Origin of the sequence: Corynebacterium sp. HMSC077D03 (assembly GCF_001808545.1) — a bacterium.
Taxonomy (GTDB): domain Bacteria; phylum Actinomycetota; class Actinomycetes; order Mycobacteriales; family Mycobacteriaceae; genus Corynebacterium; species Corynebacterium simulans.
Map to the genome: position 1 here is coordinate 128412 of NZ_KV793706.1, position 210377 is coordinate 338788.

Sequence of the window (210377 nt, forward strand, 5' to 3'; positions counted from 1 at the left end):
CAGAGACATCCCCACAGCCCGGGAGGCCGCAGCGGCCTAGCCCCTACAAGCCCCGAAGCCGATTGTGCAGGAAGCCCTGCTCTGGAGCGTCATCGCGTACTGCTCGAGCAACGCGCTGTTCACCGTGGTCATGGGCAACGCCTTCGCCGCGTTCCCCATCATGACCGCTGCAATCGGCTGGCCAGTCCTCGTTGAGAACTTCAACGGAAACCCCACCGCCATCATCATGCTGGTGTCCATCACAATCATGATGCGAGTATTCGCCTTCTAGCGAGCCAAAGTTACAAAAGAAAACAAGAGACAAAAGCCTATAAAACTCTTCCCTGTGACCTAGGAAACAGTTAGCATTGCGGAATGAAGTCGATTTTTATCTCCGGCGGCTGCGGCGGCTTCGGTCTCGCCGTAGCCCATATTTTCCGCAATGAAGGCTACATCGTTGGATTGGGCGATCTTCGCCCACCAGCCGACGAATCCATCCTCGGTGAGGGCATCACCTTCTACGAGCTCGATGTCACCAAACCAGAGTCCTGGGACGCTGCCCTATCCGAGTTCACCAAACTCACCGGCGGCAGGCTCGACATCCTCGACAACAACGCCGGCATCATCGACTCCGCCACCATCGCGGAAAGCGAACCCGCGCGCATCCGCGCCGTCATCGACGTCAACGCACTAGGCGTCACCCTCGGCGCACGCGCTGCTTACCCCTATCTGAAGAAGACCCCCGGCTCACAGCTGATCAACATCGCCTCCATCGCCGGTTGCTACGGCATCCCCGACGTCGGCGTCTACGCCGCCACCAAGGCCTATGTCCAGTCCATGACTGAAACCCTCGACCTCGAGTGGCGGCGCGACAAAATCCGCGTGCTCGACATCAACCCCCTATGGGCAAAGACGCCCATCTCCGACGTCAAGTCCAAGACGGTCACACGCCTCGGCGTAAACCTCACGCCAGACGACGTCGCGCAAGCCATCTGGCGCGCCGCCAACCCCAAGAACCGCTGGGACAAAGGCCGCCTCCACTGGGGCGTCGGCGCCCAAGACAAAGCAGCCCGCGTAGCCCGCAACATGGTGCCCGACCGCGTAGCCAAGGTCATCTACCAGGTGCTGTCAACCTAGTTATCGAGACCATCCGCAATAGCATCAGCGATTTTGTCGACAATCGGCTTATCCGCTGAATCACCGATGATCGTCACGGTGTCGCCCTGCGCGGCGCCCAAGGACATCAGCATCATGGCGGAATCGGCATCAGCTCGGTCGTCATCGAATGCAATGACAATGTCGCCACTTGCCTCCGCGGCCATCTCAGCCACCTTCGCTGCAGGGCGTGCATGGAGACCAGCAGCATCAGCCACGGTTGCCGACCGTGAGTATGCATCGCCGTCTGCGACGTCTGCCTTGCGTTCCGCCACTTTCTTTGGCACGAACACCTCGATGGCGCGCTCGGCAGCAACAGCAACTTCGTCAAGGTCATCACCTTGCTGCGCCGCAGTAGCCGCAGCGATAGCAGCCTCCACGAGCGGTGCGTCCACGAACTTCACCGGCTCATCGTCAAGGAACTCCAGCACCGACTCAACGGTCATTGTTGCCGAGCCCAAGTCGGTGAGAACAACAACTGCGAGGCCTTCCCCGAGCAGGTCATTAATAGCCGACTCGATGAGGTCATACGAGGTTCCGATTTCACCGGACTCCAGACCACCCGCGGCTGCGATACGCACGTCAGCGGCCATCTGCCCAGCCAGCTCAGCAAGGCCTTCGGCCAGCTTGGCTGAGTGCGAAACTAGGACCAAGCCCACTTTCGGTTCTGCCATGCCCTAACCCTCCTTTACAGCAGAAGCAGCGTCAGCAGCTGCAGCAATAAACAGCGCGGTCGAAGCAGCACCTGGATCCTTATGGCCAACAGAGCGCTCACCCAAGTAGGAAGCACGGCCCTTGGTAGCAACGAGTGGAATGGTTGCCTCGGCGCCTTCGGCTGCGGCATCGGCTGCCGCGCGCAGAACGTCGGCAACTCCCGCACCGGCATCAGCCTGCTCGCGGGCAGCACGCGCCGCCGGCGCCCACGCATCAACCATGGTCTTCTCCCCTTCGGCGGCCTTACCACGGGTGGTGATGCCCTCGAGTGCCGCCTCAATGAGCGCGGCCGCGCCAGCGCCATCAAGCGCTTCACCGCCGACTGACTTAGCAGCGCGCAGGAATGCAGTTCCCAAAAGCGGACCAGATGCGCCGCCGACGGTGGACATCAAGGTCTTGGCCGTCAGCTTCAGCACATCCACGATGCTTTCCGAGGCATCTGCTTCGAGCTTTTCCACGACCGCGCGGAAACCACGGTCCACGTTTTCACCATGGTCACTATCGCCGATGACGCGGTCGAGCTCAATAAGCTCCTCCCGGTGCTCGTGGGCTTGTTCGGCACAACCTTTCATCCAAGCCAGGGCCCATTCGGTGTTCAAAGTTTCAACAGAAGTCACTTTATTCTCCTTGGCGTAGTGCGGCGGTATGGCATGGTGCGTCGAACAGCTCGATGTCTTCATCGTCGGCGCGCATGACCGTGACAGAGCAGCCCGCCATGTCGAGGCTGGTGACGAAGTTACCTACGAGGGAGCGTTCAATGGTCACGCCCGCTTCTTCTAGGCGCTGAGCTACTCGGCGGTAGACCACGTAGAGCTCCGATGCCGGGGTGGCACCCATGCCATTGACGACGACGATGGTTCGCTCGCCTTCTGCCAACTTCAGGTCGGCAAGAATCGGCTCCATGAGATGATCAGTGACATCGTCCGCGGAGACCAACGGGATCTCCTTGCGGCCCGGCTCGCCGTGGATACCGACGCCGAGCTCCACCTCATCATCTGCGAGGTCAAAGGAAGGCTTGCCCACGTGCGGCACGGTGCAAGCGCTCAGTGCTGCGCCCATGGTCGCGGTGTTCTCCACGACCTTCTTCGCCACTGCCGTGACAGCAGCTAGATCATCACCGCGCTCAGCGGCTGCACCTGCCAGCTTCTCCACGAGCAGCGTGCCCGCCACACCGCGACGGCCTGCAGTGTAGGTGGAATCCTCCACCGCCACGTCATCATCCACGATTACCTGGCTGACCTCAATGTCATCGAACTCCGCCAACTCAGCCGCGGTATCGAAATTGAGGACATCGCCGGTGTAGTTCTTCACGATGTAAAGCACACCCGCACCCGCATGGACCTCGTCGGTCGCCGCCTGGATCGCATCCGGCGTCGGCGACGTAAACATCGCGCCTGGCACCGCGGCATCCAACATGCCGTGGCCCACGAAGCCTGCGTGGAGCGGCTCATGTCCCGAGCCACCACCAGAGACAATCGCAACCTTGCCCTGTTCCTTCTTCTGCGCACGCGCCACAAACAGCGGCTCAGTAAAGCGCTTGACGATGTCGCCGTGTGCCAGCGCGAAGCCCTCCACAGACTCCGCCACTACGTTCTCCGGTGAGTTGATGAGCTTTTTCATCACGTATCTCCTTGGGATGTCGAATTAACCCAATTTCACTGGTTATAACAGTGCCGAGCCTACACGCGGATCCGCATAGATGAACGCAAACTTAAGAAAATGGAGACGCCGAAAATACCCGTCTACAAATCAAAAAATATTCCCAGCTCACTACGTCGAATTTCGACATAACACTCGAGAGTACACAGCCCCGCTGCCGCGGATGCATGGATAGACTCTGGTGTCATGAATGCCTTCACGCCCGCCCTTGCGGCCTTCCTGGACAGTTCAAGCCCCATCGATCTGCTTCAGTGGGTCTCTGCGATCCTGTCCCTGGATGACGATTTCTCGCAAAAGCCTGCCGAGTTCTTTGAAGCCATGTGGGATAACCCCGCCCCAGAGACGACCGCGGTACTCTGGGCCGCCGCCCTGCTGGATGAAGATAAAGAGCGCGTAAAGCTCCATCGCGCTGAGCTCGCCCGGCGCGATGACTTACCGCAGGAACCGACCTGGCTTGCTCACCTTGAGCAAGCCAGCGTAGTCAACGTCATCGAGGCTACGCAGTACTACGGGGATGTCCATTACTACACTCTCGAGCTATCCGTCCCGCACTCTGCGCCCCTGACGGTGAATGTCTCCATTGACCTAGCAGGCGGCAATGGCTCGATTTATGACTGTTTCCTCACCGAGGCCAATGCACAGCAGGTTATGGAGATCATGTCCAAGGATGAGTCCATGGAGAGCTTCGGCCCTACGAGCCAGGAGGGCCTGGCCGATTTCCTCAGCAACGCCATCTGGCTAGATGAGATCACAGTCGACGACGGCCCTGGTGAAAGCTGGCCTACCACCCGTCCGCTGCTGCGCTGGGTGCTCTCGCTACTAGATAATGTCCCTGCTACTGTCTCCAGTCCCGGTATCATCGGCCGCCGTATTCGTCTTGAAGAAGGCGATAATTCCGAAACTGAAGAAACATTGGCCGCCTTCCTGGATGCCGTTCCGCTTAAGAAGGAGGAGGCCGATGCTACCGAGACGCTACTCAGCATCACAGCCAATTACACCATGGCCGACCTCTACCACTGGTCCCCACTACGTGTGGAAAAAGCTCTGACCCTCGTAGCCCGCAAAGTCATAGCCCGTGACTCGTTCCTCCGGTGCTTCCCACGCGTCCTCACCAAGTTCGTCACCTGGACCGGCGAAGTCGCAGGACGCCCCGCCCACATCCAAAGGCAGCTCGACTCAGCACTAAAGGAAGAAGGAAAGCGCTTCCGCAGGGAACTCCAAGCACAATCCGACTTCGGTTCCTATGGCTACGGCCCAGATGCCATCGGCCTCGGCCCTGGCATGCCCGACCCCGAGACCTCCCGCTTCGACGCACAGCTCGACGATTCCCCTCTCCCCTCCGAGGACACCAAACTCAGCGCCCTAGCCCCAGACGTTATCGCTGGTGTAAAGCAATGGGACGCACTTATCACCGAGTGGTTTAACGATCACCCAGAGATCGATCCGGAACTGCTAACATCCACTCGCCGGCTCCTGAGCGCCCTAGCCCACGACAAGCCGAAGCAATTTAGCTCGACCAACGCCACAGTGGAGCGCAGCGTCGCCGCACTTCTAATCGCGGTCTCCGAGATCAACGCCGTGCCATTCGTAGTCGCCCAGATCCAACGTGACTTCGATTTACGCACCAGCCCCCGCTCGCGTGCCGATACCCTCCACAACTATCTTTACGATGCCGCCATCCACTCCGGCCGCCCCTTGAGCGGCTACCTCATCTCTCAAACACGACAGAGCATGATGAGGAATGCAGGGCTCTACTAATGGCTCAAGTCATCCACCCCGGCTGCACAACATCGCCACCATTTGGAAGTGGAGAACTCATGTGTAGTCCATAATGGACACCATGTCTGCTTTCGGTGAAGTCCTAGCCCAGCTCCGTGAAAATCAGCCTCAAGGCTCGTACGGCATTAAGTTCGAAAAGTTAATGGTCAACTACTTCCGAACCGATCCCGTCCTCCAGGAGCAGTTCTCGGAAGTCAGCCGTTGGAGCGATTGGGAGTTCAACGGCGGTAAGCAAGACACCGGCATCGACCTCGTTGCCCGGCGCGCCGATGACGACGCGTGGGTTGCCATCCAGTGCAAGTTCTACAAGCCGGATACCTATATCCAGAAGCGTCACCTTGATTCCTTCTTTGAGGCATCCGGACACTCGTTTACTACAGACAAGGGCACAGAATCCTTCGCACAGCGGATCATCATCTCCACGTCGGAGCGATGGTCAAAGAATGCTGAGGAGATGCTGGAGCACCAGCTCATCCCAACCAACCGTATCGGCACGGCAGCGATTGCAGAATCCCCTATCGACTGGGATGTGACCTTCCCGGGTTCTGAGATCGAAATTAACCTCACCCGGCGCGAGGTTTTCTCCCCGCGCCCGCACCAGCAAGAAGCGATCTCGAAGGCTATCGCAGGCTTTGAAACACACGACCGTGGAAAGCTCATCATGGCGTGCGGTACGGGAAAGACGTTTACCGCCCTGCGTCTGGCGGAGCGCTTCGCGGAGCTCAACGGCAACAAGGCCCGCGTCCTCTTCCTCGTTCCCTCCATCTCCTTGCTCTCGCAGACGTTAAAAGAATGGACCGCACAGAACCAGGAGCACCTGCCGCTGAAGTCCTACGCAGTCTGTTCGGATACGAAGGTCTCCAAGAAGGCTGAAGACATTGCCTCCTATGACTTGGAGGTTCCGGTCTCTACCAACGGCAAGAACATTGCCGAGCGCACCGCGCAGGGCAAGCGTCGTGCCGGTATCAACGTCATCTTCTCCACGTACCAGTCCATTGAGGCCATTCACGAGGCCCAGGAACTCGGCATGGACGACTTCGATCTCGTCATCTGCGATGAAGCTCACCGCACCACCGGCGTCACCCTCGCCGGGGAGGATGCCTCCAACTTCGTGAAGATTCACGACGAAAAATACATCAAGGCTAGCAAGCGTCTCTACATGACCGCGACTCCCCGCCTGTTCGATGACAACATAAAGGGCAAGGCCGCTGAGCATTCCGCGGAGCTTGCCTCCATGGATGACGAGGCCATCTACGGCCCCGAGTTCTACCGCCTCGGCTTCGGCGAGGCCGTGGACAAGGGTCTACTCACCGACTACAAGGTTCTCGTCATGACCGTCGAGGAAGACATCGCCGCCGACGTCCTCGCCGCCAACCCCACCAACGAAATCAACCTCACCACTGCCTCTGCCATGATCGGCGCGTGGAACGGACTCGCGAAGCGTTCGGGTGCCGAGCAAGACACCAAGTCCGGCTTTGAAGCGAACGCCCAACCCATGCGCCGCACCGTTGCCTTCGCCAAGGACATCAAGGCCTCGAAGACCATCCAAGAGACCTTCCCCACGCTCATCCGCCAGTACCAAGAGCAGCTCAAGGACCACGCCGCAACCAACGACGTCAGCCTGCTCAACATCGATCTTCAGGTCGCCGTCGAGCACGTCGATGGCACCATGAACGCCCTAGAGCGCGGCAATAAGATCTCGTGGCTTGAGTCCTCCATCCCCGAGGACGAGACCCGCATCCTCACCAACGCCCGCTGTCTGTCCGAGGGAGTCGACGTCCCCGCCCTCGATAGCGTCATCTTCTTCCACCCGCGCAATTCCATGGTCGACGTCGTCCAGTCCGTCGGCCGCGTCATGCGCAAAGCCGAGGGCAAGGACTACGGCTATATCATCCTGCCCGTCGCCATCCCGCCGGGAGTCTCCCCGTCCCAGGCCCTCAATGACAACACGCGCTTCCGCGTGGTCTGGCAGATCCTCAACGCCCTGCGCGCCCACGATGACCGCTTCAACGCCAAGGTCAACTCGATTGCGCTCAACGAGAAGGTCGAGCTTCCCATCGATGTTCAGCCCGTGCCGAACCCGAAGCCAGACGACAAGCCTGCCGACGACGATCCGGCCACGGCCAAGAAGAAACTCAATGCTTCCGATGACTCCCCGACCGGCCAGTCCGAAACTTCCAGCGAGCAGGAACTCACCGCGGAGCAGATGACGCTGTTCTCTCTCGAGGCCTGGCAGGAGGCCATGTACGTCAAGCTGGTCGACAAGGTCGGTACGCGTACTTATTGGGAAGACTGGGCTGACGATGTCGCCACTATCGCCGAAGCACAGATCGCGCGCATCAAGGCGCTTATCAATGCGGCGGATGACACGATCCGCAAGGAATTCGAGGTCTTCATCGAGGGACTACGCGGTAACCTCAACGACTCGATTACCGAGGACGAAGCGATCAGCATGCTCTCTCAGCACCTGATCACCGCCCCGGTCTTCAATGCGCTATTCACCGAGCACGACTTCGCCGCGCACAACCCGGTCGCCCGCGTCATGCAGCGCATGGTCGACGCGCTCTCGGACGCCAAGCTCGAATCCGAGACCGAATCCCTCACCAAGTTCTACGAGTCGGTCCGCATCCGCGCCTCCGAGGTCTCCTCCGCTTCCGGCAAGCAGCAAGTGATCAAGGACCTATACGAACGATTCTTCCGCAAAGCCTTCAAGAAACAGTCCGAGGCCCTCGGCATCGTTTACACCCCAGTTGAGATCGTCGACTTCATCCTTCGCTCCGCCGATCAAATCTCCCGCTGGCACTTCGGCAAGGGCCTTACCGACGAAGGCGTCCACATTCTCGACCCCTTCACCGGCACCGGCACGTTCATGGTTCGCCTCCTCCAGTCTGGTCTCATCGAACCCGACGACCTCACCCGCAAGTACGCGACCGAGCTCCACGCCACTGAGATCATGTTGCTCGCCTACTACGTCGCCGCGGTCAACATCGAGACCACCTACAACGCACTCCAGGCCGAACGCGCCCAACGCAATGGCGAACCCGAGCCCGAGTACGTCCCCTTCGACGGCATCGCTCTTGCCGATACCTTCCAAATCCATGAGGAAGGCGACATCCTCGACCTCAAGGTCTTCAAGGAAAACAACGCCGCCATCCAACGGCAAATCGATGCTCCTATCAATATCATCGTCGGTAACCCGCCCTACTCCGTGGGCCAGACGAGTGCGAACGATAACAACCAAAACCTCAAGTATCCGACTCTTGACAAGCGAATCGAAGAGACTTTTGCAGCGAACTCAAGTGCTCAGCTTAAGAACTCTCTGTACGACTCCTATCTACGTGCATTCCGCTGGTCCATAGACCGACTCGGTACACACGGTGTCATGGCTTTTGTATCCAACGGCGGATGGATCGATGGCAACACCGCTGACGGAGTTCGGTTGTCTCTTGACGATGAACTCAGCGACATTTACGTGTACAACCTTCGTGGTAACCAACGTACAGTCGGCGAACAGTCCCGCAAAGAAGGCGGCAAGGTATTCGGTTCCGGCAGCCGTAATACCGTTGCCATCATTATCGCCGTTAAACGTGAAATCCCCGACGATGTGTGTATCCACTACCGCGATATTGGCGACTACCTCAGTGCCGACGAAAAACTTGCGATTGTTGATCGCTCCACGCTCGATAATGTCGATTGGCAAATTATTGAGCCCAATATTTACGGGGACTGGCTCAATCAGCGCGATGAGGACTTCGAGACGTGGCCTGTTTTAGGCGACAAGAAGTCAGATGAGGTTCCAGCAATCTTCAAAAATTTCTCTGCAGGTTTAAAGACTAACCGTGACAGTTGGGTGTATCGCTTCAGCCAACGTGATCTCGAAACTGATGTACAAGGCTCGATTGAGTTTTTCAATTCTCTCAGTTCAAAAGCTGAGATTGATCCGAAGCGGATCAAGTGGTCTTCGAAGTTAGATTCTCTACTCGTATCCAGGCGCATACTAACGTTTGACCGCACAAGCCTCCGAGAGGTGATGTATCGACCTTTTAACCGGCAGCATTGCTACTTCAACCGAGAACTAAATGACAGGACTGGTCGCCTCCCGTCGATGTTCCCGACACAACAACACCACAACATTGGATACGTAACCACCAGTCCAGGCGATAGCGTGCCACTGGGGACGCTGGCGACGAAGATCATGCCTGATCTTCACACCCTCGCGACTTCACAGTTCTTCTCGCGTTTCACCTGGGAACCTGTGGACGCTGAAGATGGTGGGTTGTTCGGCGAAGGGGCGTCGATAAGCGAAGGCGAGTCCTCGATGTATGGGCAGGTCGGTGAGGTCGTTGCGGGGTATGTGCGCAAGGACAACATCACCGATGAGATCAAGGCGCTCTACCGCGACGCCCTGGGGGCGGATGTCACTTCTGACGATATCTTCCACTTTGTCTACGGCAAGCTGCACGACCCGAACTATCGGGAGATATACGCGGGGGATTTGAAGAAGATGCTGCCGCATATCGAAACGCCGACGTTGCGGGCGCGGTTCGACCAGCTGGCTGCCGCCGGGCGGGAGCTCATGGATCTGCATGTGAACTACGAGGACGTGGAGCCGTGGCCAGTGACGGTGGATGTGAAGGCATCGGCAGACGAGTCCGACCGCGAGACTTGGCGCGTGCAAAAGATGAAGTGGGCGAAGAAGAAGGATTCGGAGACGGGTAAGAACGTCAACGACGTTACGACTCTCGTCTACAACAAGTCTGTGACGGTGCGCGACATCCCGGCGGAGGCGGACGAATACATGCTCGGCTCGCGGTCCGCGCTGGCGTGGATTATTGACCGGTACCAGGTGAAGAAAGACAAGGCATCGGGAATCGTCAACGACCCCAACGACTGGGCTGACGAGGTGGGAAATCCACAGTACATCGTGGACCTCATCGCGAAGGTCACGCGCGTGGCGGTGGAGACCGTGAGGATTGTTGAAAGTATTCGAGAGGATGATGAGTAGAGATGAGCTCGCAGATCTATACCTGGAAGTCCATGCTGCCGGTCGTACTTGAGGTCGCTGCGGATGGAAAGCCCCATCATCGCAGCGAGTACAAAGAGGCTGTTCGCCTCGTCTCCGAAAGGGATTTTGGAGACGAGGCGTACCGCAAGTTAGCAACTAAGCTCGCCTACGAAGATCGCGCTGGATGGGCCATTTGGGAGCTGCGTCACTCCGGGTTACTCGCCGATGTTGAACGCGCCGTAACGCAAATTACGCCTGAAGGCATCCAATGGCTCAAGGACAATCCCTATCCGCTGAGCCGCGAACAACAGCGAGAGTTTGTGAAGATGCGTGACCGTGTTCTCGAAGCGAAGGGGACGATCGAAAAATCCTCGTCTGATGACGATTCCGACGAGCCCGAAACAAGCGATGATTACGTCTGGGTTCTCCGCGCTGGCAAAGATGGCGTACGTGAAAAGCGTGCCCTTCAAGAAAACCTCGGTCTACCGGGCTTGTACTACAGCGAAGAGGTAGAAAATGCCGAGACCCTTGACGAGATCAAAAAGGCCATGCGGGCCACCTATCCCGAGTGGAAGCGCGGCCAGATCAATACCCAGGCAGGGCAACTTTACCGCTTCCGCACGAAGCTCCAAGTGGGCGACATCGTTCTTATGCCGAGCAACCATGTCCATGGTGCGGTGTACCACGGTACGGTCACTGGTCCTGTCACCATTGACCGCAGCGAACCTGACGTCGAGGCTCATCTTCGCGTTCCGATCGAGTGGAGTGACGAACCATTCCGCCGCGATGAATTAGGAATCGATCTGCGTCGCTCCATCACCAGCTTGCTGACGATCTCACAGGTGAAAAGGAACAACGCACACGAGCGCTTTTTGTCGGTCATCGACGGTTCTGGGGACCCGGACTTCAACGTGCAGGATTTCTCCCCAGCAGAGTCGTTCACGCTCGACTGGATTGGCTTCAATCGCGAATTCGCAGAGCGACTTCTGCCTTATCGTCATAATCGCACAGCGCTGCTGGATACACTTCGCGAGGCTGCACGGCTATCGGAGCGCCCATCGCTGTTCAATATGCTGTGGGAATGGTCAACTGAAAACGGTAAAGAGGAGGCCACGGATATCGATCCGTTCACGGTCTATGCCCTCATCAACCGCTCACTCACGATGTCCAACAAGGAAGCTATCTATCGAGGGCTCAAGGAAGCGTTCGATATCAGCGCCGAGGTTCCCTCCTCCGTGGACGGACTGCCCGTGCGCAATAGCTTGTCAGCGCGCTTTGAATCGAAAAACAGCGACCCCGGCAATACTTCCTTCTACGACGACATTTGGGAGCTCTTCGAGGCGGCGCTTCGCTTCAACCCGCGCGAAAAGCACGGGCACTCCCGTGGTGACTTCATCAACGCTTACGACACGGCGGTCAAAGACCGCTCGCAGGTTGCATACACCATGGGGTTGTTCTGGATTCGCCCTGAAACATTCATGGCGCTCGATCGACGCAACGCCGACTTTCTCAAGTCCGAAGATGGGATGGGGATCGACATAATCGGTACCGTCACGGATGGCGCGTCCTATCTCGCCGCGCTGTCCGATGTCTCCGACTGGCTAGCGGATTCAACCATCGATCCGCCGACATTTGCTGGTTTATCGGCCACTGCATTCCAATTTGCTCAAACTGAAGAGGAAACTCCGGCCAAATCAGAACCCGAGGAGATCGCGGAGGGCGCCCAAGAAACATACTCCGTGCAAAATATTCTCGATGCTGGATGTTTCCTCAACCGAAAACAGCTGGAAACCATTCTCCGACGCTGGCGTGAGAAGAAGAACCTCATTCTGCAAGGCCCACCAGGAACCGGCAAGACGTGGCTTGGTCGCAAGCTCGCCTACGCCATGCTCGAGGATTCCTCGGATGAGACAATTACTGCGGTGCAGTTCCACCCATCAACTTCTTATGAGGACTTCATCGAAGGGTTCCGCCCTGCCAGTGACGGCCACCTCGAACTCCAGCCGGGCCCATTCCTTAAGGCTGTGAGAGCCGCCAGTGACGACGAGGGCCGTAAGCACTTCATCATCATCGAGGAAATTAACCGCGGAAACCCGGCACAGATTTTTGGCGAGATGCTCACGCTCCTTGAAGCCGACAAACGCAACGCCGAAAGTGCACTGACGACGATTTACTCACCAGACAGCGAGCCAATCTTTCTCCCCGAAAATCTCTACGTAATTGGCACGATGAACCAGGCGGACCGATCCCTCGCGATGGTCGACATGGCTCTGCGCCGACGCTTCGCATTCGTCGACCTCCATCCACAGTTCAATGAACGATGGCTCCATTTCTGTTCTACTGAATGTGGATACGACCGCGAGACACTCGCGACCATCGGTATGAAGCTCGCGGCGCTCAACGACCGTATTGCTAACGACGTGAATCTGGGGAGCGACTACGGGGTAGGCCATAGCTTCGTGACGCCACGAAAGTCGTCGAAGCCTTTGAGTGGAGACGAGACGCGCAAGTGGTTCGACGCGATTATCGACACCGATCTAGCTCCGCTGCTGCGCGAATACTGGTACGATCAGCCCGACGTTTTGGAGGATGCACTCCGTGAACTTCGAGCCTGACGATTCTCCGGGAAGCATCAGCAAGCACGTGCCCATGTGCAGTGTGTGGCTACTGCAGCTTTATGCCTCTGAGGCATACCGACGTGGGGTCATCACCGACGCCGCGGTCGATGCTGCAGATGCTGAGTTGCCGGTCTTGCTCACCACCATGCTGTGTGAGGCAGTCGAGCGTCGTCTCACCCGTGAGCTCAGCGTCGGATTCAGCCGTCGTGCCGCAACCCTCCACCGCGTGCGCGGCAAGATCGACGTCTATGCCACACAGCGACACAGGCTGCTCGACAAGGGACAGATTCGGTGTGAGTTTAACGAGCTGACCAGCGACCACCCCGTCAACCGTTACCTACTTCGGGCCGTGCGTTACGCAGAAAAGCTCATCCAACAGCTGGATCCCGCGATGGCGACACGGTGTCGTCGCTTGGCGCGTTCTTTCGAAGCAGTCGGGGTGCCGTTTGTTTCGTCGGCGTCAGAACCCACCGGCCGACTCTCCCCTGCCGATGTCCACCCCACGGCCGTAGCTTCGTTGCTGCTCAATCTCTTTGTTCCGCGTTCCGGCCTGGGTCCGCACGCGTTCGCCCGTGCAGAGGTCACCGAAACATACTTGCGTGCGCTCTTCGAGCGGGCGCTGCTCGGAATCTACCGCTACCACCTCACGCCCGTGGGATGGACAGTGAGTGGAGCCCGGTATATGAACTGGCCTCTCAATTCACCGACACAAGCACAACTTCCGCGAATGCTCACGGACATCATGCTCACTGCACCAGATGGCACCGAAGTCATCGTCGACGCCAAGTTCGCATCTATGGCAACGAGCAACCGCACAAACACGGGATACACTCTCAAGTCTGGGCACCTCTATCAAATCCAGTCTTACGTGCTTGCACACGCAGCAGCACTTGCTGAGACGGGAGAAGCCCGGCCGGTCGCAGGCGCGATGGTTTATGCAGCTCTGGGGGCACCGACAGCAGCTTTTGACCGGCGTCAACATTTTCGTATTCATGGCCACGATTTTGCGTTTACGGCTCTAGACCTGAGTGGTCGCGCAAGCACGGTGCGGGATGGTACGCTTGCTGCGCTTGGAGTAGAAGTCCCCATAGCATCGGCAGCTCACGCAGCGCTTTATGCTGTGAGTCCAGCTGAACCTACTTCTTAAGCCCAGCGCAGTGCATCGCGATGTCAGGTCCGAGAATTTTCCATAGCTTTCGTAGCGGGCAGGCTGCCATCTCCGAGTGCCGAGAGCGCGGGGCGGCTTCTTCGACGGTGCGGCCGTCGCCACGCCCCGCAAGGACCTGCCGAATCAGCTCCGACAGACAAATCTGTTCGGGGCCTGCGATCGTGCGATTAACTTCGCTGGGACGATTCAGTCAACCGATCTATCGGCAATAGAATTATTTAAGGAAGAACTCTGTAACAACAGCTTCCGAATTTACGCGTAAAGAGGCTTTCTATGACCATCAATTTAGCTTTTCAGCGCTGGGAGATTGATTCCGCGGCTTCGCTGGCACCGTTGTTTGGAAGGTCGTGTCAGCGTGGGATTTACATTATCGAGTTCGCTAATGGTGAACGTTATGTGGGCAAAACGATTCACATGCCTACGCGGTTTCGTACTCATGCTCATGGCTCCAAGCATCATCCAGCATGGCCGGATATCGCGGCGGTGCAATTCGCTCAGGTACGGGAAGAACCCTTGGATCCGCTTGAGCAGGAGACGATCAGAGCCCAAATCCACGCGGGGTACGAGCTGCGCAACCGAACATTCAACCTGGGGTCGCAGACTCCGGCGCCGCTTGACTATGAGTTCAGTGTCGAGGAACAGCATCACTGGATTCAACGCACCGGGAACCGCGATTCCTTCGATTTCAGCGCTGTTCAGCTTCCACAGCGTTTTCGCCGTACAAAGGTCGAAAAGGTCGCTAACCGCAGAGCTTTTGAGGCCATACTGACTGACTTGGCGTTTGCTCTCACCGAGATTGTTCCTCTCGCACCGGAGACGGAACTGAAGTACTGGACGTTGAGCGACCTGCCATCGACAAACTCCAACTCGCGTTACTGCGCGCTAAATACTGGCGTTATCGAATCCCTCGTGCTGTTGAAGCCAGACCGCCGCGGCGAGCACATTCGCAATGAGTTCGAAGACGGTTTCGGCTACATCAATACGTTCACTGACGTGCTGGATTTTCAGCAACACAGTAGTGACGTAGTGAAGTACACCGATAGTTCCTTCCCCGTGGTGTTGATGCACCACGAGTACAACCTTGTTGAAACTGTCGGTGTTTACTACCCGCTTGGGAAGCTAGCAGACATTATGCGAGCTGAGCCTGAGCTCCTCGAGGCAGCAAGAGCGTTCGCCATCGAGAACATGCGTCATCGCAATGGCGGATTGTTTCGCCGTTTCCACAGCAAGGCCCTAACGAACAAGGTGTACCGCCAGATCAAAGTCGGGCAATAAAATTCACACACAGCCAATGGTGCTATATTCGCTCTATCATCCAAAAGTTTGATATTGCGAAAGGGTTCCTGTGTCCCCAAAGCACGGCATTACTCCGTGGCGTCCCAACCAACATGGTGCGTGGGCGATGCTTATTGCACCAGCCGTGGCAGTAACCGTGCCAGCGCTGCACCACTTCGCTAACGCAGCTTCCGCTTCTTCCTTCGGCTCCACGCTCAGCTCTTCGCCCAGTCCAGGCTGGCGTGCGGCGCTGACCGTATTCGCAATCCTCATTGCATGGTTCTTCGGATACTTCTGTTTCTTTGCACTGTCCCTAGTGGCCAAGGCCCGCACACCTCAGCGGCGTCGCGGCTACACCAAGCCGCTTTATGTTTATGGGCCAATCGCCTGCCTGGCAATGGTAGCCTCACTTTTCCTACAGCCAGCCTTAATTGTTTGGGCACTGTTCTTTATGCCCCTCATGACCATCGCACTCTGGGAGACCTTCCATGGCCGGCCGCGTTCCATGGCGAGCGGGATTGCCACCACGGTTGCCTCAGCGCTCCTCGCGCCTGTCATAACGATGGCGACTTATGCAACCCGTTTCAGCGACATCGATAGCAGGGCCTGGCTCAGCTTCGCCTTCCTAGCGCTGTATTTCTCCGGCACGGTCCCACTGGTGAAGTCCATGGTGCGTGAGCGGAAGACACCAGGCTTTACGCAGTTCTCCGTCCTCTTCCACGCCGGCTGCGCCATTGCCTTCGCGGCCATAGTCGTAGCACTGCTGACCACGCAGTTCCTCAACATCTTTACCGCCAGCGGGTTTAGCGCCTCCGGCCATCACATCATCTGGCAGGCAGGTCTCATGGAACTCGTGCTCATCGTGGCAGCCCTTCGCGCCTGGTGGATTCCCTTCACCGCCGCCCATGGCCAGACTTGGACTGCCAAGCGCATCGGAATGTGGGAGATGCCGCTCGTTGTGGTTTCGGCGCTCATCGTGATGGTTACTTTGTGGTGAGCGCCGCGGTCACACTATTGAGGCGCGGGGCCTACGGCATCGACAATGAGCGCAATATCATCCTCGGAGTAGTCGGCATGAGCTGTAAGTCTTAGCAAAGCCTGTCCGAGCGGTACCGACGGATAGCGGATCGGAGAAACAATTACTCCCCTTTCAGCTGCCTGTGCCGCACGCTCCATAGCTGCGTCCTCAGCGCCTACTGGCAGGACGATAATAGGTGCGGGCGAGTCCACCACTTTCCATCCGTTCGCCCGCAGACGCTGCCGAAGGTTGTGCACGACGCGGGCAAGCCGAGGCGCATGCGAAGGAACAAGAGCTAACGCCGCGCTGATGGTGACTGCCTGCGATGGCGGCATGGACGTTGAGAAGATATAGCTGCGGCAGCGTTGGCGGCATAGCTCGATAAGTGGCTCACTGCCCGCGACGAAAGCGCCCGCCACACCTAAGGCTTTGCTCGCGGTACCGATATAAATATCCGGCAAGGGCAAATTGAAATGCTCACAAACGCCGCGTCCATTTCTGCCAAGTGTGCCGATCCCGTGCGCGTCATCGATCATCAACCAGGCGTTGTAATCCTGAGCAAGTTCCTGAAGCGCATGGAGATTCGCAAGCTCGCCGGACATGGAAAATACGCCGTCACTGACAATCAATCGGCGCTCCGATGCATCGGCAGCAAGCTGCTCTTCTAAGGTTTTCACGTCAAGGTGCGGATAAACAGATGACCGGCCCCCTTGGTAGCTCGACTTGGCCAGCCGGATGCCGTCGATGATGCTCGCATGATTATCAGCGTCAGAGAAAATAGAAAGTCTCTCGCCACAATCTCGCGCAGCTGCAGCAAGCGCAGGGATTACTCCCATGTTGGCGTGGTAACCCGAACCGAACACGAGCGCTGCCGGCGCACCGACAAACCCAGCCAGTTCACGCTCGAGCGCGACATGATAGTCACTCGTACCCGTAGTCAGTCGCGATCCTCCTGACCCCACCCCGGCGCGCAGCGTTACTTCGTGGGCCGCGTCGGCAAGCGCGCGATTCGCCCCGAGCCCCAGGTAATCAGACGATCCCGCAAGCAGCGTTTCACGCCCATCGACCACGGTGCGCGGGCTTTGACTACCGCTAATGACCCTTTCGGTTCTTTCCAGACCACGCTCACGCCACGAAGCATTAGAACTGCATGCCCAGTCTTCCAGGCTCATTGCCAAGAACCTTCCACGAGGACAGGCTTTTCACGCAGCCACTGCTCTGTCGCCGGAAGTGCACTAAGTGCGCCTGAATAGAACAAGACACGTCCACCTTGTTTCCCGCCTTCAGCCTTGACGTTGTGCAAAGCCGTATAGGAACCTTCGACCGCAATATAACCCGTGGTGTAGCTCGGGTCATCGGAAATACAGACTTCCGCGACAATGCCCGGCGCAGCAAGAGCCTTGGATGCTAAAGCAACGGCATCAGCCCGATGGTTCTTCGACTCGGCGCAAAAGGAATCAGCCCAATCAAATGTTCCCACCCGAACGCCACGTTGCCCATGAGTGTCTAGACGCTCGCCGGTTTCAGCACAGACGATGCTCGCACCGCGCATATCGCGGGTGCGGTACAGAAGCTCGATACCTCGGCGGGCTGCGCTCTCGGAAACTCGGTTGCCCTTAGCGAGCACGGCTATCATCGCTGTTTGTGCAGACTCCGGGTTCTCGCAATCCCGTGTACTCACCTTCAAGGCACTGACATGAGCAATGTCGCTTGCTGCAACCGCCCTCGTAGCGATATTGATGGAATCCGGCACGCCCTTTTCGTGCCGCAACGCACGAGTAGCAAGCTCTGAGCTCACACGAGGAACAAGGTGCGGTTCTACGATGCGTTCTGCACCCGAGATATGCCTACCTTCAAGGCTTGCACGCATCTTGATACTCATCAGCACAGTCGAGGTTTTTGCCATGCAGGTATCGTAGCCCAGCATCTTGAACACCGTTCAATAATTATCGAAACAGGGTTAATCCCCTCTCCTAGTTCCGCTCGGAAACGCACTTACCGACGCCAAGTGACAGAGCGACTTCCACGAGACATTAAGAACCCCCACGTGCCTTCCAACCACATATGTGGTCGGGGCTCGTGGGGGTTGCTTAGTGCGATGTGTGGGTATTTCCCCTACTGCTGTGCTGCGGTGCCTAGGCTATCCTCCATGCAGGCCTGCTGCTGAGCAGGGTCCTGCATCTCCAAGCACTTGTCGGCGCCGGTCTCACCGAGGAACGCGACGCCGAGGGCCATGACGGCGATGGAGCCAGCGAGGGCCAGGATGGAAGTAACCAGGCCGACGATGGACATCCAGGTGCGGCGCAGCTCCTTCGGGCGCTTGCCGCCAACGACCAGCGCGATGATGGAGACGATGATGCCGATTGGGCCAAGCAGGAGCGGCGGAACAATCAGCAGCAGGGACAGCAGCGCGATGATGCCGATGACCATCGCCCAGATAGCAACGGCGTTCTTCTTTGCCGGCTGGCTGTCAGCACCAGCGTAGGCCGGGTAGCCGGTGCCAGCGGCGGTTGCGTTAGCGTCCGTGGCGTATGCGTCGTGAGCGCGCTCCTCGTTGGCCTTGGAGGTTGCCTCACCGTAGGAGGGCAGCTTGCTGGTGCTGTCGCTGCTAAATGGGCTCTTTGCGTTGTCCGGGTTCTCTGGGTTGTTCAGGTTGTTCGGGTTCTCTGGGTTGTTCGGGGTGGTCATGTGGTTGGCCTCCTTGGGGCAGCCCTAATTGCGTGCTTTTATCGAATATGTGCGTTAAATAGCTTATGCGTTTGCAATCGCTTCCGGCCACGTTACTAACAGAACCTGTGAAATCACTGGCAGCCTAGTTTTGAGCAGCGCCATTCAAAGTATCTTCCATGCAGGCTTGCTTTTGCGCTGGGTCATCGATGGTCGTGCACATCTCAGGGTCAGGCGTCATCGTCCAACCGATGTGCGTATACAAGTAAATCGAGAAAGCAACGGACAAGATTAAAGCGATAATTGAGGTAATCAAGCCGGCGATGGACATCCAGGCGCGGCGCAGCTCTTTTGGTCGCTTCTTGTCTTTTTGCAATGCGACGATGGAGACGATGATGCCAATCGGCCCCAGCAGCAGCGGTGGGACAACCAGGAGCAAAGACACCAGCGCAATGATGCCGATAACGAGAGCCCAAATAGCGATCACGCTCTTCTTTTCGGTTTGAGGTTCACCGACCCCGCCACCGGCATAGGCCGGGTATACCGCACCTTCGGTGCTGTCGGAATCCTTCTTGTTGTCCGGGGTGTGCGGGTCGTTCGGGGTGGTCATAAGCTTGGCCTCCTTGAGTACAGCCCACAAGCCTTAATCGTGTAATTGCTTTTGACTAAGTCACCCACGCTGGGTGCGCTCCACGCTAGGAGTGCACCGCGTCGCGTCACCTACCACTTGCGCAGGTACTCGATACGCTGGCGCAGTTGCTCGGCGTCGCAAAGCGCGGTGGGTGGGCCGCCGCAGGCCTTGCGGACCTCGGTGTGAATGGCGCCGTGGGGGCGGCCGGTGCGCTGCGCGGTAATGGAGACAACGGTGTTGAGCTCCTTGCGCAGGTTGCCAATCTCATCCACCACGCCGGTGGATTCTTGGTTGGTGGCTGGCTCCTCACGGCGCTTCGGGGCGTACTGCATGCCGTAGAGCTTGCGGCGCTGCTCCTCAGCGGCCTCAGCAGCCCGGCGCGCCTTCTCCTCTGCTTCGCGGCGGTCGAGTTCCTCCGACTGCTTTTTGCGCAGCAGGTCCTTGACCTGGTCGGCGTCGAGAAGCCCGGGGATGCCCAGGAAGTCCGCGTCGACGTCTTCGGTGATGTCGCCGGTGTTGAACTGCGAGCCGTTAAACAGCAGGCCGGAAAATTCCGCCTCAGCGCCGAGGGCCTCGTAGGAGGGCTCGAGCATGTCGGGCTCAGATTTCTTACTATTGGCCTCCGCCAATAGCTCGTCGTCCCAGCCCTCTTTATCGGGGCTCTTTTCCTCACCCAGGACATGGTTGCGTTCCTTTTCCATGTTCTCAGCCAGGCCCAGCAGCACCGGCACGGAAGGCAGGAACACCGAGGCGGTCTCACCGGGCATACGCGATCGCACGAAGCGGCCGATTGCCTGCGCGAAGAACAGCGGAGTCGAGGCCGAGGTGGCGTAAACGCCCACCGCTAGGCGCGGGACGTCGACGCCCTCAGACACCATGCGCACTGCCACCATCCACTCGTCGGTGGACTTGGAAAACTCCTCAATGCGGTCCGAAGAGCCCGGGTCATCGGACAAAATCACGGAGACCGGGGTCGAGGAAAGCTGCTTCAAAATCTTCGCGTAGGCGCGCGCAGTTTGCGTATCGGTAGCCAACACCAGGCCGCCGGCGTCCGGCATGTTGCGGCGCATCTGCATAAGGCGCGTGTGTGCGGCCTGCAGCACCGCCGGGATCCACTCGCCCTTCGGGTCCAGCGCCGTCTTCCATGCACGGGCTGTCTGCTCAGGGTTCAAGATATCGCCCAGACGCGCGGCGTATTCCTCACCCGCGGAGTCACGCCAACGCGCCTCGCCCGAGTAAGACAAAAACACAACGGGGCGCACGACGCCGTCGCGAAGCGCATCGCCATAGTTATAGGCGTAATCCGAGCGAGAGACCAGGTGACCCTCACCGTCCTCCTCGTAGCGCACGAAAGGAATCTGCGAGTCATCCGAACGGAAAGGCGTACCGGTAAGCGCCAAGCGATGCTCGACATCGTCATAAGCCTCGCGCACGCCGTCGCCCCAGCTCTTGGCGTCACCGGCGTGGTGAATCTCATCCAGGATCACCAACGTACGGCGCGCCGAAGCCACCGCGCGGTGCTTGAACGGGTGCATGCCCACCTGGGCATAGGTCACCACGATGCCATCCATCGCCGGGTTCACGGCAGAAGAATTCGAGAAGTTCGGATCCAGCGCCAAGCCCACGCGCGCGGCCGACTGGGACCACTGAATCTTCAGGTGTTCAGTAGGCACCACGACGATGACGCGCTCGACCGTGCGGTCTTCCATCAGCTCCGTGGCAATGCGCAGCGCGAAGGTGGTCTTACCCGCGCCAGGCGTTGCCACGGCCATGAAGTCCTGCGGCTTCTTGGCGAGGAACTTGTCGAGGGCGGCCTGCTGCCAGGCGCGTAGCTTTCCGTTGTTGGCGAATCTTCTGGGGTTGCGGGACACAGAATTACTCACCGGGCGGCTCACTTGCGGCGCAGGCCCTTGTACACGCGCTCACAATCCGGGCATACCGGGGAGCCGGGCTTTGCCTGCTTGGTTACGGGGAAGGTCTCGCCACACAGCGCAACGACGTACTTACCGTTGACTGCGGAGTCCAAAATCTGGTCTTTCTTTACGTAATGAAAGAACTTCGGGGTGTCATCAGAAGTGGACGTGTCCTCGCGGACGTCGGGGCGTTCAATCGTCTTAGTCGTCGTACTCACTCCACCAATCATGCCGCATCGGTGTCGAAGTTCGCACCTCGCCCGTCTACCCTTGTACGCATGTCCCCCAAGAACTCGCGCGATAGGTTAAGCCGAAATTCCTCCGGCACCCCACAAACGGGGCGGCGCGGATGGGCGCGCCCTTTCCGACGCCGCGAAGCCCACCTCATCACCACCGCCCAGCTCTCCCCGGGCCAACAGTTGCATCGGCGCGAAGTCATCTATTCCATCCTGCAGTTTCTGCGCGTGCCCTCCCTCCTCATAGGCGGCGCGCTCATGTACTTCTTCGACGCCTGGCTCGCCGGCACCTTAATTATCGCCGTTACCTTCCCGCTGCCGTGGATCGCCGTGGTAATTGGTAACGCGCAGGGCCAGCGCAAGGACAAGCGCGAAAAGAACATCTATAAGCCGGCGCTTGCCCGCCAGATGGCGCAAATGCAGGCAGAACAACTAGCCCAGCCCAAGCGCGAGGGCATCGAGCAGCGGACTGCCGAGACCATCGAACATGACGACGACTCGCAATAATCGGCATAGATAAACAGATAAAGAAATAAGGCTGGAGAAAAGACGGAGAAAAGATGATGACTAAATTTGGACCTGACTTCAATCCCGAGCTCCCCGTCGCCGCCGTCGCCGCGGAGCTTGGCGAGTTCTTAAGCTCCCACGGTTTCACCGCCGACGGCATCGCCGGGCACTTGGGCCCCGAATACACCGAGGCGCTTCACCGCGGCGAGCCGGCCGCAGTGGCCCTGGGCGCTGCGGGTGATACCACCTTGGACGCACTCATCCGCCTGTTTATCCTGCACGACGCCGTGCCTCCGACGCAGCTTTCCGACGTCCTCGGCGCCCGCCTTGCTACCAAGCTCATGGATGCAGGCGTCGCGCAACTCGACGAGTCCGGCAATGCCTACATTGCCTATGACATCCGTCCACACATCATCGTCGGCACCAACCGCCTAGTCTTCTCTGACGTGGATGCTTCCCTGGTGGACCACGTCCCGGGCTCCGAGCACGTGCTCGGCGTGGGAGCGGCCAGCCTCTCGCTTTTGCAATCGACGCCGCTTACTCCGGTGGAGACCACATTGGACCTAGGCACCGGCTCCGGCGTGCAGCTGCTCGGCCAGCTTTCCACCGCCGCCCACGTGACGGCCACCGACCTACACTCCCGCGCTCTGGACCTCGCGCGCGCCACGCTGGCCGCCGCAGGCCCCGCGGCAGAAGAAAAGGTCGAACTGCTCCAGGGCTCCTGGTTTGAACCAGTAGCCAGCCGCCGCTTCGATCGCATCGTGGCCAACCCGCCTTTCGTGGTGGGCCTGCCGGAAGTCGGCCACATCTACCGCGACTCCGGGCTTAACCTGGACGGCGCCAGCGAGCTCGTGGTCTCCCAGGCAGTCGAGCACCTCGCACCAGGCGGCAGCGCACACATCTTGGGAGCATGGGTCCACCAAGGCGAGCAGTCCTGGCAGCAGCGCGTGGCCTCCTGGCTGCCGGAAAAGGGCGTGGCCGCCTGGATAATCCAGCGCGACGTCGCCGACCCTGCCCTCTACGTCTCCACCTGGCTCAAGGACGAGTCAGTGGACGTTCGCAGCGACCTCGGCCGCGAGCGTGCCCGGCTTTGGCTTGAGCACTTTAACGAGCACGACGTCACCGGCATCGGCTTTGGTTTTGTGGCCATCCAGCGCATCGACGATGACGAGCCTTCCGACGTCCTCGCCGAGTACATGCCACAGCCTTTCACCGATCCCCTGGGCCCAGAAGTAGAGGAATACTTCGCGCGCGTGGCCTGGCTCCGAGGTCTTGTCCCGGGCGAGCTAGAGACCAAGCACTTCCAGGTCCGCCCCGGCGTGGCCCGCGAGGACGTGCAGCTTCCCGACGCCGAGTTGGGCATGGGCTTTGCCCCCGCCGCGCTGCGCCTTACCCGCACGGAGGGCCCACGCTGGTCCCACGACGTCGACAAGCACATCGCGGCCATCGTCGCCGGCTTAAACCCAGCGGGGCTCTCCCTTGGCGAGACCATCGAGCTCTATGCCGCAGCCCAGGGCTTCGATGAGGAGGAGTTGGTGGCCTCCGCACTGCCGGCCATGGTTGACCTCATCCGCCACGGCCTCATCATCCCCACCGAGCTGGCCCCGTTCTGCAACCTCGAGGCAGGCGCGGTCGCTGCCAGCCAAACTGCTACTGCTGAGGAGGAAGACTAATGCGCGCAGTTTTAACCCGAGTATCCAGCGCTTCAGTGACCGTGGAGGGCGAGGTCGTAGGCGCTATCGACTGCCCAGAAACCGGCGGGCTCCTCGCCCTTGTGGGAGTATCGCGCGAAGACACTGCAGTAAATACTGCAGAGCTAGAAGCCAAGATAGAAAAGATGGCGCGCAAGATTGCCGAGCTACGCATCCTCGAAGGCGAGAAATCCGTCGAGGAAGCAGGCGCTCCCGTACTGGTAGTTAGCCAATTTACGCTCTATGGCAAGACCGCCAAGGGCCGCCGCCCCTCTTGGTCTGATGCCGCGCCCGGCGATGCAGCAGAGCCTGTGATTGAGAAAATCATTGCAAGTCTTCTTGCACGCGGCGTCCACGTTGAGACCGGAAAGTTCGGCGCGATGATGGAAGTCGCATCCGTCAATCAAGGCCCTTTCACCGTTCTGGTGGAAACCTAAAAGGGATCAATTAAAACCAAAGGGCAGTAGATGCCCCAACGGCGCAGGTGCTTTTACCTGCTCTTTTTCTTATAGTCTGTGACGTAGTTCATCGTTTAATTTAGAGTGTTGAACAAAGCACAATCTGGCGCAAAACTCAAATTTTAAGAGAGTGATAAAAAACGTACTTGCAATGCGATAATTTATTATCAAATCTTCTCCAAGCAGGCTTATGATAAAGACACAGCGAAGCAACAAGGGCTGAAGCTGCAGGACACAGAGTTAAAAAGTCCAACTGCAGTTGCAAAATTGTAGCCGCGAGAAAATTCTCAAGACTTGCAAAGTTGCGCCAAGCTCTAAGGCTTCGGTCGATCAACTAGAGACATCAAGGAGACCAAAAAATGTCTCACTCAGTCTTGCGGAAAGACACCGCTAACCATCCGGAGAATGAACCAAACATGCCTGAGAACATGAAAACCTCAAAAGCAGTCAAAGCTGAACAAGCCGCAGGATTCGATCCTGCAGAATCCCCATTCGCCGGCACCACCGGCGCACCGAAGTGGAACAACTCCGACCTAACCTGGATGCTCTCCCTCTTCGGCACCGCAATCGGTGCAGGCGTTCTGTTCCTCCCAATCAACGCCGGCATCGGCGGCATCATCCCGCTCATCATCATGACGGTTGTTGCCCTGCCGATGACTTACTGGGCACACCGCGGCCTGGCTCGCCTGGTTCTCTCCAGCTCCAAGCCATCCGGTGACCTGACCGACGTCGTCGAGGAGCACTTCGGCATCAAGGCAGGCGTGTTCATGAACATCCTGTACTTCCTGTCCGTCTACCCCATCCTCTTGGTCTACTCCGTGACCATCACCAACACGGTTAACTCCTTCCTGGAGCACCAGCTCGGTGTCACCCCGCCGGACCGCTGGCTGACCTCCCTGCTGCTCGTCGGCGGCCTCATCCTCATCGTCCGCATGGGCAAGGATGTCATCGTCCACGTCATGTCCTGGCTGGTCTACCCATTCATCGCCGTCCTGGTCCTCCTGTCCATCTACCTCATCCCGAAGTGGAACACCGCACTGTTCGATTCCTTCGACCTGAACGTTGCCCGTGAAGCTTCCGGCCACAGCTTGGGCGTCACCCTGATGCTCCTGGTTCCGGTTATGGTCTTCTCCTTCAACCACTCCCCGATGATTTCCTCCTTCGCAGTTGACCGCCGCGAAACCTACGGCAAGTTCGCTGAGGTCAAGGCACGCACCACCCTGCTGCGCGCAGAAATCCTGATGGTCGTCGTCGTTATGTTCTTCGTCTTCTCCTGCGCCCTGTCACTGTCCCCAGCTGACATGGCAGAAGCAAAGGCCCAGAACATCACCATCCTGTCCTACCTGGCTAATCACTTCGATACCCCGATCATCCAGTGGATTGCACCGGTTATCGCAATGGTCGCTGTTGCAAAGTCCTTCCTCGGCCACTACCTCGGCGCTGCTGAAGGCTTCGAAGGCCTCATCCTCAAGGGCAACAAGAACCTCGACAAGGACGACGCTGCAACCGCTCGCAAGCTCGACACTATCGCCCTCATCTTCATGCTGGTTACCGCATGGCTGACCGCTTGGGCAGACCCATCCATCCTGGGCATGATTGAGACCCTGTGTGGCCCGACGATTGCACTCATCCTCTTCCTCATCCCGATGTGGGCAATCCACAAGGTTCCTGCACTGCAGCGTTTCAAGGGCCAGGCTTCCAACTACTTCGTCTTCTTCATGGGCCTGGTAGCTGTCGCCACCATCCTCTACACCATCGTCCAGGCTTTCTAAACACTAGAAACCCCCGGACCCCCTCTCCCCCTCGGAAGATTCAAGGAAAAGCAATGTTCATCAGCATTTTCGATATGTTCAAGATCGGCATCGGCCCCTCAAGCTCACACACGCTTGGCCCAATGAAGGCTGGTAAGGCGTTCGTAGATGAGCTCAAAGAAAAGGACATCTTCGACCACGTCACCCGCATTCAAGCCAACGTGTACGGCTCCCTCTCCCTGACCGGCATCGGTCACTCCACCGATAAGGCCATCCTCCTGGGCCTGGCCGGCGAGGTGCCAGAGACCGTAGACATCGACGGCATCAACGAATTCGTGAAGAACGTTCGCACCTCCGAAAAGCTCATGCTCGGTGGTACCCGCGAGGTCGATTTCCCGAAGGAAGGCGGCTTCTACTTCCACAACGAGTACCTGCCGATGCACGAGAACGGCATGTGCCTCATCGCCTTCAACGGTGATGAAGAGTTGCTCCACAAGACCTACTACTCCATCGGCGGCGGTTTCATTGTCTCCCAGGAAGATTTTGCAAAGCGCGGCGAGGACAACGTCAAGGTTCCATACGCCTACGCAAGTGCACAGGAAATGCTCGCCCTCTGCGAGCAGCACAACCTGACTCTTCCAGAGCTGGGCATGGCCAACGAGCTGGCACACGCCACCGAAGAAGAGGTCAAGGAGCACATGCGCAAGGTCCGCGATGTCATGTACACCGGCATCGAGCGTGGCTCATCAACTGACGGCCCGCTGCCGGGCCAGCTCCTCGTCCCACGCCGTGCTGCTGCTTTGAAGCGCCTGCTGGAAACGGATGAGCCGCACGACGGCCTCAACATCCTCGACTGGGTCAACATGTTCGCGCTTTCCATCTCCGAGGAAAACGCTTCATGTGGCCGCGTGGTCACCGCTCCTACCAACGGCGCTTGCGGCATCGTCCCAGCAGTCATCGCCTACTACGACAAGTTCGTTGAGCCGGTCACCGAAGAGATGTTCTCCGACTACATCTTCGCCTGCAACCAGATTGCTTCGCTGTACAAGATGAATGCATCCATCTCGGGTGCCGAGGTTGGTTGCCAGGGCGAGGTCGGCGTCGCCTGTTCCATGGCCGCTGGCGGTCTGGCTCAGCTCATGGGCGCTACCCCAGAGCAGGTCTGCATCGCAGCCGAAATCGCTATGGAGCACAAGCTCGGCCTGACCTGTGACCCGGTTCTGGGCCAGGTACAGATTCCGTGCATCGAGCGCAACGCAGTCGCTGCAATTGACTCCATCACCAGCGCCCGCATGGCCCTTGAGCGCGAGTCCAAGCCATGCGTCAGCCTCGATGACGTCATCTGGACGATGTACAAGACGGGTAAGGATATGAACGCCAAGTACCGCGAGACCTCCCAGGGTGGCCTTGCACTGGCTATCCACCCACCTATCCCAGTCTGCGGCTAATACTGCCGTAAGGCACACCTTGAGCGGGTGAACACAGCGCTTGGCCGCTCGTGTTTACCCGCTTTTTGTCGTGTTAATATCTATCCAACTTTCTTAAAGTGTCAGGAACTTAAAGGACATGCTTCAGCTGATGAATGAACTCAACAGTCATGGCATAGACCAAGATTTCCTCGGGCAGTACGTACCACTCGTCGAATTTCTAGGCCAGGCCTTGGGCCCAAACACTGAGATCGTTCTGCACGATCTCGATGTCCCAGATCAGTCAATCATCGCCATTGCGAACGGCCACATCTCCGGCCGCCAGATTGGCGGTCCTGTAACTGATTTCGCCCTGTGGTTTATGAAACAAGGCGACGCCTCCGCCGTCCCCATGATGACCGGCTACCGGGCCGTCAACACGGAGGGCAAGATTTGCCACTCCTCTAGCTACTTCCTGCGTGATGAGACGGGCCACATGCGCGGCATGCTGTGCATCAACGTCGACATCTCGGATCTCGTAGCAATCCGCAACGCCGCCAGCTTCCTCATCGGCAACACCGAGGAAGCACCGGACAAGGCCGAAGCCTTCGGCGGCTACCCGGGAGCACGCACAGCCCAGGCTGCTGTGACTGCTCTGGCCCCACAGCCAGAGCCAGAGGAAGCGGTCAGCGAATCGCTGCGCGACAACGTAGAGAACCTGTTGGACTCCATGCTGGACTCCGCGATTTCTACCCAGTCCGTGCCTGTCCGACGCATGCAGCGCGACGAGCGCATCGAGGTCGTTCGCGCCCTCGAAGATAGCGGCTTTTTCCTCTTGAAGGGCGGAATCGCCGCCGCGGCAGAGCGCCTCAGGGTCTCCGAGCCGACCATCTACCGATACTTGGTAAAGGTGCGTAGCTAGTGGCCCCAAAGGCCAACTGCAAGGCCAAACTGCCCATGCCATGAGTGAGCCCTCCCCCGTATGCGGGGAGGGCCTCCTTTATGTCTGCACTACTTTTGAAAAATTTTTCTAAACCGGGGAACTAAACGCGCAAGCACTTCGTTGTACCTCATGTACAAAGCCGCAACCTCAGGAGGCTAGAGATGGCTGAAAAGTCCCACACCAAGGCCGCTGACCTTGGAAACAATTCAAATGAAGAGGAGCCGGAGGTAGACCGCGGCTCACGCCGCAACCAGACCAATGACAACCCTTCCGCCGACTTGGTCCGTGTTTATCTCAACGGCATCGGCAAAACCGCACTGCTCAGCGCTGAAGATGAGGTAGAACTCGCCCAGCGCATCGAGGTTGGTCTCTACGCCGAGTACAAGCTGGCGAATGCAGAAAAGGTCACCCGCGCCGAAAAGCGTGATCTCAAAATTCTGGTCCGGGAAGGCAAGAAGGCACGCTCCCACCTGCTGGAGGCAAACCTGCGCTTGGTCGTTTCGCTTGCGAAACGCTACACCGGCCGCGGCATGCCACTTCTGGATCTCATCCAGGAAGGCAACCTGGGCCTTATCCGCGCCATGGAGAAGTTTGATTACGCCAAGGGCTTTAAGTTCTCCACCTACGCCACCTGGTGGATCCGTCAGGCCATTACCCGCGGCATGGCTGACCAGTCCCGCACCATCCGTCTGCCAGTCCACCTGGTAGAGCAGGTCAACAAGCTCTCCCGCATCAAGCGTGAGATGTACCAGTCCCTGGGCCGCGAGGCCACCAATGAGGAGCTGGCTGAAGAGTCCGGCATCGAGGAATCCAAGATCGAGATGCTGCTGCGTCAGTCCCGCGATCCTGTCTCCCTCGACATGCCTGTAGGCACCGATGAGGAAGCACCACTGGGTGACTTCATCGAGGACGCCGAAGCTACCGACGCAGAATCCGCCGTTGTGGCGGCCATGCGCCACTCCGATATTCGCGGTGTCATCGACACCCTTGAGGAGCGCGAGCAGGACGTCATCCGCCTGCGCTACGGCTTGGACGACGGTGTCCCGCGCACCCTGGATCAGATTGGCCGCAAGTTTGGCCTTTCCCGTGAGCGTGTGCGCCAGATTGAGCGCGAGGTCATGGCCAAGCTGCGTGACGGCAACCGTGCAGACCGCCTGCGTGAGTACGCACTCTAATCTTTAGCCCTCTCCTGAGAAATTCTCTTCACCCTGTCAGCCACTTCTCCTTTAATAGGCAGTAGCTGACAGGGTTTCAATCTTTTATAGGTAGAATATGTGAAGCTACACCGCGCCGAAAGCAAGAGATGCGTTTATCCCTTTCGGAAGCAGGCTCGGCAAAGTGCGGTATTGTTTAGTTATTGTTCGAAGACGCTGCGAGCCATGTCGCCCGCACCGAAAGGTGCGTTCCGGCCTTTTTGCTCACGGCGCCTTTCACCATCGTGCAGAAAGGTATGCCCACGTGAGGGACCTAGTTGATACCACTGAAATGTACCTGCGTACCATCTACGAGCTTGAGGAAGAAGGCATCACGCCCCTGCGCGCGCGTATCGCCGAGCGCCTTGAGCAGTCAGGGCCCACGGTATCTCAGACCGTTGCACGCATGGAACGCGATGGCCTGCTGCACGTGCGCACCGACCGCAGCCTCGACCTCACCGCCCAGGGCCGCGAGCTCGCCACGGCCGTGATGCGCAAGCACCGCCTCGCGGAGCTTTTGCTTACCGACGTCCTGGGGCTCGACATTCACAAGGTCCACGACGAAGCCTGCCGCTGGGAGCACGTCATGAGTGAGGAAGTAGAAAAGCGCGTTGTCGCCGTGCTTTCCGACGCCACCCACTCCCCCTTCGGCAACCCCATCCCGGCGTTGGATCAATTAGGCATCGAGGTTGGCGAGGCACCGAGCGGCACCCGCGCCATCGACCTTCCCAACGGCGTAGAGACCAAAGCTACTATCACGCAGATTAACGAGATCCTGCAGGTAGATTCCGCCACGTTCCGCGATATCAACGCAGCCGGCGTCGTCGTGGGCGCGCCCGTCACCGTGGTCAACGCCAACGGTGCGGTGACCCTTACCACCGAATCAGGTGCCAAGATTGAGCTGCTCGACGATCTGGCACACGCAATCCGCATTGAGGTGAAGTAAATGAAACTCCTCGTCACTGGCGGCGCAGGCTACGTCGGTTCCGTCTGCGCGGCGGTACTGCTGGAAGCAGGCCACGAAGTCACCATCATCGATAACTTCACAACCGGCAACCGCGAGGCAGTTCCGGCGAACGCGCGCCTGGTAGAAGGCGACGTCGCCGACGTTGCCGATGAGGTGCTCTCCGAGGGCGGCTTCGACGGCGTCGTCCACTTCGCCGCCCGCTCGCTGGTTGGCGAGTCGGTGGAAATCCCTGCCGATTACTGGGAGCACAACGTTGTCACCTCCCTGAAGCTGCTCAACGCCATGCGCGCTCACGGTGTCAACAACCTGGTCTTCTCCTCTACCGCCGCCACCTACGGCGAGCCGCAGCAGGTGCCTATCACCGAAGACATGCCGACCCAGCCCACCAACCCTTATGGCGCGTCCAAGCTGTCCATCGACTACATCACCACCTCCTTCGCCAAGGCTTATGGCCTGGCCGCCACTTCGTTGCGCTACTTCAACGTTGCGGGCGCCTACGGCCTCATCGGCGAAAACCGCGAGGTGGAGACCCACCTGATTCCACTGGTACTGCAGGTGGCTTTGGGCCACCGCGACAAGATCTTCATGTTCGGCGATGACTATCCCACCACCGATGGCACCGCGGTGCGCGATTACATCCACATCCGCGACCTCGCCGAGGCACACCTGCTCGCGCTGGAAAGCAACGAGCCGGGCACCCACCGCATCTATAACCTGGGCTCCGGCGATGGCTACTCCGTCAAGCAGGTCATCGAGATGTGCCGCGAGGTCACCGGCCACGAAATCCCGGCAGAGGTTGCACCCCGGCGCGCCGGCGACCCAGCCACCCTGGTGGCTTCCTCCGCGAAGATCAAGGCCGAACTGGGCTGGAACCCCACCCGCACGGATCTGCGCACCATCGTCACCGATGCCTGGAACTTCACCAAGCAGCTCGGCGATAAAGCCCATTCCGCCAAACGCTAAGCCACTTTGCCGTCCCGGGCTTGCAGCGCCATGGAACGCGCAACCCCAGAGGAATGACGCAGGGCTTCGGTCAGCTGGCTTGCCAGGCCATTGCGGTAAAGCCGGTGGACCAGATTGCCGAAGGTATGCTCTGGGGCCTCCTCCAGCAGGATATTCAGCGCTGGCCCTGCCAGCTGGTAGCGCTCCATCTGCAGCTGTGCGATGGCATAAAGCACCAGCGCGTTATACCGAATAACCCCCTCGAAGGTCTTCGCCGTGGCCAGCATCAGGATGGCCGCTTTGTCTGGTCGCTCGCAGAGCTTCTCGATGACCAGGTCGCGCGACCACGTGGTGGCCAGCCAGGTGGCAGCGGTCTCGAGAGCCTCGACGTCGCCAAGCGTGGCGTGTAAATCCTGCACCGCGCGCAGCTGCCACCACGCATCATCCAGGAACTCCTCGAGCGCTAACTCTGGGTCATCCTCGTAGAGCTCGATCTCCTCGCGGAATTGCTGTGCCGCGGCCCGTGCGCGCTCTGCAATCTCGCGGCCCAACACCGTTCCTACCTGGTTATTGCCCGGCGCGAGCTTGGCGTAGAGCTCCTCGCGCGTTAGCTCCGGGATAAGGTCCTTATCCACGCAGTGGTGCATGGTGGGCGCAGAAGTCAGCGGTGGAATCTTTCCTTCCTGCCAATTCTTCATCGGCCCCTTGCCCTCGTGGTTGACGGCGCCGAAGAGAATTTCATAGCTGCCGCCGGTGATGATCTCCGGGGTATGCCAGGCGGCGTCGATGTCCATGCCGTCGTTGTGCTTGTGCAAGCCGTACATCCACTCGGCCAATGCGTCGACTTCACTGGGTGGGCGCTGGGTGATAAAGAAGGCGAAGACGCCCTCGGTGCGGTCGGTGGTAATTGCCTGCCAGACTTCCTCCGTCGCCGCCTTGGCGTCTGCGAAGTCCACGCGTGCGACGGGACCCAACGCTATGCCGTGTGGGGAAGGCTCGAAGGTTAGAAAGACTACGGAATCGGTGGGATAGAACCCGAGCACTCCTGGCAGGTTGGCCAAAAGGTGTCCCGGGGTGTTGATCGGTGGATAGCTGTGCTGATGTGTGTCTTGCTTGCTCATAGCACTTAGTTTGCGCGAGCGCGCGGGCCACACACTAGGGTCTGTTTTCCCAAACGGCCGAATCTGTGGATAACTCATCGCGACGCCACCTACCATCCGGGGCTTTTAGGATCCTAAAGGGCGAAATTCAGGAATACTTGTTTAAGGCTCGGTGTTGAAAGCGGTAAGTGTCTTCCGAAGCTGTATTGTCGGGGCACAGGTTAAGGAGGTATCGCACGCATGCATGATGATCAAAGGCGCATCTACGAATTGGAATACCCAGCCCCAATGGTGAAGGATTCTTCCAGTGAGGATGAAGGTCCCACGATGATCGTGGCTATGCATGGCTATGCCGATGCCGGCCAGGCGGTGGAGGCCTCTGCCGATCACTTGAAGGCCGCGCTGGAAAACCGCCAGCTCGCCTCCTTCAATAGCGACGAGCTCATGGACTACCGCTCGCGCCGCCCCATGGTCACCATTGACCATGACCGCACCGTCGAAATCGAAAACATCGAGCTCGGAATCAAGGTGCTGCGCGATAACTCCGGCAAGTCTTTCCTGCTGCTTTCTGGCCCTGAGCCGGACCTGCGCTGGGAGGCATTCACCGAGGCCGTCGTGGGCATTGCAGAGAAGTTCGACGTACACGACACCATCGTTCTCTACGCCGCCCCGATGCCGGTTCCGCATACGCGCCCCACGGTGATTACTGCGCACGGCAACTCCCCTGAGTTGGTAGGCCGCATGATGAAGATTGAGCAGACCATGATGGTTCCGGGCTCGGCCGCCCTCTTCCTGGAAAAGGCACTGGATAAAAAGGGCCGCAACGTCGCTGGCTTTACCGTTTCGGTCCCGCATTACCTGGCTTCCTCACCGTATCCGCAGGGTACTTTCTCCCTGCTGAACTCGGTGTCGAATGCCGCAGGCCTCAACCTGCCTCTGCGCAGCTTGGAAGAAGACATCACGCGCGTGAACCAGCAGCTCGAGGAACAGGTCATGGATTCCGAGGAGGTTTCCTCCGTGGTCCAGCAGCTCGAGCAGCAGTATGACCACTACCACGAGCGTTACCGCAAGGAGCACCCGAATGCTTTGCTGCCGGGTGAGGAATCCGTGCCCTCCGGCGAGGAAATCAGTGCGGAGTTCCAGGCTTTCCTAGCGAACCTGGACGGTGATTCCGAGCAGCGCCACGAGGTTCTGGACAGCGAGATCGATGACCGCGAAGATGCCGCCGATCGCGCTGCAGAAGATGATGAAGATAATCAGGAAGGCGAGAACTAGCCTCTTTCCACACGGCGGCGCCTTCATCCCCTAATGTGGAAAAGGTGAATCTTTCTCAGCTGCTGCCCGATCTCGCCGAAGTTCCTGATTCCCTCGTTGACGAGGCGATTTGGGATACCTTTACTAGCTGGACCACGCAGCGCGGCATTTCGCTGTACCCAGCCCAAGAGGAGGCCTCGCTGGGTATCCTCGCTGGCGATAACGTCATCCTTGCCACGCCCACGGGCTCGGGCAAGTCCATGGTGGCAAATGCCGCGCACTTCATCGCCTTGGCGCGTGGCCAGCGCAGTTTTTATACCGCGCCGATTAAGGCTTTGGTCTCCGAGAAGTTCTTCGCCCTGTGCGAGATCTTCGGCGCCGAGAACGTGGGCATGATGACGGGCGACGCCACGGTCAACGGCAATGCTCCCATCATCGCCGCCACGGCAGAAATTGTGGCGAACATTGCGCTTCGCGACGGCGCTGATGCTGCCATCGATCAGGTAGTCATGGACGAGTTCCACTACTACTCAGAGCCGGACCGCGGCTGGGCCTGGCAGGTGCCGCTGCTGGAGCTGCCGAAGACGCAATTCCTGCTGATGTCCGCCACCCTGGGCGATACCGGCTGGTTGGAAAAGGACTTAACCGAGCGCACCGGCCGCGAGACCACGCTGGTGGCCGGCACCACCCGCCCGGTGCCGCTGGATTTCTCCTACGTGTTTACCCCGGTTCACGAGACCATCGAGGAAATCCTCTCCTCTGGTAAGGCGCCGGTCTATGTGGTGCACTTCTCCCAGCGTGAGGCCGCCGAGCGCGCCCAAGCGCTGACTTCCCTATCTGGCATCATCACGCCGGAGGAAAAGGAAGCTATTGCCAAGGAGCTGGCGCACTTCCGTTTTTCCACCGCCTTCGGCCGCGACTTGTCCAAGCTTTTGCGTCGTGGCATCGGCGTCCACCACGCAGGTATGTTGCCGAAGTACCGCCGCCTCGTCGAGAGGCTTGCGCAGCAGGGGCTGCTTAAGGTCATCTGCGGAACCGACACTCTGGGCGTGGGCATCAACGTGCCGATTCGCACGGTGCTGATGACCGGCCTGGCCAAGTTCGATGGTCAACGCCAACGCATTTTAAAATCCCGCGAGTTCCACCAAATTGCCGGCCGCGCGGGCCGCGCGGGCTATGACACCGAGGGCACCGTCATCGTTGAGGCCCCAGAGCACGAGATCGAAAACGCCAAGGCGCGGCGTCGCCTCAGCAACGACCCGGCGCGGCTGAAGAAGCTTAAGAAGAAGTCCCCGCGCGATGGCGAGGTCTCGTGGTCGGAGAAGACCTTCGCCCGCCTGACCGAGGCCGAGCCGGAGCAGCTGACTTCGCAGTTCCGGGTCTCGAACTCGATGCTGCTCAACGTGCTTGCCCGCCACGGCAACGGGTACGAGCACATGAAGCACCTGCTGCGTACCAACCATGACACCCGTAGCAAGCAGAACCAGGACATCCTGACCGCTATCGAGCTCTTCCGCGGCCTGCTGAACTCCGGCGTGGTGCAAAAGTCCACCAAGGGCCTGGACATCTACGGCCGGCCCTATCACTTGGTCCGCGAACTACCTCGAGACTTCGCGCTGAACCAGCCGCTTGGGCCTTTTGCTCTCGCCGCACTCACTCTGTTGGACCCAGAGTCTGAAACCTACACCTTGGACGTCATTTCTGTTTTTGAGGCGATCCTCGATGACCCGCGCCAGGTGCTCGTGGCCCAGCAGAAGCAGCGCCGCGGTGAGGAGATTGCCGCGCTGAAGGCCGACGGCGTCGATTACACCGAGCGCATGGCCATCGTTGAGGACATCACCTGGCCAAAGCCGCTGGAGGAGCTGCTCGAGCAGGCCTATGACACCTTCGCGGAGACCAACGCGTGGGTCAAGGAGTTCGAGCTGCGCCCGAAGTCCGTGGTCCGCGACATGTTGGAAAACGCCATGACCTTCTCGGACCTGGTGGCCACCTACGGCTTGGCTCGCTCCGAAGGCGTTATCCTGCGCTACCTCACGGACGCCTGGCGCACGCTCAAGCAGTCCATCCCAGAGGAATACATGAGCGAGGAGCTTGCCGACGTCGTCGTTTGGCTCGGCGAGCTCATCCGCCAGGTGGATTCCTCCCTCGTGGACGAGTGGGCGCAGATGGCCGGCGAGGATTCACCGATTTCCCAGAAGGACCTAGAGCGCGAGCTGGCCTTCGGCGTTGAGGACCCTTCTGCCCTAACGTCCAACCGCCGCGCGTTTAGCATCATGGTGCGCAACTACTTCTTCCGTTTGGTGCAGCTTTTCGCGCTCGAAAAAGAGGATCGGCTGGCCGAGCTTCTGGACTACCTGGACGAGGTCCCCGACTTCGGCGCAGTCCTCGACGACTATTTCGACGAATACGACGACATCGATTCCGGCCCCGCCGCCCGTGGACCGGAGTTCTTCCGTGTTTACGGCCAGGACACCCGCTTGTGGGAGGTACGCCAGATCATCAAGGATCCTGAGGGCGATCACGGCTATCAGTTCGTTGGACGCGTGGATCTCGACGCCTCCGATGCAGCCGGCGAGGTGCGCCTATCGGAGCTGCGTATCGAGCACTAGCTTAGGAAAGGGTCTGCTGCGCGCCGCCAGCGCAGCCTAACCATGCTAGACAAGCCCTTTGACCTGCGACGACAATAAGAGTCGAAAGGACGAAAGGTGAAGGCCATGGTTGATATACTCCACCCCACCGAGCCACACGCGGCAGGCCATAACTCGCGGCTCAATTCGCTACGCGCAGCCGTGCTGGGCGCAAACGACGGCATCGTATCGGTCGCTGCGCTCTTGCTCGGCGTCGTTGGTTCTGGTGCCAGCGATCAAACAATCTTGACCGCTGGTCTTGCGGCCACGGTCTCCGGTGCAGTTTCCATGGCCTTGGGCGAATACGTCTCGGTGTCTGCGCAGCGCGACTCCGAGCGCGCACTCATTGCCAAAGAACGCTGGGAGCTCGCCGAGTTTCCCGAGCAGGAGCACGCCGAACTCACGGAGATGCTCGCGGGCTACGGGATGAGTGTGGAAACCGCGAGCCGCGCCGCCTACGAAATCGCCGATAATGACCCGCTCGATGCTCACCTGCGGCTGGAACTCGGCATCGACGGCGATGACCTCACCAACCCCTGGCATGCCGCCTTTTGGTCCGCCGTCTCCTTCCTCGCCGGCGCATTGCTTCCGATGCTTGCCATCCTCATCGCGCCTTCCGCTGTAGCCGGCTGGGCCGTCGCCCGAGTTACGCTCCTAGCGCTTGCGCTTACCGGCTATATTTCCGCCCGCCTTGCCCGCACCGACTCCGCCCGCGCAGTCATCCGCCTGCTCATCGGCGGCGCCACTGGTCTGGCCGTAACTTATGGAATCGGTACCTTGTTTGGGGTGGCCGTCGGCTAGCGCCGCGTTAAAACGCCAAAAAGGCTCGCACGATATTTCACCGTGCGAGCCTTTAAAAGTGCTTTAGCGAGCAGCCTCAACCTGAATGGTCTGAGCGATAGCCTGGATAACGCCAGCGATCTTGACTCCCTCCCAAATCTGTTCCTTGGTCATGCCCTCTTCCTGCAGGGTCTTGGAGTGAGCAACCAGGCAGTGCTCGCAGCCGTTGATTGCGGAAACAACGGTGTTCCACAGCTCGAAGTTAGCCTTCTCCACACCCGGCTTAGCAATGATGTTCATGCGCAGGCCGAACTTAACCTGAGCGTAGTCCTCGCCCAGCCAGCCCTTGGCGCGGTATGCAACGTTGTTCATTGCCATGACAGTGGCAGCGCCCAGCGCGGCCTCGATAGCCTCAGCGGAAAGGTGCTCCTTTGCCTCTTCCATGATCTCGGAAAGAACGGTGTCGTTGCGGGTTGCGGCAGCAGCAGCCAGCATGGAGCCCCACAGCTGCTCCTCGTTCAGCTCGGTGGAACGAGCGAGGGTGCCCAGGTTCAGCTTCTGGTCCTTTGCGTACTCCGGAAGGGAAGACTTCAGGTTATCGATAGACATATCTTGTGCTCCTTAGCGTTTTTGATAAGTGTTTTTCAGAAGAAGTTCAAAGGAAAGCCCCTTCGGTTGCCCGAGGGGGCTTTATTATCACGCGTGACTACGTTGTCACGCGTGACTACCACGCGCGGCCTAGCACGCGCGGTTCAGTCGCCCTTAGAGAGCAGACTGAACGACGTCCATCTTGTTGATGTTCTTGGTTGGGTCATTAGCTTCCCAGTTGCAAGCGCAGACCTCTTCGGACTGCAGTGCGTCCAGGACGCGCAGAACCTCGTCGACGTTACGGCCGACAGCGTCCGGGGTAACGGAAACGAACTGGATAACGCCGTCTGGGTCGATAATGAAGGTTGCGCGGTCAGCAACACCGTCAGCGTTCTCAACGCCGAGGGCGCGGATGAGGTCGTGGCGGATGTCAGAGAACATCGGGAAAGGAACTTCCTTCAGCTCTGGGTGGGTTGCGCGCCAGTTAAAGTGAGCGAACTCGTTATCGGTGGAGCCGCCGAGGATCTGGGTGTCGCGGTCCTGGAACTCCTCATCCAGCTTGCCGAAAGCAGCGATCTCAGTCGGGCAAACGAAGGTGAAGTCCTTCGGGTAGAAGAAGACGACCTTCCACTTGCCCTCGTACTTGTCCAGGGAAACCTGCTCGAAGTAATCCTCAGGCTGGTTAGCGTTAACGTCGTGCAGGTCGCCGCCCTTCAGTGCGGTGAGCTCGAACTCTGGGAACTTCTCGCCAACGGTCAAGATAGGCATATGAAAGACATCTCCTTATAGATGTTGAATCAAATTTCTGGGCTGCGCATTTTCCAGCGCTTGTGGGGCCTAAAGCCCCGCCGCAGCCAAGTATGCCAACATCCGTTGCGCATGTCAATAGGAAATCCTATCGATGGATGTTAAAGTTATAGGCATGCACAATAAAGAGTACCGTCCCACACTCGCTCAGCTGCGAACATTCGTCACCATCGCGGAGAACAAACACTTCGGCGCCGCCGCCGCAAAGCTGGAAATCTCCCAGCCTTCCCTCTCCCAAGCCCTCGTGGCCCTCGAACAGGGCCTTGGAATTCAACTCATCGAGCGCTCCACGCGCAAGGTAATAGTCACCGCCAACGGCGAAGAGCTCCTGCCCTACGCTAAAGCAACGCTCGAGGCCGCCGATGCGTTCCATGCCCATGCCCGCGGTGCCCACGGTACCCTCACTGGGCCGCTGACCATCGGCGTTATCCCCACCATCGCGCCATATATCCTGCCTACCCTGCTGCGGTCTATCACCGAGACCTACCCAGAACTCGAGCCGCGCTTCGTGGAGGAGCAGACGGAGCACCTTTTGGGCAAGCTGCGCGACGGCCAGTTAGATCTTGCCATCATCGCCCTGCCCTCCGAGGCCGCCGGCATGGTGGACGTGCCGCTGTACACGGAGGACTTCGTCGTGGTCACCGACAACAATGATGCCCTGGCAGGCCGCGAGGACCTCACCCCTGCAGAGCTAGATAGCCTGAAGCTTTTGCTTCTCGACGACGGCCATTGCCTCCGCGATCAAATCCTCGATCTGTGCCGCCGCGCGCATATCAACGCGTCTGAGGCCACTAACTCAGTTACTCGTGCATCCTCTTTGACCACCATCTTGCAGCTAGTTATGGGCGGGCTGGGCGCTACTTTGGTTCCGGAATCGGCCATTGCCACCGAGTGCACCAACCCGCACTTACAGGTCTCGCGCTTCGACCCAAGCGTTACCGCTGAGCGCGAGGTGGGCTTGGTCTTCCGCAGCTCCGCTGCTCGCGCCGAAGAGTTCCGCAAGTTCGGTGCTCTGGTTACCGCAGCCTTCGAAGAAGCCCTGCAGCGTTCGCGCAACGTATAAAAATCCTCGGCTCCTTGATTGGAACCGAGGAATTTTCTTTTATCTTTAGGCCTGTACGTAGCGGCCAGCGCACTGGCGGAACAAGTGCGCCTCAGCCAGCAAGGAAACTGGAGCGAAGATGATAAAGCCCAGACCAAGCGTGAGGAAACAAGCGATACCCAGCCCGAACATCATCAGCGCGTAGAGCAGCAGCTGCATGTAGTTGGCCTTGCCCGCCATGAAGCCCTTCTTGATGGAATCGCCGATGGAGTCACCGTCAGCTGCGAACCATGGCATCAGCTTGTACAGCGGAGTGACCAGCCAGCCGATGATGACCATCACTGCCAGGATGCCGAAGACGGTGCCAGCAGCCGCCAGAGCTGCATCCTCGTCCTGAACGTCCGCGCTGGTAAGCGTGGCAAAGGCCGCGCCACCAAAGACCATGACGGCCAAAATCATGACCACGAAGGACACGAGGGCGATGATCAGCAGCATCAGGAAGGTATTGCCCCATCGTACGTCCTTACCGATGTAGGACCAGCCAGTCTTCAGATCATCAATCTGGAACAGCGCCAGACGCATGACGAACAAGGAGACCAGCAGGGAAATCACCTGCGTGATCACGTTGGAGAAGATATTGCCCGTGAACGCGGCGTTGCCGTCGCCGTTGGAGGCCAAGATGAATCCCACAACGGCACCGAAGATGCCGAATACAGCCAACATCAAAAGCGAACCCAAAATCCACAGCTGCCAGTTACTAAAGACCGTGCGGAATGCCCAGCCGATAGCCTTCGTCGCAGAAACCGGGCCGTTGTAGCCCACGCCGCCCTGTGGCTGCTCGTCGTAGCCAGCGTTCCCGCCCGCGTTGTAGCTACCGTAGGAAGGCAAGCCGTAGTCAGGACGGTCCTCCGGGTGGTTGGTTGGCTCATAACGCGGGAAATCCTTACCGTCGCCTGCAGATCCAAAAGGTGAAGACATCTTCAATCCCCTCTATTTATATTCATTTTCTTTAGTCTCGATCGCACCTACCCTATCAACATTTCCCGCCGCTTACGACGGCTAGTAGAATTCACAACCAGCTATGACGATTCCTTCAACGCCCACCCGCGACGAGCTTTACGCCGCTCTCGACGAGGTTTCTACCAAAGATGCCCGCGCTTTCCGACGCCGCCTTCGCAAGGCCCGCTCACCCCAAGCCCTCACCGCAATCGGGGGCGATATCCAACAAGCCCGCGAGCGCGTCGCGCTAATCGACGCCGCCGTTCCCCCTATTTCCTACCCCGAGACCCTTCCGGTTTCCGGCCGCAAGGACGACATCGCAGAAGCCATCCGCGATAACCAGGTGGTCATCATCGCCGGCGAGACCGGCTCCGGTAAGACCACGCAGATCCCTAAGATCTGCCTCGAGCTAGGCCGTGGCCGCAAGGGGCTGATCGGCCATACCCAGCCGCGTCGTCTAGCCGCGCGCACCGTCGCCGAGCGTATCGCGCAGGAGATGGATCAGAAGATCGGCGAGTCCGTGGGCTACGCCATCCGTTTCGATGATCGCGTGTCTGCTACCACTGCCGTGAAACTAATGACGGACGGCATCCTGCTCGCGGAGATGCAGCGCGACCGCTTCCTGAATGCTTATGACACCATCATCATCGATGAGGCTCATGAGCGTTCCCTCAACATTGATTTCCTGCTGGGCTACTTAAAGCGCCTGCTGCCTAAGCGCCCGGATCTCAAGGTGATTATCACCTCCGCGACCATCGACCCAGAGCGCTTTGCCCAGCACTTCGCAGACGGTGAGGGAAAGCCCGCGCCCATCATCGAGGTCTCCGGGCGCACCTACCCGGTGGAAATTCGCTACCGGCCGCTCGAGTTCGAGGCTGGGGGCAAGGTCGTCGATCAAGATCCGCTAGACGGCCTGTGCGAGGCCATCGAGGAGCTCATGGCAGAAGGAGAAGGCGACATCCTCTGCTTCTTCCCCGGCGAGCGCGATATCCGCGACGCGCAAGAGGCCATCGAGGCGCGCAAGTGGCGCGGCGTTGAGGTCACCCCACTGTTTGGCCGCCTGTCCAACGACGAGCAGCACCGCGTCTTTTCCGAGCACCGCGGCCGCCGCATCGTGCTGTCCACTAACATCGCAGAGACCTCGCTGACGGTCCCGGGTATTCGATACGTGGTAGACACCGGCACCGCGCGTATCTCGCGCTATTCCACCCGCACCAAGGTCCAGCGCCTGCCCATCGAGCCAATTTCGCAGGCCAGCGCCAACCAGCGTTCCGGCCGCTGCGGCCGTGTTGCCGACGGCATTGCCATCCGCCTGTACTCCGAGCAGGACTTCGCCTCCCGCCCAGAATTTACCGACCCCGAAATCCTGCGTACCAACTTGGCCAGCGTCATCCTGCAGATGATTTCGCTGCGCCTAGGCGATATCTCGGAGTTCCCCTTCGTGCAGCCGCCAGAGAACAAGGCCATTCGCGATGGCCTGCTGCTCCTCCGCGAGCTCGGCGCCCTGCACTCGCAAGAGGAAAAAGACGGCCTTCCGGTTCTCACCGACATCGGCCGCGACCTTTCCCGCATCCCCGTCGACCCCCGCATGGCGCGCATGCTCGTCGAGGCCCACCGCTCCGGCTGCTTGGAAGACGTCATGGTCATCGTCGCGGCCATGACCATCCAAGACGTTCGCGAGCGCCCCCTCGAATACCAAGCGCAAGCCGACCAAGCCCACGCGCGCTTTAAGGACGCCTCCTCCGACTTCCTCGCCATGCTCAACCTGTGGGATTTCCTCAAGGACGCCCGCACCGAGATGAGCGGCAATGCCTTCCGCAAGCGCATGAAGAAGGAATTCCTGCACTACATGCGCATCCGCGAGTGGTTTGACTTGGTGCGCCAGCTTAGGGACGTCGCCAAGCAGCTCGGATGGAACCAGCAAGAAGCCACCGAACGCCGCCCCGATGACATCCATATGTCGCTTTTAGCGGGCCTTTTGTCCAACATCGGCGCGCGCGATGGCAACTCCAAGGAATTCCACGGTGCCCGCAATACTCGCTTCCTAGTCTTCCCCGGTTCCGCGCTGGCGAAGAAGCCGCCGGAATTTCTAATGGCCGCCGAACTCGTCGAAACCTCGCGCCTGTGGGCACGCGACGTTGCCGCCATCGACCCCGCGTGGGTGGAAAAGCTCGGCGCGGACCTGCTACGTCACAACTATTCCGATCCCGTGTGGTCGCGCAAGCGCGCCGCCGCCGTGGCCACACAGCGCTCGACGCTCTACGGCGTGCCCATCGTGGTAGACCGCACGGTGCCCTATCACCGCGTCGACCCGACGGCCGCACGCGACATGTTCATCCGCTCTGCGCTAATTGAAGGCGAGTGGAATACCCACCACCACTTCTTCCATGACAACGTGAAAAAGCTGGAAGAGGCCGCCGAGTTTGAGGACAAGGCGCGACGCCGGGGTCTGGTGGTTTCGGAGGACACTCTCTTCGATTTCTACGACACACGTATCCCCGCCAAAGTCACCACGGGCCGGCACTTCGACTCGTGGTGGAAGAAGCAGCGTCACAAGACCCCAGACCTGCTGGACTTCGACCCGGAAAAGCTTATCGAGGAAGACCACGACGTCACCGAGGAAGCCTTCCCGGACAGGTGGCTGAAGGGTTCGATTGACTATGACTTGAGCTATAAGTTCGAGCCCGGCGATCCCCTCGATGGCGTCACCTTGATGGTGCCCGTGCCGTTGCTTGCAGGGCTGGATACGGAGGGCTTCGATTGGCTGGTGCCGGGCCTGCGCCTGGAGTTGGTCACGGAGCTAATCCGTTCCCTGCCGAAGGCGTTGCGCCGCACCGTGGTTCCCGCACCGGAGTTCGCAGAGCGTGCCCTGCCGAGTCTGCTTCCTTATGAAGGCCCCCTGACGCAGCAGCTTGCCGACGTCCTCCGCGAGCTCGGCGGCCAAGGGATCAACGCTTCCGACTTCCGGCCTTCCAGCCTGCCGCCGCACCTGCAGATGAACTACGCTGCGGTGGATAAGCGCGGGAAGGTTATCGATTCTGACCGGGACCTCGCAGCGCTCGTGCAGCGCCAGGCGGGGCACATCAAGTCCTCAGTCTCGCGGGTCGGACGCAAGTCTGAGTCGAAGGCCGTCAAAGAGTGGACGCCGGAGACGCTCGGCACAATTGACGAGGAAGTCCAGACGGTGGTTGACGGCCATGAGGTCACCGCGTACCCCGCGCTCGTGGCAACCGCGGACGGCGTTTCCCTGAAGGTTCACCCCACCAAGGCCGCTGCCGACGCCGCCATGTTGACCACCACTCTGACGCTGCTCCTGCGGGAGATTAACGTCAATCACCAACAGATGGTCAAGGGCCTGCCCTTGCAGCAGCGCGTGGCTGTCGACGCCTACCCTCACGGCGGCGCCGAAGGCCTCGTCGGCGATGCACGGGTGGCTGCCATTCGCGATCTCATGGTCGAAGCTGGCGGTGCGCCTCGGTCGCCGGAGGGCTTCGCCAAGCTTCGCGACGTCGTCAAGCCCCAGGTGCCTGGCCGCGTCCGGCAATCCGTGGTGGCAATCGCGCCAGGGCTTGCCGAGTATGCAAACCTGCGCGCCGAGCTCGATCAATGGGAAGGCCCTGCCATTGACGACATGCGCGAGCAGCTGAAGTTCCTGCTTCCCGAAAACGCCATCACCTTGCATGGCATGGCGCACCTGCGCCATCTCCCGCGCTACGTACAGGCGATGCGGATTCGCCTCGACGAGATGGCAATAGACCCGGACAAAGACGCGGACCGGCAGGCCGAAGTCGACGAGGCCAAAGCGTACCTCAACAATCGCCTGCGCAACCTGCCCGCCGGGCGTGCCAAGACCCGCGAGGTCAAGGACATCTACTGGATGGTCGAGGAACTACGCGTCTCACTTTTTGCTCAGCGCCTCGGCACCGCGCACCCGGTATCCTTGCGCCGCATCCAAAAGGCGGTGGACAAGCTCCGCTAAGCACCGCGCCGTCTAGCTTCAGATGCGGCCATACGCCGTTCGCCGCCATCCGCAAACGAGCACCAGCCCTCGGCTGGCACTGCGGCTCTTAAAAGTTATCGCGGTCGCGGCGGCGCATCAGGCGAATTTCGGATTCGAAATCGTCGGCGCTTTCGAAGGACTTGTAAACGGACGCGAAGCGCAGGTAGGCCACCTCATCAAGGTCACGCAGCGGCTCGAGGATTGCAAGGCCAATGTCGTTGGCGTTGACCTGGGAGGAGCCGTGGCTGCGCACGGTCTCCTCTACTTCTTGGGCGAGCTTTTTCAAAGCGTCGTCGCTGACGTCGCGTCCCTGGCAAGCGCGACGGACGCCGCGGATTAGCTTGTCGCGGCTGAACGGCTCCGCCAGACCGTTGCGCTTAACCACCAAAAGAACCGCTTTTTCCACCGTGGTGAAACGGCCTTTGCAGGAGGCGCACTCGCGCCGACGGCGGATGGCGGTGCCGGCGTCGACTACACGAGAGTCGATGACTCGCGACTGTTCATAATGACAAAACGGGCAGTACACCGCACGGTTCCTTTCACTTTCACGTCATCCACCTCCCACACGTGGAAGGCAGGCGTTAAGACCGCATTTAGTGTACTGCCCAAACAACTGGGGATGCCATTTTCCGGCCGGCATCCAAGCCGAGTGATTACTTTCCCACACCAACAGCGCCGCACGCCCACAGAACCGCACGCCAAGGGCTCCGCCTAGCCAAACGCGCGACGCCAAACGCGCGACGGCAGCTAACGCGCGACGGGCTAGCGTGCAGCGGCGGCTAGTGCGTAACACCTGCCTGGACCACCTGGGCGTTCTCGGTGTGGACAGCACCAGTATCAGCAGTCAATCCTCCGAATACAGTTCCGACGAACACGGCTGCACCAAAGACAGCGCCCAACAAATAATTTGCACGATTCGACTGCGCACGCGAATATTCTTGCTCGCCATGACCAGCTGATTCAGCGTTCGCACAGCGGCGTATAGGGGCGCCATATGTTCGATTATCCACGCTAAGAGTTCGAACATCGTGGGACGCTTCCCCTACCCCAGCGCGGCGGACATCGTAGACATCTGCATCCCAAACAGAGGCCGCCGGCACGACGCGAGCGCGGTACGCGCGGCGAGCGTTAGTGGAAGTAACATGGTTGGAAGCGGTGTTGAGAGCGATAGCCATTGTGAGATCCTCCAGTGTTTGTGCGTTGCGATTAACTGATGGTTGCAGAGTACTTTTCTGCTGCGACACGTTCGAAAAGTTCCATCGCTAATCCGTTCGAATTAGTTGCTATGTTCGATTTATAACAACTTTTCGAAAGTTTGTCCACACCTCCGGCAAATCTCTCGAACATTTGTCCCCCACGTGGTAGAAAAGAAGGGAAGCTTTTCGAAAATTCGAGCAACCCAAGTTCAAACAACCCAAGTTCGAACAACCCAAGCCGCGACGGAAGCCGCGCGGCAACTTCCAACCCCGCCGAGGAGAAACCGTGCCACGCAAGCCAGCTAAAAATTCCGCTAAGCCCGACATCAACTCCCTTTCGCCGCGTCAACGCCGCATCCTCGACGTCATTCACGACGCAGTCATGCTCCGCGGTTACCCGCCAAGCATCCGCGAAATCGGCGACGCTGCCGGCCTCCAGTCCACCTCTTCCGTGGCCTATCAGCTCAAGCAACTAGAAGAAAAAGGCTTCCTACGCCGCGACCCAAACAAGCCCCGCGCCGTCGACGTACGCCACCTCAATGAGGAAGAGCCCAAGAAGCCAGGACGCAAGGCCTCACCCAAGGAAGAACCGCAGCAGCCTGTCGACGCCACCCCAGAGGACGCTTCCGCAGTTTCCTATATTCCGGTGGTCGGCCGCATTGCCGCAGGTTCGCCGATTACCGCCGAAGAAAACATCGACACCTACTTCCCCATGCCTGATGACGTAGTTGGCAACGGCGAACTATACATGCTCCAGGTTGTGGGAGACTCCATGCAGGACGCAGGCATCCTCAACGGTGACTGGGTTATCGTTCGTTCGCAGTCGGTGGCCGAGGAAGGCGAGTTTGTCGCCGCGCTTCTCGACGGCGAGGAAGCCACCGTCAAGGAATTCCACCGGGATTCCTCGGGCGTGTGGCTCCTGCCCCACAACGATGCTTACTCCCCAATCAAGGGTGACGATGCAGAAATCATGGGCAAGGTAGTTTCTGTATTCCGCAAGCTCTAATCACCCACTTCTGTTGCTTCAACGCCGGCCAACGGTTGCCCGAAAATACCCCCTTTTATGCGTAATTTTCCGGTTGTCCATTGGCCGGCGTTTAATGTCACATTTTGCAAATCTGCAGCTAAAGAAAATTTCGGCGATCGCATGCAAGATTGGCGATATGTGAAACTCTTTGTTTCGTTCCGATTCGTAGGGATTTCTGGAAAACTAGAGGCAAGCCAGTATCATTCCGGCAACAGCTTCCGCTTTACCCCCAAGAATCGGAGGTTGTCTAGCCCCAACCCCGTTCCTGGGCAGACCTTTGGAGGACCCTATGTACGCAGAGGAGCGTCGCCGTCAGATCGCCTCCCTCACCGCAGTTGAGGGACGCGTCAACGTCACCGAGCTTTCCGAGCGCTTCGACGTCACCGCTGAAACCATTCGTCGCGATCTCGCGGTTCTAGACCGCGAAGGCGTTGTACACCGCGTGCATGGCGGCGCTGTGGCCTCTCAGTCCTTCCAAACCGCAGAGCTGACCCTCGACACCCGGCAGCGTTCCGCTACCGGCGCCAAGATTGCCATCGCACGCGCCGCCATGCAGTTCCTCCCAGACGCCGGCGGCAGCGTCTTCCTCGACGCGGGTACCACCACCAATGCCCTGGCAGACCTCATCGGCCAACAATTCGCCGCAGGGCAATTTTCGATAGTTTCCAATAGCTTGCCCATCTCGCTTTCCTTGGCAAGCAACGGCGTTCCCGACGTTCAGCTGCTCGGCGGCACCGTCCGCGCCATCACCCAGGCAGTCGTGGGCGATACTGCACTGCGCACCATGGCGCTCATGCGTGCCGACGTTGCCTTCATCGGCACCAATGCGCTCACCCTCGACCACGGCCTGTCTACCGCAGATTCCCAAGAGGCAGCCATCAAGTCCGCCTTTGTCACCAACGCCCACAAGGTCGTGGTCCTCTGCGATTCCTCAAAACTCGGTAACGATTATTTGGTCAGCTTCGCCTCTATCGCGGATATCGACGTCGTCATCACCGATTCCGCCGCACCAGAAAGCTTCATCGAGGCGCTTCGCGAGCGCGAAATCGAAGTAGTCATCGCCGCCGATAAGTAGCATCGGCACATACAAAAATAGCCCCGCAAAAAGCGGGGCTATCGTTATGTTTTAGAACTCGTCCAACAAAGAGAGCGCTGCCGCTCGGGCTTCGGATGGACCCTCGGCGTTGATGGCGGCGTCGGCAAGCTTTTGGCACTGCTCGAACGTCAGCTCCGCAAGCTGTGCGCCCACGCCGGCGACGGCCGTGGAAGCCGCCGACAGGGAGTTCACGCCCAAGCCAGTCAGCACGCAGGCAAGCAGCGGATCCGCTGCCGCCTCGCCGCATACGCCAACCGGAACATCGTTATCCTGGCCCACCACGCAGGTGTGCTGGATAAGGCGCAGCACTGCCGGCTGCCATGGGTCAGTAAGATATGCCAGCTGCGGGGAAAGACGATCCGCCGCCATGGTGTACTGCGTCAAGTCATTGGTACCAATGGAGACGAAGTCTAGATGCGGCATGATGGTATCGGCCATCAAAGCCGCCGCGGGAACCTCAATCATGGCGCCCGCAGTAAGGCCACGCTCGCGACAAAGACCCGCGAACCACTTCGCTTCAACGGCGGTAGCGACCATCGGCGCCATAACCCACGTCGGAGCATCGTAGCCACGGTCTGCGGAAGCCTTCGCAATGGCATCCAGCTGGCGAGTCAACAGCGCCTCGTTATCGCGCGCGATACGCAGACCACGCACGCCAAGCGCAGGGTTTTCCTCGGAAGACAGGGTGGCATAAGAAATCGGCTTATCTGAACCCGCATCCAAGGTGCGAACAACCACCTTGGAAGACGGGAAGGCGTTAAAGACCTTCCCATAGATGCGCGCCTGCTCATCCACCGTCGGCTCCTCGCTCGCAGAGAGGAAGGAAAGCTCAGTGCGGTAAAGACCAATGCCCTCTGCCTGGGAGTCCGACGCGATACGCGCCGCGTTGCCGTCCGCGACGTTAGCCAAAAGCTGCACGCGATGGCCATCCTTAGTTTGCGCTGGGCCACGCCACTGCGCCACTCGCGCAGCCTTCTCGCGGTATTCCTCTACCGCCCGCAAAGACTCCTCGCGGTCTGCGCCCAAGTTCACTGTGCCAATAGAGCCGTCCACGAACACGAGCGTGCCGGCCTCAATGTCACGCAGCTCCGCGCCCGCGGCCACGATACATGGAATATCCAGCTGGCGGGCAATAATCGCCGTATGGCTCGTCGGGCCACCGAGCTCGGTGACCAAAGCCTTGATGTGTGCGGTGTCGAGGGTTGCGGTATCTGCGGGCGCGAGGTCATCAGCAAGCAGCACTGCTTCCCCGTTGACCATCGGCAGACCTGGCTCCTGCTCGCCACGCAGCTGCGCAATAACGCGGTCGCGCACGTCCTTTAGGTCCGTCGTGCGCTCGGCCATCACGCCGCCTGCTGCTTCAAACATGGTGACAAACTTCTCAGTCGCGCTCGCGGTTGCGTACTCCGCCGGCCGGCCTGCACGGATGGACTTGCGCACCGCTTTGTGCCAGCCGCGGTCCTTGACCATGCCGGCGGTAGCGCCCAGCACCTCAGCCGCCTGGCCTTCTGCGCCGGCCGCACGCTGCTCGAGGCGGCTTGCCACGATATCGACGGCCTCTAGGAAGCGGTCATACTCGCCGTCGCGCTTTTCTTCGTCGATTAGCTCCCCAGCAGTGGGCAGTTCTGGACGAGGACGCACCCACACGGCCTCGGCGTAGGCGACACCGGCGACGACGCCAGTACCCTTGATGGTTGATTGAGATTCGTTTTCCATCACACATTCCTTCGGGAGGGGATTTGCTCTCCCCCTAGATCATCACAGATCGGGTGAAAAAGCAACGAATACCACACTCTTTTGATTGACTTTCGGGCATAACCAGACAACAATCAACAGGGAGCAGAAATCTGCGCTCGACCACCGTCCAGCTAGCTTTCTCCCAATATACGCAAACTGCGAAAGGGACGAGTCTCCACAATGATTCTCACACTGACCCCCAACCCCAGTATTGACGCCACCCTAAACCTCCAAGAAGCCATCAATCCGGGCGCAGTTCACCGCGCCAGCCAGGTTTCTCAGGTCGCAGGCGGCAAAGGCGTCAACGTCACGCACGCGGTGCACCTTGCCGGCGAGAAATCCGTCGCTCTTCTGCCCGCGCGCAAGGGCGATCACTTCCTCACCTTGATGGAAGACGGCAACATTCCCTTCGATGCCGTATCTATGCCCGGTTCTGTCCGAACCAACACCACCATCACCGAACCAGATGGCCGCACCACCAAGGTCAACGGCCCGGGCCCTGAGCTCGACGAGACAGTCCAGTCTGCCATTTCCTCCTCGCTGGCCGCGCTTTCCATCGGCGCGGAATGGGTGGTGCTTGCGGGGTCCCTGCCCAAAGGCGTTCCCACGCATTGGTACGCCACGCTTGTCGACGCCATCCGCTCCGCCTCGCCCCAAGCACGCATCGCCGTCGACACTTCCGACGCCCCGATGGTCGCCCTTGCAGAGCGCCTCAACGAGTCCGCGCCGAATCTAATCAAGCCCAATGGGCTTGAGCTCGGCCAGCTCACCGATACTGACGGAACTGCACTCGAGGCGGCCGCGGAACAGGGCGACTACTCAGGCGTCGTCGAAGCCGCGCGCGTAGTGGTTGGCCGCGGCGTCGATGAGGTTCTCGTCACTTTGGGCGGTGCTGGCGCAGTTCTCGTTACTGCAGATGGCGCTTGGGCTGCTACCCCACCTCCCACGGCTGTCGCATCCACCGTCGGCGCGGGTGATTCCGCACTTGCGGGCTATATTTTGGCCCGCCGCGCAGGGAAGGACTTTGCGGAAGCTTTGCGCCAATCCGTGGCCTACGGTTCTGCCGCTGCGGCTCTGCCCGGCACCCAGCTACCAAAGCCTGCACAAGTCAATATCGCAGAAACCAAAGTTTTAACCCTATAACCGCGTTTAACTACAACTCTGATCATTAAAGGAGTGTCCTCATGGCATCCAATCTCATCACGACAGACTTGGTCGCGTTGGACGCCGATTTCGGCGACAGTGTCGAATCTGTCATCACAAACCTTGCCACCCTGGTGCACGAGACGGGGCGCGCGACCTCCGTCGAGGGTCTCGCCCAACCGGCCATCGACCGCGAGGCCAAGGCTGGCACCGGCGTGCCCGGAGGCGTTGCTATTCCACACTGCCGCTCTGAGGTCGTCACCGAGCCAACGCTGGCCTTCGCGCGACTTTCCCGCGGCGTCGATTTCTCCGGTCCTGACGGTGACGCCCACTTGGTCTTCCTCATCGCTGCCCCCGCCGGTGGCGGTAAGGCACACCTAAAGATCCTTTCCAAGTTGGCCCGCGCGCTGGTAAAGAAGGACTTCCTCGAGGCGCTGCGTACTGCGGCGACCAAGGAGGAAATCGTCAAGCTGGTGCTGGATGTGGTCAACGCGGAAAAGCCCAAGAAACCTGCGAATTCTGCTTCCGCGGCGTCATCTGCTTCCGCGGCATCAACTTCCGCCGCTACGGCGGCGTCCGCTACCGCAACACCAACTACCGAGAACGCAGCCACCAACATCGTGGCGGTCACCGCCTGCCCCACCGGCATCGCGCATACCTACATGGCTGCCGACGCCCTGACCCAAACCGCGGCAGAGCGCACCGACATAAACCTCACCGTCGAGACCCAAGGCTCCTCGAATAACACCTCCGTCTCGCAATCGGTGATCGACGCCGCTGACGCCGTCATTTTCGCCACCGACGTCGGAGTGCGCGAACGTGAACGCTTCGCCGGCAAGCCCGTCATCGAATCCGGCGTCAAGCGCGCCATCAACGAGCCCGGCGTCATGCTCGATGAGGCCGTCGCCGCCGCCAAGAACCCGAATGCGCGGCGCGTGGCGGGAACGGCGGCATCGGAAAGCGCGTCCGGAAGCGCATCAGGCAGCGGAGAAGAAGGTGAAGCACTCGGCTGGGGCAAGCGCATCCAGCAGGCGATCATGACCGGCGTGTCCTACATGGTGCCTTTCGTCGCCGCAGGCGGCCTTTTGCTCGCCCTCGGCTTCCTCTTCGGCGGCTACGACATGGCCAACGGTTGGCAGGCGATTTCCACCAACTACTCGTTGACCAACCTGCCCGGCCACCAAGTTGAGGTCGACGGCGAGATGATGAGCTTCGACCGCTCCGGCTTGCTGCTCTATATCGGTGCGGTGCTCTTTGCCATCGGCCAAGCAGCCATGGGCTTTATCGTTGCGGCACTGTCGGGCTATATCGCCTTCGCATTTGCCGGCCGCCCGGGAATCGCTCCTGGTTTCGCCGGCGGCGCCATCGCCGTCGCCCTCGGCGCGGGCTTCATCGGTGGCCTGGTCACTGGTCTTATCGCGGGACTCATCGCCATGTGGATCGGCAACTGGAAGGTCCCGCGCTGGATCGGTTCCCTGATGCCGGTTGTCATCATTCCGCTGCTGACCAGCCTTATCACAGGTCTGTTGATGTACCTGCTGCTCGGCGCTCCGCTGGCCGCAATTATGGAAGGCCTGCAGAACTGGCTTTCTTCCATGTCCGGCTCGTCCGCCGTGCTGCTGGGCATCATCCTCGGGCTGATGATGTGCTTCGACCTGGGCGGCCCCGTCAATAAGGCGGCCTATCTCTTTGCCACCGCCGGCCTTTCCACTGGTGACCAGGCCTCCATGGAGATCATGGCCGCCGTCATGGCCTCCGGCATGGTTCCGCCGATTGCGCTATCGATTGCGACCTTCCTGCGCAAGAACCTGTTTACCCCGGCGGAGCAGGAAAACGGCAAGTCCGCGTGGCTACTCGGCCTCTCCTTCGTCTCGGAGGGCGCCATCCCATTCGCTGCCGCTGACCCGCTGCGCGTCATCCCGGCGATGATGCTCGGTGGCGCCACCACCGGTGCACTGTCGATGGCCCTGGGCGTCGGTTCGCGTGCCCCACACGGCGGCATCTTTGTCTTCTTCGCCATCGACCCGGCCTGGGCTTATGTCCTGGCTATCGCGGCGGGCGTCGTGGTTTCCGCGCTGGCGGTCATCGCGCTGAAGCAGTTCTGGCCGAACAAGACCGTCGAGGAAGCAGCCGCCAAGGCGGAGGCTGCCAAGGCCGCGGCATAACGCGTACACTTGTAGACACGAAATCTCACATAGTCGAAAGGACTTATCATCATGGCATCTAAGACCGTAAAGGTTGGCTCTTCCGTCGGACTGCACGCACGTCCTGCGTCCATCATCGCAGACGCTGCAGAGGCTTATGACGAAGACATTCTGCTGACCCTCGTCGGCAGCGATGACGACGAAGAGACCGACGCAGCTTCCTCCCTGATGATCATGGCCCTGGGCGCTGAGCAGGGTGACGAAGTTACCGTTACCTCCGAGAATGCAGAAGCAGTCGAGAAGATTGCCGCTCTCATCGAGCAGGACCTCGACGCTTCCTAGCGTTAGCGTTAAAAGACTCCCGAGCTTTAAAGCTTGGGAGTCTTTTTTAAGTTTTGGGCATGCCAAAGCACCCGCGCGTGGCGGGGGGCTCTAGCTCACCGGCGAAGCCCACGGCGGCAACCAGGTGATTTTTCCGCGAATGCGAGCTAGCTTTCCACGGGAAGTTTTCGGCGAACTTCCTGGCGGAGAGTCGTCATTTATTCCGTTGTGATACGCACAGCAGGTAACGAGGTTTCCGATGTTCGTATCGCCTCCCCTAGCCCAAGAGGTGAGGTGATGGACCTGCGCACTATCCGCCGGGTGATTACAGCCCGGCCACGCGCACGTGGGATTTTCGGCCGCGGCCAGCAGGCGCTGCTTTTCATTAGCAAACCGCCGCGTGCGATAAAGATTGACCGGCCCTTCATAAGGATGCACGAGGCTGACCAATCCATGCGCGGAAAGCACGCGGGAGACGAAATCCGCGCCAGAAATGCTCGCGCCGTTGGTCATGCGCAGCTGGATTTCCTCCCCGCCGCCTTGCGCGATTTCCACGAACTCGTCCAAAGTGATGACGACGTGGGAGCCCGCCACCGGCTTGTGCGCACCGGAAAAGAATCCCTCGTAAAAGGATTGGACGGGCGCTTCGGGTTTTAAGGCAGAGAAGATATCGGCAATCATGTCCTGCTTGCCGGTAACGGTCAGGGACCACAGCGCTTGGCGACGCCGCGTAATCCGCACCCCTTCCTGTGGTTCCCGCGGCTTGGCGTATTCTTTCGCCATCGCGCGGGCTTTTGCCTTCAGCTTGTCCGCGGGAAGGGTGCTGGTGCAGAGTGTTTCCCGTACTTTCCACTTATCGCGTTGGCGTGGAATACGGGAAATGTAGCCTTCGATCATCGTCAGCGTGGACAGGCTATGCGCTGAGCCCTGCGCGTTGCGCTGGCAGCGCAAAGAGGAGGTGGGGCCAAAATAGATGCCCGCCAGATAGATAAGCTCGCGGGCCTGTAAGTTCGACGCGCCGAGCTGCACGAGCTGTGCTTCGCTGCGCCCGTGGGCGCCGGCAAGAATGGCCATGCCTGGCGCCTGGGCTGCGAGGAAGTCTGCTAGTGCGTTCATGGTTTTTAAGCCTAAAAAGCCCTCACCAAGCCCCACAAGAGACAATTTTTGGCCTGTGGATAACTTCGCCAAATTCACCCCGAAAAGGGGCGAGATTGGTGACGTATCCCGTTTTAGTACTTGGCGCCCTTGCCCTCACCAAGGGTTTCGTAGAGCCACTTCGCCGCAGGGTAGACCACAATGACGCCGATGGAGCCCCAAGCGATGCCCTCGAGGGAAACGGAACCCACGTTCAGCGTTAGGTTGCCGATACCCGCAATCAACGCCACCGCAGCACAAGTCAGGTTCACCGGATTGTTGAAGTTGACCTTGTTATCCATCCAGATGCGGATGCCCAGCATGCCGATGAGGCCGTAAAGCACGAGAGTCGCTCCGCCCAGCACACCGGTGGGGATGGTGAAAATCAGGGCGCCGAACTTCGGGATGAAGGCCAAGCAGATGGCGAAGACCGCAGCCACCCAGTAGGCCGCCGTGGAGTACACGCGGGTCGCGGCCATAACGCCGATGTTCTCGGCATAAGTTGTGGTGCCGGAGCCGCCGAAGCCACCGGCGATGGCGGTGCCGAGACCGTCGGCGATAAGCGCGTCGCCAGCTAGGTCATCGAGGTCGCGCTTCGTCATCTCAGACACGGCCTTAACGTGGCCGATGTTTTCTGCGATCAGCACCACCAGCACTGGCAGCGCCACGGCGATGGCGGAGAACTTAAACTCCGGCGAGTGAAACTGCGGGACGCCAATCCAGGCAGCATCGCGGATGGTCTGCGCGGTTCCTTCCGCTAGGTTTCCGGTAAGCGCCGCAAAGACCCAGCCCACGACAACGCCGATGAGGATGCCCAAGCGGGAGACCATGCCGCGCCCGCCCACGGTCGCAAGGACGATAGCAGCCAGGGTAATCGCCGCAACGAGCGGCTGGGTCTGGAAGTTCGTCGTGGCCGCCGGCGCCAAGTTCAGGCCGATGAGCGCCACGATGGAACCGGTCACGGCCGGCGGCATCACCGCGTCCAGCACACGGCGCCCCGCAGCTTTCACCACGAAACCGACGGCCATCAACACTGCACCGGTCACCAAAATGGAACCGGCCTGCGCACTAATGCCATACTGCTGCGACGCCGTCAGCGGTGCGATGAAGGCAAAAGAAGAGCCCAGGTAGGAAGGCAGGCGATTGCGGGTAATCAACAGGAACAAAATAGTGCTGATGCCCGAGAACAGCAGCGTCGTATTAACCGGGAAACCGGTCAAGGTGGGAACCAGCAACGTAGCGCCAAACATAGCCACCACGTGCTGCATGCCGATGCCGATAGTGCGCCCCCAGCTCAAGCGTTCTTCCGGCGCTACTACCGCGCCAGGTGCAATATTCTTACCATCGCCGTGCAGGCGCCAACCAAAAGTACTCACGAGCCTTCATTATGGCCCACCAGCGGCGTTTTAGGAAACTTCTTCCGCAACGTACTCCGCCAATTCGTGGGCAACGGATGCAGGCAGGCGGACGTCGACAAGCGTGCCCTCCCCTGTGTACTCCTCACCCAAAACGGTGCCTTCGGCATGCACACGGGAGACAACATCGCCGCGGGTAAAAGGAACCAACAAACGCACGTGCGCATCACGAGAGTTGAGAAAGAGCTCAACGCGCGAAGTCAGCTCGTCGATGCCCTCGCCGGTGTGCGCGGATACGTAAACCACGTTCTCGCGGTCGAGCACGTGACGAATCTCAGCAAGCACAAGCGGATCGGCCTTATCGATCTTGTTGATGACGATAATCTCCGGCGGCGCCTGCTCGCCTGTTTCCTGCACGATGTCGTAGATGACCTTATTGACAGCTTCGATCTGTTTCAACGGGAATGGGTCGGAGCCATCGACCACGTGCATCATGATATCGGCAGCCAAGACTTCCTCGAGGGTGGACTTGAAGGCCTCCACCAGCTGCGTGGGCAGGTGGCGCACGAAGCCGACGGTGTCGGTGAAGACGACTTGGCGGCCGTCGGCAAGCTCTGCGCGGCGGGTGGTTGGGTCAAGGGTGGCGAAAAGCGCGTTTTCCACCAGCACGCCTGCGCCGGTCATCGCGTTGATGAGGGAAGATTTGCCCGCGTTGGTGTAGCCGGCGATAGCAATTTGCGCGATTGTCGACGCCTGACGCTTTGAGCGTTTGATATCACGTGCGGTTTTCATTCCGCGCAGCTCTTTACGCAGGCGCGCCATCTCGGAGCGGATGCGGCGCCGGTCGGACTCAATCTTGGTCTCGCCGGGGCCGCGCAAGCCGACGCCGCCGTTAGAGCCCGCGCGGCCACCCGCCTGGCGCGAGAGGTTGCCGCCCCAACCGCGGGTATGGGTATAGAGGTATTCCAGCTGTGCAAGCGAGACCTGCGCCTTACCCTCTTTGGACTTCGCGTGTTGGGCGAAGATATCCAGAATCAGCATGGTGCGGTCAATGACCTTGGTGTTGAGCTCGCGCTCTAGGGCGGAAAGCTGGCCGGGCTGCAGTTCGCCGTCGCAGATGACGGTGTCGGCGCCGGTGGCTTCGACGATTTCTTTGAGTTCCTGGACCTTGCCACGGCCGATGTAGGTGCCAGGGTCGGGCTTTTCGCGCTTTTGGTAAATCGCTTCCACGACTTCGGCGCCGGCGGTCTCGGTCAGCGCGGCAAGCTCGGCCATGGTGGCCTCTACTTCGGCGACGGTGCCTTCGGTCCATACGCCCACGAGTACGACCTGCTCGAGGCGCAGCTTGCGGTACTCCACCTCATAGCCGTCGGTGGTGTCTTCAGCGCGGATGGTGGTGGAAACGCGGCGAAAGGCGTTGCGCTCGGCTAGGTCGAGGTCGCCCGTGGTGGGCTGGAATTCCTCACCAAAAGCCTGCGCGAGAAGTTCTTCGTGATTTTCGTTCATGTTGCTTTTATTCTTGCACGTCGCAGGCTTAAAACCCCAATTTTTAGTAGCTAAAGCCTGCGGAGATACAATAGCCACTATGACCGAATCTTCCCCCGCCTCCACTGCCAATACTGAGATGCAGGCAATTGGCCTGAACTTTGTGCGTTGGCAAGACGCCGTTGAGGCAGCCATTTCCACCAACCAGCTCACCGTCACCGGCGAGATCCGCGACGGTCAGCTCATCCAATTCGCGGACCCGTCCGGAGCGCAGATCAATATCCTCGCGGTCGAGCCTTTTGCCACCTACATCGGTTTCGATTCCGTGACGCAGGGCTTTGCGCATGTGTCCATGGTCAACGACGTGCTGGCTTTCATGGAAATCCTGGACCCATTCGGCACCGTTCTCGCACAGGCCACCGCTAACCTCGCGCAGGGTCCGCTGCTGGCAGACGAAGAAACCCAGCCGTGGCAGCAGGTAGGCCTTAGCGTCATGGGCTTCGGCGTGAAACGCTATGCCTCCGCCGCAGATTACGAGGCAGAGTTTGATACTTACCCGGCGGCCTTCGAGTCTGAGGGCGCAGAGATTGTCGCGCAGGGTTCCGGCGCAGCGGCGCCTACCCCGGGCTGCCGATTCGCCGCCCGCGTGATGGAATCCGAGTGGCGCGAAAACCAGCTCACCGGCGAAAAGTTCATGCACCTGGTCATGGACGGCGTCTTCCCGTTCGACCTCTGCTTACCGGCCAGCTTCGGCGAGCTTCCCGCCAAGGATGAAGTTCTGGCTGGAACTGGTATGCTGACGGCTTCAATCGAAATGCCCACCGGCGGCTGCGGCTCCGACGGCGGCTGCTCCTGCGGTTCTGGCGGATGCCACTAAATAAAACGAAGAAGGGCCAGGTATGGACTCGACAGGGCGTCATATGCTCGCCGTCACCCTTGCGGTGGTGGCAGCCGTTGCGCTCATCGTGACCCTGAAACTGCCTGGCCTTTTCATTGCGCTCTTGGTGGCAGGCGCCATGTGGCTTTTCGCCTCTGCACGTCCCGACGCCTCCGAGCACGCCGCCCTGCGCACCTCCATCAATCTTTCCGCGGACGATATCCGCGACGTGATCGCTGAATTCGACGCCTTCTGCAATTCGCAAAATACCGATGCCATTGCAGACCGCACTTTGCACCGCCCCGCGCTGCTGGATCTGGATTGCACGGATCCCACCATCGAGGCCTTCCGCTACGAATTAAACGGTGCCAAGCGATTTTTAAGCCGCTTGGACATCCGCGTATACCGCACAGACATCGAAACCGACGAGCTGGAATCCCTCTTAAGGGTTACCGATGACCGCGCCACCGAGCTGCGCGAGACCTGGCTCGCCGCCCGCCGCGCGGCCCTTTCCCTCGGCACGCACTACAAAGACTAAAGCGCGGTCTCGCCAGTTGCCACGATGCGCGAAGGGCCGGTAAGACGCGAGTCTTCGTCGAAGATCTCCACTTCCACCGTGCCGCCGGGAACATGGACGCTGACGGTGCCGGTGCCGTAGCCGGCGTCGGCAAGCGCGGCGCATGCGGCCGCCACGGTGCCGGTGCCGCAAGAGCGGGTCTCTCCGACGCCGCGTTCGAAGACACGCATGGAAACGGCGCCTTCAGCAAGCTGAGTCAGCACCTCAACGTTGACTCCCTCGGGAAAGAAGGACTCATCGAAAGTCGGCTGCTCGAAGGTCATCTCGGCCAGGCCTTCTGCCGAAAGCCCCGGGATGACCGCTGCCAGGTGCGGATTGCCCACGTCGACACCGAGGCCCGCAAAGCTCTCGCCTGCCATCGACGCCGTGGAAACTCCGGTTACCCGCGCAGCACCCATCTCCACGCTAACCTGCGCCTCGAACTCATCGAAGGAATGCACCGTCACCGTTTTCGCACCGGCACGGGTGCCGACGGTGAAGGAATCGGCATTCACCAAGCCGCGGGAACGCACCCAGTGGGCGAAGACGCGAGTGCCGTTGCCACACATTTCGGCGACGGAACCATCGGCGTTGCGGTAGTCCATGCACCAATCCTCGTCAGCAATTCCTTCGGCGAGCGGCTCCCCCAGCGCGCCCGCGCGGACCACGCGCAGCAGGCCATCCCCGCCGATTCCGGCGCGGCGATCGCACAGGCGCTGCACGCGCTCGGGGCTAAGCTCTAGCTGGCCGTCATGGTCTTCGATGATGACGAAATCGTTTTCCGTACCGTGTCCCTTGGCAAATTTCATGCCTCAATAATACGCAGCGCCTGCCCGCGCGTATCGGCGGCCGCATCCAGCCAGTTGATGCGCTTGTCGCGGTTAAACCAGGAGCGTTGGCGGCGCACGTAGCGCCGCGTTCCGGTAATCGTGCGCTCTATGGCTTCGTCCCAGGTCAGCTCTCCTCGCTGAGCTTGGAATACCTGCGCATAGCCGATGGCGCGGCCGGCGGTGGAATCTTCTACGAGGCCTTGTGTTTGCAGGCGCTCGACCTCCGTTACGAGCCCGCGTTCGAACATGCGTCGGCTGCGCAGCTCGATGCGCGGGTTGAGCCAATCTGCTTGCGTGCGCAGACCCAACAGCAGCGTGTTCCAGCGCGGCGGCACGTCCTTCGGCGGCTGGCTGGCTTTGAAGGGTTTGCCGGTCAGCTCGATGACCTCCAGCGCACGGACGGTGCGCCGCGGGTCCTTGTCCTCGATGATGGCGGCCGCGGCCGGATCTACTTCTGCAAGCTCCGCGTGCAGCTTATCGACGCCGATTTCCACCCTCCGCTGTTCATACTTCGCGCGAACTGCAGGGTCGGTGGGTGGAAACTGCCAGTCGTCGACGAGCGCCTGGACATAGAGCATCGAGCCACCCACGAGGATGGGCGTTTTGCCGCGGGCCATGATCGCCTCGACGTCGGAAATGGCGTCTGCTTGATAACGCGCGACGGAGGCCTTCTCCGTGACCTCCCAGACGTCAAGCTGGTGGTGCGGGATGCCCTCGCGTTCTTCCATCGTGAGCTTCGCCGTGCCGATGTCCATGCCGCGGTAGAGCTGCATGGAATCGACGTTGACAACCTCGCCGTCTAGCTCATGCGCGAGCTGCACGCCCAAGTCACTTTTACCCGAACCCGTAGGCCCTACGACTGCGATTGGTCTTAGCATTGCCACCCCGCCACGTATCGTCCAACGCCCAGCGTCGAATCCGCCGCGCGCAGTTCCGCCTTTAGCGGCCGCAGCGCCGCAAGCTCTGCCCACAGCGCAGTCTCCTCGACGCCGGCGGCACGCAGCTTATCTTCATCGCAGCTTTCGTCCGCGCCCGCTAGCAGGGATTCGCACCACTGGGCGGCCGCAGGGGCGGCGTCGATAAGCGCGAGCGGCGCGCGTTGGGTAAGCCCGGCACTGCCGTCTACGCACACGATGGTGAGAACGCCCGCGCGCGGGGTGCCTAGGTGCTCGCGGACCTCGCCCACGCGATAATCCGGACCACCTGCAAGCATGTAGCGCGCCATAAGCTCCGGCAGGTAATTGCCTTCGCCCAGCTCCACGCTCGGGGCACCCCACGCGCGCAGGGAACCTGTATGTGCCGTATGCCAGCGTGCATCCCTGGAGCCAACGATGTCTAACACCAGCTCCTCATTGGCCGACGCGTATTCGCGGACCAGCTGCCGAGCTGCGCCTAATAGCGCGCGGCTAGGGGCATCTGCGGGAGATAATTCCTCCGCCAAGGCCGGCGAGGAAGGCATAATCAAAAGATTTAACATTGCTCACTCATCCTAATGCAGGAGAAGGTACTGTTAGGGAGAACACTCTAGGCAGCCGTGACGCGCGGCGCGACTTTCATAAAGGCGGTTTCAACCATGTCTATCCCAACCCCAGGTGCAATGCCCAAGAAGGGTGCTCGTCCAGGCCCTCGCCCGGGCGCACAGCCGGCGGCTAAGGTCGCAAAGAATGATCCGGCCAAATGGGGCCGCGTGGAGGAAGACGGTTCCGTCTTCGTCAATGCTCCCGAAGGCGAGCGCAAGATTGGCGAGTGGAAGGCCGGCACCCCGGCTGAGGGCTTGGCGCACTATGGTGCCCGCTACGATGACCTTTCCACCGAGATTGAGCTGCTGGAAACACGTTTGAAAGCGCATCCGGGCGAGGCGGAAACCATCAAGGCCACCGCCGCGGAGCTGCGGGAGTCTTTGCCTACCGCTGCCGCTATCGGCGATATTGCGGCCTTGGACAAGCGTTTGGGCGCTGTCATCGAGCACTCCGTAAGCGCCGGCGAGCAGGCGCAGGCCGATAAAGCGCGCCGCCGCGCGGAAGGCATCGCGGCCAAGGAGAAGCTCGCGGCAGAGGCCGAGGACATCGCAGCGAACTCCACCGAGTGGAAGGCCGCGGGAGATCGCATCCGCGCCATCCTCGAGGAGTGGAAGCAGATTCGCGGAATCGACCGCAAGACTGACGACGCCCTCTGGAAGCGCTACTCGCGAGCACGCGACTCCTTTAATAGGCGTCGTGGAGCGCACTTCGCGGAGCTAGACCGCAATCGCGCGGCGGCCCGCAAGCGCAAGGAAGAGCTCGTCGAGCGCGCCGTGGCGCTGCAGGATTCCACCGACTGGGCAGCCACCGCGCGCGCCTACCGTGACCTGATGACCGAGTGGAAGGCCGCCGGCCGCGCCCCGCGCGAGGCCGATGACAAGCTGTGGGCTCAGTTCCGCGCTGCGCAGGACCACTTCTTCTCCGCTCGCAACGCCGTCAACGACGAGCGCGATAAGGAATTCGCCGCCAACGCGCAGGCGAAGGACGCCCTGATTGCGGAATACGACTCACAGATCGATCCTTCCAAGTCCATCGAGGCTGCTAAGGCGAAGCTGCGCGAGCTGCAAGAAAAGTGGGAGGAAATTGGATTCGTCCCACGCAACCAGGTCCGTGAATACGAGGCCAAGATTGAGGCCCTGGAAAAGCGCGTTTCCGCCGCGGAGGATTCCGAGTGGCGCCGTACCGATCCCGAAGCTCAGGCACGCGTGGCGCAGTTCCAGTCCAAGGTCGACGATCTAAACGCGCAAGCCGACGCCGCCGCTGCCAAGGGCAACGCCAAGAAGGAGCAGGACCTGCGCGCCCAGGCCGCGCAGTGGCAGGAGTTCGCGGACGCAGCGGCAGCTGCTGTAAATGACAAATAATTTGCTCGTCCAGATTGTCCCCGGCCGCGGAGAGCCAGCAGATTGCGTCCGTAGCTTCGTCTTCGACGCGAACCTGTATGCGCAAGAGGCCAGCGGTGACCCAGCCGCATCTTCTGCGCCTTCGCGGGTGGTCCAGCGCCTACAAGGCTCGAACGAGTCGCAGACCTATCTCTTTGGGCTAACTTCTCCTACCCCACTGGAGGTGGGCGCGCTGGGCTTGCCCACTATTTCCGCGGTGGAGCCCAGCCCGGAGTTGGATTTCGACGGCTTCATCCATATCTCGCTGCCTCTTCTTGAAGAAACACAGAATGCGGAAATCGAGTGCGTTCTCGCGGCGGGCCTGCTGCCCATGCCCGGCGAGGAGCTGTCCGCGGAAGCGCGCGGAGTGACCGAGCAGCTTGTCGACGCCGCCCTCGACCTGGCCCATAAGCTCGGCCGCAGCGTCGCACAGATAGGTATGCTCTACCCTGCCGATGCGGACTACTCTTATGACCCGTTCTCGGGCCCGTATATCGCGCGGGGCTTTGCACAAAAGCACGCCGAGCACCAGATGTTCGTAGAGTTTCCGGATACGCCAGCGCGGCCTTTCCCGGTGGCCTCGCGCAAATTTCATGTCTTTGCCGACTATGACATCCCCGCTGAGTATCTGGATGACATCCTGGAGCTTTTGACCGTGGCCTCCACGGATGCGGTCTACGGCGATTTGAGCACCGAGCCTATTTACTGGACCGCGCAGCGTTTGGAGGAGGCGCATCGCAGGCTGCGGGCACGGCGCTCGCATACTCTTCTGGTTGCGATCGAGGAAGCCGGGCGTATCGTGGCGCTGACGGAGCTTTCCCGGCACGCGGATGCGGACCCGGAGGTCTGTGAGTGGACGCTGACGGTCACCGCCCGCGATAGGCGTCGACGCGGACTGGCCACGGCTGCGAAACTGCACGCACTGCACGAGGTCGCGCGGTGGTGGCCGGACGCGCGCCGAGCATATTGCTCGGTCGCGGATGCGGACCCGGCGATGAACCGCATCTATAAGCACCTAGGCGCGAAGGTTATTTCCACTTCCTCAGCCTGGGAGCTGCATCTCCGCAGTTAAGGACTGAGCATTCGGGGCTTAACGCTTGTGTGCTTGGCGGCGCCGGTCGTCGATAAGCAGCGGATTCTCCTCCGGAGGAAGTGTAGTCGCGGCCTCCGTCTGCAGGACGCCGACTTGATCGAGGGAGCTGGCTGCGGCGCGGGCTTTTTCGGCCGCTGCAATCTGCTCGGGGCTGCGCCTAAAGGCCACGCGGCAGTACGCCAAGAATGCAATCAGGCTAGCGAGCACGCCGACCCACATGCCGATGGAGGCGCCGTCCGCGGTCGAGCCGCGGTACCAGAAGCCCCAGAGGTTAAGAAACAGCGAGATTGCCACCAGCATCCATGCAGCAAGACCGAAGTTTAAGCGGCGGGTGATGACGGTGAGGCTGGTCAGCACGCCGATGCCCAGCAGGGCACACCACCCCGAGATGTTCTCCATGATGGAAATCTTCACGCTCGGGCTGTCCAGACCAAGAACCTCCCAGCCGTTGGCGGTGCCGGCATAAGGCAGAACCAGGTACGCCACCCACGCGACAATCGCTACGATGAGCGCGGTTTTGTAGCCTCCCAGTTCCATCTTCTGGGCGGCAGCGCGCTCGGCAGCGTGGGCGGTGTCGTACTGATTGCTCATGAAATACTCCTTTAGCAGCCGCAGGAATCTTGGGTGGCGGGGGCGCCAACCTGCGGTAGCCCCAAACCTACGCCGATAGGCGCGGTGGTTGGGGTCTGCCCCGCTGCGGACATGTCGCCGGCCTTAGTGCGGCGGTGCTCGGTAACGCCGGAGTCAGCCACGAGGAAGAAGGAACCGGAATCGGTAACGGTGGTATGCACGACGTCGCCTGGGCGGATATCTGCGCTGATGGAAGTGCCGGCGGCGTCGATAGGCGCAAAGTGCACGAGGCGGCCATCGCGGGAACGGCCGGTCAGGCGGTGAGTCTTGTCAGCCTTGCGGCCGCCCTCGGCCTGCACCAGCAGCTCGACGTCGGTGCCAACCAGCTTCGCATTCTCCTCGGCCTGGATGGAGTCCTGCAGCGCGACGAGGCGCTCGAAGCGCTCCTGCACGATGTGCTTCGGGACCTGCTTTTCCATCTCCGCCGCCGGGGTACCCGGGCGCGGCGAATACTGGAAGGTAAAAGCGGAGGCAAAACGGGCGCGCTTTACCACTTCCATGGTGGCCTCGAAGTCCTCTTCGGTCTCGCCTGGGAAGCCGACGATGATGTCAGTGGTGATGGCCGCATGCGGCATCTTCTCGCGGACTTCATCCAGGATGGCGAGGAACTTCTTCGAACGATAAGACCGGCGCATCTCCTTCAAGATGCGGTCGGAGCCAGACTGCAGCGGCATGTGCAGCTGCGGGCACACGGCTGGGGTCTCGGCCATAGCGTCGATGACGTCGGAAGTAAATTCTGCCGGGTGCGGCGAGGTAAAGCGCAGACGCTCCAAGCCCTCGATCTTTCCCACCTCGCGCAGCAGCTTCGAGAACGCGAACTTATCGCGCGGTAGGTCAGGGTCTGCAAAGTTCACGCCATAAGCGTTGACGTTTTGGCCCAGCAGGGTGACCTCGGAAACGCCTTGGTCTACCAGTGCCTTGACCTCGGCCAGGATGTCGCCCGGGCGGCGGTCCTCTTCCTTACCGCGCAAGGAAGGAACGATGCAGAAAGTACAGGTGTTGTTGCAGCCCACCGAGACCGAGACCCAGCCAGCGTAGGCAGACTCGCGCTTTGCAGGGAGCACGGAAGGGAAAGCCTCGAGGGAATCAACGATTTCCACCTGGGCCTCGTCATTGTGGCGCGCGCGTTCGAGCAGCGTAGGAAGGGCACCCATGTTGTGGGTGCCAAAGACCGCATCAACCCACGGCGCGTTATCGAGGACGGTGTCTTTGTCCTTTTGCGCCAAGCAGCCGCCCACGGCAATCTGCATGCCGGGGTGGTTCTCCTTGGTCTTCTTCAATGCGCCCAGGGTGCCGTATAGGCGCTTATCTGCGTTCTCACGCACCGCGCAGGTGTTAAAGACGATGAGGTCGGGCTCGTCGCCGGAGTCGACTGCGCAGTAGCCTGCCTCCTCCAGCAAGCCGGAGATGCGCTCGGAATCGTGCACGTTCATCTGGCAGCCAAAAGTACGCACTTCGTAGGTGCGGGGCGCCTCAGTCTGGGGATTACTCACGTCGGGTCATTCTATCGGCCAAAGCAGCCAACTCATAAACCCTAGGATTCCAGCTCCGCGATGCGCGCATCCAGCGCCGCAATGGCAATCCGCATGGACATGCCTTGGTTGAAACCGCGCCGCGCCAGCACGCCTACGATGCGGCGCAAGTATTTATCACGCTCTGCCCTATCCTCCGGCACCGTTTTCACAGAGCGTGCCTTCTTTACTGCCAAGGCCTGGGCAATGGACTCCTCAGATTCCTCCGTCACCTGTTCCAAGGCCTCACTCCGCAGGGCTTGGGACACGCCCTTTTCCTGCAGCTCGCGATCTAGCACGCGCGCGGATTTACCCCTGCGGGCATGGCGCTGGCGCACCCACTCTTTGGCAAAGGTGGCGTCGTCAAGCAGGCCCACGTGCGTTAGGTCATCGAGGACCATCTCCACCACCTCAGCGTCGAATTCGAGGGCAAGGAGGCGGTCGCCTAATTCCTTGCGCGAACGCGCGCGCTGATCCAGCAACAACAGCGCGCGCGAGCGCACCTTGGCTTTGGCTTCTTCTGCTTCGGCATCAAAAAGCCCGCCTCCAGCGGCGCCGGATTCATATTCGGCAAGCGCCTGGCGAAGCTTTTCGAGCTTTTCTGGGGCGGGCTTTGACATTTAGTCGTCGTCGAAGTCGACGTTCGGAACCAAATCGACGGCGTCATCCGTCAAGGAATCGTCCGCACCGGGCACGTCCATGTGGACTTCCTCCCCCGTCGCGGCCGCGGCGCCGATGCCCAGCTTGGTGAAGATCTTCTTCTCGATCTCATCAGCCAGGTCCTTATTTTCCTTCAGGAAGTTACGGGCCTTCTCTTTACCCTGCCCCAGCTGGTCACCCTCGTAAGTAAACCAGGAACCGGACTTCTTGATAAAGCCATGCTCCACGCCAAGGTCGATGATGGAGGACTCACGCGAAATACCCTCGCCATACATGATGTCGAACTCGGCGATCTTGAAAGGCGGGGAAACCTTGTTCTTCACAATCTTGATCTTGGTGCGGTTACCAATCGCATCCTGGCCATCCTTAAGCGTCTGGATGCGGCGGATATCGCAGCGCACGGAAGCGTAGAACTTCAGCGCCTTACCACCGGTGGTGGTCTCCGGGGAGCCGAACATGACGCCGATCTTCTCGCGCAGCTGGTTAATGAAGATGGCGGTGGTGCCGGAGTTGTACAGCGCGCCGGTCATCTTGCGCAGCGCCTGGGACATCAGGCGGGCCTGCAGGCCGACGTGGGAATCACCCATCTCGCCTTCGATTTCCGCCTTCGGGGTAAGGGCCGCGACGGAGTCGATAACGATGATGTCGATAGCGCCGGAACGCACGAGCATGTCGGCGATTTCCAGCGCCTGCTCACCGGTATCCGGCTGAGAAACCAGCAGGTTATCCGTATCCACGCCCAAAAGGCGAGCGTACTCAGGGTCGAGGGCGTGCTCGGCGTCGATAAACGCAGCGATGCCACCTTCCTTCTGCGCAGACGCAATCGCGTGCAGCGCAACGGTGGTCTTACCCGAGGATTCTGGGCCGTAAATCTCCACGATGCGCCCGCGCGGGAATCCGCCGATGCCCAGTGCGATGTCGATGGCGGTGTTGCCGGAGGAAATCGCGCGGATTGGGGGACGCTCGTCGTCGCCAAGGCGCATGACAGCACCCTTACCAAAATCCTTCTCAATCATCGCCATCGCGGCGTCGAGCGCCTTCTGGCGGTCATCTCCCTTGCCCGCCGCAGCGGTGGACTTCTTCTTCGTTGCCATTTTTAATTCCTAACGTTGATTTACCTGCGCATCCCACAGGCTCATTGATTTAGACTGCCCAACCGCACCTGCGGTTCCGCAGCAAAAGCTAAGCTAGCGCCGACGCCCGACACCCCAAACCACCTTACACACAAGTGTTCGAAACTAAAATACAAACCCCGCGTGTCCGCCCGGTTTTAACTCACAGGTCTTCGAATGCGTTCGAACAACTAGAGCGTGGGGTAGTCCACGCCCAGGCGGCGGTTTTCCGGAACATCAAAATCATCGCACAGACCTTCCCATACCTCGCCTGGGTCTACCCCGCGTTCGATGAGCTCGTCAGCAGTCTCACCGTATTTAGCCAGCACGTGGGAGTGACTTATCCACTTGCCTTCGGATTCACCGAATTCATCGACTATCAGTTGGTGATACTCCGTCAATCGCATGCCCGCTATCCTACAGGCCGAACTTCCAAGCCCCAGTCCCTGCTCAACACACCCGCCTGAACGCCGTTCAAAAGGCGAGTTTCCCAGCCGCAATGCCAGGCGTGTAATCTGCCCAACATGAAGAAGAACTCTGTCGCGGGCGACATCGCTTACGTTGCCGTCTTTACCGCTCTCATTATTGTCTTCGCGTTTGTTTCGATCCCCAGCCCGGTCTCCGGCGTTCCGATCGTTTTGCAGAACGCCGTCATCACCCTTGCTGGCCTGATTTTGGGCGGGCGCCGTGGCTTCTACGTAGGCCTAATTTTCATCGTTCTAGGTCTCGTTGGCCTACCGATCCTGGCTGGCGGCCGCAGCGTTTTGAGCGCACTGGCCGGGCCTACTGTGGGCTACATCGCGGGCTATGTCATCTCCCCTGCCATCGGCGGCGCGATTGCTTACCGCGCCCCGCGCAACAAGGCCGGCATGTGCATCGTCATTGCGCTCGCGGGCATCGTCAGCTTGCTCGTGCAATACACCTGCGGCACCATCGGCATGGCCTTGCGCGCGGGCATGGGCTGGGGCGAGGCCGCACTCGCGCAGATTCCTTTCCTGGGCCCTGACGCACTAAAGCTGGCGGTCATGGTCGTTATCGCGATTGGCGTGCACGCGGCGTTTCCGGATCTGATGGGACGCAAGCCCAAGAAGGCATAAATGTCCACCATCGAGTTCCAGAACGTCAGCGTCGCTTTCGACGAGGAAGAGGTTTTAAGCGATATAAACCTCACGCTTTCTGAGCAGCGCATTGCCATCATTGGAGCGAACGGCGGCGGTAAATCCACGCTCACCCGCCTCATCAATGGCCTAGGCGAGCCCACCTCGGGCACCGTGCTTGTCGACGGCGCGGATGTCGCCCGCCACGGAAAAGAAATCCGCCGCAAGGTCGGTTTTGTCTTCTCCGATGCGGAGAACCAAATTGTGATGCCGAACGTGCGTGACGACGTCGCCTTTTCGCTGCGTCGGCTAAAGCTCAGCAAGGCCGAGCGGAACGCGCGCGTGGATGCTGCGCTGGAGCGCTTTGGGCTACGCGAGCTGGCAGACCAGTCGCCGCATACGCTTTCTGGAGGGCAGAAGCAGCTGCTGGCTTTGGCCGCGGTTCTCGTGATGGAGCCGGTGCTTATCATCGCCGACGAACCCACCACTCTTTTGGACCTGCGCAACCGCGACCGCATCCGCCGCGAGTTTGCGCGCTTGGAGCAGCAGCTTATCGTGGTCACGCACGACTTGGATTTCATCCACGATTTCGACCGAGCCATTTGCATCGATGAGCACCGCATTGCTGCCGACGGCGCGCCCGCTGAGGTCATCGAGTTCTATCGCTCCCTGATGGCCTCCCGCCCGCTGTAATTTCCGCCCGTTGTAGCAAAGGGAGACATTCGTGCCACAGAATATTCCGCTTGGGTTTTATGTCGATGCCGATACCTTCATCCACCGCTTGCCGGCGTGGGTGAAATTTGTGGTGCTCATCGCTTTCATCATCAGCACCACGATTTTTGCAAAGACCATTCCCGTAGCCGTGGGCTGCGCGGTAGTCGCGCTTGCGGTCTACCCGCTCGCGCGTATCCCTGCGCGCGTGGCTTGGGGCCAGCTTTATCCCCCGCTCTATTTGCTCGTGGCGCTGGCGGCGCTGCAATGGTGGCAGCAAGACCTTGAAACGGCGGTGACCACTTTCTTTAGCATTTATGCCGCCATCGTCGCGGCAGTGCTCCTCACGCTGGCTACTAAGGTCTCGGAGATGATGGAGTCTTTTGAGAAGGCGCTCGCGCCTCTTGGCAAGCTGGGGCTGCCGGTGGAAAATATCAGCCTGGCGATGTCACTTACGATCCGCCTCCTGCCGCTGATGCTCGGCACGGTTCAAGAGGTCATGGACGCCCGCAAGGCCCGCGGTGCGGGCACTTCCCTGCTGGCTTTCGGTACTCCGGTGGTCATCCGTTCGATACGCCGCGCCCGAGCCATGGGCGAGGCACTCCAAGCCCGCGGCGTGGGCGACTAGATACCGACTAGATCCACAAAGACCCTCGAGAACTTCTCTCGAGGGTCTTCTTAAAACTAGAGGCTACTGCTCGCCGCGCAGTTCGCGCAGGCGGGCCTGGACGGCGTCATCAGCAGCGGCGTTTGGCTGCGCCGCCTGGTCCGCTGCAGAACCAGCGGTGCGGTTGCCCTCGATTGCCTGCTGGGAGTTGCCCTCAACAGCCTTGGAGGAACCCATCTCTGCACGAATCTGCTCCAGACGGGAGTGTCCTGCCAGCTGCACGCCTGCCTGCTCCACCTCGTGCATGCGGTTAGCCACGGAGTTCTCCGCCAGCTCCGCCTGGCCCAGGGCCTTGGTGTAGCGGCGCTCAATCTTGTCACGGACGGAATCCAAAGACGGAGTGTTGCCGTTAGCGGTCATCTCGTTCATGGAGTTGAGAGACTCGGAGACCTTCTCCTGCATCTTCGCCTGCTCGAGCTGGGAAAGCAGCTTGGAACGCTCGTTGACCTTTTCACGCAGGGCCATGCCATTGCGCTCGACGGCCTTCTTGGCCTGCTCTGCCTGCTGAAGGGCTTGATCGTGGAGCTTCTTGGTGTCTTCCACAGACTGCTCTGCGGTAACCAGCTGTGCGGCGAAGGCCTCTGCGGCGTTCTCGTACTCGGTGGCCTTGGTGTTATCGCCTGCAGCGCGAGCCTTATCAGCAAGCTCCAGCGCCTGGCGGGTATTGCCCTGCAGCTTCTCAATCTCATTCAGGCGGCGGTTGAGCTGCATCTCCAGCTGACGCTGGTTACCGATGACAGCAGCTGCCTGCTGCGAAAGCTCCTGGTGCTGGCGCTGTGCGTCCTCGATGGCCTGCTCGATCTGTACCTTGGGATCAGCGTTTTCTTCGATCTTGGAATCGAAGAGTGCCATCAGGTACTTCCATGCCTTGGAAAATGGATTCGCCATTAGTGTGTTTAAGCCTTCCTAAGTTGCGTTTAACGCGTGACTAAAAGTGTTTCGTTACCCCACCAATACTAACGAAATCCGCGCCCCACTGTGGTGCCCGAAGGCATAAAGTTCACTGTGAGACGCGGAGAGTTTTAAAGCTCCGAAGCAGCAGGTGCGGTGGTTGCCAGTTCCTCGTCCATGGACGGCAGCGCCATGAAACCTGCAGCCTCAATCAAGACGTCAGAAACGCTGACCTCTAGAGCGTGGCAGACGGAGGCCAAAAGCTCGGAGGAAACTTCCTTGCGGCCGCGCTCGAGCTCCGAAAGGTAGCCTGGGGAAACACGCGCGACGCTAGCAAGTTCGCGCAGGGTCACGCCCTTGTCGGCGCGGAATGCGCGAAGGGTCAGCCCCAGAGCCTCACGCAGCAGCGGCTCCGGCGCGCGTTTGGGAGCCTCAACAGCACCTGCCGAGGCGTTGAAAGGCTTTTCAAGAAGTGCAGTAGTAGTGTTCATCAATCTGTACAACGGCGCTGCGGCCGGCTTTGTTCCCGAAAATCCTATTTTTCTTTCAAAGTTGATAGAAGCAGGCTCAAGACCTCTTCCACGGCGGCTTCACGGATCGCGTTACGGCTGCCCGATAGCTGCTCCAGTTGTATGCCATGGGCAGGAACCCCGGGGCCAACGATGCCCACGAAGACCGTTCCCGCGGATTTGCCCTCTTGCGGGTCAGGTCCTGCCACGCCTGTCAGCGATAGCCCCCAGTCCGCGCCGGTCTCGCGCACCGCAGCCTCGGCCATCGCCTGCGCGGTTTCGGCTGAGACCACTCCCTGGGCTTCCAACTCCTCCACCGGAACCGACAAGAAGTGAGACTTCACCTCGGTGGCATAAGTTACTAATCCACCGCGCAAGACTGCCGACGCCCCCGGGACCGTAGCGAGCGTGGCCGCCGCTAGGCCCGCAGTCAAGGACTCGCAGAAGGATACGGTCTGGTGGCGGTTGCGCAGGGCATCGACAAGCGCGGGCGCAGACATCAGGAGTTCTGCTTCCTACCGTCGATGAGGTACTGCACGCCCGTGACCACAGTGACCACGACGGCGATAAACATGACCACGAAGGAAGGAATGTCCATCCAGCTCGGCAGCGGGCACAGGTACATCGCCACGGCAAGGGACTGCAGGACGGTCTTGAGCTTGCCACCTTTAGACGCCGGGACGACCTTGCCCTGGCGTAGAAGGGCCATGCGCCAGAAGGTGATGCCGAATTCGCGGACAAGGATGACCACGGTAACCCATACCGGCAAAGCGCCGATGATGTTGAGGCAGACGAAGGCCGCGGTCATTAAGGCTTTGTCTGCGATAGGGTCGGCGATTTTGCCGAAGTCGGTGATGAGGCCACGGGAACGGGCGATGTCGCCATCGAGTTTGTCCGTAATCATTAACGCGGCGAATACACCAAACGCCCACCAGTCGTGGCCGGCCAGCACCAACCAGACGAATACGGGGATAAATAAGATGCGCAAGCTCGTCAGAATATTGGGTAGATTCCAGTTGGAAACGTGGGGATTTACATCCGACGCCGCCGCCGTTTTCTGCCGAGCCCTAGAGTGATTCACGGATTTTATCCTACCTGTCCTATTGAAGCCGCTGCGGCAAACTCCCCCATCTCTTTAAGATAAGTTCATGAAATACTTCGCAGTCAGCTACGAATACAACCCGCAAAACCCGGCCATCGCGGAAAACCGCCCAGCGCACCGCGAATTCATCGGTGATCTAAATGAAAAGGGCATAATTTTAGGCTCCGGCCCCTTTACTGATTCCAAGGGCGGTGCGCTCATCGTTTTGCAATTTGCCGATGAGGCCACCGAGGTTGCCGAAGCCATCAAAATTATGGACCAAGATCCATTCTTTGTCTGCGGCGCTGTTACTGCGCGCGCATTCCGCGAGTGGAACCCGGTGATTAACTCTTTTGCTTAAAGGTTAGGGCAGTTCGGTCTCTGGCAGATCGGCTGCCTTACCGACGAGCTCGCCCGACTTGGTGCGGACGATCTTGTTGCCCTCTTCGTCCCAGTCGTAGTGGTTGTGGGACACGGTGATGCCGCCCTGCGCTTCGTCGCGCTTGTTCTTAAGGACAGAAGCCGCGACGGTAAGCCCCAGCACGCCGACGATGACGAGCAGGGAGACCAAGGTCGGAATCTCCGGGATAGCCTCCACGTTTTCACCGCCGTTGATAAACGACAGGTTGTTCTCGTGCAGCGCGTGGAAGAGCAGCTTGATGCCGATGAAGCCCAGGATGATACCCAAGCCATAAGGCAGGTAAACCAAGCGCTCGAGCAGGCCATCGATGAGGAAGAACATCTGACGCAGGCCCATTAGCGCGAAGGCGTTGGTGCTAAAGACCAGGAACGGCTCCGAAGTAATGCCGTAGATCGCTGGGATGGAGTCGAAGGCGAACATGACGTCGATAAGCCCGATGGCGACCAGTGCCACGAACAAAGGCGTCAATGCCAGCTTGCCCTTCTTTGACCCGGACTCCTCGCGGTGGGTCAGCTTGTCACCGTGGTAGCGCGGGGTGACGTGGATGACCTTGCGCAGCCACTTGATGATCAGCATGTCATTCGGGTCAGTCTCTTCAGCATCGGTGACCTCGTCCACGATGAGCTTGACCGCGGTGTAGATGAGGAAAATGGCGAAGAGATAGAACACGTCGGACCACGCCTGGATGATCGCAGCACCGAGCATGATGAAGATGAGGCGGAATACCAAAGCCAGGACGATGCCGATGAGCAGCACCTTTTGCTGGAAGCGGCGCGGAATCTTGAACGCGCCCATGATCAGTGCGAACACGAAGAGGTTATCCACGCTCAACGCCTGTTCGGTTATCCAACCGGTAAAGAACTGGATGGCGTGCTCATGATCCCACAACGCCCACACGATGCCGCCAAAGATGACGGCCATGCCCATATAGAACAAGGTCCAGAAGCCGGATTCCTTCATGGAGGGCTCGTGCGGCGAACGCACGTGGCTCAAGAAGTCAAAGATGAAAAAGCCGAGGATGACGGCGATGGTTAGTATCCAAATCCACAAAGGGACATGCATATAGAAATATCCTCCGGTCGAGTAAGAAAAGATTTGACCGGAGGTCTCCCCCAACTCGTCTACTGCGAGCCAGCGAGACCGGGAACTCATTTCCCTGCGGAGTTGCCGTGTTGACGATCATCGCTGTGGAACGGGGTACTCCCCTCCAAGACTTGTACTATCTTACACAAAAGTTAATACCCCACCGCAATGGCTGCGGTGGGGCGAGAAACTTATTGCCTAGAAGGCGCCGGAGGACGGGTTATACGTCGCTTGGACAGTGCGCGTGTCCTCGCCACTTGGGGCGGAGGCATCGTCGGCGGAAGAATCTTCCGCCGATTCAGCCTGCGCCATCTCGTCCTGGATTTCCTTCGGTGCCTCTGCTGGGTCGGCGCCCTTGATCATCCAGATGATGGTGTCGAGTTCTTCCGGCTTGACCAGCACCTCACGGGCCTTGGAGCCCTCGGATGGGCCCACGACGCCGCGGGATTCCATGAGATCCATCAGGCGGCCCGCCTTGGCGAAACCGATGCGCAGCTTGCGCTGTAGCATCGACGTCGACCCCAGCTGGGAGGTGACAACCAGCTCGACTGCCTCGAGCAGATCGTCCATGTCCTTGCCGATATCGTCGTCGATTTCCTTCTTCGCCTCGGACTGCTTTTCCTCGGTAACGCCCTCGGTGTAGTTGGGCTGGCCTTGGGCCTTCGCGGCGTCGACAACCGCTTGCACTTCTTCGTCGGAGACGAAAGCGCCCTGCATACGCACCGGACGGCCGCCCTGCGGAATGAAGAGACCGTCACCCATGCCGATGAGCTTTTCTGCACCGCCTTGGTCCAAAATGACGCGGGAGTCCGTAAGGGACGAGGTAGCAAATGCCAAGCGGGAAGGAACGTTGGTCTTGATAAGACCGGTGACCACGTCCACGGAAGGTCGCTGGGTTGCGAGCACCAAGTGGATGCCGGCCGCACGCGCCTTCTGAGTGATGCGCACGATGGATTCCTCGATTTCCTTTGGCGCGGTCATCATAAGGTCGGCCAACTCGTCCACGACACAGACAATATACGGGTACGGGCGCATCTCGCGCTCGGAGCCGAGCGGCGCTTGGTGCTCGCCGGAGATGACCTTGCGGTTATAGTCCTCGATCTTGCGCACGCGGGCAGCCTTCATGTCCATGTAGCGCTGCTCCATCTCCTCGACGAGCCACTGCAGGGCCGCCGCCGCCTTCTTCGGCTGGGTGATAATAGGCGTAATAAGGTGCGGGATGCCCTCGTAAGGAGTCAGCTCCACCATCTTCGGGTCAACGAGGATGAGGCGGACCTGCTCCGGGGTCGCGCGCGTCAGGAGGGAAACCAGCATCGAGTTAACGAAGGCCGACTTACCGGAACCGGTGGCGCCGGCGACGAGCAGGTGCGGCATCTTCTGCACGGAATAGGACGAGTACTCGCCCTCGATGTCTTTGCCCAGGCCGATGAGCATTGGGTCCTCATCACTGGATATGGCCGGGGAATCCAGAACGTCACGCAGGCGCACCATCTCACGGTCTGCATTCGGAACCTCGATACCCACCGCAGACTTGCCCGGGATTGGGGTCAGCAGGCGCAGGTTGTCCGTCGCCACGGCATAGGCCAGGTTGGACTGCAGGTTCGTAATCTTGGAGACCTTCACGCCTGGTCCCAGCTCGATTTCGTAGCGGGTGACTGTCGGGCCACGGCTAAAGCCGGTGACCTGAGCATTGACCTTGAACTCCTCGAAGACATCGGTAATCGCCTCGATGATGCGGTCGTTGGCCTCGGTGCGGGCCTTGGTGGGCTTGCCCGCGGTCAACAATGCGGTGGTAGGCAGGTCGTAGTCGGACTCGTTGCCCATCGCGCCAACCTGTGCGGCGGCCGGTTGCTGCGCTGCAGGGGCCTGCGCGGCCTGTTGCTGCGCAGCAGGCTCCTCCACGGACTTGCCCGTCGCCGCATCGCGGCCGGAGCGCTGCTGGAACAGGCGCACTGCCTCCGCGTGTGCGGAAGAAACAACGTCGGAAGCAGCGTCCATTGCGGCCGCACCAGCAGCGCCGGCAGCGGCGGCACCAGCAGCGCTTGGCGACGCCTTCTTGGCTACAGGCTGAGCCGCAGGTTCTGCGGCCGGCTGCTGGACCGGCTGCTGAGTCGGCTGTGCAGATTCTTGACGCTGCGGTGCAGAAGGCAAAACGGTGGTCTGCTCTTCATCACGCACGGCCGGGAACTCGTCGGTGTCCTCGATGTTGCGGGAGCCAGCGAAGTCTGGGCGGCCGTGCTGGACTGGCGCGGGGTTAGAAAAGACTTCGGTGGGCTGGCCGGCCTCGTCAAGCAATGCTTGCTCTTCTTCCTGGGCAGCCGGCTTGGTGTTCGCGGAATCGAAGGACACGGTGGGCGGGTTGGCCGATTGGTAATCTGCCGGGTAGTTATCCATCGGCGTCGCCAAGCGGCGTGGGGCCTGGCGCCGCGCGCGACGTGGCTGCGACTGCTGGCGCTTATCACGTGGGGTGCGCTCGCGGCCTTCGGCAATGTCTTCGATGTCATCGTCGACGTGGCCATAGACATCGTCGTCGATGTCCTCGTCATAGTCGTCATAACGCTCGGCCTTCTTCTCGCGCAGGCCCGCCATCAGGTCGTTGAAGAGCGCAGAGAGGTAGTCGAAGGCCTGGCGCAAGGTGATGCCCGTGACGTTCAAAGCGCCGTAGATGATGAGCAGGATCAGCAGCGGCACGGCGACGTAGGCGGAAAATGCTGCCTCCAAAAGCTGGCCTACGGCAAAGCCGATGGCACCGCCGGCGTCTCCAGCCGCGTTATCATGCCAGGAAAGCTTGGGCAGACCGGCGAAGATGTGAATTAGGCCCAGCATCGAGACAACAATGAGGCCGATGCCGCCCATTACGCGGGGCTGCAGACGACCAGCTACGCCGGAAACTCCCATCATCAGCGCCATGGCGAGCGCGATCAGGGCGACCGGCAAGACGTAAGCGCCCGCGCCGATGACATAGCGCACGGCGTCGGTGAGATAGGCGCCGATAACGCCAACGATGTCGAACCAAACCGCGCATGCCAAGACGATGGCTACGCCGATAAGTGTTAAAGCAACGGCATCTGGGTTGGAAATCTGGATGGTGCGCTCTTCGCGCGCGATTGCATCAGGAGCAGTTGCCGGATGCTCATCGAGCTCATGCTCGCGCGCTGCGCGATCTTCTGTGGCCTTTGCGCGGGTCACCTTGTTTTTCTTTTGTTTGCCGCGAGTAGAAATTTCCTCTGGCTCCCTTGCATCGTCGTATGCGAATTCTTCATAGCCTTCTGCCCCGCCGTCACTCGGACGCAGATTGCCAAAACCGCGGCTAACGCCGCGCGTCATATCGCCCATGCCACGCGCGGTGGCACCGAATGCGGCACTTAGGCCACGCCCGACAGCACGAAATGCGCTGCCGGTCCGCTCATAAGAGGGATCAGCAGCGCGGTTGGCGGAAGTAAGCGTCAGGTTCTCTGCCGCATTCCGCGACGTGGACTTGGCCGCTCCAGACCGCCCCGAGGGGCGCGATCGATTCGCAGGACGGGCCGCCCCCTTGCCGGAGCGGCCGCGATGCGAGGCGCGTGACGGTGCGTTTTTGACAGACATGCCAGCCACTCTAGTAGCCCACACCCCACTAATCACATACGCCACACGGGTTTCGAGGAAGTATTTTCCTTAGTTAATGATGCGTCTGCGGGCCCGCGGGGCTACCCGCAGGACGTACGCGGCTATATCTAGCCTAGAGGGTTGACCTAACGACGGCGCTTACGTCACCCTCAATTTTCAGCGAGCAAGCATCGCGGCCAAAGACCCACAGCACGAGCTCTGGAACGGGCCCCATCACGCGGACGACGTCATCGCCGCGATCGGCGACCTTCCTATCGTCCGCGACGACAATACGGCCAAAGTTCTCCGGATACAACACGACCGGCTTGGAAGACTTATTCAGCATGCGTGGCGCGAGCATTTTCAGAGCCTTATGCAGCTCGCCCAAAACCACCGCGGAGAACTCGCGTTGCTCAGTCATGCCATTGGCCCGGCGCACGTCCTCGTGGTGGACAAAGTGCTCGGTGAGATTGATCTTGGAGTCAACAAGACGCATTGGGTTGGCGCGTCCGGCTCCCCTCCCCCAGTCATCGACGAGCTCGGTGAAATCGCGGGCAGCCGCCTGCTCCATCGCGGCGTCGAGACGGCCGGCAAGCTGTGGGACCAGCATGCCCGCCGCAGCGTCGGGACGATTCTCACGCACCCACAGGTGGGCAGCTAGATCGCGGGTGCTCCAGCCCTGGCAGAGGGTGGGAGCGTCTGGTCCGAGCTTATGAAATAGCGTCACCAGCTTGGCGCGCTCAGCAGAAGAAAACGACATGTGCCCCAGCATAGACTGCTGGGGCACACGCCGTCAGGCGAACAAGGCGGCTCGATACGCGCTGCCAAACCTAAAGGATTCTAAAAAGATTCTAAAGGGACTCGCGGGAAGCCTCTACCTCATCGTCGTCTGCAAGCAACGGACCAGAGTTGGTCGGAATGATGGTCGGCAGGATGACCGGCTCACGCTTGTACTTGGAATCCATGAGCTTGGTGACCTTGCGGCGGACCTTCTGGACCATGCGGTAGGTATCGTTCTCACCTTCGGCAGCGAGATCGTTCATGGTGTTTTCCACGATCTCGGCAACCTCTGGCACGATTCCACGGTCGTCGTCGGAGAAGCCCGTGGTGGAAACCGCTGGCTTTTCGAGCAGACGCGAGGTGCGGTTGTCGATGACACAGGTGATGGAGACAACGCCGCCAGCGCCCAGGTTGGTGCGGTCTGCCAAGGTATCGGCATCGACGTCACCCATGGAAACACCATCGACGTAGAGGTTGCCCACCGTGATCTGGCCAACGACCTCGGCGCGACCCTTGCGCAGGTCTACAACGACGCCGTTCTGGGCGAGAACTACGCGGTCGCGGGCGACGCCAGTAGAGACAGCCAATTCCTTGTTCGCACGCAGATGGCGCCACTCGCCGTGGACGGGCATAGCGTTCGTCGGACGTGCAGCGTTGTAGAGGAACAAAAGCTCGCCGCCGTAGCCGTGGCCGGAAGCGTGAACCTTAGCCTCCTTGTTGGTGACAACCTCGGCACCAATCTGGGAGAGCATGTTCATCACACCGTAGACGGCCTCTTCGTTACCCGGAATCAGGGAGGAAGAGAAGATGATCAGATCGCCATCGCGAACGGTGATCTGGCGGTGCTCGCGACGCGCCATGCGCGACAGTGCCGCCATCGGCTCGCCCTGGGTACCGGTGGTAATCAGAAGGACCTTGTGCGGTGCCATCTTGGCAGCCTCATCGATCGGGACGATAGTGCCGCGCGGAACCTTAAGGAAGCCCATCTTCTCGGCGATTTCCATGTTGCGCATCATGGAACGGCCGTTGAACGCGACCTTGCGGCCAGCGTAAACGGCGGCGTCGATAGCCGCCTGCACGCGGTAGACGTTCGAGGCGAAGGACGCAATGATGACGCGCTGCTTGGCATTGGAGACCAAGCGGCGGAAGGTAGCCGGGATATCGCCCTCAGATGCGGAAACGCCTGGGATGTTCGCGTTGGTGGAATCGCAGAGCATGAGGTCGACGCCCTCGTCGCCGTAGCGAGACAGCGCCGGAAGGTCGGTCGGACGGTTATCCAGCGGGGTCTGGTCCAGCTTGATGTCACCAGTGTGGATGATGTTGCCAGCCGGGGTGCCCAGCATGATGCCCAGTGCATCCGGAACGGAGTGATTAACTGCCCAGAAGCGCAGACGGAACGGACCGTAGTTCACGTCGGACTTCTCGTTGACCTCAACGAACTTCGGCTTCTGGCGGTGCTCCTTACACTTCGCCGCAATCAGGGCGATGGTAAAGCGCGATGCCACGATTGGGATATCCGGGCGCAGCTTGAGAAGCCACGGGATAGCACCAATGTGGTCCTCGTGAGCGTGGGTAACCACGAGCGCCTTGACCTTGTCGATCTTCTTTTCGATCGGGCCAAAGTCCGGCAAGATAAGGTCCACGCCCGGCTCCCCGGAGGACGGGAAGAGCACGCCACAGTCAATGATGAGCAGCTCGTCCTGGTACTCAAAGACGGTCATGTTACGACCGATCTCAGAAATACCGCCCAGAGCGTAAATGCGCAGGGCATCCTTCGGCTGCTTCGGCGGCTGCGGCAGGCGCTTGGTCAGATCCGCGCCCTGCATGGACTTCGGAACGTTGCGGCGGCCGCGGTTGTTGTTGCGGTTGCCACGGCCACCATTGTTGTTGCCGTTATTGCCGTTGTTGTTATTTCCGTTGTTCTCGGCGTTGTTGCCGCCGCGGCCGCGACCGCGACCACCGCGGGAGCCACGGGAACGCGAGCGGCGGTTGCCGCCGTTCGAGTTCTCGGAATTGCCGTTGCTATTGGACTTCTTGTCGCCGGATTCCTGCTTTGGCTCCGAGTTGCTCGGTGCCTGAAAAACCGGCGAAGCCGCCTCGTTGGAGGCGGACTCGGTTTCCGCTGGTGGGCCCGCCTTGCGGGTAACCTTGCGGGAACGGTTACGGGGTTCAGTCATTCTTAAAGGACTCCAGCCTTTTCCATATCACGGCGAAGTTCCTCAATCTCCTGCTCGCTTGCTGCGACAACAGGCAGACGAGGATCGCCGACTTCGATGCCCTGCAGGCGCAGGGCAGCCTTTGCGAGTGTTGCTCCTCCCAAGCGTGCTTGAGCTTGGATGAGCGGGGTCAAAGTTTGTGCGTTGATCTCCCTTGCGCGTGCAAGATCGCCTTCTTCGAAGGCATCCAGAAGATCTGCGAGACCGCGCGGTGCTGCATGGCCAACCACGGATATGACGCCAGATGCGCCCAAGGTCAGCCACGGCAGGTTTAGCGGGTCATCGCCGGAGTACCAGGCGAGGCCGGTCTCCTGAATAAGTGGGGTGGCTGCACCAAGGTTGCCTTTGGCGTCCTTGATGGCCTGAATAGTCGGCAATTCCGCGAGGCGACGGATGGTATCCGTCGCAATCGGAATGCCCGAGCGGCCAGGAATGTCATAGAGACAAATTGGGGTATCGGTTGCCTGAGCAATCGCTGCGAAGTGCGCATACACGCCTTCCTGCGAAGGCTTGGAGTAGTAAGGGGTCACGACGAGCAGGCTGTCTGCTCCCGCTTCTGCGGAAGCCTTTGCCATCTCAATCGAGGTGGCGGTGTTGTTGGTACCTGCTCCAGCGCAGATCTTTGCGCGGTCCCCTACTTCTTCCTTGACGGCCTTGAGCAGCGTTAGCTTTTCATCCAGCGTTGTCGTCGGCGATTCACCGGTGGTACCGCCCAGAATCAAAGAGTCGATACCGTTGTCAACGAGGTGAGCTGCCAGCCGGCGTCCCGCAGCGACATCGAGTTTGCCATCCCCGTCAAACGGGGTGACCATGGCTACTCCGACACGTCCGAAGGTTTCTACGCCTGTCTTTGCTGTCATACCTGTGCTCATAGCCGTCAAGATTACCCGCTTCCCGCGAAATTTTGTTCATCGGGGTCGCGTGGCGGAACAAGCTATGGCCACCGCCACGGACTTGAGCTAGGCGTATGGGCTCGATGCCATTTCGGTGCCGTCGGCAAGCTGGGTGATGTGGAAGTCATCGAATACCACCGGCGACTGCTCCCGCAACAGCTTTAGGCAGGCAATAGCTAACTCGCGCATCTCGGTATCCGCCTGCTCTGTGGCACGCGCGCCGATGAAGTGACGCCAAGCGCGGTAGTTTCCGGTAACCACGATGCGGCTTTCCGTGAGATTGGGCAACACCGCACGTGCCGCCTGCCGAGCCTGCTTCTTGCGCAGCAGTGCGTTGGGCTCATCTTCTAACTTGCTCTCCAGCGCGCTGAGCAGCTCGTTATAGACAAAGCGAGTTTCATCAACGGCCTGCATAGTAAGCCGCGTCAGCTGCTCGTCTTCAGCAATGAGCTTGGGCAGCACCACCTGAGTTTCCTCCGGGTGGACATAGCGCTGCGAGAGCTGGGAGAAGGAAAAGTGGCGGTGGCGCACCAGCTCATGACTGGCAGAGCGCGACAGGCCGCGGATATACAACGTAGCCGTGGCGTGCTCCAGCAATGCGTCGTGGCCGACCTCCAGAATGTGGCGCAGGTAGGCCGAGTTTGTCGCGGTGCGCGGGTTCGGCTTATCGAAGGACTCGTAGCAAGCCCGGCCGGCAAATTCGACGAGAGCCTCGCCATCGGAGGCTGCCTGTTCCCTCTCCCACTCGATGCCCTGCGGCGGGTGGAACTGCGTTGCCGCGATGAGCTGGACGTCCAGTTCGCTAATGCGTGCCATATCTAGTGCCTTATGTCTCCCTGATAGTCCGACTTATAGGCCCAAGTACTTCTCAAGACCGACGGTCAGCCCTGGGTGCTCTGCAATCTGGCGAACGCCGACCAGCACTCCCGGGGTGAAGGAAGAACGATCATAGGAATCCTGGCGGATGGTCAAGGACTGCCCCTGGGCGCCAAAGATGACCTCCTCGTGGGCAACCATGCCGCGGGTACGCACGGCATGGACTGGGACACCGTCGACGTCGGCGCCGCGTGCCCCTTCGAGAGCCTGCTCGGTAGCGTCCGGCATCTGACCTAGACCTGCTTCCTTGCGGGCGGCCGCAATGCCCTGCGCGGTGTGGATGGCGGTGCCAGAAGGCGCATCCAGCTTGGTTGGGTGGTGGTACTCCACAACCTCGGCGGTCTCGAAGTACTTCGCAGCCTGTGCTGCGAAAACCATGGTCAGCACGGCGGAGATGGCAAAGTTTGGTGCAATTAGGACGTTGCCGGCGCCATCTTGCTTGGTCCACTCCTCGGCCTGTGCCAGGCGGTCTGCGTCGAAACCGGTGGTGCCCACGACGCAGTGAATGCCGTTGCCAATGCAGAACTCGAGGTTTGCCATGACCGAAGATGGCTGGGTGAAGTCAACGATAACCTCGGCGTGGCTATCCACCAGCACCTGCAGGTCGGTATCGCGGTCAACCTCAGCGACCAGCTCGAGGTCATCTGCCGCATTAACGCCTTCTACAATCGCCTGACCCACGCGGCCCTTCGCACCCAAAACGCCAACTTTGATAGCCATAAATGCTCCTTTGCCCTGTTCAATATTCAATGTTCGATGTTCAATCTAAATTTAAATACGTATAAGCACGCTACATCTAGCGCAGGCTTTATTGCCTGCCCCAACGCCGACCAGTCTAACGCGCCAGTTGGCAACGCAGACTTTGTGCCATGCGTATCTATATTGCTTCCGTGCTTGTCGACGACGTCGCTCGCGCCCACGATTTCTACGTCAACACCTTGGGATTCAAGGTCAAAGACGATGTCACGCACGGCGACTTCCGTTGGCTCACTGTCACCAACGCCTCCGGTCCAGCCGACGGAAGCGGCATCGAACTCCTGCTAGAGCCCAATGGCCCTCCAGCAGCAGCTCCTTTTACCGAGGCACTCAAAAAAGACGGCATTCCGTTTACCCAGTTCCTGTCTGAGGACGTGCAGGCCGAGTACGAAAAGCTCAGCGCAAAGGGCGTTAATTTCACCATGGAGCCAACCGACGTCGGCCCTTCCATCATCGCCGTCTTCGACGACACAGTGGGCAACCTGATTCAGCTAGTCCAGCTCAAGCATTAAAGCCTTTCAAAACTAACAAGACACAAAAATCTCCTCCCTCAACATTTCACGCCGCAATAGCAGCGCCAGCTTAAACTTTAAGCAGATGTTGAGCGGAGGAGATTTTTTATTTTGGAATGCTCAAGGCTTTAGGTCATAAGGCCTAAAGCCTGAAGCCTTAAGCCTCTTCGACTGGAACCAAGGAGATCTTTCCGCGGTTGTCGATGTCTGCGATTTCGACCTGAATCTTATCGCCGACGTTGACGACGTCCTCGACCTTCTCGATGCGCTCGTCGCCGCCGAGCTTCGAGATGTGGATGAGGCCATCGCGGCCTGGGGTCAGGGAGACAAACGCGCCGAAGGCTACGGTCTTAACGACGGTGCCCAAGAAGCGCTCGCCGACCTTCGGCAGCTGCGGGTTAGCGATGGAGTTAACCTTCTCGATCGCGGCGTCGGCAGCCTCGCCCGTGGCAGCAGAGATGTAGACGGTGCCATCTTCCTCAATGGAGACCTCAGCACCGGTCTCCTCGGTAATCGAGTTGATGGTCTTGCCCTTCGGACCGATGAGCTCGCCGATCTTGTTGATCGGAATCTTCACGGAAGTGATCTTCGGAGCCAGACCAGACATCTCGTCTGGTCCTTCGATGACCTCAGCCATGGTCTCCAGGATGGTGGCGCGGGCGTCGCGAGCCTGCTCCAGTGCCTTAGCCAGGACCTTGGACGGGATGCCATCGAGCTTGGTGTCCAGCTGCAGCGCGGTGATGAACTCGGAGGTACCTGCGACCTTGAAGTCCATGTCACCGAATGCATCCTCGGCGCCCAGGATGTCAGTCAGAGCGACGAACTTCTCCTTGCCGTCTACCTCACCGGAAACCAGGCCCATTGCGATACCTGCAACCGGGGCCTTCAGCGGCACACCAGCGTTGTACAGGGACAGCGTGGAAGCACAAACGGAGCCCATGGAAGTAGAACCGTTGGAGCCTAGCGCCTCAGAAACCTGACGGATGGCGTACGGGAAGTCCTCACGGGAAGGGATGACCGGCAGCAGGGCACGCTCGGCAAGAGCACCGTGGCCGATCTCGCGGCGCTTCGGGGAGCCAACGCGGCCGGTCTCACCGGTGGAGTACGGCGGGAAGTTGTAGTGGTGCATGTAGCGCTTGCCCGTGACCGGAGTCAGGGAATCGATCTGCTGCTCCATCTTGAGCATGTCCAGGGTGGTAACGCCCAGGATCTGGGTCTCACCGCGCTCGAAAAGGGAGGAACCGTGTGCGCGTGGGATGAGGTCAACCTCAACGCCCAAGTCACGGATGTCGGTGACGCCACGGCCGTCGATACGGAAGCCCTCGGTGAGGATCTTCTTGCGCACGATGGCCTTCATGACAGCGTTATACGCAGCGCGGATCTGCTTGGAGGCATCCTCATCCTCAAACTTCTCGAGGAGATCCGCCTCGACCTGCTCCATGTACTCGTTGGTAGCGTCGTCACGGTCCTGCTTGCCGGGGATGGTCATCAGCTTCTCCAGCTTCTTGGAGGCTGCCTTTTCCACGGCGTCAAATACGTCATCGGTGTATGGCGGGAAGAGCGGGAACTCCTGGGTTTCCTTAGCAGCGCGCTCAGCCAGACCTGCCTGCGCCTCGCAGAGGGTCTTGATGAATGGCTTTGCTGCTTCAAGGCCTGCGGCAACGGTGGATTCCTGCGGTGCCGGTGCGCCTTCCTTGATGCGCTCTGCAACATTGATGCCGGCGCCTGCCTCGACCATCATGATGGCAACGTCTTCCTTGCGGCCCTTCTTCACAATGCGGCCGGCGACGACCATCTCGAACAGCGCACGCTCGTGCTGCTCGTGGTTCGGGAACGCAACCCACTGGCCTTCTGGATGCTTGTCATCAGCGATAAGCGCCATGCGCACGCCGCCGACGGCGCCGGATACCGGCAGGCCGGAAAGCTGGGTGGAAGCAGATGCGCCGTTGATGGCGATGACGTCGTAGTACTCCTCCGGCGCCATGGAAAGCACCGTGACAACGACCTGCACCTCGTTGCGCAGGCCCTTGACAAAGGTCGGACGCAGTGGACGGTCAATCAGACGGCAGGCCAGGATGGCCTCGGTGGAAGGACGGCCTTCGCGACGGAAGAAGGAGCCCGGAATTTTGCCGGCTGCGTACATGCGCTCCTCGACGTCCACGGTCAGAGGGAAGAAGTCGAAGCCCTCACGCGGCTGGTTGGAGGCGGTGGTGGTGGACAGGAGCATGGTGTCCTCGTCCAGGTAAGTGGTCACAGAGCCGCCCGCCTGACGAGCCAGCTGGCCAGTCTCGAAACGGATGGTGCGGGTGCCAAAATCGCCATTGTCAAGGGTGGCGACTGCTTCGGTGATACCGAATTCTTCATCAATGTTGAACTCAACAGCGTTTCTAGCGCTCAAAGTTTTCTACTCCTTGTAGCCCGGCGATCATCGGTGCCGCCGGTTAAAAATGGTTAGGTTTCTACAACGAGTAGCGATTTTAGCAGCTTTCCTGGGATTATGTCGAACATCACGCTCCCCGACTCGCGGTCCAGACTTAGACTTAAACCATGGTCATGTTGTTGCTGTGGTCGCTTCCCACACTCATCTACCTTCTCCTGCGCCGCCAGCCGGCAGTCGCCGTCTGCGGACTGGGACGTCCATGGGCGCGTGGGTGGGCGTGGGCAGCAGTGATGCTGCTCGTGTTGCTGGTGCTGAGCTACCTCGCGTTGTTGCCTGCGCCGCCGGAGGTTGTCGCGCAGACCACGACTGCAACAACGGCAATGGGATTCCTCGCGATGGCGCTGCGCGCGGTGGGCGAAGAAATCTTCTTCCGCGGTTTCCTACAAGGAATTATCACCCAGCGCTGGAATGCCAGCGCGGGAATTACAGTGCAGGGCCTCCTCTTCGGCCTCATCCACCTACCGCTGGCCATGCTGGATGTCAGCCTCATCCCGCTCTTTGTTTTGCAGATTGCCACCGGCTTCGCCATGGGTTGGCTGCGCGAGAAAAGCGCTTCTCTATGGCCCGGCGCCGCCGTGCACGCTACCATCAACGTCCTCACGGCAGTACTCCTCGTGTAGCCCACGCACAGGACTAGGCGAACGGGTCGCGCCCTCCGAGCATCATTTCGAAGCGCGAATAGTCCTCAAGCGACGCAAAGTGGCGCGCATAGAGGTCCACGTCTCCCTCGACCGTGCCGTCGAGTGCGGGCGCGACATCCACGATGTGGCGCATCACGATTGTGGGATGCTCTGCCGATTCTTGGCTACGCGCCAGCGCCTCGACCTTCGCGCGCGCCTCATCGTCGTCTGTGGCGCGGACGAGGACAAAATCTTCCCGGAAATACGACGGCTCGCTAGGCTCTACCGATTCAAGTTCAAAAACGACAATGCCGATATAAGGTTCCATGGTGCCAAGCTACCATCTCTGGGGCCGCGATACCTGCTGCGTGATCGAGACGGCCTCAAAAACGCAACAAACCCCGTCCGAAGACGGGGTTTGAAAGCAACCGAAAGGCTTAGCGGCGCAGGCCCAGGCGGGAGATGAGGTCACGGTAACGATCGATGTCGTTAGCTGCGAGGTACTTCAGCAGGCCGCGGCGACGACCGACCATCAGCAGCAGACCACGACGGGAGTGGTGATCGTGCTTGTGGAACTTCAGGTGCTCGGTCAGGGTGTTGATACGGGAGGTCAGCAGAGCGATCTGTGCCTCTGGGGAGCCGGTGTCGGTCTCGTGCAGGCCGTACTCCTTGAGGATCTCTGCCTTCTTCTCAGTGCTCAAAGCCATGTTGGATTTCTCCTATTGTATTTCAGTCCGCATGAAATTCTTAGCGCCTTTAACTGCTGCGGACCGCAGTCACAAAGCCAAGGGACAACTCTAACAGCTTTTCTGCCCCAAACCCAAACTGCGGCTTCTTGGAACAATCCGCAGGAAGGCACGCCACTTTCTGCACGTTAATGCTGTTGCAGAAGCGAATCGAGCTTGTCCATCAGCTCGGCCACAAAACGCGGGGCATCCACATCTACTGCCACGTGGGCGGCCTTGTGTGGTTCTTTCAACCGGGCAACGTCGCCGATGGTGCGGCCTGGGGTCGTGCCAGTGGTTTCGCAGGCCAGGTTGGTATCGAAGCAGGTGACCAGGCTAGGGTCTGCCGCCACGGCCACCGCGAGCGGATCGTGGAGGCCACAACCGCCCAAGTCCGGTTCGATTGCGGCGTAGGCGCGGATGTAATAGTCGAGCATGTCCGCATAAACGCGTCCGGCCCGCGTCCCGAGCCCACGCCACTGTCGGGTCTCCGCAGTGGTCAGAAGCGTTTGCAGCGTGACATCCAAGCCCACCATCGTGACATCGCGTGCAGTGCGGAAGAGGAAGTCCGTGGCGGCAGGGTCCTGCGCCACATTGGCCTCAGACCAGGTGGTGACGTTGCCCGGCACGGTCAGGGCGCCGCCCATCATGACGATGCGAGTGTCCGCGAGTGCCGGTTCAGCTTTCAGCGCCGCCGCAATCGTGGTGGACGGCCCAGTCGGGATAATCACCAGTTCCTGACCGTGCTCCCGCGCGGCGCGGCACAAGAACTCCACCGCGGATTCCTTCTGCGCGTGCCCGTGCGGCGGCGGAAGCAGGACGTCGCCAATGCCATTGCGGCCATGGATGAAGGCGGAAATGGGCTTGACACGGAAGTCGGCCGGCTGCGCACCGGCAAAGACCGGGACGTCGCCCGCGCCGAGCAGCTCCAGCAGCACCAAGGTATTGCGCACGCCCAGTTCCACAGGTACGTTGCCATAAGTCACTGTCACGCCGATGAGCTCGAGGTCTGGGTGCGCCAGCGCATAGGCCAGCGCCAGAGCATCGTCGATCCCGGTATCAAGATCCAAAATGACCTTCATTTAGCCCTCCTGCAGGAAGTACTCGTCCTTCTCCCAACCGCGGGCCTTAGCATCCTCGGCGAGGACCTCACGTGCCTTGGCCACATCTGCCGCCATCGCGTCCAGCAACTCTTCTACCGAGTTGAACTTCACCATGTCGCGCAGATGATCCACGAACTTTACCGTGGCCACGTGCCCATAGAGATCGGCATCGCGATCCAGCACGAAGGACTCGATGGAACGTTCTTCGTCGCCGAAGGTCGGGTTCGTGCCCACGGAGATCGCCGCCGCATAAGCCACGCCGTGGTCCATGTTGCCCTCGACGGGCGCCTCAGCCGGCTCCAGGATGAACCAGCCCGCATAGACGCCATCGGCCGGAATAGCCACGCTATCCGGGAAGTACTGATTGGCGGTGGGAAAACCGAGCTCCTTGCCGCCGCGCCCGGCACCGCGCACCACCGGGCCAGTCACTGAGAAGTGGCGGCCAAGCGCCCAGTTAGCCTTGGCAATCTCGCCCGCCGCCAGGTTAGCGCGGATGTTTGTGGAGCAGATTCGCACCCCGGCGTCGTCAAGCAGCGGCACCACGTCGACGCTAAAGCCATAGGTTTTGCCGAACTCCACCATCGCGTCCGCCGTGCCGCTCGCGCCCGCACCGAACGTGAAGTTCTCCCCCACGACCACGTGACGCGCATGCAGCTTTCCCACAATCAGGTCTTCGACGTAGTGCTGCGGAGTCGTGCCCACGAGCTCCTTGGTGAAGTCGATGACGAGCACCGCATCGATGCCCATCTCTTCCGCCAGCTGCAGGCGCCGCTCAAACGTCACCACGGACAGCGGCGCGCGCTCCGGGAGGAAGACCGCGACGGGGTGCGGATCAAAAGTCACCATCACCGTGCGCAATTCCTCCGCGCGCACATAGCTCACCGCATTATTGATCAGCTGCTGATGGCCGCGGTGTACGCCGTCAAAGACGCCGATGGTCACCGCAGTCGGGCCAAAGTCACCGGGGATGCTGTCGATTCCGTACCAAATATCCACGGCCACCATGCTAATGCACGGCGAGGCGTGGAATAGACTGCAGGGCATGACTGATGCGCTCGCAAATTCTGGCCTGGTGGTAGTGGACAAGCCGCAAGGCATGACCTCACACGATGTGGTGGGCCGCCTCCGCCGCATATTTCACACCCGCAAGGTGGGCCACGCAGGCACCCTCGACCCGATGGCCACCGGCGTTTTGGTGGTCGGTTTGGAACGCGGCACCAAGTTCCTCGCGCACATGGTCGCGTCAACCAAGTCCTACGACGCCACTATTCGCCTTGGCATGGCGACGCATACTGACGACGCCGAGGGCGAGCGCACCTGGGGCGAGCCTGCAAGCGAACTCGATATGGAGCAGGTCAATAAAGAGGTCGCAGCTCTCACCGGTGACATCATGCAGCGCCCCGCTGCGGTCTCTGCTATCAAGATCGACGGCAAGCGCGCCCACGAGCGCGTGCGCGAGGGCGAAGAGGTGGAAATCCCCGCCCGCCCGGTTACGGTCAGCCGCTTCGACATCCTCGCCCACCGTATCGAAGGTGAGTACCTGGACCTCGACGTCACCGTTGATTGCTCGTCTGGCACCTATATTCGCTCCCTCGCCCGCGACTTAGGTGAGGCGCTCGGCGTGGGCGGTCACCTCACCGCCCTGCGCCGCACGGAGGTGGGGCCTTTTAAGCTTGGCGACGCCCGGACCCTCGACGAGCTCGCTGACGCTCCGGCGCTTTCGCTTTCCCTCGACGAGGCGCTCGCCCGCTCCTACCCTGTCCTTCAGGTCACCGAAGACGAGGCAAAGGCGCTAGCCATGGGCAAATGGCTCGAGCCGCGCGGGCTAAAGGGCACCTATGCGGCGGTAGATCCTGATGGTCGCTCGATTGCGCTCATCAAGGAAAAAGGAAAGCGCCTGGCCACGGTATTCGTGGCGCGGCCGTCGACGCTTTAAGCCTGAGAGTGGGCTATCGAGAGCCCACCCGCTAAAAGCACACCGCGGGCACCACCGTGGACACAATGACGAAGCCATCGCGGATCATCCAGCGCCCGCTAATCAGCGGCACTGGGGTCGGGCGGGCCAAGATATAGGAGATCAAGGTGCCGTCGAGGCGCAGGTCGATCTCTGCTTGGTCGAAGTCCAGCCAGCGATGTGTCATGGGAAACCACGCTTTGTACGTGGCTTCCTTGGCGCAGAACAAGAGGCGATCGGGACAAGCAATCCCGGCGTCGGCAAGCTGCGTTAACTGCGCCATCTCCCCTGCGCGCGCAATCATGGTCAGCACGTGATCGGGCAATGGCTCGGCGGGTTCGGCGTCGAGGCCCATAGAGCGCACATGTTTACTCGGAGCCGCTACCGCCGCACGCAGGCCCTCTGTATGCGTCATGGAACCGGTATAGCCGTGCGGCCACAGCGGCATGCCCCGCTCGCCGCGCATGATGGGCTCCTGACTTGCACAGCCCAGCTCCTGCAAAGCGCGATGCGCGCACCAGCGGGCGTCTCCAAATTCCGCCTTGCGCACGTCTACTGCCTGGGAGACCAAGGATTGCTCCTGCGGGTCCAGCTGCGTGTAATTCATCAAATCCGTAAGCGCAGCGTCGGTGCGCACGTAGCAGTAGCGGGCGGTATCTGGGAACAGGTGTGGTTCCAGCATTAGCGCACCTCCTCAAGCGCCGAGGACGCGGGCTCATCACTGTGTAGGACCGGATAGGGCCACTGCTGGAGATGGCCGTGCGCCTCCCACTCGCGGGGATAGCCCAGTGAGACCTCGATGTGGTCTACCCCATCGACGTTGGTGCGGCCGGGCAGATGCAGGTGACCGTAGATGACCGCCTGCGCGTTATAGCGCCGCGCCCACGAGCGGGTATGGCGAGTGCCGCACCACAGGGCGATTTCCGGCCACGCCATGCGCAGCGTGGGTTCTTGAACCAGCGGCCAGTGATTGACCAACACCGTAGGCCCACTTACCCGGGAAAGGCGCTTGATGGAATAGGCAAGGCGATCCCAGCACCAGGCGCGAACATCGACGAAGGGAGCGATGGCGAAGTCATCGGTCATGACAATCTGGCGTTCACGGGCGCGTTCTAGGGCACCCTCGACGGTGGTGCCGGGTGGGCGGAAGCTGTAATCATAAAGGGTAAACAGCGGCACGATGGTCACCCCGCCGAAGACGGGATATGGGTCTTCCGGAGTCACCACGCCGATTTCGCGGCAGCCCTCCACCAGCTCGTCATACTTGGCGCGGCCCTGGCACCTATCTTGGGAACGCGAGAAGAGCTCGTGGTTTCCCGGCACCCAGATCACCTTGGCATAGCGCCGCGAAAGCTTAGTGAGGATGCGCAGTACGAGTTCGGTGCGCTCGGCCACGTCACCGGCCACGATGAGCCAATCGGCAGGATCTTCCGGGTAAAGCTCATCGATGCGGCTGGAATTAGCGCGCACTGCCGCGTGGAGATCTGACACCGCCCATAAGGTGGCCATGGCGTGCTCCTTTCTTCGTTCTCCTTCAGGTTAGACCACAGCCCAGCGCATCGAGCGGAAGCGATAGACCACGCCGAGGAAACGGATGAAAACAAACAGCGCAAGGCCGCACCACACGCCGGGCAGGCCCGCGCCCAAGGCGTAGGCCGCCCACACGCCGGGCAGGAATCCGCAGAGCACCGAAACGACGGTCAGCGTGCGTAGGAAGGCGGCATCGCTGGCGCCGAGCAGGACGCCGTCGAGTGCAAAGACCACGCCTCCCAGAACCACCATGGCAATCATGATGAGCCACGGCAGCCGGATGACCTCGAGCACCACTGCATCGGTGGTGAACAGTGAAGGAATGATGCCGATGCCCAGGGCTAGGACTACGCCGAGCCCGAGCGCAAAGGCCGTGGAGTAGAAAGTGACCTTGGTGCCGACGCTGCGCGCATGTTTGGCCGAGCCCGCGCCGAGCGCCGCACCGGTCAGCGCCTGGGCGGCGATGGCCAGAGAATCCAGCACAAGCGACAGGAAGTTCCACAGCTGAATCATGATCTGATGCGCGGCAAGCTGGGCCGTACCGAAGCGGGAGGCCACGGCGGCGGCCGAAAGGAAGGCCACCTGGAAGCTGGCAGAGCGCACGATGAGATCGCGGCCCAACACGAGCTGGCGCTTGACGACGCCCCACTGCAGCCGCCAGGAGCCCACGTGCTCACGGTGAAGTTCCCACAGGAAGAGCGAGGCCATGATCGCCATGCCCAGCACCGTGGCCCAGGCGGAGCCGGCAAGGCCCCACTGGTGGACGAATACTGGCACAGCAATGGCGCCAGGAATGAGGCCGGCCAGGGTAAAAAGCAGCGGTTTTACAGTGTTTTGAACGCCGCGCATCCAACCGTTGCCTGCCATCTCGATGAGATTGAGCGGGATAGCGAAGGCAGCGATGCGCAGCCACAGCGCGGTGTCCTGGGCAGTTTCTGGATTGCCGGTTAGCCAGCGCGCAAAGTGCCCTGCGCCCAACCACATGATGACCGCCAGAGTCATGCCCACGCCGATGGCCACGTAGGTAGCCTGCACGCCCTCGGCTACGGCCTCGTCCTTTTTACCGGCGCCGAAAAGCCGCGAGGCGCGTGAGGTTGTGCCATAGGAAAGAAAAGTCAGCTGGGTGGTGACAACCGTGTGGATGGTCGCCGCTGCACCGAGTGCGGCCAGCTGATGCGCGCCCAAGCGGCCCACCACTGCCGTATCCAACAACAGGTAGAGCGGCATGGCAGCGAGCACGCCGAGCGCCGGAAACGCGAGGCGAAATACCTCACCAGCGCTCACGCGGGTGACTGCCTTACCTGGCTTCGAAGTATCTTCTGCTTCTGCCGAAGCATTGTCCTGTTCGCGCCGCGTGATGGTTACTCCTCTACAGCATTTTCTTCGTCGTAAGCGGCAAGTGCGTCGACGAGATGAGCAATGATTTCTTCTGGCTTGCCTAGGGCCGTATAACCGGCCGCCGGGATGTGCCCGCCGCCGTCGAACATGAGCGCCACCTGCGCGCAGTTAACGGTGGAAGAACGCAGCGACGCCGCCCAGACTCCCGCGCGTTGCTCTTTGAACACCACGCCCATGTCGGTGCCTTTGAGCGCGCGCACGAAATCCACCATGGATTCCACGGCGGAATCGGAGTGCGACTGTACTTCCTCAACGGGCACAATAAGCGTGCCGAGGCGGTGCTCGCCGGCCTCGATGATGCGCAGACCAGACAGCACGCGGCCGACCATCTGCACGTCGTCGGCAGTATTGGAGTCCATGAGGTCCACTGCAATCTGTTTGGTATCGAGCCCGTAGAACATCAGGCGGGCAGCGATGTCATGCATGGCTGGCCGGCCCCAACGGAAGCTGCCGGTGTCGGTGACCAGACCGGCATAAAGGCAATGCGCGATCCCGCGATCGATCTGCACGGAGAGCATATCGAGGACGTCGAGAAGCACCACAGTGGTGGACTCGCACTCCGGATCAATCAGGTTGATGGACCCGAAACCGCGGTTCGATGCGTGGTGGTCGATGCACAGAACCCGGCCAGTGCCCGCCATCTTCTCCAACTCCCCCATGAGAGCGCCGGTGCGGTCGATGGAACCGCAGTCCACCGTGACATAAAGGTCATAGCCTTTTGGCAGGGTGTTGACGAGCTCAATCTCGTCGGCGGCAGGGATGGTGAAGAGATTGTTAGAAATCGGGCGTTCCTGGCCGATGACGGTGCGGGTCTGCTTGCCCCGCTGGCGCAACGCCAGGTTCAACGCGGCGGCAGAGCCGATAGCATCCGCATCGGGGCGCAGGTGCGTAATGATGCAGATGCTGCTCGCTTCTATCAAGGCGTCGGCGGCGCCTTGATAATCAGCGCGGCGCACCCTAGGCCTCTTCCCGATCGGAATCCTTGTATGGGTTCGCGTCTCCAGCCGGCTTCGCGTTGGCCTTCAGCTTGGCAAGCTCCGCATCGCGGGCGCGGGCGCGCTCCAGCAAATCCTCCATGTGGGCGGAAGCCTCCGGAACGGTATCGACCTCGAAGGCGAGCGTCGGGGTAAAGCGCACGGAGAGCTGATCGCCCACAATCTTGCGCAGTTGGCCCTTCGCGCGGTTGAGTGCCTCTGCTGCCTTGTCGAAGTCCGGCTCAGAGTCGATGTCCTTGCCGCGCACGGTGTAGTAAACGGTGGCATCGTGGAGATCACCCGTGACGCGAGTATCGGTGATGGTCACCATCTCGAGGCGACGATCCTTGATCTCGCGTTCGATAGCACTCGCCACGATTTCCTGAATACGCTTGGCCATTCGTGCAGCACGCGCGTGGTCAACCATGGTGCAACTCCTTCTCCGTCGAACTAGCGATCTCTACCAAGATCTATAAAATCGTGTTCATCTTACATTACTCCGCATACACGTCCTGCAGCAGAAAGAGGAAGCGTCATGCCCCAGCCTTTAAATGAGTTTCATGCCGATGCTCCGAACAAAGCAGCAAACTGCCTCGAAAGGGCTGAACTCACGCAAGCTTCTCTGCTAAACAAGGCACGCACTAGCAAACCCAACTTGTCTAAAACCTGTCTGGATAGTTGAAACACTAAAGTTCAGCAGAAGCTACAAATAAAATCGCCAGGGCTTCCCCAGCGGGGAAACACCTGGCGATTTTATTTATGCTGCTTGCGGACTAGGTACGCGGAACCTCGACCTCTTCGTAGGCCTGGATCTGGTCGCCCACCTGGATGTCTGGATAGGACAGGACCATACCGCACTCGTAGCCGGCGTTGATCTCGTTTGCGTCGTCCTTTTCGTGGCGCAGGGACTCGATCTTGGCGTCGGAAGTGATGACGTTGCCATCGCGAACGAGGCGGACCTTGCCGTTGCGCTTGACCTTGCCCTCGGTGACCATGCAGCCTGCGATGGTGCCGACGGCGGAGGACTTGAACAGCGCGCGGATCTCCGCAGCACCGGTGTCGCGCTCCTCGTAGATTGGCTTAAGCATGCCCTTGAGAGCAGCCTCGACCTCTTCGATGGCGCGGTAGATAATCGTGTAGTAGCGGATATCCACGCCCTCGGCGTTAGCTTCCTCAGTTGCCTTACCCTCAGCGCGAACGTTGAAGGCGATGATGATGGCGTCGGAAGCCGCTGCCAGGGAGACGTTGGTCTGGGTTACAGCACCGACGCCACGATCGATGATGTTGAGCTGTACCTCGTCATCGATCTCGATGTCCAACAACGCATCTTCCAAGGCTTCCACCGAACCGGCGTTGTCGCCCTTGAGGATGAGGTTGAGGGTCGAGGTCTCCTTGAGAACTGCATCCAGATCCTCGAGAGAGACGCGCTTGCGAGCCTTTGCCTGCAGAGCGGAACGCTTACGAGCATCACGCTGTGCAGCAATCTGGCGTGCCACGCGGTCATCTTCGACCACGAGCAGGTTGTCGCCGGCACCTGGAACACCGTTGAGGCCCTGGACCTGAACCGGACGGGACGGACCAGCCTCTTCGACGTCGTTACCAAACTCGTCGAGCATGCGGCGGACACGGCCGTGCGCATCGCCGACGACGATGGAGTCACCAACACGGAGGGTACCGCGCTGGACGATGACGGTGGCAACCGGGCCGCGGCCACGGTCGAGGTGAGACTCGATGGCAACGCCCTGTGCGTCCATCTCTGGGTTAGCAGTCAGCTCAAGCGCTGCATCAGCAGTCAGGATGACTGCCTCAAGCAGGCTATCGATGTGCAGATCCTGCTTTGCAGAGATGTCGACGAACATGGTGTCGCCGCCGTACTCCTCCGGCACCAGGCCGTACTCGGTGAGCTGGCCACGGATCTTATCCGGGGAAGCCTCTGGCTTATCGATCTTGTTGACTGCAACCACGACTGGGATGTCCGCAGCCTTGGCGTGGTTGATTGCCTCAACGGTCTGCGGCATGACGCCGTCATCGGCTGCGACAACCAGGATTGCCAAGTCAGTGGACTTCGCACCACGTGCACGCATAGCGGTAAACGCCTCGTGACCCGGGGTATCCAGGAAGGTAATGGTGCGCTCGCCATCTTCCAGTTCAACGGTGGTCTGGTATGCACCGATGCCCTGGGTGATGCCGCCGGCCTCGCCCTCGCGCTCGTTGGTCTTACGGATGGAGTCCAAAAGGCGGGTCTTACCGTGGTCGACGTGACCCATGACGGTAACAACTGGAGGACGGTTCTCCAGCGCCTCTTCGCCGCCTTCGTCCTCACCGAACTTCAGGTCGAAGGACTCGAGCAGCTCACGGTCCTCGTCCTCTGGGGAGACGACCTGGACGTCGTAGTGAATCTCAGCGCCGAGCAGCTGCAGGGTTTCCTCGGAAACGGAGGCGGTTGCGGTAACCATCTCGCCCAAGTTGAACAGTGCCTGCACCAGTGCTGCCGGATCTGCGCCAATCTTCTCTGCGAAGTCAGCCAAGGAAGCACCGCGGCGCAGACGAATGGTCTTGCCCTTGCCGTCAGGCAGGCGTACGCCGCCTACCTCATGCTTCTGCTGCTCTTCAAACTCATGGCGCTTCTGACGCTTCGACTTCTTGCCGCGACGCGGTGCGCCACCTGGACGGCCGAATGCACCTGCGGTACCGCCGCGACGTCCGCCGCGTCCGCCACCGCGGAAGCCGCCTGGGCCACCTGGACCGCCTGGTCCACCCTGGCCACGCCCACCGCGGCCGCGGCCACCGCCGCCACCGTTGGAGGACTTAGACGGCATGGCTGCCGGGTTTGGATGCGAAGGCATCATGGCCGGCGATGGACGACGACCGCCGCCCTGCCCCTGACGCTGGTTGCCCTCGCCCTGGCCCGAGCGTCCGCCGCCCTTGCCGCCGCGGTTATCGCCTGGCTTACCGCCAGGACGCTGGCCCTTGGAGCCGCCCGGACGTGGTCCTGGACGGCCGCCCTCGCCACCACCCGTGGAGAACGGGTTGTTGGCCACGCGGCGGGTGCCGCCCGGCTTCGGCATGGGGCGAGGCATAGCGTTGCCTGGGTTTGGACGTTCTGCGCCCGGCTTCGGGGCAGACTTAGAAGCGGACTTGTCCGCGCCGTTTGCCTGTGGCTTCTGGCCACCCTTCGGGCCCGGCTTAGCAGCACCTGGCTTCGGGGCGCCTGGCTTGGCAGCGGACTTCTGCTCTGCCTGTGCGGAAGCGGAATCCTTTGCGGCAGGCTTTGCACCTGGCTTGGCAGCTCCCGGCTTCGGGGCGCCTGGCTTCGGTGCGCCTGGCTTTGGCGCGTTAGCTGCAGGCTTTTCTGCCTTGGCAGCGCCTTCAGCCTTAGCTGGCTTAGCGCCCTTGGCAGCCTTGTTTGCGGCAGGCTTCTGCTCTGCCGACTTTTCACCGGCTGGCTTCTCGCCGCCGGACTGCGCCTCGTAGTGGGCGCGCATCTTCTTTACCACTGGAGGTTCAATGGTAGAAGAAGCAGTCTTGACGAATTCGCCCTGCTCCTTGAGCGTAGCGAGTAGTTCCTTGCTGGTTACTCCGAGCTGCTTTGCGAGCTCGTGAACACGTAGCTTTCCGGGCACTTGTCTCCTTGTGATCGTTACTAGGAGCCAAGGCCTGGAAGTGGCCTGACCCCTAGTTAATGGCTATGGACTTTCATCGCTGATGCTTCATCGTTGTGCGCTCATCAGTGTTCGGTCTTCCTTTAACTCTGGCTCGTGAAGGCGCGGTGCCTTCACGAATGCACCTATGATTCGCCGGCTTTCGCCAACTTCTCCAGGTACTCACGTACGTGACCTGTATCCACGTCAGTGGATAACCGAAGCGCGCGCCGAAATGCTCGGGTGCGCTCCGCCAGCTCTAATGCAGAAAGTTCCGGGCTAATCCAGGCTCCCCTTCCGGGAAGGCGGCGCCGCGGATCCGCCACGACACGTCGGCCGCTTGGGTCATCGCGGTCAACGACAACACGCAATAGCTGCGTATCGGGAAAGCGGCGGCGCGTAGCAATACAGGTACGAATACGTACGTGAGGGTCTGACTGTGGTTGTCTCAGTGACATCCAACTCCCTTACGTTTTCGCGCTTACCTGAAAAACGCCACAGCTTTTCTGCATGTGGGCCGTTATATAGCTTACGCGAAAACCTGGCAGAACCTTAATTAGTACCTTTATCCCTGTGCAGCCCGACTACTAGTTGGATTTTGCATCGGAGTGGATGTCGATCTTCCACCCGGTAAGACGCGCCGCCAGGCGGGCGTTCTGGCCTTCCTTACCAATTGCCAAAGACAACTGGTAATCCGGAACGGTCACGCGCGCAACCTGTGCTTCGTGGTCGATGACCTCAACGCGGACAACCTTAGACGGCGCCAGGGAGTTGCCCACGTAGACGCTTGGGTCCTCGCTGTAGTCGATGATGTCGATCTTCTCGCCGCCGAGCTCACGCATGATGTTGTTGACGCGCTGGCCGCGTGGACCAATGCAGGCACCCTTGGCGTTAAGCCCCTTGGCGTGACCCACCACTGCCACCTTGGAGCGGTGTCCGGCCTCACGCGCGATGGCCACCAGCTCAACGGTGCCGTCGCCCACCTCAGGGACTTCCAGCTCGAACAGGCCGCGCACCAGCTCCGGGTGGGTGCGCGAAAGGGTGATCTGCACCTGCGCGCCGTTGCGGGTAACTCCCACAACATATGCCTTGATACGGTCACCGTGCTCGAGTTTCTCACCCGGCAGCTGCTCAGCGGGCAGCAAGATAGCGTCCTGGGAATCCAGTTCAGTACCGAGCTGGACCACAACGACGCCGCGCTCGTTGGCGCGCACATCGCGCTGGACGACGCCGGATACGACGCGCCCAGTCAGTTCCGAATAGGACTCATAGGTTTGCTCGGCTTCTGCCTCGCGCAGCTTGCGGATGATGGCCTCGCGCACTGCCTGCGCCCCGAAGCGACCAAAGTTTTCCGGCGTATCGTCGTGTTCGCTCAAAGTCTCGCCAGTTTCCAGGTCGGTCTCCGTGACGATGACGGAAACTGCACCGGTATCGGCGTCGATGTCAACGCGGGACTTGGTGCCCTCCGCCTTGGTTTCTGCCGACTGCTTGCGATAATCCAGGTACGAATACAACAAGGCACTCGCGATCGCTTCGAGCAGGTCCTTGACGTGGACGCCGCGCTCGTTCTGGATCGTACGGAGTGCCTCTAGATCAATATTCACTTTTCATCCTCTCGGGTTGCCGAGTTCTGCTCGGCGTATTCAAACGTCTGCTGCGCTGCCTCCTGCTCGTCCGCAGAAGGTTTAGCAAATTCAATTTCTACCACCGCGCGGTGGATATTTTCCAATCGCTCGATGCGGAATTGGACTTCCTTCTTCACCGTATTGATAAGCGCTACCGCAGCCTCATCGGCGGAAAGCGCGCCGATACGAGCCACTTCGGTCTTGCCCGGAGTGGTTTCAAATGCGACGAGGCGGCCACGGTTGCGGCGCCAGTGGCGCGGGGCGGTAAATGGCAGATCGACGCCCGGGGTCGAGACCTCCAGGGTGTAGCCTGCGCCAAAGTTCAACTCGCCTGATTCTTCCTTGGCATCGAAGAATTGGGAGATCTGATTGGAGACTTCTTCCAGGACATCGGAGCTCGGGCGCGTATCACCATCGATGCGGATGATGACCTGGGATTTCTTTCCCGCCTTGGTAGTCTTTACGTCCTCCACGTCGAGCCCGCGGGGCTCCAGCAATGGTTGGAGTAGTTCAGTTAATTGTTCTGCATCTGGAAAAGCCATGCGCTCTAGCCTAACTGTTACGTGTAAGGTCTTTTGCGTGAACCGCCGTGCCCTAACCCCCATCGCAACGCTTACCGCCCTTGGCGCACTCGCGCCCGCGCTGAGCGGATGCCAAGCCGTCGACTCCATCGTCGACTACTTTGGCCCCCGCCCCGATGAGGCACTCGTGGACTTAGGCCGCAGCGCCGACGCGGACGCGCAGCAGCTCGCCGCGGTTGATCCCCACGCTTCGCAGTTGCGCTCCGAGCAGGCCGACGCCCTCTATGCCGAGGTCGAGCGGCTTTGCGGCCGCAACGAGGAAGGCACTGCCCCGCGCTCCTGCGAGGTACAGCGCGACCCGCAGGCCGCCGACCAAGAACCGGCCGCAGAAAATGTCGATGTCATCGAAGTCATGGACCAAGCCGCGGTGCATACCCGCGACGCCCTGAGCGAGGTCAGCGCAGAGTCCCGCGCGCTGGTGACCAACCAGGCCATCATCTTGGACGCGTGGGAGCCTTCCCAGCTGCCGGAGTCCCCGGAGCTTGATCCCAGCGAAGCCGCCCGCGCCCGAGAGCTTCTGGAATGGGAATACGAGCAGGTCTACGGCCTGGACTTCGCCCGCTCCTACGCCGCGCCGTCGATGGAAGAAAACATCGATCACCGCCTCGAAATGCACGAAAAACGCATCGCAGCGCTGCAAAAGGCACTCGCCCCGCTTGGCGAAGTCCCCCAACCGGCCCCCGCCTACGAGCCAACGCCTGAGGAAATGCCGCTGCCTAGCGACGCCGCTTCCGCCCAGGCTTTCGTCGACCACCTGGGGTGGAATGACTCCCTCGAGTGGTCTTCTGCCGCGTCACAAGCCGCCGCCCCCACTGCCGAGGGCGAGGAACGCGTGGCCTGGCGCAACTGGCTCATCGCCGTTGCTGCCCAATCCCGCGGTTTATAGAAAAGCGTGAATCCCTAAACAAATCTTCGGGCCCCGCCTTAAGGCTGGGCTTTACAATGGCCATGGTGTCTCACCAGAAAATACGCCACCTTAGATGGCCCGCTCATCCCTAGCAAGGACGGCAACTCAGCCATCGTGCCAGTCCAGGTAACGGCCGGGACCTCTACCGAAAGCGCCGACAAGGTCACCCAGCTGCGCGAGTACTTCGGTGAGCACGCCGGCACCCGCAGCGAGGGCTCTGTACTGGTAGGCGACCCCGACTCCCAGCTAGCTGACGAAGAATCCGCGGCCGCGAGGATGCCCGGGCCGATACCCGCCGGGTCGCTCGGAGTGTTCTACTCGATACACTCATCGTGCGCACCGTCTTGGTACCGGCCTTGGTCCAGATCCTCGGCGAGAAGTTCTGGTGGCCCACACACCTAAAGCGAGCTGCTACGAACAGCGCTAGCGCACAAACTGCAACGCCTCGCGAATAATCAGCAACTGTGCTGGCTGACGCAGCACGTGATAGAGCTTCTTACCTACGCCCGTAGAGGATTGATTCCAATCCTTGCGGGCGTGATACATATTGGCGGGCCATACCGCAAGCAACAGTGCTACTGCGGACCAGCCGCCGACGGAACGTGTGCGCTCATTAATTACTGCTGCACCGGTGGCCAGCTCCCAGATACCTGAGGCATAGTTATAGAACCGCGCACCGCCTGGCAGACGCGGCGGCACGATGGATTCAAATTCTTCCTTCTTCACAAAGTGCAGCGTGCCCATGCTTAGCATCACAGAGCCAAACGTAAGGGCACGGGCACGCTTCCAATCAATAGCCATGCCCTGACTCTACATCGCCGAGTTTTCTCCACCGAGCCCACAGCCGCTTAAGGCTTACTGAGTAGCGGCCAGACAATGAGCAGCAAACTTTACGACGCATTTCATTGCGAGGGCCCTCCCACCGCTTTTACGTTGGTTGGCCATGGACACACCGGAGATACCGCGTGGGTGTTCCTTTAATGACACAAAGAGAAGGAGAACTTTCTCAATGCGTTCAAAGAAGAAGTTTGCAACCCTGTCCGCTGCCGCTGCAATGGGCGTTGCCGCACTGGCGCAACCTGCCGCAAACGCTGCCCCGGCCTCCGCATGGGAACAGGTTGCAGCATGCGAGTCCGGTGGTAACTGGCAGATCAACACGGGCAACGGCTACTACGGTGGCCTGCAGTTCAATGCACAGACCTGGAGCAGCTTCGGCGGCCAGCAGTACGCCCCAACCGCTGACCAGGCAACAAAAGAGCAGCAGATTGCTGTTGCCGAGCAGGTCCTGGCTACCCAGGGCGCCGGCGCTTGGCCAAACTGTGGTGGCCCGGTAGGCGGCTACTAAATCCACACTCATATGTGCCATAAGGCCCTGCCCCCTCGAACCGAGAGGGGCAGGGCCTTCGCGTATCCACAGCAACCCACCGCTTTGCATCCCCCATCATCGGACCGCTTTGCATCCCCCATCAACGTACTTCTGTGTGCAAATAGGCCGCCTAAAACACGGCAAACAGCTGCCCTATTTACGCAGAGCGGTACTCGCCCTCTAACGGCTCACCTCAACCCCGCGCACCGCACCCCACAAACCGCACCACCCCACACGGAAACGCCCCGCGAACCCGCGCGGCCGGAGTGACCCCAACTGCCAGGTACTTATATATGCAAATAAGGCCCCCAAATCACAAGATTGGAAGCCTTATTTACATACAGCGGTACCTGCGCCTTAACAGCGCGCTCTTAACAGCACGCGCCAACAGCGCACTCTAACGGCACGCCTCAACCGCGCACGAGCTCCAAGAGCTTGTCCACGATCTGCTCAGCTGGCACCTCAAGCGTTTCGCCACCACGGATGCGCAGCTCGATGATGCCATCGGCAAACGAGCGGCCAAGGATGGCGATGAACGGCATACCCAGCAGCTCAGCGTCCTTGAACTTCACGCCCGGAGATACCTTCGGACGGTCGTCAAAGAGAACCTCGATGCCAGCAGCATCTAGGTCCTCGACCAGCTTCTGCCCTGCCTCAAGCGCAGCGGCGTCCTTGTTCGCCACAGCCACGTGCACCTGGAAAGGAGCAACTTCAACCGGCCAACGCAGGCCCTTCTCGTCGGCCATCTGCTCGGCCAACACAGCCATCATGCGGGAGATACCGATGCCGTAGGAGCCCATGGTCGGAACCGCACGCTTGCCGTTCTCATCCAGGATCTGAACATCGAATGCCTCGGTGTACTTGCGGCCCAACTGGAAGATGTGGCCCAGCTCGATACCGCGCTCCAGGGTCAGGGTGCCCATGCCGTTCGGTGCCGGATCGCCTTCCTTGACCTCGGCGGCCTCGATGAACTCGTCAACCTCGAAGTCGCGGCCAGCAATACAGCCCACCACATGGTGATTAGCCTCATCAGCACCAGTGATCCAGGAAGAGCCCGTTACCACGCGCGGGTCAGCGTAGACCTTCACGTCGTTTGCATTGAGAGAACGCGGGCCCACGTAGCCGCGAACCAGGAAGGGGTTCTTCTTGAAGTCCTCGTCACCGGCCAGCTCAAACTCGGCAGGCTCAAGGGAGGCCTCAAGGCGCTTTTCGTCCAGCTCGCGATCGCCCGGAATCAGAACAGCAGCTAGCTGCCATTCCTTTTCTTCCTCGCTTGCCTCAGGCTGTGCCACCTTGATAACCATGCACTTCAGGGTGTCAGCGGCTTCCACCGCACGGCCTTCAACCTCGATGCCTTCAGAGTTAGCCCACTGCACCAAAGAGTCAATGGTCGCAGCATCAGGCGTCTGGTAAACCTTCGCCTCTGCCTGGCCTTCAATTGCCTTTTCTTCCGGCACAGGGGTAACCACGGCCTCAACGTTAGCCGCGTACTCGCCCTCCGTGGCGCGTACGAAGGTGTCCTCACCTGCCGGAGAGACAGCCAGAAATTCCTCGGACGCGGAACCTCCCATGGCACCAGAGGTTGCCTTGCAGATGGCGTAATCAATCTTCAGACGGTTGAAGATGTTCTGGTAAGCCTTGCGGTGGCGCTGGTAGGACTCGTCCAGGCCCTCGTCGCTCATGTCGAAGGAGTAGGAATCCTTCATCACAAACTCGCGGCCGCGGAGGATGCCCGCACGCGGACGCTCCTCATCGCGGTACTTGGTCTGGATTTGGTACAGGGTAACCGGGAAGTCCTTATAAGAGGAGTACATGTCTTTTACCGCCGAGGCGAACATCTCCTCGTGCGTCGGGCCGAGCAGCATGTCTGCGCCCTTGCGGTCCTTCAGGCGGAAGAGGTTATCGCCGTACTCGGTCCAGCGCTGGGTCTGCTCATACGGCTCACGCGGCAAAAGGGCCGGGAAGAGCATCTCCTGGCCGCCGATTGCGTTCATCTCCTCGCGCACGATGTCTTCAATCTTGGACAGGGTGCGCAGGCCGAGTGGCAGCCAGGTGTAAACGCCCGGCGCGGCGCGGCGGACGTAGCCTGCACGAACGAGGAGCTTGTGGCTGGTTACTTCGGCATCTGCCGGATCTTCGCGCAAGGTGCGAAGGAAGAGATTCGAAAGGCGAGTAATCATGCCTAGCACTCTACCCCGCTAGTATTTAGCTATGCTCATTCTCCTCCCTCCTTCTGAGACGAAAGCCCCCGGCGGCACCGGTGCCCCGCTCGACTTCGGAGCATTGTCCTTCCCCTCGCTGAACCCGGCGCGCCAGGAGATCGCGCAGGCGCTTGCCTCTCTCGAGGTGGATGAGGCGATGATTCAGCTAAAGCTCTCGGAAAAGCTCCGCGGGGAGGCCGAGGCCAACCAGGTAATTTATAGCTCTCCTACCCTGCCGGCCATCGAACGGTATACGGGTGTGCTTTATGACGCGCTGGATGCCGCCACGCTTTCCGACGCCGCTCGTTCCCACCTAGCCATCGGCTCCGCCTTGTTCGGCATCGTCCGCGCCGATGATCTGATTCCGCATTATCGTCTCTCCGGCGGAACGAAGCTGAGTGGAAACACTATGAAGTCTTGGTGGGGTAAGGCGATCACTGAGGCCTTGGAGGAAGTCGCGGCCCATGAGCTGGTGGTCGATATGCGCTCTGGCACCTACCAGCAGCTGGGCAAGCTCAAGACGGCGGCCACGGTTCGCGTGGAATCGGTTCAGCCTGATGGCTCGCGCAAGGTCATCTCTCACTTCAACAAGCACTACAAGGGCCTACTCGCCCGCCACGTGCTCAGCCAGCCGGTGCTTCCAACCACCTTCGAGGAGTTTTCCGCAGCCGCCGCAAGCTTCCCCGAGTGGGAGACGGAAATCCGCGGCAGCGAGCGCGCCCCAGAATTGGTGCTCGTGCTTGACTCCTAGGACCGAACACCGGCAAATTAGCTGTTATAGCGCAGGCTATTGCGCTCTAGGCTGCATTCGGTGGCAATCGCAATCCCGGAGGCAAGCTTGCCTCGCTCGCGCAGGCGGTACAGCGAATCAACGATGCGGTCGCGCAATCCCCACGGCGAGATGGTGTTGATATAAATCTTGGTCCCGCCCTCAAAGCCGGCCAGCGTGGACACGCGCAGTTTGATCATCACTCGCCACGGCTGCGCGAGGTCGACCGATGGCGCCTTGTGGTGCCATTCCTCATTACAGGCCACATCGGGGCCAACTGCCGCATGGGCCGCGTGGATAAGGTCAGACATTCCGCGGATTTCCCCAGGCGTTTGCTTCCACGGCTCGCAGTGCTCGGACTTGGAGAAGATCTCCAGTGTGGGATAGCGATGGCCAAAACCGGCAAAGAGTACCGCATAATCGTTTTCTGCAATCACCAGGTTGTGCTGCGCCGCGTAGCCTACGGCCCAGTCGTTGTACATGTTGGGGTGTGCACGCAGGATGTCGTTTTCATGCGCGGCCGACATGCTGAGGTCATCTATGGCCACCAGCTGCTTGTGCAGATGGTCAAAGGAAGCCCCGGCGGGCGCCAGCCAGTTCTGGAAGGCCACCACATAGTCGGCGTAGCGGTTGCGCTCATAAAGGTCACGCATGGAGTCTGCGGTAAACGAAGTAAAGAGGAAATGCTCGTCGGGGCTGAGCGTGCCAGACGAGGCCAACTGCGAATCATCGGTAGCACCGTCCACAAAGTGGCGCGCGCCAATGATGACATCGTGACCGCCACCGAAAAAGCAGCCGGCGTGTGTAAGCAGTTCCTGCTCCCCTAGGTCCGCATCTCGACCGGCCGCCCTGAGCTTCGTCCGCACGATGTTTAGAACGTGCTCGCGGCCTACAGGATTCGCAATGTAGCCCTCCATCCTCTCTTTAGTCTCCGCGTCCATCTCATACTCGTAGTTGGCCTTCCAGTAGTCGAAGGAGACGATCTCAAAGAGGTTCGGTACGCGCCTAAAAGCAGGCTGGGTTGCATCCAACGAATCTGGCGCAACCCCACGCACTATCTCGCCAGAGGCTAAGATGCGTGATTTCTCAGGCGGGGTTTCCAGCTTGCGCGAAGAACAAAAAGCACAGGTGTTTCGCGCGGCATCGGCAGCCAGCGGTTGGGAGCTAGAGGCGGTATGCGCAAACGGACGATTCCCGCGGCCTGGAACGGTCCATACCTCGGTTCCGGAGAAGGGATTGACCTGTTTGACGGTGCCATCCGCCATTACTTGAATTGGCTCGATGCGGCTAAAAAGTGCTTCGCTCATGTTCCATAGGATAGACCGCGGCATGGCGGCTTGCGCGGGCTCGTAAGCTGGTGGCCATGCACCTTGATTACTTCGAAGTCGATGTCTTCGCCACCACGGCCTTTAGCGGCAATCCACTAGCTGTCATCGCCGGGGCGGATGAGCTTTCGACCGAGCAGATGCAGCGCATTGCTAACTGGATCAACTTCTCGGAGACGACGTTCCTGTTGCGCCCTACGACCGCAGACGCTGACTACCGGGTGCGTATCTTCACGCCGCACGAAGAATTCGCTTTCGCAGGTCACCCCACGTTGGGCACAGCACGGGTGTTCTGCGAGCTCACTGGACATACAGGCGACCTCGTTCAGGAATGCGGCGTTGGGCTGGTAGACATCAAGGAAGAAAGGGAAGTCTTTTCCTTTGCCAGCCCCGCGCTTTACAAATCTGGGCCATTGAGCACGGCCGAGCTGAGCGAGTCCGCCGCAGCACTCGGCATCGATGAGGCCGAAATCTACGACGCCGCATGGGCTGACAACGGCCCCGGCTGGCGCCTAGTGCAGCTTCGCGACGCCGCCGCGGTCCGCACACTGCAGCCCAACAACGCGCGCGGCATCAAGGTCGGTGTCGTGGGACTTGAGTCCCCGCAACGAGCAGGTCAACCGCTCTACGAGATACGGGCTTTTACCCCTGGTTTCGAAGACCCAGTCACAGGCTCTCTCAATGGCACAGCAGCCCAATTCATGCGCAAGCGCGGCCTGGTACCGGCTAGTTACACCGCACGGCAGGGCAGCCAGCTTGGCAGGAACGGCTTGGTGCATATTACTGACGACGGCGCTAATGTCTGGGTCGGTGGAAACGTCCACGTACGAGTTCGCGGAAGCTTGGAGGTTTAGGCATGTCACTTCCCTTCGAACTGCACCACACCTTTGCTAAGCGCCTTCCCGGCATGGCGCGGGAAAGCCGCGGCGAGCAGCAACCTGCGCCCCGCTTGCTCATCTTGAACGAGGATCTAGCTACGGAGCTGGGCCTCGACCCAGAGTGGCTGCGCAGCCCCGCTGGAGTCGATTTCCTTTGTGGGCGCAGCGAGGATAGCCCGGCACACGCGATGGCCTATGCCGGTTACCAATTCGGCCAATTCAATCCGCGCATGGGCGACGGCCGCGCCTTACTACTGGGTGAAATCGAGACTCCGGAAGGCCTGCGCGATCTCCATGCGAAGGGAACCGGCCCTACCCCGTACTCGCGCCCTGGGGCTGACGGGCGCGGAACAGTCCGTTCTATGTTGCGCGAGTACCTGTTCTCGGAGGCGATGCACGCGCTGGGCATTCCGACGACGCGCTCGCTAGCGGTCCTTTCTACTGGCCGGCGCATCCAGCGCCAGGTGGAGGAGGAAGCCGGCATCTTGGTGCGAGTAGCTGCCAGCCACATCCGCATCGGTTCTTTCCACTACGCGGCGCAAACAGGCCAGCTACAGCAGCTGGCGGATTTCACGATCGCCCGGCATTACCCTGGCGCGAGCTACAAGGAGCTGTTTACCCGCGCCCTCGACGCCCAGATTGCTACGGTCGTAGCCTGGCAGCACGTAGGTTTCATCCATGGCGTGATGAACACGGACAACACCACCCTGTCTGGCGAGACCATCGACTACGGACCGTGCGCCTTCATGGAGACCTACGATCCTGATACTTGTTTTAGCTCCATCGATACCCGCGGTCGTTACCGCTTTGGACATCAGCCCGACATCCTGGGCTGGAACTTCGCGCGTCTGGCGGAGAGCATGTTGCCGCTTTTCGACACCTCCCCCAACCAGGCCATCAACTTCGCCCAAGAAACCATCAACAGCTACCACGAGCGCTTCGCTTCTCAACTTGAGCGCGACTTCGTCAAGCGCTTTGGCATCGGCACCGATGCTGAAGTCAGCGCTAGCAAGCACGCTAATCTCCGCAGTGAGTACTTCACCGAGCTGGCAGAAAAACAGCCGGACTTCACGCTGGCCAACCTAGAGCTGTGGGAGAAGCTGCACGGTACGCAGCCAACGAATCCGCCCGGCGGCCAGAAGAACAGCACCGTTCCGCGGATCATCCCGCGCCCGCACAACGTGGAGGAAGCGCTGCTCGAGATGGACGCCATCCACGAGTTCTTGGACGCCGTTACTCGCCCGTTTGCGCCCAACGCCAAATACGAAACGCCCGGCAACCTTGAGGGCTACCGGACGTACTGCGGAACTTAGGCGAAGTTTTTACTTCTCGTCGAGCTTGAGGGTCTTCTGAGTGTAGTCCCACATCTCGTCGTAGAGCTTCTTATCCTTGGCCAGCTTGATGCCGTAGGAAGGAATCATCTCCTGGATCTTGTCGCCCCACTGGATCATGTTCTCGCCGAAGCAACGCTCAAGCAGCTCGATCATGACGGCCGGGGTGATAGAAGCGCCTGGGGAAGCGCCGAGTAGGCCGGCGATGTTGCCCTCTGGGTTGTTAACGAGGGTGGTGCCGAACTCGAGGGAGCCGAAGTGCGGTGCAGCGGCCGGCTTGATGACCTGAACGCGCTGGCCGGCGATGACGGTCTCCCAGTCTGCTGGGTCTGCGGAAGGAACGTATTCCTTCAGCGCCTCGACGCGCTTGTCGAAGTCCTTGAGAACCTCGGAAACCAGGTACTTGGTCAGGCCGAACTCCTGCACGGCAACGCCGAGGTAGGAAGGAATGTTGTCCGGGCGGATGGACTTGAAGAGGTCGAGGTAGGAGCCCTTCTTCAGGAACTTCGGAGACCAGCCACCGTATGGGCCGAACAGCAGGCCCTCTTCGCCGTCGATGACGCGGGTGTCAAGGTGCGGAACAGACATCGGAGGAGCGCCGACGGCAGCCTTTCCGTACACCTTCGCGTGGTGCTGCTTGACCAGCTCAGGGTTCTTGGAACGCAGCCACAGGCCGGAAACTGGGAAGCCAGCGAAGCCGGAGACCTCGCGGACGCCTGCTTTGCGCAGCAGATCGAGTGCGTATCCGCCAGCACCAACGAAGACGAACTTCGCACGGACCACGGAGTAGTCACCGGTGTGCAGGTTCTTGGCGTAAACCTTCCAGGTGGAGCCGTCGCGCTTGATGTCAACGACCTCGTGGCCGTAACGGATCTCGGTGCCGGACGCCTTTGCAGCGGTGAAGAATTGCTTGGTCAGTGCACCGAAGTTTACGTCGGTGCCTGCCTCGGTCCAAGAAATTGCAACCTTCTTGGAGTTGAAGTCGCGGCCTTCGGACATCAGCGGCAGCTTCTCCTGGAATACTGCGTCGTCGTCGGAGAACTGCATGTTCGGGAACATGTGGTTGTCCTTGAGGGCCTCGAAGCGGCGCTTCAGGTAATCAACCTGGATGGAGCCCTGTGCGAAGGACACGTGTGGGACCGGGTTGATGAATGCCTTCGGGTCGGTCAGGATGCCGTTGTTGAGCTGGTGAGACCAGAACTGGCGAGAAACCTGGAACTTCTCATTAATGCCCAGAGCCTTAGAAATGTCGATGCGACCGTTCTTTTCTGGGGTGTAGTTCAGCTCGCACAGCGCAGAGTGGCCGGTACCAGCGTTGTTCCATGGAGAGGAGGACTCCAGAGCAGGTCCATCGAGGCGCTCGAAGACCATCTGGGTCCAGCTTGGCTCCAGCTCGCGGAGCATAGCGCCCAGGGTGGCGCTCATGATACCGGCGCCTACGAGGGCTACATCTACCTCATCTACAACTTGTGCTGTCTTCTTGTCGGAGGACACCTTGCTATTACCTCTTCAGATTGAAAGTTATTGCTCCTGGACAAAGCTCTCGCTGGTGAACAAGAGCCTTTAGTGTCTTACGTTCTCGCCTACCTTTTACATTCCACTATCAGGAGGACAAAGCCTGCGGCGGCTTTGGTCACGCAAAGGCCAGGCAACTGCCCTAATCCTTTGTCGCTGACAACGGCACATAACAAGGGACGCGTCACGCATTACCAAACCACCATACGCCCTTAATGTAGAAATTGGGATTCTTCAACCGGGAAAATGTCCGTTTTTCACAGTCCGTATCACCCCACTTTGCCTAGACTGTGCATATGACTGAGTCAACTCTGCAATGGAAACAAGACATTTTGGGCACGGGTTTCCAAGCCGCGACCTTGCCCCTAGGCGCCGACCCCGACGGCGAAGGCGAAGTCGAGGCCACCTTGATTCGCTATACAGGCACCGCGAACGACGCCGACGAAGCCACGAACCGACAAGACGCCGAGCACACCGGGTTAGATAACCGGGTCGCCGTCGTGTGGGTTCACGGCATGACCGACTACTTCTTCCAGGCGCACGTGGCAAAGCACTTCCACGAGAAGGGTTACGCGTTCTACGCCCTCGATCTTCGCAAGTGCGGCCGCTCCCGGAAGCCGAACCAGAAGTGGCATTACACCACGGACATGCACCACTACTTTATGGACTTAAACGTGGCACTCGACGCCCTCCCGCAGGACAAGGTCGTGTTCTTGGGCCACTCCACCGCGGGTTGCATCCTTCCGCTGTGGCTTGACCAGTTGCGCCGTTGCGACGAGCAGCGCCACAACCGCATTGCAGGGCTTATCCTCAATAGCCCATGGCTTGACATGATGGGTGTGCCGAAGCCGGCTTACACGGCGCTCAAACCAGCCATCTTCGCTTTAGGCAAGCTCGCCCCCACTCTCCCGCTTTACGGCGGCAATCTCACGGCATTCGGTGATTCCATCCATTCCAGCCGCTATGGCGAGTGGAACTATGACCTTGAGAAGAAGCCCCTGGCGGGCCACAAGAAATATATGGGATGGATCCGCGCGGTGTTTAAGGCATTCGACGCCATCCACTCCGGCCGCATCGATGTCGGTGTGCCAATCCTGACGCTGACGTCCACCAAGTCGAATTTCACCGCACCGTATTCGGAGGAAATCAACTACGTGGACGCGGTAATTGATGTCAAGCAAACGCAGCGCTGGGCCAAAGAGTTGGGCACGCACTACACGTTGCACCCGATTGAGGGCGCGCGCCATGACGTGTTCTTGTCTCGGGAGCCGATCCGCGACGAGGCCTTCCACGTAGTCGATGAATGGTTGCCGGGCATACTCAAACCCTAACTAAAACAAACTGAATAAAGGCACCCTAAACGTTTCCTAAATAATAAGGAGAAAAATGACTTCGCAAGATTCCACTTTCCCGGGCGCTGAACACTTCGACCTGATCATTATCGGTACCGGTTCCGGCAACTCGATTCCTTCGGAGGATTTCGAGGATAAGAAGATCGCAATCGTCGAGGAAGGAACCTTTGGCGGCACTTGCTTGAACGTGGGTTGCATTCCGACGAAGATGTACGTCTACGCAGCCGACTTGGCGCACGCAGCAAAGGAGGGAAAGCGCCTGGGAATTGATGCGCAGGTAAATAATGTGGACTGGGAATCCATTATTGAGCGCGTCTTCGTCAACCGCATCGACAAGATTGCCGAGGGCGGCGAGGCCTACCGGCGCGGCGATGAGACGCCGAATATTACGGTCTTTGACAAGCACGCCACGTTCTTAGGCCCCAAGGCAATTGCGGTGGGCGATGAAGTCATTACTGGCGAACAGGTTGTCATTGCGGCGGGCTCTCGCCCATCTATTCCTGCGGTATACAAGGATTCCGGCGTGAAGTTCTATACGAACGAGAACATCATGCGCATGCCTAAGCAGCCGGAAAGCCTGATTATCGTGGGCGGCGGCTACATTGCCATGGAGTTTGCCCACGTCTTCGATGGTCTTGGCACGAAGGTCACGGTGGTCAACCGTTCCGAGAAGCTCCTGCGCCACCTGGACCACGACATTGTGGAGCGCTTCAACAAGCTCGCCCGTGAGCGCTTCGATGTTCGCATCGCGAATACCCAGAGACTGGAGGAGACTGCGGAAGGTGTAGCGCTGACACTGGAGGATGGTTCCACAGTTGAGGCCGAGGCAATCTTGGTGGCAACGGGCCGCAAACCAAACGGCGACTTGATGGACTTGGACAAGGCAGGCATTGAGGTCCGTGAGGACGGCCGCATCAAGGTCGACGAGTTTGGCCGCACCTCCGTGGAGGGCGTTTGGGCGCTTGGCGACGTCTCGTCTCCCTACATGCTCAAGCACGTTGCGAATGCAGAGATGCGCGCGGTGCAGCACAACCTCCTTCACCCTGAGGAGCTTCAGGCTATGCCGCATGAGCACGTCCCGGCGGCTGTTTTCACTCATCCGCAGATCGCGAGCGTTGGTCTAACGGAGGAAGCAGCCCTCGAACAGGGGTACAACATTACCGTTAAGGTTCAGAACTACGGGGATGTTGCCTATGGATGGGCCATGGAAGATAATTCAGGAATTTGTAAGCTAATCGCTTGCAAAGAAACCGGCCGCCTACTAGGCGCACACCTAATGGGACCCCAAGCATCGACGCTAATCCAGCAACTCATCACCGCCATGGTTTACAACGTTGACATGCGCACATTTGCTCGGAAGCAATACTGGATCCATCCAGCTCTGCCGGAGCTCGTGGAAAACGCAGTCCTTGGATTAAACTGGCAAACGACTGTGTTACGTGACTAACATCACAATTACCCCCACAGGAAACCTCAGAAGAAGAGTTTGCCCACTTGAGCGCGGGGACCATCCCGAAATCCATCGTTGCAAATCCGACCGGTTTCGGGGGCAGCCCCGAAAGATTTCTAAATCAAATTACAAACGTGACGTGCAATTTAAGTACATATGGGCTACCTTGATTGAGGACACCGGCTCGAGCCGATATTAAACCGGCGACCGCGTGTTTCTGGAAATCCTCTGAAAGCAATTTCGGGAGTAGTTTCCACAAAACACTTAGGTTTTCCATCGAAAGCCTTGCAAGTACGACATTTAAGGATTTTTGATATGCGTATCCGCAATGCAGCCCTCGCCGGCGCAACCGCAATCGCTGTAGCATTCGGTGGCACCACCGTTGCTTCCGCTGCTGAGACCGCTGACGGTTCCTCCTACGACGGAATCTTCGCTGGTTCTTCCAACGACCTGGCAAACTCCGAAGGCGAGACCAAGGGCGAAGGCTCCCTGTCTTCCAAGATCGATCTCGAGAACGATCAGGCCACCAATGGCCGCGACATCTTTGGTTCCTCCAAGGACTTCTCCGCAGTTCCGGCATGGGCTAAGGCTCTCTACGCTGCAACCATCGTTGGCGGCATCGGCGCTCTCGTTGGCGGCGTCATCGGCCCTGTTTACAACTTCATCGTTCACGGCCCGTTCGCTCGCTAATCAGCACTATCAAGAATTCCGAAAGGCAAAATAATGCGTAACTTCCGTACCGCTGCTGTTGCACTCGCAACTGCTACCACCGTCGCTTTCGGCGGCGTTTCCGCTGCGTCCGCAGCAGAGCCTGACACCCAGTCCCAGACCTCCTCTTTCTCTGGTTCCTCCAAGCTCGGTGACTGGCTGAAGGCTGATGAAGAGGTTGTCGGCACCGATCTTCTTGGCAAGGAGACCAATGACAAGAACAACGACGCACCCTGGTCCCTCGTTTGGCGCGATGGCACCATCGCTGCTGGCATCGTTGCTGCTATCGGTGGCCTGATCGCTGCTTACAACCAGGCTGTCTACACCGGCATCCTGCCGCAGCACATCCTGGACCCAATCTTCCGCCGCTAATTCACGGTAGAAGGTTCTAGGACTTTCAAAGCGCTGGCGCTCCTCCCCTTTTGGGGAAGGAGCGCTTTTCGCGTATCTGGGCTCAGTATTGAGTCGGGGTCAGATAGAAAATGTGGCGCCTTCCAAGATGGAGGGCGCCACTATATTGTGTTGGCTTAGGTTTCTAGCTTCGGTTAGTTCTCGTCTGGCAGCGTGAGGATTTCGGCGCCGTCGTTGGTGATGACGAGGGTGTGCTCGAACTGGGCGGTGAACTTGCCGTCAACGTTTTGCACGGTCCAGTCATTGTCCCAGATTTCGTAATCAAGGGAACCGAGGTTGATCATCGGCTCGATAGTAAGGGTCATGCCTGGCTCGAGGATGTCACGGTACGTGGTGGAATCGTAGTGCAGAACCACGAGGCCGTTGTGGAAGGTAGGGCCAACGCCGTGGCCGGTGAAGTCACGGACAACGTTGTAGCCAAAGCGGTTGGCGTAAGACTCGATAACGCGGCCAATGACATTAACCTCACGGCCTGGCTTTGCCGCCTTAATGCCGCGCATCATTGCCTCGTGGGTGCGCTCAACGAGGAGCTTGTGCTCCTCAGAAACGTTTCCGGAGAGGAAGGTAGCGTTGGTATCACCGTGGACACCATTCTTGAATGCGGTGACGTCGATGTTTACGATGTCGCCATCCTCAATCACGGTGCTATCCGGGATACCGTGGCAGATGATCTCGTTCAGCGAGATGCAGCAGGACTTCGGGAAGCCCATGTAACCCAGCGTCGAAGGGTATGCACCGTGATCCAGCATGTACTCATGCGCGATGCGGTCCAGCTCATCAGTCGTAACGCCAGGAGCGACAGCCTTGCCGGCCTCCTGCAGGGCGTTAGCGGCAATCTTGGATGCCTCGCGCATAGCCTCAATGGTCTCAGGGGTCTGAACGAAAGGCTCACCCATTGCTTCCTGGACGGTTTCCTTCCAGACGTACTCCGGGCGCTCAATGGAATCCGGAACGGTACGGATCGGGGTGGGCTTCTGAGGGGTCAATTTTGCGCGATTACTCATGTTTGACCATGTTAGTCCTGTTCCCCACCCCGCGGCTAACCAGGTTAAGTGCTGCGGCTAGAGCTGGGTTTTGTGCGTTCTATTCGCCTTCTTGTGGCGCGGGCGCCGAACCGTTGCCCTCGGCGCGGTAAGCGTCGAGCTTCTGCAGGAAGTTGTCGGTGATGTTGACCGAGGTATCGGAACCACCGCCCAAGACAACGAGCGTGGCGAAGGCGATGTCATCTTCGCGGTAGCCTGTGAACCAGGCGTGGGAGCCTTCGTTGATCTCAGCCTCACCGGTCTTGCCGTAAATGGTGCCGCCGGCCTTCATGCCCGATGCAGTACCGCCGGTGACCACCGCGCGCATCATGTCGCGGACATTCTCCAGCACGTGCGGGTCAGGTGCCGGGGCGTCCTCAGACGCCTTCGTCTTGTGATTCGACAGTAGAGTCGGCATCGGCGTCTTGCCGGCCGCCACCGTTGCAGAAACCAAGGCCATGCCGAACGGGCTAGCCAAGTCCGCGCCCTGGCCATATCCTGCTTCGGTGCGCTCCAACGGAGTCTTGCCCTCTGGAATGGAGCCCGTGATAGTGGTCAGCCCCGGGATGTCGTAATCAATGCCCAGGCCGAACTCCTTGCCCGTCTTCGCCAGCTCGCCTTCCTTCAAGTTGGTCGAGACCTCAGCGAAGGTGGTGTTACAAGACTGTGCAAAAGCCTGGCGCATCGGCACGCTGCCCAGCGAAAAGCCGTTGTAGTTGGTGACGGTGCGGCCAAACAGATTCATCGTGCCCGGGCACGGGACGATGGTATCCGCCGTAGCGCCCTGCTTATCCACCGCGGCCGAGGCCGTGATGATCTTGAACACCGAGCCCGGAGGGAACTGACCCTGCAGCGCGATATCACCCTTCTTGTCTGCCTGCTCAGTCTGCGCAACGGCAAGGATCTCACCGTTGGAGGGGCGGATGGCAACGAGCATCGCCTCGGAGTCAGCGCGCATGTTCACCGCTTCCTGGGCCGCGCGCTGCACATTGTAGTCCAAGCCAACGCGAATGGAGGGAGATTCCTCGGGTTGATGCAGCTCGACGTCGCTAAGCGCGGCACCGTTTTCATTGACCACCGAAATAGACCAACCAGAATTGCCCTCGACCTCATCCGAAACAATCGAGCGCACGCGCGCCAGGATATCCGGGGCCAGGCCCGTCTCCCTCGTCACCATCGCAGGCTCCTCGTTCAAACGCACGCCTTCGATGTGCTCCAACTGCGGGCGCACCTGCTCCGCCTGGGCCTCATTGAGCATCGTCACCGAGTAGCTATTGCCCTCAGAGCCCTCCAGCTCCTTAGCTAACTCCCCCGCGTCCTTCTCCGGCACGGAATCGTCCTGGGCATGCGCCTGGTTCAACGCGCTTGAAATCTTGGCAGCCAGCGGGCGCATATCCCCCGCCTTTTCCTTGTCCACCACCACGCGGTACTGCAGGCCCGGCGATAGCAGCTCCACGCCGTCGGAGGAAACCACGCTCGCACGCTTGGCGTCAATGGCGCGCAACTCCAAGTGCTGATGCGCTCCCAAGTTCGGGTGCACCAGGCTCGGCTGCCAGCGCACCTGCCAGTCCTTGTCCTTCTTGGTCAAGGTCATCTCGGTGTCGTAGCTCAAGGTGCGGTCCTTGGGCAGGTCCCACGTCACCTTGTACTTGGCCGTGGCATGCGAGTCATCCTGGGTAACATCACCAAGCTCAATATCAAGACCTTCTGCCTGCAGGCCCGAGTAGGTGGCATCCAGCGTAGACGTGGTGGCGTCCGGATTATCCACCAGCGTTGCCAGCTCATCGTTGTTGCGGGCTTCCATGTCCGCGATGAATTTTTCCGCAACAGGCTCCGCCGAAACAGGTTTCGGCGTGCACGCCACCAGCGAGCTAGCCCCAAACGAAGCCGCACATAGCAGCGCCACCATCTTTCTCATGTTTCGGCATACTAGCAGCCGAAAGAGACAAAAAGTCCGCCCCACACCGAAGTGTGAAGCGGACAATTTTTATCGTGTTTTATGCTGAGTTTTCTGTGGGCTCTAGCGGGTTACGCGGACCTCAGCCTTGGCACCCTCGACGGCCTCCAAGCCTTCCTCGTCAGCAATGCGCATTGCTTCCTCGATGAGGGTTTCCACAATCTGGGACTCAGGGACAGTCTTGATGACCTCGCCCTTGACAAAGATCTGACCCTTGCCGTTGCCGGAAGCAACACCCAAGTCAGCATCGCGCGCCTCACCTGGGCCGTTAACAACACAACCCATAACAGCCACGCGCAGCGGGAACTCCATGCCCTCGAGACCAGCGGTAACTTCCTCGGCGAGCTTATAAACGTCCACCTGGGCACGGCCACAGGACGGGCAGGAGACGATCTCCAGCTTGCGTGGACGCAGGTTTAGCGACTGCAGAATCTGGTCACCAACCTTGATTTCCTCAACCGGATCGGCGGAAAGCGAAACGCGGATGGTATCGCCAATGCCCTCAGAAAGCAGGGCGCCGAAAGCCACGGAGGACTTGATGGTGCCCATGAACTTCGGGCCTGCCTCGGTAACGCCGAGGTGCAGCGGGTAATCGGTCTTCGCAGCCAGCTGGCGATAAGCCTCAACCATCAGGACTGGGTCAGAGTGCTTCACGGAAATTGCGATGTCGCCGAAGCCATACTCCTCAAAGAGGCCAGCCTCCCAGATAGCGGACTCGACGAGAGCCTCTGGGGTGGCCTTGCCGTACTTTTCGAGCAGGCGCTTATCCAGGGAACCGCCGTTGACGCCGATGCGGATCGGGATGCCAGCGTCACCGGCTGCCTTAGCAACTTCCTTGACGCGGCCGTCGAACTCCTTGATGTTACCAGGGTTCACGCGGATAGCCGCGCAGCCGGCATCGATGGCCTGGAAGATGTACTTCGGCTGGAAGTGGATATCCGCGATGACCGGGATCGGGGACTTCTTCGCAATCGCAGGCAGCGCCTCAGCGTCGACTGGCTTCGGGCAAGCAACGCGCACGATGTCACAACCGGTGGCGGTCAGCTGCGCAATCTGCTGCAGCGTGGCGTTAACGTCGTGGGTCTTGGTGGTGGTCATGGACTGCACCGAAATCGGGTGCTCGGAGCCAACGCCAACAGGGCCTACGAAAAGCTGACGCGTTTTGCGTCGCGGAGCCAAGGTAGGAGGTGGGCCGTCTGGGATACCAAGACCGATTGGGGTCGACATGAATGCTCCTTAACCAAGCATGGAATTCAAATGGGGATTTAACGTCACCACTTTAGCACCGCTTAGTGCCTAGACTCATGCCCGCCCTGCGCCCGGGACGAGCAATAGCGCTAAGCCGAAGAGGCTTAGCCGAAGAGGCGGATCGGGTTGACCACATCGGCGACGATGATGAGCGCACCAACCACCATCAACACGGCCGCGATGGCATAAGTAATAGGCATCAAGGCTGTGTAGTCGGCCGGACCCTTCGGCTCCTTGCCAAGCAAGCGGCGGATGGCGTCGCGAATCTTTTCATAAATGATGACCGCAATGTGACCGCCATCAAAAGGCGGCAGCGGAATGAGGTTGAACAAAGCCAGGAAGAAGTTCAGCGTCGCCAGCATCATGAAGAAGGTCGACCACAGGCTACGCTCCACCAGCTCGCCGCCTACCCGGGAAGCGCCAACCACGGACATCGGACCGTTGACATCGCGCTCGTGACCAAAGATGGAGGCCACTACCCCAGGTACCTTGGCCGGGAACTGAATGATGCCGTCGACAGTCGCGTCTAAGACATAGCCCGCATAACGCGCCGTGGCCGGGAAGGCGCCGATAAAGTCATGCTTTTCCGTGGTATCTACCGGCTGGTTGACCAGGCCGATGGAGCCGGCGTCGACAAGCGCGCCCTCCTGATTCAAACGCTTGACCGAATCCAGAGTGATCTCCAGCGTCTTGTGCTGGCCATCGCGCTCGACCTCGAGTTGCACCTTCTCCCCCGGGCGCGGGAAGACCTCCTCACGCAGCTGCGCAAAGCTTTCCAAAGGCTTGCCGTCCAAGGCCACGACGATGTCGCCGACCTTCACTCCAGCCTTGCCCGCAGGCCCCTCGCCCTGGCAGTCCGCAAACTCGCCCTGCTGGTTCTGCTCTGCCGAGCAAACCACCTCGCCCACTCGTGGGCGCACGTCTGCATCCGGGTTCGGAATGCCCGCCGTCATGGCGATGAGCAGCAAGATGACAAAACCCAAAAAGAGGTTGACCATGATGCCGCCAGCCATCACGATGACGCGCTGCCATGCCGGCTTTTTGTACATCGCATGCGGCTCTTCCTCCTCCGTGAGGAAGTCATCTTGTTCCGTCATGCCCGCGATGTCGCAGAAACCGCCCACCGGGAAGGCCGCTAGGCCGTACTCGGTGTGCCCGCGAGTAAAGCTCGCGATCTTGGGGCCAAAGCCGATGTAGAAACGGCGCACACGCATGCCAAAAGCACGAGCGCTGAACATGTGTCCAGCCTCGTGCAAAGCAACGGTGATACCGATTCCCAGGGCGAATAAAACGATGCCCAGGATATTTGCCATAGTGGTGAAAGCTTTCTAGTTAGCCAAAGTGTCCACCAGCGCGTTTGCGCGCCGGCGGGCCTCGCCCTCAACGGCGATTACATCCTCGACGGATGAGGGTACACCAGCGAACTGGGAGGCCTCCCCCACGACCTTGTCAACCACGTCGACGATCTCTGGGAAGTGGATGCGGCCTGCCAAGAAAGCCGCCGCAGCCTCCTCGTTCGCGGCGTTGTAGACCGCCGGATGCGTGCCACCCGCCTCCGCCGCGGCACGGGCAAGGGAAACGGCGGGGAACGCGGCGTCGTCAAGCGGCTCAAAGTGCCAATCGTGCGCCTTGGAAAAATCGAGTGCCGGCTGCGCACCGGGCACGCGATGCGGCCAATCCAGCGCCAGGGAAATCGGCAGCTTCATCGAAGGCGGCGATGCCTGAGCAATGGTGCAGCCATCCTTGAAAGTAGCCATGGAATGAATGATGGACTGCGGGTGCACCGTAACGTCGATGCGCTCGGGGGCAATGTCGAAGAGCAAGGTTGCCTCGATAAGCTCCAAGCCCTTATTAATTAAGGTCGCGGAATTAAGCGTATTCATCTGCCCCATGGACCACGTGGGGTGCTGCGCCGCTTGCTGCGGGGTCACGTCCCACATCTCCTCACGCGTGCGGCCACGGAAAGGGCCACCCGAAGCCGTCAACACGAGCTTGTCCAGCTCCCCTTCCGCGCCGGATCGCAGGCACTGCGCCATGGCGGAATGCTCGGAATCGACCGGGATGATCTGGCCCGGCTTTGCCATGCGGGTGACAATATGGCCGCCGGCCACCAGAGATTCTTTATTGGCCAGAGCAAGAAACGCCCCCTGCTCCAGCGTGGCGATGGTAGAGCGCAGGCCCATCGAGCCCACCAAGGCGTTGAGCACCTTGTCTGCTTCGACTTCGCGCACCAACTGCTCAGCGGCATCCGCGCCCGTGCGCACCGGGCCTCCCAAGGCTGCGGAGACTTCGCGTGCAGCCTGCTCACTAGCCACCGCCACGTGGTCAAACGAAAGATTGAGAGCACGGGCCTGCTCTATCACTAATTGCGGGTTGGAACCGCCCGCGGCGATGCCGACTACTTGGAATTTATCCGGGTTATCGGCGATAACTTCCAGTGCCTGGGTGCCGATGGAGCCCGTGGACCCGAGAATAAGAATGCGCTGTGTACTCACCTCTCCAACCCTAGCGAGCCGCGGCCAAAATAGGGTGAGCGAAATTGCCGGGGGTGTTTCTTCGCTAACGCGGCGAGGATGATTTAAACTACTACACAGAATAAATGGCATTTCATGTGCGCGCGCAGAGTGCGCCATGTACACGCAAAGGAGAGCAAGTGTCTTCCCACAAGCCGGCACCGCAGGTTTTCGACGGCGTTTCCACTGAGGACGTCCCGTCCGCAGGTTTTGGTTGGTCCCGCATCAGCCGCTCTGGCGTTCAGATCGCTGGCTGGATTTCTGTACTCTTCCTGCTGGCCTACAACTTCGGTAACCACAAGGGCCACGTTGAGACCGTCTGGCTCATCGCTCTTGCCGTCGTTCTTGCTCTGGGCCTTATCATCTTCGCCCTGCGCCCGAACCTCTCTCAGGTGCGCACCGTCACCGCTCGCAACCAGCCGGTTGGCCACGTTGAGCCGGACTGGGTATATGACCAGAAGACGGTTTCCGGCTCCTACGCTGAGCTTAGCGACGCAGAGCTGCGCGCCCTGAACATCGACCCGGCTCGCGTTTCCCACCTGCGCGTCGAGCGCGGCACCGCTCGTGCAGCCCGCAAGGCAATGCACTAAGCGCATACGCGAAATACTCCCCGCCACCCACGTTGCTGTTGGGTGACGGGGAGATTTTTATGCGCTTTATAGCTGAAGCGCCGCCCAAGGCGAGCTTGGGGCGGCGTAAATGGATTGGGCGGCGTAAATGGGTTGGGCGGCGTGAATGGCTTGGGCGGCTGGGCCGAGCTTTAGGCGGACTCGCGCTCGTCGGCAGCGAGCTGGCCGCAGGCGGCGGCGATTTTATCGCCCTTGGTATCGCGGACGGTGCACGGCACGCCTTGAGCGATGACACGGCGGACGAACTCGTCCTGGCGGGCCTTCGGCGCGGCGTCCCACTCGGAGCCCGGGGTTGGGTTCAGCGGGATGACGTTGACGTGCACCTTGGAGCCGAGCGCGCGGTGCAGCTTCTGCCCCAGCATGTCGGCGCGGAAGTCCTGATCATTCTTGTCACGGATAAGCGCGTACTCGATGGAGACGCGACGGCCGGACTTATCAGCGTAGTAACGGGCGGCGTCGAGGACCTCCTCGACCGGCCAGCGGTTGTTGACCGGAACCAGGGAATCACGCAGCTCATCGTCTGGAGTGTGCAGGGAGACTGCCAGGGTGCAGGAGAGGTCTTCGTCGGCAAGCTTGCGGATAGCTGGAGCAAGTCCCACGGTGGAAACCGTCACGTTGCGCTGGGAAAGGCCAAAGCCCGCCAAGTCCTGGCCGGTGATCTGGCGCACGGCGTGGACCACGCGCTTGTAGTTGGCCAGCGGCTCGCCCATACCCATGAACACCACGTTGGACAGGCGGCCGCCTTCTTCCTCCATGAGCTTGGCGGCGTGGCGGAACTGCTCCACGATCTCTGCGGTGGACAGGTTGCGGTCGAGGCCGCCCTGACCGGTAGCGCAGAACGGGCACGCCATGCCGCAGCCGGCCTGGGAAGAAATACACAAGGTGGCGCGGCCCGGGTAGCGCATGAGCACAGACTCGAGCATGGTGCCATCGTGCAGGCGCCACAGGGACTTGGTGGTCTCCCCGTCATCCGTGGAGGTCTGGCGGATGGGAGTCATCAGCGTTGGGAAGAGACGCTCCTGGACTTCCTCACGCTTGCCGGCCGGGATGTCCGTCATCTCGGAGACATCCGCGGTGCGGTGTACGTAGTAGTGCTTTGCCAGCTGGTTCGCGCGGAACTTAGGCAGGCCAATTTCCGCGAGGACGTCAATGCGCTCGTCGTGGGACAGATCCGCGAAGTGCTTCGGCGGCAAACCGCGCCGAGGGGCGGAGAAATTAAGTTTCAATGCTTCAGCCATGGTTCCGCCCATTTTTCCACGTTTTCGGCACTTTTACCCAATTGAAACCGAGGCGAAGTGGCACAATCGACAGCTCGCAGGATTAAATAGACATATGACACAAAACGAATTCCCCGCAGACGAGACCGCCTACGCGCCAGAGACCACCGCTGATAACACCACTGGCACGCACACCGAAGTTGAGTCCACTTACTCCCAGCAAGAGGACACGAAGGTCAAAGGATCTTTCGCAGCTTCCACCTGGGCCGCACTGATCGTGGGATTCCTGCTGCTCATCGTCCTCATCGTCTTTATCCTGCAGAACCAGCAGAAGGTGCCGATGAACTTCCTGAACTGGTCGGGCGAATTCCCGGCTGGCATCGCCTACCTCATCTTCGCCATCGCCGGCGCACTGATCATGGCACTGGTTGGCATGTGGCGCATGTTCGAGCTGCGCCGCCAGGTGCGCAAGCAGGCCAAGGCACGCAACCGCTAAATACCCAGCGAGCCAAACACTAATACATTAAAAATCTCCTCCCGCATCTTCTTAAGTCACGCTCGACGCGTGGCCGGAAGAGAGGGAGGAGTCTTTTTGGTTTTGCCTTCGGCTAAAAATTTAGAAACCGTGGAAATTAGCCAAGAAGTTCACGGCCACCCAGGTCACCATGGCGGAAGGAAGCATGCCGTCGAGGCGGTCCATCAGGCCGCCGTGGCCGGGAAGAATCTGGGACATGTCCTTGATGCCCAGCTCGCGCTTAAATTGGGATTCCACGAGGTCGCCCAAGGTGGCGCAGAACACCAGCCCCAAGCCCATCAGGCCGCCTACCCATGCATCGTGGTGCAGCAGCAGCTTCACGCTAAGGGCACCGGTGGCAACGCCAAAGATGACCGAGCCGATAAAACCTTCCCACGACTTCTTGGGGCTTACCGCAGGAGCCATGGGGTGCGAGCCGAACATCACGCCGGCTACGTAGCCGCCGGTGTCAGAGGCCACGACACAGAGCATGAAGGCCACAATCGACGCCGCGCCAGAGGCGAACGGGGTCTCCACGCGAGACAGCATCGCCGCAAACGTGGCAAACAAGGGAATCCAGGTCAGGACGAAAAGTCCCACGGACATATCGCGCAGATAGTTAATCGGCGGGCGATGCCGGCCGTTGTGGAAGAGACGGCCAAACATGAGCGCCAAGACGGCGACGACGTAGACCGCTACGAGGCCGGGGGCTCCCAGCGGCCAGGAGACCCAAAGCATCGCCTGGCCCAAGACGATGAGCAGGGTGCGAGGCATAAAAAAGGAATGCTCGCGCAGGCGCGTGAGTACTTCCCACATTGCGATAGCGACGGCTACTGCCACGACCATGTACCAAGCAAAGGCACCGGCCCAGACGGCAAAGACAACGAGTGCGCCAAGGCCCACGCCTACCCCGACCGCCGCAGGCAGGTCACGGCCCGCGCCGTTCTTCGGCTTGGGCAGACGACGATTCGACTCGCTAGTCACGCGCGCTCCTTCCACAGGAAGATGGGATACTCACAAAAAAGCGCCGCCGAGCTGAAAGTGCCCGGCGGCCAGGTTCGAGGTGCTTAGACCTCCATCAACTCGTTTTCCTTGTTGGCAACGAGCTTGTCCACCTGGTCGATATAACCCGCGGTGGTCTTTTCCATTTCCTTTTCGGCTGCAACGACTTCGTCCTCGCCGGCGTCGCCGTCCTTCTGCAGCTTCTTCAGCTGGTCCATGGCCTTGCGGCGGATGTTGCGGATAGCAATCTTTCCGTCTTCGCCCTTGCCCTTTGCCTGCTTGACGAGGTCGCGGCGGCGCTCCTCGGTCAGCTGCGGGATGGTTACGCGCAGAACGTGGCCGTCGTTGGTTGGGTTAACGCCCAAGTCGGAATTGCGGATAGCGTTTTCGATCTCTTGGATCATGGACTGCTCATAAGGCTTGATGAGCATCATGCGTGGTTCCGGAACGGAGATGGTAGCCATCTGGGTGATCGGGGTCGGCGCACCGTAGTACTCAGCAACCAAGCCGTTGAACATAGCCGGGTTTGCGCGGCCGGTACGGATGGTGACCAGCTGCTCGCGGGTGTGCTCCACCGAAGCGGTCATGTGCTCTTCTGCTTCGAGCTGGATCTCGTCGATCATTGGGTTAAAACTCCCCTTTTTCGAATTTAAAGTAACTGGGATTGAATCTAGCAGGATCGCACGCCTTCTGGGGCGAAGGACGTGGCCTAAAGTACTTTCTTAGTCTTCCTTGGACTGAACCAGGGTGCCGATCTGCTCGCCGTTGACGGCGCGCTTGATGTTGCCCTCAGTCAGCAGGTTGAACACCAGGATTGGCATGTCATTATCCATGCAGAGGCTGAACGCGGTGGCGTCTGCAACCTTTAGCCCCTTCTCAATGACCTCACGCGGGGTGATTTCGGAGTAGAGTTCCGCATCAGGGTTGGTGCGTGGGTCGTCGGAATAGACGCCGTCGACAGCCTTGGCGAGGAAGAGCACCTCTGCCCCAATTTCCAGCGCGCGCTGTGCGGCGGTGGTGTCAGTGGAAAAGTACGGCATGCCCATGCCAGCGCCGAAAATAACCACGCGGCCCTTTTCCAAGTGGCGGTCTGCGCGCAGCGGCAGGTAAGGCTCTGCGATCTGAGCCATGTTGATGGAGGTCTGCACGCGGCAATCGACGCCCTGCTGCTTCAGGAAGTCCTGCAGTGCCAGGGAGTTCATGACGGTGCCCAGCATGCCCATGTAGTCAGAACGGGCGCGATCCATGCCGCGCTGGGAAAGCTCGGCGCCGCGGAAGAAGTTGCCGCCGCCAATGACTACGGCGACCTCGGTGCCCTGCTTTGCAATCTCGGCGATCTGCTGGGCGACGTTTTCTACAACGTCTGGGTCGATGCCGACCTTGCCACCTCCGAACATTTCACCGCCCAGCTTAAGCATTACGCGCTTGTATCCGGTTCGCTTGGTGTCAGGGTTAGCCACGGCCTTCATCGTCTCCTTAATGCGGGCGTTTTTAAGTCCGTTCCATCTTACCCACACAAGCTCTATTGCTCATATTCAATGGGGTGGATGCCACCCGCACAGAAAACGCGAAATGGTCCTGCCGCAATTGCGACAGGACCACTAGAAAGTCTGCAGCTAAAAAGCAAGCAGCTTTAAATCGAAGCCTTAGGCGCCGACCTCATAACGCACGAAGCCCTTGATGGTGGTGCCAGCTTCCTCAGCAACCTGCTTGACGGTCTTCTTGGAGTCGGACAGTGCAGCCTGCTCAAGCAGAACGACGGACTTGTAGAAGCCGTTCAGGCGACCTTCCACGATCTTCGGCAGAGCAGCTTCCGGCTTGCCCTCCTCGCGGGTGGTAGCCTCAGCGATCTCGCGCTCCTTCTCAACGACCTCAGCCGGAACGTCCTCGCGGGTCAGGTACTCAGCGTTCATAGCTGCGATCTGCAGAGCAACAGCGTGTGCGCCCTCAGCGTTGCCCTCGTAGGAAACGAGAACGCCAACTGCCGGCGGCAGGTCAGCGGAACGCTGGTGCAGGTAGACAGCGACGTTGTCGCCCTCGAGGGTGACTGCACGGCGTGCCTGCAGCTTCTCGCCGGTCTTTGCGGACTCTTCGTCGACGATCTCAGAAACCTTCTTGCCGTCGATCTCGAGGTTGTTCAGCTCCTCGCCGGAGTTGACCTTAGCCTCGCCAGCAGCCTCAGCGATCTTGGTAGCGAAAGCCTTGAATGCCTCGTTCTTTGCAACGAAGTCGGTCTCGCAGTTGATTTCGACCATGGTGTTGCCGGAAACAGCAACGAGGCCCTCGGTAGCCTCGCGCTCAGCGCGCTTGGAAACGTTCTTTGCGCCCTTGATGCGCAGGAACTCTACGGCCTTGTCGTAGTCACCGTTGGACTCGTCGAGTGCCTTCTTGCAATCAAGCATGCCGGAGCCGGTAGCCTCGCGCAGTGCCTTTACGTCTGCAGCAGTGTAGTTCGCCATAGTTCGGGCGATCCTCCTTGGTTTCAAACAGTATTCGATGTGACAGCGTACTCGACGCTAACGTTTTACGCCGCCCTTGGGGGTGAGTTTTTACAGAAGAATAAACCCCCGCGGCCGTAATCCAACGGTAGCGGGGGCTTAGCCTAAAGTCTTTTACTCTGCGGACTCAGCAGATGCTGGGTCGGAAGCAGCAGCCTCTGCTGCGTCGCGAGCTTCCTTCTCAGCGGAGTCGCCGGCAGCTTCCTTAGCTGCAGCCAGCTGGCGCTCCTCGCGGGCCTTCTTGCCCTCTTCAACTGCGGTGGCGATGATGCCGGACAGCAGTTTGGTAGCGCGGATTGCGTCGTCGTTGCCCGGGATCGGGAAGTCAACGTCATCCGGATCGCAGTTGGTGTCCAGGATGGCAACAACTGGGATGTTCAGCTTCTGAGCTTCCTTAACCGCGATGTGCTCCTTGTTGGTGTCAACAATCCACAGTGCGGAAGGCGCCTTGGTCATCTCGGAGATGCCACCGAGAACGCGCTCCAGCTTGACGCGCTCGCGCGTCAGCATGAGAACTTCCTTCTTGGTGCGGCCCTTGTAGCCGTCTTCAGCTGCGTCCATTGCCTGAAGCTCCTTCATGCGCTTCAGACGCTTGGAAACGGTCTGGAAGTTGGTGAGCATGCCGCCCAGCCAACGGTGGTTGACGTAAGGCATGCCAACGCGAGTTGCTTCCTCAGCAACTGCTTCCTGAGCCTGCTTCTTGGTGCCGACGAAGAGGATGGTGCCGCCGTGGGCAACGGTCTCCTTGACGAACTCGAAAGCCTCATCGATGTAGGTCAGGGTCTGCTGAAGATCGATGATGTAGATGCCGTTACGGTCGGTGAAGATGAATCGCTTCATCTTTGGGTTCCAACGACGGGTCTGGTGGCCGAAGTGCACACCAGCGTCGAGGAGCTCGCGCATGGTTACAACTGCCATGATTCGCTCGCTTTCTGTTGTTATTTCGGTTTTGCAAGAAAATGTGCGGTGTTTTATTCCGCACCCTAGCAACGAAGGCTCTGGTCAACACCCCACGTCATGTGGGGACCGCGTCAACACAGGGCTGTTTCTTCCTTAACCCAGGAAGCAACGACTTCGCCGCGCGTAGTCAGCGCATCGAAATGTTTTTAAACATGCCAGACACACTGCTGGGGCAAATTCTAGCCGCATCCTGCGCACTAGTCCAAAACGAGTGGCGTTTTTCCACAATTTTTCGCTGACGCGGCCCCAAACGGCACCACATCGCTCACATGCACCCCACTAACCCCAGTTTGTTCACAGCGCATTAATCATCTCTTTCGCCACCACTGCCCCATTGCAAAGACTAGGTCTATGAAACTCAACGCAAAGAACTTTTCTTGGATACGCACGAAGCCAAATGTCTGCTGGCTGGCTCTGTGCCTCGGCGCCTTTCAACTGGTCATTCTTCCCTGTGCTCTCGGCGCGCCCAACACGCCGACCGCGTGGGCATATGTCGATCCCACCACGGGCGCTGCCATGGCAACGCGGGTTTTGGAAGGTTTTGATCCACCGGCACAGAAGTGGAGCGCTGGTCACCGCGGTGTGGATCTGGCGCTTTCGATTGGCTCTGACGTACGCGCTGCTGGCGACGGCGAGGTCTACTTTGTTGGCAAGGTGGCGGGCAAACCCGTAGTTTCCATCGCACATGCCGATGGCGTGCGCACGACCTATCAGCCTGTATTCGGGCATGTGGCCAAGGGCGATAAGGTCCGCGAGGGCCAAATCATTGGCAGGTTAGCGCCACCGGTGGACGGCAAGCCTGGCCTGCACTGGGGCGCGCTTATCGACGGCCCGGAAAAGACGTATATCGATCCGCTTTCGCTTCTCGACGCCCCGGTGATCCGGCTTAAGCCCGTGGATGGGCCTTAGAGTAAACGTCCTTGAGCCGCTGTGCGGAAACGTGGGTATAAACCTGCGTGGTCTGCAAGGACGAGTGCCCCAAAAGCTCCTGCACCACGCGCAGGTCTGCGCCGCCTTCTAGAAGGTGGGTCGCCGCTGTGTGCCGCAAGCTGTGCGGGCTTAGCCCATTGGCGCCGGTTACCTGTGCGGCTTTCTCCACCACGCGGCGTACCTGGCGTTGGTCAATACGCCCACCGCGTGTGCCCACGAAGACGGCTTCCGTCTCCCCCGCCAATTGCGCGCGGCCCTTATCCAGCCAAGTGCGCAAGGCATCAGCGGCTGCCTCTCCAAAAGGCACCACGCGCTGTTTGTTTCCTTTACCGGTAACCCGCGCGGTCTGCCGGCGCAGATCGAGGTCACCGATATCGAGGCCGGCAAGCTCTGCCACACGCATGCCGGTGGCGTAGAGCAGCTCCAGCATCGCACTATCACGCAGGAAATGAACCTCGTCGGCCGAGACGGCATTGCCCACGAGCTCCCCTGCTTCGTTCTCCCCCAGAACCTTAGGCAGGTGTTTGCCCACCTTCGGAGTCACCAAGCGCGCTGCAACGTCCGAGCCAAGATGGCCTTCGCGCACCGCCCACGTCGAAAACGCTCGAACCGCCGCGGTGCGGCGTGCCAAGGTGGCTCGGGACTTGCCGGCGGTGACAGCCTCACCGAGCCAGGCGCGCAATGCGTTCAGGTCGAAACTCGCAAAATCTGGAACGCTACGAGCTAAGTCCCGAAGGTCAGAGCGGTATCCCTTCACCGTGGCCTGCGAACGCCCACGGATGAGCAGCTGGTGCTCGGCGAAATCCTCGATTGCCTCTACCAGCTGCCCAGATAGCTCCTCCGCGCTCCGTGTCATGTCCCAGGAGTCTACTCCAGTTGCAGAAGGCTCAACATCCCCGTGTCTAGCGCAGCGCCTTTGTCCTTTCTATCTTCGTATCTCATTCGCTGCGCCGCCAACGCTTGCCCTCGCGTATAACCAGCCCCTGTTTCTGCAAAGCCACCAAGAGGTGGACGCACAAGGCCACGCGCATGCCTGCTTGTCGCGCGATGTCTTCTGCGGTTGCACCTTCCTCGCTATTTTGTGGCGCGGCATCAAAGACCTTGAGCTCGTTGCGAGATAGCTGCTGCACCTTGCTCGGAGCAAAGTCGAACTCATACTGCCCTGCCGCATCCACACTTCCGACGTTGCCCACCAACCCGCGAATCTCATCCACCGATGTCACCAGCTGTGCCCGCTGGTCCTGGATGCGTTGATGACATCCCAACGAGCCTGCTGTGGTGACCGGCCCTGGCACCGCCATGGTTACCCGGCCGAGCGCCTCCGCCCAGTTCAAAGTGTTGAGAGCCCCTGAACGAAACGCGGCTTCTACCACCACAGTGCCGGCCGAAAGCGCCGCGACCAAGCGGTTGCGAGTGAGGAAACGATGACGCTGCGGGGTAGTCCCCGGCGCGAACTCGGAGATGACGCATCCGTTTTCCACGATCCGCGCGAACAAGGACGCATTGCGCGCAGGATAGTTAACATCAATGCCGCATGGCGCAACCGCGACTGTGTGGCCGCCTGCTTCCAAAGTTGCTTCATGGATAGTCGTATCCACGCCCAGCGCCCCACCCGAAACCGTGGTCCATTGGTGGCTGGCCAGGCCCCCAGCCAGCAACTTGGAGACCTCCCAGCCATAGCGACTAATCGCGCGTGTTCCCACGAGAGCTACCGACTGAGCCACGCATTCGCGCACGGACTTGCCTTTCACCCACAGCGCATTCGGTGGAACGGCCTGGCTATCAAAGGTCGCCGGGGCATCGGCGCCGCCTGCCTGATAGAAGCCGAAGGCCTGCGCGAATTCTTCCCGAGGCCATTCAGCATCCTCAGGAGTAATCAGCCGCGCACCCACGCGCTGCGCCGCTGCCAAGTCTTCGTCCTGCCGCAGCCAGTCCCTCCTACTTGTCGTCTCATCGCGCAACGCACCAATCCAGTCCGCCGCGTGATAGACACCATGCGCCACCTCATCCACGGGGTACTGGGACAACAAACCGTGCAGGGTACGAGATGGACCTTCCACCACTCGGTTGAGATAGATCCAAGCATGCAGCGGAGTAGACAAATTTAAGCTACTCATGCCGCGAGCCTTTCCAGCACGCCCGCCCCTCGCAGGTCTAGCGCCTTGCCCACATGGTCGATGTCAGGCTGGGCGCTGCCATCAAGGTCTGCCAGCGTCCACGCCAGGCGTAGTACACGGTCAACGCCGCGCTGGCTTAGCTCGCCATCTGCAAGATAGGCCGCAAGCATCGCCATTGCAGTCTCCGTCGCAGGACGATTCCGCCGCAAATACGAAGCTGGCACCGCACCGTTATTGTGAACGGCAAGTCCATCACCGCGCCAGCGCTGCTTCGCTCGATCCCGTGCTTGCGCGACCCTTTCCGCGATTGCCGCCGAAGGCTCCTCATCCACCGCATGCAAGCTCGCCGCCCGGCCCGATATATCCACCACCATATCCAAGCGGTCACGCAACGGCCCCGACAAATTTGTGAGATAGTTCCGTCGCTCAGACGCCCTACACCGGCACTTGCTTGGCTCCTCAGCGGCACAACGGCATGGATTGGCGGCCAGCACCAGCTGAAAACGCGCCGGGAAGGTAACTTCGCGCCGCGCACGCGAGATGGTCACGTGCCCGTCCTCCAAGGGAGCGCGCAGCCCGTCCAATACGCGCGCGGATACTTCGCTGGCCTCGTCGAGAAACAGCACCCCATGATGCGCCAAGCTCACCGCGCCTGGCCGCGGATTCCCCGCACCGCCGCCGAGCAGCGCTGCCCGCGTGACCGAGGAATGCGGCGCAATAAACGGCGCACGGGAGACCACCGCGCCGGGAGTGCCCGCCAAAGAGTGGATGGCTGTGGCCTCGACGGATTGATCGGTGCTCAGCTTGGGCAGGATGGAAGGCAAACGTGCCGCAATCATCGATTTTCCTGATCCCGGCGGGCCCACCATCAACAGGTGATGCCCGCCAGCGGCTGCAACCTCTGCGGCCCACTTCGCTTCCCTCTGGCCCGCGATGTCGCGAAAGTCTGGAACCTCCTCGCACGCGGGTACTGGTACTTCCATCCCCTGCGCCGAAGGCAAGTCCCGGCTGCCGCATGCCCATGCGAAGGCATCGACAAGCGTGTGCGCCACCAGCACGTTCATATCCGGCACCAGCGTCGCCTCAGCCGCATTGCCCGGCGGGATCACCAAGGTGTCGAAGCCCTGGGACCGCGCCGTTAGAAGTGCTGGGATGATGCCAGATACTGGGCGCACGCTGCCATCCAAGCCCAACTCACCAAGCACCAACGCATTGTCGAGGAGTTCATTATGCGGCATCTGTGCAGACAAGATCGCCAACGCCATGGGAAGGTCAAAGTGTGCACCTGACTTCGGCAAAGCCGCCGGCGCCATTGAGACCACCACGCGCGTCTTCGCCCACGGCAGCCGCGAGTTAACCACCGCAGTACGGATGCGGTCTCGCGATTCCGAGATCGCCGTATCCGCCATGCCCACCACCTGCACTCCCGGCAGCCCCGTTCCCACGTTGGCTTCCACCGTGACCACGTGCGCGGTAACGCCTTCGAGGGCCGTCGTATGGCATCTACCGAGCGCCATGCTCCACCCCTTCGTAGTGCGTGAGCTCAAATCCCTGGCCGCAAGCCACCAGCGCCACGACGTCGAAGCGCACTACGGACAAGGGTTTATCCTGCAGCCACTGCGCCGCAGCCTTGCGCATGCGCGCCAGCTTTCGCGGGGTAACGGCTTCGGCTACCCCAAAAGCATCAGAGGCCCTAGTCTTAACTTCTACGAAAACAATCGTGGCCCCCTCCTGCACGATAAGGTCAATCTCGCCCACCGCATAATGCACGTTGGCGGCCAGCACCTGTCCGCCGCGCTCACGATAAAACTTCGCGGCAAATGCCTCTCCGCGTTTTCCTAAAACCTGGTTCTTATTGGACCTTAAAAGCACGCTTTACTCCCCCAAATTCCGAGCTTTCGCTGCACCCCGGGCTGTGACACCCGCTGAAACGCCGCAAAAGCCGCATCAACTTTCTCGTTGTAAGACCTAGTCCAGCGCAGAAGCAGAGAATATAGCTAGCCCCAAAACGCAAAAAGCGCGCCAACTGTGGATAACTCACCGCGACTCAGGCAAGTTACCGCGACAGGGCGCGCAAAGATGGTGTCGTTTGCTAAGCCAGCACAGCCTTATTCAGGAGCTGACATTTTAAGGAAATAACTATTCCGGCAGGAGGAAGTCTGGCTTATCCAGCTCCTCGATGTTGACGTCCTTGTAGGTAATAACGCGGACGTAGCGCACGAAACGAGCAGAGCGGTACATGTCCCATACCCAGGCATCAGACATGCGTACCTCGTAGTAGACATCCGGGCCCGAGGTGTGCGGGATGAGCTCCACGGCGTTCGCCAGGTAGAAGCGGCGCTCGGTTTCCACTACGTAGGAGAACTGGCTTACAACATCTCGATATTCGCGGTAGAGGGAGAGTTCTACTTCCGCCTCGTAGTTGTCGAGTTCCTCGGCGCTCACTTGCTAATCCTCCAAAGTTGTGGGGTCAATGGGCCTTAGCTTAACCCGGAAATCACCTGAACAGTTTCAGGCGCGCGCGAGAAATTTCGCGTGGGCTTGTGCCACGTTGCGATAGCTCATCCGGTGTTCCGGGCAGGCACCCAATTGGGCGATCGCTTCCTGATGAATAGCCGTTCCATAGCCCTTGTGCGAGCCCAGACCATAGCCCGGATACTGCCTATCGAGCTCATCCATAACGTGGTCGCGCGTGACCTTCGCCAGTACGCTGGCAGCCGCAATGCAGCGCGCCGCGGCGTCGCCGCCCACCATGGGCAGCTGGGGTGCGGGCATGCCGGGGATCTTCAGGGCGTCGGTAAGCACGTAGTGCGGGCGCACCTCCAGGCGCGCTACCGCCCTGCGCATTCCAGAGACGTTAGCGTGCTGGATGCCGCGAGAATCAATGTCATCCGCCCCAATATGCACCACAGACCAGGCCAGAGACTTGTCTTTGATGATGGGATAGAGCTTCTCCCGCGTCTTGGGCGTGAGCTTTTTAGAGTCGGTGAGCTTATCCAACTCCGGAACGATCTTCTCCGGCAGGATGCACGCGGCGATAGTAATCGGCCCGCAGCACGCCCCGCGGCCGGCCTCATCGACGCCGGCTACCGGGCCCAGGCCAGCCTTACTCAAGGCCACTTCGTAGGTGCGCTGTTGTTTAAGCCGCCGCATGTTGGATTTTGGGATCGTCGATAAGCTGTGCGCGTGGAATCGGCAGAACCACTGCCTCTACCTTGCCGCGAACATTGTCCACCGGAATCGTGCCCTGCAGGTTATCGCCCAAGTGCGCGCGGGAGTCGAGCGAATTCGTGCGATTATCACCCATCACCCAAATATTTCCCTCTGGGACCGTAACGGGGCCAAAATAGCTGCCGCCGCAGGCCTCCGAGCCAGCTGCGGTATCCACCGGCATCTCTGGCGGGGTTTTGACATAAGACTGGTCGATGGGCTGGCCATCCACCATCACTGCCGGGTCGCCTGCCTCGCAGGAAACGGTCTGACCTTCGGTAGCGATCACACGCTTGACCAAAATGTTTTCACCATTAGGCAGCAAGCCGATAGCCGCGCCGGCATTTTCGACGCCGCGAACGAGCACGTTATCGGAGCGTTTTATTTCGAAAGAGGAATTCCAGGAATCGGCGCCCGCGAAGACCACGACATCACCGGGCTGCGGATCAGAGAAGTAATAGGTGAGTTTTTGGACCAAGATACGGTCATTCTTACAGCCCGCACAGCCATGCAACGTCGGCTCCATCGAAGCCGACGGAATCAGATACATCCGCCCGATGAACGTCTGTACGAAAGCCAAGACCAGAAACACCACGATGACCGTAGGCAGAAGATCGCGCACGCGCACGCGCTCTTCTTCCGGGGCGTGGTCAACGGCGCGGTTTTCTAGGTTGGGACGCCGCTTTCTAGGCCTGGATGTCTGGGTCATCTACCCCACCGATGTGGTTGAACGGGAAGAACACGAACATGACCTTGCCGCGGACGTTTTCTACCGGAATGGTGCCCTGGTACTGATCCTGCATGTGATAGCGGGAGTCCGCGGAAGCCGTGCGGTTATCGCCCATTACCCAGATGTTTCCTTCCGGAACGGTAACTGGGCCAAAGTAGGCACCGCCGCAGGCATAGGAACCGGTCTTCTCGTCAACCTTGTAGGTTGGCGGATCCATGACGTAGTCCTGGTTAATCGGCTTGCCATCCACCATCACAGCTGGATCGCCCTCCTGACAGGACACGGTCTGGCCGCCCGTAGCTACGACGCGCTTGACCAAGGTGTTCTCATCCGGCGGGGTCAGCGAGACGTAGCTCAGTACATCCTGAATCTTGTGAATGACCTCGTTGGAAGAACGCGGCGACTGGTAATTGCGGTTCCAGTCATCGGTGCCCTTGAACACCACGACGTCGCCAGGCTCTGGGCCCTTATCTCCGTAGTAGGAAATCTTCTCGGTGAAGATGCGGTCATTGGTGCAGCCATCGCAGCCGTGGAGGGTTGGCTCCATCGAACCAGAAGGAATGACATATTGGCGGCCGATGAAGGTTTGTACGAGGCCTACCACGCACAATACGCAGAGGATGATGAGAAGGGTCTCCAGGAGCCACGGCAGCTCCTTTTTCTCCTTCTTTTCTTTCTTCTCTGATACTTCTTCTACCGGCTTGGCCTCGCTAGTCGCGACGTCTGCGCCATGGTCTTCGAATTCCTTCTCGTTATTCACGGGCTAAATCCTAGCAACAATGGGCCCGAAAACCGGTACCCTGACGAAAGCATTCAGCGAACTCTAAGTTCGCCGAATCCCCCATCAGTCCCCCGCGAGCTCCGCAAACTTCCATCAAAAAGTATTGAATTACTTTTTCGCCTGTAGTAGCGTGCTGTTTATGTCTTTGGGAATAATTGAACTTCTTTTCATACTCGTACCGCTACTGATCATCGTTGCGATCGTCGCGGGCGTCGTCTGGTGGGCGAAAAAGGTAAGGAGCGACCAACAAGACATTAAGCACATGCTCGCCGAGCAGCAAATGGCCCAGGGCTCCACCCAGCAGCCGGGCACCAGCTCAGCACAGATTTAAACGCAGCACCAAAACCAAGAAAACTAGAGCAAAGCTAACAGTCCAGACCTAACAGTCTAGACATAGCAAAAGCGCCCACTCTCCCTCTCGAACCTCGAATGAGGAACGAAAACGGAGGCGGGCGCTTTCGGCGCTAGAACTAGCGGCGCTCCTTGATGCGAGCCTTCTTGCCGCGCAGGTCGCGCAGGTAGTACAGCTTTGCACGGCGGACACGGCCGCGGCGTACAACCTGGATGGACTCGATGTTCGGGGAGTGAACCGGGAAGGTACGCTCAACGCCGATGCCGAAGGAGACCTTACGGACGGTGAAGGTCTCACGGATGCCAGCGCCCTGGCGGCGGATGCACACGCCCTTAAAGAGCTGAACACGCTGGGTCTTACCCTCGATGACCTTGACGTTTACGTCGAGGGTATCGCCTGGGCGGAAGTCTGGAACATCGTCACGCAGCTGTGCTGCATCTACCTTGTCAATGAGGTTAGCCATTGTTTTTCCTTTTCAGTTTAAGACAGAGGACCCTAGCGCCCCTTCATCCTTGAAGAAGCTGACCGGTTCGTGCCTGTTACATAGAACAAAGGAATTCTTCCATACCCACCGCGCGAACAGCAAATTCTTGCAATTCCAAGACAGACGCGCATCACAGGGTTTATGGTGTGTGATGCAAGTACCCCACGGGTGCCCACGAAGAAGTGGGCTGAGATAGGCGCCAAGGCCGCGTCTAGACCGTTCGAACCTGTCTGGTTAGCACCAGCGAAGGAAGTGAGGAAGGCGCCATGTCGGCTACCCCTAACGAGATCCATCCAAAGCACTCTTACTCCCCCATCATCCGTGATGGACTGGAGGTACCGGAAACCCAGATCGAGCTCGATGACTCACCCACTGGGCCCAACGAGCCTTTCCGCGTCTACCGCACCCGCGGCCCCGAGTGTGAGCCGGAGGTGGGCCTGCCGGGTCTGCGCAGCGAGTGGATTGCAGGCCGCGACGACGTTGAGGAGTATGCCGGCCGCGAGCGCAATCTGGCCGATGACGGCAAGTCCGCCCAAAAGCGTGGTGCGGCCTCAGCGGAATGGCGCGGCGAGAAGCGTGCTCCTTTGCGCGCCAAGGCCGGCAAGCGCGTCACCCAGATGCACTATGCCCGCAAGGGAATCATCACCAAGGAAATGGAGTTCGTGGCGCTGCGCGAGCACTGCGATCCCGAGTTCGTGCGTTCCGAGGTCGCCCGCGGACGCGCGATTATCCCGAATAACATCAACCACCCTGAGTCCGAGCCGATGATCATCGGCCGCAAGTTCTTGACCAAGATCAACGCCAACATCGGCAACTCCGCCGTGACTTCTTCAATCGCAGAAGAAGTGTCCAAACTGCGCTGGGCCACCCGCTGGGGAGCCGATACCGTGATGGATCTTTCCACCGGCGATGACATCCACACCACCCGCGAGTGGATTCTGCGCAACTCCCCAGTACCGATTGGCACCGTGCCTATCTACCAGGCGCTGGAGAAGGTAAACGGCGTGGCCGAGGACCTTACCTGGGAGATCTTCCGCGATACCGTCATCGAGCAGTGCGAGCAGGGCGTGGACTACATGACCATCCACGCCGGCGTTCTGCTCCCATTCATCCCGTTGACCACGGGGCGCGTCACCGGAATTGTCTCCCGCGGCGGTTCGATTATGGCCGGCTGGTGCCTGGCCCATCACAAGGAGTCCTTCCTCTACGAGAACTTCGACGAGCTGTGCGAGATTTTCGCGCAATACGACGTCGCCTTCTCCTTGGGCGATGGCCTGCGCCCCGGCAGCCTGGCTGACGCCAACGACACCGCGCAGTTCGCCGAGCTCAAGACCATCGGCGAGCTCACCCGCCGCGCCTGGGAGTACGACGTGCAGGTCATGGTGGAAGGCCCCGGCCACGTTCCGCTGAACATGATCCAGGAAAACAACGAGCTGGAACAGGACTGGGCCCACGACGCCCCGTTCTACACCCTGGGCCCGCTGGTCACGGACATCGCTCCAGGATATGACCACATCACTTCCGCCATCGGCGCCGCACACATCGCCATGGGTGGCACCGCGATGCTGTGCTACGTCACCCCGAAGGAGCATCTGGGTCTGCCGAACCGCGACGATGTCAAGACCGGCGTCATCACCTATAAGCTCGCCGCGCATGCCGCCGACGTGGCCAAGGGCCACCCCGGTGCGCGGGCATGGGACGACGCGATGAGCAAGGCCCGCTTCGAGTTCCGCTGGCACGATCAGTTCGCGCTTTCGCTCGACCCTGAGACCGCGCAGGAATACCACGATGAGACCCTGCCGGCTGAGCCCGCCAAGACCGCGCACTTTTGTTCGATGTGTGGCCCGAAGTTCTGTTCCATGCGGATTAGCCAGGACATCCGCGATACTTTCTCGGATTCCCTGGGCATGCCGAGCTTTCCCACCGATGCCAAGGCCGGCGAGGCAATGATGTCAGCCGAGTTCAAGGCGCAAGGCTCCAAGCTCTATCAAACGGCAGACAAGGAACCAGCCGACCGTGCTTGATCTGCGTTGTTACTTCGTCACCGGCACCAATATGTCACCGGAGATTGCCGCGGCCGCCGTGCGTGGTGGCGCGGGTGTGGTACAGGTGCGTTCAAAGCCTATTTCTGCCCGCGCGCTCTATGATTTGGGCGCCCGCGTGGCCGAGGCGGTGCACGAGGTAAATCCGCGCGCGCACGTGCTTATCGACGACCGCGTCGACGTCGCCCTAGCTCTGCGTTGCGCGGGCGCGCCCGTCCACGGCGTGCACATCGGCCAGGACGATCTCTGCCCACGTGCCGCGCGTGAGCTGCTCGGCCCCGATGCCATCATCGGCCTGACCACGGGAACGCTTGAGTTAATTAGGGACGCGAACCAGTACGCGGACGTCCTCGACTACGTCGGCTGCGGTCCCTTCCGCGCTACCCCGACGAAGGATTCCGGGCGCACCCCGCTGGGGCTCGAGGGCTACCCAGAGATCGTCAACGCCTCGCAGCTGCCCGTAGTCGCCATCGGCGACGTCACCGCGGACGATGCCGCCGAGCTCGCTGCAACCGGCGTCGACGGCCTGGCCGTCGTGCGCGGAATCATGAATGCCCCGGACCCGGCGGCCTACTGCGAGCGTCTCCTGAGCGAATTCGAGAAAGGTCGCGCATGAGCGCTGCCAGCGTTACTAGTACCGCCAGCTCAAGCGTTGCCATCGTCGGCGCCGGGGTCATTGGCCTTGCCACCGCAGTGGAGTTGGCCCAGTCAGGGATCAATGTCGATGTCTTCGACCCAGCGCCGGCATCCGGCGCCACGCACCATGCCGGCGGCATGCTGGCGCCCGCCGCGGAGGTGGTCTATCAACAAGACCCGCTCTTTCCGCTGATGCAGGCCTCGGGCAAGTGGTATCCGGAGCTTATCGCGGCCGTCGCCAAGCACAGCGACCTCGATACCGGCTACCGCGACGAAGGCACGCTCGTGGTAGCCGCAGACCGCGCCGATTCCCAGCATCTGTCAGAGCTCATGGACTACCAGAATGCGCACGGCATGCAGGTCGAGCGCATCACCGTGCGGCAGGCGCGCTCCCTCGAACCGGGGCTGAGCCCACGCCTGGCCGGCGCTGTCTCAATTCCTGGGGATACGCAGGTCTTCCCCCGGCAATGGGCGCTCGCGCTATACGACGCCGCGGAAAACCTAGGCGTGCGCTTTCACCGCACAAAGGTCACACGCGTCGACGATGGAGTCGACGGCGGAATGGTACACACCGAAGGAGGTACTTTCGCCGCAGACCAGGTGGTGTTGGCTGCCGGGCTGGGGGCGGATGGTCTTAGCGAATGGTCGCAACCGCTGCGCCCAGTCTACGGCGACATCCTGCGCCTACGTGTGCCAGAGCAACGCCGCCCGCTGCTAGACCGCGTGGTGCGCGGATTCGTGGAAGACCGCCCTATCTATCTGATTCCACGCGGCGACGGAACCATCGCCGTGGGCGCGACCAGCCGCGAGGATAGCCTCAATGCCCCGCTGGCCGGCGGTGTCTATGACCTGCTGCGCGATGCCATCCGGGTGCTGCCGGGCATCGAAGATTGCGAGTTCCTAGAAGCTACCACCGGCGCCCGCCCGGGCACGCCTGATGATCTTCCCTACCTGGGTCGCGTGAGTGACAGGCTCATTGTCTCCACCGGGTATTTCCGCCACGGTATCCTGCTGGCCGCCTTCGGTGCACGGTGTACGCGCGAGATCGTCCTCGGCGAGGACCCCAGCATCGACCTTTCGGCCTGCGACCCGCTGCGCTTTGCGCGCTAGAGCCGAAGTAAAGACAGCTATATCAAGACAGATATATAAGGAACACGATGACAATCACCTACAACGGGCAGAAGATGGATACCACCGCAGCAACAGTGGCGGCACTGATTGCCGAGGTAAATGCACCAGAGGCGGGCACTGCGGTGGCCATAAATGGCGCGGTGGTTCCACGCTCGGCGTGGGAAGACACCCGCCTCGAAGAAGGCGCGGTCATTGATGTTCTTACTGCAATCCAGGGAGGCTAGTAAAGTGCTGACAATCGCGGATAAGAGCTTTAAATCCCGGCTCATCATGGGCACGGGTGGCGCAAGCAGCCAGGACGCGCTGGAAAAAGCGCTGGTAGCCTCCGGCACGCAGCTGACCACCGTGGCGATGCGCCGCCACAGCGCGCAGGCAGGTGGCGAGAGCGTCTTTGACTTGCTGCGCCGGCTTAACATTGAGCCGCTGCCGAATACCGCGGGCTGCCGCACCGCGCGCGATGCCGTGCTCACGGCGCAGCTGGCGCGCGAGGCGCTAGGCACCAATTGGGTCAAGGTAGAAGTCATTGCGGATGAGCACACGCTGCTTCCCGATGTCGTAGAAACCATCGACGCCACCGAGCTCCTCGTGGCAGAGGGGTTTACGGTCTTGGCCTATACCAGCGATGACCCAGTGGCGGCGCTGCGCTTGGAGGATGCGGGCGCTTCCGCCGTGATGCCGCTGGGAGCGCCCATCGGCACGGGGCTGGGTATTTTAAATCCCCACAACATCGAGCTCATCGCCGCGCGCGCCAATGTACCCGTGCTTGTCGACGCCGGCATCGGCACCGCCTCCGACGCCGCCCTCGCGATGGAGCTAGGCTGCGACGGGGTTCTGCTGGCCAGCGCTATCAACCGCTGCCAAGACCCCGTGGCCATGGCCCACGCTATGCGTCATGCGGTGGCCGCCGGGCACTACGCCCGCCAGGCAGGACGCATCCCGCGCCGCGAGCATGCCCAAGCCTCTTCAACCTTTGAAGGCCTTGCCAGCTGGGCCGATGAGGTGCTCTAGTGGACCTTAGCGAACTCGAGTCTGCCCGCACCGCGCGCCAACAGGTGCTAATCGGCCAAGATGCGCAGGTAGCTCTTAACCGCGCGCACGTGCTCATCGTGGGTGCGGGCGGATTGGGCTGCCCGGTCCTGCAGCAGCTGGCCGCCGCGGGTATCGGGCACATTACGCTCATCGACGATGACGAGGTAGCGCTGAGCAATATCCACCGCCAGGTGCTCTTCGGCGTGGATGACGTGGGCCAGCCCAAGGCCGCGGTCGCCGCCCGGCGCGCCCGTAAACTACAGCCAGAGATACACATCGAGGCGAAAGTCGCCCGATTTAGCGCAGACAATGCACTGCAACTGTGTCAGGACACAGACCTCGTCATCGACGGCACAGATACCTTCGACACGAAGTACCTCATCGCCGACGCCTGCGAGGCAACCTCGACTCCGCTGGTCTGGGGCACCGTCTTGGGTTTTCGCGGCGACGTAGCACTATGGCATTCAGGCACTTTCGCCCCGGATGGCCGCGGCTGCGGTTTGCGCGACCTCTTCCCTGCCGCTCCCACTGCCGATGCCCTTCCCGATTGCGCCAGCGCCGGTGTTCTGGGAGCTACCACCTCCGTCATCGGCGGGCTGATGGCCACCGCCGCGATTGGCTGGTTCACCGGAATCGACACCACCGTGGGCCAGGTATCCAGCTACACCGCGTACCCAGCGAGCCTGCGCAGCTTCCGCGTCAGCGCCGATCCTGGACGCGCACTATGCACCTCACTGGAAGCTCATGCCGAGCTCAATTCTAACGCCAGCGTTGCTGCTAGCGCTGGCGTTGCTGCTAGCGCTGGCGAAGCTGCGGAGTGCTTCCTCGACATCCGTGACCCGTCCACGCTGCTTTATAGCTCGCTGCCGGCGAACTTGCGCCAGCACGCTCTGCCTTTTCACAAAATTGCGGCAGGCCCCGCCGGCGATGAGATGGTGCGCGCAGCACTGGGCTCCTTAGATGCTCCGGCTGGCGGCACCGTCTGGGTAATTTGTGATTCTGGCAGCCGCAGCGCCGGTTTCGCGCTGCGCTATGGCGAGCTCGCCGCGGGGCTTGGACTGCGGCTGCGCAGCTACCCCGGCGGCGCGGAGCGCCTACACCGGGAGCTTGGTTAGCTCGCGCACGCCGCTTAAGCCGTGGTCGCTGCCATGACCTTGTGCTCGTCCAACAGGCGGGCGGTGCCGTGGTGGCGTGCGCGGAAGATGAGGTAGCTGGCGGCTACCGCCAAGACGGTGACGCTGAGCAAGACCATGATGCCGCCGGCGAAGGTGCCGTCATGAATACCATCGGTGGCGCGGGTGAAGGCGTTCTTGGCATAGGTCATCGGGTGCAAAGGATGCAGCAAACGCAACGGTGCCGGGATGGCCGCCGTGGGCCACACGCCGCCGAAGACCATGACTCCCATGGCAAAAACGCCGACCGAGAAGATGGCGCCAATCCTGCGCCCGAAGGTCACCAGCAGCAGCTGGTAGGTGGCAGCGCCCACCATCGCGATTGCTGCGAGCACTCCCAGCATCATCGGCCAGCTTGCCGGGTGCCAGCCCATAAGCGTGGACATCAGCGCCATGCCCAGCAACAACAGGAAGTTGATGCCGCTAACCACCGCGAATGCGGGCAAAATGCCACGCAGATGATAAGGCAGGGTCATAGCGAGCAGCAGCATGGCTAGGAAGCCAAAGACGAGCACCAGAAGCATCGAGACGCCGCCCGTGATTTCCTTCTTGGTCGGGTCGACGGCACTAACGCCGGTCTGCACCGGATGGACGTTGGATTCGGTGAAGTTGATCGGCACCGCCATATTCTGTGCTGTCACGTCCGGCTGGGCAATATGCGGGGCCTTCTCAGCACCCTCGCCCAGTTTCGTGGCGAGCTGACCCGAACCATCCTTGAGCTGATCGATGCCGTCTTTCAATTGGGCACCGCCGCCCTTCAACTGACCGGTACCATCCTTGAGGCTCGTGGTGCCCTCTGCCAGGCGTCCCGCACCTTCATCCAGCTGCACGGCGCCGGTAGATAGCTCACCCACGCCGCTTTTCAGCTGGCCGGTTCCCTCCGCCAGCTGATGGGTGCCCTGGTTGAGCGTGAGCATGCCACCTAGGTACTCGGAATTCGGGTCGGACAAGTTGTAATTCAGCTGCTGCGTACCATCACGCAGCTTCTCCAGCTGGGAGACCATGTTGCTGCTATTTGCCGGATCCAGCTTCGTCAGCAAAGTGGAAAGCTGGTCTGCCTGGGCCGTCATTCCCATTCCGCGCAGCACATCGACCAAGCCGATGAGGCTCGGAACCACTAACTGTGCCTGCTGCAGGAGTGGGATGAGCATGCCGGTGAGCTGGCCGACGCCGCCTTCGATTTGGCTGGCGCCTTCGCCAAGCTTGCCCGTGCCCTCCAGCAACTTATCGGAGCCCGTCGCCAACTCGTTCGCGCCGTCGTCAAGCCGGCCCGCGCCCGTGGAAAGCTCGCTTACGCCCTGGACCAGCCGGCCAGTGCCATCGTGCAGCTGACCCGCACCGTTGTTGAGCTCGCCCGCTCCGGCATCCAGCTTGTCGATGCCGGTCACCGCCTTCTCGCCGCCAGCCTGCAGCTTGCCCACGCCCTCGTCAAGACGGCCTGCGCCTTCGGCCGCGGTACCAATGCCATCGCTGAGCTTGACCATGCCCTCGATGACTTGATCCGCATACTTTTTGGAAATCGCGTTTTCAACGCTGGTCTGCACCTGCGGAACTAGGCTCGAAGAAATCACCGAGCCATTCGTTCCGTAATAGTCGTTGCTGGCGAAGTGGATCTGCGGTTTGACCGGCTTATCGCTGATGATGGTGACCGCTTGCTCCGAGAAAACCTTTGGGATGGTCACCACCATCAGGTATTTGCCCTTTAACAACCCATCGTTTGCTTCCTGGGCGTTCATCTCGGCGAAGTTTAGGTAGTCAGTTTCTAGGAGGCCTTCTACTACTTGATCGCCGTAGTTGACGTATTTGCCCTGCTTTTCTACGCCGGCGTCCTCATTAACCACTGCCAGGTCAATCTGACGCATGTACTTGGAAGGGTCCCACATCGCCCACATCATCGTGGCTGCGAGGATGACTGGCGCTACCAGCAGGAAAACGATCAGCACCCGCGAGAGTGCGCTACGCGGGCGCCAGTCCAGGATGCGATGCCACCCCTTCGCTTCCGTTTCCTGCACGGCATGGGCAGCCGGCTGCGTGGCGTCGAACGGCGTTTGTTTCTGGTGCAAGGCGAAACCCTCCCTCATGAAGGAATGGTGACCGCGGTCACCCTCTTGTTTGTTTCACCAAACTTATCACTAACTCACCGCACTGCACTAGCACGCCACGAAGCAACTTTTAATAAAGTTATTTGCCGAAGCCGGCCTTCTTCAGCGCATCCGCCATGGAGCCGCCGGCGGGCCGTCCACCGGAATTGCCGCGGACACCACGCGCTCCACGGCCACCTTTGGCGCCATTGCCAGTGTTACCGCCTTTGCCGCTACCGCCGTTGCCACCACGCTTGCCACCACCCTGGCGTTGTGCAGGCTGGCCTGGTTCATCATCGAGGCGCAGCGAGAGGCCGATGCGCTGACGCTGCACGTCGACCTCCATGACCTTGACCTTTACTACCTGCCCGGAGCGCACGACCTCGTGCGGATCGGAGATGAACTTATTGCTCATCGCGGAGACGTGTACCAAGCCGTCCTGGTGCACTCCGACGTCCACGAAGGCACCGAAGGCCGCAACGTTGGTGACGGTCCCCTCCAAAATCATGCCCGGTACCAGGTCCGAGACTTTGTCCACGCCTTCCTTGAAAGTAGCGGTCTTAAACTCTGGACGCGGGTCGCGGCCAGGCTTGTCCAGCTCAGCGATGATGTCGGTGACAGTCGGGATACCGAAGGTCTCATCGGCAAAGTCGCCCGGCTGCAGCTTCTGCAGGACGTGGGAGTTACCAATCAAGTCCGCCACGCCCATGCCAGTGGACTCCGCAATGCGGGCGACCACCGGGTAGGCCTCAGGGTGAACTGCCGAGCTATCGAGCGGATCGGTTCCGCCATTGATGCGCAGGAAGCCTGCTGCCTGCTCGAAGGCCTTTGGTCCCAAGCGCGGCACCTTCTTCAGCTCCTTGCGGGATGCGAAGGAACCGTTCTCGTCGCGGTAGGCCACGATGTTATTCGCGATGGTGGAGTTCACGCCCGCCACGCGCTCAAGCAGCGGAACAGATGCGGTGTTTAGGTCAACGCCGACGCCGTTTACTGCATCCTCAACCACGCCGTCGAGGGTGCGCGCCAGCGAGGTCTGGTTGACATCGTGTTGATACTGGCCCACGCCGATGGCCTTCGGATCAATCTTGACCAGCTCCGCCAGCGGATCCTGCAGGCGGCGTGCGATGGAAACCGCGCCGCGCAAGGAGACATCCATGTCTGGGAACTCATCCGCGGCAAGCTGGGAGGCCGAGTACACCGAAGCGCCGGACTCGGAGACAACGACGGGCGTCGGACGCTGGCCGCCGGCCTGCTTCAACATGTCGGCGATCTCGTTGGCCAGCTTCTCCGTCTCACGGGAAGCGGTGCCGTTGCCGATGGCCATAAGGTCCACCGAGTGCTTAGCGCACAACGTTGCCAAGGTGCTAACAGCTTGGGACCACTGGTTCTGCGGCTGATGTGGATAGACAATTGCGGTATCAAGAACCTTGCCGGTGGAATCAACTACAGCGCACTTCACGCCGTTTCGATAGCCCGGGTCCAGTCCAATCGTGGCGCGTTGACCCGCCGGTGCCGCCAACAAGACGTCGCGCAGGTTGGTAGCAAAGACCTTGAGCGCGCCCTCCTCCGCGATTTCTTTGAGGCGCATGCGCACATCAAGGCCAGAAGAGATGTAGAGCTTCGTGCGCCAGCCCCAGTGCACGGCGTCGGAAAGCCACTTGGAATCCTTAACCGCAAGATCAAAACGCTCGGCAATCATGCCCTCATAGACTTCGTCTTCACCGGCATCCAGGTTGAGCTGGAGAACGCCCTCGTTCTCACCGCGCAGCAACGCCAGGATGCGGTGCGAGGGCAGCTGGTCGAAAGGCTCAGAGAACTCGAAGTAGTCCTTAAACTTGGCGCCTTCGGTTTCCTTGCCAGCCACCACGGAAGCACCCATGGTGCCCTCGTTGAACATGCGCTCGCGCACCTCGCCGACCAAGTCGGCGTCGAGAGCAAAACGGTCAATGATGATGGAACGCGCGCCCTCGAGAGCCTTCTTGGTGTCTTCAAATCCTTCAGTCAGGAACTGCCCCGCCATCTCTTCTGGATTGGCCGTGGGGTTCTCAATGAGCTTGTCCGTCAACTCTTCCAGGCCGGCCTCGCGAGCGATGTCGGCCTTGGTCTTGCGGCGCTTCTTGTATGGCAGGTACAGGTCTTCCAAACGCGCCTTGGTCTCACACTCGAGAATCTGTGCACGCAGCTCGTCGGTGAGCTTTCCTTGCTCATCGATAGCCGCCAAAATTGCCTCTTTACGCTCTTCCAATTCGCGCAGGTACGTCGCGCGCTCCTCGATGGTGCGCAACTGCGAATCATCCAAACCACCAGTGGCTTCTTTGCGGTAGCGCGCGATGAATGGGACAGTGTTTCCCTCCGCCAGAAGCGTCAAAGCAGTCTCAACCTGAGACTCCTTTACACCAATCTCTGCGGCGATGGTAGCTGCAATCTTCAAAAGAAATCCTCACCTTTGTGGCTGATTTTCTGGACTCAACAAAGGTACCGCACCGCCCTTTCATCCCAGCGATGAGCGCTCCAACTCCTCAATTACTTCCCCTCACGCAGTAACGCCCCAACACATTCGTGTCGGGGCGACTCGTTCAGGAAGCGAAAGCGCTTTGGCGTGCTGGCAGAGTGCTAGTAGATGAGAACTGCTGCGTTGTCGCCTCCAGAACAGCGGACAGAGGAGGACGTGCCGGAGCAGTACATGTCGTAGTTGCCGCCGGTAGCCGGAGAATAAACCTTCAGCGTTGCGTTCGGGGAGCCGGTCGCGGCGTAGTTGCTTACAAAGGATGAATAAACATTTGCTGCAAAGCTTTGCGAGGTGTTGCCAGTGAGCGCTCGATAGCTGGAGTATCCAGAGGAGTAGGACGGAGCTTGTGCAACGCGCTCAACGGGTACGACGGGTTCTGGCGCCTGCGCGGTCACGGTGGCCGGGCGCTGCTCAGTGACAGTTACTGGGGCAGCCTCCTGTGCAGGGGAGACGAGTACTGGGGAGGCCGCACCAGCAGCAGCATCATCAGAGCCGCCACTTTTGCACATGAACGCCATGACGCCCGCCACGATTGCAGCCAAGCAAAGACCAACGATGGCCGTAATAGCCACCGTCAAGCCGGTTGATATCCCGCCGCGTTGCTCTGTGGGTGCCACGTAGTTATCTGCCGGATCGGTGAAACCAGCGACGTTGTTGGCCGGAGGGAAAGTATTGGGGATGGACATGCGTTGCACCTGCCTTGTATCGAGTAAAGAGAGAAGGAAGAAAGGAGACTTCCTGTTGATGAACTCATGTTAAGACGGGCGCTGCCAACGACGATTGAATCCGGGGAACATTCCTCTTTCCGCAACTCACAAGATGATTTTGCAGCAACTAATCAGAGGGCGAGGTTCCCCATTTTCGTCGCCGAAGTTACTACCTAAAGATTTATGGTTGCCACGCGCAGGCGGTACCCAACCCAAACTCGGTATGACCGATCTCGGAGGTGCCGTACCACAGCGTGTGCGGCGGCAAACAGTCCACCACCACCGCGGTGACCTTATGCAAGGGCAGGTCAGAGCTGCCATTGACGATGACGCGCCACACGCTCTCACCTACTGGTGCGCTGCCGTGCTTGGACATGTACTCGTTGACCAAGATGTTGTCTGGCTCGCAGGTAAAGGAGATGACCTCCGCGCTGATATTCGCCGGCTCATAGCCGCCTTCTGCCAGCTGCTGCGGCATGTGGGTAAGAATGTCATTCCATTCTTTCTCCGTCATCAAAATAGATAGATCGGTACTAACTTCCATTGCGTAGCTGCTCCAAGTACTTGCGGTCGGCTTTATCGAGCTCCACGCCGTCCAATAGCTCGGGGCGGCGTTCAAAGGTGCGGCGCAGGGATTGCTCGCGGCGCCACCTATCCACGAGCGCGTGGTTTCCAGAGGTCAGCACCTCAGGCACGGCCAGCCCGCGCCATTCACGTGGTTTGGTGTAGCTCGGCCCCTCCAGCAAACCATCGGAGAATGAATCTTCCTCATGAGAGCGCTTGTTGCCCAGCACTCCTGGGATTAAGCGCACGATGGCCTCGGCCATGACGAGCACCGCCACTTCCCCGCCGATCAACACGTAGTCACCGATGGAGACCTCGCGTACGCGGTAGCGCTGCGCTGCATCGTCAATGACGCGCTGGTCGATGCCCTCGTAGCGCCCGCAGGCAAAGACGATATGTTCCTCATTGGACCACTCTTGGGCGTCTGCCTGCGTGAAAGGTTTTCCGGCAGGCGTCGGCACGATCAGCAGCGGCAAGGACTCGTCCTCCGCAGCCTCATTCGCGCCGGCGGATGCGCCCGCTGGACGTGCATAGGCTTTCGCTTCGACGCCCTCGACGTCGTCGTGGCGCGGCTTATTGAGGTGCGGGAGCGAGGATTCCAGGTCCGCGGTGCGCGCGGCGCCACTGGCGACGTCGTCAAGCGCAGGGCCCCAGACCTCCGGCTTCATCACCATGCCGGGGCCGCCACCGAAGGGCGAATCATCCACCGACTTATGTGTATCGGTGGCCCAGCCGCGCAGATCGTGCACGCCCACCGAAAGCTTGCCTTGTTCGATGGCCTTGCCCAGCAGAGCATGGCGCAGCGGGTCTAGGTATTCAGGGAAAATTGTGACGACGTCTAGCCTCACAGCTCTAGCAATCCTTCCGGTGGCGTAATCGTGCAGGTACCTTCCTCAAGATCGACCTCGGGAACGATTTCTTCAACGAAGGGAATCAAGGCTTCCTTGCCAGATTCCAATCGCACCTCTAGCAAGGACTGGGTTGGCCCATGGGTAATTCCGGCGACTTCACCGATGTCGGCCCCCTCGTGGATGACGCGCAGACCCTCGAGCTCGTGGTCGTAGAAACCTTCGTCGTCTGGGTTATCCAGTGGCGGCGCAAAAAATTGGGTGCCGCGCAGGCTATCGGCTGCGGTTCGGTCTTTTACTTCCTCGAAGGTAATGAGCAGGCGGCCCTTGTGCGCGCGCACTGCCTTGACGGTGAGATCGTGTTCCTTCTTTCCCTGGCGGCCATGGAGCACTTCGCCCACCGCGAAGCGGATTTCGGGCTCGTCGGTGGTGGCTTCGACGCTCAGCTCGCCTTTGATTCCGTGCGATTTGATGACACGGCCGATCATTAGTTCCATTTGCTCAACTTTAATCGCTTCCAACTGACGGCACGAACTACAATATTTTATACGGCTTGAGTCTTATTAAATCTGATGTTTTTGGGTAACGTTGAGAATGAAACCACCGCCTTTAGATAAAGGAGAAGCCCATGACAGATAGGCCCGTGGCAGAGCTTCCAATCAATGACGTAACCACCTTCGGCAATGCCAGCCATCACGGCGAGAAAATGCTCAACCTGGACCTCCTGGCGGAGGCGCCGGAGCCGAACGCGCAGCGCCCACGCCCGGCCGTCAAACGCGTGTTAAGCGCCGATGGCGGCAACCTCATCCTATTCACCTTTAACGCGGGCCAAAGTTTGCCGGATCACAAGGCTGCACATCCGATTACCGTACAAACGTTGCGCGGAGAAGTCTTGTTTACGTGTGGAGGCAAAGAAGTCCTCCTCCGGCCAGGCCAGATCATCCACCTTCCGGCCTATGTTCCACACCAGGTTGACGCGGTGGAATCTGACGGCGATTCACCGGCAATTATGCTGCTCACAATGTTGACAGGAGAAACAATAGTAAGCGCTTAAGACGGTGATAGCATAGCCAAATCATGAGTACCTCCAAGCCATATCATCACGGAAATCTGCGCGCGGAGATGTTGCGTGTAGCAGTAGAGCTCGGCCGAAAGCATGGGCCTGACGCGGTGAGCATTCGTGCAGTCACGCGCGCCATTGGTGTGTCCCCCACCTCAGCGTACCGCCACTTCACGGATCAGGAGGAACTGCTACGCGCGGTTGCCGACGCCTCGATTGATGAGCTCCTCAAGCGCCTCGACGCCGCGCTGATCGAGGCCGAGGACTTCGCCGCGCAGGAAGAAAATCCAGGTCCCATTCACGTCGAGCAGCTCATGCACGCCGCAATGGCTTACCTCCGCTTCGCTTTGGACGAAAACGGCTTCTTCCAATGCATCTTGTCTGGACGCGGCTTTAATTACCCGCGGGCATTCAACGACGATCTAGACATGGGCGCTTCCGACGGCCACTCGTCTACGCTGCACCGCTTCTATCACCTACTGGCCAAGCACGCGATAGACACCGATGGCACAGCGGATTACACGCACTTTCCCGTCAACGCGCTTGCTGCTTGGGCCACGGTGCACGGCTTTTCGGTACTCGCCACCAGCGGTCACCTCAGCGCGCTGCCGGAGCAAATGAAGCTCGACATCGCCAAATCCGTCTTCGCCGCCTCCATCCGCGGCACCGATTTTAAGAATCCGGAAAATCCTTATCGCAACTACCCAGGCAGCGTGCGCCCGGAAGCGCAATAGCAAAGGAAGCAAAGGGCGCCTGTTACCGTTCCCCTTTACGGGAGGTAACAGGCGCCCTTTAGAAGATCTGATTAGAAGATCTAGTTACGCAAAAGCGCGGCGAGATTACTCTGCGGACTCCTCAGAAGCCTCAGCGGACTCCTCGGACTCTGCAGCAGCAGCCTCAGCAGCAGCAGCTTCTTCTGCAGCCTTCTCAGCAGCAGCCTTAGCCTCTGCTTCTTCCTTGGCCTTCTTCTTCTTTTCGGTAATAGCCTCGATGGTCGGGCCGTTGTTGGCCTCAGCCAGTGCAGCGTTGAACAGATCCAGCTTGGAAGGCTTCTCCTCAGCAACCTTCAGGGTGCCCTCAGCACCTGGCAGGCCCTTGAACTTCTGCCAGTCACCGGTAACCTTCAGCAGTGCGAGAACCGGCTCGGTCGGCTGTGCGCCGACGCCCAGCCAGTACTGTGCGCGCTCGGAATCGATCTGGATGAGGGAAGGCTCCTGCTTCGGCTGGTAGATGCCGATGTTCTCGATAGCCTTGCCGGAACGGCGGGTGCGTGCATCAGCGATGATGACGCGGTACTCAGCGTTGCGGATCTTACCCATACGCTGCAGCTTGATCTTGACAGCCATGATTGGCTCCTTTTCTAGTCACCGAGCAGTTCAGACGCGTGGATTCAAACCACGCCGGTTCAGCTCTTGGATTTACCCTGCGCGTGACGTGCCGGCCGTCCGTAGGCGGTATACGGCGTTACGCAGAATGTTAAGTTTGCAGTGTTGTCTATCTAGTGTTGTCCATCTATAGAACCAACTACCTATAGACAACCCCGACTATATTAGCGGCAGACGCCCCAAAACGGAAATCCTCCCGCGGAGAACTCTGGTGGCGCTTTTCCTTGGACTTTTATGCAATCTTCGGCGGCACTGCCCGTGGAGTTATGAACAGCGCGGCCCGAGAGAGTAACCTATTTGCCGCTAACCTAAACACCTTTCAGGCCAGTTTGCCCTTATTTTCTTCCAAACACTTCCCCTAGAGGCAAAACCTTTAAGGGGCAGACGTATGCCTTAATTGGCCTGCTGAGAGAAATTATGACTGAAAATTCACCACGCAGCTTCCGTTACCGCTATGACCTCGATGGTCTGCGCGGCATCGCCATCGCACTCGTGGTCATTTATCACGTCTTCGTCGGCCGAGTCTCGGGCGGCGTGGACGTGTTCCTTTTGCTTTCGGGCTACTTTTTCTTAGGCTCCCAGCTGCGTTACGCGGCCAAGCCTAATGCTTCTTTGAATCCATGGTGGCCAATCTGGCGCACTTTGCGACGCCTCGTTCCCAGCCTCGTGTTGGTCATCGGCGCCACCTATATCTTGGTTCGCATTTTTACTCCGGAACTGATGCGCACAGAGCTCGCCCAGCAAATCACGGCCACGATGCTGTATTTCCAGAACTGGGAGCTAGCCCGCCAAAACGCGGACTACACCGCAGCTTCTGCTAGCACCTCCCCTCTGCAGCACATGTGGTCCATGGCTGTACAGGGTCAGTTCTACATCATGGGCATCGCCTTTGCGCTGATTCTGGCAGCCATCATGAAACTGCGCCCAGCGCCGGACCCGAAGCGCCTCAAGCAGGTGCGCTTCCCCACCGTCAACCAGATTGCTGGCCCTATCCTTATCGTCGTTACCGTCGCGTCCTTTGCCTATGCTTCCCGCGATGGCCTCTACGGCACGGCCGCGAACTACTACTCCACGTGGTCGCGCGCATGGGAGCTGACCCTGGGTGCGGTTTTAGCTATTTACGGTACAAAGTGGAATATTTCTAACCGTTTTTCCAACCTGTTTACTGGCCTCGGCCTGGTGTGCCTAGCGTTTACCGGCGCTATCATCGCTGAGACCACGGCTTATCCAGGCCCGCTCTCCCTGCTGCCGTTGGGTGGTGCGGTGCTCATCATCTTGGGCGGCGGCGGTTCCATCTCCCGCCACATGGCTTCAAAAAAGGCGCGTTGGCTTGGCGACGTCGCCTACCCGCTCTACCTCTGGCACTGGCCGCTTCTGATTTTGTCCACCAAGGCCCTCGAGCTGGAGACCCCTCCATGGTGGCTGGGCATCATTATCATCGCCATCTCCCTGGTGCTGGCAGATCTTACCCACCGCTTCTTGGAGAAGCCGCTGCGCCAGGCCCGCAAGCGCCCGACAGCGGACGACATGCCGGTCAATAGCGCCATTGCCTCCATGAAGCAGCGCGTTGGCGCGTTCCGAGCGGTAGGCGGCGTCGTAGTGGGCGCCTGCGTTGTCGGTTTGCTTGCCATTCAGCCGCTGTGGATGAACACCATCTACTCCGAGAATGCGGAGAACCTCGCCCCGAAGCTCTACCCAGGCGCCACGGCCTTCGCACTAAATAAGCCGGTGCCGAAGGGCGTAGAGTACAAGCCGGACCCGATCCTCGTTGGCGGCCTCATGCCGCCAACCGCAGTGGCCTATTGCTTTATTGGGCAGGACATGCCGGCGGATTACCTGCCGGATGCCCGCCGCGACGGCACTCCGTGTGAGTGGGGTGACCGTGAGTCAAAGACCGAGGTCTACGTCGTCGGTGGCTCCCACGCGGAACAGTGGATGTCCGGCTTGGACCGCCTGGGCCGTGAGATGCACTTCAAGATCATCCCAATGCTGCGCCAGGGTTGCCCAATTGAACTTGGCGAAGACCTGACCGTTACCCCTGAATGCCACGAGTGGGGCGAGATGGTCACCGAGCGCATCCTGGATGCGGATCCGGCGCTGGTCATCTCGAATACCACTCGCCCATCCGGCCCACTGGGCGAAGGCCCAGACTACGTCCCGGCAGGCTACGCTGAGTTCTGGAAGCAATTGGCAGACGCCAAGATTCCATTTATGGGCCTGCGCGATAACCCGTGGGGCTTTGACGATGCTGGCAAGGGCCGCGAGTTCGACGAGTGCTATGTCGCCACCGAGGACGAGAAGGGCTGCGGCATGACCTTCGACGAGGTCTACGCGCCGGTCGATCCAGGTGCGGAAATCCTGTCCCAATACGACAACATGCTGTCGCTGGATACCTCTTCCTGGTTCTGTGACAAAAATGGCAACTGCCCGGTGGTCATCGGCAACACGATGGTTTACCGCGATATGCACCACATCAGCAACGCCTTCGCGGAGTCCGCAATGCCAATGCTGCGCGAGGCCATCGAGCCGTTCCTGGCCGGCAAAAAAGTAAAGCAGGCACCGCCTAAGGTGCCTGCTAACATGCCGACCTCAACCGCACCGACCACGCCGTCGGCACCGGCCGATGCCACGGCCTCCAATGCCCAGCCGGTCCCCTACCCGTATCTGACCGACAACGACGCAGTCTAAGTCGCGGATTACTTAATTTCCTCACCCTAGAGCAAAGAAAGCGTGGTGCCGTCTGGCACCACGCTTTCTGCTATTTGCCCCACGCCGCGGGCACGTATGCGCACGTCGGGTCGGAAGCTAGCGGATCACCCGTCATTGCGAACGCGGTCGAGCGGGAACCGCCGCAGACGGTGGCATATTCGCACACGGAGCACTTGCCCGACCACTGGGCGGGGTCGCGCAACTTTTTAAAGACAGGCGAATTGGCATAGATTTCGGGCAGCGGAATGTCTTTGACGTTGCCGCAGTGCATCGGCAGGAAGCCGTTGGGATAAACATCGCCGAGGTGGTCGATGAACACGAAGCCGGAGCCTGCGTTAATCGCCATGGGCGGGCGCGGGCGGCGGGTATGCGCGGCGTCGGCAGGCCCGAGCACCCGCTCGGTCTCTTCGGTGAGATAGCGGTAGAGCTCTCCCCCGACGTATTCCTTGCCCTGCTGTGCCTCCAGCACGATGCGGCGATACTGCGGGCCTTCAGTGGTCTTGATTGCCACGCGATTCGAAACATCGTGCAGCCAGTGCATAGCGTCCTCGCGCTCGTGCGGAGTCAGCGCCTCGAGACCCGTTCCACGACCAGTTGGCACCAGGAAGAACACGCTCCACAGCTTTGCTCCCATGTCGATGACGCGCTTGAGCAGCTGCGGCGCCTCATAAACGTTGTTCTTGGTGATCGTGGAGTTGATCTGCAGGCGGTAGCCCACGTCCGTGACCACCCCTGCCATTGCGATGGTCTGGTCAAAGATGCCGGAAAAGCCGCGAAAATAATCGTGGGTCTTGGCCGTCGCGCCGTCGAGCGAAAGCGACAACGCCGAGCCACCCGCGGCCCGCAGGCCCTCTAGGCGCTCGCGAGTAAGACGCGGGGTGACCGAAGGCGAAAGGGAGATGTTTAGCCCCAGCGAGGTGCCGTGCTCCGTCAGCTCCTCGAGGTCGCCACGCTCAAAAGGGTCGCCGCCTGTGAGCACCACGATGGGACGCGGCTTCTCATAGCTCGCGATTGAATCCAATAGCGCCTTGCCCTGCTGCGTGCTCAGCTGCCCTGGCGCTGGCTCATGCTGCGCATCGGCACGGCAATGCTGGCACACCAGCTGGCACGCGCGCGTCACCTCCCAGATTGCGATGAAAGGCTTGGCGTTGATGTCGTGGTGAACTTGGCGAACGGCTGGGGTCGGCTTCATAAATACAACTTTAGCCGTAGAAAAACACGCCTCCAAAACGAGAAAAAGAGGCGAGGAATTCCCTCGCCTCTTCTAGGCCCGACTACTTCTTGCCCTGGCCAAAGTCCAGGTTATTCAAGTCGATGTTTTCCATGCCCTTCGGCATCTTAGGCATACCCCCTGGCATACCTGGCATGCCTGGCATTCCGCCGCCGCCCATCTGCTCCTGCAGCTTCTGCAGCTCCTCCATGGAAGGCATGCCGCCTGGCATACCTGGCATGTCGCCGCCTGGACGGTTCTTCGGGGCCTTGCGCTTGCCGTTCTTGCCCTTGCGCCCCTTCCGCTTCTTCTTGGTGGCAGAGCGCCCCATGCCCGGGCCCATGCCAAACTGGCCGGCCATCTTGGACATCATCTTCTTCGCCTCGTTGAAGCGCTCGATGAGCTGGTTGACCTCGGAGACGGAAACGCCAGAACCGTTTGCAATACGCTTACGGCGCGAGGCGTTAAGGATCTTCGGATTCTCACGCTCTTGCGGGGTCATACCGCGGATGATGGCCTGGATGCGGTCGAGCTGCTTCTCATCGACCATATCCGCCATCTTGTTCATCTGCTTGCCGCCCGGCATCATCTTCAGCAGATTGCCAATCGGGCCCATGCGGCGAATCATCAGCATCTGGTCCAAGAAGTCGTTGAGCGTTAGCTCACCGGTGCCCAGCTTGGCGGCAGCTTCCTCTGCCTTCTGGTGGTCCAGGGTGGCCTCAGCCTGCTCAATCAGCGAGAGAAGGTCACCCATGCCCAGGATGCGCGAAGCCATGCGCTCCGGGTGGAAGACGTCGAAGTCCTCGAGCTTCTCACCGGTGGAGGCAAACATGATCGGCTTGCCGGTGACCTCACGGATGGACAGCGCCGCACCACCGCGGGCATCGCCATCGAGCTTGGTCAGCACGACGCCGGTGAAATCAACGCCGTCACGGAAGGCCTCGGCGGTCTGCACCGCGTCCTGACCGATCATGGAATCGATGACAAAGAGGACCTCGTCCGGGTTCACAGCATCGCGTATGTTGCGTGCCTGCGTCATCAAGGTCTCATCGATGCCGAGGCGGCCCGCGGTATCGATAATCACGATGTCGTGCTGGGTCCGCTTAGCTTCCTCGATGCCGGCCTGGGCGACGGCGACTGGGTCACCGTGGGAGGTACCCATCTCGTGATCGTTGGAGTCGATGGAGGTACCTGGGTCCGGAGCAAAGACCTGCACCTCCGCACGCTCACCAACGATCTGCAGCTGCTGGACCGCGCCCGGACGCTGCAAGTCACAGGCCACCAGCATCGGTGTATGGCCCTGCTTGGCCAGGTGCTTGGACAGCTTACCGGCCAAAGTGGTCTTACCAGCGCCCTGCAGACCAGCCAACATGATGACCGTAGGCGGGTTCTTTGCCAGCTGCAGGCGGCGGGTCTCGCCACCCAGGACGTCAACGAGTTCCTCATTGACAATCTTGACAACCTGCTGCGCCGGGTTCAGCGCCTCAGAGACCTCTGCACCGGCAGCGCGCTCCTTAATACGCTTGATGAACGCGCGGACTACGGTCAGCGAGACGTCAGCTTCCAGCAGCGCAAGGCGAATCTCGCGCGCGGTGGCATTGATGTCGGCCTCGGTCAGCTTGCCCTTGCCACGCAGGCCCGACAAGGCAGTTTGCAAGCGATCGGACAGTGACTCAAACACGAGTGAGTGCTCCCTAAACAATCTCGAGTAATTTTTTAACTCCCCCAGCTTAGCCGCTGACTAGCGCTTCGGTCACATTCCTGACCAATGTCGCGCGCGCGACATCGCCTAGCGGTTTGGCGTGCAGCACCATCGTTGCGCCCGGAACGTAGCTCGTAATCCATTCGCAATCGGGAAGCTTGGCGATGACATGTCCAAGCACACCCGTACGCTCGCCCGTACGCACCTCGAAGATGCTTCCCGTCCACATCGCCGTTGTGGGCGCGCCATCAATCTCCGGAAGCATGGTGTACACGCCAGATTTATAGGACTGGATGAAACGCGCCTCATCGGCCGCCGCATCGAAGCTCTCCGCTACGGTACGCACGTCGAATTCAGCAGCGAAGCCCTCGCCTTGCGCGTCACTTACCCTGCCCATGCGGGAGGACTCGATGGTCCACCCCAACGCCGCAATCAGCGCCAGCGGGCGGATGACCTCGCGCTGATATTTGCCCCGCCACGAAACCGTCAGGGTGCGTTCCTCATAGTTCGCCTTGAGCGCAATCTCCTTTTCCGCATACACCACCGGCTTCGTAGGTGCCAGCGCCTCCAGCTGCGCAAAGGCGCGCGAAGACAGCACCCGAATGCCCGCCTCCAGGCGCGGATTCCACACGTTGGGGCCAGTCGATAAAGCGTCCGCGCGTGCCAAGACCAGCAACAGCGAAAGCGTCAGGTGGTCATAATGCACCGCCGCCAGCAACTTATCCCGAGCCGCGTCCGATTCCGGGTCCATGCGGGAGACCAGTTTGGCCAAGGTTGTGTGCTCTGCCACAAGCGTCTGCACACGCGAACGATCCGCAAGGCTCAGCCGCATTTTTGCCGCGGCCTTGGTCACCATTTCCGCGCCTACGGCGGAATGCGGGCGGCCATAGCCCTTGCCGATGTCGTGGTACAGCGCCGCTAGCAACAACAAGTCCGGACGCGCGACCGTGGTACGCACCTCCGCGCAGCGCGCCACGGTCAGCATGGTGTGATAATCCACGGTGTGCGCGTGGCTGCGCTCCCGCGGCAGCATCCCGCGGATGTGCCCCCACTCCGGCACCAGAGTCTCCCACAGTCCCACCTCGTCAAGCTCCTCAATGAGCCGTGGCGTTTCGGTGGGCGAAGACAAGATAGTAAAGAAGGCGTCGGTTATCGCGGTACTCCAACACTCCGGAAGCGCAGGCGCGTTAGCCAGCAGCTTCCACACGCCCGGCTCAATGGGCCGGCTCGTGCGCGCCGACGCCGCCGCCACGCGCAGCCCTAGCCCTGGGTCCTGCAGATCAGCGTTGCGCGCCAGCGTCACGTAGCCGCCACTATCGACGACGCCTAGGTCCAAAGGCTTGCGCGAACGGTCCCGTTGCCTTTTGCCCACGACGCCGCGGGCCGTGGCAAGCGCGCGCTCCATTGCCCTATCGACTGTCGATGCCGCGCGCACCACCGCGGCCGAAAGCTCGTAACGGTCCGCAAACCCCAGCTCGTCAGCGATCTCCGCGGCGAATTCAGGGTCCAAAAGGTCGCGGTGACGATGGGCATGCATATGCAAAAGGCTGCGGACATCGAGCAGCAGGTCACGCTCGGCATCCAGCCGCGGGGCGTCGGCAAGATTGCCCAGGGCCAGGGCCCTAATGAACTGGATATCGCGCAGGCCGCCCCGCCCGTTTTTAATGTCCGGATTCGCCATCGTGGCCAACGTGCCCGAACGCCGCCAGCGCGCAATTGCGGTGCTGACGAAAGAATCGAAATGCTTTTGCAGCAACACCCGCCACTGGGATAGAAGCTTGGCGCGGGCTTCGTCGACAAGCGCCTTGCTACCCGCCACAAAAGACAGATCCAGCTGCGCAAAACCCGCCGCCGGATCCGTGCCGGCTATCTCCGCGCACTCGCCCGGGGTACGCAGGGCATAATCCAGGTGATACCCCGCCTGCCAGATGGGATACCAAATGTTGGCCACCGCCTGCTCGTCTAGCACCATCCCCTCTGGATGAATCAACAGCAGATCCAGATCGGAATACTTTGTCATCTCGCGGCGCGCAAAAGACCCCGTCGCTGCGAGGGCGGTGCCCTCTGGCAGCGCCAGGGTCTTAATCAATGCTTCTGCCGCATCGAAAGCTTCTGCGCGCAGCTGCGCGGCTTTGTCCATTTAGACAGCAGCCTCGCCGCGCTCGCCGGTGCGCACGCGGATGACGTCCTCGACTGGGGTTACCCACAGCTTGCCGTCACCGATCTTGCCGGTGTAGGCAGCCTCAACGATAGCGTTGATGGTCTCTTCTACCGCTGCGTCATTAACAACGACCTCCAGCTTGACCTTCGGGACGAAGTCGGTGGCGTACTCGGCACCGCGGTAGACCTCGCTGTGTCCGCGCTGCTGACCAAAGCCCTGCGTCTCAGTCACGGTGAGACCATGAACCTCAAGCTGTTCCAATGCCTCGCGAATATCCGGCAGCGTAAAAGGCTTTACAACAGCAGTGATGAGTTTCATGTCCTACTCCTTGGGCTCCGATTGAAAGTATGTGCCTAATGTGATCATATTAGCGTCAACGGCGCCGCCGCGGCGCTAATTAAATCTCGTCTTCACTGGCTTCTACCATGTCGGTCTGCTTCCGCATGCGGCGCGCATACTTCACGTCCGTGACGGTGACGCCGTAGATGGAGCGGCCCATGTAGAAAGAGCCAACGGAACCGATGATCCACACGCCAAAGCATGCGATGAGAACGCGCACCAGCGACCACAGATCAAAGCCGTTTTCAGCAAAGTCCACCACGAGCTTTCCCACGAGCAACAGCGGCACCGCAAGGCCGACGGTCGGGCCCAAGAGGTTAACTCGGGTCAACGCGTCGGGGGCGCGCCACAGCGCGATTGCGGTAGCAACCACCAACAAGGTGGCCACGATGAGGAGAATGGATGCGATGATTTCGTACCACGCCATGCTTATCGACGTCCCTTCGAAATGATGCGCGCCATCGACAACGTAGGCAGCACGCCGGCTGCAATCGCTGCCAGCATGGCGATGTCATAGAGAATCGAGGCGTGATTGACAAAGGTCCAAGCGATGTACATGCACAGCATGCCGTAGAAGGCCATGTCTGACATGACGGTACGTGTCAGCTCGTCGCGGGAGCGCAGCGCCAAGACCAAGGCCGAAGCCAGGGCACCGCCCATCACGAATATGCAGACGAAGATGACCCATTCGAAAGCGCTAAACTGCGCGAAATCTACCATTATTCGCCCTTCCTTTCCGGATGCAGCGGCCAGACGGAATACTTCTCCGTCTCATCCGCTGGCAACGGGGTGTCTTCTTCTTGCGCGATATCCGGCGCACGCATGTGGCGGCCGAGGGTCTCGAGTGGGTACTCGTAGAAGGCCGGATCCAGGTCCTTGGTATCGCTCTGGCCTGGCACGCCATAGTCGATGTCCTTCACGTGCGGTGCCAAGTGCTCCTCCATGTCCGCGAGCGACTCCATGATTTCTACCGGGTCATCGCCCATGACCGCCTGGACGAGCACGATACGCGGCAACCCCTCTGCCACCGGCTCGCGCAGGCCCAGCGACAAAGTGCCAGGGGTTGCGGTGATAGACGAGGTAAACCAGAAGATCTCCCACGCATCGGTCACGCGCAACGGGTAGCGCACGATGACTGGGTGGTAAGAATTATGCGGCTTGAAAGACTCCATGGCCAGGCCGAAACCGGCAACGAAGATCTCCTTAATCAGCCATAGGCCATAGACACAGGAGTGGAAGAAAAGTTTCATTTAGCGACCTCCCTGGATGGAGTCGATGTCTGGCAAGGCAACGGGGGCGTCGCCAAGCACGGCTTCGGTATAAGCCTGAGTATCCAGCAGATCCTGTGCCGCGTGCAGGGTGATATCCATGAACGGGCCTGCCAGGACGAACATGGTCAGCGAGCCCATGATCAGCGCAGCGGAAGGAGCCATCAGCTTCTTGCGGATGATCAGTTCCTTCGGCACCTTCTGCTTTGGCAGATCCTTGCCCCAGAAAACCTCGCGCCACACGCGCAGCATGGACAAAAAGGCGGCAAAGGAAGCAATGATGATGACCGCGATGACAATCCATGCCCATACCCCACCGGTGCGGGCGATCTCGATGACGATCAAGACCTTGCCCCACATGCCAGAAAATGGCGGGAAGCCCACCACGGAGAAAGCACCGGCGGCGAAGATCCAGGCGATGAGCGGATCGCGGCGTGCCAGGCCCGAAAGCTTAGAAAGCAAGCCAGTGCCGTAGGTCTCTTCGATGGCACCAGAGGCCAGGATGAGCGAGCCCACCGTGAGCATGTGGTGGATGGTGTACAAGATGCCGGCGGCGAGAGCTCGCTGCGGATCGTGGGTGGTAAAGGCCATCATCACCAAGATGAAAGGCATGCCGTTGAGCATCTGATAGCCCAACACGCGACGGATGGAGTTCTCGGCCAAGCCACCAAATGCGCCGATCAGCATCGAGATGATCATGACCACGATGATGAGCGTGCCCCAGCGCTGGTCCATACCAAAAAGGTGGACCCACAGGCGGTAGAGCATGTAGACCGCAACCTTGGTGTGCAGGCCGGAGAATAAGCCCATCACGGCAGCCGAGGTGCCTGGGTAGGTGCGCGGCAGCCAGGACTGCACGGGGAAGACGCCGGCCTTCGCCGCGATGGCGATGATTACGATTCCCGAGGCCACGGTCACTGGGCCGTGGCCCGCCGCAGCGCCCTCTAGTGCGGCGAGGTTGACCGCGCCGGTAACAGAGTAGATATAGCCCACGCCGACGACTAGCAGCGTCGAGGCAAAGAGGTTAACCAGAACGAAGGCACGGCCGGCCGCGAGGCGCGACCAGGTACCGGACATCGTGATGAGGCCATAAGAAGGCAGCAGCATGACCTCGATGAACACGAAGAAGTTGAAGAGGTCTGCGGTAAGCAGCGCGCCGCAGACACCGGTGATGAGAATCAGCGTCAACGATGGGTAGTAGCGCGACTTCGTCTCGCCGCCCACGATGGCAAACCAGTTGGCGCCGAATGCGACGATCATCGTCGTGACAATCATCAACGCGGAGAAGGTATCTGCCGCGAAGGCAATACCCGCGTTACCTGGGTAGCCGCCCACGGTGTGGGCCACCACGCCGTTGTTCAAGGTATAGAGCAAGAGTGCGAAACCAGCAAAGATTCCGATGCCCGGGATAATCAGCATGATGGAATCACGCACGCCGCGCCACGGGGCCATTAGGGCCAAGGCCGCGGCCACGAGGGGAACCGCTGGGAATAGCGGCAACAGTGCACTGACGAGTTCAGCCATTACTTCTCCCCTCCCTCACTGTGGTCCAACTGCTTCACACGATCCATCTTGTTGGCAGAACGCTGCAAAATCTCTCGATTCTTAGAATCACGACCCAGCGTGGAGAACGCGTGGTCAATGGTGTTGTCATCAACCGGCTCCACGATGTCCGTGTCATCATTGGCGCCCATAGCCGCCATGGTTAGCAAGATCGTGGAAGTCGCCATGGAAATGACCACGGCGGTAAGCACGAAGGCCTGCGGAAGCGGATCCGCCATCTGGTCGTGTGCGACCTGCGAGGGGAAAGATTCCCCACGGTAGGAGTACACGCCCGTAGCGAGCAGCGTCAGGTTTGCGCCGTGGCCGAAGGCCATCATGCCCAGCACGATGTGGACCAAGCCACGCTGCTGGATGAGATAGACCGCAGAACCGATAAGCAGTGCGATGGTTAGTGCAAGAATCATTATTTCTCCCCGCCTTTCTGGCGTGCCACGCGCGGCGAGTCCTTCTTAGTTCGAGCCTCAGACTTGTTGAGCAAAGCCAGCGGATTGCTCGAGGGGTTGATGGGCTCGGGGTAAGGATCATCGACGTCGTCAAGCACAACGCGCGGGGTCGTCGGCAACGCGGAATCGTCGTCGTGGACCCATGGCAAGAAGTCGCGCTCCGTGCCCGGGCGCAGATAACCGCCGAGGGCGTTGATGGCCATGGTCAGCATGCCCAGAACCGCGAGATAAATACCGAGGTCGAAAATCAGCGACGTGGTCCAGTGCTGGCCCAAGGCGTGGCCGTGGATGGCGGTCAGGAAGCCGCCCGGCTCGCCGTGGTGCGGGATGTAACCGATAAAGCCTGCAGTCAGCGCCACGATGATGCCGATGCCCGTGAGGTGAATCGGGGTCATACGGCCGAAGACAATCTCATCAGAGCCGCGGGACAGGTAGGTCAGGCCGATGGCTGCGCCCATAATCAGCGCGGCCGGGAAGCCGCCGCCCGAGGCCTGGTGACCGCGGTAGAAGACCACGACGGAGGTGACAACCAAAATCGGAATAACGATGGCAATGCCCTTACGCAGCGGAACCGAATTTAGCTGCGACTGGCCGAACGGAGCCGGGCGCGTGCCGGAGGTAAATGGGAAGCGCGGCAGCGTGGAGGTAACAGAAGCAATCACCACGGCGGCCATGCCCAGAACTGAAAGCTCGCCCAGGGTATCGAGTGCACGGAACTCCACGATGATGGTGGCCACGACGTTGTCGCCGCCGGTGATATCCGGAGCGTTGTCCAGGTACCACAGAGAAAGATCGGAACGCTCATGGCGGCCCATCAGGCCCCAGACACCGAGGAAGGCGGCCACGCCGGCGAGGACAGCTACCACGATGGAGCCGGTCTTACGCGATTTCTCTTGCACTGGGTGGAACTTCTCCGGCAGGTAGCGCAGCACCATCATCATCACGATGACAGACAGTGCCTCGACGGTGAACTGGGTCAGCGCGACGTCGGGTGCGCCGAGCAGGAACATCTGCAGGGTCACGCCCGTGCCGGCGATGCCGATCATCACCGCGCCCGTCAGGCGGTTGCGGGTGCGCACCAGGCCAAACATGGACAGCGCGACGATGGAAAGCGGCAAAAGATCCCATGGGTTATCCAGGCCTTCGACGCGTGGTGCAAGAGCGACGCCGTCGACGCCTTCGCTGATAAGGCCTGCCGCAGCCAGAATGATGAGCAGCAAGACGATGGGCAGCATCAGGCGTGAAGGATTATGGGTATCGGACATGCGGCCGACAAAGCGGCCGATCGCGGCCGCGCCATTTTGGACAGAACGCAGAATCTGGTTGCCGGTGCGCGGAACCAGCTTGGTGTCCTCGAATGCGGACCACAGCTGCTTGCGAATGAAGATACCGGCGATGCCCGCGATGAGAACCGCAACGGAGATGACCAGTGGAACGTTCACCCCGTGCCACAGGGAAAGGTGGGCGTGAGATTCCATTCCCACGGAACCTGCCATCAAGTCCAAAGGCTTGTCGAACTTGCCCAACACGAAGACCAGCGGCAAAGACATAAAGCCCGGAAGTGCTGCCGGCAGCCAGAGGCGAACAGGCGCCTCGTGGACCTTGGACATGTTGCGCGGGCCGTCGAAGAAGGCGCCGAAGACGATCTTGGCGGAGTAGGTGAAGGTAAAGAAGGCGCCGATTGCGGCAACCATCAGCAGCACCAGCTGCCCTGCCCCACCGATGGGCGCGTCTTCGAAGGCAGTGAGCATGCCTTCCTTGGAGACGAAGCCCAAAAGCGGTGGAACCGCGGCCATCGATGCCGCGCCGATAACCATGGAGCCGAAGGTCCATGGCATCTTGTTCCACAGTACGCCGAGGCGGCGGATATCGCGGGAGCCGGCCTCGTGATCAATCACGCCGATGAGCATGAAGATAGAAGACTTAAACAGTGCATGCGCCAGCGTGTGTACCAGGGCGGCGGTGATAGCAAAAGGCGTGCCGACGCCGATGGTGGCCACGATCCAGCCCAGGTGCGAGACGGTGGAATAAGCGGTCAGCTTCTTCAGGTCAGTCTTTTGCACCGCAAAGACCGCGGACATAACGGCGGTGCCCATACCGACGACGATAAGCAGCCAGTTCCACACGGCCACGTCGTGGAAGATGGTGGAGAAACGAATCAGCAGGTACACGCCTGCCTTGACCACTGCGGCTGCGTGCAGGAAGGCAGAGACCGGCGTTGCTGCGGCCATGGCCTCTGGCAGCCAGAAGTGGAACGGGAACTGCGCGGCCTTGGTAAAAGCAGAGCAAGCAATAAGAACTGCCACGGCGGCAGTAAGCCCTGGGCGCTCGTGCCAGACGCCGGAGGCCAGAATCTTTTCCAGGTTGGTAGTACCCGCGGCCGTCGCCGCGATGGCCACGCCTGCCAACAGGGTAAGGCCACCGATAAAGGTCAAAATCAGCGTGCGCTGCGAGCCCTTCTCGCCCGCCTTGCCCGAACGCGCGATAAGCATAAACGAGGCCAGGGAAACCAGCTCCCAGGCAAAAAAGAGCAGGATAACGTCGTTAGCCAGCGCCAGCAGCAGGATCGACATGGTAAATGCCGTCATCAGCAGGTAGAAGCTGGTGTTTCCTTTGCCCTTGGGCAGGTAGGCGGCCGAGTAGGTAAAGACTACGGCGCCGATGACCAAAGCCAGCATGGCGAAGAATACGCCCAAGGCATCGCCACGCAGAGCGAAGTGGACGTCGATGCCGGTGCCGACGACGTCGCCGACCCACGTGCGCGAGAAAGACAGCTCTTCGCCCGCCGATAGAGTTCCAAATTCTTTGGCAAGAAGACCTGCCGCCACAATAAAAATGCCGGCTAGGGGGTAGCCGGCGGCGCGATCAGCAACCTTGACGGTTACTGGGGCAAGAACCACTGCCAAAGCTGCGAGGAGGACAACATAAATAAGTGTCACGAAAAATTAGCCTCACAAACCATTGTGTAGAGATTTATTACTTAGAGCGCGCATAAAATACGACGTTCCCACACTACCATTGTGGCCCACGTCAAAGCACATTTTTTCGGTACTCAAGGCGACAACTCGCGCGGCGATTTTGCAAGAAAAACAACCTCCAAGCAGCGCTTTCCAGCGTCGTTCTAGCGGCGGCTCCGGAAAGCACCACCCCATACATAAAAAAGCCGCCGCGGAAAGAAATCCACGGCGGCAAACGCGAGGCTAAAAGGAGGCTACTTCTCCCCGAGCAGGGCGTCGACGAAGCCCTCGACCTCGAATGGCGCGAGGTCATCGGCACCCTCGCCCAGACCAACAAGCTTGACTGGGACGCCTAGCTCCTCCTGAACCTGGAAGACAATGCCGCCCTTGGCGGTGCCATCGAGCTTGGTCAGCACCACGCCCGTGATGTCGACGACCTCACGGAAAATGCGGGCCTGTGTGAGGCCGTTCTGGCCAACGGTGGCGTCGAGAACCAGCAGAACCTCGTCCACCTCAGTCTTCTTTTCCACCACGCGCTTGACCTTGCCCAACTGATCCATCAGGTCAACAGAAGTGTGCAGGCGGCCGGCGGTGTCGACGAGGACGACGTCTACGCCTTGGTCAACGCCCGCTGCAACGGCATCGAAAGCAACGGAAGCCGGGTCAGCGCCCTCCTTGCCGCGGACCGTGCTGGCGCCGACGCGGCGACCCCAGGTTTCGAGCTGATCCGCTGCGGCTGCGCGGAAGGTATCCGCGGCGCCCAACAACACCTTGTGACCCATCGCGACGAGCACGCGCGCAAGCTTGCCCGTGGTGGTGGTCTTGCCGGTGCCGTTGACGCCGACGACCATGATGACAGCAGGCTTGCCCTCGTTCGGCATGGCCTTGATGGAACGGTCCATCTCCGGGTGGCCGGCCTCTATGAGGCACTCGCGCAGCATCGCGCGGGCCTCTTCCTCACTGGCGACGCCGCGCTCTGCGAACTTATCGCGCAGCGCCTCCGTGACCTTCATAGTGGACTTGGTGCCCAGGTCCGCCATGATGAGGGTGTCTTCGATTTCCTCCCACGCTTCCTCGTCGAGGTCACCCGCGGACAAGATGCCCATCAGGCCCTGTCCAATAGCATTCTGCGAGCGCGACAGGCGGCCGCGCAGGCGCCCCAAACGGCCACCCGCCGGCGCAATATCAGGTTCCGTCGCCTCCGGCGCCTCGACAACCTCAGCGTCCTCAGAGACTTCAAGCTCCTCCGGCTCGGCCTCTAGCGCTGCCTCAGCGCCCTGCGTCTGCGCTTCGGCTGCCGCCGCGGCTTCCTCAGCCTCCGCAGCTTCCTCAGCTTCGGCATCAGAAGTTTCTGCTGGAGATTCCGGGGCTTCATCTGCCGAGACTTCGTCTGTACTTTCGGCAGCCACCGTCGGCTCTTCCGCGACCGCTTCCTCCTGCGGCGCCTCAGCAACCGGTTCTTCTTCTGCCGGCTCTTCGACGGCCGGCTGTTCAACCGGGTTTTCATCTGCTACCAGCTCGGCCTTTTCAGGTTCAGTCTTGGCAGGCTCAGACTCCGCCGACTTGGAGGCAGCAGCAGCTGCAGCTCCTGCGGCAGCGGTACCGGCAGCGGCCGCGCCGGTTGCAACACCAGCGGCGGGTGCGGACTTCTCAGCCTTAGGCTCAGCAGGCTTAGCTGGCTCAGCAGGCTTGGTGGGCTCAGCCGGCTTGACTGGCTGAGCGGGAACCTTCTCTGGCTCCTTGGCGCCGCTGCCAGCGGGGGCAAAGTTGAACCCGGACTTGGCCTGGTAGTTGCCAGACTTTTGCTCCTGGGTCAGCTCCTTGGGAGCTTCCTCGGCCGGCTTTTCGAACGATACTTTCTTGGCATCGCCGCGCTTTTTACCTACTGCTACCAGCACAATCGCCAGCAGCACAATGACGGCTACGGCAATAAGAATCCACATCAACGTCGTATTCATGCCCTCTATAGTGCCAGGCTTGGTGCAGCCTGGCACCACTACCCTGCGGATTAACCCTGGGTTTTGGACTCAGAGTCGGACTCAGCGGCGGGCTCGGCGGCGTCACCAAGCGCAGCGCCGCGCGGGGCATCGACGCCCAGGCGCGTGGCGTCCTCGGCTGCAGCGGCGGAACCGGGGGCGTCGCCAGCCTGGCTCATACGCTGCGAAATCACGCGCGTGACGCCATCGCCACGCATCGTCACGCCGTAGAGGACGTTAGCCACATCCATCGTCGGCTTCTGGTGCGTGATGACGATAAGCTGCGAATCCTTGCGCAGTTCCTCAAACAGGGCGATGAGGCGTCGCAGGTTGACGTCATCAAGCGCGGCTTCAACCTCGTCCATCACGTAGAACGGGCTCGGGCGCGCACGGAAGATGGCCACCAGCATCGCCAAGGCGGTCAGGGACTTCTCACCACCAGAAAGCAAGGACAGGCGCTTGACTTTCTTGCCCGGCGGGCGCGCCTCAACCTCAATGCCGGTGGCCAGCATGTCATCCGGCTCCGTCAGGATCAGGCGGCCCTCGCCACCCGGGAAAAGGGTCTGGAAGACCTTCGGGAACTCCGCCTCCACGTCGTTCCACGCATCGGTGAAAAGCTGCAGAATCTGTTGATCCACGTCCTCAATCACGCCCGCCAAATCCTTGCGCGCCTGGATAACGTCATCGAGCTGCGTAGACAGGAAGGAATAGCGCTCCTCCAGCGCCTTGTACTCCTCCAGCGCCAGCGGGTTGACCTTGCCCAGGGAGTTCAGGTCCTTTTCTGCCTGCTTCAGTCGCGCCTTTTCCGCGCTACGGTCGAAGTCCTCGCCCGGCGTGTAATCGCGCAGCAAGTCAGGGATCGCAATACCCAACTGGTCCACGATCTTCGCTTCGGTCTCATCCACGCGCACCTGCGCCTGCGAGCGGGCGATTTCGGAATGATTGGCGTTCGCCGTCAGACGGTCGAGCTTCTGCCGTGTTGCCGAAACCTGCTGCTTGGCCGCTTGCAAGCGCCCGCCTAACACGTTGCGCTGATTAACCAGCTCATCGCGCTCAGCGGTGGCGCGCTCCAGGGCCTGGGATGCGCGTCCGGCAAGGTCCGTGGCATGGCCTGCCACCGCTTGAGCTAAGTCGGCCTGCGCTTTACGACGCGCCATCGCTTGCTCATGGCGGGCCTTTGCCTGACGTTCATGCTGCGCTTGGCGACGCAGCGCGTCGCCCTTACCCGCAGCCTGCCCCACCTTGTCTTGGGCGGTGCGCACCGCGAGCTGGGCCTCCATCTCCATGGCCTTGACCTGCTCCAAAGCGGCCGAGGCAGCATCGCGCTCGTGGGAGGAAGGCTCGCCGTCTTCGACCTCCTCATCGACGCGCGAGAGGCGGTCGCGGGTCTCAGCCAGCTGCTCGCGCACTTCGGCAAGCTTGACCTCAATCTCGGTCGCACGGGCCGCGGCTTTCTCATGCTCAGCCTTGTTGACCTCGTGCTGCTTCAGCAGGCGCTGGTGGTCGCGCTGCCAGGCTTCCACGGTCGTGTCGTGCTCACGCAAGGCCGCCTTTGCCGAGGCCGCCGCGACGCGAGCCTCCTCGGCCGCCATCTTCGCGCCCTCCAGGGTGCCGGAAAGCTCTTCCAACTCCTGCGTGGCAGATTCCAGCTGGCCTTCTGCCTCCGCGATGCGCGCGGTGACCTCGACGGTAGAAGAAGCGCCGGTACCGGCTTCGACCCAGCCCTCGCCCACCAACAGGCCCTCGGCAGTAACCGCGCGCAGGCGCGGATCCTCGCGCACCAGCTCGCGAGCTAGGGCAAGATCGCCGACCAGCGCGACGTCGGAAAGCAGACGCGTCAGCGCCGCCTGTACCTCGGGTGCAAGCTGCATCTCATCCAGCAGCCAGGTCGCACCGCTGGGCAGGTTGGCGTCCAGACGCCAGTCGGAGGCACCCGCGGCAGTGGTGTCCACCAGCGGGGTGCGGGCGGCGGTGCTCAAGGCTGCCACGATGTCCTCTGTAACCGCGCCCGTTTGCGCCTCCGCGAACGCGCCCAACGCCGCCGCAACGGCCGTGTCATGGGAGGTGGTGATGTATTGCGCCAGCGGCTTAAAGCCCTCGCCCAAGTCGATATTTTCCGGGGCAGTCTGCGCCAAAGTATCGATGCGCGAGCGCAGCGTGTAGACCGCGCGTTCGCGTTCGCGCTGGCCGTCGCGAAGCTGCTCCAGGCGTTTTTCGGCCGCCCCTGACTCACTCGCCGCCCGCACGTGGGCCTCTTCCAACGGCTCGCGCTCGGCGTTTAAGGCCTCCAACTTATCGGCAACTTCGTCCGCCTCAGCCTGCGCCGTGCGCGTGCGCGCCTTGGTGGACTGCAGCGTCTCCTCCTGGCGCACGAGCTCCTCCTCTGCCGCGGAGACCTGCCCGGCGAGGATTTCCTCGGAGGCGATGAGGCGAACCACGCCCTCGCGACGATCCGCAATCGCGCGTAGCTGCGCCATGTGTTCCTTTTCCGCCTCTTCGAAGACGGCGCGGCGTTGCGCCACCTCCTCGCGGATGGACTCCAGACGCTCGGCGGCCTCTTCGGCCTCCATGAGCAGCTCTGCGTGCTCCTCGTCCGCGCGCAGGGCACGGGCCTCGAGCTCTTCTGGGTCTTGGCCTGCATAGGCGACCTGTGCGCCGACGTTTTTCGCGCGCTCTTCCGCAATGCGCTGGGTGGCGGCGATGCGCTCGGACAGCGTCGACAGGTCGAACCACAGCTTCTGCGCGGCCTCGGCCTGCGGATTAACCTCCTCGAGCTGGGCCTCGATTTCCAACTGGACGCCTGTGGCCTCTTCGTGCTGCTCGGTAGCTTCCGCCACCTGCTCGGCGAGCACCTGAGCCTGTTGCTCGGCATCGGCGTACTTCTTGCGGGTTTGCACGACTTGGTCGCCGGCGATGCGCAGGCGGGCATCGCGCAAATCCGCTTGGACGGTGGCCGCGCGCTGGGCGGTTTCGGCCTGACGGGCCAAAGGCTTTAGCTGTTTGCCCAGCTCTTCGGTGAGATCCTGCAGGCGATCCAAGTTGGCCTGCATGCCGGTGAGCTTGCGCTGCGCTTTTTCTTTACGACGCCGGTGTTTGAGCACGCCGGCGGCTTCCTCAATGTAAGCGCGGCGATCTTCTGGGCGCGATTCTAGGATTTCGGAGAGCTTGCCCTGACCGACGATGATGTGCATCTCGCGGCCGATGCCGGAGTCAGAAAGCAGCTCCTGGATGTCCATAAGGCGCGCTTTGGCGCCGTTGATTTCATACTCGCTGGCGCCGTCGCGGAACATGCGGCGGGTGACAGAAACCTCGGAGTATTCGATGGGCAGCGCGCCATCGGAGTTGTCGATGGTAAGGGTTACCTCGGCGCGGCCTAGCGCCTTGCGGTCGCCCGCGCCGGCGAAGATGACATCCTGCATCTTGCCGCCGCGCAGGGTCTTGGCGCTGCCCTCGCCCATGACCCACGCCAACGCGTCGACGACGTTCGACTTACCTGAGCCGTTCGGACCAACCACAGCGCAGATGCCGGGCTCGAATTTCAGGTTCGTCGCGGACGCGAAAGACTTGAAGCCTTTGAGCGTGAGCGATTTCAGGTGCATTCGTGAAAGTTTAGCAAGCCTAGGCGCTAGCGTTCGATAAAGCCGCTCTCACCGCGTGGGTCGGACCACTGCTCCACCACGGTAGTTACGGTTCCGGGGCGCTTGGTGGTGGAAGGCTGCTCGCGCAATAACTCGAGCAGGCGCTCGCAGTCCTCGCGCGGGCCTTCGGCAACAACCTGCACGCGCCCGCCCTTTAAGTTCGTGGCGTGGCCCGCAAGGCCCAATTCGAGGGCCCGAGAGCGCGTCCACCAACGGAAGCCAACGCCTTGGACCGTACCGTGCACGAAAGCGGTCAGGCGTTGCATTTAGTACTCCCGTAGATTGGTGCGATCCGACAGGTCGTACTTGTGCTGCAAGTGCTTGCGGTCCTCCGGGCTGCGGCGGGTAACCGGGTCAGAGCCGTCCCAGCACTCGACGTTTTTCAGTTCCGGCATCATGTCGCGATGGAAAATCGGGTCCACGCCGTCACGACGCTGCTCGTTGAAGTTCTTCAGCAGCTTGATGGCTACGCCGGACAAAGGAACGATGGCAAGAATATTCAGGAAGACCATCGTTGCCGCGCCGGTATCTGCCAGGGCGAAGACCAAAGGCAAAGAGCCCACGGCGCCAAACCATACGAAGAAGAGCACCACGAGGCGGAAGAGGATCAGCACGCTCTTTTTGCGGGTTAAGTACTCCACGTTGGCCTCTGCCAAGTAGTAGTTGCCCAGAATCGAAGAAAATGCCAGGAAGAATAGGATGAAGCTGACGAAATGGATGCCCCAATCGCCCACCTCAGAAGCCAGTGCAGCCTGCGTCAGGGAAACACCCTCGGCTTCCGCGCCGTAGTTGACGGTAGGGCCCAGCAGGATGATGAAGGCGGTGATAGAACAGACAACCAGCGTGTCGAAATAAACGCCCAAGGTCTGCACCAGCCCCTGTTTGACGGGGTGCGACACGGCGGCGGTAGCTGCGGCGTTCGGCGCGGAGCCCTCGCCGGCCTCATTGGAAAACAGGCCGCGCTGGATTCCCTTCATCATGGCAGCGCCTAGACCGGCGCCGGCAATTTCCTTGAAGCCCAAGGCGTGGCCGATGATGTCACCGATCATGCCCGGGACCTTGTCAAAATTGGCCACGACGACGAAGCCGCCGATGAGCAGGTACGCAACCGCCATAAACGGAACGATGACCTGGGTGATATTCGCGATACGCTGCACACCACCGAAGATGATGAGAGCGGAGATAGCAGCGATAACGCCGCCGATGATAAAGCGGAAGGAGAAGTCGTCACGGCCGAAGGAGAACGCGATGGAATCGGCAATGGCGTTGGTCTGGAATGCGTTGTAGACAAAGCCGAAGGTAAAGGCGATGGCCACAGAGAAGATAGCGGCAAGCGGGCCCCAGCCTAGGCCACGCTTCATGTAATAAGCCGGGCCGCCGCGGTAAGCAGTGCCTTCACGGACCTTCCACACCTGAGCCAGGGTGGACTCGATAAACGCCGTCGCACCACCCAGGATGGCAATCAGCCACATCCAGAACACGGCACCAGGTCCGCCCACGGAAATAGCCACAGCCACGCCCGCGACGTTGCCGGTGCCCACGCGCGAGGCCGCCGAAATGGTAAAAGCCTTGAAAGCGGAGATTCCGCCGTAGTCCTCGTCTTCGTCGCGGCCGACGCCCTTCGGACGTTCCACCACAGCCTTGAACATTTGCGGGACCATGCGCACCTGTACGAGCGCAGTCCTAAAGCCGAAAAATAGTCCCGCAGCAATCAAGATCCACGGGATCAGATAAGTCCATACCGAATCGTTGAACGTTGTCACAGCGTTCTCAATAAATTCCATGTGGAATATTAAACGCTATATATCCCCTATCGATCCATTAATAGGTTTGGCAGCGGGGGCAATAGTGGGTAGATCTGCCGCCCACAACCACCCTTTTTAGTGGCGTCGCACACCTATCGCACGGCTCATCGCCGCGGCCGTAGGCATGCAAAGAGCGGTCGAAATAACCCGACTCACCATTGACGTTGACATAAAGCGCATCGAAGCTAGTGCCGCCGACTTTAAGGGCAGCGCGCATGACGGTCGCGGCGGCGTCGACAAGCGCAACTGCGTCGCGTTGGCGCAGCGTGGAGGCCTTCTTTTGGGGCTGTATGCGGGCTAGCCAGAGCGCCTCGTCGGCATAAATATTACCGATTCCCGAGACCACAGTCTGATCCAACAACGCCGTCTTCACCGCCGTCTTCTTCCCCCGCAGCCGCCGCGCCGTGGCAACAAGGTCAAAGTCCGACTCCAGCGGGTCCTGCGCGATGTGCGCGATCTTCGTCCAGGGGGCCAGCAACCAATATCCAAAGGTGCGCTGGTCCACGAAGTTCAACTGGACGCCGCCGCTTAACGACGCCGCGATGCGTACATGTTTCGAGTCCGTCTCCCCCACCCGCATTTGGCCGGACATGCCGAGATGTACGAAAAGCACATCGCGGCCGGGATCCGTGAGGTCTTCGTCGGCGAATTCCAGCCACATGAACTTGCCGCGCCGTGCCACACTCGCGATTTCGCGGCCGGCTAGGAGCTGTTCCAAGGGGCCATCCTGGCCGCGGTTGGCCCGCGGGTGCAAGACTTTCACGGACTCGAAGCGGCGGCCGGGAAGATAGGCCTCGAGCCCGCGGCGGACGGACTCGACTTCTGGAAGTTCAGGCATTAATTCTCGCGATTAGCGGTGCCCTGGACCAAAAGCGGAGTTTCGCGCAGAGTATCGCACGCCTCTTGCGCCGCCTGCTGCTCGGCCAGCTTCTTGTTGTGGCCAACGCCGTTGCCCACGGTCAGGCCCGCGACGGTAGCCACCGCGGTGAAGGTCTGGTCGTGCTCTGGGCCGGTAGAGGTAGCGGTATAGACCGGCATCGGGGCCTTCAGCTCGGCGCACAGCTCCTGCAGGTTGGTCTTCCAGTCCATGTGGCGGCCGGAGACGACAGCGTTGTCGATCTTCTTCTGGAACAGGCGCAGAATGACATCGCGCGCGACCTCAAAGCCGTGCTGGCGATAAATCGCGCCGAAGATGGCCTCGGTGGTATCCGCCAGAATCGAATCTTTGTCACGGCCGCCGGTGGACTGCTCGCCCTTGCCCAGCAGGATATGTTGGCCCAGCTCAATCTCGCGAGCGATATCGGAAAGCCCGTATCGCGAGACGATGGAAGCGCGCATCTTCGAAATATCCGATTCCGGACGCGAAGGATACTGCTCGTAGAGCTTCGAAGCCACGGACAGGCCAAGGACAGCGTCGCCTAGAAACTCGAGGCGTTCGTTGTTGGGCAAGTACCCGTTTTCGTTGGCAAAAGAGCGGTGGGTCAGCGCCAGACGCAAGTTTTCATCGGCCAGGTCGATGCCCAATGCCTGCAGCAACGGGCCATGATCGACGGCGCTATAGGCCTGCTTGAGGGCTTCCTCGCCGGTCAGCTTCTTCTTCTTGCTCACAGGAACTTCTCCAGTCCAGACCAACGGATATCGACTTTGTCTTCCTCTTCCCCAGAGACTCCGGTGGAAACACCCTCCGGCATCTCTATGTCGCAGCCTTCCTCGCACACCGGCGCGAAAGGCAAGCTCAGGCCAGCTTCATCGATGACAGTCTGCAGTAAATCGATTTCGTCGTCTACGACCTCAGGAACTTCATCGCCAGAGCCTGCATCCTCATCATCGAGTTCGTCGCCGCTGATGAAAGACTCGTCTGCAGCAAAAACCTGCGAGACCTGCAGATCCAGCTGCGGCTGCAGCGGGCGCAAACAACGAGCGCATTCGCCGGTGAGAGTGCCGGTAACCGTGGCGTCGACAAGCACGCCCGATCCCAGCGGTGTCAAGGTAGCGTCGACCGTAATCTCGTCGCCTTTTGCAACGGCGATCATCTCGACACCGATACGTTCGGGCGCAGGGCCCTTCTGCACGCGCTGCTCCGGCATTGCGGCAGCACCCTGGCCACGCAAGAGCTCGGCCACGTTAAATTTCAGCGGTGATTCCAATACATCTGCCATAACGTCTCTTAGCCTACATTGTGCGGCGCCATCCTTTTAGCAGAGCTTTGCCCACGCTTGCCGACGCCGCCTTTTGCCCGCTATCTGGGTGTTGCCTGAACTGCACCGCACAAGGTCTTATGCACTAAAGGCAGGTGGTTTCCCAATGGCTTAGGGGGCCTTAGTCTGGGGACTATGAATTACGGCACCACTGCACCAAACAGCGAATTAGCCCAGCTTGGATGGGCGTTTTCTCTGCTTTGCGTGCTGCCGGTGGTAGCGCTTGGCGCAATCGCATATCTGCGATACCGCCGCAGCCGCCTGCGGCCGGGGATGGCACTGCACTCCCTGGCCTATCGCGGTCTGGGTTTGGGGTTTGTGCTTGGTGCTTTCGTGGCGCTTCCGCTGCCCTTCGACATCACGATGATTGTCGCCTCCGCGCTCCTAGGCCTTGGCACCGCGTGGCTGGCCTGGAATGCGCGCGAAGGGCTATCGGGCGTTCTCATGTCCGTTGCTACGGCACTCGGCGGAATTTTGAGCGTTGTCGCAGGGCAATATTTGGTGGAGGCGCTATTTTCTGTGCGCCTCATCGCGGGTACGCCTATGGAAACGTTTGCATTGATGTGGGGCGTGTTCGGTTTTCCCGCTGCGGTATCAGCGGCGATTGCCGTTGCCACAAAGACGATGGCCCCAGCTGATGAACAGACGGTGTACGACAAACCGTCTGGCCACCAGCAAGGACCATCGTCTCCGCGCCGCAGCCGAGCTATGCAAACCCTATGCAAACAGAGTGTGCAATCGCCGCGCTAGCGCCCGGGTGCCGGAAGCTCTCGGCGCTTGACGCATCCGCGCTATAGGTCTTAGCGTTCGTAGCGCTCGGAGCTTTCGGCGCGGTACTCGCCGCGCTCGCCCCGGTCGGCACGGTACTCGCCGCGCTCGCTGCGCACATCTGCGCGCGGATCGCTTATGCGGGAACGCACGCCCGCGCCGCGGCGCAGCGCTTGACGGTCAGAGTTCACGGTACGCAGCAGGCCGGAAAGAGAGCTTTCAAACTCGCCGAGCTTAGAATCGACAAACTCATCACACTCGGTGCGCAAACGATTCGACTCGGTGTGGGCGGTCTCCACAATGCGCTGCGCCTCATCGTTCGAGCGGCGGACCACCTCGGACTCAGAGACCAAGCGCTCCTGCTCCGCCTGGCCTGCGGCGACGCTGCGCTCGTATTCCTGATTGCCCTGCGCGATGGTGCGGTCCGCATCGGCACGCGCGCTTTCGATCATGGCGCTGGCATCGTCTTCCGCCTGGGCGACCATGGCGGTCGAGCGCTGCTGGGCGTCGGAAAGCATGGCGTCAGAGTCTTCCTGCGCACGCGCCATAATCTCGTCAGACTGCGCGTTTGCATCCGCGACAATCTGCGCAGCGCGTTCCTCCGCGCCAGCCAAGATTTCGTCCTGCTTATCTAGGACATCCTGCGCATCGTCCATTTCGACGGGCAGGGCGTTACGGAGGTCGTCGAGAAGCGCGAGCATCTCGTGGCGCGGGACCATGCAGTTGGCCGTCATGGGAACGGAGTAGGCCTGCTCCAGATTGCGAACAAGTTCATCTAGGGACTCAAATACGCGGTACATGCGCTCAGAGTAACCAAAGAAACTTTTTTCACACGTTTCCCACGCGGCACTTGCAATAAAAATCTAAAGTTCGACTTCAGGCTTTAAGCAGCGCTATACGACGCCCTGCGCCAACATCGCATCAGCCACCTTCTTAAAGCCCGCGATATTCGCGCCCGCGACATAATCGCCTTCCATGTCATACTCCCGCGCGGTGCGGTCGATGTTTTTGAAGATATTCGACATGATTTCGTGCAATCGTTTGTCGGTGTAGTCAAAAGACCACGAATCGCGCGATGCATTTTGCTGCATCTCCAGCGCAGAGGTGGCCACGCCGCCGGCATTCGCGGCCTTGCCCGGCGCGAATTTAACCTGCGAGCCCACGAAGAAGTGCGTCGCTTCTGCAGTACACGGCATATTTGCTCCCTCGGCGACGTAGCGCACGCCATTTTCTGCCAGCAGCCGCGCGGCGTCGACGTCGAGCTCGTTTTGAGTAGCGCACGGCAACGCAACGTCGGCAGGCATGGCCCAGATATTGCCGCCCTCGTCATATTTCACGCCTGCCTCCTGGGCATATACGCTAATGCGCTCGCGGCGAATCTCCTTGACATCTTTCAGCAGCTCGAAGTCAACGCCGTTTGGGGTTTCGACATACCCCGCGGAGTCAGACATCGCTACGACGGTGCCGCCCAACTGTTGGACCTTCTCGGCCGCGTAAATCGCCACGTTTCCAGAACCAGAGACAATGACCTTTGCTCCGCTAAAGGACTCGCCGTGGGCCTTCATCATCTCTGCGGTGAGATAGACCAAGCCGTAGCCGGTGGCCTCGGTGCGCACCAGGGAGCCGCCCCAGGACAGCCCCTTGCCTGTCAGCACGCCAGACTCGTGGCGGTTTTCCAGCCTGCGGAACTGGCCGAACAGGTAACCAATCTCGCGCCCGCCAACACCGATATCGCCTGCCGGAACATCCTGATATTCACCGATGTAGCGGTGCAATTCCGTCATAAAGGACTGACAAAAGCGCATGATTTCCGCATCCGACTTACCCTTCGGGTCGAAATCAGAACCGCCCTTACCGCCACCGATGGGCAGGCCGGTCAGCGAGTTTTTAAAAATCTGCTCAAAGCCCAAGAACTTGATGATGCCCAGGTTCACCGAAGGATGGAAACGCAGCCCGCCTTTGTACGGGCCCAGTGCGGAATTGAATTACACACGGAAACCGCGGTTGACGCAAACGTTTCCACGATCATCGGTCCAGGGAACGCGGAAGATGAGCTGGCGCTCGGGTTCGCATAGGCGCTCGACCAGGCCGTAGTCGGCGTAGTGCGGATCCTTGTTCAGGACAATCTTCAGCGAATCCAGTACCTCGGAGAGGGCTTGGTGAAACTCGGGCTCGCCGGCGTTTCGCTTTAAAAGCATGTCGTAGTAGTTGGAAATTTGCTTTTCGATGTGCATCTGGTGCGCCTTTCGCCGGCGAGGGTGCCGAATCGGTGGTTTACAGGACACCAAACAGTTTTCTATCGTGTGACCAAAAGTGCAAGTATCCGCGAGGTAAAACCGCCCACGAATTAGTGGCCACCTATACTTTTCGGCATGCATATCATCGTCGCACCGGACTCTTTCAAAGGGACAGCAAGCGCAATGCAGGCCGCGGCAGCCATCGCTGGCGGTCTGCGCGAGGCCCTTCCCGACGCCACCATCACCACCTGCCCCATGGCCGACGGCGGCGAAGGCACCTCCGAAATCCTCGCCACCGCCGCCAGCCTTTCCGGCGTCGAGGTGCAAACGATTACACTGCCCACTACCGACGCCCGCGGGCGGCTGACCGAAGCCAGCTACTTCCTGGCCGGCGAGCATGCGCTAATCGACGTCGCCTCCGCCACCGGGCTGCCCGCCGTCGCCAATGACCTCGACCCACTGCACTCGGATTCCTACGGCACCGGAGTGCTCATCGCGGACGCCGAAGCCCGCGGCGCTAAGCACATCGTTTTATGTCTTGGCGGCAGCGCGACCATCGACGGCGGAATGGGCATCCTCGCCGCACTTGGTGCTGCGGCACACGACGAGCGCGGCTACGCGCTACCCAAGGGCGGTGCTCCCCTCGTTCGCCTCGACAACATCGACACCGCCCAACTCAACATCAAGGCCGGTGCCCTTAACTACACCCTGCTCGCCGATACCCGAGCCGTGCCTATCCAGGCCGCTACCATATACGGCCCACAAAAAGGCGTCGAGGGAGAACACATCGCGCTGCTCGCGGGCGCTCTTCTTCGCCTCTGCGAAGTAACCGGCACCGACGAAAACGCCGAATCCTTTGGCGCCGCAGGCGGCATCCCCATCGCTTTGCGCTGGCTTTCGCAAACGCTCTGGGGAAGCGAAGAACACTTCGAAGTAGTCCCCGGCGGCGCGTATGTGGCAGAAAAAATCGGCCTGTCGGCGAAACTCGCCGAGGCAGACCTCGTTGTCACCGGCGAGGGCCGCTTTGATGAGCAATCCCTCACCGGCAAAGTTGTCGGTACCGTCGCCGAGCTAGCCGGCGAAACGCCAGTCGGCGTCATCGCAGGCTCCATCGCATCGCCGCTTCCCCACGGCGCCGTAGGAGTCGAGCTCGACAATGCGCAAGGCGCCGCGAAAGGCGACGTCGTGGAGCAATTGCGCGCCGCCGCCCACGCGCTGGCAGCTAAGGTTGCGCCTGTACAGACCACGGAAAAATAGCCGGCCGCTCGTGCGCGACCTCATCTTCCAAAAGCACGTGGTCCTTCGGCAACACCGCGTGCGGGGTGAGAAGTCGCGCGAGCACCATCGTCAGCTGGTTCACGGATCCCTTCACGCCGTCGACCTCAATGTTGTAGCGATAAACGTTGGCATCTTCTAGTTCGCGGTCGAAGTGCTCGTCGCGGTAGGTTTGGCGCAACTGCTCCTCCAAGCCGGCCGGCAAGGTGGGATTTTCCTCGCGGGTTACGCGGGCAGCGGCCAGCGTTTCATTTGCAACCAGCTTTTCGGTGGCGGTGCTAAAGACCTCCGCCACTCGCTCGGCCTGGGCATCCGGCACAAGAACATCAAACTGAATAATTGGCATGTAGGTAACCCTACCCTAACGAAAAGAAGATTAGCTATGGCAGATTCCACCAAAATCGCAAACCTCTTGAAAGACTGCCGCGTAGACCTTAGCTGGCAGCGCGAATTCTACGAGGACCTTCACGCTCACCCTGAGCTCTCCCACGAAGAAGAGCGCACCGCCGGTCGAATCCTTGAGCGCCTGCGCGCTTTCGACTGCGAGATTGTCCAGCCCATCGGCGGCTTCGGAGCTGTGGCCATCTTCCGCAACGGTCCCGGCCCCACCGCTCTTTTCCGCGCTGACTTCGACGGGCTGCCCGTGCAAGAGGAAACGGCAGTTGCATACGCCTCCCGCAACGGCAACATGCATGTTTGCGGCCACGACATGCACACTACAGCGCTGCTGGGAGCCTGCGCGCTTCTCGACGCCCACCGCGACGCCTGGTCCGGCACCTTCCTCGCTCTTTTTCAGCCAGCAGAAGAATCTTCCATGGGAGCAAAATATATGCTGGCCGATTCGCTTACTACCCGCGTCCCGAAACCCGACATCTGCCTCGGCCAACACGTTATGCCCGGCAAAGCAGGCGATGTTCTGTCCCGCCCCGGAGCAATCATGGCCGGTTGCGACTCCCTGCGCATCACCATTCACGGACGCTCGGCACATGCCTCGATGCCGCACGCAGCCGTTGACCCGACCTATATCGCCGCCATGGTCATCACGCGTTTGCAAGCGATCGTTGGGCGCGAGGTGGCACCGCATGACTTCTTTGTCATTTCTGTGGGGGAGCTGCATTCAGGCGATAAAAACAACATCATTCCTGAGACTGCCGAGTTGGTGTTGAATACCCGTTATTACAAACCGGACGTCGCCAAGCGTGTATATGCCTCCCTCGAGCGAATGGTGCGCGCGGAATGCGTAGCCTCCGACGCCCCCAAGCCGCCGGAATTCGAGTACTTTGCCCACGGCGAAGTCACCGACAACGATCCTGCCGCCCACGAAACCGTGCGCGCAGTCTTTGACGCCGTCTTCGACGCGGCCTCGGGTACTGCCGAACCTTCGACGGCTTCCGAGGACTTTTGTTACCTCCCCCAAGCTTGGGGTGTGCCGTATTATTTCTGGTTTATTGGCTCGACGCCCGCGGAACTGGCAGATAACCCACCCGTCAACCACCAAGCGATATTCCTGCCCGATTATGAACCCACCGTGGCATCGAGTACCCAAGCCGCCGCAGCAGCGGTGCTGGCCTACCTCGCAAATTAAGCAAGCGCTTGCGCTCAAGGCCGGATAAGCTGGCACACGGTATTTTCCATTCTCTTAAAGAACCAGATAGGTAATAAATGAGCCAGCCCAAGCACTCTGCTTTTCAGTCCACTGTCCCCGCACACGTGCGCTCCGCTGCCGGGGTTAGCCCTTCTGCTGCCAGCCAGCGCAAATTCTGGTCCGGCTTATCTTCTGCTGTCGTAGCCGAAATCGCTGACAATTGGGAAGCCACCCGCGCTGCCTACTCTGCGACCCGCCAGCAGCACTACTTTTCCGCCGAGTTCCTGCAAGGCCGCGCGCTGCTTAATAACCTCACCAACCTGGACTTGGTCGACGAAGCCAAGGCCGCAGCGAAGGCAGCCGGCCGCGAGCTTTCCGACGTCCTCGAGGCCGAGCACGACGCCGCCCTCGGCAATGGTGGCCTAGGCCGACTCGCTGCTTGCTTCCTCGATTCGGCGGTCACGCAGGACTACCCAGTCACCGGCTACGGCCTGCTCTACCGCTACGGCTTGTTCCGCCAGTCCTTTGACAATGGGCACCAAAAGGAGCAGCCCGACGCATGGATGGAAAACGGTTACGAGTTTGTCATTCGCCGTGCTTCCGATCAGCGTCGTGTGCACTTCGATGACATGGACGTCCGCGCGATTCCCTACGACATGCCGATTACCGGCTACGGCACCGACAACGTCGGCACCCTGCGCCTGTGGAAGTCCGAACCCATCGACGAATTTGACTACGATGCGTTCAACTCACAGCGGTTTACCGACGCCATCGTCGAGCGCGAGCGCGTCATGGACATCTGCCGAGTGCTCTACCCCAACGACACGACCTACGAGGGCAAGGTGCTGCGCGTGCGCCAGCAGTACTTCTTCGTTTCTGCTTCGCTGCAGCAGATGATCGATAACTACATCGCCCACCACGGCGACGACCTGCGCGGATTCGCGAAGTACAACTGCATCCAGCTCAACGACACACACCCGGTGTTGGCGATTCCAGAGCTTTTGCGCCTGCTTCTCGACGACCACGGCTTGTCCTGGGACGATGCCTGGCAGGTTGTCACAGAGACTTTTGCTTATACCAACCACACCGTTCTCGCCGAGGCGCTGGAGAGCTGGGAAGTGTCTATTTTCCAGAAGCTGTTTTGGCGCATCTGGCAGTTGGTGGAAGAAATCGACCGTCGTTTCCGGCTGGATATGGAAGCTCGAGGCGTCGATTCCCAGCGCATCGAGTACATGGCGCCGGTGTCCAACGGGCAGGTGCACATGGCGTGGATTGCCTGCTACGCGGCGTTTTCTATCAACGGCGTCGCCGCCCTGCATACGGATATCATCAAGGCCGACACGCTCTGCGAGTGGCATGAATTGTGGCCGGAGAAATTCAACAACAAGACCAACGGTGTCACGCCTCGCCGGTGGCTGAAGATGTGTAACCCGCGCCTGGCGAAGCTTCTGACCAAGCAGTCCGGTTCTGATGAGTGGGTCACCGACCTTAGTTCACTTGCCTCGCTTACTCAGCTTGCTGAAAACAAGAAGGTTCTGCGCAAGCTCATGGAGGTAAAGCACAAAAACAAAGTCGACTTCGCGGAGTGGATCATGCAGCATCAGGGCGCGGAAGTCGACCCGGATTCTATCTTCGACGTGCAGATCAAGCGCCTGCACGAGTACAAGCGTCAGCTGTTGAATGCGCTTTATATCCTGGACTTGTATTTCCGTATCAAGGAAGACGGCGAGTCCGTGCCGAAGCGTACCTTCATCTTTGGTGCGAAGGCCGCCCCGGGCTATGTCCGTGCTAAGGAGATCATCAAGCTCATCAACTCCATCGCTGAGCTGGTCAACAACGACGAGGACACCCGCGATGTCATTCGCGTTGTGTTCGTGGAAAATTACAACGTCTCCCCTGCCGAGCACATCATCCCGGCCGCCGACATCTCGGAGCAGATTTCGGTGGCGGGTAAGGAAGCATCCGGCACCTCGAACATGAAGTTCATGATGAATGGCGCGCTCACCTTGGGAACGATGGACGGGGCAAACGTTGAAATCGTGGAGGCAGTCGGCGAGGACAACGCGTATATCTTCGGCGCTTCCAACGAGGAGTTGCCAGCGCTACGAGAGTCTTATAATCCTGGCGAGCTCTACGAATCCGTTTCGGGTTTGAAGCGTGTTCTGGATGCCCTCAACAATGGCACTTTAGGCCACGAGAACTCCGGTATGTTCGGCGACTTGCGCTCCTCGCTTCTCGACGGCCAGGGTATCCACGCCCAAGACACCTACTACGTTCTCGGTGACTTCGACTCTTACCGGAAGACCCGCGACCGCATGGCGCAGGACTACGTCGACGCCCCACTCGACTGGGCCAAGAAGGCATGGCTGAATATCTGCCTTTCCGGCCGCTTCTCCTCTGATCGCACGATTGCCGATTACGCCGCCGAAGTCTGGAAGCTCGACCCCACCCCAATTAGTAAGTAACCACGACCCCACCCCAATTAGTAAGTAACCACGACCAGTAGGCGCTAGGCATTTCACCTAGCGCCTTTTTGGCTTTCCCCGCCCTACGCGGCCCCGCCACTCAACCGCCGCCACTCAACCGCCGCTACTCAACCGCCGCTACTGACACCCCCGCCGTGCAACCCGTGGCTCCGTTTGCACGAGCGACCGGCAGGGGCGGCCCGGCGCAAACCTAGGGTGGCGGGCGGAGGTTGTGTTTTAGAAACAACGGCCTGCCGGTTTTGGGTGAAAGCCAGGCAAGGCGGCCGTCGATAAGCGTGATGCGTCCGCGATGCGCGGGCCCTAGCGGGTCATCCTGGTTGAGCCCGTTGTGATAGGCGCAAAGTGGCACCAAATTTTGGAGGTTGGTGTGCCCGCCGTGGTTCCAGGCTTCAATGTGGTGGATTTGGCAGTCATCGAAAGGCACGGAACATCCCGGCCACACACACTCGCGGAACTTCGCTTTGAGCATGGCACGCTGTTTATCGTTTGCGATGCGCTGGGTTCGGAAAGCATCGACCGGCCCAGCCAGCGGATGCACGAGGACGGCCTCCCCATGCTGGGCCAGCGCGCGCTGAATATACTGCGCGCCAGAGACCACCGCGCCGTTACTCAGCTCAATGGTGACCTCCTCACCCTCACCATTTACGATGCGGTCGAGTTGGTCAAGATAAACAATCGCCGAGGTCGATACTTTAACGGCCCCGCCGCTCGCGTTTCCGGCCACCAACGCGCGAAAACCCTCAAGGGCGCCGTCCGCATGCGAAATGATGGCGCGAAAGTCCTCGATGGTCATCGCCTTATCGGTGATACGGATTGCGCCCAGGCCGTTGGAGTACCGGGTATGCGATACCTGCGGCTGGGGCTGCGGCGGAGTGAGGAGCTCGCGTAGCCGAGCGCGCGCGAGCCCGTCCACGTTATTGGCTGGCACGTGGCACAACTCGACTCTTAGGTCCCACGCGTGATGGTGGTTGCGCACCCGCGCGACGTATTTTTCGATTCGGGCCAGCACGCTCAATCCATGGCCACGGCGCCGCGCGCCGGCGAGCGCACGAGCCTGTTTGCGGGTATACGGCGTCTTGCCAAAATAAGGCTCGGCGAGGCGGATGAGATGGTCGGCGTCATCGGGGCTTGCGCCTAATGCCATGATTTCAGACTTGCTTAGCGCGGCCGCCTCGGCGAGAAGATCCACGCCGCGCGCCCGTGCTTGCAAATACGTCTGAAGGTTCATACCTTTCACGCTAAAAGCACTCACAAGACCGCCACAAGCATCAATTTTTGGTCTGTGGATAACTTCGCCTAAAAGAGGCTAAAACGCGCTTTCCGATGACGCGGCCACAAAGTTATCCACAAAAAGAGGCCTCCCTGCGCAAAAGCAGGAAGGCCACAGGGCTGACGGGCCAGCGATTACCGAGCGCCGGCGAAGCGCGCTCAAGGAGCTCGGTTAGCGGCTTTCACCCAACATGTGGCACTGAATCATGTTGGTGTTGCCCGCAATTCCCGGCGGGGTGCCAGCGATGACGACGATGAGGTCGCCTTCCTTGTAACTATCCATGGCCAGCAGCGAGCGGTCGATGGTAGCCATCATGTCGTCGGTGGAGTCCACGGCATCGCTCAGGAAAGTCTGTGCGCCCCAGGTCAGGGCCAGCTGCGAGCGCACCTCCGGGAACGGGGTAAACGCCAGCAGCGGCAGCTTGGAGTGCAAACGCGCCACGCGCTTTGCGGTATCGCCGGAGGTGGTGAAGGCAACGATTGCCTTCGCATTCAGGCGCTCAGCGATGTCGCGCGCCGAGTACGACACCACTCCGCGCTTGGTGCGCGGAACGTGCGAAAGCGGCGGCACCTGGCCATCGGACTCAGCGTTCTGCACGATACGAGACATAGTGCGCACGACGTTCTGTGGGTCGATGCCCACGGAAGTTTCGCCGGAGAGCATGACGGCGTCGGCGCCATCGAGCACGGCATTGGCCACATCTGATGCTTCCGCGCGGGTCGGGCGCAGGTTGCTGATCATGGAATCCAGCATCTGGGTTGCCACGATGACCGGCTTAGCGTTTTCACGCGCGATTTGGATGGCGCGCTTCTGGAACAGCGGCACCTGCTCGAGCGGCACCTCGACGCCCAGGTCACCACGGGCAATCATGATAGCGTCGAAAGCAAGGACGATGGACTCCAGAGCATCGACCGCCTCCGGCTTCTCCAGCTTCGCGATGACCGGCACGCGACGGCCCTCTTCGTCCATGATGGCGTGGACTAGGTCGACGTCGGCTGGCGAGCGCACGAAGGACAGCGCGATCATGTCGACGCCGAGCTGCAGAGCGAAGCGCAGGTCGGCGATGTCCTTTTCGGATAGAGCCGGCACGGAAATATCCATGCCGGGCAGGGAAACGCCCTTGTTGTTGGATACGGGGCCACCTTCAGTGACCTCACAGACGACGTCGTTGCCATCTACTTCTTTACAGACCACGGCGACCTTGCCGTCGTCGATAAGCAGTCGGTCGCCAGCCTTCGCATCCTTCGCGAGGTTCTTGTAGGTGGTGGAGACGCGGTCGTGGGTGCCTTCGACGTCGTCGACGGTGATGCGAACGATTTCACCTTCTGCCCACATCTCCTCGCCGTTGATGAAGCGACCCAGGCGAATTTTCGGGCCCTGCAGGTCGGCTAGGATGCCGACGGCGCGGCCAGTTTCATCGGTGGCCTCACGTACCCAGCGATAATTGGCTTCGTGGTCGGTGTGCTCGCCGTGGGACATGTTAAGGCGAGCGACGTCCATGCCCTCTTGCACGAGGCGCAGGATTCCGTCCTTGCTTGCCACAGCGGGACCTAAGGTACAAACGATTTTGGTTCTTCTATCCAACATTAAAAGCCCTATTCACATCGGGAATGCTAACGAAACCCAACCTACCCGCGTTCGCCGGCAACGGCCACTGCCAAAGCCAACAAAACCAGAAATGCCCGCTTAAAAGCGGGCATGAATGGGCAACGTACACTGCTTAGTGTGATTCCTGCGACTCACCGAGCGCTTTCGGCCCGTTACGCGCAGGATCTACCTCAGCGGGAGTCTCCTGCCCGCGCGGAAGCTTGAAAAATACCACCAGCGCCACGATGAAAAGCACTACTGAAACAATGACGTTGATTCGCAGGCCGAAGACCATCGTGGCCTCATCCGAGCGCATATTCTCAACGAAGAAACGACCCAGCGTATACCCCGCCACATAGAGCGCAAACACTCGGCCGTACCCCAGCTTCCACGCCTTTTGCGCCCACAGTAAGAACAAGCACACGGCAACATTCCAGACCAGCTCGTAGAGGAAGGTCGGGTGCACGGACGTTATTACTTCCCCAGTTGAGCGGCCCGAGACCGGCGCATACTCCCCTGCCTCGTTGATGCGGTAGTAAATATCCAGCGCCCACGGAACGTCGGTGGGCCGGCCGTAAAGCTCCTGGTTAAACCAGTTGCCGAGCCGCCCGATGGCTTGGGCAAGGATGAGGCCGGGAGCGACGGCGTCGGCAAACGGCGCCATGGGCACCTTTTTAATCTTGAACATCACCCAAATCGCGAACACGCCGAGCGCCACCGCGCCCCAAATACCGAGGCCGCCGTTGGTGATTTTCAAGGCATCGGCCGGGTTACAGTCGGCACAGAAATACTTCTGGTGATCCGTAATCACGTGATACAAGCGCCCGCCGACGATGCCCGCCGGGATGATAACGATGGCCGCATCCCACACGACATCGGAATTGCCGCCACGCGCAACGTAGCGGCGCTGCGTCATCCACATCGCCACCAGAATGCCGACAATGATACAAAGTGCGTAAGCACGCAGCGGAAACGGACCTAAATGCCACACGCCCTGCGGCGGGGACGGGATGTTTGCCAGAATTTGCACGCTAGACAGTTTGCCTTATCCGGCGGGACAAAGCCACTAAAGAGACTTCCGCGAAGGGCACGCCGGGTGCTGGCCAGCAGCGACCAAGGAACGCGCCGCGGCGGCGGGGTCTTGGGCCGCCATGATGGCCTCTCCTACCAGCACCGCATCGGCGCCCTGGGAGGCATATCTCAACACGTTACGTGGCGAATTCACTCCGCCGATTGCGATGCGCACGATGGATTCCGGCAGCCCCGGCACAATCTCGGAGAAGGCCTCGCGGTTGATGGCATCCGAGGCCACCGACCATGCGTTAATGGCCACCACGCTGCCACCGGCCTTGATGGCGCGGTCGACTTCATCACAGGTGCGCACCTCTAAAATTGCGGTCATTCCCAGCGATTCAATGCGATCGAGCAGCGCCTCCAACCGCGCTTGCTCCAAGATCTCCACCTGCAGCGGCACCGCATCCGCGCCATAGCAGCGCGCCTCGTGGATCTGGTACGGGTCCACGATGATGTCGCGGCAAATCATCGGGATATCGATCGCCTCGCGGGCCTGGCGCATATCCTCCAAAGAACCGTGGAAGCGCCGCCTGTCGGTCTGGCAGGCCATCAGGTGGACCCCCGTGGCAGCTAGCTGCGCGGCAATCTGCGCCACCGACTCCGGAGAGTCCAGATGTGCGATTTCGCCGGCATAAGGCACGGCGCGTTTGATTTCGGTAATCACGGAGCAGCCCTGGCGTAACAGCGCAGCACGGACGTCGCGAGGCTCGCTCATGGAACGCGAGCGCGCTTTGATGTCTTGGAAGGAGACGCGGGCTTCGCGCACGGCGACGTCGTCAAGCACACCTGCTATCAGGTGGTCTACGGCGATCGGAGTGGACATCAGCACCTCCCTCCACAGGGGCGTTTGAGATCACACTTAGGCTATCGCGATGGCCCGCGAAATAGAAATTCAGGGGCGTTTTACGTCCGTGGGGTCAATGTCGGCGTCGAGCGCATCCCACATCACGCGACCGGAATCGGTGGTGGTCTCTAGTTCCTCGGCGATGCGCTCCTGGCGGGCGGCCGGGCTTTCGTACTTGGTCGAGCGGGGCTTGTCGACGCCCGGTTTGCGCACCAGCAGCATCGCGCCAAACAGCGCGCACGCTGCGCCGAAGATGGCAAGAATGGGGCCAGCCTTTGCGGCCTCGGTGCTGAGGACGGTGGCCCACTCGGAGATATGCGCACCGTTGACGGCATTCTCGTCGGAGGAGCCGGCGCGCAGGAGTTCTTGGGCGCGAGCGGCGTCGGCGCCGTAGGTCAGCAGGGAGACTGGGCTCCACGCCACGGCGGCTGCGGCCAGCGCGCAAATGACGGCCACGATGCGGCGGGAGGTGCGACGCAGGGCCGCCACGGCGACCGAACCAGCCAAAAGCACAAGGGTCAGCGCGATTAGCTCGAGGGACCAGAAGGAACCCACCATGTCGACGGTGCTGGAGCCGGACTTATCGTCTTCTACGGCAGCGGTAGCCCACGTCATGCGGGATGAAAGCCACAGCAGGATTGCGCCTGCAGCAATTAAAAGTGGGCCAAGACGGCGTGCCATCTAAAATGCGCCTCCCAAAAGGTCACGAGAATCGAAACAAGTGCGGTCTCCGGTATGGCAGGCCGCGCCTTCTTGGCGAACTGTAATCAGGATGGTGTCGCCATCGCAATCCAGCCGCACCCCCAGTACTTCTTGGGTATGCCCCGAGGTCTGGCCTTTTATCCAATAGTCCTGCCGCGAACGCGAGTAATAGGTGCCCTTGCGCGTGGCCAAGGTGTGCGCGAGTGCGTGGTCATCCATCCATGCCAACATCAACACCTCGCCTTGCTCGGACTGGGCGATGGCGGGAACCAGGCCGTCGGCGTTGCGCTTGAGCAGCTTAGCGACGCCCGGGTCTAGCTCGAAGTCTGCCGGGCTACTCACTTGCGTACCTCGTAGGAGGCCGCCGCGAGGGCATCCTTCACCTCGGCGATTTCCACCTCGCCGAAGTGGAAGATGGAGGCCGCGAGGACGGCGTCGGCGCCAGCTGCAATAGCCGGTGGGAAGTCGGCTGCCTTGCCCGCTCCGCCGGAGGCGATGACGGGGATAGACACCGCAGCACGCACCTTTTTGATGAGCTCGATGTCGAAGCCTGCCTTCGTGCCGTCGCCGTCCATGGAGTTCAGCAGAATCTCGCCGACACCCAGCTCCGCGCCGCGGGCCGCCCATTCGATGGCGTCGAGTTCAGCGGAGCGCGTGCCGCCGTGGGTGGTGACCTCGAAGCCGGAAGGCATGCGTGGGGTTCTGCGGGCGTCGACGGATAGGACGATGCATTGGGAGCCGAAGACCCGGGCAAGCTCGCGCAGCAGCTCCGGGCGGGAAAACGCCGCGGAGTTGACGGCTACTTTATCGGCGCCGGCGCGCAGCAGCTTACGGACGTCGTCGATGCAACGCACGCCGCCGCCCACGGTCAGTGGGATAAAGACCTGGTCTGCGGTACGTCGCACCACCTCGAGCATGGTGCCCCGGCCTTCTTTCGAGGCGCTGACGTCGAGGAAGGTCAGTTCATCGGCACCGAGTTCTTCGTAGCGGGCGGCCAACTCTACTGGGTCGCCGGCATCGCGCAGGTTTTCAAAGTTTATGCCCTTGACCACGCGGCCGTTGTCCACATCGAGGCAAGGGATAACACGCACGGCCAAGGCCATGGCATCCTCCTTTTTAAGATTTTTGACTGTGGCGGGCCACGATGTCGAGAATCGTGGCGTGCACCTGAGGGGTGCCGGCGACCAGACCGCGGGCGCCCGGTGCCCAGTCGTTGCCTTCGGGGTCGGTCGCGATGCCGCCAGCGGCCTTGATGAGCAGAGCGCCCGCGGCGTTGTCCCACGGATGCGGCGAGAAGTTCACCACGCCGTCGAAGACGCCCTGCGCCACGAAAGCCGAATCAACCCCCACGGAGCCGGTCATGCGTGGGCGCAGCCCGGTCTCGCGCAGCTCGTGGAAGATATCCGTGGGCAGGTGCGAAGAGCAGCCGACGTGCCCGCGGCCTTCGTCAAAACCGAGAGAATCCGCGCCGCCGCCAAAGCCTGTGGCAGGTCCGCCAACCGAGCGCAGGCCCATGCCCTCGGCAGCCACCACGCGGCGCGTCAGCAGCGGGAAGTCCGCCACCGCAACTACGGGGCGGGAGTCATGGACGAGGCTGACCAGAACGCCGCACAGCGGGTTGCCCGCGGAATAGTTCGCAGTGCCATCAATGGGATCGACCACCCACATGGTCTCCTCGGACGCAAACACGCCGGAAGGCGAGGCAGACTCCTCGCCATAAACCGGAATGCCTGTGAGCTGGGTGAGATGCTGGCGCAGCTGCGCCTCGATCTGCAGGTCCACTTCCGTGGCAAAATCGCCCTCGCCCTTGAAATGGGCAGGCGGCGCGCCGAGGCCGGCGCGGAATAATTCGCTTACTTGGTCAACGGCCGCCTCGGCAAAAGCCACGAGCTCACGCGGTTGAGTCATGAATTGGCGCTCCTCGCTTTAATAGGTGTCAATGGGGTCGATGTAATCCTCTTCCGGCAGCGGCTCTACCTCCGCCACCGCCGCGATTGCTTCTTCGAGGCTAAAGCGCTGCTCATAGAGCGCTTTCCCGACAATCGCGGAATCGATGCCCTCGTTTTCATACAGCGCCAGCTCGCGAAGATCATCCAGGCTAGAGATGCCGCCCGAGGCCGTAATCTTTGCCTCGGTAGCCGCAGCAACCTCACGCAGCAGCTCCACGTTGGGCCCTTCGAGGGTGCCGTCTTTGGTGACGTCGGTGACCACGAAGCGCTGGCAGCCTGCCGCATCGAGGCGCTCGAGTACCTCCCAGAGGTCTCCGCCATCCGATACCCAGCCGTTGCCGCGGCAGCGCCACTCGCCTTCTTCTAGCTGCACCGCTAAGTCCACGGCAATTTTGTCGCCGTGCTTTTCCAGCATTTCCTCGACCCACTCCGGTTTCTCCAGCGCCGCGGTGCCGATGTTGACCCGCCGCGCACCGGTGGCAAGCGCACGCTCCAAAGACTCATCGTCGCGAATTCCGCCGCTCAGTTCCACCTGCATCGAAAGCTCCGCGGTGATCTCCGCCATCAGCGCGTGATTAGAACCGCGGCCAAAAGCCGCATCGAGGTCGACAAAGTGCAGCCATGAAGCTCCCTGCTCCTGCCACTTGAGCGCGGCCTCGCGCGGGGTGCCATAGTTCTTTTCGGTTCCGGCCGCGCCTTGGTCAAGTCGCACAGCCTGGCCGTCAACGGCGTCGACGGCCGGCAACAAAGTAAAGGTCATGGTTTCAAATCCTACTTAAAGCGTATTAATCCAGTTGCGCAACAACTGCGCTCCTACCTCGCCGGACTTCTCCGGGTGGAACTGGGTGGCCCACAGCGCGCCATTTTCCACGGCCGCCACGAAACGGTCCCCATCGTGCTCAGCCCAGGCCACCCGCGGCGGCTCGGTGATTTCGGTTTCCAGCTCCCAGCGGCGGGCCGCATAGGAGTGCACGAAATAGAAGCGCTCTTGCGGAGAAATCCCCGCGAACATCGCCGAGTCCGCAGCAAATTCCACGGTATTCCAGCCCATATGCGGAAGCACGTCAGCCTGCAGCTTTTCCACCCGGCCGGGCCACTCCCCGCAACCATCGGTGGCAATGCCGTGCTCGAAGCCGGCGTCGAAAAGCACTTGCATGCCCACGCAGATCCCCAACACCGGCCTGCCACCGGCCAAGCGCTGGCCGATGATCCGCGGGCCCTGGGCCCTTTTCAGCCCCTCCATGCACGCGGCAAAGGCGCCGACTCCGGGGACCACGAGGCCGTCGGCAGCTACGGCCACCTGGGGATCCGCAGTGACGGTGACCTGCGCGCCTGCGTGTTCAAGCGCGCGCTGCGCCGAACGCAGATTGCCGGCACCGTAGTCCAGCACAACAACATTCTTGCCTGTCATGGGCTATACCTTACGCAACCTTCGCAAACGGGTCTTAATATCGTGTGTCTCGCTAACGCGGGTACGTCCCAGCAGCGTATCGCTGACGGTCAGCAACAGCCCGCCCGCGATAATCGCAGCGCCCGCACCAAACGCGCCGCTATAGCCGGTGCTGGCGACCAACGCGCCCAGCACCGTGGAGCCCAGGCCGGTGCCCGCGTCGTAGAAAATATTCCACACCGCAGAGGCCTCGGAAATCTTTTCGCGAGGCGCGCGGTCGAACATCGCCAGCAGTGCCTCGTTCTGCGCGATGCCAAAGGCACCGCCGAAAATTACGGCGCCGCAAACCAGCAGCCACAGCGACCAGCTCTCCGCGAGCGTGAGGGCAATCAACGCCACGCCACCGGCGGCCGCGAGCTGGGCCGGGATATACAAAGTGCCGGGTTTGCCAAGGCGGTCTGCCACCGCGCCTGCGAAGTAACGCATCACCATCGTCGCAGCACCCACTAAGGAAAGCAGCAGGCCGCCGACGGCCGCGCCGGTGGCTGGGTCCAGTTCTCGCGCCGCGGGGGCGATGAACGTGGAGACCACGCCGTAGCTCATGGAGAAGGTGGTAAGAGCTAGGGCCGGCACGGCGAAGAGTTTCCACATCGGAGCGACGGCTCCGGTCTCACGGTTCGCCACGCTTGACGACGCCGCCTTCAGCGATGGCACACGCAAACACATCACGAAGCCAATGATGCCGATGATGCCAGCGGTGATGTACGCGGTTTCAAAGCCCCAAGCCTGCCCCATCGCAATGCCGGCCGGCAAGAAGACCATCTGGGCGAATCCGACAAAGACGCCAATCATTCCGGTGGCCTTGCCCAGCAGCCGCGAGGGGGCGATTTCTGCGATCAGCGCGCTTTCCGAAACTGTCAACGCGCCGAAGCCAATCCCGCGCAGGGCGGAAAAGACAAGCACGACAACGGCGGCGTTACCAAGCAAGTGGCCGAAGGCCGGAACACCGAGCAGCAGCGCGGCCGCCGCCATGACGGGACGGTAGCCAAAGGTACGCAACATGCGCGGGGTCAAAGTCTGGGTGATAACCGTGGCAGCCATGAAAGCGCCGGTCGAGGCGCCTGCCAGGGTTGCCGAGCCGCCCGAGTCTAGAACCGCCAGCGGGACCACCGGCAGCAGAATGGACCACGCGCCAAAGGCCGCCGCAACGGCGACCATCGTGGCGGTATAGCCCGGGACCTTCCAGATGGACTGCTTCGCGTTGCTCACTGGCCCATCACACCAAACATCCACGCCAGCGCCGCTGCGATGGATACCGCGCCGAGCACAGCAGCCACGATGGTAAAGAACTTAGAGCCTTGCTGATAAGCAGACCAGGCACCACCAAAAAGAAGTCCTGCCACCAAGAACAGGACCAAAATCAAAAAGTTCCCAGAAATTATAAAGCTCCCTTCGTGGAAGGAATCCCCTTTACTCGGGGATCCGGTTCGACGGCCTGCCGCAGCGCACGGGCTACCGCCTTGAATTCTGCCTCGGTGATGTGGTGCGGGTCGCGCCCGTAGCGCACGTTGAGGTGCAAGGTCATTGCCGCGTGTGTGGCCAATGTTTCGAAGAAGTGGCGGTTGATGACTGTGGCATAGTGGCCGCCAATAATCTGCCATTGTAGATGCTCCGGCTCGCCGTTCATCACGAAGTAGGCGCGGCCGGAAAGATCCACCACTGCTTCTACCAATGTCTCATCCATGGGCAAAAGCTGCGAACCGAAGCGGCGGATGCCAGCTTTGTTGCCGGCGGCGTCGGCAAGCGCGCGGCCCAACACAATCGCGGTGTCTTCCACCGTGTGGTGGGCATCGATGTGGGTATCGCCTTGGGCGTGGACCATGAGGTCGAAGCTGCCGTGGGTGCACATCGCGCCCAGCATGTGGTCGAAGAATGGCAGGCCGGTGCTGATGTCTGCGTCCCCGCTGCCGTCGAGGTTTATTTCGACGCGGATTTGGGACTCGTTGGTCACCCTTTCCGCTTTGCCGATGCGGTTTGCCATTAGTCTTCTCCTTCCGCAGTTACTGTACCGCTAAGTTTCGCTGCCGCCGCAAGGAAGGCATCGTTTTCTGCCGGCAGCCCGATGGTGGCTCGCAGAAATCCGCGCTGGCCGACGTCGCGAATCAGCACCTCGCTACTCAAAAACCGCTCCCAGACCGCGTGCTGATCTGCAAAGCGGCCAAAGAACACGAAGTTGGCCTCGCTTTCTACCACAAAATATCCCAGCTCCTGCAGCTTGGCGACGACGCGTTCGCGCTCCGTGGCCAGCTTGTGCACCGTTTCCAGTGTCTCAGCGCTATGCCGCAGCGCGACGATGGCCGCGGCCTGGGAAAGCGTGGAAAGGTGATAAGGAAGGCGCACGAGCATAACGGCCTCGATGAAGGCTGGGTCAGCCACGAAGTATCCCAGGCGCCCGCCGGCGAAGTCGAAGGCCTTGGACATGGTGCGCGAGACCACCACCTTGGTGGGATATTTCGCAATCAAGTGGGCAGCCGAGGGCGAGGAAGAAAACTCCATGTAGGCCTCGTCCACGATGATGATTCCCGGCGCGGCCTGGACCAGTTTTTCGATGTCTGCAAGACGCGTGACATCGCCGGTGGGATTATTCGGCGTGGTGATAAACACGATGTCGGGGCGGTGCTGCGCTATAGCTTCCAGTGCTCGGGGCACGTCGATGCGGAAATCCGCACCGCGTGGGCAATCGATGAACTCGGTGTGGGTGCCCGCGCACAAGATGGGGTGCATGGAGTAGCTGGGGCTAAAGCCCAGGGCTTTACGCCCTGGGCCGCCGAAGGCCTGCAGGAGTTGCTGCAGAACCTCGTTGGAGCCATTTGCCGCCCAGAGGTTTTCCGCTTTCAGTTTGGTGCCGGTTTGGGCGCTTAAGTACTCAGCCAGCGCGCGGCGTAGCTCGGTGGCGTCGCGATCCGGATAGCGATTGAGCGTGCTTGCCTGCTCCTCGATGCTGCGCACGAGATCCGCTACGAGGGCGGCAGAAGGCGAATAGGGGTTTTCGTTGGTGTTGAGCTGGTTGGCCACACGCAGCTGCGGCGCACCGTAGGCAGACTTGCCGCGCAGCTCTTTACGCAGGGGCAGATCAGAAAGTTGGGTCATGGCTATATTCCTTGAAAACGGGCGGCGATGGATTCGCCATGGGCTGGCAACTGTTCGGCGGCGGCGAAGGCGATGACGTTGTCAGAGATCTCTGCCAGCGCCGCTCGGTCATACTCGATGAGGTTTACTGGGCGCAGGAAAGTATGAGTGGATAACCCGGCGCTAAAGCGGGCAGTTCCAGAAGTTGGCAGCACGTGGTTGGAGCCTGCGGAATAATCCCCCAGCGGCACCGGTGCGTACTCCCCGACGAAAATCGCGCCAGCATGCTTAATGCGTTCGGCCACAGCGCGGGCATCATTGGTGTGGATTTCCAGGTGCTCTGCGGCATAGGCATTGGCAACCGCGATTCCGGCCTCTAGGTCATCGACCAGAATGATTCCCGATTGTTGGCCTTCCAGCGCCTCGCGCACCCGCTCGGCGTTGCGGGTGACAAGGTAGCGCGTGGAAACCTCGGCGTCGACAAGCGCGGCAAGCTCCGGCGAGTCAGTGATGAGCACGCTCGCCGCCAGCGGATCGTGTTCTGCCTGGGAGATTAGATCGTAGGCAATATAGACCGGGTTTGCCGTGGAATCCGCGAGGATGGCAATCTCTGTGGGCCCTGCCTCCGCATCGGTGCCCACCACGCCGCGTACCAGGCGCTTGGCTGCGGTGACGAAGATATTGCCAGGGCCAGTAATAATATCTACCGGCTCGAGGGAGGCCTCGCCCGTCACCGGTTCCTCATCGCCGTAGGCTAGCAAGGCTACGGCCTGTCCCCCGCCGACGGCCCATACCTCGTCGACGCCCAGCATGTGGCAGGTTGCCAGCACTGTCGGATGCGGCATGCCAGCGAACTGCTCCTGCGGCGGCGAGGCCACCACCAGGCTGGAAGCGCCCGCCTCCTGCGCGGGAACGGCATTCATGATGACCGAGGAAGGATAAACCGCCTTGCCACCTGGAACATAAAGGCCCACGCGCTCTATCGGCTGGAAGACCTCCGTCACCGTGGCTCCCGGGCCAAGCGTCGTAGTGTGCGCGGCCGGCTTCTGCTCCGCGTGCACCTTGCGCACGCGCTTGATGGATTCCTCGATAGCGGCACGGACCCGAGGCTCCAGCCCGGCGGCGGCTGCAGTGAGCGCGGCTTGGGAAACGCGCACGGCGGCCGGGCGTACACGATCGAAATGCTCGCCATAGTCCAATGCCGCAGCCGCGCCCTTTTCCCGCACCGCATGCACCATCGGTGCTACCTTGTCCAGATAAGCCGCAACGTCAGCGCCGCCGCGTGGCATGACTCGGCGCAGGCGGGCGGGGCTTAAAGTCTTTCCGCGCAGATCGATGGTGTGCAACATAGTCCGAGCCCTTTCTATAGCTAGACCAATATACTAACGCCGATTCCCCAGCGGTAGGGCGAGTTTTGGTAATAGAATTGGGCCACAGCTTCTCTCCCCTTATTGCACTATCGCTTAAGCAAATTATGGAAGGCAGGGCCCAGCGCATGGATGAATTCGATTCAGATGCCAGCTGCGAGTCCGCCACGAGCACGAGGCTCCTGGCTCGCATGTGCGAGATCGCTTCCCGCTTGGGTATTCATTCCATTAAAGCCACTGATGAGCTAGTGATTTTTCCACATTCCACAGCGGGTGAAACCCGCGTGAGCCTCGACGCTGCGGGCGAGCCGGTGTTGCATTTTTATACCACCCACCAAGGCCACTTGGGCTTCGAAGATATAGCAGCGCTCGGCGAATTCGCCAACGACTGGAACCACGACTGCATCTCGCCGCGCGTGGTGGTGGATTATGCCGACCCCACTGCGGTCACGCTGTGGGGGCATACATTCTTGGTGGTTCAGGACGAGCCGCAGGATTCCCAGTTGGAGGCAGCGCTGGTGCCGGCTTTGCGCAATGCGAGGTTGTTTTTGAACGCGCTTGCCGACGCCTTCCCTTCCCTCCGCAGCCAGCCATCCCCAGCGGAGGATTCGCCGGCGTCGGAAAGCGCAACAGCGGAGGTGCTGCCCGTGGACATCGCACGGGTGGAGGATATCCTGCGCAGGCTAGGCATCAATCGCTTCCAGACGGACGCCGAGCAATCCGTTTATGCCTGGATAAACGATGTTTTATTTGCATTCGTGCTCGATGTGGGCCCGAGCCTAATCATCAAGGGCCACTGGGACCCGAACTTAAAGGGTGAGGATTTCACCCGCATATTTTTAACGTGCAACGACTGGAACCGCACGCATCATTCGGCGGCGGCGTTTTGTCACTCGAACGTCGACGGCCTGCAGGTGCGCTTGGATTACGCGGTCATGGCAGGCGGCGGGCTTACCGACGCCCAGCTATTGACCAGCCTGGGCCGCGGCATGAAGCACATCCTGCACGGCATCGACGATATTGCCCGAGAGGCGGTTGGCGCCTCACCGGTCCAGTGGCCTTAACAGGCCTTAAAGGCTCAAACTACTGGACGATTTCGTAGTTGCCAGCCTTAGCCAGGGCCTCGTTCATCGCCGGGACGGAGGGGATCACATCGTCCTTGTGCTTGACCACAAGGCGGGCATACTCATGGTCCGTAATTTCGAAGGTGGCCTGGCCCAGGCCACCGGAAGCGAAGATGTCATAGAGTGCCTGCAGCGCTTTGCGGACATCGTTGTCATTCTTTACGCCGCTGACGTGGTAGTGAGTGGAAACAATAATCGACATGAGTCAAATTGTACGACTTTTGCCGTTAGATTCCCGAACTTAGATACGGCCGTTGAACGCCTGCAGCGCAGAATCCTCGCGGGTACCGCCGCGGCCGTCGCCGTAGCCTGCGTAATCAGCGATCCAGCTAACCTTGGAAACCCACTTCACGGCCTTGTAGCCGTGGTTGGATTCCACGCGGCAGCGCGCCGGGGCACCGAGATGGATGTCGACTTCATGGCCGTTGCGGGACAGGGCGATGACAGACTGTGCATCCAGGGCGTCGTCAATGCTAAAGCAGGCATAGAAGGGCTCGCGCGGGCGGTTGTCGTACATCTTCTGCGCTAGGCCATAGGACTCGACCATGACGTAGTTGGCGCCTTCTGGGCGTGGTCCCAACAGGCTTAGCACGTCCTCGATGGAAGGCCCAGCCCAGCGGGAGGTCGCCGACCAACCCTGCATGCAAGTATGCGTTGCCACGTAGGACTGCTGCGGCAACTCACGTAGCTGCTCGATGGTGACGACCTTCTCTACGCCATTAATGTCATCAGCCAGCGTGATTTCGTAGCCCTTCCAGTCATTCTCGCGGAACTTGGTCCACTCCGGCGACTCATCGGGCGTCGGCGGCAGGCCGTTAGTCCAGTGAAACTTGGAAATGTCCTTATCGGTATAAGCCTGCTGGGTAGAAGGCGAAACCTTCAACCAGTTCAGGAAGAGCTTGCGGCCGAGCTCGGTAAACTTCACCACGATGCGCTGGGCACGGGCGCGATCCGCCAGGGACCAGTAGGACAAGAAGATCCAGAACAAAATGACCACCACGATGGTAAAGACCACGGTGGTAAAGGCCTGCGCGTAGCGCTCCACGCTCACGTCGCCGAAGACCATGTGGACCATGTTGTGCTCGCGGTGAACGAAGAACACGAGGAAGACGTGCACAACAATAAACGCGCTCATCAGCACCATTCCAATGAAGTGCAGGGAGCGAGCACCTTGGTGGCCACCCCAGAACTTCACGTAGCGAGGGAACTTCACTCGCACGGCCGGGGCCATGGCTACGCCGGTGAGCATCATAAACGGCGCCAGGATGAAAATGACGAAGGAGTACGCGAGCTGCTGGAGGGCGTCGTATGGCGTGAAGTGCTCCAGCGAGGGTGCCTGCAGGCTCAAGTAGACCTTGGCCGATTCCCAGGCCTCAGGGACTATATCCCAGGAGGTCGGAATCAGCCGGCGCCACAGGCCGGTGGCAAAGAGCAGGGTAACGTAGACAAAGCCATTGAGCACCCACAGCATCACCGCGGCGCCGTGCCAGTGGCGGCCCAATCCGATGTTCTCGCGGCCGGGCAGGGAAAGCATCGGCGAGACCGAAAGCTCATCCATAAGGGAGGTGTAAACGCCCTCCTCTTTGGGCAGCTCACGCTTTGTAAATTTGATCCACTCGGTGCCAGGCGCGCAATCACTGCGCCACCACAGACGCGGCAAGGAAGAGAGCATTTCGATGCCGGAGCGCAGCAGCATACCGATGAGTACGAAGTTGATGAGGTGCGAGGCCCGCAACCAGATAGGAAAGTCTGGGTTTTCACCCAGAGCCAATACATAGTCCATGGGAAAATTCCTCGGTGGTGAGAGATACAACTTTTCACTAGTGTGACTTATTTTTCATTGTGTCGCACCCACCCCGAAATACCAATGGTTTTTCCGTGCTTATTTAGCTTTTGGACAAAATCGACCCGCATAGCTGGAACAATGCTGGTTTACTCCACAGCATGATTCCCGCCACACGTCCAGCAAATTACACATAATGTATACCCCCGAGCCCCGCATCCTCGGCCTCTAATCTACGCCCGGCACATCCACGAAGGCCGCCGACCAATAAGCAAACATCGCCATAAACGGCGAAACCACCCACGCGATCCCCGGGGCAAACTTTGGCACAAACTGGACCACCTGCCCCGGATCCGCCGGCGCGGAATGCGCCGTTACCCCGCCAACCACATAGAAAGCCGCCGCACCTGCCAGGCAGGCCACCCCACACCACAGCAATTGCCCGACGCCGCGGAACGCCGCGCCGCGCATATAAGAAAACAGCCCGAAGCAAAGCCCCAAGAAACCCACCAGGACAGCGAATACAATGAAGGAAGAAAATTGCACGTCAGCAACATTTTCGATGGCATAGCCGCCGTCTTCTACTTCACGGCCGGTAAGAGTCGGGCGCCACATCCCCCACACCGCCCCCACTACCGAATAGACAACAAGGACTAGGGCAAGCAGCCCCGCACCGAACCCGATGGAGCGAGGAATACGAAACTTGGACTTGGACACCATTTCTTTATAAGGCCTGACTCGAAAGAACTAAAACGAAAAGGAGGAAGTGCCAAAGCACTCCCTCCTTATAAATTACAGCGCCTTGTTTGACGCTATTTTCTCCGCGGAGAGTTTAGACCTCGCCACAGAAGGTCCAGTTGCCGTTCTCGCGGCGGAAACGCATGGTGGAGCTATCCAGACCTTCGTTGGTGTTGACGTTGACGGTTGCGGAAGCATCGTCACCGTTGACAACAACGTCGTTGATGGACTCAACGCCAATTGCGTTCCAGTCGAAGCCATCCAGCTGGGAGGTGTCCTGGCCGGAAGCTGCGAGCATGTTCTTCAGCTCGTTCATCGGAACATCCGGGATCTGGTTGTAGTCCATGTTGGCAACCTCAGAGCCCTGCGCGTTCAGCACTGCGGAGCAGGTGTGATCCGGCATGTACTTGAAGAACTGGCGCATGGTCTTGGTCTCGTAGAGGCCACGGACCAGCTGATTGATGCCGTCGACATCTCCCTGCTCTGCCGGAGCGCCCTCAACCGGAGCGACCGGCGCGGCGTTCTCAAGCGGGTTGGCGCCACCCTCGAATGGGTTAGCCAGGGTCTCCTCCGCAGCGGCTGCGTTGGAGTCCTTGTCTGCGCCTCCCTTCTTCTCTGCGTCCTTGCCGTCCTTCTTATCCTTGTTTGCGTCCTTGTCCTCGGACTTCTTTTCCTTGCTCGGAGCAGCAGACTTGTCCGCATCCTTGGAAGCCTGCGTGGTCTTCGTGGCGGTGGTCTTGTCGCCACCCTGAGCGTTGTTGGCTTCTTCGTCGTTACCGCAGGCAACGAGGGTCATCGGCAGAACCATGGCTACAGCAACGAGGGACTTCTTCGCAGGGGTTAGAAAAGACAAGGGTTAGGCTCCTGAAATATTTACGATGGCTGGCGTCAAGGCTAAATGTAGGTCGCTGTAAATCGGTTCCGAATGGTCGCCGATTCAGCGCGAGCGAAACAGCCTGAGCCAGTTTTCTTTCCGCCTCATCCTAACAAGTCGAAGGTGCGGAATACATGTCGGATCCCTCAAAGAAGCCTGTGAACTTAGGCCTTTTCTTACACATTTACTGGCAAATGTTAAGCCAGTCACCACTATTCGGCGCACAGGCCTTATACACCTGCCGTGCCGCACGGATGCACCGACAGCCGGACGGGTAAGATAACAGCGTGCAATTAGACCGAGACCGTATTCTTTCGACTGCCCTCGAGCTCTTAAATTCCTACGGGCTCGCGGACGTTACGATGCGCAGAGTCTCCACCGCACTCGGCGTAGCGCCCGGCGCGCTGTACTGGCACGTCGCCAACAAGCAAGCGCTCATCGCCGCCATGGCCGAGAAAATCCTGGCGCCTGTTTCCGGCACGAGCCCGCTAAACGTCGCAAAGAGCCTGCACTCTGCCCTACTCAGCTGGCGCGATGGCGCAGAGGTTGCCAGCGCGGGCCTCGCCTACCCTGATTCCGGGACTTGGGAAGTACTCACCGAAAAGATCGCCGCCTCATTTAAGTCAGTCGAAGGCCACTGCGCCTTGGAAGCCGAGGTTCAGGCGGCGTCGCTAGCCATCGCGCACCTAGTCTTGGGCGCTACCCAGATGGAACAATCGCGCCAGCAGTTGGCAGAGTCAGCTAAGGCCACAGCCTCTGCAGACGCCGCGGATAAATCCCCCGTAGACCACCGCCCAGATATCCACCGCGGCGTCGAGATCATCGTAAACGGCCTGCGCAACCCGCTCGCGGGCACGGAAAATTAATTATGCTCTAGGGCATGACTGAAACCGCTGTCTGCCCTACCCAAGCCTGGCCAGGAAAACCCGCGCCACTAGGATCCACGTTCGATGGCTCCGGTACAAACTTCGCCATCTTTTCTGAAATCGCCGAAAAAATCGAGCTCTGCCTCATCGACCGCGAAGGAAAAGAAGAGCGCGTCGAGCTGAATGAAATAACAGCCCACGTCTGGCATGCCTACCTGCCCAACGTTGGCCCGGGCCAGCGCTATGGCTATCGCATCTATGGCCCCTATGACCCCGCCAATGGCCTGCGCTGCGATCCCTCAAAGCTGCTGGTAGATCCGTATGCTAGGGCCTTCGACGGCGATTTCGATGGCGACGCCTCCCTCTACTCCTATGACATCCACGCCGAAGAGGAAGGCACCGGCCGCAACACTGAAGATTCCCTCGGCCACACCATGCTTTCGGTGGTCATCAACCCCTTCTTCGATTGGGCCGGCGACCGCCGCCCCCGCACCCCTGATAATGAGACGGTCATCTACGAAGCCCACGTCAAGGGCATGACTATGCGCCATCCCGACGTGCCTGAGGAGCTGCGAGGCACGTACGCGGGCATGGCGCATCCAGCGATCATCAACTATTTCAAGGAGCTCGGCGTCACCGCCGTCGAGCTGATGCCGGTGCACCAGTTCCTGCAGGATGATCGCCTACGCAACCTCGGCCTCCGCAACTACTGGGGCTACAACACCTTCGGCTTCTTCGCTCCTCACCTGGACTATGCCTATGCCAAAAAGCCCGGCGAGGCCGTCGCGGAGTTCAAGGCCATGGTGCGTGCCTTCCATGAGGAAGGCATCGAGGTCATCCTCGACGTGGTCTATAACCACACCGCGGAGGGCAACCATCTAGGCCCCACCATCGCCTTCCGCGGCATCGATAACCACGCCTACTATCGCCTGGTTGATGAGGACAAGAGCCTCTACATGGACTACACTGGCACCGGTAATTCCCTTAACGTTCGGCATCCGCACTCGCTGCAGCTGATTATGGATTCGCTGCGCTACTGGGTCACGGAGATGCATGTGGACGGCTTCCGCTTCGACCTGGCGGCGACGCTGGCGCGGGAGCTTGACGACGTCGACAAGCTCGCCACCTTCTTCGACCTCGTGCAACAAGACCCCGTGGTCAGCCAAGTAAAGCTCATCGCGGAGCCCTGGGACGTGGGCCATGATGGCTACCAAGTGGGAAACTTTCCACCGATTTGGAGCGAGTGGAACGGCAAGTACCGCGACACCGTGCGCGATTTCTGGCGCGGCGAGCCCGCCACCTTGGGAGAGTTTGCCTCGCGGCTTACCGGCTCTTCCGATCTTTATGGCAACAATGGCCGCCGCCCTACCGCTTCCATCAACTTCATCACCGCCCACGATGGATTTACGCTGCGGGACCTCGTCACCTACAACGACAAGCACAATGAGGAAAACGGCGAGGACTCCCGCGACGGCGAGTCCTTCAACCGTTCCTGGAACCACGGCGTGGAAGGGCCTACCGAGGACGAAGAGATAAAGAAGTTGCGCCGCCGGCAGGTGCGCAACTTCCTGACCACCTTGTTGCTTTCCCAGGGCACGCCGATGCTTTGCCACGGCGACGAGTTCGGGCGCACGCAGGGCGGCAATAACAACGTCTATTGCCAGGACAACGAGATTTCCTGGATGGATTGGTCGCTGCTGGAAGAAGAAAAGTCCGAGGCGATGCTGGGCTTTACCAAGCGTGTGCTCGCCATCCGCCGCGCGCATCCGGTCTTCCGCAGGCAGCGTTTCTTGGCCGGTGGCCCGCTGGGCTCCGACGTGCAGGACCGCGACATCGCCTGGCTGGTGCCCTCTGGCAAGCTGATGACGCAGGACGACTGGGATCATGACTTTGGCCGCGCGTTGATGGTTTACCTCAACGGAAACGCAATCACCGAGACCACTGCCCGCGGCGAGCGCATCACCGATGATTCCTTCATCATGATCTTCAACGCCCACCACGGCGAGATTGAGTTCACCCTGCCTACCAAGGACTTGGGCGCGCGCTGGCGGCTTATGGTCGATACGGCGGATTCCGGCGGCTACCCCGCGGAGGAAACCTACATTGATGCAGAGGGTACGATCACTGTTCAACCGCGCTCGACGCTGATTCTGCGCCAGGAAGAGCCGCCAGTCTTCGACGCTTAAGAAATTTTCCTCCGATTTTCCCCGGAAAGGTAGTTCGTGTCTTTTCACGCCCACGCCACCCGCATCGATGTCACGAATAAGGAGCTTATTTTCCAAGCTTCTTTGCTTTCTGCTTGCCTGGGCAAGGCTAAACAGGAGCAGGTTGCGCTAAGCGACGTCACCGATGTCACCGTCTGCGCCCCCACCGCGGCGGGCTTTGGATACGTGGAATTAGGCGGCGTCGGCAAGCGCATTGCCTTTGCCCCCAATCAGGACGCGGCGGCTTTCGCGCGTGCGGTCGAGGCTGCGCTGCGCGGTGAGGCGCCGGCGGAGGCGGCCTCGGTCAGCGGGCTGAACTTCACCGCCGTTGATGTGGAAACCGCCAACGATGATTGGGGTTCGGTGTGCCAGATTGGTGCGGTGCGTTTCCGCGATGGGCAGGAAACCGAATCCCGCACTTGGCTGTGTACTCCCCCGCCGGGCCTTGAGAAGTTCGCCGATATCAACATCTCGATCCACGGCATTAAGCCTGCCGACGTCGAGGGTGCCCAGCCTTTTGCAGAGGCCGCGGCGGAACTTTTTGAGTTCATGGACGGCGATGTTTTAGTCGCGCATAACGCACAGTTCGATTCCACCGCTTTGCGTCAGGGCCTGCTGAAGGCTGGCGGTTCGATTCCGGAGATCACTTTGGCATGTTCGCTAGCACTGGCTCGCGATGCCTCTTCTGCCGGCGTTATCGATGTGGTCAACCACAAGCTGCCCACGGTGGCGGCATTCTGTGGTGCCGATGACTTCCAACACCACGAGGCAACTGCCGACGCCCGCGCAGCCGGCGTCATCGTCGCGGACCTTGCGCGGCGCTTTGGGCACGTGGGCTCGGTGGATGAGCTCTTCCGTTCCCGCGAATTTAGCCTCGGCAAGTTGGATAAAGAGGCAATTCTGCCGGTACTGCGCGCGCATACCGCGCCTACCTCTGCGGCCGACCTTGGCGCTGGCACGGACTTCCGCGACAAGACCCGTAAGTCGGGTACTAAGACCGACGCAAAGGCCGGCGGAAAGGAAAAGAAGTCCGGCCGCGGACCCGCTCCGTGGCAGTCGGTAGCCACACCGGATACCATTCCGGACCCGAACCTCGATGCGGATCCGGAAGGCGCGCTCTTTGGCCAAAACGTAACTCTGACCGGTGACTTTGAGCCTTTCGATAAAGGTCTGCTCTGGAAGGGCATCGCTGAGCGCGGCGGCAAGATTGGCAAGAACGTCACCAAAAAGACCACCATTCTGGTCCTCGGCGAGTGGGCGACGAAGACCTCGAAGGAAAAGCGCGCCGAAGAGCTCATCGAAAAAGGCCAGGACATCGCATTGTGGCCGGCGTCGAAGCTGCTGGAAGAACTCCAGCTCAACGAGCAGCCGCCTTTTTAAAACTCTCCTACTCCGTTGGGAACCGATGGCGGGAAATGGCAGTCCAATTAGTGCAGAAAGTGAAATATTCGTCCTGCGGGGAGGACACACGCCATGACCACTGCCATTGCGCCGGAAAAGTTTGAGTCGCTAGATTTCGAGGCCATCGCCCTAGCGGGGTTGCTGCCGGCCCTAGCGCGCCGGAAGGACTTTTCGGGCGCTACCTTGACGGACCAGGGCTTTGGCGATACTCCCGCTGGAGTGCAGCTCTCCCGCCAGCTTTCGGTGCTATTCCTTCAGCGCGACGAGTTCGCAGACACCTCCGCACACGCTCCGCGGGCTTTTGTTTCGCATCGCACTATCAGCGGTTTCGGCTTGAGCACCCGCCAAGCGTGGGACTTGGCGGCAGCGAACCTGCAAAGGCGCGCTCTTACTGCCCAAGGACTGCGCTTTCGCACCCGTTGCGCGGCGGAGATTCTGCCGGGCTGCGAGGAAGGCATTCAAATCCAGGCCCGCGGCGCCGAGGCTAGTGCGTGGTTGGCGCATCCGCAGACTTTCAGCATCATGGACTCGCACCTGCGCCGCTTAACCCATGCAACAGCTCGGCAGACGTTGTACTACCTGGTTCCGGATCCCGCCACGGTGGTGGCCTTGCATGACTCGCCGCTAAAGCGCGTCCGGCACTGGTCACGGCGCTTAAACGAGCAAAGGCGCCTGCGCGGTGCGGTTCTTGCGCCCGAACCACTATTATGGGCTAACGGATTTCCTCTAGAAGCTTAGGGGAATAAACGCATGCTTAAGCAAAAAGTCAGGAGGTCGGTGCGGGGTGAAGGAATCCGCCATCTCTCGGTTGAGCAACCAGTATCACGAGTGGGTTCGCCGGCATCCACGAGCAGAAGCAGACTTCAACGAGGCCATCGAGGACCTGCTTAACGACGCCGGCGTTATCTTCGACCGCGCCTCCGCCCGCGTCAAGCGCTGGCCATCGCTAAAAGCCAAGGCCAAAAAGCGCCACGCAAACGGCGAGCTTTATTACCCCAGACCCTGGGAAGACATCCACGACGTTCTCGGCGTGCGCATTACGGTCTTCCACTCCACCGCTATCCCCCAGGCGCTCGAGGTCTTGGGCGATTCCTTTGCGGTGGTGCGCTCGGTGGATAAGGCCGCAGAGACCCGCATTTCCGGCGGTTTTGGCTACGGCTCCCACCATTTAGTGCTGCGCGTGACCAACGCGATTGAAGAGCTCGCAGAGTACGAAGGCTGGACCTTTGAGGTACAAATACGCACCGCGCTGCAGCATGCGTGGGCAGAGTTCGAGCACGATATCCGCTATAAGCAAGGCACTGCGGCTCCTTCCGCGCAGGTTGACCGCCTCTTTACCTTGGCCGCCGGGCTTATCGAGCTGGCGGACCAGCAATTCGATCAGATTGCTGCGCTGAAAGATCCTTCCACGGATACCAGCGAAGACGTAGAGCTTTCCGCCGAGACCCTGCCCGGTGTCTTGGCTGTGTTGATGGGCGGGCGCTTCCCGCGCTCGCGTTCGGAGCACTACCGCTTCCTAGCAGAGATTTTGGAGCTCAACGGTGTGACCACAATGAGCCAATTGAAGTCGCTGCTGAATGCAGGTGACATCGCCTTCGTACACGACGCCATCAACTACCGCTTCCGCCCCGGCCAGGTGCGCCTCATCGACGACCTGCTGCTTAATAAATTTGGCAAGCAGCACGTGGAGGCCACTGCCCTTGCAGGAGACCGCAAAGACCGCAAGCGCCGCCTCAATGGCCGCTACAAAGCGCTGCAGAATTACCGCGCGCACTCCTCAAAGACGGAGAAAAAAGAGGCCAATAACTAGCGGAAGCCGCCGCGGAACTTTTCCATCTGGCGGCGTTCCTTCTTGGTAGGCCTGCCCGCGCCGCGCTCGCGGACTGGAACCGAAGGCATGAACTCCTTCGGCGGTGGCGGCGGCGCATGGTCGATGTAACACGCACGAGCCACCGGCGCTCCGACGCGCTTTGCCACGGTGGCTAGGACTTCCAAGTCATGCTCGTGGTGATTGCGCCAGATACGTACGCGATCTCCCGGAACCACCTGCTGGGCAGGCTTTACCGCATTGCCGTTGAGCTTTACGTGCCCCGCCTTCACCGCCTCAGCAGCCTCCGAGCGCGTCTTTGCCATGCGCACAGACCACACCCAGGCGTCGATACGGACGGGTTTTGAGTCAGGTTGGATCGGCATCTAAGCCTTCGGGTCTAGTAATTGTGGTTTTCGTTGACGATCTTTTGCACCTTGCGCCAGTTATAGGCACCGCCAACCACGGCGACGATAAGGCCCAAGGTCATAAAGACCCAGAAACCAGACAAGGCCCACCCAAGCAGCACGCCACCAGCAACGCCGCCGACCACGCTAACTACTCCGTTCCGGGAGTACTTACGAACCTGCTGCTTCTTCAGCTCGATCGGATTGTTGGGGCGTCGTTGCATAGTCATGGCGGCCATTCTAGCGCAGCGCCGACTTTCCCTCGCCCCTAGGCGCCAAGCTCCACCCAGGCGGTGCCGGCTTCGCTAGATTCCACCTCGCCCTGGGAAAGTGCGGCGAGCGTGGCATCCAAGTCTTCCCTGCCGCCGGGCTCGATAGCCAGAGTAAAGGTCACCGCCGCACCATATGCGGTATCAGTAATCTCATAACCACGATTGCGCAGCTCCGCTTCCACGCGGCCGGCCTGGGCATGGCTGAATTCGGCGGTATATAGCTCCCGCAGCGCCCGCGTGCTGCGCTCGACCAATTCGAGCGCCTCGCTGACCGAACCGCCATAAGCATGAACGAGCCCGCCCGCGCCCAACTTCACGCCACCGAAGTAGCGCACGACTACGGCACAGATATCCAGCATTCCCGAGCCTTTCAGCACGTCAAGCATGGGTTTTCCGGCTGTGCCGGAAGGCTCGCCGTCGTCTGAGGAACGCTCCACTGGGTTGGCTTCGTCAACGTGGTAGATATACGCCGAGCAATGGTGGCGGGCATCAGGGAAGCGTTCGCGCGCGGCGTCGATAAACGCACGCGCCTCACTCTCACAGGTCACTCGATCCACGAGCGTGATAAAGCGCGAGTGCTTAATCTCGATCTCATTTTCAATCTCGCCCGGAACGGGCCGTTCATAGCTGGTCAACACTGCGTGTCAGTCTACCTATGCCACCAGAAAGTCATATTCGGCAGTGCCTGGATGCAGCTGTTGGACGTGAATCTTGGAACTTTCCATGCGCTCAAGCAGTCCGTTCAGGTCCTCTGCACGCCCCAGCTCAAGTCCCACCAAGGCAGCCCCAGTCTCACGATTGTTTCGCTTCAAGTACTCAAACAGCGTGATGTCATCATCCGGGCCCAAAATATCCTGCAGGAAATGTCGCAGCTGGCCTGGTTCCTGCGGGAAATTAACCAAGAAGTAGTGCTTCAAGCCGCGATGCACCAGCGAGCGCTCCATGATTTCGGCATAGCGCAAGACGTCATTGTTACCGCCGGATATCACGCACACCACCACGCTGCCTGGCGCTAACTCCAGCTCGCGCAGACCTGCCACCGAAAGCGCGCCGGCGGGCTCGGCAATGATGCCCTCGTTCTGATACAACCCCAGCAGCTCGGTGCACACAGCGCCTTCAGAAACGCTGTCCCAGCGCACGCGCTGCCTATTTGCCTGCAGGATCTGAAAAGGCAACACCCCTACTCGTTTAACTGCAGCGCCGTCGACGAAGGGATCAACGCTTTCCAAGGTCACCGGCTCGCCTGCCGCGAATGCCGCGCTAAGCGACGCCGCGCCCTGCGGCTCAATTCCCACCACCTGGGTGCGCGGGGACATGTCTGCAAGATAAGAGGTAATTCCGGAGATCAGCCCATTACGTTGTTAGCAGTTCCACCCCA

Annotated in this window: 195 protein-coding genes, 2 pseudogenes and 1 riboswitch; of the genes and pseudogenes, 71 read left to right on the forward strand and 126 right to left on the reverse strand. The window is 60.3% G+C overall.

Annotation, left to right across the window (positions count from 1 at the left end; all coding sequences use genetic code 11):
* The first annotated feature begins 64 nt into the window (after window positions 1–64).
* Together HMPREF2888_RS11070 and HMPREF2888_RS11075 are read left to right on the forward strand one after the other, a co-directional pair.
* Window positions 65–271 carry a 5-oxoproline transporter, DUF979 family subunit gene (locus HMPREF2888_RS11070; RefSeq protein ID WP_061922916.1) on the forward strand — a complete coding sequence of 69 codons (207 nt, stop codon included), beginning with the start codon at window positions 65–67 and terminating at the stop codon, window positions 269–271.
* Window positions 272–354: 83 nt separating this feature from the next.
* Window positions 355–1116 carry an SDR family oxidoreductase gene (locus HMPREF2888_RS11075; protein WP_062038728.1) on the forward strand — a complete coding sequence of 254 codons (762 nt, stop codon included), beginning with the start codon at window positions 355–357 and terminating at the stop codon, window positions 1114–1116.
* Here HMPREF2888_RS11075 and dhaM read toward each other — a convergent pair.
* From dhaM to dhaK, 3 genes are read right to left on the reverse strand one after another with little or no spacing between them, the layout of a single operon-like run.
* Window positions 1113–1808: a dihydroxyacetone kinase phosphoryl donor subunit DhaM gene (dhaM, locus tag HMPREF2888_RS11080; protein WP_061922923.1), complete on the reverse strand. Its 696-nt coding sequence runs from the start codon at window positions 1806–1808 to the stop codon at window positions 1113–1115. The two genes, HMPREF2888_RS11075 and dhaM, sit on opposite strands and share 4 nt — an antisense overlap.
* A gap of 3 nt (window positions 1809–1811) precedes the next feature.
* Window positions 1812–2420: a dihydroxyacetone kinase subunit DhaL gene (gene dhaL / locus HMPREF2888_RS11085; RefSeq protein ID WP_061923631.1), complete on the reverse strand. Its 609-nt coding sequence runs from the start codon at window positions 2418–2420 to the stop codon at window positions 1812–1814.
* 46 nt (window positions 2421–2466) lie between these two features.
* Complete coding sequence (gene dhaK, locus HMPREF2888_RS11090) at window positions 2467–3468, reverse strand: dihydroxyacetone kinase subunit DhaK (protein ID WP_061922926.1); 1002 nt, start codon at window positions 3466–3468, stop codon at window positions 2467–2469.
* A 225-nt stretch (window positions 3469–3693) separates the two neighbouring features.
* Between dhaK and HMPREF2888_RS11095 the strand changes: the two genes are divergently transcribed.
* The 6 genes from HMPREF2888_RS11095 to HMPREF2888_RS11125 all read left to right on the forward strand — a co-directional run bounded on the left by HMPREF2888_RS11095 (window position 3694) and on the right by HMPREF2888_RS11125 (window position 16349).
* Entirely contained in the window at window positions 3694–5265 is a 1572-nt protein-coding gene (locus HMPREF2888_RS11095; RefSeq protein WP_062040418.1) for a hypothetical protein, read from the forward strand.
* Window positions 5266–5347: 82 nt separating this feature from the next.
* Window positions 5348–10291 carry a DEAD/DEAH box helicase gene (locus HMPREF2888_RS11100; RefSeq protein WP_070518862.1) on the forward strand — a complete coding sequence of 1648 codons (4944 nt, stop codon included), beginning with the start codon at window positions 5348–5350 and terminating at the stop codon, window positions 10289–10291.
* A gap of 2 nt (window positions 10292–10293) precedes the next feature.
* Window positions 10294–12906, forward strand: a complete 2613-nt coding sequence (locus tag HMPREF2888_RS11105; protein WP_070518784.1) for an AAA family ATPase — start codon at window positions 10294–10296, stop codon at window positions 12904–12906.
* Window positions 12890–14056, forward strand: coding sequence for a 5-methylcytosine restriction system specificity protein McrC (locus HMPREF2888_RS11110; RefSeq protein ID WP_062040412.1), 1167 nt, complete (start codon window positions 12890–12892; stop codon window positions 14054–14056). Before HMPREF2888_RS11105 ends, HMPREF2888_RS11110 begins: the two co-directional genes overlap by 17 nt.
* A 294-nt stretch (window positions 14057–14350) precedes the next feature.
* Window positions 14351–15352, forward strand: coding sequence for a GIY-YIG nuclease family protein (locus HMPREF2888_RS11120; RefSeq protein ID WP_070518785.1), 1002 nt, complete (start codon window positions 14351–14353; stop codon window positions 15350–15352).
* Between the two features lie 70 nt (window positions 15353–15422).
* Window positions 15423–16349, forward strand: a complete 927-nt coding sequence (locus tag HMPREF2888_RS11125) for a YwiC-like family protein (RefSeq protein WP_070518786.1) — start codon at window positions 15423–15425, stop codon at window positions 16347–16349.
* Between the two features lie 14 nt (window positions 16350–16363).
* Here the strand turns inward: HMPREF2888_RS11125 and HMPREF2888_RS11130 are convergent, their stop codons facing one another.
* From HMPREF2888_RS11130 to HMPREF2888_RS11155, 6 genes are all read right to left on the reverse strand, one after another.
* Window positions 16364–17542 carry an aminotransferase class I/II-fold pyridoxal phosphate-dependent enzyme gene (locus tag HMPREF2888_RS11130; RefSeq protein WP_070518787.1) on the reverse strand — a complete coding sequence of 393 codons (1179 nt, stop codon included), beginning with the start codon at window positions 17540–17542 and terminating at the stop codon, window positions 16364–16366.
* Window positions 17539–18276 carry a 6-carboxyhexanoate--CoA ligase gene (locus tag HMPREF2888_RS11135; protein WP_246815072.1) on the reverse strand — a complete coding sequence of 246 codons (738 nt, stop codon included), beginning with the start codon at window positions 18274–18276 and terminating at the stop codon, window positions 17539–17541. Before HMPREF2888_RS11135 ends, HMPREF2888_RS11130 begins: the two co-directional genes overlap by 4 nt.
* 209 nt (window positions 18277–18485) lie before the next feature.
* Window positions 18486–19058: a hypothetical protein gene (locus HMPREF2888_RS11140; RefSeq protein ID WP_062040395.1), complete on the reverse strand. Its 573-nt coding sequence runs from the start codon at window positions 19056–19058 to the stop codon at window positions 18486–18488.
* A gap of 124 nt (window positions 19059–19182) precedes the next feature.
* Window positions 19183–19647: a DUF4190 domain-containing protein gene (locus HMPREF2888_RS11145; protein ID WP_070518788.1), complete on the reverse strand. Its 465-nt coding sequence runs from the start codon at window positions 19645–19647 to the stop codon at window positions 19183–19185.
* Window positions 19648–19757: 110 nt separating this feature from the next.
* Window positions 19758–21551 (reverse strand): DEAD/DEAH box helicase, encoded by a 1794-nt coding sequence (locus HMPREF2888_RS11150; RefSeq protein WP_246815073.1) that lies wholly within the window; start codon window positions 21549–21551, stop codon window positions 19758–19760.
* 8 nt (window positions 21552–21559) lie between these two features.
* Window positions 21560–21811 carry a DUF3039 domain-containing protein gene (locus HMPREF2888_RS11155; RefSeq protein ID WP_049192065.1) on the reverse strand — a complete coding sequence of 84 codons (252 nt, stop codon included), beginning with the start codon at window positions 21809–21811 and terminating at the stop codon, window positions 21560–21562.
* Window positions 21812–21859: 48 nt separating this feature from the next.
* Between HMPREF2888_RS11155 and HMPREF2888_RS11160 the strand changes: the two genes are divergently transcribed.
* From HMPREF2888_RS11160 to galE, 9 genes are all read left to right on the forward strand, one after another.
* The gene (locus HMPREF2888_RS11160; protein WP_083286121.1) at window positions 21860–22324 is read left to right on the forward strand and encodes a DUF3099 domain-containing protein; all 465 of its coding nucleotides are present in this window, start codon (window positions 21860–21862) and stop codon (window positions 22322–22324) included.
* Window positions 22325–22380: 56 nt separating this feature from the next.
* Window positions 22381–23997, forward strand: coding sequence for a DUF7782 domain-containing protein (locus HMPREF2888_RS11165; protein WP_210386823.1), 1617 nt, complete (start codon window positions 22381–22383; stop codon window positions 23995–23997).
* Window positions 23997–24452: a D-aminoacyl-tRNA deacylase gene (gene dtd / locus HMPREF2888_RS11170; RefSeq protein ID WP_070518791.1), complete on the forward strand. Its 456-nt coding sequence runs from the start codon at window positions 23997–23999 to the stop codon at window positions 24450–24452. The genes HMPREF2888_RS11165 and dtd overlap by 1 nt, the downstream gene beginning before the upstream one ends.
* A 437-nt stretch (window positions 24453–24889) precedes the next feature.
* On the forward strand, window positions 24890–26245 hold the full coding sequence (locus tag HMPREF2888_RS11175; protein ID WP_070518864.1) for an SLC5/6 family protein: 1356 nt from the start codon (window positions 24890–24892) through the stop codon (window positions 26243–26245).
* Window positions 26246–26298: 53 nt separating this feature from the next.
* Window positions 26299–27672, forward strand: coding sequence for an L-serine ammonia-lyase (locus tag HMPREF2888_RS11180; RefSeq protein WP_070456496.1), 1374 nt, complete (start codon window positions 26299–26301; stop codon window positions 27670–27672).
* Between the two features lie 130 nt (window positions 27673–27802).
* Window positions 27803–28552, forward strand: coding sequence for a helix-turn-helix transcriptional regulator (locus tag HMPREF2888_RS11185; protein ID WP_246815074.1), 750 nt, complete (start codon window positions 27803–27805; stop codon window positions 28550–28552).
* A 182-nt stretch (window positions 28553–28734) separates the two neighbouring features.
* On the forward strand, window positions 28735–29748 hold the full coding sequence (locus HMPREF2888_RS11190) for a sigma-70 family RNA polymerase sigma factor (protein WP_061922959.1): 1014 nt from the start codon (window positions 28735–28737) through the stop codon (window positions 29746–29748).
* Window positions 29749–30031: 283 nt separating this feature from the next.
* A complete protein-coding gene (locus HMPREF2888_RS11195; RefSeq protein WP_061922962.1) occupies window positions 30032–30712 on the forward strand; it encodes a metal-dependent transcriptional regulator in 681 nt (226 codons plus the stop codon).
* Entirely contained in the window at window positions 30713–31696 is a 984-nt protein-coding gene (galE, locus tag HMPREF2888_RS11200; protein ID WP_070518793.1) for a UDP-glucose 4-epimerase GalE, read from the forward strand. It begins immediately after the preceding gene.
* Here the strand turns inward: galE and HMPREF2888_RS11205 are convergent.
* Window positions 31693–32796 carry a DUF4192 domain-containing protein gene (locus HMPREF2888_RS11205; protein WP_070518794.1) on the reverse strand — a complete coding sequence of 368 codons (1104 nt, stop codon included), beginning with the start codon at window positions 32794–32796 and terminating at the stop codon, window positions 31693–31695. The genes galE and HMPREF2888_RS11205 overlap by 4 nt on opposite strands.
* A 219-nt stretch (window positions 32797–33015) precedes the next feature.
* Here HMPREF2888_RS11205 and HMPREF2888_RS11210 point away from each other — a divergent pair, with 219 nt between their 5' ends.
* The 3 genes from HMPREF2888_RS11210 to HMPREF2888_RS11220 all read left to right on the forward strand — a co-directional run bounded on the left by HMPREF2888_RS11210 (window position 33016) and on the right by HMPREF2888_RS11220 (window position 37457).
* Window positions 33016–34050, forward strand: coding sequence for a PAC2 family protein (locus tag HMPREF2888_RS11210; protein ID WP_070518795.1), 1035 nt, complete (start codon window positions 33016–33018; stop codon window positions 34048–34050).
* 44 nt (window positions 34051–34094) lie between these two features.
* Complete coding sequence (locus tag HMPREF2888_RS11215; protein WP_070518865.1) at window positions 34095–36638, forward strand: DEAD/DEAH box helicase; 2544 nt, start codon at window positions 34095–34097, stop codon at window positions 36636–36638.
* A gap of 105 nt (window positions 36639–36743) precedes the next feature.
* The gene (locus tag HMPREF2888_RS11220) at window positions 36744–37457 is read left to right on the forward strand and encodes a VIT1/CCC1 transporter family protein (protein ID WP_070518796.1); all 714 of its coding nucleotides are present in this window, start codon (window positions 36744–36746) and stop codon (window positions 37455–37457) included.
* 63 nt (window positions 37458–37520) lie between these two features.
* Here the strand turns inward: HMPREF2888_RS11220 and HMPREF2888_RS11225 are convergent, their stop codons facing one another.
* Entirely contained in the window at window positions 37521–38045 is a 525-nt protein-coding gene (locus tag HMPREF2888_RS11225; RefSeq protein WP_062044182.1) for an alkylhydroperoxidase, AhpD family, read from the reverse strand.
* Window positions 38046–38198: 153 nt separating this feature from the next.
* A complete protein-coding gene (locus HMPREF2888_RS11230; protein WP_061922987.1) occupies window positions 38199–38792 on the reverse strand; it encodes a peroxiredoxin in 594 nt (197 codons plus the stop codon).
* A gap of 154 nt (window positions 38793–38946) precedes the next feature.
* Between HMPREF2888_RS11230 and HMPREF2888_RS11235 the strand changes: the two genes are divergently transcribed.
* Window positions 38947–39894, forward strand: coding sequence for a hydrogen peroxide-inducible genes activator (locus tag HMPREF2888_RS11235; protein ID WP_070518866.1), 948 nt, complete (start codon window positions 38947–38949; stop codon window positions 39892–39894).
* Between the two features lie 45 nt (window positions 39895–39939).
* Here HMPREF2888_RS11235 and HMPREF2888_RS11240 read toward each other — a convergent pair whose 3' ends face one another.
* Window positions 39940–40851, reverse strand: coding sequence for a hypothetical protein (locus HMPREF2888_RS11240; RefSeq protein WP_070518797.1), 912 nt, complete (start codon window positions 40849–40851; stop codon window positions 39940–39942).
* Between the two features lie 103 nt (window positions 40852–40954).
* On the opposite strand from HMPREF2888_RS11240, the gene hrpA reads away from it, so the two are divergent.
* Window positions 40955–44851 (forward strand): ATP-dependent RNA helicase HrpA, encoded by a 3897-nt coding sequence (hrpA, locus tag HMPREF2888_RS11245; protein WP_070518798.1) that lies wholly within the window; start codon window positions 40955–40957, stop codon window positions 44849–44851.
* A gap of 88 nt (window positions 44852–44939) precedes the next feature.
* On the opposite strand, the gene nrdR is transcribed toward hrpA, so the two are convergent.
* The gene (nrdR, locus tag HMPREF2888_RS11250) at window positions 44940–45398 is read right to left on the reverse strand and encodes a transcriptional regulator NrdR (RefSeq protein WP_061922995.1); all 459 of its coding nucleotides are present in this window, start codon (window positions 45396–45398) and stop codon (window positions 44940–44942) included.
* Window positions 45399–45651: 253 nt separating this feature from the next.
* On the reverse strand, window positions 45652–46047 hold the full coding sequence (locus HMPREF2888_RS11255) for a hypothetical protein (protein WP_070518799.1): 396 nt from the start codon (window positions 46045–46047) through the stop codon (window positions 45652–45654).
* Between the two features lie 307 nt (window positions 46048–46354).
* On the opposite strand from HMPREF2888_RS11255, the gene lexA reads away from it, so the two are divergent.
* Window positions 46355–47074 (forward strand): transcriptional repressor LexA, encoded by a 720-nt coding sequence (gene lexA / locus HMPREF2888_RS11260; protein WP_061923001.1) that lies wholly within the window; start codon window positions 46355–46357, stop codon window positions 47072–47074.
* A 310-nt stretch (window positions 47075–47384) separates the two neighbouring features.
* A complete protein-coding gene (locus tag HMPREF2888_RS11265) occupies window positions 47385–48170 on the forward strand; it encodes a DeoR/GlpR family DNA-binding transcription regulator (RefSeq protein ID WP_061923004.1) in 786 nt (261 codons plus the stop codon).
* Window positions 48171–48221: 51 nt separating this feature from the next.
* Here the strand turns inward: HMPREF2888_RS11265 and ptsP are convergent, their stop codons facing one another.
* Window positions 48222–49907, reverse strand: coding sequence for a phosphoenolpyruvate--protein phosphotransferase (gene ptsP, locus HMPREF2888_RS11270; protein ID WP_061923008.1), 1686 nt, complete (start codon window positions 49905–49907; stop codon window positions 48222–48224).
* Between the two features lie 201 nt (window positions 49908–50108).
* On the opposite strand from ptsP, the gene HMPREF2888_RS11275 reads away from it, so the two are divergent.
* Genes HMPREF2888_RS11275 through HMPREF2888_RS11285 form a run of 3 tightly spaced genes read left to right on the forward strand, consistent with a single transcriptional unit; the run spans window position 50109 to window position 53557 of the window.
* A complete protein-coding gene (locus HMPREF2888_RS11275; RefSeq protein ID WP_061923011.1) occupies window positions 50109–51071 on the forward strand; it encodes a 1-phosphofructokinase family hexose kinase in 963 nt (320 codons plus the stop codon).
* A 41-nt stretch (window positions 51072–51112) separates the two neighbouring features.
* Window positions 51113–53236, forward strand: coding sequence for a PTS fructose transporter subunit IIABC (locus tag HMPREF2888_RS11280; protein WP_061923014.1), 2124 nt, complete (start codon window positions 51113–51115; stop codon window positions 53234–53236).
* 51 nt (window positions 53237–53287) lie between these two features.
* The gene (locus tag HMPREF2888_RS11285) at window positions 53288–53557 is read left to right on the forward strand and encodes an HPr family phosphocarrier protein (RefSeq protein WP_061923017.1); all 270 of its coding nucleotides are present in this window, start codon (window positions 53288–53290) and stop codon (window positions 53555–53557) included.
* Window positions 53558–53647: 90 nt separating this feature from the next.
* Here HMPREF2888_RS11285 and HMPREF2888_RS11290 read toward each other — a convergent pair whose 3' ends face one another.
* The 3 genes from HMPREF2888_RS11290 to hflX all read right to left on the reverse strand — a co-directional run bounded on the left by HMPREF2888_RS11290 (window position 53648) and on the right by hflX (window position 57531).
* Window positions 53648–54652 carry an HNH endonuclease signature motif containing protein gene (locus tag HMPREF2888_RS11290; RefSeq protein WP_061923019.1) on the reverse strand — a complete coding sequence of 335 codons (1005 nt, stop codon included), beginning with the start codon at window positions 54650–54652 and terminating at the stop codon, window positions 53648–53650.
* 113 nt (window positions 54653–54765) lie between these two features.
* On the reverse strand, window positions 54766–56046 hold the full coding sequence (locus tag HMPREF2888_RS11295; RefSeq protein ID WP_061923022.1) for a uracil-xanthine permease family protein: 1281 nt from the start codon (window positions 56044–56046) through the stop codon (window positions 54766–54768).
* 30 nt (window positions 56047–56076) lie between these two features.
* On the reverse strand, window positions 56077–57531 hold the full coding sequence (gene hflX, locus HMPREF2888_RS11300) for a GTPase HflX (protein WP_061923025.1): 1455 nt from the start codon (window positions 57529–57531) through the stop codon (window positions 56077–56079).
* A gap of 79 nt (window positions 57532–57610) precedes the next feature.
* Here hflX and HMPREF2888_RS11305 point away from each other — a divergent pair, with 79 nt between their 5' ends.
* Window positions 57611–58387 (forward strand): hypothetical protein, encoded by a 777-nt coding sequence (locus HMPREF2888_RS11305; RefSeq protein ID WP_070518800.1) that lies wholly within the window; start codon window positions 57611–57613, stop codon window positions 58385–58387.
* 22 nt (window positions 58388–58409) lie between these two features.
* Window positions 58410–58925: a hypothetical protein gene (locus HMPREF2888_RS11310; protein WP_070518801.1), complete on the forward strand. Its 516-nt coding sequence runs from the start codon at window positions 58410–58412 to the stop codon at window positions 58923–58925.
* On the opposite strand, the gene dapF is transcribed toward HMPREF2888_RS11310, so the two are convergent.
* From dapF to HMPREF2888_RS11325, 3 genes are read right to left on the reverse strand one after another with little or no spacing between them, the layout of a single operon-like run.
* Entirely contained in the window at window positions 58922–59752 is an 831-nt protein-coding gene (gene dapF / locus HMPREF2888_RS11315; protein ID WP_070433222.1) for a diaminopimelate epimerase, read from the reverse strand. The two genes, HMPREF2888_RS11310 and dapF, sit on opposite strands and share 4 nt — an antisense overlap.
* Window positions 59749–60651, reverse strand: coding sequence for a tRNA (adenosine(37)-N6)-dimethylallyltransferase MiaA (gene miaA, locus HMPREF2888_RS11320; RefSeq protein WP_061923037.1), 903 nt, complete (start codon window positions 60649–60651; stop codon window positions 59749–59751). Before miaA ends, dapF begins: the two co-directional genes overlap by 4 nt.
* Window positions 60645–61250, reverse strand: a complete 606-nt coding sequence (locus HMPREF2888_RS11325; RefSeq protein ID WP_061923040.1) for a hypothetical protein — start codon at window positions 61248–61250, stop codon at window positions 60645–60647. Before HMPREF2888_RS11325 ends, miaA begins: the two co-directional genes overlap by 7 nt.
* Before the next feature lie 96 nt (window positions 61251–61346).
* Between HMPREF2888_RS11325 and HMPREF2888_RS11330 the strand changes: the two genes are divergently transcribed.
* Window positions 61347–62654 carry a DUF349 domain-containing protein gene (locus tag HMPREF2888_RS11330; RefSeq protein WP_070518802.1) on the forward strand — a complete coding sequence of 436 codons (1308 nt, stop codon included), beginning with the start codon at window positions 61347–61349 and terminating at the stop codon, window positions 62652–62654.
* Window positions 62644–63744, forward strand: coding sequence for a GNAT family N-acetyltransferase (locus HMPREF2888_RS11335; protein ID WP_246815075.1), 1101 nt, complete (start codon window positions 62644–62646; stop codon window positions 63742–63744). The genes HMPREF2888_RS11330 and HMPREF2888_RS11335 overlap by 11 nt, the downstream gene beginning before the upstream one ends.
* 18 nt (window positions 63745–63762) lie before the next feature.
* On the opposite strand, the gene HMPREF2888_RS11340 is transcribed toward HMPREF2888_RS11335, so the two are convergent.
* The 5 genes from HMPREF2888_RS11340 to HMPREF2888_RS11360 all read right to left on the reverse strand — a co-directional run bounded on the left by HMPREF2888_RS11340 (window position 63763) and on the right by HMPREF2888_RS11360 (window position 68085).
* A complete protein-coding gene (locus tag HMPREF2888_RS11340; protein ID WP_070518803.1) occupies window positions 63763–64356 on the reverse strand; it encodes an Rv2732c family membrane protein in 594 nt (197 codons plus the stop codon).
* A gap of 11 nt (window positions 64357–64367) precedes the next feature.
* Window positions 64368–65888, reverse strand: coding sequence for a tRNA (N6-isopentenyl adenosine(37)-C2)-methylthiotransferase MiaB (gene miaB / locus HMPREF2888_RS11345; protein WP_082785861.1), 1521 nt, complete (start codon window positions 65886–65888; stop codon window positions 64368–64370).
* 41 nt (window positions 65889–65929) lie between these two features.
* Window positions 65930–66526 (reverse strand): recombination regulator RecX, encoded by a 597-nt coding sequence (recX, locus tag HMPREF2888_RS11350; protein ID WP_061923048.1) that lies wholly within the window; start codon window positions 66524–66526, stop codon window positions 65930–65932.
* Entirely contained in the window at window positions 66527–67660 is a 1134-nt protein-coding gene (gene recA, locus HMPREF2888_RS11355) for a recombinase RecA (protein WP_061923051.1), read from the reverse strand.
* Between the two features lie 209 nt (window positions 67661–67869).
* Window positions 67870–68085: a DUF3046 domain-containing protein gene (locus HMPREF2888_RS11360; RefSeq protein WP_070456476.1), complete on the reverse strand. Its 216-nt coding sequence runs from the start codon at window positions 68083–68085 to the stop codon at window positions 67870–67872.
* 117 nt (window positions 68086–68202) lie between these two features.
* Here HMPREF2888_RS11360 and HMPREF2888_RS11365 point away from each other — a divergent pair, with 117 nt between their 5' ends.
* The 3 genes from HMPREF2888_RS11365 to HMPREF2888_RS11375 are packed head-to-tail and all read left to right on the forward strand — an operon-like array spanning window position 68203 to window position 70114.
* Window positions 68203–68775 carry a biotin transporter BioY gene (locus tag HMPREF2888_RS11365; RefSeq protein ID WP_070518804.1) on the forward strand — a complete coding sequence of 191 codons (573 nt, stop codon included), beginning with the start codon at window positions 68203–68205 and terminating at the stop codon, window positions 68773–68775.
* The gene (locus HMPREF2888_RS11370) at window positions 68776–69468 is read left to right on the forward strand and encodes an energy-coupling factor ABC transporter ATP-binding protein (protein WP_070518805.1); all 693 of its coding nucleotides are present in this window, start codon (window positions 68776–68778) and stop codon (window positions 69466–69468) included.
* Between the two features lie 31 nt (window positions 69469–69499).
* Entirely contained in the window at window positions 69500–70114 is a 615-nt protein-coding gene (locus HMPREF2888_RS11375) for an energy-coupling factor transporter transmembrane component T family protein (RefSeq protein WP_070518806.1), read from the forward strand.
* Window positions 70115–70177: 63 nt separating this feature from the next.
* Here the strand turns inward: HMPREF2888_RS11375 and HMPREF2888_RS11380 are convergent, their stop codons facing one another.
* The 4 genes from HMPREF2888_RS11380 to pgsA form a co-directional block, all read right to left on the reverse strand.
* Window positions 70178–71041, reverse strand: coding sequence for a PspA/IM30 family protein (locus tag HMPREF2888_RS11380; protein ID WP_061923070.1), 864 nt, complete (start codon window positions 71039–71041; stop codon window positions 70178–70180).
* A 134-nt stretch (window positions 71042–71175) separates the two neighbouring features.
* Window positions 71176–71535, reverse strand: a complete 360-nt coding sequence (locus HMPREF2888_RS11385) for a helix-turn-helix domain-containing protein (protein ID WP_061923073.1) — start codon at window positions 71533–71535, stop codon at window positions 71176–71178.
* Window positions 71536–71579: 44 nt separating this feature from the next.
* Window positions 71580–72053, reverse strand: coding sequence for a CinA family protein (locus tag HMPREF2888_RS11390; protein WP_070518807.1), 474 nt, complete (start codon window positions 72051–72053; stop codon window positions 71580–71582).
* Complete coding sequence (pgsA, locus tag HMPREF2888_RS11395; RefSeq protein ID WP_070456466.1) at window positions 72053–72634, reverse strand: CDP-diacylglycerol--glycerol-3-phosphate 3-phosphatidyltransferase; 582 nt, start codon at window positions 72632–72634, stop codon at window positions 72053–72055. Before pgsA ends, HMPREF2888_RS11390 begins: the two co-directional genes overlap by 1 nt.
* Before the next feature lie 67 nt (window positions 72635–72701).
* On the opposite strand from pgsA, the gene HMPREF2888_RS11400 reads away from it, so the two are divergent.
* Window positions 72702–72995 carry a YciI family protein gene (locus HMPREF2888_RS11400; protein WP_070433231.1) on the forward strand — a complete coding sequence of 98 codons (294 nt, stop codon included), beginning with the start codon at window positions 72702–72704 and terminating at the stop codon, window positions 72993–72995.
* 3 nt (window positions 72996–72998) lie between these two features.
* On the opposite strand, the gene HMPREF2888_RS11405 is transcribed toward HMPREF2888_RS11400, so the two are convergent.
* The 7 genes from HMPREF2888_RS11405 to dapB all read right to left on the reverse strand — a co-directional run bounded on the left by HMPREF2888_RS11405 (window position 72999) and on the right by dapB (window position 83211).
* Window positions 72999–74117, reverse strand: coding sequence for a TerC family protein (locus HMPREF2888_RS11405; protein WP_070456461.1), 1119 nt, complete (start codon window positions 74115–74117; stop codon window positions 72999–73001).
* Window positions 74118–74336: 219 nt separating this feature from the next.
* The gene (locus tag HMPREF2888_RS11410; RefSeq protein ID WP_070518808.1) at window positions 74337–77726 is read right to left on the reverse strand and encodes an FtsK/SpoIIIE family DNA translocase; all 3390 of its coding nucleotides are present in this window, start codon (window positions 77724–77726) and stop codon (window positions 74337–74339) included.
* 133 nt (window positions 77727–77859) lie between these two features.
* Window positions 77860–78498, reverse strand: a complete 639-nt coding sequence (locus tag HMPREF2888_RS11415) for a TIGR03085 family metal-binding protein (protein ID WP_070518809.1) — start codon at window positions 78496–78498, stop codon at window positions 77860–77862.
* Between the two features lie 79 nt (window positions 78499–78577).
* The gene (locus tag HMPREF2888_RS11420) at window positions 78578–80683 is read right to left on the reverse strand and encodes a ribonuclease J (protein WP_083296654.1); all 2106 of its coding nucleotides are present in this window, start codon (window positions 80681–80683) and stop codon (window positions 78578–78580) included.
* Between the two features lie 2 nt (window positions 80684–80685).
* A complete protein-coding gene (gene dapA, locus HMPREF2888_RS11425) occupies window positions 80686–81594 on the reverse strand; it encodes a 4-hydroxy-tetrahydrodipicolinate synthase (RefSeq protein ID WP_070518810.1) in 909 nt (302 codons plus the stop codon).
* 87 nt (window positions 81595–81681) lie between these two features.
* Window positions 81682–82431, reverse strand: coding sequence for an FAD-dependent thymidylate synthase (thyX, locus tag HMPREF2888_RS11430; RefSeq protein ID WP_070497230.1), 750 nt, complete (start codon window positions 82429–82431; stop codon window positions 81682–81684).
* A 33-nt stretch (window positions 82432–82464) separates the two neighbouring features.
* Window positions 82465–83211 (reverse strand): 4-hydroxy-tetrahydrodipicolinate reductase, encoded by a 747-nt coding sequence (gene dapB / locus HMPREF2888_RS11435; RefSeq protein WP_061923100.1) that lies wholly within the window; start codon window positions 83209–83211, stop codon window positions 82465–82467.
* A 149-nt stretch (window positions 83212–83360) separates the two neighbouring features.
* Here dapB and HMPREF2888_RS11440 point away from each other — a divergent pair, with 149 nt between their 5' ends.
* Window positions 83361–83759, forward strand: coding sequence for a VOC family protein (locus HMPREF2888_RS11440; protein ID WP_061923103.1), 399 nt, complete (start codon window positions 83361–83363; stop codon window positions 83757–83759).
* 157 nt (window positions 83760–83916) lie between these two features.
* Here the strand turns inward: HMPREF2888_RS11440 and HMPREF2888_RS11445 are convergent, their stop codons facing one another.
* The gene (locus HMPREF2888_RS11445) at window positions 83917–86157 is read right to left on the reverse strand and encodes a polyribonucleotide nucleotidyltransferase (protein WP_070518811.1); all 2241 of its coding nucleotides are present in this window, start codon (window positions 86155–86157) and stop codon (window positions 83917–83919) included.
* A gap of 149 nt (window positions 86158–86306) precedes the next feature.
* Between HMPREF2888_RS11445 and HMPREF2888_RS11450 the strand changes: the two genes are divergently transcribed.
* Window positions 86307–86819 carry a CPBP family intramembrane glutamic endopeptidase gene (locus HMPREF2888_RS11450; protein WP_070518812.1) on the forward strand — a complete coding sequence of 171 codons (513 nt, stop codon included), beginning with the start codon at window positions 86307–86309 and terminating at the stop codon, window positions 86817–86819.
* Window positions 86820–86832: 13 nt separating this feature from the next.
* Here HMPREF2888_RS11450 and HMPREF2888_RS11455 read toward each other — a convergent pair whose 3' ends face one another.
* From HMPREF2888_RS11455 to HMPREF2888_RS11470, 4 genes are all read right to left on the reverse strand, one after another.
* Entirely contained in the window at window positions 86833–87147 is a 315-nt protein-coding gene (locus HMPREF2888_RS11455; protein WP_070518813.1) for a DUF4288 domain-containing protein, read from the reverse strand.
* A 109-nt stretch (window positions 87148–87256) separates the two neighbouring features.
* Window positions 87257–87526, reverse strand: a complete 270-nt coding sequence (gene rpsO, locus HMPREF2888_RS11460; RefSeq protein WP_005528980.1) for a 30S ribosomal protein S15 — start codon at window positions 87524–87526, stop codon at window positions 87257–87259.
* A 167-nt stretch (window positions 87527–87693) separates the two neighbouring features.
* Complete coding sequence (locus HMPREF2888_RS11465; RefSeq protein WP_070518814.1) at window positions 87694–88626, reverse strand: nucleoside hydrolase; 933 nt, start codon at window positions 88624–88626, stop codon at window positions 87694–87696.
* Window positions 88627–89652 (reverse strand): bifunctional riboflavin kinase/FAD synthetase, encoded by a 1026-nt coding sequence (locus HMPREF2888_RS11470; RefSeq protein WP_070518815.1) that lies wholly within the window; start codon window positions 89650–89652, stop codon window positions 88627–88629.
* 37 nt (window positions 89653–89689) lie between these two features.
* Here HMPREF2888_RS11470 and truB point away from each other — a divergent pair, with 37 nt between their 5' ends.
* A complete protein-coding gene (truB, locus tag HMPREF2888_RS11475; RefSeq protein WP_070518816.1) occupies window positions 89690–90583 on the forward strand; it encodes a tRNA pseudouridine(55) synthase TruB in 894 nt (297 codons plus the stop codon).
* Between the two features lie 31 nt (window positions 90584–90614).
* Here the strand turns inward: truB and HMPREF2888_RS11480 are convergent, their stop codons facing one another.
* The 9 genes from HMPREF2888_RS11480 to rimP all read right to left on the reverse strand — a co-directional run bounded on the left by HMPREF2888_RS11480 (window position 90615) and on the right by rimP (window position 100311).
* Window positions 90615–91283, reverse strand: a complete 669-nt coding sequence (locus HMPREF2888_RS11480) for a 4'-phosphopantetheinyl transferase family protein (protein WP_070518817.1) — start codon at window positions 91281–91283, stop codon at window positions 90615–90617.
* Window positions 91283–92110, reverse strand: a complete 828-nt coding sequence (locus HMPREF2888_RS11485) for a metallophosphoesterase family protein (RefSeq protein ID WP_062044087.1) — start codon at window positions 92108–92110, stop codon at window positions 91283–91285. Before HMPREF2888_RS11485 ends, HMPREF2888_RS11480 begins: the two co-directional genes overlap by 1 nt.
* Before the next feature lie 30 nt (window positions 92111–92140).
* The gene (locus tag HMPREF2888_RS11490; RefSeq protein ID WP_061923129.1) at window positions 92141–93415 is read right to left on the reverse strand and encodes an MATE family efflux transporter; all 1275 of its coding nucleotides are present in this window, start codon (window positions 93413–93415) and stop codon (window positions 92141–92143) included.
* Window positions 93416–93492: 77 nt separating this feature from the next.
* A complete protein-coding gene (locus tag HMPREF2888_RS11495) occupies window positions 93493–94485 on the reverse strand; it encodes a DHH family phosphoesterase (protein WP_070518818.1) in 993 nt (330 codons plus the stop codon).
* 1 nt (window position 94486) lies between these two features.
* The gene (gene rbfA, locus HMPREF2888_RS11500) at window positions 94487–94930 is read right to left on the reverse strand and encodes a 30S ribosome-binding factor RbfA (protein WP_061923135.1); all 444 of its coding nucleotides are present in this window, start codon (window positions 94928–94930) and stop codon (window positions 94487–94489) included.
* Window positions 94931–95276: 346 nt separating this feature from the next.
* Complete coding sequence (gene infB / locus HMPREF2888_RS11505) at window positions 95277–98126, reverse strand: translation initiation factor IF-2 (protein ID WP_070518819.1); 2850 nt, start codon at window positions 98124–98126, stop codon at window positions 95277–95279.
* Between the two features lie 164 nt (window positions 98127–98290).
* On the reverse strand, window positions 98291–98602 hold the full coding sequence (locus HMPREF2888_RS12640; RefSeq protein ID WP_082778614.1) for a YlxR family protein: 312 nt from the start codon (window positions 98600–98602) through the stop codon (window positions 98291–98293).
* 129 nt (window positions 98603–98731) lie between these two features.
* Window positions 98732–99748, reverse strand: coding sequence for a transcription termination factor NusA (nusA, locus tag HMPREF2888_RS11510; protein WP_070518820.1), 1017 nt, complete (start codon window positions 99746–99748; stop codon window positions 98732–98734).
* The gene (rimP, locus tag HMPREF2888_RS11515) at window positions 99745–100311 is read right to left on the reverse strand and encodes a ribosome maturation factor RimP (protein ID WP_070518821.1); all 567 of its coding nucleotides are present in this window, start codon (window positions 100309–100311) and stop codon (window positions 99745–99747) included. Before rimP ends, nusA begins: the two co-directional genes overlap by 4 nt.
* A gap of 37 nt (window positions 100312–100348) precedes the next feature.
* Here rimP and HMPREF2888_RS11520 point away from each other — a divergent pair, with 37 nt between their 5' ends.
* Entirely contained in the window at window positions 100349–101236 is an 888-nt protein-coding gene (locus HMPREF2888_RS11520; protein WP_070518822.1) for a hypothetical protein, read from the forward strand.
* A 353-nt stretch (window positions 101237–101589) separates the two neighbouring features.
* Window positions 101590–101712, forward strand: a complete 123-nt coding sequence (locus tag HMPREF2888_RS13315) for a hypothetical protein (protein WP_235591265.1) — start codon at window positions 101590–101592, stop codon at window positions 101710–101712.
* Here HMPREF2888_RS13315 and HMPREF2888_RS11525 read toward each other — a convergent pair.
* Window positions 101681–102058 carry a DoxX family protein gene (locus HMPREF2888_RS11525; RefSeq protein ID WP_061923143.1) on the reverse strand — a complete coding sequence of 126 codons (378 nt, stop codon included), beginning with the start codon at window positions 102056–102058 and terminating at the stop codon, window positions 101681–101683. The genes HMPREF2888_RS13315 and HMPREF2888_RS11525 overlap by 32 nt on opposite strands.
* A 208-nt stretch (window positions 102059–102266) precedes the next feature.
* On the opposite strand from HMPREF2888_RS11525, the gene HMPREF2888_RS11530 reads away from it, so the two are divergent.
* On the forward strand, window positions 102267–102602 hold the full coding sequence (locus HMPREF2888_RS11530) for a transglycosylase family protein (RefSeq protein ID WP_070518823.1): 336 nt from the start codon (window positions 102267–102269) through the stop codon (window positions 102600–102602).
* Window positions 102603–103033: 431 nt separating this feature from the next.
* Here HMPREF2888_RS11530 and HMPREF2888_RS11535 read toward each other — a convergent pair whose 3' ends face one another.
* On the reverse strand, window positions 103034–104803 hold the full coding sequence (locus tag HMPREF2888_RS11535) for a proline--tRNA ligase (RefSeq protein ID WP_070518824.1): 1770 nt from the start codon (window positions 104801–104803) through the stop codon (window positions 103034–103036).
* 31 nt (window positions 104804–104834) lie between these two features.
* Between HMPREF2888_RS11535 and yaaA the strand changes: the two genes are divergently transcribed.
* The gene (gene yaaA, locus HMPREF2888_RS11540; protein WP_070433238.1) at window positions 104835–105575 is read left to right on the forward strand and encodes a peroxide stress protein YaaA; all 741 of its coding nucleotides are present in this window, start codon (window positions 104835–104837) and stop codon (window positions 105573–105575) included.
* A 17-nt stretch (window positions 105576–105592) separates the two neighbouring features.
* Here the strand turns inward: yaaA and HMPREF2888_RS11545 are convergent, their stop codons facing one another.
* Window positions 105593–106900 carry a DUF4921 family protein gene (locus HMPREF2888_RS11545; protein WP_179294359.1) on the reverse strand — a complete coding sequence of 436 codons (1308 nt, stop codon included), beginning with the start codon at window positions 106898–106900 and terminating at the stop codon, window positions 105593–105595.
* 56 nt (window positions 106901–106956) lie between these two features.
* Between HMPREF2888_RS11545 and HMPREF2888_RS11550 the strand changes: the two genes are divergently transcribed.
* Both HMPREF2888_RS11550 and HMPREF2888_RS11555 read left to right on the forward strand, forming a co-directional pair.
* Window positions 106957–107772 (forward strand): PhzF family phenazine biosynthesis protein, encoded by an 816-nt coding sequence (locus HMPREF2888_RS11550; protein ID WP_070518825.1) that lies wholly within the window; start codon window positions 106957–106959, stop codon window positions 107770–107772.
* Between the two features lie 2 nt (window positions 107773–107774).
* Window positions 107775–109109 carry a protein adenylyltransferase SelO family protein gene (locus HMPREF2888_RS11555; protein ID WP_070518826.1) on the forward strand — a complete coding sequence of 445 codons (1335 nt, stop codon included), beginning with the start codon at window positions 107775–107777 and terminating at the stop codon, window positions 109107–109109.
* 9 nt (window positions 109110–109118) lie between these two features.
* On the opposite strand, the gene mqo is transcribed toward HMPREF2888_RS11555, so the two are convergent.
* Window positions 109119–110621: a malate dehydrogenase (quinone) gene (mqo, locus tag HMPREF2888_RS11560; RefSeq protein ID WP_070497211.1), complete on the reverse strand. Its 1503-nt coding sequence runs from the start codon at window positions 110619–110621 to the stop codon at window positions 109119–109121.
* Between the two features lie 317 nt (window positions 110622–110938).
* On the opposite strand from mqo, the gene HMPREF2888_RS11565 reads away from it, so the two are divergent.
* From HMPREF2888_RS11565 to HMPREF2888_RS11580, 4 genes are all read left to right on the forward strand, one after another.
* Window positions 110939–111973: an alpha/beta hydrolase gene (locus tag HMPREF2888_RS11565; RefSeq protein ID WP_070518827.1), complete on the forward strand. Its 1035-nt coding sequence runs from the start codon at window positions 110939–110941 to the stop codon at window positions 111971–111973.
* 55 nt (window positions 111974–112028) lie between these two features.
* A complete protein-coding gene (gene mtr / locus HMPREF2888_RS11570) occupies window positions 112029–113441 on the forward strand; it encodes a mycothione reductase (RefSeq protein ID WP_070518828.1) in 1413 nt (470 codons plus the stop codon).
* Between the two features lie 318 nt (window positions 113442–113759).
* A complete protein-coding gene (locus HMPREF2888_RS11575) occupies window positions 113760–114134 on the forward strand; it encodes a hypothetical protein (RefSeq protein WP_070433242.1) in 375 nt (124 codons plus the stop codon).
* Window positions 114135–114167: 33 nt separating this feature from the next.
* Window positions 114168–114524 carry a hypothetical protein gene (locus HMPREF2888_RS11580; RefSeq protein ID WP_070518829.1) on the forward strand — a complete coding sequence of 119 codons (357 nt, stop codon included), beginning with the start codon at window positions 114168–114170 and terminating at the stop codon, window positions 114522–114524.
* A 173-nt stretch (window positions 114525–114697) separates the two neighbouring features.
* Here HMPREF2888_RS11580 and map read toward each other — a convergent pair whose 3' ends face one another.
* The 5 genes from map to dxr form a co-directional block, all read right to left on the reverse strand.
* Complete coding sequence (gene map, locus HMPREF2888_RS11585; RefSeq protein ID WP_061923176.1) at window positions 114698–115567, reverse strand: type I methionyl aminopeptidase; 870 nt, start codon at window positions 115565–115567, stop codon at window positions 114698–114700.
* A 79-nt stretch (window positions 115568–115646) separates the two neighbouring features.
* On the reverse strand, window positions 115647–117503 hold the full coding sequence (locus HMPREF2888_RS11590) for a penicillin-binding transpeptidase domain-containing protein (RefSeq protein ID WP_061923178.1): 1857 nt from the start codon (window positions 117501–117503) through the stop codon (window positions 115647–115649).
* A gap of 102 nt (window positions 117504–117605) precedes the next feature.
* Window positions 117606–118769 (reverse strand): flavodoxin-dependent (E)-4-hydroxy-3-methylbut-2-enyl-diphosphate synthase, encoded by a 1164-nt coding sequence (gene ispG / locus HMPREF2888_RS11595; protein ID WP_061923181.1) that lies wholly within the window; start codon window positions 118767–118769, stop codon window positions 117606–117608.
* Window positions 118770–118894: 125 nt separating this feature from the next.
* Window positions 118895–120103 (reverse strand): M50 family metallopeptidase, encoded by a 1209-nt coding sequence (locus tag HMPREF2888_RS11600; RefSeq protein ID WP_070518830.1) that lies wholly within the window; start codon window positions 120101–120103, stop codon window positions 118895–118897.
* A gap of 15 nt (window positions 120104–120118) precedes the next feature.
* Window positions 120119–121285, reverse strand: coding sequence for a 1-deoxy-D-xylulose-5-phosphate reductoisomerase (gene dxr / locus HMPREF2888_RS11605; protein WP_061923187.1), 1167 nt, complete (start codon window positions 121283–121285; stop codon window positions 120119–120121).
* 158 nt (window positions 121286–121443) lie between these two features.
* Here dxr and HMPREF2888_RS11610 point away from each other — a divergent pair, with 158 nt between their 5' ends.
* Complete coding sequence (locus HMPREF2888_RS11610) at window positions 121444–121893, forward strand: DUF2631 domain-containing protein (RefSeq protein ID WP_070518831.1); 450 nt, start codon at window positions 121444–121446, stop codon at window positions 121891–121893.
* Window positions 121894–122063: 170 nt separating this feature from the next.
* Here HMPREF2888_RS11610 and rlmN read toward each other — a convergent pair whose 3' ends face one another.
* On the reverse strand, window positions 122064–123170 hold the full coding sequence (gene rlmN / locus HMPREF2888_RS11615) for a dual-specificity RNA methyltransferase RlmN (protein WP_070518869.1): 1107 nt from the start codon (window positions 123168–123170) through the stop codon (window positions 122064–122066).
* Between the two features lie 94 nt (window positions 123171–123264).
* Here rlmN and HMPREF2888_RS11620 point away from each other — a divergent pair, with 94 nt between their 5' ends.
* Complete coding sequence (locus tag HMPREF2888_RS11620; RefSeq protein ID WP_061923193.1) at window positions 123265–123645, forward strand: LapA family protein; 381 nt, start codon at window positions 123265–123267, stop codon at window positions 123643–123645.
* Window positions 123646–123765: 120 nt separating this feature from the next.
* Here HMPREF2888_RS11620 and HMPREF2888_RS11625 read toward each other — a convergent pair whose 3' ends face one another.
* The 5 genes from HMPREF2888_RS11625 to rpsB form a co-directional block, all read right to left on the reverse strand.
* Complete coding sequence (locus HMPREF2888_RS11625; protein ID WP_179294363.1) at window positions 123766–124647, reverse strand: phosphatidate cytidylyltransferase; 882 nt, start codon at window positions 124645–124647, stop codon at window positions 123766–123768.
* A gap of 83 nt (window positions 124648–124730) precedes the next feature.
* On the reverse strand, window positions 124731–125288 hold the full coding sequence (gene frr / locus HMPREF2888_RS11630) for a ribosome recycling factor (RefSeq protein WP_061923195.1): 558 nt from the start codon (window positions 125286–125288) through the stop codon (window positions 124731–124733).
* Window positions 125289–125387: 99 nt separating this feature from the next.
* On the reverse strand, window positions 125388–126134 hold the full coding sequence (gene pyrH, locus HMPREF2888_RS11635) for a UMP kinase (RefSeq protein WP_061923198.1): 747 nt from the start codon (window positions 126132–126134) through the stop codon (window positions 125388–125390).
* 177 nt (window positions 126135–126311) lie between these two features.
* On the reverse strand, window positions 126312–127124 hold the full coding sequence (tsf, locus tag HMPREF2888_RS11640; RefSeq protein ID WP_061923201.1) for a translation elongation factor Ts: 813 nt from the start codon (window positions 127122–127124) through the stop codon (window positions 126312–126314).
* A 153-nt stretch (window positions 127125–127277) separates the two neighbouring features.
* Window positions 127278–128081 (reverse strand): 30S ribosomal protein S2, encoded by an 804-nt coding sequence (gene rpsB / locus HMPREF2888_RS11645; protein ID WP_070518832.1) that lies wholly within the window; start codon window positions 128079–128081, stop codon window positions 127278–127280.
* 393 nt (window positions 128082–128474) lie between these two features.
* On the opposite strand from rpsB, the gene HMPREF2888_RS11650 reads away from it, so the two are divergent.
* A complete protein-coding gene (locus HMPREF2888_RS11650; protein WP_083296655.1) occupies window positions 128475–129032 on the forward strand; it encodes a M23 family metallopeptidase in 558 nt (185 codons plus the stop codon).
* On the opposite strand, the gene HMPREF2888_RS11655 is transcribed toward HMPREF2888_RS11650, so the two are convergent.
* The 8 genes from HMPREF2888_RS11655 to lepB (HMPREF2888_RS11690) form a co-directional block, all read right to left on the reverse strand.
* Entirely contained in the window at window positions 129010–129909 is a 900-nt protein-coding gene (locus HMPREF2888_RS11655; RefSeq protein WP_061923208.1) for a tyrosine recombinase XerC, read from the reverse strand. The two genes, HMPREF2888_RS11650 and HMPREF2888_RS11655, sit on opposite strands and share 23 nt — an antisense overlap.
* 82 nt (window positions 129910–129991) lie before the next feature.
* The gene (gene dprA, locus HMPREF2888_RS11660) at window positions 129992–131170 is read right to left on the reverse strand and encodes a DNA-processing protein DprA (protein WP_070518833.1); all 1179 of its coding nucleotides are present in this window, start codon (window positions 131168–131170) and stop codon (window positions 129992–129994) included.
* On the reverse strand, window positions 131167–132687 hold the full coding sequence (locus HMPREF2888_RS11665) for a YifB family Mg chelatase-like AAA ATPase (protein WP_070518834.1): 1521 nt from the start codon (window positions 132685–132687) through the stop codon (window positions 131167–131169). The genes dprA and HMPREF2888_RS11665 overlap by 4 nt, the downstream gene beginning before the upstream one ends.
* Window positions 132674–133042 (reverse strand): YraN family protein, encoded by a 369-nt coding sequence (locus tag HMPREF2888_RS11670; RefSeq protein ID WP_070518835.1) that lies wholly within the window; start codon window positions 133040–133042, stop codon window positions 132674–132676. Before HMPREF2888_RS11670 ends, HMPREF2888_RS11665 begins: the two co-directional genes overlap by 14 nt.
* A 267-nt stretch (window positions 133043–133309) precedes the next feature.
* Window positions 133310–133615 (reverse strand): DUF2469 domain-containing protein, encoded by a 306-nt coding sequence (locus HMPREF2888_RS11675; RefSeq protein ID WP_061923219.1) that lies wholly within the window; start codon window positions 133613–133615, stop codon window positions 133310–133312.
* A 66-nt stretch (window positions 133616–133681) separates the two neighbouring features.
* Window positions 133682–134323 (reverse strand): ribonuclease HII, encoded by a 642-nt coding sequence (locus tag HMPREF2888_RS11680; RefSeq protein ID WP_070518836.1) that lies wholly within the window; start codon window positions 134321–134323, stop codon window positions 133682–133684.
* A complete protein-coding gene (lepB, locus tag HMPREF2888_RS11685; RefSeq protein ID WP_070518837.1) occupies window positions 134310–135089 on the reverse strand; it encodes a signal peptidase I in 780 nt (259 codons plus the stop codon). Before lepB (HMPREF2888_RS11685) ends, HMPREF2888_RS11680 begins: the two co-directional genes overlap by 14 nt.
* Window positions 135067–135870 (reverse strand): signal peptidase I, encoded by an 804-nt coding sequence (gene lepB / locus HMPREF2888_RS11690; protein ID WP_061923229.1) that lies wholly within the window; start codon window positions 135868–135870, stop codon window positions 135067–135069. Before lepB (HMPREF2888_RS11690) ends, lepB (HMPREF2888_RS11685) begins: the two co-directional genes overlap by 23 nt.
* Window positions 135871–136030: 160 nt before the next feature.
* Between lepB (HMPREF2888_RS11690) and HMPREF2888_RS11695 the strand changes: the two genes are divergently transcribed.
* Window positions 136031–136222, forward strand: coding sequence for a hypothetical protein (locus tag HMPREF2888_RS11695; RefSeq protein ID WP_141744865.1), 192 nt, complete (start codon window positions 136031–136033; stop codon window positions 136220–136222).
* A gap of 139 nt (window positions 136223–136361) precedes the next feature.
* On the opposite strand, the gene rplS is transcribed toward HMPREF2888_RS11695, so the two are convergent.
* Entirely contained in the window at window positions 136362–136706 is a 345-nt protein-coding gene (gene rplS, locus HMPREF2888_RS11700) for a 50S ribosomal protein L19 (RefSeq protein WP_005528888.1), read from the reverse strand.
* Window positions 136707–136881: 175 nt separating this feature from the next.
* Window positions 136882–136997, forward strand: a riboswitch (TPP riboswitch).
* Between rplS and thiC the strand changes: the two genes are divergently transcribed.
* The 6 genes from thiC (at window position 136994) to HMPREF2888_RS11730 (ending at window position 142680) form a co-directional block, all read left to right on the forward strand.
* Window positions 136994–138751, forward strand: coding sequence for a phosphomethylpyrimidine synthase ThiC (gene thiC, locus HMPREF2888_RS11705; RefSeq protein ID WP_070518838.1), 1758 nt, complete (start codon window positions 136994–136996; stop codon window positions 138749–138751). It overlaps the preceding riboswitch by 4 nt.
* Complete coding sequence (locus HMPREF2888_RS11710; RefSeq protein WP_083296656.1) at window positions 138744–139385, forward strand: thiamine phosphate synthase; 642 nt, start codon at window positions 138744–138746, stop codon at window positions 139383–139385. Before thiC ends, HMPREF2888_RS11710 begins: the two co-directional genes overlap by 8 nt.
* Window positions 139382–140515 carry a glycine oxidase ThiO gene (thiO, locus tag HMPREF2888_RS11715; RefSeq protein WP_070518839.1) on the forward strand — a complete coding sequence of 378 codons (1134 nt, stop codon included), beginning with the start codon at window positions 139382–139384 and terminating at the stop codon, window positions 140513–140515. Before HMPREF2888_RS11710 ends, thiO begins: the two co-directional genes overlap by 4 nt.
* A gap of 47 nt (window positions 140516–140562) precedes the next feature.
* Window positions 140563–140760 carry a sulfur carrier protein ThiS gene (gene thiS / locus HMPREF2888_RS11720; protein WP_061923244.1) on the forward strand — a complete coding sequence of 66 codons (198 nt, stop codon included), beginning with the start codon at window positions 140563–140565 and terminating at the stop codon, window positions 140758–140760.
* Window positions 140761–140764: 4 nt separating this feature from the next.
* The gene (locus HMPREF2888_RS11725; RefSeq protein WP_070518840.1) at window positions 140765–141544 is read left to right on the forward strand and encodes a thiazole synthase; all 780 of its coding nucleotides are present in this window, start codon (window positions 140765–140767) and stop codon (window positions 141542–141544) included.
* Window positions 141544–142680: a ThiF family adenylyltransferase gene (locus HMPREF2888_RS11730; protein ID WP_070518841.1), complete on the forward strand. Its 1137-nt coding sequence runs from the start codon at window positions 141544–141546 to the stop codon at window positions 142678–142680. The genes HMPREF2888_RS11725 and HMPREF2888_RS11730 overlap by 1 nt, the downstream gene beginning before the upstream one ends.
* Before the next feature lie 14 nt (window positions 142681–142694).
* On the opposite strand, the gene HMPREF2888_RS11735 is transcribed toward HMPREF2888_RS11730, so the two are convergent.
* The 6 genes from HMPREF2888_RS11735 to rimM form a co-directional block, all read right to left on the reverse strand.
* Window positions 142695–144800, reverse strand: coding sequence for a YhgE/Pip family protein (locus HMPREF2888_RS11735; protein WP_070518872.1), 2106 nt, complete (start codon window positions 144798–144800; stop codon window positions 142695–142697).
* 118 nt (window positions 144801–144918) lie between these two features.
* Window positions 144919–147249 (reverse strand): Tex family protein, encoded by a 2331-nt coding sequence (locus HMPREF2888_RS11740; protein ID WP_070518842.1) that lies wholly within the window; start codon window positions 147247–147249, stop codon window positions 144919–144921.
* A 182-nt stretch (window positions 147250–147431) separates the two neighbouring features.
* The gene (locus HMPREF2888_RS11745; protein WP_070518843.1) at window positions 147432–148013 is read right to left on the reverse strand and encodes a hypothetical protein; all 582 of its coding nucleotides are present in this window, start codon (window positions 148011–148013) and stop codon (window positions 147432–147434) included.
* A gap of 202 nt (window positions 148014–148215) precedes the next feature.
* A complete protein-coding gene (locus tag HMPREF2888_RS11750) occupies window positions 148216–148578 on the reverse strand; it encodes a hypothetical protein (RefSeq protein WP_070518844.1) in 363 nt (120 codons plus the stop codon).
* A complete protein-coding gene (gene trmD / locus HMPREF2888_RS11755; RefSeq protein ID WP_070518845.1) occupies window positions 148568–149446 on the reverse strand; it encodes a tRNA (guanosine(37)-N1)-methyltransferase TrmD in 879 nt (292 codons plus the stop codon). The genes HMPREF2888_RS11750 and trmD overlap by 11 nt, the downstream gene beginning before the upstream one ends.
* Complete coding sequence (gene rimM, locus HMPREF2888_RS11760) at window positions 149443–149943, reverse strand: ribosome maturation factor RimM (protein ID WP_061923255.1); 501 nt, start codon at window positions 149941–149943, stop codon at window positions 149443–149445. Before rimM ends, trmD begins: the two co-directional genes overlap by 4 nt.
* 146 nt (window positions 149944–150089) lie before the next feature.
* On the opposite strand from rimM, the gene HMPREF2888_RS11765 reads away from it, so the two are divergent.
* The gene (locus HMPREF2888_RS11765) at window positions 150090–150500 is read left to right on the forward strand and encodes a cupin domain-containing protein (protein WP_070518846.1); all 411 of its coding nucleotides are present in this window, start codon (window positions 150090–150092) and stop codon (window positions 150498–150500) included.
* Between the two features lie 23 nt (window positions 150501–150523).
* Window positions 150524–151240: a TetR/AcrR family transcriptional regulator gene (locus tag HMPREF2888_RS11770; RefSeq protein WP_070518847.1), complete on the forward strand. Its 717-nt coding sequence runs from the start codon at window positions 150524–150526 to the stop codon at window positions 151238–151240.
* Between the two features lie 105 nt (window positions 151241–151345).
* On the opposite strand, the gene rpsP is transcribed toward HMPREF2888_RS11770, so the two are convergent.
* Complete coding sequence (gene rpsP, locus HMPREF2888_RS11775; protein ID WP_070518848.1) at window positions 151346–151852, reverse strand: 30S ribosomal protein S16; 507 nt, start codon at window positions 151850–151852, stop codon at window positions 151346–151348.
* A gap of 456 nt (window positions 151853–152308) precedes the next feature.
* Here rpsP and HMPREF2888_RS11780 point away from each other — a divergent pair, with 456 nt between their 5' ends.
* On the forward strand, window positions 152309–154579 hold the full coding sequence (locus HMPREF2888_RS11780) for an acyltransferase family protein (protein WP_070518849.1): 2271 nt from the start codon (window positions 152309–152311) through the stop codon (window positions 154577–154579).
* Window positions 154580–154649: 70 nt separating this feature from the next.
* Here HMPREF2888_RS11780 and HMPREF2888_RS11785 read toward each other — a convergent pair whose 3' ends face one another.
* The 17 genes from HMPREF2888_RS11785 to HMPREF2888_RS11860 form a co-directional block, all read right to left on the reverse strand.
* The gene (locus HMPREF2888_RS11785) at window positions 154650–155792 is read right to left on the reverse strand and encodes a TIGR04053 family radical SAM/SPASM domain-containing protein (protein ID WP_061923264.1); all 1143 of its coding nucleotides are present in this window, start codon (window positions 155790–155792) and stop codon (window positions 154650–154652) included.
* Window positions 155793–155874: 82 nt separating this feature from the next.
* Window positions 155875–157491, reverse strand: coding sequence for a signal recognition particle protein (ffh, locus tag HMPREF2888_RS11790; RefSeq protein ID WP_070518850.1), 1617 nt, complete (start codon window positions 157489–157491; stop codon window positions 155875–155877).
* A gap of 49 nt (window positions 157492–157540) precedes the next feature.
* Entirely contained in the window at window positions 157541–159652 is a 2112-nt protein-coding gene (locus HMPREF2888_RS11795; RefSeq protein ID WP_070518851.1) for a [protein-PII] uridylyltransferase, read from the reverse strand.
* Entirely contained in the window at window positions 159653–159991 is a 339-nt protein-coding gene (locus HMPREF2888_RS11800; protein ID WP_062038390.1) for a P-II family nitrogen regulator, read from the reverse strand.
* 79 nt (window positions 159992–160070) lie between these two features.
* Entirely contained in the window at window positions 160071–160439 is a 369-nt protein-coding gene (locus HMPREF2888_RS11805) for a Na+/H+ antiporter subunit G (protein ID WP_061923276.1), read from the reverse strand.
* Window positions 160440–160441: 2 nt separating this feature from the next.
* Entirely contained in the window at window positions 160442–160732 is a 291-nt protein-coding gene (locus tag HMPREF2888_RS11810; protein ID WP_061923279.1) for a cation:proton antiporter, read from the reverse strand.
* Window positions 160732–161262 carry a monovalent cation/H+ antiporter subunit E gene (locus HMPREF2888_RS11815; protein WP_070518852.1) on the reverse strand — a complete coding sequence of 177 codons (531 nt, stop codon included), beginning with the start codon at window positions 161260–161262 and terminating at the stop codon, window positions 160732–160734. Before HMPREF2888_RS11815 ends, HMPREF2888_RS11810 begins: the two co-directional genes overlap by 1 nt.
* Window positions 161263–162804, reverse strand: coding sequence for a monovalent cation/H+ antiporter subunit D family protein (locus tag HMPREF2888_RS11820; RefSeq protein WP_062044051.1), 1542 nt, complete (start codon window positions 162802–162804; stop codon window positions 161263–161265).
* Entirely contained in the window at window positions 162804–163247 is a 444-nt protein-coding gene (locus HMPREF2888_RS13010) for a cation:proton antiporter subunit C (RefSeq protein ID WP_061923288.1), read from the reverse strand. Before HMPREF2888_RS13010 ends, HMPREF2888_RS11820 begins: the two co-directional genes overlap by 1 nt.
* A complete protein-coding gene (locus tag HMPREF2888_RS11825) occupies window positions 163247–166225 on the reverse strand; it encodes a DUF4040 family protein (RefSeq protein WP_070518853.1) in 2979 nt (992 codons plus the stop codon). Before HMPREF2888_RS11825 ends, HMPREF2888_RS13010 begins: the two co-directional genes overlap by 1 nt.
* Before the next feature lie 272 nt (window positions 166226–166497).
* A complete protein-coding gene (gene ftsY / locus HMPREF2888_RS11830; protein ID WP_070518854.1) occupies window positions 166498–168201 on the reverse strand; it encodes a signal recognition particle-docking protein FtsY in 1704 nt (567 codons plus the stop codon).
* Between the two features lie 50 nt (window positions 168202–168251).
* Window positions 168252–171818, reverse strand: a complete 3567-nt coding sequence (smc, locus tag HMPREF2888_RS11835; protein ID WP_070518855.1) for a chromosome segregation protein SMC — start codon at window positions 171816–171818, stop codon at window positions 168252–168254.
* Window positions 171819–171844: 26 nt separating this feature from the next.
* Complete coding sequence (locus HMPREF2888_RS11840) at window positions 171845–172123, reverse strand: acylphosphatase (RefSeq protein ID WP_061923298.1); 279 nt, start codon at window positions 172121–172123, stop codon at window positions 171845–171847.
* The gene (locus HMPREF2888_RS11845) at window positions 172124–173641 is read right to left on the reverse strand and encodes an alanine/glycine:cation symporter family protein (protein WP_070433273.1); all 1518 of its coding nucleotides are present in this window, start codon (window positions 173639–173641) and stop codon (window positions 172124–172126) included.
* Window positions 173642–173678: 37 nt separating this feature from the next.
* A complete protein-coding gene (gene mutM / locus HMPREF2888_RS11850; protein WP_070433274.1) occupies window positions 173679–174500 on the reverse strand; it encodes a bifunctional DNA-formamidopyrimidine glycosylase/DNA-(apurinic or apyrimidinic site) lyase in 822 nt (273 codons plus the stop codon).
* Window positions 174500–175270 (reverse strand): ribonuclease III, encoded by a 771-nt coding sequence (gene rnc / locus HMPREF2888_RS11855; protein WP_070433275.1) that lies wholly within the window; start codon window positions 175268–175270, stop codon window positions 174500–174502. Before rnc ends, mutM begins: the two co-directional genes overlap by 1 nt.
* On the reverse strand, window positions 175267–175821 hold the full coding sequence (locus HMPREF2888_RS11860; protein WP_235591055.1) for a YceD family protein: 555 nt from the start codon (window positions 175819–175821) through the stop codon (window positions 175267–175269). The genes rnc and HMPREF2888_RS11860 overlap by 4 nt, the downstream gene beginning before the upstream one ends.
* A 174-nt stretch (window positions 175822–175995) precedes the next feature.
* Here HMPREF2888_RS11860 and HMPREF2888_RS11865 point away from each other — a divergent pair, with 174 nt between their 5' ends.
* Window positions 175996–176610: a hypothetical protein gene (locus tag HMPREF2888_RS11865; RefSeq protein WP_070433276.1), complete on the forward strand. Its 615-nt coding sequence runs from the start codon at window positions 175996–175998 to the stop codon at window positions 176608–176610.
* Between the two features lie 50 nt (window positions 176611–176660).
* On the opposite strand, the gene HMPREF2888_RS11870 is transcribed toward HMPREF2888_RS11865, so the two are convergent.
* Window positions 176661–177428 carry a DivIVA domain-containing protein gene (locus tag HMPREF2888_RS11870; RefSeq protein ID WP_141740978.1) on the reverse strand — a complete coding sequence of 256 codons (768 nt, stop codon included), beginning with the start codon at window positions 177426–177428 and terminating at the stop codon, window positions 176661–176663.
* Between the two features lie 93 nt (window positions 177429–177521).
* A pseudogene (gene gdhA / locus HMPREF2888_RS11875) lies at window positions 177522–178862 on the reverse strand (NADP-specific glutamate dehydrogenase).
* A 138-nt stretch (window positions 178863–179000) separates the two neighbouring features.
* On the opposite strand from gdhA, the gene HMPREF2888_RS11880 reads away from it, so the two are divergent.
* Complete coding sequence (locus HMPREF2888_RS11880; RefSeq protein ID WP_070497178.1) at window positions 179001–180122, forward strand: glycerate kinase; 1122 nt, start codon at window positions 179001–179003, stop codon at window positions 180120–180122.
* On the opposite strand, the gene HMPREF2888_RS11885 is transcribed toward HMPREF2888_RS11880, so the two are convergent.
* Window positions 180088–180486, reverse strand: a complete 399-nt coding sequence (locus HMPREF2888_RS11885; protein WP_061923318.1) for a hypothetical protein — start codon at window positions 180484–180486, stop codon at window positions 180088–180090. The genes HMPREF2888_RS11880 and HMPREF2888_RS11885 overlap by 35 nt on opposite strands.
* 36 nt (window positions 180487–180522) lie before the next feature.
* Here HMPREF2888_RS11885 and HMPREF2888_RS11890 point away from each other — a divergent pair, with 36 nt between their 5' ends.
* Window positions 180523–181725: an amidohydrolase gene (locus HMPREF2888_RS11890; RefSeq protein WP_070518856.1), complete on the forward strand. Its 1203-nt coding sequence runs from the start codon at window positions 180523–180525 to the stop codon at window positions 181723–181725.
* Window positions 181726–181802: 77 nt separating this feature from the next.
* Entirely contained in the window at window positions 181803–184190 is a 2388-nt protein-coding gene (locus tag HMPREF2888_RS11895) for a glycogen/starch/alpha-glucan phosphorylase (RefSeq protein ID WP_061923324.1), read from the forward strand.
* Window positions 184191–184401: 211 nt separating this feature from the next.
* On the opposite strand, the gene HMPREF2888_RS11900 is transcribed toward HMPREF2888_RS11895, so the two are convergent.
* The 15 genes from HMPREF2888_RS11900 to hisD form a co-directional block, all read right to left on the reverse strand.
* Complete coding sequence (locus HMPREF2888_RS11900; protein WP_061923327.1) at window positions 184402–185439, reverse strand: HNH endonuclease signature motif containing protein; 1038 nt, start codon at window positions 185437–185439, stop codon at window positions 184402–184404.
* Between the two features lie 213 nt (window positions 185440–185652).
* Entirely contained in the window at window positions 185653–187065 is a 1413-nt protein-coding gene (pyk, locus tag HMPREF2888_RS11905) for a pyruvate kinase (RefSeq protein ID WP_061923688.1), read from the reverse strand.
* A gap of 136 nt (window positions 187066–187201) precedes the next feature.
* Entirely contained in the window at window positions 187202–188098 is an 897-nt protein-coding gene (lgt, locus tag HMPREF2888_RS11910; RefSeq protein WP_061923331.1) for a prolipoprotein diacylglyceryl transferase, read from the reverse strand.
* A 36-nt stretch (window positions 188099–188134) separates the two neighbouring features.
* Window positions 188135–188965, reverse strand: a complete 831-nt coding sequence (locus tag HMPREF2888_RS11915) for an indole-3-glycerol phosphate synthase TrpC (RefSeq protein WP_061923334.1) — start codon at window positions 188963–188965, stop codon at window positions 188135–188137.
* Between the two features lie 69 nt (window positions 188966–189034).
* Window positions 189035–189667, reverse strand: coding sequence for a TIGR02234 family membrane protein (locus HMPREF2888_RS11920; RefSeq protein ID WP_061923337.1), 633 nt, complete (start codon window positions 189665–189667; stop codon window positions 189035–189037).
* Window positions 189668–190030: a phosphoribosyl-AMP cyclohydrolase gene (gene hisI / locus HMPREF2888_RS11925; protein ID WP_061923341.1), complete on the reverse strand. Its 363-nt coding sequence runs from the start codon at window positions 190028–190030 to the stop codon at window positions 189668–189670.
* Window positions 190027–190791 carry an imidazole glycerol phosphate synthase subunit HisF gene (gene hisF, locus HMPREF2888_RS11930; protein ID WP_061923344.1) on the reverse strand — a complete coding sequence of 255 codons (765 nt, stop codon included), beginning with the start codon at window positions 190789–190791 and terminating at the stop codon, window positions 190027–190029. The genes hisI and hisF overlap by 4 nt, the downstream gene beginning before the upstream one ends.
* A gap of 13 nt (window positions 190792–190804) precedes the next feature.
* The gene (locus HMPREF2888_RS11935) at window positions 190805–191596 is read right to left on the reverse strand and encodes an inositol monophosphatase family protein (protein WP_061923347.1); all 792 of its coding nucleotides are present in this window, start codon (window positions 191594–191596) and stop codon (window positions 190805–190807) included.
* A gap of 18 nt (window positions 191597–191614) precedes the next feature.
* Complete coding sequence (priA, locus tag HMPREF2888_RS11940; RefSeq protein WP_061923350.1) at window positions 191615–192397, reverse strand: bifunctional 1-(5-phosphoribosyl)-5-((5-phosphoribosylamino)methylideneamino)imidazole-4-carboxamide isomerase/phosphoribosylanthranilate isomerase PriA; 783 nt, start codon at window positions 192395–192397, stop codon at window positions 191615–191617.
* A gap of 15 nt (window positions 192398–192412) precedes the next feature.
* A complete protein-coding gene (gene hisH, locus HMPREF2888_RS11945; RefSeq protein ID WP_061923352.1) occupies window positions 192413–193048 on the reverse strand; it encodes an imidazole glycerol phosphate synthase subunit HisH in 636 nt (211 codons plus the stop codon).
* Between the two features lie 3 nt (window positions 193049–193051).
* Window positions 193052–194245: an MFS transporter gene (locus tag HMPREF2888_RS11950; protein ID WP_201040729.1), complete on the reverse strand. Its 1194-nt coding sequence runs from the start codon at window positions 194243–194245 to the stop codon at window positions 193052–193054.
* 47 nt (window positions 194246–194292) lie between these two features.
* Window positions 194293–194451 (reverse strand): hypothetical protein, encoded by a 159-nt coding sequence (locus tag HMPREF2888_RS12920; RefSeq protein ID WP_162839574.1) that lies wholly within the window; start codon window positions 194449–194451, stop codon window positions 194293–194295.
* Between the two features lie 14 nt (window positions 194452–194465).
* Entirely contained in the window at window positions 194466–195068 is a 603-nt protein-coding gene (hisB, locus tag HMPREF2888_RS11955; protein WP_061923358.1) for an imidazoleglycerol-phosphate dehydratase HisB, read from the reverse strand.
* The gene (locus HMPREF2888_RS11960; protein ID WP_061923361.1) at window positions 195068–196177 is read right to left on the reverse strand and encodes a histidinol-phosphate transaminase; all 1110 of its coding nucleotides are present in this window, start codon (window positions 196175–196177) and stop codon (window positions 195068–195070) included. The genes hisB and HMPREF2888_RS11960 overlap by 1 nt, the downstream gene beginning before the upstream one ends.
* A gap of 2 nt (window positions 196178–196179) precedes the next feature.
* Window positions 196180–197505 (reverse strand): histidinol dehydrogenase, encoded by a 1326-nt coding sequence (gene hisD / locus HMPREF2888_RS11965; protein WP_061923365.1) that lies wholly within the window; start codon window positions 197503–197505, stop codon window positions 196180–196182.
* Window positions 197506–197651: 146 nt separating this feature from the next.
* Here hisD and HMPREF2888_RS11970 point away from each other — a divergent pair, with 146 nt between their 5' ends.
* On the forward strand, window positions 197652–198587 hold the full coding sequence (locus tag HMPREF2888_RS11970; RefSeq protein ID WP_061923368.1) for a YbjN domain-containing protein: 936 nt from the start codon (window positions 197652–197654) through the stop codon (window positions 198585–198587).
* Window positions 198588–198606: 19 nt separating this feature from the next.
* Here HMPREF2888_RS11970 and HMPREF2888_RS11975 read toward each other — a convergent pair whose 3' ends face one another.
* The 4 genes from HMPREF2888_RS11975 to HMPREF2888_RS11990 all read right to left on the reverse strand — a co-directional run bounded on the left by HMPREF2888_RS11975 (window position 198607) and on the right by HMPREF2888_RS11990 (window position 202021).
* On the reverse strand, window positions 198607–198849 hold the full coding sequence (locus HMPREF2888_RS11975; RefSeq protein ID WP_061923371.1) for a hypothetical protein: 243 nt from the start codon (window positions 198847–198849) through the stop codon (window positions 198607–198609).
* Window positions 198850–198888: 39 nt separating this feature from the next.
* Window positions 198889–200430, reverse strand: coding sequence for a molybdopterin-dependent oxidoreductase (locus HMPREF2888_RS11980; protein ID WP_061923374.1), 1542 nt, complete (start codon window positions 200428–200430; stop codon window positions 198889–198891).
* A gap of 228 nt (window positions 200431–200658) precedes the next feature.
* Window positions 200659–201147: a hypothetical protein gene (locus tag HMPREF2888_RS11985; protein ID WP_235591056.1), complete on the reverse strand. Its 489-nt coding sequence runs from the start codon at window positions 201145–201147 to the stop codon at window positions 200659–200661.
* A gap of 115 nt (window positions 201148–201262) precedes the next feature.
* Entirely contained in the window at window positions 201263–202021 is a 759-nt protein-coding gene (locus tag HMPREF2888_RS11990; protein WP_061923380.1) for a hypothetical protein, read from the reverse strand.
* Window positions 202022–202329: 308 nt separating this feature from the next.
* Here HMPREF2888_RS11990 and HMPREF2888_RS11995 point away from each other — a divergent pair, with 308 nt between their 5' ends.
* The 5 genes from HMPREF2888_RS11995 (at window position 202330) to HMPREF2888_RS12015 (ending at window position 208323) form a co-directional block, all read left to right on the forward strand.
* Entirely contained in the window at window positions 202330–202908 is a 579-nt protein-coding gene (locus HMPREF2888_RS11995) for a TetR family transcriptional regulator (RefSeq protein WP_061923383.1), read from the forward strand.
* A gap of 14 nt (window positions 202909–202922) precedes the next feature.
* On the forward strand, window positions 202923–205094 hold the full coding sequence (gene glgX / locus HMPREF2888_RS12000) for a glycogen debranching protein GlgX (RefSeq protein WP_061923386.1): 2172 nt from the start codon (window positions 202923–202925) through the stop codon (window positions 205092–205094).
* Window positions 205095–205130: 36 nt separating this feature from the next.
* On the forward strand, window positions 205131–206492 hold the full coding sequence (locus tag HMPREF2888_RS12005; protein WP_061923389.1) for a 3'-5' exonuclease: 1362 nt from the start codon (window positions 205131–205133) through the stop codon (window positions 206490–206492).
* A 93-nt stretch (window positions 206493–206585) separates the two neighbouring features.
* Window positions 206586–207251 carry a hypothetical protein gene (locus HMPREF2888_RS12010; RefSeq protein ID WP_061923393.1) on the forward strand — a complete coding sequence of 222 codons (666 nt, stop codon included), beginning with the start codon at window positions 206586–206588 and terminating at the stop codon, window positions 207249–207251.
* Window positions 207252–207297: 46 nt separating this feature from the next.
* Entirely contained in the window at window positions 207298–208323 is a 1026-nt protein-coding gene (locus tag HMPREF2888_RS12015) for a GTP pyrophosphokinase (protein ID WP_061923395.1), read from the forward strand.
* Here the strand turns inward: HMPREF2888_RS12015 and HMPREF2888_RS12020 are convergent.
* From HMPREF2888_RS12020 to HMPREF2888_RS12035, 4 genes and pseudogenes are all read right to left on the reverse strand, one after another.
* On the reverse strand, window positions 208320–208706 hold the full coding sequence (locus tag HMPREF2888_RS12020; protein ID WP_061923398.1) for an RNA-binding S4 domain-containing protein: 387 nt from the start codon (window positions 208704–208706) through the stop codon (window positions 208320–208322). The two genes, HMPREF2888_RS12015 and HMPREF2888_RS12020, sit on opposite strands and share 4 nt — an antisense overlap.
* 14 nt (window positions 208707–208720) lie before the next feature.
* Complete coding sequence (locus tag HMPREF2888_RS12025; RefSeq protein WP_061923691.1) at window positions 208721–208957, reverse strand: hypothetical protein; 237 nt, start codon at window positions 208955–208957, stop codon at window positions 208721–208723.
* Window positions 208958–208995: 38 nt separating this feature from the next.
* Entirely contained in the window at window positions 208996–209637 is a 642-nt protein-coding gene (locus HMPREF2888_RS12030) for a YigZ family protein (protein WP_061923401.1), read from the reverse strand.
* 15 nt (window positions 209638–209652) lie between these two features.
* Window positions 209653–210351, reverse strand: a pseudogene (locus HMPREF2888_RS12035) (pyridoxal-phosphate dependent enzyme); the annotation flags it as partial.
* Between the last annotated feature and the right edge of the window lie 26 nt (window positions 210352–210377).

Excerpts from the sequence above, each read along its gene's own strand:
- HMPREF2888_RS11885 (WP_061923318.1), bottom strand. The coding sequence starts at position 180,486 with ATGCCAATTATTCAGTTTGATGTTCTTGTGCCGGATGCCCAGGCCGAG.
- HMPREF2888_RS11120 (WP_070518785.1), top strand. The coding sequence starts at position 14,351 with ATGACCATCAATTTAGCTTTTCAGCGCTGGGAGATTGATTCCGCGGCT.
- HMPREF2888_RS11235 (WP_070518866.1), top strand. The coding sequence starts at position 38,947 with ATGCACAATAAAGAGTACCGTCCCACACTCGCTCAGCTGCGAACATTC.
- HMPREF2888_RS11580 (WP_070518829.1), top strand. The coding sequence starts at position 114,168 with ATGCGTAACTTCCGTACCGCTGCTGTTGCACTCGCAACTGCTACCACC.
- lepB (WP_070518837.1), bottom strand. The coding sequence starts at position 135,089 with ATGACCCAGACATCCAGGCCTAGAAAGCGGCGTCCCAACCTAGAAAAC.
- HMPREF2888_RS11470 (WP_070518815.1), bottom strand. The coding sequence starts at position 89,652 with ATGGTGGCCGTGGATATTTGGTACGGAATCGACAGCATCCCCGGTGAC.
- hisF (WP_061923344.1), bottom strand. The coding sequence starts at position 190,791 with ATGGCCTTGGCCGTGCGTGTTATCCCTTGCCTCGATGTGGACAACGGC.
- HMPREF2888_RS11290 (WP_061923019.1), bottom strand. The coding sequence starts at position 54,652 with ATGAACGCACTAGCAGACTTCCTCGCAGCCCAGGCGCCAGGCATGGCC.
- HMPREF2888_RS11745 (WP_070518843.1), bottom strand. The coding sequence starts at position 148,013 with ATGTCCATCCCCAATACTTTCCCTCCGGCCAACAACGTCGCTGGTTTC.
- HMPREF2888_RS11980 (WP_061923374.1), bottom strand. The coding sequence starts at position 200,430 with ATGGACTATGTATTGGCTCTGGGTGAAAACCCAGACTTTCCTATCTGG.
- HMPREF2888_RS11410 (WP_070518808.1), bottom strand. The coding sequence starts at position 77,726 with ATGTCTGTCAAAAACGCACCGTCACGCGCCTCGCATCGCGGCCGCTCC.
- HMPREF2888_RS11565 (WP_070518827.1), top strand. The coding sequence starts at position 110,939 with ATGACTGAGTCAACTCTGCAATGGAAACAAGACATTTTGGGCACGGGT.
- HMPREF2888_RS11530 (WP_070518823.1), top strand. The coding sequence starts at position 102,267 with ATGCGTTCAAAGAAGAAGTTTGCAACCCTGTCCGCTGCCGCTGCAATG.
- HMPREF2888_RS11225 (WP_062044182.1), bottom strand. The coding sequence starts at position 38,045 with ATGTCTATCGATAACCTGAAGTCTTCCCTTCCGGAGTACGCAAAGGAC.
- dapB (WP_061923100.1), bottom strand. The coding sequence starts at position 83,211 with ATGGCTATCAAAGTTGGCGTTTTGGGTGCGAAGGGCCGCGTGGGTCAG.
- HMPREF2888_RS11265 (WP_061923004.1), top strand. The coding sequence starts at position 47,385 with ATGTACGCAGAGGAGCGTCGCCGTCAGATCGCCTCCCTCACCGCAGTT.
- HMPREF2888_RS11880 (WP_070497178.1), top strand. The coding sequence starts at position 179,001 with ATGCATATCATCGTCGCACCGGACTCTTTCAAAGGGACAGCAAGCGCA.
- HMPREF2888_RS11230 (WP_061922987.1), bottom strand. The coding sequence starts at position 38,792 with ATGCCTATCTTGACCGTTGGCGAGAAGTTCCCAGAGTTCGAGCTCACC.
- ftsY (WP_070518854.1), bottom strand. The coding sequence starts at position 168,201 with ATGAATACGACGTTGATGTGGATTCTTATTGCCGTAGCCGTCATTGTG.
- HMPREF2888_RS11795 (WP_070518851.1), bottom strand. The coding sequence starts at position 159,652 with ATGGACAAAGCCGCGCAGCTGCGCGCAGAAGCTTTCGATGCGGCAGAA.
- HMPREF2888_RS11160 (WP_083286121.1), top strand. The coding sequence starts at position 21,860 with ATGTCCCCCAAGAACTCGCGCGATAGGTTAAGCCGAAATTCCTCCGGC.
- tsf (WP_061923201.1), bottom strand. The coding sequence starts at position 127,124 with ATGGCGAACTACACTGCTGCAGACGTAAAGGCACTGCGCGAGGCTACC.
- HMPREF2888_RS12640 (WP_082778614.1), bottom strand. The coding sequence starts at position 98,602 with ATGTCACTGAGACAACCACAGTCAGACCCTCACGTACGTATTCGTACC.
- HMPREF2888_RS11535 (WP_070518824.1), bottom strand. The coding sequence starts at position 104,803 with ATGATTACTCGCCTTTCGAATCTCTTCCTTCGCACCTTGCGCGAAGAT.
- hisB (WP_061923358.1), bottom strand. The coding sequence starts at position 195,068 with ATGGCAAACCGCATCGGCAAAGCGGAAAGGGTGACCAACGAGTCCCAA.
- hisH (WP_061923352.1), bottom strand. The coding sequence starts at position 193,048 with ATGACAGGCAAGAATGTTGTTGTGCTGGACTACGGTGCCGGCAATCTG.
- miaA (WP_061923037.1), bottom strand. The coding sequence starts at position 60,651 with ATGCTAAGACCAATCGCAGTCGTAGGGCCTACGGGTTCGGGTAAAAGT.
- hflX (WP_061923025.1), bottom strand. The coding sequence starts at position 57,531 with ATGAACGAAAATCACGAAGAACTTCTCGCGCAGGCTTTTGGTGAGGAA.
- HMPREF2888_RS11805 (WP_061923276.1), bottom strand. The coding sequence starts at position 160,439 with ATGGCGTGGTACGAAATCATCGCATCCATTCTCCTCATCGTGGCCACC.
- HMPREF2888_RS11220 (WP_070518796.1), top strand. The coding sequence starts at position 36,744 with ATGGTTGATATACTCCACCCCACCGAGCCACACGCGGCAGGCCATAAC.
- HMPREF2888_RS11770 (WP_070518847.1), top strand. The coding sequence starts at position 150,524 with ATGAGTACCTCCAAGCCATATCATCACGGAAATCTGCGCGCGGAGATG.
- hrpA (WP_070518798.1), top strand. The coding sequence starts at position 40,955 with ATGACGATTCCTTCAACGCCCACCCGCGACGAGCTTTACGCCGCTCTC.
- HMPREF2888_RS11400 (WP_070433231.1), top strand. The coding sequence starts at position 72,702 with ATGAAATACTTCGCAGTCAGCTACGAATACAACCCGCAAAACCCGGCC.
- dapF (WP_070433222.1), bottom strand. The coding sequence starts at position 59,752 with ATGAAATTTGCCAAGGGACACGGTACGGAAAACGATTTCGTCATCATC.
- dtd (WP_070518791.1), top strand. The coding sequence starts at position 23,997 with ATGCGCGCAGTTTTAACCCGAGTATCCAGCGCTTCAGTGACCGTGGAG.
- HMPREF2888_RS11440 (WP_061923103.1), top strand. The coding sequence starts at position 83,361 with ATGCGTATCTATATTGCTTCCGTGCTTGTCGACGACGTCGCTCGCGCC.
- HMPREF2888_RS11330 (WP_070518802.1), top strand. The coding sequence starts at position 61,347 with ATGTCTATCCCAACCCCAGGTGCAATGCCCAAGAAGGGTGCTCGTCCA.
- ispG (WP_061923181.1), bottom strand. The coding sequence starts at position 118,769 with ATGTCGACCCCAATCGGTCTTGGTATCCCAGACGGCCCACCTCCTACC.
- dhaL (WP_061923631.1), bottom strand. The coding sequence starts at position 2,420 with ATGAAAGGTTGTGCCGAACAAGCCCACGAGCACCGGGAGGAGCTTATT.
- HMPREF2888_RS11815 (WP_070518852.1), bottom strand. The coding sequence starts at position 161,262 with ATGAAACTTTTCTTCCACTCCTGTGTCTATGGCCTATGGCTGATTAAG.
- HMPREF2888_RS11075 (WP_062038728.1), top strand. The coding sequence starts at position 355 with ATGAAGTCGATTTTTATCTCCGGCGGCTGCGGCGGCTTCGGTCTCGCC.
- HMPREF2888_RS11180 (WP_070456496.1), top strand. The coding sequence starts at position 26,299 with ATGTTCATCAGCATTTTCGATATGTTCAAGATCGGCATCGGCCCCTCA.
- HMPREF2888_RS11950 (WP_201040729.1), bottom strand. The coding sequence starts at position 194,245 with ATGGTCGCCGTTGCGGCGGCCTTTGGCGCGTGGTCCATTCTGCTGCCG.
- HMPREF2888_RS11970 (WP_061923368.1), top strand. The coding sequence starts at position 197,652 with ATGGATGAATTCGATTCAGATGCCAGCTGCGAGTCCGCCACGAGCACG.
- HMPREF2888_RS11310 (WP_070518801.1), top strand. The coding sequence starts at position 58,410 with ATGGACTCGACAGGGCGTCATATGCTCGCCGTCACCCTTGCGGTGGTG.
- HMPREF2888_RS11455 (WP_070518813.1), bottom strand. The coding sequence starts at position 87,147 with ATGGAACCTTATATCGGCATTGTCGTTTTTGAACTTGAATCGGTAGAG.
- HMPREF2888_RS11185 (WP_246815074.1), top strand. The coding sequence starts at position 27,803 with ATGAATGAACTCAACAGTCATGGCATAGACCAAGATTTCCTCGGGCAG.
- HMPREF2888_RS11140 (WP_062040395.1), bottom strand. The coding sequence starts at position 19,058 with ATGACCACCCCGAACAACCCAGAGAACCCGAACAACCTGAACAACCCA.
- HMPREF2888_RS11920 (WP_061923337.1), bottom strand. The coding sequence starts at position 189,667 with ATGGCACGCCGTCTTGGCCCACTTTTAATTGCTGCAGGCGCAATCCTG.
- HMPREF2888_RS11190 (WP_061922959.1), top strand. The coding sequence starts at position 28,735 with ATGGCTGAAAAGTCCCACACCAAGGCCGCTGACCTTGGAAACAATTCA.
- HMPREF2888_RS11680 (WP_070518836.1), bottom strand. The coding sequence starts at position 134,323 with ATGCGGCGGCTTAAACAACAGCGCACCTACGAAGTGGCCTTGAGTAAG.
- HMPREF2888_RS11365 (WP_070518804.1), top strand. The coding sequence starts at position 68,203 with ATGAAGAAGAACTCTGTCGCGGGCGACATCGCTTACGTTGCCGTCTTT.
- HMPREF2888_RS11370 (WP_070518805.1), top strand. The coding sequence starts at position 68,776 with ATGTCCACCATCGAGTTCCAGAACGTCAGCGTCGCTTTCGACGAGGAA.
- HMPREF2888_RS11800 (WP_062038390.1), bottom strand. The coding sequence starts at position 159,991 with ATGAAACTCATCACTGCTGTTGTAAAGCCTTTTACGCTGCCGGATATT.
- HMPREF2888_RS11860 (WP_235591055.1), bottom strand. The coding sequence starts at position 175,821 with ATGGCAGATGTATTGGAATCACCGCTGAAATTTAACGTGGCCGAGCTC.
- HMPREF2888_RS11975 (WP_061923371.1), bottom strand. The coding sequence starts at position 198,849 with ATGTCGATTATTGTTTCCACTCACTACCACGTCAGCGGCGTAAAGAAT.
- HMPREF2888_RS11870 (WP_141740978.1), bottom strand. The coding sequence starts at position 177,428 with ATGTACCGCGTATTTGAGTCCCTAGATGAACTTGTTCGCAATCTGGAG.
- HMPREF2888_RS11550 (WP_070518825.1), top strand. The coding sequence starts at position 106,957 with ATGCACCTTGATTACTTCGAAGTCGATGTCTTCGCCACCACGGCCTTT.
- rpsO (WP_005528980.1), bottom strand. The coding sequence starts at position 87,526 with ATGGCTTTGAGCACTGAGAAGAAGGCAGAGATCCTCAAGGAGTACGGC.
- rimM (WP_061923255.1), bottom strand. The coding sequence starts at position 149,943 with ATGGAACTAATGATCGGCCGTGTCATCAAATCGCACGGAATCAAAGGC.
- HMPREF2888_RS11620 (WP_061923193.1), top strand. The coding sequence starts at position 123,265 with ATGACACAAAACGAATTCCCCGCAGACGAGACCGCCTACGCGCCAGAG.
- glgX (WP_061923386.1), top strand. The coding sequence starts at position 202,923 with ATGACTGAAACCGCTGTCTGCCCTACCCAAGCCTGGCCAGGAAAACCC.
- thiO (WP_070518839.1), top strand. The coding sequence starts at position 139,382 with ATGAGCGCTGCCAGCGTTACTAGTACCGCCAGCTCAAGCGTTGCCATC.
- HMPREF2888_RS11205 (WP_070518794.1), bottom strand. The coding sequence starts at position 32,796 with ATGAGCAAGCAAGACACACATCAGCACAGCTATCCACCGATCAACACC.
- HMPREF2888_RS11590 (WP_061923178.1), bottom strand. The coding sequence starts at position 117,503 with ATGAGAAAGATGGTGGCGCTGCTATGTGCGGCTTCGTTTGGGGCTAGC.
- HMPREF2888_RS11525 (WP_061923143.1), bottom strand. The coding sequence starts at position 102,058 with ATGGCTATTGATTGGAAGCGTGCCCGTGCCCTTACGTTTGGCTCTGTG.
- pyrH (WP_061923198.1), bottom strand. The coding sequence starts at position 126,134 with ATGAAGGCCGTGGCTAACCCTGACACCAAGCGAACCGGATACAAGCGC.
- HMPREF2888_RS11240 (WP_070518797.1), bottom strand. The coding sequence starts at position 40,851 with ATGTCTTCACCTTTTGGATCTGCAGGCGACGGTAAGGATTTCCCGCGT.
- HMPREF2888_RS11130 (WP_070518787.1), bottom strand. The coding sequence starts at position 17,542 with ATGAGCCTGGAAGACTGGGCATGCAGTTCTAATGCTTCGTGGCGTGAG.
- HMPREF2888_RS11485 (WP_062044087.1), bottom strand. The coding sequence starts at position 92,110 with ATGGCCACCTTATGGGCGGTGTCAGATCTCCACGCGGCAGTGCGCGCT.
- galE (WP_070518793.1), top strand. The coding sequence starts at position 30,713 with ATGAAACTCCTCGTCACTGGCGGCGCAGGCTACGTCGGTTCCGTCTGC.
- dapA (WP_070518810.1), bottom strand. The coding sequence starts at position 81,594 with ATGAGCACAGGTATGACAGCAAAGACAGGCGTAGAAACCTTCGGACGT.
- HMPREF2888_RS11655 (WP_061923208.1), bottom strand. The coding sequence starts at position 129,909 with ATGACACGGAGCGCGGAGGAGCTATCTGGGCAGCTGGTAGAGGCAATC.
- mutM (WP_070433274.1), bottom strand. The coding sequence starts at position 174,500 with ATGCCTGAACTTCCAGAAGTCGAGTCCGTCCGCCGCGGGCTCGAGGCC.
- HMPREF2888_RS11155 (WP_049192065.1), bottom strand. The coding sequence starts at position 21,811 with ATGATTGGTGGAGTGAGTACGACGACTAAGACGATTGAACGCCCCGAC.
- rpsP (WP_070518848.1), bottom strand. The coding sequence starts at position 151,852 with ATGGCTGTCAAGATCAAGCTGCAGCGTATGGGTAAGATCCGCAACGCT.
- HMPREF2888_RS11810 (WP_061923279.1), bottom strand. The coding sequence starts at position 160,732 with ATGGTAGATTTCGCGCAGTTTAGCGCTTTCGAATGGGTCATCTTCGTC.
- dhaK (WP_061922926.1), bottom strand. The coding sequence starts at position 3,468 with ATGAAAAAGCTCATCAACTCACCGGAGAACGTAGTGGCGGAGTCTGTG.
- HMPREF2888_RS12025 (WP_061923691.1), bottom strand. The coding sequence starts at position 208,957 with ATGACTATGCAACGACGCCCCAACAATCCGATCGAGCTGAAGAAGCAG.
- HMPREF2888_RS11210 (WP_070518795.1), top strand. The coding sequence starts at position 33,016 with ATGCATGATGATCAAAGGCGCATCTACGAATTGGAATACCCAGCCCCA.
- HMPREF2888_RS11285 (WP_061923017.1), top strand. The coding sequence starts at position 53,288 with ATGGCATCTAAGACCGTAAAGGTTGGCTCTTCCGTCGGACTGCACGCA.
- HMPREF2888_RS11935 (WP_061923347.1), bottom strand. The coding sequence starts at position 191,596 with ATGACTCAACCGCGTGAGCTCGTGGCTTTTGCCGAGGCGGCCGTTGAC.
- HMPREF2888_RS11105 (WP_070518784.1), top strand. The coding sequence starts at position 10,294 with ATGAGCTCGCAGATCTATACCTGGAAGTCCATGCTGCCGGTCGTACTT.
- HMPREF2888_RS11280 (WP_061923014.1), top strand. The coding sequence starts at position 51,113 with ATGGCATCCAATCTCATCACGACAGACTTGGTCGCGTTGGACGCCGAT.
- mtr (WP_070518828.1), top strand. The coding sequence starts at position 112,029 with ATGACTTCGCAAGATTCCACTTTCCCGGGCGCTGAACACTTCGACCTG.
- HMPREF2888_RS11960 (WP_061923361.1), bottom strand. The coding sequence starts at position 196,177 with ATGACCCAACTTTCTGATCTGCCCCTGCGTAAAGAGCTGCGCGGCAAG.
- HMPREF2888_RS11390 (WP_070518807.1), bottom strand. The coding sequence starts at position 72,053 with ATGTCTGCGCCCGCGCTTGTCGATGCCCTGCGCAACCGCCACCAGACC.
- rbfA (WP_061923135.1), bottom strand. The coding sequence starts at position 94,930 with ATGGTTGACCACGCGCGTGCTGCACGAATGGCCAAGCGTATTCAGGAA.
- HMPREF2888_RS11480 (WP_070518817.1), bottom strand. The coding sequence starts at position 91,283 with ATGCTGGAACCACACCTGTTCCCAGATACCGCCCGCTACTGCTACGTG.
- HMPREF2888_RS11575 (WP_070433242.1), top strand. The coding sequence starts at position 113,760 with ATGCGTATCCGCAATGCAGCCCTCGCCGGCGCAACCGCAATCGCTGTA.
- HMPREF2888_RS11340 (WP_070518803.1), bottom strand. The coding sequence starts at position 64,356 with ATGAGCAATCAGTACGACACCGCCCACGCTGCCGAGCGCGCTGCCGCC.
- priA (WP_061923350.1), bottom strand. The coding sequence starts at position 192,397 with ATGACCTTTACTTTGTTGCCGGCCGTCGACGCCGTTGACGGCCAGGCT.
- HMPREF2888_RS11895 (WP_061923324.1), top strand. The coding sequence starts at position 181,803 with ATGAGCCAGCCCAAGCACTCTGCTTTTCAGTCCACTGTCCCCGCACAC.
- HMPREF2888_RS11840 (WP_061923298.1), bottom strand. The coding sequence starts at position 172,123 with ATGCAACGCCTGACCGCTTTCGTGCACGGTACGGTCCAAGGCGTTGGC.
- HMPREF2888_RS11600 (WP_070518830.1), bottom strand. The coding sequence starts at position 120,103 with ATGGCAAATATCCTGGGCATCGTTTTATTCGCCCTGGGAATCGGTATC.
- HMPREF2888_RS11785 (WP_061923264.1), bottom strand. The coding sequence starts at position 155,792 with ATGAAGCCGACCCCAGCCGTTCGCCAAGTTCACCACGACATCAACGCC.
- HMPREF2888_RS11100 (WP_070518862.1), top strand. The coding sequence starts at position 5,348 with ATGTCTGCTTTCGGTGAAGTCCTAGCCCAGCTCCGTGAAAATCAGCCT.
- thyX (WP_070497230.1), bottom strand. The coding sequence starts at position 82,431 with ATGGCACGCATTAGCGAACTGGACGTCCAGCTCATCGCGGCAACGCAG.
- HMPREF2888_RS11845 (WP_070433273.1), bottom strand. The coding sequence starts at position 173,641 with ATGGAATTTATTGAGAACGCTGTGACAACGTTCAACGATTCGGTATGG.
- smc (WP_070518855.1), bottom strand. The coding sequence starts at position 171,818 with ATGCACCTGAAATCGCTCACGCTCAAAGGCTTCAAGTCTTTCGCGTCC.
- dprA (WP_070518833.1), bottom strand. The coding sequence starts at position 131,170 with ATGAGTAGCTTAAATTTGTCTACTCCGCTGCATGCTTGGATCTATCTC.
- HMPREF2888_RS11335 (WP_246815075.1), top strand. The coding sequence starts at position 62,644 with ATGACAAATAATTTGCTCGTCCAGATTGTCCCCGGCCGCGGAGAGCCA.
- thiS (WP_061923244.1), top strand. The coding sequence starts at position 140,563 with ATGACAATCACCTACAACGGGCAGAAGATGGATACCACCGCAGCAACA.
- HMPREF2888_RS11415 (WP_070518809.1), bottom strand. The coding sequence starts at position 78,498 with ATGCTGGGGCACATGTCGTTTTCTTCTGCTGAGCGCGCCAAGCTGGTG.
- HMPREF2888_RS11175 (WP_070518864.1), top strand. The coding sequence starts at position 24,890 with ATGCCTGAGAACATGAAAACCTCAAAAGCAGTCAAAGCTGAACAAGCC.
- HMPREF2888_RS11890 (WP_070518856.1), top strand. The coding sequence starts at position 180,523 with ATGGCAGATTCCACCAAAATCGCAAACCTCTTGAAAGACTGCCGCGTA.
- frr (WP_061923195.1), bottom strand. The coding sequence starts at position 125,288 with ATGATCGACGAGATCCAGCTCGAAGCAGAAGAGCACATGACCGCTTCG.
- HMPREF2888_RS11145 (WP_070518788.1), bottom strand. The coding sequence starts at position 19,647 with ATGACCACCCCGAACGACCCGCACACCCCGGACAACAAGAAGGATTCC.
- HMPREF2888_RS11380 (WP_061923070.1), bottom strand. The coding sequence starts at position 71,041 with ATGGCGAATCCATTTTCCAAGGCATGGAAGTACCTGATGGCACTCTTC.
- HMPREF2888_RS11650 (WP_083296655.1), top strand. The coding sequence starts at position 128,475 with ATGAAACTCAACGCAAAGAACTTTTCTTGGATACGCACGAAGCCAAAT.
- rpsB (WP_070518832.1), bottom strand. The coding sequence starts at position 128,081 with ATGGCAGTTGTAACCATGCGCGAGCTCCTCGACGCTGGTGTGCACTTC.
- rlmN (WP_070518869.1), bottom strand. The coding sequence starts at position 123,170 with ATGGCTGAAGCATTGAAACTTAATTTCTCCGCCCCTCGGCGCGGTTTG.
- HMPREF2888_RS11695 (WP_141744865.1), top strand. The coding sequence starts at position 136,031 with ATGTCTTTGGGAATAATTGAACTTCTTTTCATACTCGTACCGCTACTG.
- HMPREF2888_RS11665 (WP_070518834.1), bottom strand. The coding sequence starts at position 132,687 with ATGGCGCTCGGTAGATGCCATACGACGGCCCTCGAAGGCGTTACCGCG.
- HMPREF2888_RS11780 (WP_070518849.1), top strand. The coding sequence starts at position 152,309 with ATGACTGAAAATTCACCACGCAGCTTCCGTTACCGCTATGACCTCGAT.
- recX (WP_061923048.1), bottom strand. The coding sequence starts at position 66,526 with ATGTCAAAGCCCGCCCCAGAAAAGCTCGAAAAGCTTCGCCAGGCGCTT.
- yaaA (WP_070433238.1), top strand. The coding sequence starts at position 104,835 with ATGCTCATTCTCCTCCCTCCTTCTGAGACGAAAGCCCCCGGCGGCACC.
- rimP (WP_070518821.1), bottom strand. The coding sequence starts at position 100,311 with ATGGCTTTTCCAGATGCAGAACAATTAACTGAACTACTCCAACCATTG.
- HMPREF2888_RS11900 (WP_061923327.1), bottom strand. The coding sequence starts at position 185,439 with ATGAACCTTCAGACGTATTTGCAAGCACGGGCGCGCGGCGTGGATCTT.
- hisD (WP_061923365.1), bottom strand. The coding sequence starts at position 197,505 with ATGTTGCACACCATCGATCTGCGCGGAAAGACTTTAAGCCCCGCCCGC.
- HMPREF2888_RS11420 (WP_083296654.1), bottom strand. The coding sequence starts at position 80,683 with ATGACTGAACCCCGTAACCGTTCCCGCAAGGTTACCCGCAAGGCGGGC.
- rplS (WP_005528888.1), bottom strand. The coding sequence starts at position 136,706 with ATGGCTAACCTCATTGACAAGGTAGATGCAGCACAGCTGCGTGACGAT.
- HMPREF2888_RS11865 (WP_070433276.1), top strand. The coding sequence starts at position 175,996 with ATGAATTACGGCACCACTGCACCAAACAGCGAATTAGCCCAGCTTGGA.
- HMPREF2888_RS11255 (WP_070518799.1), bottom strand. The coding sequence starts at position 46,047 with ATGGCTATCGCTCTCAACACCGCTTCCAACCATGTTACTTCCACTAAC.
- HMPREF2888_RS11325 (WP_061923040.1), bottom strand. The coding sequence starts at position 61,250 with ATGTTAAATCTTTTGATTATGCCTTCCTCGCCGGCCTTGGCGGAGGAA.
- map (WP_061923176.1), bottom strand. The coding sequence starts at position 115,567 with ATGAGTAATCGCGCAAAATTGACCCCTCAGAAGCCCACCCCGATCCGT.
- HMPREF2888_RS11165 (WP_210386823.1), top strand. The coding sequence starts at position 22,381 with ATGACTAAATTTGGACCTGACTTCAATCCCGAGCTCCCCGTCGCCGCC.
- ptsP (WP_061923008.1), bottom strand. The coding sequence starts at position 49,907 with ATGGAAAACGAATCTCAATCAACCATCAAGGGTACTGGCGTCGTCGCC.
- HMPREF2888_RS11385 (WP_061923073.1), bottom strand. The coding sequence starts at position 71,535 with ATGAACACTACTACTGCACTTCTTGAAAAGCCTTTCAACGCCTCGGCA.
- HMPREF2888_RS11555 (WP_070518826.1), top strand. The coding sequence starts at position 107,775 with ATGTCACTTCCCTTCGAACTGCACCACACCTTTGCTAAGCGCCTTCCC.
- recA (WP_061923051.1), bottom strand. The coding sequence starts at position 67,660 with ATGGCAACGAAGAAGAAGTCCACCGCTGCGGCGGGCAAGGGAGATGAC.
- HMPREF2888_RS11360 (WP_070456476.1), bottom strand. The coding sequence starts at position 68,085 with ATGCGATTGACGGAGTATCACCAACTGATAGTCGATGAATTCGGTGAA.
- HMPREF2888_RS11450 (WP_070518812.1), top strand. The coding sequence starts at position 86,307 with ATGGTCATGTTGTTGCTGTGGTCGCTTCCCACACTCATCTACCTTCTC.
- HMPREF2888_RS11095 (WP_062040418.1), top strand. The coding sequence starts at position 3,694 with ATGAATGCCTTCACGCCCGCCCTTGCGGCCTTCCTGGACAGTTCAAGC.
- HMPREF2888_RS11405 (WP_070456461.1), bottom strand. The coding sequence starts at position 74,117 with ATGCATGTCCCTTTGTGGATTTGGATACTAACCATCGCCGTCATCCTC.
- HMPREF2888_RS12010 (WP_061923393.1), top strand. The coding sequence starts at position 206,586 with ATGACCACTGCCATTGCGCCGGAAAAGTTTGAGTCGCTAGATTTCGAG.
- dhaM (WP_061922923.1), bottom strand. The coding sequence starts at position 1,808 with ATGGCAGAACCGAAAGTGGGCTTGGTCCTAGTTTCGCACTCAGCCAAG.
- HMPREF2888_RS11750 (WP_070518844.1), bottom strand. The coding sequence starts at position 148,578 with ATGGAAGTTAGTACCGATCTATCTATTTTGATGACGGAGAAAGAATGG.
- truB (WP_070518816.1), top strand. The coding sequence starts at position 89,690 with ATGACTGATGCGCTCGCAAATTCTGGCCTGGTGGTAGTGGACAAGCCG.
- HMPREF2888_RS11135 (WP_246815072.1), bottom strand. The coding sequence starts at position 18,276 with ATGGCAAAAACCTCGACTGTGCTGATGAGTATCAAGATGCGTGCAAGC.
- HMPREF2888_RS13010 (WP_061923288.1), bottom strand. The coding sequence starts at position 163,247 with ATGATTCTTGCACTAACCATCGCACTGCTTATCGGTTCTGCGGTCTAT.
- thiC (WP_070518838.1), top strand. The coding sequence starts at position 136,994 with ATGTCGGCTACCCCTAACGAGATCCATCCAAAGCACTCTTACTCCCCC.
- HMPREF2888_RS11465 (WP_070518814.1), bottom strand. The coding sequence starts at position 88,626 with ATGAAGGTCATTTTGGATCTTGATACCGGGATCGACGATGCTCTGGCG.
- HMPREF2888_RS11545 (WP_179294359.1), bottom strand. The coding sequence starts at position 106,900 with ATGAGCGAAGCACTTTTTAGCCGCATCGAGCCAATTCAAGTAATGGCG.
- HMPREF2888_RS11915 (WP_061923334.1), bottom strand. The coding sequence starts at position 188,965 with ATGTCCACTCCGATCGCCGTAGACCACCTGATAGCAGGTGTGCTTGAC.
- HMPREF2888_RS11305 (WP_070518800.1), top strand. The coding sequence starts at position 57,611 with ATGACCGAATCTTCCCCCGCCTCCACTGCCAATACTGAGATGCAGGCA.
- HMPREF2888_RS12020 (WP_061923398.1), bottom strand. The coding sequence starts at position 208,706 with ATGCCGATCCAACCTGACTCAAAACCCGTCCGTATCGACGCCTGGGTG.
- HMPREF2888_RS11820 (WP_062044051.1), bottom strand. The coding sequence starts at position 162,804 with ATGGCTGAACTCGTCAGTGCACTGTTGCCGCTATTCCCAGCGGTTCCC.
- HMPREF2888_RS11275 (WP_061923011.1), top strand. The coding sequence starts at position 50,109 with ATGATTCTCACACTGACCCCCAACCCCAGTATTGACGCCACCCTAAAC.